General features: G+C 54.6%; 169 protein-coding genes, 4 tRNA genes and 2 pseudogenes. 81 read left to right on the forward strand and 94 right to left on the reverse strand.

All coding sequences use genetic code 11. The annotated features are described in order from the left end of the window. A partial coding sequence (locus AB8B75_RS14805; RefSeq protein WP_405363385.1) for a glutamine-synthetase adenylyltransferase occupies positions 1-2,192 on the reverse strand: 2,192 nt, incomplete at its 3' end. Between the two features lie 274 nt (positions 2,193-2,466). Here AB8B75_RS14805 and AB8B75_RS14810 point away from each other — a divergent pair. From AB8B75_RS14810 to AB8B75_RS14820, 3 genes are all read left to right on the forward strand, one after another. Beyond that, on the forward strand, positions 2,467-2,883 hold the full coding sequence (locus AB8B75_RS14810; protein ID WP_405363387.1) for a DUF2852 domain-containing protein: 417 nt from the start codon (positions 2,467-2,469) through the stop codon (positions 2,881-2,883). Positions 2,884-2,941: 58 nt separating this feature from the next. Then, positions 2,942-3,382 carry an RDD family protein gene (locus tag AB8B75_RS14815; RefSeq protein ID WP_405363388.1) on the forward strand — a complete coding sequence of 147 codons (441 nt, stop codon included), beginning with the start codon at positions 2,942-2,944 and terminating at the stop codon, positions 3,380-3,382. A 70-nt stretch (positions 3,383-3,452) separates the two neighbouring features. Then, positions 3,453-4,271 carry an arginyltransferase gene (locus AB8B75_RS14820; protein ID WP_405363390.1) on the forward strand — a complete coding sequence of 273 codons (819 nt, stop codon included), beginning with the start codon at positions 3,453-3,455 and terminating at the stop codon, positions 4,269-4,271. Positions 4,272-4,354: 83 nt separating this feature from the next. Here the strand turns inward: AB8B75_RS14820 and AB8B75_RS14825 are convergent, their stop codons facing one another. The 4 genes from AB8B75_RS14825 to AB8B75_RS14840 form a co-directional block, all read right to left on the reverse strand. Further along, the gene (locus AB8B75_RS14825; protein WP_405363391.1) at positions 4,355-6,049 is read right to left on the reverse strand and encodes an alkaline phosphatase family protein; all 1,695 of its coding nucleotides are present in this window, start codon (positions 6,047-6,049) and stop codon (positions 4,355-4,357) included. 154 nt (positions 6,050-6,203) lie between these two features. Next, the gene (locus tag AB8B75_RS14830) at positions 6,204-8,558 is read right to left on the reverse strand and encodes a TRAP transporter large permease subunit (RefSeq protein ID WP_405363392.1); all 2,355 of its coding nucleotides are present in this window, start codon (positions 8,556-8,558) and stop codon (positions 6,204-6,206) included. A gap of 41 nt (positions 8,559-8,599) precedes the next feature. Beyond that, complete coding sequence (locus AB8B75_RS14835; protein ID WP_405363393.1) at positions 8,600-9,487, reverse strand: TRAP transporter small permease subunit; 888 nt, start codon at positions 9,485-9,487, stop codon at positions 8,600-8,602. Positions 9,488-9,601: 114 nt separating this feature from the next. Then, positions 9,602-10,684 carry a TRAP transporter substrate-binding protein gene (locus tag AB8B75_RS14840; protein WP_405363394.1) on the reverse strand — a complete coding sequence of 361 codons (1,083 nt, stop codon included), beginning with the start codon at positions 10,682-10,684 and terminating at the stop codon, positions 9,602-9,604. Between the two features lie 266 nt (positions 10,685-10,950). On the opposite strand from AB8B75_RS14840, the gene AB8B75_RS14845 reads away from it, so the two are divergent. The 4 genes from AB8B75_RS14845 to AB8B75_RS14860 all read left to right on the forward strand — a co-directional run bounded on the left by AB8B75_RS14845 (position 10,951) and on the right by AB8B75_RS14860 (position 15,938). After that, positions 10,951-12,378 (forward strand): cache domain-containing protein, encoded by a 1,428-nt coding sequence (locus tag AB8B75_RS14845; RefSeq protein ID WP_405363396.1) that lies wholly within the window; start codon positions 10,951-10,953, stop codon positions 12,376-12,378. After that, the gene (locus AB8B75_RS14850; RefSeq protein WP_405363397.1) at positions 12,375-13,022 is read left to right on the forward strand and encodes a response regulator; all 648 of its coding nucleotides are present in this window, start codon (positions 12,375-12,377) and stop codon (positions 13,020-13,022) included. Before AB8B75_RS14845 ends, AB8B75_RS14850 begins: the two co-directional genes overlap by 4 nt. A gap of 139 nt (positions 13,023-13,161) precedes the next feature. Next, entirely contained in the window at positions 13,162-13,869 is a 708-nt protein-coding gene (locus AB8B75_RS14855; RefSeq protein WP_405363399.1) for a methyl-accepting chemotaxis protein, read from the forward strand. Between the two features lie 317 nt (positions 13,870-14,186). Continuing rightward, entirely contained in the window at positions 14,187-15,938 is a 1,752-nt protein-coding gene (locus AB8B75_RS14860; protein WP_405363401.1) for an acetolactate synthase 3 large subunit, read from the forward strand. Between the two features lie 14 nt (positions 15,939-15,952). On the opposite strand, the gene AB8B75_RS14865 is transcribed toward AB8B75_RS14860, so the two are convergent. Next, complete coding sequence (locus tag AB8B75_RS14865; RefSeq protein WP_405363403.1) at positions 15,953-16,381, reverse strand: GFA family protein; 429 nt, start codon at positions 16,379-16,381, stop codon at positions 15,953-15,955. Between the two features lie 89 nt (positions 16,382-16,470). Here AB8B75_RS14865 and ilvN point away from each other — a divergent pair, with 89 nt between their 5' ends. Continuing rightward, positions 16,471-17,031, forward strand: coding sequence for an acetolactate synthase small subunit (gene ilvN, locus AB8B75_RS14870; protein ID WP_405363405.1), 561 nt, complete (start codon positions 16,471-16,473; stop codon positions 17,029-17,031). 5 nt (positions 17,032-17,036) lie between these two features. On the opposite strand, the gene AB8B75_RS14875 is transcribed toward ilvN, so the two are convergent. Beyond that, on the reverse strand, positions 17,037-17,429 hold the full coding sequence (locus tag AB8B75_RS14875; RefSeq protein WP_405363407.1) for a hypothetical protein: 393 nt from the start codon (positions 17,427-17,429) through the stop codon (positions 17,037-17,039). 222 nt (positions 17,430-17,651) lie between these two features. On the opposite strand from AB8B75_RS14875, the gene AB8B75_RS14880 reads away from it, so the two are divergent. The 3 genes from AB8B75_RS14880 (at position 17,652) to AB8B75_RS14890 (ending at position 19,931) form a co-directional block, all read left to right on the forward strand. Continuing rightward, entirely contained in the window at positions 17,652-18,449 is a 798-nt protein-coding gene (locus tag AB8B75_RS14880) for a helix-turn-helix domain-containing protein (RefSeq protein ID WP_405363409.1), read from the forward strand. 106 nt (positions 18,450-18,555) lie between these two features. Continuing rightward, the gene (locus AB8B75_RS14885; protein WP_405363410.1) at positions 18,556-19,716 is read left to right on the forward strand and encodes an aromatic ring-hydroxylating dioxygenase subunit alpha; all 1,161 of its coding nucleotides are present in this window, start codon (positions 18,556-18,558) and stop codon (positions 19,714-19,716) included. Continuing rightward, a complete protein-coding gene (locus tag AB8B75_RS14890; protein WP_405363412.1) occupies positions 19,713-19,931 on the forward strand; it encodes a hypothetical protein in 219 nt (72 codons plus the stop codon). Before AB8B75_RS14885 ends, AB8B75_RS14890 begins: the two co-directional genes overlap by 4 nt. On the opposite strand, the gene AB8B75_RS14895 is transcribed toward AB8B75_RS14890, so the two are convergent. The 5 genes from AB8B75_RS14895 to AB8B75_RS14915 all read right to left on the reverse strand — a co-directional run bounded on the left by AB8B75_RS14895 (position 19,928) and on the right by AB8B75_RS14915 (position 27,460). After that, positions 19,928-20,713 carry a DUF2189 domain-containing protein gene (locus AB8B75_RS14895; protein ID WP_405363413.1) on the reverse strand — a complete coding sequence of 262 codons (786 nt, stop codon included), beginning with the start codon at positions 20,711-20,713 and terminating at the stop codon, positions 19,928-19,930. The genes AB8B75_RS14890 and AB8B75_RS14895 overlap by 4 nt on opposite strands. Positions 20,714-21,171: 458 nt before the next feature. Next, positions 21,172-22,296: a peptide chain release factor 2 gene (gene prfB / locus AB8B75_RS14900; RefSeq protein ID WP_405363414.1), complete on the reverse strand. Its 1,125-nt coding sequence runs from the start codon at positions 22,294-22,296 to the stop codon at positions 21,172-21,174. Between the two features lie 68 nt (positions 22,297-22,364). Next, complete coding sequence (locus tag AB8B75_RS14905; protein ID WP_405363416.1) at positions 22,365-24,917, reverse strand: penicillin-binding protein 1A; 2,553 nt, start codon at positions 24,915-24,917, stop codon at positions 22,365-22,367. A gap of 117 nt (positions 24,918-25,034) precedes the next feature. Next, a complete protein-coding gene (locus AB8B75_RS14910; protein ID WP_405363418.1) occupies positions 25,035-26,252 on the reverse strand; it encodes an N-acetylmuramoyl-L-alanine amidase in 1,218 nt (405 codons plus the stop codon). 65 nt (positions 26,253-26,317) lie between these two features. Continuing rightward, on the reverse strand, positions 26,318-27,460 hold the full coding sequence (locus AB8B75_RS14915) for a pyridoxal phosphate-dependent aminotransferase (protein WP_405363420.1): 1,143 nt from the start codon (positions 27,458-27,460) through the stop codon (positions 26,318-26,320). 23 nt (positions 27,461-27,483) lie between these two features. On the opposite strand from AB8B75_RS14915, the gene AB8B75_RS14920 reads away from it, so the two are divergent. Both AB8B75_RS14920 and AB8B75_RS14925 read left to right on the forward strand, forming a co-directional pair. Further along, entirely contained in the window at positions 27,484-28,815 is a 1,332-nt protein-coding gene (locus AB8B75_RS14920) for a M48 family metalloprotease (RefSeq protein ID WP_405363422.1), read from the forward strand. A gap of 3 nt (positions 28,816-28,818) precedes the next feature. After that, entirely contained in the window at positions 28,819-29,571 is a 753-nt protein-coding gene (locus tag AB8B75_RS14925; RefSeq protein ID WP_405363424.1) for a DsbA family protein, read from the forward strand. Between the two features lie 36 nt (positions 29,572-29,607). Here the strand turns inward: AB8B75_RS14925 and ispG are convergent, their stop codons facing one another. The 3 genes from ispG to hemA all read right to left on the reverse strand — a co-directional run bounded on the left by ispG (position 29,608) and on the right by hemA (position 33,427). Continuing rightward, positions 29,608-30,738 carry a flavodoxin-dependent (E)-4-hydroxy-3-methylbut-2-enyl-diphosphate synthase gene (gene ispG / locus AB8B75_RS14930; protein WP_405363425.1) on the reverse strand — a complete coding sequence of 377 codons (1,131 nt, stop codon included), beginning with the start codon at positions 30,736-30,738 and terminating at the stop codon, positions 29,608-29,610. An 88-nt stretch (positions 30,739-30,826) separates the two neighbouring features. Next, complete coding sequence (locus AB8B75_RS14935; protein ID WP_405363426.1) at positions 30,827-32,074, reverse strand: helix-turn-helix domain-containing protein; 1,248 nt, start codon at positions 32,072-32,074, stop codon at positions 30,827-30,829. Between the two features lie 129 nt (positions 32,075-32,203). Further along, a complete protein-coding gene (gene hemA, locus AB8B75_RS14940; RefSeq protein ID WP_405363428.1) occupies positions 32,204-33,427 on the reverse strand; it encodes a 5-aminolevulinate synthase in 1,224 nt (407 codons plus the stop codon). Between the two features lie 237 nt (positions 33,428-33,664). Here hemA and AB8B75_RS14945 point away from each other — a divergent pair, with 237 nt between their 5' ends. Then, entirely contained in the window at positions 33,665-35,038 is a 1,374-nt protein-coding gene (locus AB8B75_RS14945; RefSeq protein ID WP_405363430.1) for a M20/M25/M40 family metallo-hydrolase, read from the forward strand. A gap of 26 nt (positions 35,039-35,064) precedes the next feature. Next, complete coding sequence (locus AB8B75_RS14950) at positions 35,065-35,940, forward strand: alpha/beta fold hydrolase (protein WP_405363431.1); 876 nt, start codon at positions 35,065-35,067, stop codon at positions 35,938-35,940. Between the two features lie 162 nt (positions 35,941-36,102). Here AB8B75_RS14950 and AB8B75_RS14955 read toward each other — a convergent pair. From AB8B75_RS14955 to AB8B75_RS14980, 6 genes are all read right to left on the reverse strand, one after another. Continuing rightward, positions 36,103-36,179, reverse strand: a tRNA-Asp gene (locus AB8B75_RS14955). 138 nt (positions 36,180-36,317) lie between these two features. Beyond that, the gene (locus AB8B75_RS14960; protein WP_405363433.1) at positions 36,318-37,007 is read right to left on the reverse strand and encodes an SGNH/GDSL hydrolase family protein; all 690 of its coding nucleotides are present in this window, start codon (positions 37,005-37,007) and stop codon (positions 36,318-36,320) included. A gap of 45 nt (positions 37,008-37,052) precedes the next feature. Further along, on the reverse strand, positions 37,053-37,991 hold the full coding sequence (locus tag AB8B75_RS14965) for a pirin family protein (RefSeq protein WP_405363435.1): 939 nt from the start codon (positions 37,989-37,991) through the stop codon (positions 37,053-37,055). Positions 37,992-38,058: 67 nt separating this feature from the next. Next, positions 38,059-38,334, reverse strand: coding sequence for a hypothetical protein (locus AB8B75_RS14970; protein ID WP_405363436.1), 276 nt, complete (start codon positions 38,332-38,334; stop codon positions 38,059-38,061). Between the two features lie 258 nt (positions 38,335-38,592). Beyond that, positions 38,593-38,892: a hypothetical protein gene (locus AB8B75_RS14975; RefSeq protein ID WP_405363438.1), complete on the reverse strand. Its 300-nt coding sequence runs from the start codon at positions 38,890-38,892 to the stop codon at positions 38,593-38,595. Between the two features lie 180 nt (positions 38,893-39,072). Then, positions 39,073-39,138, reverse strand: a tRNA-Arg gene (locus tag AB8B75_RS14980). 714 nt (positions 39,139-39,852) lie between these two features. Between AB8B75_RS14980 and AB8B75_RS14985 the strand changes: the two genes are divergently transcribed. After that, complete coding sequence (locus AB8B75_RS14985; RefSeq protein WP_405363440.1) at positions 39,853-40,812, forward strand: FecR domain-containing protein; 960 nt, start codon at positions 39,853-39,855, stop codon at positions 40,810-40,812. A 44-nt stretch (positions 40,813-40,856) separates the two neighbouring features. Then, positions 40,857-43,559 (forward strand): EAL domain-containing protein, encoded by a 2,703-nt coding sequence (locus AB8B75_RS14990; protein ID WP_405363635.1) that lies wholly within the window; start codon positions 40,857-40,859, stop codon positions 43,557-43,559. Positions 43,560-43,562: 3 nt separating this feature from the next. Here the strand turns inward: AB8B75_RS14990 and AB8B75_RS14995 are convergent, their stop codons facing one another. The 3 genes from AB8B75_RS14995 to AB8B75_RS15005 all read right to left on the reverse strand — a co-directional run bounded on the left by AB8B75_RS14995 (position 43,563) and on the right by AB8B75_RS15005 (position 44,779). Continuing rightward, positions 43,563-43,688 (reverse strand): hypothetical protein, encoded by a 126-nt coding sequence (locus AB8B75_RS14995; protein ID WP_405363441.1) that lies wholly within the window; start codon positions 43,686-43,688, stop codon positions 43,563-43,565. 401 nt (positions 43,689-44,089) lie between these two features. Next, positions 44,090-44,165, reverse strand: a tRNA-Val gene (locus tag AB8B75_RS15000). A 35-nt stretch (positions 44,166-44,200) separates the two neighbouring features. Further along, positions 44,201-44,779 (reverse strand): histidine phosphatase family protein, encoded by a 579-nt coding sequence (locus AB8B75_RS15005; RefSeq protein WP_405363443.1) that lies wholly within the window; start codon positions 44,777-44,779, stop codon positions 44,201-44,203. A 261-nt stretch (positions 44,780-45,040) separates the two neighbouring features. On the opposite strand from AB8B75_RS15005, the gene AB8B75_RS15010 reads away from it, so the two are divergent. Together AB8B75_RS15010 and AB8B75_RS15015 are read left to right on the forward strand one after the other, a co-directional pair. After that, positions 45,041-45,502 (forward strand): (2Fe-2S)-binding protein, encoded by a 462-nt coding sequence (locus AB8B75_RS15010; RefSeq protein WP_405363444.1) that lies wholly within the window; start codon positions 45,041-45,043, stop codon positions 45,500-45,502. Positions 45,503-45,505: 3 nt separating this feature from the next. After that, positions 45,506-47,683: a molybdopterin cofactor-binding domain-containing protein gene (locus tag AB8B75_RS15015; protein WP_405363446.1), complete on the forward strand. Its 2,178-nt coding sequence runs from the start codon at positions 45,506-45,508 to the stop codon at positions 47,681-47,683. Positions 47,684-47,822: 139 nt separating this feature from the next. On the opposite strand, the gene AB8B75_RS15020 is transcribed toward AB8B75_RS15015, so the two are convergent. The 3 genes from AB8B75_RS15020 to AB8B75_RS15030 form a co-directional block, all read right to left on the reverse strand. Beyond that, positions 47,823-48,062, reverse strand: coding sequence for a hypothetical protein (locus AB8B75_RS15020; protein WP_405363448.1), 240 nt, complete (start codon positions 48,060-48,062; stop codon positions 47,823-47,825). A 316-nt stretch (positions 48,063-48,378) separates the two neighbouring features. Next, entirely contained in the window at positions 48,379-49,035 is a 657-nt protein-coding gene (locus tag AB8B75_RS15025) for a MarR family winged helix-turn-helix transcriptional regulator (protein ID WP_405363450.1), read from the reverse strand. 221 nt (positions 49,036-49,256) lie between these two features. Then, positions 49,257-50,291, reverse strand: coding sequence for an AbrB family transcriptional regulator (locus AB8B75_RS15030; RefSeq protein WP_405363451.1), 1,035 nt, complete (start codon positions 50,289-50,291; stop codon positions 49,257-49,259). A 977-nt stretch (positions 50,292-51,268) separates the two neighbouring features. Here AB8B75_RS15030 and AB8B75_RS15035 point away from each other — a divergent pair. Together AB8B75_RS15035 and AB8B75_RS15040 are read left to right on the forward strand one after the other, a co-directional pair. After that, positions 51,269-52,600, forward strand: coding sequence for a DUF5930 domain-containing protein (locus tag AB8B75_RS15035; RefSeq protein WP_405363452.1), 1,332 nt, complete (start codon positions 51,269-51,271; stop codon positions 52,598-52,600). Further along, the gene (locus AB8B75_RS15040) at positions 52,590-53,090 is read left to right on the forward strand and encodes a polymer-forming cytoskeletal protein (protein ID WP_405363453.1); all 501 of its coding nucleotides are present in this window, start codon (positions 52,590-52,592) and stop codon (positions 53,088-53,090) included. Before AB8B75_RS15035 ends, AB8B75_RS15040 begins: the two co-directional genes overlap by 11 nt. Positions 53,091-53,523: 433 nt before the next feature. Here AB8B75_RS15040 and AB8B75_RS15045 read toward each other — a convergent pair whose 3' ends face one another. Next, the gene (locus tag AB8B75_RS15045; protein WP_405363455.1) at positions 53,524-54,069 is read right to left on the reverse strand and encodes a peptidylprolyl isomerase; all 546 of its coding nucleotides are present in this window, start codon (positions 54,067-54,069) and stop codon (positions 53,524-53,526) included. Beyond that, on the reverse strand, positions 54,062-54,568 hold the full coding sequence (locus tag AB8B75_RS15050) for a peptidylprolyl isomerase (RefSeq protein ID WP_405363456.1): 507 nt from the start codon (positions 54,566-54,568) through the stop codon (positions 54,062-54,064). Before AB8B75_RS15050 ends, AB8B75_RS15045 begins: the two co-directional genes overlap by 8 nt. Positions 54,569-54,697: 129 nt before the next feature. On the opposite strand from AB8B75_RS15050, the gene AB8B75_RS15055 reads away from it, so the two are divergent. From AB8B75_RS15055 to AB8B75_RS15075, 5 genes are all read left to right on the forward strand, one after another. Continuing rightward, on the forward strand, positions 54,698-55,885 hold the full coding sequence (locus AB8B75_RS15055; RefSeq protein ID WP_405363458.1) for a phosphoglycerate kinase: 1,188 nt from the start codon (positions 54,698-54,700) through the stop codon (positions 55,883-55,885). 143 nt (positions 55,886-56,028) lie between these two features. Further along, positions 56,029-56,328 carry a septum formation initiator family protein gene (locus AB8B75_RS15060; RefSeq protein ID WP_405363459.1) on the forward strand — a complete coding sequence of 100 codons (300 nt, stop codon included), beginning with the start codon at positions 56,029-56,031 and terminating at the stop codon, positions 56,326-56,328. Between the two features lie 148 nt (positions 56,329-56,476). Then, positions 56,477-57,481: a pyruvate dehydrogenase (acetyl-transferring) E1 component subunit alpha gene (gene pdhA, locus AB8B75_RS15065; RefSeq protein WP_405363461.1), complete on the forward strand. Its 1,005-nt coding sequence runs from the start codon at positions 56,477-56,479 to the stop codon at positions 57,479-57,481. A 3-nt stretch (positions 57,482-57,484) separates the two neighbouring features. Further along, a complete protein-coding gene (locus tag AB8B75_RS15070; RefSeq protein WP_405363462.1) occupies positions 57,485-58,870 on the forward strand; it encodes a pyruvate dehydrogenase complex E1 component subunit beta in 1,386 nt (461 codons plus the stop codon). 12 nt (positions 58,871-58,882) lie between these two features. Continuing rightward, the gene (locus AB8B75_RS15075; RefSeq protein ID WP_405363463.1) at positions 58,883-60,181 is read left to right on the forward strand and encodes a pyruvate dehydrogenase complex dihydrolipoamide acetyltransferase; all 1,299 of its coding nucleotides are present in this window, start codon (positions 58,883-58,885) and stop codon (positions 60,179-60,181) included. Positions 60,182-60,254: 73 nt separating this feature from the next. Here AB8B75_RS15075 and cysE read toward each other — a convergent pair whose 3' ends face one another. From cysE to fabD, 10 genes and pseudogenes are all read right to left on the reverse strand, one after another. After that, entirely contained in the window at positions 60,255-61,061 is an 807-nt protein-coding gene (cysE, locus tag AB8B75_RS15080) for a serine O-acetyltransferase (protein ID WP_405363464.1), read from the reverse strand. 167 nt (positions 61,062-61,228) lie between these two features. Beyond that, positions 61,229-62,851, reverse strand: coding sequence for a phage tail protein (locus AB8B75_RS15085; protein ID WP_405363637.1), 1,623 nt, complete (start codon positions 62,849-62,851; stop codon positions 61,229-61,231). Positions 62,852-62,950: 99 nt separating this feature from the next. Continuing rightward, positions 62,951-63,703 (reverse strand): annotated as a pseudogene (locus AB8B75_RS15090) (glycoside hydrolase TIM-barrel-like domain-containing protein); the annotation flags it as partial. Continuing rightward, the gene (locus AB8B75_RS15095) at positions 63,612-63,956 is read right to left on the reverse strand and encodes a hypothetical protein (protein ID WP_405363643.1); all 345 of its coding nucleotides are present in this window, start codon (positions 63,954-63,956) and stop codon (positions 63,612-63,614) included. The gene AB8B75_RS15095 and the pseudogene AB8B75_RS15090, both read right to left, overlap by 92 nt. Positions 63,957-64,225: 269 nt before the next feature. Beyond that, positions 64,226-65,392: an endolytic transglycosylase MltG gene (gene mltG / locus AB8B75_RS15100; RefSeq protein WP_405363465.1), complete on the reverse strand. Its 1,167-nt coding sequence runs from the start codon at positions 65,390-65,392 to the stop codon at positions 64,226-64,228. Beyond that, positions 65,392-66,651: a beta-ketoacyl-ACP synthase II gene (gene fabF / locus AB8B75_RS15105; RefSeq protein WP_405363466.1), complete on the reverse strand. Its 1,260-nt coding sequence runs from the start codon at positions 66,649-66,651 to the stop codon at positions 65,392-65,394. Before fabF ends, mltG begins: the two co-directional genes overlap by 1 nt. 90 nt (positions 66,652-66,741) lie before the next feature. Next, the gene (locus tag AB8B75_RS15110; RefSeq protein WP_405363468.1) at positions 66,742-67,275 is read right to left on the reverse strand and encodes a GNAT family N-acetyltransferase; N-acetyltransferase; all 534 of its coding nucleotides are present in this window, start codon (positions 67,273-67,275) and stop codon (positions 66,742-66,744) included. Positions 67,276-67,439: 164 nt separating this feature from the next. Continuing rightward, a complete protein-coding gene (locus tag AB8B75_RS15115; protein ID WP_298912012.1) occupies positions 67,440-67,673 on the reverse strand; it encodes an acyl carrier protein in 234 nt (77 codons plus the stop codon). Between the two features lie 252 nt (positions 67,674-67,925). Continuing rightward, positions 67,926-68,663 carry a 3-oxoacyl-[acyl-carrier-protein] reductase gene (gene fabG, locus AB8B75_RS15120; protein ID WP_405363638.1) on the reverse strand — a complete coding sequence of 246 codons (738 nt, stop codon included), beginning with the start codon at positions 68,661-68,663 and terminating at the stop codon, positions 67,926-67,928. Positions 68,664-68,671: 8 nt separating this feature from the next. Further along, positions 68,672-69,604 carry an ACP S-malonyltransferase gene (gene fabD / locus AB8B75_RS15125; RefSeq protein WP_405363469.1) on the reverse strand — a complete coding sequence of 311 codons (933 nt, stop codon included), beginning with the start codon at positions 69,602-69,604 and terminating at the stop codon, positions 68,672-68,674. Between the two features lie 190 nt (positions 69,605-69,794). Between fabD and AB8B75_RS15130 the strand changes: the two genes are divergently transcribed. Further along, a complete protein-coding gene (locus AB8B75_RS15130) occupies positions 69,795-70,994 on the forward strand; it encodes a cytochrome b/b6 domain-containing protein (RefSeq protein WP_405363471.1) in 1,200 nt (399 codons plus the stop codon). A 76-nt stretch (positions 70,995-71,070) separates the two neighbouring features. On the opposite strand, the gene AB8B75_RS15135 is transcribed toward AB8B75_RS15130, so the two are convergent. Then, positions 71,071-71,643, reverse strand: coding sequence for a YceI family protein (locus AB8B75_RS15135; protein ID WP_405363473.1), 573 nt, complete (start codon positions 71,641-71,643; stop codon positions 71,071-71,073). 361 nt (positions 71,644-72,004) lie between these two features. On the opposite strand from AB8B75_RS15135, the gene rpsF reads away from it, so the two are divergent. The 5 genes from rpsF to AB8B75_RS15160 all read left to right on the forward strand — a co-directional run bounded on the left by rpsF (position 72,005) and on the right by AB8B75_RS15160 (position 76,253). After that, positions 72,005-72,358, forward strand: a complete 354-nt coding sequence (gene rpsF / locus AB8B75_RS15140) for a 30S ribosomal protein S6 (RefSeq protein ID WP_405363474.1) — start codon at positions 72,005-72,007, stop codon at positions 72,356-72,358. A 26-nt stretch (positions 72,359-72,384) separates the two neighbouring features. Then, positions 72,385-72,612, forward strand: coding sequence for a 30S ribosomal protein S18 (gene rpsR / locus AB8B75_RS15145; protein WP_005982441.1), 228 nt, complete (start codon positions 72,385-72,387; stop codon positions 72,610-72,612). Positions 72,613-72,622: 10 nt separating this feature from the next. Then, positions 72,623-73,264, forward strand: a complete 642-nt coding sequence (rplI, locus tag AB8B75_RS15150) for a 50S ribosomal protein L9 (protein ID WP_405363478.1) — start codon at positions 72,623-72,625, stop codon at positions 73,262-73,264. Between the two features lie 81 nt (positions 73,265-73,345). Beyond that, a complete protein-coding gene (locus tag AB8B75_RS15155; RefSeq protein ID WP_405363480.1) occupies positions 73,346-73,873 on the forward strand; it encodes an AAA family ATPase in 528 nt (175 codons plus the stop codon). Positions 73,874-74,276: 403 nt separating this feature from the next. After that, complete coding sequence (locus tag AB8B75_RS15160) at positions 74,277-76,253, forward strand: bifunctional 2',3'-cyclic-nucleotide 2'-phosphodiesterase/3'-nucleotidase (RefSeq protein ID WP_405363482.1); 1,977 nt, start codon at positions 74,277-74,279, stop codon at positions 76,251-76,253. Between the two features lie 61 nt (positions 76,254-76,314). On the opposite strand, the gene tig is transcribed toward AB8B75_RS15160, so the two are convergent. The 4 genes from tig to tgt all read right to left on the reverse strand — a co-directional run bounded on the left by tig (position 76,315) and on the right by tgt (position 82,771). Next, the gene (tig, locus tag AB8B75_RS15165; RefSeq protein ID WP_405363484.1) at positions 76,315-77,646 is read right to left on the reverse strand and encodes a trigger factor; all 1,332 of its coding nucleotides are present in this window, start codon (positions 77,644-77,646) and stop codon (positions 76,315-76,317) included. 603 nt (positions 77,647-78,249) lie between these two features. Further along, entirely contained in the window at positions 78,250-80,661 is a 2,412-nt protein-coding gene (lon, locus tag AB8B75_RS15170; RefSeq protein ID WP_405363486.1) for an endopeptidase La, read from the reverse strand. 198 nt (positions 80,662-80,859) lie between these two features. Then, a complete protein-coding gene (locus AB8B75_RS15175; RefSeq protein WP_405363488.1) occupies positions 80,860-81,546 on the reverse strand; it encodes a methyl-accepting chemotaxis protein in 687 nt (228 codons plus the stop codon). Between the two features lie 100 nt (positions 81,547-81,646). Next, complete coding sequence (tgt, locus tag AB8B75_RS15180) at positions 81,647-82,771, reverse strand: tRNA guanosine(34) transglycosylase Tgt (protein WP_405363639.1); 1,125 nt, start codon at positions 82,769-82,771, stop codon at positions 81,647-81,649. A 96-nt stretch (positions 82,772-82,867) separates the two neighbouring features. Between tgt and AB8B75_RS15185 the strand changes: the two genes are divergently transcribed. The 5 genes from AB8B75_RS15185 to rimK all read left to right on the forward strand — a co-directional run bounded on the left by AB8B75_RS15185 (position 82,868) and on the right by rimK (position 87,532). Beyond that, positions 82,868-83,695, forward strand: a complete 828-nt coding sequence (locus AB8B75_RS15185; protein WP_405363489.1) for a hypothetical protein — start codon at positions 82,868-82,870, stop codon at positions 83,693-83,695. A gap of 117 nt (positions 83,696-83,812) precedes the next feature. Further along, positions 83,813-84,451 (forward strand): pentapeptide repeat-containing protein, encoded by a 639-nt coding sequence (locus AB8B75_RS15190; RefSeq protein WP_405363491.1) that lies wholly within the window; start codon positions 83,813-83,815, stop codon positions 84,449-84,451. A gap of 108 nt (positions 84,452-84,559) precedes the next feature. Then, the gene (locus tag AB8B75_RS15195) at positions 84,560-85,456 is read left to right on the forward strand and encodes an SPFH domain-containing protein (RefSeq protein WP_405363493.1); all 897 of its coding nucleotides are present in this window, start codon (positions 84,560-84,562) and stop codon (positions 85,454-85,456) included. Beyond that, complete coding sequence (locus AB8B75_RS15200; RefSeq protein WP_405363495.1) at positions 85,453-85,725, forward strand: NfeD family protein; 273 nt, start codon at positions 85,453-85,455, stop codon at positions 85,723-85,725. The genes AB8B75_RS15195 and AB8B75_RS15200 overlap by 4 nt, the downstream gene beginning before the upstream one ends. Before the next feature lie 421 nt (positions 85,726-86,146). Further along, on the forward strand, positions 86,147-87,532 hold the full coding sequence (rimK, locus tag AB8B75_RS15205) for a 30S ribosomal protein S6--L-glutamate ligase (RefSeq protein ID WP_405363497.1): 1,386 nt from the start codon (positions 86,147-86,149) through the stop codon (positions 87,530-87,532). A 46-nt stretch (positions 87,533-87,578) separates the two neighbouring features. Here rimK and AB8B75_RS15210 read toward each other — a convergent pair whose 3' ends face one another. Continuing rightward, entirely contained in the window at positions 87,579-89,381 is a 1,803-nt protein-coding gene (locus AB8B75_RS15210) for an NAD(P)-binding domain-containing protein (RefSeq protein ID WP_405363498.1), read from the reverse strand. A 548-nt stretch (positions 89,382-89,929) separates the two neighbouring features. On the opposite strand from AB8B75_RS15210, the gene AB8B75_RS15215 reads away from it, so the two are divergent. From AB8B75_RS15215 to AB8B75_RS15225, 3 genes are read left to right on the forward strand one after another with little or no spacing between them, the layout of a single operon-like run. After that, the gene (locus AB8B75_RS15215; protein WP_405363500.1) at positions 89,930-90,292 is read left to right on the forward strand and encodes an SUF system Fe-S cluster assembly protein; all 363 of its coding nucleotides are present in this window, start codon (positions 89,930-89,932) and stop codon (positions 90,290-90,292) included. A 9-nt stretch (positions 90,293-90,301) separates the two neighbouring features. Further along, a complete protein-coding gene (locus AB8B75_RS15220; RefSeq protein ID WP_405363502.1) occupies positions 90,302-90,868 on the forward strand; it encodes a sugar O-acetyltransferase in 567 nt (188 codons plus the stop codon). 23 nt (positions 90,869-90,891) lie between these two features. Continuing rightward, positions 90,892-91,236 carry a HesB/IscA family protein gene (locus tag AB8B75_RS15225; protein ID WP_405363503.1) on the forward strand — a complete coding sequence of 115 codons (345 nt, stop codon included), beginning with the start codon at positions 90,892-90,894 and terminating at the stop codon, positions 91,234-91,236. On the opposite strand, the gene AB8B75_RS15230 is transcribed toward AB8B75_RS15225, so the two are convergent. After that, the gene (locus AB8B75_RS15230; protein WP_405363505.1) at positions 91,237-92,145 is read right to left on the reverse strand and encodes an isopenicillin N synthase family dioxygenase; all 909 of its coding nucleotides are present in this window, start codon (positions 92,143-92,145) and stop codon (positions 91,237-91,239) included. Between the two features lie 123 nt (positions 92,146-92,268). On the opposite strand from AB8B75_RS15230, the gene tpiA reads away from it, so the two are divergent. Next, entirely contained in the window at positions 92,269-93,015 is a 747-nt protein-coding gene (tpiA, locus tag AB8B75_RS15235; RefSeq protein ID WP_405363507.1) for a triose-phosphate isomerase, read from the forward strand. A gap of 77 nt (positions 93,016-93,092) precedes the next feature. On the opposite strand, the gene AB8B75_RS15240 is transcribed toward tpiA, so the two are convergent. The 5 genes from AB8B75_RS15240 to AB8B75_RS15260 form a co-directional block, all read right to left on the reverse strand. Next, positions 93,093-94,472 (reverse strand): TRAP transporter large permease, encoded by a 1,380-nt coding sequence (locus tag AB8B75_RS15240; RefSeq protein WP_405363509.1) that lies wholly within the window; start codon positions 94,470-94,472, stop codon positions 93,093-93,095. A gap of 3 nt (positions 94,473-94,475) precedes the next feature. Continuing rightward, complete coding sequence (locus AB8B75_RS15245; RefSeq protein ID WP_405363511.1) at positions 94,476-95,156, reverse strand: TRAP transporter small permease; 681 nt, start codon at positions 95,154-95,156, stop codon at positions 94,476-94,478. Between the two features lie 72 nt (positions 95,157-95,228). Next, entirely contained in the window at positions 95,229-96,230 is a 1,002-nt protein-coding gene (locus tag AB8B75_RS15250; protein ID WP_405363513.1) for a DctP family TRAP transporter solute-binding subunit, read from the reverse strand. Positions 96,231-96,480: 250 nt separating this feature from the next. Further along, positions 96,481-97,713, reverse strand: a complete 1,233-nt coding sequence (locus AB8B75_RS15255; RefSeq protein ID WP_405363515.1) for a sigma-54-dependent transcriptional regulator — start codon at positions 97,711-97,713, stop codon at positions 96,481-96,483. Then, positions 97,710-99,458, reverse strand: a complete 1,749-nt coding sequence (locus tag AB8B75_RS15260; protein WP_405363517.1) for an ATP-binding protein — start codon at positions 99,456-99,458, stop codon at positions 97,710-97,712. Before AB8B75_RS15260 ends, AB8B75_RS15255 begins: the two co-directional genes overlap by 4 nt. 60 nt (positions 99,459-99,518) lie before the next feature. Here AB8B75_RS15260 and AB8B75_RS15265 point away from each other — a divergent pair, with 60 nt between their 5' ends. Further along, positions 99,519-100,700: a cytochrome P450 gene (locus AB8B75_RS15265; RefSeq protein ID WP_405363519.1), complete on the forward strand. Its 1,182-nt coding sequence runs from the start codon at positions 99,519-99,521 to the stop codon at positions 100,698-100,700. 6 nt (positions 100,701-100,706) lie between these two features. Here the strand turns inward: AB8B75_RS15265 and AB8B75_RS15270 are convergent, their stop codons facing one another. Next, the gene (locus AB8B75_RS15270; protein ID WP_405363521.1) at positions 100,707-101,168 is read right to left on the reverse strand and encodes an Lrp/AsnC family transcriptional regulator; all 462 of its coding nucleotides are present in this window, start codon (positions 101,166-101,168) and stop codon (positions 100,707-100,709) included. A 139-nt stretch (positions 101,169-101,307) separates the two neighbouring features. On the opposite strand from AB8B75_RS15270, the gene cysG reads away from it, so the two are divergent. The 6 genes from cysG to AB8B75_RS15300 all read left to right on the forward strand — a co-directional run bounded on the left by cysG (position 101,308) and on the right by AB8B75_RS15300 (position 106,745). Then, positions 101,308-102,726 carry a siroheme synthase CysG gene (cysG, locus tag AB8B75_RS15275; RefSeq protein ID WP_405363523.1) on the forward strand — a complete coding sequence of 473 codons (1,419 nt, stop codon included), beginning with the start codon at positions 101,308-101,310 and terminating at the stop codon, positions 102,724-102,726. Further along, positions 102,726-103,031, forward strand: coding sequence for a DUF2849 domain-containing protein (locus AB8B75_RS15280; protein ID WP_405363525.1), 306 nt, complete (start codon positions 102,726-102,728; stop codon positions 103,029-103,031). Before cysG ends, AB8B75_RS15280 begins: the two co-directional genes overlap by 1 nt. Beyond that, positions 103,024-104,688, forward strand: coding sequence for a nitrite/sulfite reductase (locus tag AB8B75_RS15285; protein ID WP_405363527.1), 1,665 nt, complete (start codon positions 103,024-103,026; stop codon positions 104,686-104,688). Before AB8B75_RS15280 ends, AB8B75_RS15285 begins: the two co-directional genes overlap by 8 nt. After that, positions 104,678-105,427, forward strand: a complete 750-nt coding sequence (locus AB8B75_RS15290; protein ID WP_405363528.1) for a phosphoadenylyl-sulfate reductase — start codon at positions 104,678-104,680, stop codon at positions 105,425-105,427. The genes AB8B75_RS15285 and AB8B75_RS15290 overlap by 11 nt, the downstream gene beginning before the upstream one ends. Beyond that, the gene (locus AB8B75_RS15295) at positions 105,424-105,825 is read left to right on the forward strand and encodes a DUF934 domain-containing protein (RefSeq protein WP_405363530.1); all 402 of its coding nucleotides are present in this window, start codon (positions 105,424-105,426) and stop codon (positions 105,823-105,825) included. The genes AB8B75_RS15290 and AB8B75_RS15295 overlap by 4 nt, the downstream gene beginning before the upstream one ends. A gap of 71 nt (positions 105,826-105,896) precedes the next feature. After that, a complete protein-coding gene (locus AB8B75_RS15300; protein WP_405363532.1) occupies positions 105,897-106,745 on the forward strand; it encodes a ferredoxin--NADP reductase in 849 nt (282 codons plus the stop codon). A 61-nt stretch (positions 106,746-106,806) separates the two neighbouring features. Here AB8B75_RS15300 and AB8B75_RS15305 read toward each other — a convergent pair whose 3' ends face one another. Then, positions 106,807-107,397 carry a hypothetical protein gene (locus tag AB8B75_RS15305; protein WP_405363533.1) on the reverse strand — a complete coding sequence of 197 codons (591 nt, stop codon included), beginning with the start codon at positions 107,395-107,397 and terminating at the stop codon, positions 106,807-106,809. A 204-nt stretch (positions 107,398-107,601) separates the two neighbouring features. On the opposite strand from AB8B75_RS15305, the gene infC reads away from it, so the two are divergent. After that, entirely contained in the window at positions 107,602-108,147 is a 546-nt protein-coding gene (gene infC, locus AB8B75_RS15310; protein ID WP_405363640.1) for a translation initiation factor IF-3, read from the forward strand. Positions 108,148-108,439: 292 nt separating this feature from the next. Here the strand turns inward: infC and AB8B75_RS15315 are convergent, their stop codons facing one another. The 5 genes from AB8B75_RS15315 to AB8B75_RS15335 all read right to left on the reverse strand — a co-directional run bounded on the left by AB8B75_RS15315 (position 108,440) and on the right by AB8B75_RS15335 (position 114,361). Then, positions 108,440-109,231 (reverse strand): FAD binding domain-containing protein, encoded by a 792-nt coding sequence (locus tag AB8B75_RS15315; protein ID WP_405363535.1) that lies wholly within the window; start codon positions 109,229-109,231, stop codon positions 108,440-108,442. Between the two features lie 96 nt (positions 109,232-109,327). Next, positions 109,328-111,688 carry a xanthine dehydrogenase family protein molybdopterin-binding subunit gene (locus AB8B75_RS15320; protein ID WP_405363537.1) on the reverse strand — a complete coding sequence of 787 codons (2,361 nt, stop codon included), beginning with the start codon at positions 111,686-111,688 and terminating at the stop codon, positions 109,328-109,330. Positions 111,689-111,783: 95 nt separating this feature from the next. Further along, a complete protein-coding gene (locus AB8B75_RS15325) occupies positions 111,784-112,269 on the reverse strand; it encodes a (2Fe-2S)-binding protein (protein WP_405363538.1) in 486 nt (161 codons plus the stop codon). Between the two features lie 122 nt (positions 112,270-112,391). Continuing rightward, the gene (locus AB8B75_RS15330) at positions 112,392-113,396 is read right to left on the reverse strand and encodes a molybdopterin-binding protein (protein ID WP_405363539.1); all 1,005 of its coding nucleotides are present in this window, start codon (positions 113,394-113,396) and stop codon (positions 112,392-112,394) included. Then, positions 113,393-114,361 (reverse strand): XdhC family protein, encoded by a 969-nt coding sequence (locus AB8B75_RS15335; RefSeq protein WP_405363541.1) that lies wholly within the window; start codon positions 114,359-114,361, stop codon positions 113,393-113,395. The genes AB8B75_RS15330 and AB8B75_RS15335 overlap by 4 nt, the downstream gene beginning before the upstream one ends. 165 nt (positions 114,362-114,526) lie before the next feature. Here AB8B75_RS15335 and AB8B75_RS15340 point away from each other — a divergent pair, with 165 nt between their 5' ends. Together AB8B75_RS15340 and grxD are read left to right on the forward strand one after the other, a co-directional pair. After that, positions 114,527-114,763 (forward strand): BolA/IbaG family iron-sulfur metabolism protein, encoded by a 237-nt coding sequence (locus tag AB8B75_RS15340; RefSeq protein WP_405363543.1) that lies wholly within the window; start codon positions 114,527-114,529, stop codon positions 114,761-114,763. A 104-nt stretch (positions 114,764-114,867) separates the two neighbouring features. After that, on the forward strand, positions 114,868-115,230 hold the full coding sequence (grxD, locus tag AB8B75_RS15345) for a Grx4 family monothiol glutaredoxin (protein WP_405363545.1): 363 nt from the start codon (positions 114,868-114,870) through the stop codon (positions 115,228-115,230). Between the two features lie 75 nt (positions 115,231-115,305). On the opposite strand, the gene AB8B75_RS15350 is transcribed toward grxD, so the two are convergent. Genes AB8B75_RS15350 through AB8B75_RS15360 form a run of 3 tightly spaced genes read right to left on the reverse strand, consistent with a single transcriptional unit; the run spans position 115,306 to position 116,532 of the window. Beyond that, entirely contained in the window at positions 115,306-115,653 is a 348-nt protein-coding gene (locus AB8B75_RS15350; protein ID WP_405363547.1) for an MliC family protein, read from the reverse strand. A gap of 1 nt (position 115,654) precedes the next feature. Then, entirely contained in the window at positions 115,655-116,047 is a 393-nt protein-coding gene (locus tag AB8B75_RS15355) for a cell division protein ZapA (protein ID WP_405363549.1), read from the reverse strand. Continuing rightward, positions 116,047-116,532 carry a hypothetical protein gene (locus tag AB8B75_RS15360; RefSeq protein WP_405363551.1) on the reverse strand — a complete coding sequence of 162 codons (486 nt, stop codon included), beginning with the start codon at positions 116,530-116,532 and terminating at the stop codon, positions 116,047-116,049. Before AB8B75_RS15360 ends, AB8B75_RS15355 begins: the two co-directional genes overlap by 1 nt. Positions 116,533-116,811: 279 nt before the next feature. On the opposite strand from AB8B75_RS15360, the gene tkt reads away from it, so the two are divergent. Then, positions 116,812-118,830, forward strand: coding sequence for a transketolase (gene tkt / locus AB8B75_RS15365; protein WP_405363552.1), 2,019 nt, complete (start codon positions 116,812-116,814; stop codon positions 118,828-118,830). A gap of 185 nt (positions 118,831-119,015) precedes the next feature. Next, positions 119,016-119,240, forward strand: coding sequence for a hypothetical protein (locus AB8B75_RS15370; protein ID WP_405363553.1), 225 nt, complete (start codon positions 119,016-119,018; stop codon positions 119,238-119,240). Positions 119,241-119,289: 49 nt separating this feature from the next. Here the strand turns inward: AB8B75_RS15370 and AB8B75_RS15375 are convergent, their stop codons facing one another. Next, positions 119,290-120,255 carry a DUF808 domain-containing protein gene (locus AB8B75_RS15375; RefSeq protein ID WP_405363555.1) on the reverse strand — a complete coding sequence of 322 codons (966 nt, stop codon included), beginning with the start codon at positions 120,253-120,255 and terminating at the stop codon, positions 119,290-119,292. A gap of 213 nt (positions 120,256-120,468) precedes the next feature. Between AB8B75_RS15375 and gap (AB8B75_RS15380) the strand changes: the two genes are divergently transcribed. The 3 genes from gap (AB8B75_RS15380) (at position 120,469) to gap (AB8B75_RS15390) (ending at position 122,787) form a co-directional block, all read left to right on the forward strand. Beyond that, the gene (gene gap, locus AB8B75_RS15380) at positions 120,469-121,470 is read left to right on the forward strand and encodes a type I glyceraldehyde-3-phosphate dehydrogenase (protein ID WP_405363556.1); all 1,002 of its coding nucleotides are present in this window, start codon (positions 120,469-120,471) and stop codon (positions 121,468-121,470) included. A gap of 117 nt (positions 121,471-121,587) precedes the next feature. Next, a complete protein-coding gene (locus AB8B75_RS15385) occupies positions 121,588-121,731 on the forward strand; it encodes a hypothetical protein (RefSeq protein ID WP_405363558.1) in 144 nt (47 codons plus the stop codon). Between the two features lie 54 nt (positions 121,732-121,785). Next, the gene (gene gap / locus AB8B75_RS15390; protein ID WP_405363559.1) at positions 121,786-122,787 is read left to right on the forward strand and encodes a type I glyceraldehyde-3-phosphate dehydrogenase; all 1,002 of its coding nucleotides are present in this window, start codon (positions 121,786-121,788) and stop codon (positions 122,785-122,787) included. Here the strand turns inward: gap (AB8B75_RS15390) and coaD are convergent. The 3 genes and pseudogenes from coaD to AB8B75_RS15405 form a co-directional block, all read right to left on the reverse strand. Beyond that, complete coding sequence (gene coaD / locus AB8B75_RS15395) at positions 122,784-123,281, reverse strand: pantetheine-phosphate adenylyltransferase (protein WP_405363561.1); 498 nt, start codon at positions 123,279-123,281, stop codon at positions 122,784-122,786. The two genes, gap (AB8B75_RS15390) and coaD, sit on opposite strands and share 4 nt — an antisense overlap. Positions 123,282-123,378: 97 nt before the next feature. Further along, a complete protein-coding gene (locus tag AB8B75_RS15400; protein WP_405363563.1) occupies positions 123,379-123,813 on the reverse strand; it encodes a CBS domain-containing protein in 435 nt (144 codons plus the stop codon). Positions 123,814-123,873: 60 nt separating this feature from the next. Continuing rightward, positions 123,874-124,770: pseudogene (locus AB8B75_RS15405) on the reverse strand (LysR family transcriptional regulator). A 217-nt stretch (positions 124,771-124,987) separates the two neighbouring features. Between AB8B75_RS15405 and AB8B75_RS15410 the strand changes: the two are divergent. From AB8B75_RS15410 to AB8B75_RS15425, 4 genes are all read left to right on the forward strand, one after another. Then, positions 124,988-126,487 (forward strand): CoA-acylating methylmalonate-semialdehyde dehydrogenase, encoded by a 1,500-nt coding sequence (locus AB8B75_RS15410; RefSeq protein ID WP_405363564.1) that lies wholly within the window; start codon positions 124,988-124,990, stop codon positions 126,485-126,487. Positions 126,488-127,124: 637 nt separating this feature from the next. Further along, the gene (locus AB8B75_RS15415; protein WP_405363566.1) at positions 127,125-128,180 is read left to right on the forward strand and encodes an enoyl-CoA hydratase/isomerase family protein; all 1,056 of its coding nucleotides are present in this window, start codon (positions 127,125-127,127) and stop codon (positions 128,178-128,180) included. Beyond that, positions 128,167-129,051 carry a 3-hydroxyisobutyrate dehydrogenase gene (mmsB, locus tag AB8B75_RS15420; RefSeq protein ID WP_405363567.1) on the forward strand — a complete coding sequence of 295 codons (885 nt, stop codon included), beginning with the start codon at positions 128,167-128,169 and terminating at the stop codon, positions 129,049-129,051. The genes AB8B75_RS15415 and mmsB overlap by 14 nt, the downstream gene beginning before the upstream one ends. Positions 129,052-129,121: 70 nt before the next feature. Beyond that, positions 129,122-130,465 (forward strand): MmgE/PrpD family protein, encoded by a 1,344-nt coding sequence (locus AB8B75_RS15425; protein WP_405363568.1) that lies wholly within the window; start codon positions 129,122-129,124, stop codon positions 130,463-130,465. A gap of 20 nt (positions 130,466-130,485) precedes the next feature. Here the strand turns inward: AB8B75_RS15425 and uvrA are convergent, their stop codons facing one another. The 8 genes from uvrA to AB8B75_RS15465 form a co-directional block, all read right to left on the reverse strand. Next, positions 130,486-133,347 (reverse strand): excinuclease ABC subunit UvrA, encoded by a 2,862-nt coding sequence (gene uvrA, locus AB8B75_RS15430; protein ID WP_405363569.1) that lies wholly within the window; start codon positions 133,345-133,347, stop codon positions 130,486-130,488. 80 nt (positions 133,348-133,427) lie between these two features. Continuing rightward, positions 133,428-134,591 (reverse strand): MFS transporter, encoded by a 1,164-nt coding sequence (locus tag AB8B75_RS15435; RefSeq protein ID WP_405363571.1) that lies wholly within the window; start codon positions 134,589-134,591, stop codon positions 133,428-133,430. Next, a complete protein-coding gene (locus AB8B75_RS15440; RefSeq protein ID WP_405363572.1) occupies positions 134,588-134,959 on the reverse strand; it encodes a hypothetical protein in 372 nt (123 codons plus the stop codon). The genes AB8B75_RS15435 and AB8B75_RS15440 overlap by 4 nt, the downstream gene beginning before the upstream one ends. Positions 134,960-134,986: 27 nt before the next feature. Continuing rightward, the gene (gene lpdA, locus AB8B75_RS15445) at positions 134,987-136,381 is read right to left on the reverse strand and encodes a dihydrolipoyl dehydrogenase (protein WP_405363574.1); all 1,395 of its coding nucleotides are present in this window, start codon (positions 136,379-136,381) and stop codon (positions 134,987-134,989) included. Positions 136,382-136,506: 125 nt separating this feature from the next. Continuing rightward, a complete protein-coding gene (locus tag AB8B75_RS15450; protein ID WP_405363575.1) occupies positions 136,507-137,091 on the reverse strand; it encodes a DUF924 family protein in 585 nt (194 codons plus the stop codon). 90 nt (positions 137,092-137,181) lie between these two features. Next, positions 137,182-138,447, reverse strand: coding sequence for an MFS transporter (locus AB8B75_RS15455; protein WP_405363576.1), 1,266 nt, complete (start codon positions 138,445-138,447; stop codon positions 137,182-137,184). A 109-nt stretch (positions 138,448-138,556) separates the two neighbouring features. Beyond that, complete coding sequence (gene queA / locus AB8B75_RS15460) at positions 138,557-139,606, reverse strand: tRNA preQ1(34) S-adenosylmethionine ribosyltransferase-isomerase QueA (RefSeq protein WP_405363577.1); 1,050 nt, start codon at positions 139,604-139,606, stop codon at positions 138,557-138,559. Between the two features lie 9 nt (positions 139,607-139,615). Next, complete coding sequence (locus AB8B75_RS15465) at positions 139,616-142,954, reverse strand: DUF3971 domain-containing protein (RefSeq protein WP_405363578.1); 3,339 nt, start codon at positions 142,952-142,954, stop codon at positions 139,616-139,618. Between the two features lie 123 nt (positions 142,955-143,077). Between AB8B75_RS15465 and AB8B75_RS15470 the strand changes: the two genes are divergently transcribed. Further along, positions 143,078-143,539, forward strand: a complete 462-nt coding sequence (locus tag AB8B75_RS15470) for a peroxiredoxin (protein WP_405363580.1) — start codon at positions 143,078-143,080, stop codon at positions 143,537-143,539. A 1,114-nt stretch (positions 143,540-144,653) separates the two neighbouring features. On the opposite strand, the gene AB8B75_RS15475 is transcribed toward AB8B75_RS15470, so the two are convergent. Continuing rightward, positions 144,654-145,031 carry a hypothetical protein gene (locus AB8B75_RS15475; RefSeq protein ID WP_405363582.1) on the reverse strand — a complete coding sequence of 126 codons (378 nt, stop codon included), beginning with the start codon at positions 145,029-145,031 and terminating at the stop codon, positions 144,654-144,656. Positions 145,032-145,559: 528 nt separating this feature from the next. Then, positions 145,560-145,643 (reverse strand) — tRNA-Leu (locus tag AB8B75_RS15480). Positions 145,644-145,981: 338 nt separating this feature from the next. Between AB8B75_RS15480 and AB8B75_RS15485 the strand changes: the two genes are divergently transcribed. Continuing rightward, entirely contained in the window at positions 145,982-146,500 is a 519-nt protein-coding gene (locus AB8B75_RS15485) for a Hint domain-containing protein (RefSeq protein ID WP_405363583.1), read from the forward strand. On the opposite strand, the gene AB8B75_RS15490 is transcribed toward AB8B75_RS15485, so the two are convergent. Beyond that, positions 146,497-148,158 carry an NAD(P)H-hydrate dehydratase gene (locus AB8B75_RS15490; protein WP_405363584.1) on the reverse strand — a complete coding sequence of 554 codons (1,662 nt, stop codon included), beginning with the start codon at positions 148,156-148,158 and terminating at the stop codon, positions 146,497-146,499. The two genes, AB8B75_RS15485 and AB8B75_RS15490, sit on opposite strands and share 4 nt — an antisense overlap. A gap of 165 nt (positions 148,159-148,323) precedes the next feature. Here AB8B75_RS15490 and AB8B75_RS15495 point away from each other — a divergent pair, with 165 nt between their 5' ends. From AB8B75_RS15495 to AB8B75_RS15505, 3 genes are all read left to right on the forward strand, one after another. Beyond that, positions 148,324-148,662, forward strand: a complete 339-nt coding sequence (locus AB8B75_RS15495) for a P-II family nitrogen regulator (RefSeq protein WP_405363585.1) — start codon at positions 148,324-148,326, stop codon at positions 148,660-148,662. Between the two features lie 48 nt (positions 148,663-148,710). After that, positions 148,711-150,114 (forward strand): type I glutamate--ammonia ligase, encoded by a 1,404-nt coding sequence (glnA, locus tag AB8B75_RS15500; RefSeq protein WP_405363586.1) that lies wholly within the window; start codon positions 148,711-148,713, stop codon positions 150,112-150,114. A 177-nt stretch (positions 150,115-150,291) separates the two neighbouring features. Next, positions 150,292-151,218, forward strand: a complete 927-nt coding sequence (locus AB8B75_RS15505; protein WP_405363587.1) for an alpha/beta fold hydrolase — start codon at positions 150,292-150,294, stop codon at positions 151,216-151,218. Here the strand turns inward: AB8B75_RS15505 and AB8B75_RS15510 are convergent. Continuing rightward, entirely contained in the window at positions 151,207-151,944 is a 738-nt protein-coding gene (locus AB8B75_RS15510) for a heme-dependent oxidative N-demethylase family protein (protein WP_405363589.1), read from the reverse strand. The two genes, AB8B75_RS15505 and AB8B75_RS15510, sit on opposite strands and share 12 nt — an antisense overlap. Positions 151,945-152,073: 129 nt before the next feature. Here AB8B75_RS15510 and dddP point away from each other — a divergent pair, with 129 nt between their 5' ends. Next, entirely contained in the window at positions 152,074-153,414 is a 1,341-nt protein-coding gene (dddP, locus tag AB8B75_RS15515; protein WP_405363591.1) for a dimethylsulfonioproprionate lyase DddP, read from the forward strand. Between the two features lie 422 nt (positions 153,415-153,836). Further along, entirely contained in the window at positions 153,837-155,057 is a 1,221-nt protein-coding gene (locus AB8B75_RS15520) for an alpha/beta fold hydrolase (RefSeq protein ID WP_405363592.1), read from the forward strand. Between the two features lie 315 nt (positions 155,058-155,372). Here AB8B75_RS15520 and AB8B75_RS15525 read toward each other — a convergent pair whose 3' ends face one another. The 3 genes from AB8B75_RS15525 to AB8B75_RS15535 all read right to left on the reverse strand — a co-directional run bounded on the left by AB8B75_RS15525 (position 155,373) and on the right by AB8B75_RS15535 (position 157,173). After that, a complete protein-coding gene (locus AB8B75_RS15525; RefSeq protein WP_405363593.1) occupies positions 155,373-155,939 on the reverse strand; it encodes a hypothetical protein in 567 nt (188 codons plus the stop codon). Between the two features lie 145 nt (positions 155,940-156,084). Continuing rightward, the gene (locus tag AB8B75_RS15530) at positions 156,085-156,684 is read right to left on the reverse strand and encodes a biotin transporter BioY (protein ID WP_405363594.1); all 600 of its coding nucleotides are present in this window, start codon (positions 156,682-156,684) and stop codon (positions 156,085-156,087) included. Between the two features lie 75 nt (positions 156,685-156,759). Then, entirely contained in the window at positions 156,760-157,173 is a 414-nt protein-coding gene (locus AB8B75_RS15535) for a DUF6314 family protein (protein WP_405363595.1), read from the reverse strand. Between the two features lie 212 nt (positions 157,174-157,385). On the opposite strand from AB8B75_RS15535, the gene purB reads away from it, so the two are divergent. The 4 genes from purB (at position 157,386) to AB8B75_RS15555 (ending at position 160,704) form a co-directional block, all read left to right on the forward strand. Next, on the forward strand, positions 157,386-158,690 hold the full coding sequence (gene purB, locus AB8B75_RS15540) for an adenylosuccinate lyase (protein ID WP_405363596.1): 1,305 nt from the start codon (positions 157,386-157,388) through the stop codon (positions 158,688-158,690). A 95-nt stretch (positions 158,691-158,785) separates the two neighbouring features. After that, positions 158,786-158,950, forward strand: a complete 165-nt coding sequence (locus AB8B75_RS15545; RefSeq protein ID WP_405363597.1) for a chitin-binding domain-containing protein — start codon at positions 158,786-158,788, stop codon at positions 158,948-158,950. 98 nt (positions 158,951-159,048) lie between these two features. Beyond that, entirely contained in the window at positions 159,049-159,573 is a 525-nt protein-coding gene (locus AB8B75_RS15550) for a tetratricopeptide repeat protein (protein ID WP_405363599.1), read from the forward strand. Between the two features lie 63 nt (positions 159,574-159,636). Continuing rightward, positions 159,637-160,704 (forward strand): flagellar motor switch protein FliG, encoded by a 1,068-nt coding sequence (locus AB8B75_RS15555; RefSeq protein ID WP_405363600.1) that lies wholly within the window; start codon positions 159,637-159,639, stop codon positions 160,702-160,704. A gap of 121 nt (positions 160,705-160,825) precedes the next feature. Here AB8B75_RS15555 and AB8B75_RS15560 read toward each other — a convergent pair whose 3' ends face one another. Further along, complete coding sequence (locus tag AB8B75_RS15560) at positions 160,826-161,530, reverse strand: DUF1223 domain-containing protein (protein ID WP_405363601.1); 705 nt, start codon at positions 161,528-161,530, stop codon at positions 160,826-160,828. Positions 161,531-161,758: 228 nt separating this feature from the next. Here AB8B75_RS15560 and acnA point away from each other — a divergent pair, with 228 nt between their 5' ends. From acnA to AB8B75_RS15575, 3 genes are all read left to right on the forward strand, one after another. Then, on the forward strand, positions 161,759-164,446 hold the full coding sequence (acnA, locus tag AB8B75_RS15565) for an aconitate hydratase AcnA (RefSeq protein ID WP_405363603.1): 2,688 nt from the start codon (positions 161,759-161,761) through the stop codon (positions 164,444-164,446). 561 nt (positions 164,447-165,007) lie between these two features. Then, the gene (locus AB8B75_RS15570) at positions 165,008-168,433 is read left to right on the forward strand and encodes an ExeM/NucH family extracellular endonuclease (RefSeq protein ID WP_405363605.1); all 3,426 of its coding nucleotides are present in this window, start codon (positions 165,008-165,010) and stop codon (positions 168,431-168,433) included. Positions 168,434-168,997: 564 nt separating this feature from the next. After that, positions 168,998-170,431 carry a pyridoxal phosphate-dependent decarboxylase family protein gene (locus AB8B75_RS15575; protein WP_405363607.1) on the forward strand — a complete coding sequence of 478 codons (1,434 nt, stop codon included), beginning with the start codon at positions 168,998-169,000 and terminating at the stop codon, positions 170,429-170,431. A gap of 122 nt (positions 170,432-170,553) precedes the next feature. On the opposite strand, the gene AB8B75_RS15580 is transcribed toward AB8B75_RS15575, so the two are convergent. From AB8B75_RS15580 to yajC, 10 genes are read right to left on the reverse strand one after another with little or no spacing between them, the layout of a single operon-like run. Beyond that, positions 170,554-171,096 (reverse strand): DsbE family thiol:disulfide interchange protein, encoded by a 543-nt coding sequence (locus AB8B75_RS15580; protein WP_405363608.1) that lies wholly within the window; start codon positions 171,094-171,096, stop codon positions 170,554-170,556. Next, positions 171,089-171,244, reverse strand: a complete 156-nt coding sequence (ccmD, locus tag AB8B75_RS15585) for a heme exporter protein CcmD (RefSeq protein ID WP_405363609.1) — start codon at positions 171,242-171,244, stop codon at positions 171,089-171,091. The genes AB8B75_RS15580 and ccmD overlap by 8 nt, the downstream gene beginning before the upstream one ends. Beyond that, positions 171,244-172,011, reverse strand: coding sequence for a heme ABC transporter permease (locus AB8B75_RS15590; RefSeq protein WP_405363610.1), 768 nt, complete (start codon positions 172,009-172,011; stop codon positions 171,244-171,246). The genes ccmD and AB8B75_RS15590 overlap by 1 nt, the downstream gene beginning before the upstream one ends. Before the next feature lie 52 nt (positions 172,012-172,063). After that, positions 172,064-172,720: a heme exporter protein CcmB gene (gene ccmB / locus AB8B75_RS15595; protein WP_405363611.1), complete on the reverse strand. Its 657-nt coding sequence runs from the start codon at positions 172,718-172,720 to the stop codon at positions 172,064-172,066. Next, positions 172,717-173,334, reverse strand: coding sequence for a heme ABC exporter ATP-binding protein CcmA (gene ccmA / locus AB8B75_RS15600; RefSeq protein WP_405363612.1), 618 nt, complete (start codon positions 173,332-173,334; stop codon positions 172,717-172,719). The genes ccmB and ccmA overlap by 4 nt, the downstream gene beginning before the upstream one ends. Positions 173,335-173,375: 41 nt before the next feature. Continuing rightward, a complete protein-coding gene (locus AB8B75_RS15605; RefSeq protein WP_405363613.1) occupies positions 173,376-173,729 on the reverse strand; it encodes an Mth938-like domain-containing protein in 354 nt (117 codons plus the stop codon). An 8-nt stretch (positions 173,730-173,737) separates the two neighbouring features. After that, a complete protein-coding gene (locus tag AB8B75_RS15610) occupies positions 173,738-174,490 on the reverse strand; it encodes a TSUP family transporter (protein WP_405363614.1) in 753 nt (250 codons plus the stop codon). Next, positions 174,483-175,457: a protein translocase subunit SecF gene (gene secF, locus AB8B75_RS15615; protein ID WP_405363616.1), complete on the reverse strand. Its 975-nt coding sequence runs from the start codon at positions 175,455-175,457 to the stop codon at positions 174,483-174,485. Before secF ends, AB8B75_RS15610 begins: the two co-directional genes overlap by 8 nt. A gap of 1 nt (position 175,458) precedes the next feature. Continuing rightward, positions 175,459-177,120 (reverse strand): protein translocase subunit SecD, encoded by a 1,662-nt coding sequence (secD, locus tag AB8B75_RS15620; protein ID WP_405363618.1) that lies wholly within the window; start codon positions 177,118-177,120, stop codon positions 175,459-175,461. Between the two features lie 35 nt (positions 177,121-177,155). Further along, on the reverse strand, positions 177,156-177,434 hold the full coding sequence (yajC, locus tag AB8B75_RS15625; protein WP_405363620.1) for a preprotein translocase subunit YajC: 279 nt from the start codon (positions 177,432-177,434) through the stop codon (positions 177,156-177,158). A gap of 294 nt (positions 177,435-177,728) precedes the next feature. On the opposite strand from yajC, the gene AB8B75_RS15630 reads away from it, so the two are divergent. Both AB8B75_RS15630 and serS read left to right on the forward strand, forming a co-directional pair. Continuing rightward, positions 177,729-178,397 carry a trypsin-like serine peptidase gene (locus AB8B75_RS15630; RefSeq protein WP_405363621.1) on the forward strand — a complete coding sequence of 223 codons (669 nt, stop codon included), beginning with the start codon at positions 177,729-177,731 and terminating at the stop codon, positions 178,395-178,397. Positions 178,398-178,484: 87 nt separating this feature from the next. Then, positions 178,485-179,777: a serine--tRNA ligase gene (gene serS, locus AB8B75_RS15635; RefSeq protein ID WP_405363623.1), complete on the forward strand. Its 1,293-nt coding sequence runs from the start codon at positions 178,485-178,487 to the stop codon at positions 179,775-179,777. Here the strand turns inward: serS and AB8B75_RS15640 are convergent. Further along, a complete protein-coding gene (locus tag AB8B75_RS15640; protein ID WP_405363625.1) occupies positions 179,774-180,718 on the reverse strand; it encodes an NAD(P)-dependent oxidoreductase in 945 nt (314 codons plus the stop codon). The two genes, serS and AB8B75_RS15640, sit on opposite strands and share 4 nt — an antisense overlap. Before the next feature lie 210 nt (positions 180,719-180,928). Then, a complete protein-coding gene (locus AB8B75_RS15645) occupies positions 180,929-181,147 on the reverse strand; it encodes a hypothetical protein (RefSeq protein WP_405363626.1) in 219 nt (72 codons plus the stop codon). 213 nt (positions 181,148-181,360) lie between these two features. Between AB8B75_RS15645 and AB8B75_RS15650 the strand changes: the two genes are divergently transcribed. After that, positions 181,361-182,272, forward strand: a complete 912-nt coding sequence (locus tag AB8B75_RS15650; protein WP_405363627.1) for a pirin family protein — start codon at positions 181,361-181,363, stop codon at positions 182,270-182,272. On the opposite strand, the gene AB8B75_RS15655 is transcribed toward AB8B75_RS15650, so the two are convergent. Continuing rightward, positions 182,256-182,867: a TetR/AcrR family transcriptional regulator gene (locus AB8B75_RS15655; protein WP_405363642.1), complete on the reverse strand. Its 612-nt coding sequence runs from the start codon at positions 182,865-182,867 to the stop codon at positions 182,256-182,258. The genes AB8B75_RS15650 and AB8B75_RS15655 overlap by 17 nt on opposite strands. Before the next feature lie 96 nt (positions 182,868-182,963). On the opposite strand from AB8B75_RS15655, the gene AB8B75_RS15660 reads away from it, so the two are divergent. The 4 genes from AB8B75_RS15660 to recJ all read left to right on the forward strand — a co-directional run bounded on the left by AB8B75_RS15660 (position 182,964) and on the right by recJ (position 187,434). After that, on the forward strand, positions 182,964-183,248 hold the full coding sequence (locus AB8B75_RS15660; RefSeq protein ID WP_405363629.1) for a hypothetical protein: 285 nt from the start codon (positions 182,964-182,966) through the stop codon (positions 183,246-183,248). An 84-nt stretch (positions 183,249-183,332) separates the two neighbouring features. Then, complete coding sequence (locus AB8B75_RS15665; protein ID WP_405363631.1) at positions 183,333-184,619, forward strand: homoserine dehydrogenase; 1,287 nt, start codon at positions 183,333-183,335, stop codon at positions 184,617-184,619. Positions 184,620-184,704: 85 nt separating this feature from the next. Then, positions 184,705-185,673, forward strand: a complete 969-nt coding sequence (gene glpX / locus AB8B75_RS15670; protein ID WP_405363632.1) for a class II fructose-bisphosphatase — start codon at positions 184,705-184,707, stop codon at positions 185,671-185,673. A 21-nt stretch (positions 185,674-185,694) separates the two neighbouring features. Next, entirely contained in the window at positions 185,695-187,434 is a 1,740-nt protein-coding gene (gene recJ, locus AB8B75_RS15675) for a single-stranded-DNA-specific exonuclease RecJ (RefSeq protein ID WP_405363634.1), read from the forward strand. Positions 187,435-187,542: the final 108 nt, after the last annotated feature.

Below are 187,542 nucleotides of genomic sequence, written 5' to 3' on the forward strand. Positions count from 1 at the left end.
GAAGTCCAACTGGTGGCCACCGGACCCTGATTGCCCGAGGGGCGCAGGCGCATGTCGACTTCAAACAGCCGCCCTTGGGACATCGGAGCACTCAGGGCTGTGATCAAGGCTTGCGTCAGGCGCGCATAGTATGGACGTGTCGAAAGGGGTTTCTCTCCGACTGAAACATCACTGTCTTGCGGATCGTAGATGACGATCAAGTCCAGATCAGAGGCGGCTGTGAGGCGCCCTGCCCCCAAAGAGCCCATGCCGAGCACGACCGCACCCCGCCCGGGCGGCGGGCCGTGTCGCACGGAAAATTGCGCGATCACAATTGGCCAGAGCACAGCAAGGACTGATCTTGCAATATCAGAGTACTGGCGGGCCGCGACATCTGGGACGATCAACCCGCGCAACAGATGCACCCCAACGCGAAAATGCCATTCCTTGGTCCAGCGCCGGATGGTATCCAATTGCGCCTCATAGTCCGGTTCCGTGCGCAATAGCTTTTGTAATACCTGCACAAGACCTGCTTTACCCGGCCACTCGGTAAAGAAATCTCCCCCGATCACCGCGTCAAAGACGCCCGCATTACGCGACAAATAATGTGCCAGTTTCGGAGATGTGCCCGTGATGTCTATCAAGAGATCTGAGAGTTGCGGGTTGGCTTCAAGCAGAGAGAACAGCTGCACCCCTGCTGGCAAGCCGGCCAGAAATCCATCAAATGCCAAAAGAGCGTCATCGGGCCGTGAGGATTGCGCGAGGCGTGCCAAAAGTTCAGGCTGCAGGCGATGGAAAATTTCGCGGCTGCGTTCACTGCGGAGAGCCGGGTAGCTACGCCACCGGGCCAGCATGTCCTGGTCCAGTTGGGTCGTCGCCTGCGTATCGGCCAATGCCGGCGCAAAAAAACCTTCGGTCATGTTGTGAACTGCTTGCAGCCGGTCCTTCAGTTCTGATTGCAGCTCTGTCACGTCCCGGTCCATCAGACAGGCGACACGTTCGAAGCCTTCTTCTGTTGTGGGCAGGCTGTGCGTTTGCGCGTCCTGCACCATTTGAAGCCTGTGTTCCACAGTACGGTGGGCCGTGTAGTGATCGATCAGGGACTCCGCCATCTCACGTTCCACCCACCCTTTGCGCGCCAAGGCGTGTAGGCTTTCAACCGTGCCACGACCGCGCAAATCTGGATCGCGCCCACCTGATATCAACTGGCGCGTCTGAGTGAAAAACTCGATCTCCCGGATGCCACCCCTGCCCAGTTTCATATTGTGGCCGGACAAGGTAATCGGGCCGCCTAACCCTTTGTGCTCACGAATGGCCAGGCGCATGTCGTGCGCATCCTGAATGGCGGCGAAATCCAGATGCCTGCGCCAGACAAAAGGTGACAGATCGTCGAGAAATCGAGCACCAGCCACCAGATCGCCTGCTACGGCACGGCTTTTGATGTAAGCCGCCCTTTCCCAGGTGCGGCCCAGGCTTTCATAGTAGCGCTCCGCCGCTTCCATGGACATGCAAATCGGCGTCACGGCGGGGTCAGGACGCAGGCGCAGATCCGTTCGAAATACATAGCCCTGGGCGGTCATTTCGCTGAGCGTTGCGGTCATTGCCCGCGTTGCGCGCACGAAACTTGCCCGGGCGTCGTAGAAATCATCTGGATTAAACCGCGTTTCGTCGAAGAGGCAAATCAGATCGATGTCGGAAGAATAGTTGAGCTCGCCTGCCCCCATCTTTCCCATGGCTAGGATGCACATGCCTGCTGCATCTTCGAGATCACTTTCGCTTTTGCCAGGCAGTTTGCCGCGTTTGATTTGCACAGCAATGCCTGCGCGCAATGCGGATTGACAGGCCGCTTCGGCATAGTCGGTCAATGCCCCGGTAACCTTTTCCAAAGGCCAGACGCCGCTCAGATCGGCGAGCGCAACCAACAAAGCAACGCGCCGTTTTCCCCGGCGCAAGGCATCCGCTATCCCCTCAGGTGGCGCGGTACGTGCAGCCTGGATTTCCGACTGTAGGCTTGCATCCGCAGCTTCCAGGGCCACCGGCAGCCAGCTTGCTTCTTTCGCGATCAAACTGGCGAGATAGGGGCTTGAACCTGCCGTCCCATGAACGAGGCGTTCATCTTGTGCAGAAAGGCCCTGCACTGTCGCTACGGCCTCCGACCCACGCTCCGGGTCATAGGCGCGCGGGCATCGGGTCATGCTGTCAGTCAAAGTCATGCAGTGAGTTGTCGTGTGTGTACGCCCTTGGGTCAATGGGAGAAAACATACTGTTTGAACAAACTAGTGCGTTCAAATCATGTGGTTTAAGAAGATCCAAATCAAAAAAATTTCTCGTCAAGTCGTTGTTTTTGATTTGTTTTGCAAGAAAATGTAAAAAACATTCACATTAAGGCTTGCAGGTCCGATCCTGAATGCCAATCTATTTAATGTGAAAGGCATTCACATCCCGGGCCACTCCCGGCCTCATAAACCCTAACCGAAAGGCATTTCAATGACGACCGTGACACAAACAAGCCCACTGGCCAGCCAGCCCGGTTGGTTCACGCGCGCCGAAAACTGGCTCGATTCCAAAGGCAAGGGCGCGTGGATCGCCGCGATGGTCCTCGGTTTTGTTTTCTTCTGGCCCGTTGGCCTTGCCCTTCTCTTTTATATGATCTGGAGCAAACGCATGTTCACTTCCTGCAGCCGTAAATCCGAAAAAATGCGCCATGGCATGAACGCCATGCGACCGAGCGGAAACAACGCTTTTGACGCCTACAAGGCCGACACGCTGCGACGTTTGGAAGATGAACAACAGCAGTTCGAAGCCTTCCTGGATCGTTTGCGCGACGCCAAGGACAAAGCGGAATTCGACCAATTCATGAATGACCGCGCCGACAAGGCAGACAACGATACCGCACAAGCCTAAAACACATATGCCGGGGTTCTTGCCCCGGCACAGGCTTCATCATGCAGAGAATGGACCAATGACCGCGACGCCAGACCCCTACGCTCAATCAGATTTTTACAAGGATGTTCCGCTCAAGCGCCTTATGGCCTGGGGCGTTGACGCTCTACTTACATTCATGGCCTGCTTGGTTGTTCTGCCGTTCACCGCCTTCACAGGCGTATTCTTTTTCCCGCTACTTTTTCTGGTGATCGGATTTGTCTACCGAATGATCACCCTTGCGAATGGATCAGCCACCTGGGGCATGCGGCTTTTTGCAATCGAACTGCGGCGCGCGGACGGGACGCGTTTTGATGCAGGTGGCGCTTTTGCTCATACGTTGGGTTACACGATCAGCTGGGCGTTTTTCCCCCTTCAGTTGATTTCGATCGTGCTTATGGCGACCACGGAACGCGGCCAGGGGTTGAGCGATCTCGCCTTGGGGACAATAATGATCAACCGTCGCGCGAACATGCGTTAACGCCGATAAACTACTTCTTGGCGGTTGGCTTCTGAGTTGCTATTCTGATCCGACTACATCTTGGAATCTCATGCGTCACACGTTGCCCATTGCCCCGCAGTTCTACGTAACTGCCCCGCAACCATGCCCTTATCTCGAGGGGCGGATGGAGCGGAAGTTATTTACGGCATTGCAGGGTGAAAATGCGGATAAGCTGAATGACAGCCTGTCGCAGCAAGGTTTCCGCCGATCGCAAAACGTTTTGTACAGACCGTCCTGCGCTGAGTGTTCGGCCTGCCTCAGCGCGCGGATCGACGTCAGTGCATTTACCACGTCGCGCAGTCAGAGGCGGACGATGAAGCGTAACAGGGATGTGTTGCGTCGCGCCACGTCACCCTGGGCGTCAGAAGAACAATACGAACTTTTTCGTACGTATTTGGACAGCCGACATGCCGAAGGGGGCATGGCGGATATGGATGTTTTCGAATTCGCGGCCATGATCGAAGAAACCCCCATTCGCAGCCGCGTGGTGGAATATACCGACCAAAACAACAAAGCGCTGATTGGTGTGAGCCTGACGGATGTCCTTTCCGACGGGCTGAGCATGGTTTATTCTTTCTATGCGCCGGATCACCCCAAAAGATCGCTTGGCACCTATATGATCCTGGATCACATCAAGATCGCCGAAGAGGCCGACCTGCCTTATGTCTATCTTGGCTACTGGGTGCCGGGCAGCCAGAAGATGGGGTACAAAGCCAAATTCGACGGCCTTGAGGTTTACATTGGTGGGCGTTGGCAGAAAATGAAAAGCCCGGATGATTTCAGCGCCGATACACATCCCTTGTCGACAGACCCGATTGCGGAACAGGTTGCGAATATACACCTCCCGGATACACGCCCAACGCGGTAGTGTGACGTACAAACAGCGCGAAAAACCTAGTGTTCTATTCCTGACAACCAACCCGCACGTGCGTTTGACTGTTGCGTTTGGATCTACTGTCCTAGCACTTCGAGCAGAACCTCACCTGCGGCCCCTGAGGGCGGCCGGGTCTCGGCCGCAGCGGAGAGCGTCATCGCCACATCGACAGCATGGACCCGCCGCGCGACACGCTGTGGCACCACGCCATGGCCGGCAAACATGATCGGCACATAAGTGTCATACCGCCACGGTGATCCATGGGTCACGGTGACGGACAATCCATCCATATCGTTGATGAACCATTCAGGTTGGAATACCAGATAGATATCGCCAGACCTGTCAGGATGATAGTTGTTCAAAACAGAGCGCATCAGGGCGTTGTCTGGCAAAGAGCCCTCTCGCAGACGCGAACTTGGCACCGCGAATGCCACACCTTCGAAGGCCACCAACTCGTCGGAAATCGCAGTTTCAAGTGCGACCCTGTCGATGTCTAAATCGTTTCGTACTGCATCCGTCAGGTTCAAATAGGGATGGTCATATCCCACGAACAATTCGCCGCTGATCCCGAAACGCTCCTTGATCCGTGTCACAGCTGGCGCGGTGTCCCAGGTATCTGGCGTTACATAGCCGCCCGGCATGCCGATCGATTTCAGGTAGCCCGGTGCTTCAGGGGCCCCATGATCGGACGAGAGTACGATCAGTGTATTTTCCAATCCAACCTCGGCATCCACATAGGCAAAAAGATCGGCCAAAGTGCGATCCAGGTGTAGAAGGTTGTCTTCGGTCTCCAGGCTTGATGGCCCGAAAAAATGCCCAATGTAATCCGTAACGGAAAAGCTGACGGCGAGGAAGTCGGTGATCTCGTCATCGCCGAGCCCTTCGGCATCGATGAGTGCCTTGGCGAAGTCCGCCGTTATCCGATCGCCGAACGGGCTAAGGGTCAGTAAAGTCGTGAAATACTGGCTGTCTGCGGACCCTAACGGATGTGGGAAAGTGCTCCCGAAACCCGCGAAGTCCGGTTTGTAACCCTGCGCGTTTTCATTGCCGAAAAGATAAGTCTCGGTTGGGTTCATCAACTCCCAAGACTGACCTGCGTAGCTGAGCGGAAGAGCCTTGGCGTTCCATGCGTCCACCCACGCGGGATATGCGTCATAGTAGTAATTGCTTGTGACAAATTGACTGGCCGACTTGGAAAACCAGAAAGCCTTGCCGGCGTGTCCCGCCATCGCAACGGCACCGCGATCTTTAATAGAGACGCCAAAGACCTTGGCTTTTCCTGCGGTATTGACCGTCAATTCGTCCCCGAAAGTCGATGTGAGTATAGCGCGTGGGGAACGACCGTCGGTTTTGGCGGCGCGTTGGGTTGGATCAATTTCCGTTTCGTCATCCACATCCGCGCCGATGGTGAGAATCGAATAGTCCGGGTCTTCAATATTGTAGACCGTTCTTCCGTTCGACCTGTCATACCAAAGATTGCCGACCATTCCGTGCGCTGCCGGGTTTGCCCCGGTTGCCAAGGATGTGTGCCCAACAATAGTTTCTGTATTTGCATGCGTGTGATGGGCATTGGTGTAGTGGATGCCCTCTTCCATCAAATATCGGAACCCGCCTTCGCCGAACTGGTTCTTGTGTCGGGATGGTAGATCGCCGCGCAACTGATCTATCGTAATCTGAAGTATCAACCGTGGCTTATCCTGAGCGGCAGCGACTATTGGATGGGCGCACATCGCAATCAGAAGTAGCGCGCCGGTTTTGGTTTTAAGTGCCATAGGATGTCCAATCGGATTAGCAATATTTCTAACTTAGGCTAACGCCCATTTTCCCCGTGCAAGACGACATAGCAGGGGGACCAAACACCAGTGACGCGCGCGGAGTTTCGGTGCGGTTTCGAATTGCCACTTTGAACAGGTCACCCGCCTACCCTCAGTTTGGGATCAGATCCGGAATGATCGTCACAATGCCCGGAAATGTCCACAGCAGTGCCAGCCCGGCAACCTGTATCAGAACAAAAGGAACGATGCCGCGATAGATATGCCCTGTGGTGACTTCTGGTGGGGCAACACCGCGCAGGTAGAAGAGCGCGAAGCCAAATGGGGGCGTCAGAAAGGATGTTTGCAGATTGACCGCGATCATGATGGTGACCCATTTCGGATCAAAGGTCCCGCCGTAGATAACCGGCCCCACAATCGGGATCACGATGTAGATGATTTCGAGAAAGTCGAGCACGAACCCCAGCACAAAGAGCACCAGCATCACGATGAGGAAAACGGTGAACTCATTATCATAGGATTTCAGGAACTGCTGGATGTAGTGCTCGCCGCCAAAGGAGATGACCACAAGGTTCAGCAATTGCGAGCCGATCAGGATGGTAAAGACCATGCTCGTGACTTTTGCCGTTTCCCGCACAACCGGACTAAGCACGCCGGATGTATAAAGGATCCAGCATGCGAAAAGCAGTCCAAAGAAGGCATATAGGTAGGCCGCATAGGCGACAAAAAAGGCGATCCAGCTCTGGAACCCGACCTCTTCGCGATTGATCCTGAGATCGAAGTTAATGCCTATCAGAATGCATATCATGATCGCCAACGTCGACCAGATGATCACTTTCGGCGAGCGATCCTCATCTCTAAGCTTGCGGTATGCGGCGAGCATGATTGCGCCGCCTGCTCCCAGGGCTGCCGCTGGCGTTGGGTTGGTGATACCTCCGAGGATCGAGCCCAAAACAGCCACGATCAGTATAAGCGGTGGGAAAACCACGCGGATCAGTTCGTTTTGGGCGCAGATCTTGGTGGCGTAGACCACGCCGTACATCAGTGCGGCAAAGGGCAGCGCCATCAGCAAGACCATGGCGCCAGACGATGTGGCGGGACTGATCAATACAATGTCGATCAGGAGCAGCAACACCGTCGCTGTGGCGCCGATCAGTAAGGGTTGTGCAGAACTGGCGGGTGAAATCCCGCGCGCCGTTGTGAGGAACAGGCTGGTGAGCACCAGGATAACCGCGACACCGGTACCAATGGGCGCGGCATTCGCGATCTTGTCAGCCGTTGCTTGCACCATTTCTTCTTCTGTCAGTCTTTCTGACTGCTGCACGCCGCCCGCTTCGTCAATCGTCGTCTGTTGGGCGATCGCGCTGTCCCAGGCCGCTTGTCCATGCAATTCGATCATCGAAGCCTGGCATTCAGGGCTGACGTTGGTGCGCAAGGAGGCGCCTTTACCGGTGTCGGAGAACTGCGAAACGTTGATCGACTGACCGCCGACAATGCCAAGATTGCCAAGCAAGATAACGCCAACGATCAGAGCTACCGGCGCGCCTAAGAACCAGGTAAAGGCTTCCCCTCGGGTCACCGGTTCCGCATTGGTGCTGCCCATGGGCACAGCTGGCGCTTTGTCCGGGTTTAGTAAAGCAAAGCCAAAGGCATAGAGCGCGTAGAGCAAGGCCAGCATAATACCCGGCAGCAAGGCCGCCTGAAACAAGGTTCCGACGGACAGTACAGCGGGTTCTCCCAGATAGGTCAGCGCGTCGGTACAGCCTGCAACGCTCGCGCGTTTTTCCTGAGCCGCGGAGTAGAGGTCCCCGGCCAGCGTCCCAAGCAGAACGATGACGATGGAAGGTGGGATGATCTGCCCCAGCGTGCCAGAGGCCGCGATCACACCTGTTGATAGTTCAGGCGAATAGCCGTTGCGCAACATGGTCGGCAGGGCCAGCAACCCCATGGTCACCACCGTCGCGCCGACAATCCCGGTCGATGCGGCAAGGAAGGCACCTACCACAACGATGGATACAGCAAGCCCCCCGGGTAACGGGCCAAAGACCCGCGCCATGGTGGTCAAAAGATCGTTGGCGATCTTCGAGCGTTCCAAAGTGATGCCCATCAGCACGAACATCAAAACTGCCAGAAGGGTTTCGATCGACTGCCCGGCCAGCACCCGCTCATTCATGCGGTTCACGACAAAGGACACGTTGCGGTCCAACGCCACCTCCCATCCACGCGGGAATACAGGTACTTCGACGCGCGGCAGATCCGGGTATCGGAACACGGATATCGTATCGGCTTTCACACCCGAACTGATCAGATCTCGGTAGAACTGGCTGCCGGTATCGATGGCCTGGTGGATCAAAAGCCCCGCACTATCGAGGGCTGCGATGATCGCAAATGAAATCAAACCGGCGCCCGCGATGGCAAAAGCCACGGGGAAACCGGACAGAATGCCGCCAAAAAGGCAGGTGAAAACAATGATCAGGCCAACTTCGACACCGTCCAGTCCGAAAAACATGTCCCTAGTCCCTTTATGCGCGGCTTGGTCTGCGGCGTCTTTTAATGTGTGCCCTCATAGGCTTCTTCGCCGTTACCGAGGCTGTCGCGATCGAGGTATTTGCCTTCGCTCTCAGGGCCTTCCTTCCATTCCATGTAGGATCGGAAAAACATCGCCATCGCCTGCAGAAATACCATCGCTGCAAAGGCGCAGAGCAAAATCTTGAAGAGGAAGTAGGCGTTGAAGCCGTTCGGGCTGAACCCAATGGTTTCTATGTTCCAACGCAGGGCACGCGATTTCGCCATCAAACGGTCCAATGTGTCGGATGCCGAAGGTTTCGGCACGATCAGGTGCCGCCACATGAAGAACCAACCATACATCCAGATCACGACGGCAACCGGCATCATGAAAAACAGCGAGCCAAACATATCGATGACACGCTTGGTGCGGAACCGCACGACAGAATAGACCAAATCTACGCGTACATGGCCGCCCTGCACAAAGGTATAGGCCATGCAGAGACAGACAACGAGTGTGTTGTAAAGCTTCAGTTCCTCGGCGAACCAACTGATGTCAAACTGTATTGGAATGCCGATGCCGATGGCGATGTCCGGCCGGGTAAAGATCCGTTGAATAAAGACAATCATGATTTGCTGTAAGACCATCAACAACCCGGCCCAGGCAAAAAAGCGGCCTACCGTATTGGCAAACCCTTCCAGCACGCGGACATAACCCCACATGATCGAATTTCGCCACAACCCGATGGCAAACATGATCGCAAAAGTGGTGATGACAACAAAGAAGAACTCAGCAGATCCGCCGTAGTAGACAAACCGAATGATCGCTTCCTTGTCCGTCCAATCCAGCCAGAGGCTAGGATGCGTTACAGCGTAGACCACATTGAAAAACGCCATTGCAATGTTGGACAGCACCCAAAGTATCGCATCCATGTCAGTCTTCCCTCCCCCTGCCCCTGCTCCGCTTACTTGGTTGTACGGTCGTCAGGGCGAAGCGGCCGGCCGCGTTTGGCAGGCCGCCTCATTTGTCAGAACCCGATCAGCGGTTTAGCCCGTCACACGGTCCCGCTGGCTGCGGTACTTGCCTTCGGATTGAACCAACCAGCCGGAGGACGCAGCCATGGAGGCTTCGTAGCTGCTGCGGATGTTGTCGTAGATCTCATCGCCGTTGTACTGGTCTTTGGTTTCGGCCGCTGCAGTTCCCATTGCGTCCCAGACACTGTCCGGGAATTCGAGGATCTTAACGCCACCCGATTGCAGCCTTTGCAGTGCAGCACCGTTGTTGTTGAGGAACTGGGAAAGCGACCAGCTGTGGCATTCGCCCGCTGCGATTTCGATGATCTTCTGTTGGGCCGGAGACAGGCTGTCAAACACCTCGCGGTTTGTGGCCAACGAGAGGCCCGCGCCCGGTTCGTGCATTCCGGCGGTGTAGTAAATCTTTGTGATTTCCTGGAAACCGGCCTTTTCATCCGCCCAAGGGCCGATCCATTCTGTGCCATCAAGTGCGCCGGATGCCAGTGCCTGATAAACTTCTGCACCTGGCAGGTTTTGTACAGACGCGCCCATTTTACCCAGAACTTCACCGCCCATTCCAGGCATGCGGAATTTCAAGCCGTTGAAGTCTTCCGGACTGGTGATTTCCTTGCGGAACCAACCACCGGCCTGCGCGCCGGTATTGCCCGCCAGGAAGGACTTGAGCCCAAAAATCTCGCCCAGCTCGTCGTGTAATGCAGCACCGTCACCGTGATTGTACCAGTTCATCAATTCTTGCGCGGTCATGCCAAATGGCACGGACGTGAAATAGAAATACCCTGGGTGCTGACCCCCAAAGTAATAGTCCGCTGCGTGATACATGTCAGCCTGACCCGAGGTCACGGCATCGAAGACTTCGAACGCGCCCACAAGCTCACCTGCGGCTTTGATTTCAACGGTCAAAGTGCCATCCGACATGGCGTTGATGCTGTCTGCCGCGCGTTGTGCGGCGTCGAAGACACCCGCTAGACCCCGGCCCCAGGACGTGACCATTGTCAGCGTCCGGTTGCCTTGTGCATAAGCCGGTGCGGCGAGTGTTGTTGCAGCTACGGCTGAGCCGCCCACTGCAGACGTCTTCAGAAATGAACGACGGTCCATGTGTTTCTTCCTCCCAATTTATGTCGACGTTGCACGCCGAAGCATGCGCATATCGTTTTTTTGCGTAGCGACACACTAGCGAGGTGCGGGGCAAAGAAAATACCAAGAACTGCGTAGATTGCTGTTCAAACCTTAAAATTATTGAGTTTCTTCACTACCTATGCGTGCAGATGGACCCCGCTACGGCTAAATTTCAAGCAAGGTTTTGAAGCCATTGCGCCAGTGCTGTCTTTGATTCGTGCACGATTCGACGTAATCAGCCGCGTATGAAGTGGTTTTCTCCAACCCTGCGTCCAACCTATGCGCAAAAACTGTCGCTCGTCGCCACGATACCCCTGATCGTTGCCGTCGCCGCCATTGCAGTTGTCGTTGCGGCCCAATCGCGGGCTTTGGCGGAACGCGAGATCAAGGCGCTGGAAACCCGGCTGATCGAGGCAAAGAAAGTCGAGTTACGCAACTATGTGACGCAGGCCAGGAATGGCTTTTACTTTATCTACGGCAATGCAGCGCCGGATGATCAGCAATCCAAAGACAGGGTGACGCAGATTTTGTCGGCAATGATTTACGGAACCGAGGGGTTCTTTTTTGTCTATGACTACGCGGGCACCAATCTGGTCAGCCCGCGCCAGACCGTTATGATCAACCGGAACTGGGCAGGAATGACCGACAGCGAGGGCACACCGATTGTCGATCGCCTTATTGCCATTGCCAAAGAGGGCTCAGGGTATCACAGCTACCTTTGGCCGAAACCGTCCAACGGTGAAGAGGCACGCATGATCACTTTTGTACTGGGCTTGCAGGATTGGCGATGGGCGGTGGGCACAGGTGTTTTCATCGACGATGTGCGCGCCTCGGTCGACTCTGCACGTGCAGAAGTCGAAGCGAGGGTGCAGCGGACCTTTCTTTACATTGGCATCATTGCCTTGGCCGCCCTGTTGACGGTTTTCCTGACCGGTATGGGGCTGAACATACGCGAACGGCGATTGGCCGATGCAAAATTGAAAAAACTGACCCAACGTGTGCTGGACGCCCAGGAAGAAGAACGTGGTCGTGTTGCACGCGAACTCCACGACGGGATCAGCCAACTGCTGGTTGGTGTGCGCTATGCCTTAGACACAGCGCGGCGAAAATTGGATCGCGGCGATCCATCGGCGCCCGAACCTTTGGGCAAGGGGATCGAAACACTAGGCCAGGCCATTTCTGAAGTGCGGCGGATCAGCCGGGATTTGCGCCCTGGTGTGCTTGACGACCTGGGCCTTGGCCCTGCCCTCCAGGCGCTTACGGACGACTTTGGCGAGCGCACCGGCATGACAACGGATTTCGATACCGTAGTGTTTCGCAACCGGCTTGATGGGGAGGCTAAAATTGCGCTCTACCGGATTGCTCAGGAAGCGCTCACAAACGTTGAAAGACATGCACAGGCGACCCATGTACGTATCGATCTCAGAGGGCACAAAAAGGGCGCGACTCTGCGCATCGAAGACAATGGCAGCGGCATCGCCGACACAACCGCAAACGGAACGCGCGGCCTGGGCTTGCGAAACATGCAGGAACGCGTTGAACAGCTGGAAGGTGAGTTGCGCATCACCGCGCCCCAAAGCGGACGCGGCACGGTCATAGAGGTGACGGTGCCCTTGTCGCACATGCTGCCGCCTGAGCCGGAAACGCTCCCGACAAACAAGGTATCAGCATGACGAGACCACCCACCAAGGTTTTGATTGTAGATGATCACCCCATGGTCGCCGAAGGTATTCAGTCCATTCTTGAAAGCTACGATGATATCCGCGTGGTCGGCACCTGCAACGCTGCACGCGAGGCAATCGATCAATTGAAAACGCTGAACCCGGACGTCATTCTGATGGACCTCAACATGCCGGACATGGGCGGGCTGACGGCAACAGAAGTCATTTTGGAGCAACGACCGGGCACCCGTATCCTTGTGCTTTCGATGCATGACAGCCCGGAATATGTCTCCACGGCCTTGAACCATGGCGCCATGGGGTATGTACTTAAGGATGTCCCTACAGATGAGATCAAACAGGCCATCGATGTTGTCATGTCGGGCGAAAGATACCTGTGCACGGGCGCGCGCGGGTCTTTGGAGCCAAAGGACGTTGCCGCGCGCGAGGCTTTGACAGGCCGCGAACAAACGATCCTGCTGCAATTGGCGCAGGGCAAGTCTAACAAGCAGGTGGCAAAGTCCTTGGACATTTCCGTGCGTACGGTGGAAACACACCGAAAGAACATAAAGCGTAAATTGGGAATTTCGAGCACGGCTGGGCTAACCAGATATGCTCTGGAACATGGTGTGTTGCAGGGGACGGGCGCACAATACTGACCAATCTACCGAGGTCGTTTTTCGGTAGATATATTTTTACCTGTTATTTGCGAAAAACAAACGAAATCCTGTCGAAATTCAGACTCTTTTAAGCGCTCATTTCTAAACCCGAGTCATGAATGTACAAAGCAATCCCCCCGTGCCTGAAGCGACCGTGATCCAGACGCTGCCATATCGTGAGGCAATTGATCGGATCGCTACAACACGCACGTTGGTGGTGCGCATCGCATTGAATGCCATTCGCCTGTCGTCGGCAGCTAACGACAAGACACGCGAAGAACTAGCTGCGACCATTGCAAATCAAACCGAAAAACTCAGCGAGACTGTGGACGTGCTGAAGGGCGATGTCGCCTTTCCAGACTTGCCAAACGAGTTAAGCGAGTGGTTGTCGAAATTAGCAATGACGCAGCAAAAGCAAGTCCTTGTCATTGGGCGCATGGCAGAAATGACCGTGGCGCTCAACAATGCGGCCCAAAGTAGTGCCGGTGTGTCCGACGCCACATTGCAATCATACATCAAGATGGGTGAAGCTGACTTTTTCGAGGCGGTGACCAGTTTGGTAAGTCACATCTGGGCACACATCGAGAATGGGCGCAGCCATCAACTGGACGTAGCGATGCAATCTGCGAAACGGCTGGGTGATGGATTGAACCGTTTGGAACGGATCGGTAAATATGTGCGATCAATGTCCATCAACGCATCTGTAGAGGCGTCGCGCGCGGGTGAAGCCGGCAAGGGTTTGGCCATCATCGCACAGGAGTTCAAAACTCTCGCCGAAGAGGTTCAACAACTTACGCATTCAGCGCGCAAAGATATCGAGAGTATCGAAGCGGCGCAGGGAACCTAGATCGCTGGAATTCAGCGGACTATTTATATTAATTTCGCTGCTAGGTTACTTTGCGCAAGTAAGTATCGCAGAATTGCACCTATGCGACATATATTTTACCACCATTGTGCTTGACGCCCTCGTTTTGCACTCCTAATGTCTCGCCAGCATGAAGGAGCGGCAGTTTATGACCTCGCTAGTCGTCATTGTAGGATATTCGCGCATGGGCCGGTGACGGTAGACCATAGTCTGACCCATGCGCCCCCGCCAGAACGGGGGCTTTTTTTTGTGCTAACGATAGAACAGGCCCAAAGCGGCCCGACACGGAGATGAAAGATATGAAACGGCAAATGTCCGGAGCAAAAATGATTGTCCAGGCCTTGATTGATCAGGGCGTGGATACTGTCTTTGGCTACCCTGGCGGCGCCGTGCTACCGATTTACGATGAGGTTTTTCAGCAAAACGCCATACAGCATGTTCTTGTTCGGCACGAGCAAGGCGCTGTTCACGCAGCCGAAGGTTATGCACGCGCAACCGGAAAACCCGGTGTTGTTTTGGTGACATCCGGTCCTGGCGCGACAAACGCCGTGACAGGTTTAACCGATGCCTTGATGGATTCGATCCCAATTGTCGTTCTCACAGGCCAAGTCCCTACATTCATGATCGGGTCTGACGCGTTTCAGGAAGCCGATACGGTCGGCATCACGCGCCCCTGTACGAAACACAACTGGTTGGTAAAGGAAACAGATGCGTTGCCTGGTGTTCTGCATGAAGCCTTCCATGTCGCAACAAAAGGACGGCCGGGGCCAGTGTTGGTCGATATTCCAAAAGATGTTCAATTCGCCACCGGAACCTATACTTCGCCCAAGCCATCGGTGTCGCACTACCAGCCCAAGGTGAAGGGTGACATGGAAGAGATCACGGAACTTGCCGCTGCGATCGAGAAAGCCAAGAAACCGATTTTTTACACCGGGGGGGGCGTCATCAATTCCGGTCCGGCGGCCAGTCAGCTGTTGCGTGAACTTGTAAAGGCAACGGGTTTTCCGATCACGTCTACTCTGATGGGTCTTGGCGCCTACCCGGCCTCGGGAGAAAACTGGATGGGCATGTTGGGCATGCACGGTCTCTATCAGGCGAATATGGCGATGCATGATTGTGATCTGTTGATCAACATTGGTGCGCGATTTGACGACCGGATTACCGGACGCCTCGATGCGTTCAGCCCGAAATCAATCAAGGCGCACATCGACATTGACCCTTCTTCAATCAACAAGGTGATAAAGACGGACATTCCGATTGTTGGCGATGTTGGTCATGTTCTTGAAGATCTTTTGAAGGTGTGGAAGTCGCGCGGCCGCAAGAAAAACACGGAAGCGCTCGGTTCTTGGTGGCGCCAGATCAGAGAATGGGAGGCCATAGATTGCCTCAAGTTCACGCAAGCCGGAAAGATCATCAAACCGCAGCATGCGCTTGTTCGACTTGAAGAACTGACCAAGAAATATGATCGCTACATTTGCACCGAAGTGGGGCAACACCAGATGTGGGCCGCGCAATACCTGGGCTTTGAAGATCCAAATCGGTGGATGACATCGGGTGGTCTGGGGACGATGGGTTATGGATTTCCAGCCTCGATCGGTGTCCAGATGGCGCACCCCGATGCGCTGGTAATCAACGTTGCAGGTGAGGCCAGCTGGCTGATGAATATGCAGGAAATGGGCACAGCAGTTCAGTACAACCTGCCGGTCAAGCAGTTCATTCTGAACAACGAGCGGTTGGGGATGGTGCGCCAATGGCAGGAGTTACTGCACGGCGAGCGCTATTCTCAAAGCTGGTCCGAGGCCCTGCCCGATTTTGTCAAACTGGCGGATGCCTTTGGCGCCAAAGGCATCATTTGCTCCGACCCGGCGGATCTCGATGATGCGATTATGGAGATGATCACCCATGACGGTCCGGTCATTTTCGATTGCCTGGTGGAAAAGCATGAAAACTGCTTTCCGATGATCCCATCAGGCAAGGCGCATAATGAAATGCTTTTAGGCGAGGCCAAGACACAAGGCGCCATTGACGCCAAAGGTTCGGTTCTTGTCTGATGGCACGTCGATCGCTACTCAGGCATCACCTCGCCGGACCCGTCGGCGGGCTCGGGCATGTCGCTGAATTTGGGCAGGCCATCACGCATGTCGATGGCCCGCTCAGCGTAATTCACATGGTAAGAAGGTTGAAAGTCAAAGCCCTCGATGCGCATCGGGAACACGTCTGTGAGCCCGGCATAGGCCGACACGGCCATGACATTCCCACCGCACTGGGTGCAGAACCGCATCGTCATGTCGTGATTGCGCCTGCCCGTGCCCAAACTCGTCTCACCTTTGACGAACGTCACTTTTTCCGTCGGCCAAAGAGCATAGGCCAAAACGGGCTGTGCGGTCCACGCACCGCAGCTCGTGCAATGACAGTACCCTTGCGTAACGGGATCGCCTGCAACACTGATCTCGACAGCGCCGCAAAAGCAAGACGACGTTCGGTTCTCGGTCATTTCCACCCACTCCTATCTGGTATGACGAAAACGATGACCAAAGCGCGTCACCTTGACAACAAGCAGTTCGAAAAAAGCGAGACCATCTCATGTCCCCTCTAAAAATTAAAAAGGGCGCCACCAGCCATTCTGCTTACAACCTGCGCCCGACTTTCTCGGATGTGGTTGAACGCCATACACTTGCTGTACTTGTCGAAAACGAACCGGGTGTCTTGGCTCGGGTCATTGGTCTTTTCTCAGGCCGCGGCTACAATATCGACAGCCTGACAGTGGCGGAAGTTGATCACACGGGGCATCTTAGCCGTATTACCATTGTGACATCCGGAACACCTCAGGTCATCGAACAGATCAAAGCGCAGCTCGGTCGGATCGTCACGGTTCACGAAGTGCATGACCTGACCGTAGAAGGCGCAAGTGTGGAACGTGAACTGGCGATGTTCAAAGTCGTCAACACAGGAGACAAGCGCGTTGAAGCCTTGAGGCTTGCCGATATTTTCCGAGCACGGGTAGTCGACAGCACATTGGAAAGTTTCATTTTCGAAATTACCGGCGCGCCGGATAAAATAGACGCTTTTGCCGAACTGATGCGTCCTTTGGGTCTGACAGACGTAGCCCGAACTGGCGTTGCAGCCTTGTCGCGCGGAGACTAGCGGGTTCAGGCCTCGGAATGCTGCGCTAACTCAGGGCATTGAGTTTGCCCCTGTCTGACAAAGGGAAGGATTTCGGCCGTATGAATGGTTTCATTTTCGGCCGAAACCGAATTCCGCAGGGCTTCTGGGAGCCCTGCCCCGGCACGTTCCTGAATCAATCGAGGATTGTGCGCGCGCCGCATTGTTGAGTGAATTTCCATATCAAATTGCACAACGTCGCCCGCGTCAAAAAATGCACCGGGTTGAAGAATATCTTCAGCAGAGTTCAAAAACGCGAGATCGCCCTGATCTTCGCACCATATCACCGCCTTTCTGTCGGACGTATCACTCCACAGGACCACGCCAATCATAGTTTCTTCCAATCTTTTTTGATCCTGCGCAACATTCTTTGCTTCCATTTCTTCTCTCTACCCTTGGTAGCAATAAGTTAACCTTCAGGCACACGATAAAATTAGCATCGCATACTTGGAATTTGTGTCGCTCCATTCTAGGGTTGACACAAATCAGAACTATTGGTGATGCTAATTAGCATCACTTGTTATGGTTGCAACGCAATTGATTGGCGCAACTGCAACATGCTGCATAGTATGGTGCAACTGTGACCAGGCAAAAGGAATGCCATGCCTTTGACCGCCCGTACGCCCGCGCAACTGCGCAATATGTTTGGCGCAAACTTGCGAACTCTTTCCGCCAAATACCCTTCGATTTCAGCGCTTGCGCGCGATTTGGGCATAAACAGAACGCAGTTTAATCGCTATCTCAGCGGCGAAAGTTTCCCACGGCCTGATGTTCTTGCGCGCATGTGCGACTTTTTCAGCGTAGATGCCCGCGTTCTTCTTGAACCAGTGGATCAGGTTGCGCGGTCGACCGGCCCTATTTCCAGCGCTTACCTGCACGAATTCATGGGATCCGCCATTCTGAAAGTGTCCGAAGAAGACTTTCCCAGTGGGTTTTACCAGTTTGCCCGTCGAAGCTTTGTGCGGGATGATCAGTATGTACGCGGCATCGTTCTGATAAAACGCGAGGGCTCAAACACTTTCCTGCGTGGATATGAGCCCAAAATTGCCATGGCGATGCAGGGCATTCCAGCCGATCCCAGTGCTCGCGAATACCGGGGGTTCGTGATGCAGATAGAGGATGGGGTTGCCGCCACAGTCGCCCGCCGCAACGGTATGACGGCGTCTTTTAACTACCTCAGCCGAGTGACGTCGTTTCAAAATAATTTCTGGGTCGGTTATGTGGCGCGAACGGTGCGCGAGAATTCGTCCAGCAACCGAATGGCCCGTTTGGTCTATGAATACCTCGGGAACAACACCAGGGAAGCTTTGGCACGTGCCCGTCATGCAGGGTTTTGCAAACTCGATGACCTGATCCCGTTCCAACAACGGTTGCTTCAACCTGACGACGTTTTTCGCTAACGGTCGCAATACACAATATGTCGCCTTGGGAAAACTCGGGTCGTTTTGAGCGCGGCGCGCACATGGCACGCCTATATGCTCCTGTCATATTCACAGGAGAGGCGTCATGGATCCAAACGTAACAGATTTATCCCGCGTTCGCCGTCCGATCGCTGAGGCACATGGGTTGCCGAACGCGCATTATACGGACCCCGGTGTTTTTGACGAAGAAAAGCACGCGCTTTTGTTTGACGAATGGTCCGGTTTGGCCGCAGCTGCAGATGTTGCAGAGATCGGTGACGCTGTCCCTCTTAGTTTTCTTGGCATGCCATTGCTTTTGATCCGTGACCGTCAGAACAGTGTTCGCGTCTTTCAAAACATTTGTCGTCACCGGGGCATGGTGTTGATATCCGAGCCTCGCAAAATTGAAGGCGCCATCCGGTGTCCTTATCACAGTTGGTGTTATTCTACAGATGGCCAATTGGTCAGCACGCCACATGTCGGCGGCCCGGGCCAAAACAAGCACGCCGGTATTGACCGAAGCCTCTTGGGGCTTGTTGAAGTGCGCAGCCATATTTGGATGGGTGTGGTCTGGATCAACGTTTCTGGGACAGCGCCGTCTTTTGAGATTGCCAATGCTGAACTGCTCGCGCGGTGGGCGGAGTTTGACAGACCTTTGTTTCATGGCGGTGCGGACAGCCATTTCATACTCGATGTCAATTGCAATTGGAAACTTGCGGTCGAGAACTACTGCGAAAGCTACCATTTGCCCTGGGTGCATCCCGGTCTCAACACCTATTCGCGTCTCGAAGATCATTACCATATCGAGAACAAAGGTTTGTTTTCTGGCCAGGGCACGCTTGTCTATCGCCAAATCAAGGATGATGCAGGCCAAGTCTTTCCTGATTTTGATGATTTGAGCGACAAATGGGACACGGCGGCGGAATACATCACGGCCTTTCCGAATGTGCTGCTTGGGGTGCACCGGGATCACACCTATGCGATTATTCTGGAACCCCAGGGGCCGGAGAAAACGCGCGAACATGTGCATCTGTTTTACGCCTCCGCGACAACCGACGCCGGTTTGCGAAAAAAGAATACGGCGTTGTGGAAAGGGGTTTTCACGGAAGATGTTTTTGTCGTGGAAGGGATGCAACGCGGGCGGCATGCCGTATCTTTCGACGGAGGTCGCTTTTCGCCAGCAATGGACGGCCCAACCCATCTATTCCACGATTGGGTCGCTGGGCGCGTTCAAGCGCGCCGATGCGCACCGCAAGCAGCCGAATGATGGATCTGAATGCGCAGCTGCTAGCAGCGCATGAAGCGGATGACACACGGGCGCTGGCGCGTCTTTATGCCCAAGCGGCAGAAGTGGCGACGAACGACGATGGACGCGGTTTTTTTCTGACGCACGCCCTGGTTTTTGCGCTCGAAGCGGGTGCGCCGGAGGCTTCGGCGCTGCGGCAAGAGCTGATCGAGATGGGCCGCGAAATGCCGGTCTAGGGCGTTGTCACCAGTAAGCGGTAGAGGTGCCAGGAAGCATGGCCGAGCCAGGGCAAGATCAACCACAGCCCCAAAAACCCTGGTAACATTGCTGCAAAAATCAGGACCGCGAGCAATGCGCCCCAAGTGATCATCACCGCTGGTGATCGGCGAACCGCGCCAAAGCTGGTGATCATCGCTGTGATGAAATCAATTTCCCGATCCAGCAACAGCGGCAAGCCGATGACGGACATGCTGTAAATCACCAGTGCGAAAATGCCTCCAATGAGGGTTCCGAAGGCCAGCATCGAAACACCGTTCAAAGTAAGGAAAACCTCATAAGAGCTTGATATATTTGTCATCGTTGAGAGGCCAAGGAAGAGCGCAAAAATCATGTGACCCAAAAAGAACCAAAACATGAAGATCACGACCATCATTGTGCAAAGAGATGGGAGCTGCCGTAGACGCTGATGCCAGATGACACCAAAAATGGCTGCCGCGTTGATCGGATGACCTTTTTCCAGTCGCCGGGACACCTCATAAAGACCAACCGCAGCAAAGGGGCCGAGCAAAGGGAAGCCGATGGCTGCCAAAACCAACCAGAACGTATGACCGGTTATCGAAGTGATCACCATCATGGCCCAACCCGCCGCGATGTAGAAAGTTGCGAAGATGAGCCCGTAAACCGGATGCGCGCGAAAGTCCTGTGCACCGCGGCTCAGCGCCAGTTTCAAGTCTTCGAAGCGGGCTGGACGCAACACGGGTGCGCCGATCTCCAGCTCAGTCGTTGCTGTCGTTGTCATGATAGCTCCTCCTGCGCTCGTATTATAGCAGGTCTTGTTTGCCGTCAGCCAGTGCTGTGGGCCCATTTTAGGAGCGTTTTCGATTTAGTGGCCCGAGCTTCGCGCCATGCCAGTCAAATTCAAACTCAATGGCGCTGTATCTGGGGCAAGCCAATTGCAAAAACTGCTAGAATTGCGATAACCGCTTCCCCCGCTAGGATGCGCGGGCTCGTACGGCAGGTTCAGATAGGGCCATGGTTCGCGCTTTTTTAGCTGGTTGCTCTAAGAGGCAACGCGCCATCTGATCCGCTGTAACGTGCTTTACCCGCAGCCTCGCGGCAGCCCGCAAAGAGATGCACCCTCACCTCAGTTTGCGACAGTGCGGCCCAGTGTGCGCGTAACAACCTGGGCTGAATCGACGCACCGAATGGTTTAATGGGATCAGAAGCGAAATTGTTTCATGCGCAGGAGTGCCGGGGTTAACTGCTTTGTGCCTCGGCTCGGCTTTTGCCGGAAACATCGAGCGCCAGCGTCGCGCCCATGAGTCCGTCAAGGTCTCCATCCAGTACACCTTTTGTGTCTGACGTTTCGTAGTTGGTGCGTAGATCCTTGACCATCTGATAAGGTTGCAAAACATAGGAGCGGATCTGATTGCCCCACCCTGCATCGCCCTTGTTTTCATGAGCCTCGTTGATCGCGGCGTTTCGTCGGTCCAACTCCATCTGATAGAGGCGGGATTTCAAAGCCTTCATTGCAATATCGCGGTTTTGGTGTTGCGATTTTTCGGAGCTGGTGACGACAATCCCGGTAGGGTTGTGCGTGATGCGTACGGCCGAATCCGTGGTATTGACGTGCTGCCCACCTGCCCCGGAAGACCGATAGGTATCGATCCGGATGTCAGCTGGATTCACCTCGATGTCAATGTTGTCATCCACAACCGGGTAAACCCAAACCGAAGTAAACGATGTGTGCCGCTTTGCGGCCGAATCAAAGGGTGAAATACGCACCAACCGATGCACACCGCTTTCGGATTTCAGCCAGCCATAGGCGTTTTGACCTGTGATCTTGTAAACTGCTGATTTAATGCCAGCTTCTTCTCCCGCGCTTTCAGCCTGCAGTTCGACCTTGTAGCCTTTCTTCTCGGCCCAGCGGACGTACATGCGCGCCAGCATCGAAGCCCAGTCGCAGCTCTCTGTGCCGCCAGCACCCGCGTTGACTTCCAGAAAAGTGTCGTTGCCATCCGCTTCGCCATCCAGAAGCGCTTCGAGTTCCTTTTTCGCGGCATTTGCTTCGAGGGTTTTCAAGGCGGCCTCGGCGTCGGACACGACTTCTTCGTCGTCCTCCATCTCACCAAGCTCGATCAACTCGATGTTGTCGGTCAGATCCTGTTTGATCCCCTCATAGGTCGCGAGTGCGTCGACCAGCATCTGCCGGTCGCGCATCAGCTTTTGTGCCGCCGCCGGATCATCCCACAAATTTGGATCTTCAACGCGCGCGTTGAATTCCTCCAGCCTAAATGACGCAGTTTCGACATCCAGCCGTTGCGCCAGCAAGTCCAGGGACTTTTCGATTTTTTCAACGGTGTTTTGTGCGTCGGCGCGCATGACGGTGGCCTCTGGCGTTAGGTCTGAAGCGTGTGATAAACCAGTGCTCTTCCAGCAGCAAGGGACCGCTAGTACAACCCACCCGAACTGAGGGTTCCAAAATCTGCTTTGGGACCGACAGTAGTGGTTTGCCCCGTTGATGTGGTCACTTCCTGCGTCTGGCTGCCGACCTCTTCAAACAGCGGAAGGTTTTGCCCCATGGCAAAGCCGCCATCATAGGTGATGCCGAAAACAGGCTGCTCGCCTTCACGGAAAAACTCCGCGACCACAGTTTCTCCTGTGGCGTTGTCGTCCATGCGGGCCCCAGTATAGCGGTCGATCTTTATGAACCGCCCACCCTGTGGCACCTGAAAGGCGCCGCCACCATATTTCTTGGTGGCCTCTTCCATGTACCTCTGGAAGACAGGGCCACACATGCCGCCGCCCGACGCACCACGCCCCAGTCCTTTAGGTTGGTCGTACCCAATGTAGCAACCCGCAACGATGTTGCTGGTGAAGCCGATGAACCAAACGTCTTTGGCCTCATTGGTTGTTCCAGTTTTGCCCGCCGTGGGCACAGGCAGGTTCACTGTCCTGCTTGCCGTGCCACGCTCCACCACGCCACGCATCATCGAGGTCAATTGATAAGCGGTGATCGGATCCATGACCTGTTCGCGGTTTGAGATGATCCGGGGCGGCAACCCGGGGTCCAGACTGGCCAGCTCGCAGTCATAGCAGAGTCTGTCGTCGTGGCGGTAAATCGTTTTGCCATAACGGTCCTGAACCCGGTCCACCAAAGTCGGTTGGAGACGTTCCCCGCCATTGGCGAACATCGCATAGGCGGCGACCATCCGGTAAAGAGTCGTTTCCTCGGAGCCAAGCGCATTGGCCAAGAACGTCCCCATGTTGTCATAGACACCAAATCGTTCTGCATAATCCGCGACAATGTCCATCCCCACTTCCTGCGCCAGACGAATGGTCATCAGGTTCCTGGACCGTTCGATTCCTGTACGCAGGGGCGTTGGACCGTAAAATTCACGCGAGGCATTGCGCGGTCGCCACAACCCTTGCGGCGTGTTGATCTCGATCGGCGCATCCACAACGATTGTGGCGGGAGAATAGCCGCTGTCCAAAGCCGAGGCGTAGACGAAAGGCTTGAAGCTGGATCCCGGCTGCCGTTTGGCTTGGGTGGCCCTGTTGAAAACGCTGGCCTGATAGGAAAACCCGCCTTGCATGGACAAGACCCGGCCCGTGTTGACATCCATTGCAACGAAACCGCCCTGCACTTCCGGCACCTGTCGCAATGACCAGCGTACGAAAGTCCCATCCTCATCAGACGTGATCGCGCGCACATGCACCACATCACCCACGGACACCAAATCACCGGCCACTTGCGCCTTACGCCCTGTTGTGCCGTCTTCCGAGCGCTTGCGTGCCCATGTGACATCCTGAGCGGTTATGAAATGCCCGTCTTCGTCCTCAGACACACCATCGATGCCGATTCGGGCATCGTTGCTGCCCACCGAGAGCACCACAGCTGGATACCACGGACCATCCAGATCAATGTCACGGGCCATTTTGGTTTCGCTCAGAACCGCACGCCAGCTTTCTTCGCTTTCCAGCAAGGCCGGATCAATCTTGATCTTGGCCTCACGCCAGATCCCCTGTTTTCGGTCATACTCTTCCAAGGCACGTCGCAGCGACTCCGCGGCAATCGGCTGCATTTCCTGGTCAATGGTTGCACGTACGGTCAAACCACCGGTGAAAAACTCACCTTCGCCAAAGTCTTCAGTCAATTGCCGGCGGATTTCATCCGTAAAGTAGTCGCGCGGCGGTAGCTCGGCCTTGAAGCTTTCGAAATCGCCGTTTTGAACGGAGCGCAGCGGTTCGTTCAGTTCGGCCAACAACTCGGCTTGCGAAATATAGCCGTTCTCCATCATTTCCTTGAGCACAAAATTGCGTCGTGCGAGCAGTCGACCTTTTTGGCGCACCGGATGATAGTCACTGGGCGCTTTGGGCAAGGAGGCAAGGAACGCCGCTTCATGCGGCGCAAGATCGCTCAGAGGCTTGTTGAAATACGTCTGGGACGCCGCCGCAACGCCATAAGAATTCTGGCCCAAGAAAATCTCGTTGAGATAGAGTTCCAGGATGCGCTCCTTGCTCAAGGTCTCTTCAAGACGGGCGGCTAGGATGATTTCCTTGATCTTCCGTTCAGCCTGACGGTCGCCGGAGAGCAGGAAGTTTTTCATCACCTGTTGGGTGATCGTCGACGCGCCGCGCACGTCCTGCCCGCGCGATTTCACAGCATCAAAGGCCGCGGCTCCGATGCCGCGCAAATCATAGCCGTCATGGGTGTAGAAGTTCTTGTCTTCGGCAGAGATAAACGCCTGTTTGATCAAGTCAGGTATGGTTTCCGCTGGCGCAAAGAGCCGGCGTTCCTTGGCAAACTCATCGATGATCTGTCCCTGTCCCGAATAGATCCTGCTGATCGTGGGTGGAGAGTATTGCGCCAAGGACTCATGGCTGGGCAGGTCCCGGCCGTACATCCAGAACACCGCGCCGACGGTCAGCGCCACCATGCCAATCGCCATGGTAACGGTCGTGAATATACCCCCGAAAAAGGATAAGATGAATCGGAACACGTGCTGCACGCCTCTTTTGATCTGTTGCTGGTTACATATAGGCAGCGCGACCCGCGCCGTCAAAACACGAAAGCTTACGAAAAACGGTATCGTCCGCCGATTTTTGCCGACGTTGCCTCACTGCCGGGCCAATGGCCGGATTGCTGCATCTGCGTCTCGCCATGATAAAATCGATTGCACCATGCCGCCCACGATCTTTGCGCGCCATGTCGGATCGCGCAGATTATTGAGATCGCGTTCACTGGATAAAAACCCAACCTCGACCAGGACCGAAGGAATATCGGCGGATTTCAGAACCGAGAACCCCGCGTTGCGCAGCGGACGACTGTTCATCGGTCCCCCTGCCTGCCGCAAGCCTTCGACCAGCGCAGCGGCTAACGCCTTTGAGCGAGGCTCCGTTTCCTGGCGTGCCAGATCCAGCAATACGCCAGCGACTTGGTCATCCGATCCCGTCAGATCTGTTCCGGCGATAATGTCTGCGCGGTTATGTCGAGCCGCCAGATACGCCGTGGCTTTGTCACTCGCCTCTTTTGACAGCGTATAGATGGTTGCACCCTGCGCCCCGCCCTGACTCAGTGCATCGGCGTGCAGCGATATGAACACATCCGCACCAGCGCGATGCGCGATGGCAACGCGGCCTTCCAGAGACACGAAAACATCGCTTTCGCGGGTCAGCACCACATCCAAATCGGACGACCGCAAGAGAGCTTCACGCAACTCGAAAGCGATTTGCAGCATAAGTTCTTTTTCGTTGATATTGCCCCGCTCGGCCCCAGGGTCCACGCCACCATGTCCGGGGTCAATGGCGACAACGAAACGCGCGTCCACCACCGGTGCTACGATCTCTCGCGATTGCGGCTGCGGCCAAAGCGCGTCCTGCGGCGCGCCCGATTTTGCATCGAACTCGGCTACATCTGCAGGCGCCAACACGATAGACAACACGGCGGCTCCGGTTGCCGGGCTGACTTGCATACCGATTTCTTCCGGCAGCATTGGCTGTGCCAGATCAGCCACCAGCCGCGACCATCCCGGTTGGAAATTTCCGAACCTCAATGCCGTCAATCCGTCTTGTTCGGCCAACAGGTTTGACGCTTGAATGCCCGACCAGTCCGCATCGCGAAAATCAACGACAAGACGCGGAGGCTCCGCCAATGTGAACACGCGGTAAGGCACGCCCTGGCTGAGCTGGAGTGTTATGCGGGTCTGGCCAAACCATCCATTCTCGATACGGCTTTGCTCGGGATCGACACGTGCAACAGCTGTCAATTCCTGCGCAAACGCTGCTGCAATGCCCATCCAAAGGCAGGCTGTTGTGATTGAAATTCGCCGGATCATGATCTGCTCTGCCGGGGTTGTTTTTCACATACTACCGCAGGTCGTAGTGCGAGGGAAACACCCGATCATCGCTTGCGCATGAATTCCTTCAGTCGGGCAAGTCCCTCGACAATGTCCTCGGTGCTGCGCGCATAGGAAAACCGCAAAGTACTATGGCCACGCTGCGGATCAAAATCGAGCCCGGGAGTCACGGAGACACCTGCGTCTTGAAGGATCTCATCCGCCAAGACGCGACTGTCCGTAGTCAGATGAGAGACGTCGGCATAGACATAAAAGGCGCCGTCCGGCGGGGCAATTCTGGTGAAACCGGCTTCCGGCAGACCGTCCAGCATCAGCGCGCGATTGGCCTTGTAGACATCAACGTTGGCTTGCAACTCGTCAGTTGCATCCATGGCCGCCAGTGCTGCGACCTGGCTGGCATGGGGCGCGCAGATGAACATGTTCTGGGCTAGGCGTTCTATGATCCGCACGTGATCTTCGGGAACAACCATCCATCCCACGCGCCAGCCCGTCATCGAGAAATACTTCGAAAACGAGTTGATCACATAAGCTTCATCGGTGATCTGTAATGCTGTGACCGCCTTCGCTTCATACTCAATACCGTGGTATATTTCGTCCGACACAAAAGCGGCGCCTTGTGTATGCGTGGCGTCGATCAATGCCTTCATGCTCTGAGTGTCCAGCATGGTGCCGGTCGGATTTGCTGGGGACGCCACTAAAAGTCCGGCCAGATCCATGCCTTGGAAATCCGCAGGCACCGGTTGAAAACGGTTCTCCACCGTTGTGGGCAAATCAACGGGCTCAAGATCCAGTGCGCGCAAAATCTGGCGGTAGCTGGGAGAACCCGGCGCGCCAATGCCCACCCGGTCACCGGTATCGAAAAGCGCAGTGAACGCTAGCAAGAAACCGCCGGACGACCCCGGTGTGATCACTACGCGAGCTGAGTCAAGGTCCACATCATACCAATCGCGGTACATTTTCGCGATCCGCGCGCGCAACGCCGGCAAGCCCAAAGCAACCGTGTAGCCCAGTGGGGCCGTGCTCATTGCTTCCGTCAACGCTTGTGTTGCAAGTCTTGGCGCGCCGGTGCCAGGTTGGCCGACTTCCATATGGATAATGTCCCGACCTGCGTCCTCAAGACGTCGCGCCGCCTCCATCACATCCATCACAATAAAGGGATCAACAGCAGACCGCCTTGAACTACGCATGAATTCGCTCCACCATTCGTCTCATGTCGTTTCACCTGTTCTTTCGGCTCGCGTCAATCCCGGCATTTTTGCTGTGGCTGACGACCACCCCATTGCAAGCGCAAGGGTTGCTCAGGGACGCTGATCTCGAATACGGGCTCAAACAACTTGCGACGCCCGTGTTGAATGCGGCTGGGCTCAGCCCCTCGCGGGTGAAAATCCTGATTGTAAATGAAAGCTCGCTCAACGCTTTCGTGGTCACAAATGACGCAATTTTCCTGCACTATGGGTTGATCAATCGGATGCAGTCGGCCGCGATGATACAAGCCGTGATTGCCCATGAAGCCGCCCATATCGCCAATGGGCACCTGACGCGGCGTATGACCAATCTGGCCAGCGCGCGCACCGCGTCCGGCCTCGGCTTGGCGCTGGCTGCTGCTGCGGCGGTCGCAGGTGCCGGAAATGCAGCAGGCGGCATCGCACTTGGGACACAGACCTCTGCCCAGGCACGGTTTTTCAAACATACCCGTGCTGAGGAAGCCTCCGCAGACCAATCTGGCATTCGTTTTATGAAGTCCGCCGGAGTGGATCCCAAAGGTATGATGGACGTTCTCGAAATCTTCAGCGGGCAAGAGATCCTGGCGGAAACACGCCAAGACCCGTATTTGCGCAGCCATCCCTTGTCGCGTGACAGGCTACGCGCAGTTCAGGGCTTCACAGCGGCTTACGGAAACGTCGCCACGGAAAATCCGACTTATGCGTATTGGTTTGAACGCGTCAAAGGCAAGCTCAGCGCCTATACCCGGTCACCAAAATGGACCCTGCGTCGTTTGAAAGAAAGCCCCTATCAGGACGTGCGTCTGCTGCGCCAAGCCATCGCCGAACACCGTCAATCGCGCACGAAGAAAGCACTGAATGCGATAGATGGCGCCATTGCGCTTCGTTCAAATGACCCCTTCCTGCACGATCAGCGCGGCCAGATACTCATTGAGACCCGCAATTTTCAAGCGGCGGTGGCCGCCTACGGACGCGCTGTCCAACTGGCGCCTAATGACGCGTTGATCTTATCCGGCTACGGGCGGGCATTGTTAGCGAACGGTGACGTTAACTCTGCAAGGCAAGTTCTTGAAAAAGCGAGGTCAATTGACTTCAGGGATGGGATAATGCTGCGCGATTTATCAATAGCCTATGCAAAATCAAACCAAACCGGCATGGCCTCGCTGGTCACCGCCGAAAGATACGCATTGTCGGGCCGCATGGAAGATGCCAAAATTCACGCCAAACGTGCCTTGGGATTGCTCCCGGAGGGCTCGACCTCTTGGCAACGGGCTCAGGATGTGTTGATTGCATCCGAACGGGCTGAAAAACGGAGATAGACCATGATAAACAGACTGATCCTGCCAGCCTTCATGGCAGCCCTTGTCGCCAGCGGACCAACTGCTGCGCTTGATCTGGAAACCATGTCAGCGGAAGAACGCACACTGTTTCGCTCTGAAGTGCGCGACTATCTGATGGAAAACCCAGAAGTTATTATGGAAGCCGTCCAAGCGCTTGAAGATCGGCAAGCAGCAGATCAAGCCAATGCTGACCTGGCGCTAGTCTCAAATAATGCCGACGCAATTTTCGAGGACGGTTTTTCATTTGTAGGCGGCAATCCGGATGGCGACATCACGATCGTCGAGTTCATGGATTACAGGTGCGGATATTGCAAACGTGCCTATGGCGAGGTCGAGAAACTTCTCGAAACTGACGGTGAGATCCGCTTTATTGTCAAAGAGTTCCCTATTCTGGGCGAGCAATCCATTTTGGCGTCACGATTTGTAATCGCAGCGAAGCAGCTTGAAGGCGCTGAGGCCTATAAATCGCTGCATGACGCCTTGATGGAGTTCAATGGTGACATCACGATCGCCGCCTTGCGGCGCTTGTCCGACACCTATGAACTGGATGCTGATGCCATCGAATCCCGTATGAATGACGACAGCGTTACGGATGAGATTTCGCAAACACGGGCGCTGGCGCAGAAGCTGCGCATTACCGGCACACCAACGTTTGTTGTGCACGACGAGATGCTACGCGGGTATCTGCCTTATGATCAAATGCGTGCAATCCTCGATGAAAAACGCGAACTTTAGTGTTTAAAATTAAATAGTGCGCATAAGGCGCTGTTTTTATTCAGCGGCGTCTACAACAACTTCTTCGGCTTCCAGTTCTGCCGCCTTCTTTTCAACTTGTTGCACGATGTGATCGACCATTGCATCGTTGCTAAGTTTGTGGCTTTGCTTCCCGGCCAGATAGACCATTCCCGATCCCGCCCCGCCGCCTGTGAAACCGACATCTGTCATCAGTGCCTCACCGGGACCATTGACCACGCAGCCAATAATGCTCAGGCTCATGGGGGTTTTGATATGCTCGAGGCGTTTTTCCAGCTTTTCAACCGTTTTGATGACATCGAATCCCTGGCGTGCACAACTGGGGCAGCTGATGATATTCACACCTCTATGACGTAAACCCAACGACTTGAGAATTTCATAGCCAACTTTTACTTCTTCGACTGGATCCGCGGAGAGGCTCACTCGAATGGTGTCTCCAATGCCCATCCATAGTAAATTTCCCAATCCTATCGCTGATTTAATGGTGCCGGTCGTGAGACCCCCAGCTTCGGTAATACCAAGGTGGATAGGGGCGTCGGTGGCATCCGCCAGTTGTTGATAGGCTGCGGCAGCCATAAAGACATCCGACGCTTTGCAACTGACTTTGAATTCGTGAAAATCATTGTCCTGCAAGATCTTGATGTGATCCAGACCGGACTCAACCATGGCATCAGGACAAGGTTCGCCATATTTGTCCAACAGGTGTTTTTCCAAACTGCCGGCGTTCACGCCAATTCGGATAGAGCAATTGTGATCTCGGGCGGCTTTGATTACCTCTTTGACCCGCTTTTCATCACCGATGTTACCCGGGTTGATACGAAGGCACCCGGCGCCAGCCTCCGCTGCTTCGATGCCGCGTTTATAGTGAAAGTGAATGTCGGCTACGATCGGCACACTGACTTCAGGTACAATTTCGCGCAGTGCTTTGGAGGATGCCGCGTCGGGCACCGAGACACGCACGATATCAACACCTGCATCCACAGCAGCCTGAATCTGCGCGATGGTTCCCTTGACATCAGTAGTAAGGGTATTGGTCATGGTTTGGACGGTGATTGGCGCATCTCCCCCAACCGGCACATTGCCCACCATGATCTGACGCGATTTTCGACGGTAAATATTGCGCCAAGGGCGCACATGGTTCAACGACACGATTCTGTCCTTTGTCGAGAGCTGCTGTCTGGAAAAATAGACAGACACGCCGCATCCCGCAATGGTCGGTTTCAAAAGGACGTCAGAGTTACTCTGAAGTTGGCGCCAACGGCGTTTGCAATTCGACAACTGTCGTCGCCAAGGCTTCATCGGTCGACAGATCAGCTACGGAATAACGCGTCTTTAATTCCTCGACGGCTAGCGGAAGCTTGGAAGTAATCGTGCCGGTTTCACCGACCGGTCCATAGTATTCACCACTCAACGCAAAATAGATCGCACCGCTTTCACCCGTTCTCAAGGTTGGCGGAATATCCCCTGCCGGTGCGTCCCACGTATCGCCTGGTTCCATGATCGTTTCAAAGATCACAGTACCGTCAGCTGCACTTACTCGCACCCAAGATGGACGGACTGCAACCATTCGCAAAGGAGGTCCGAGTTCTTGAACAACTTGAGGAACAGTTGGCAATTCTGCCAAATCTTCCAGTCCTGCCGATACAGCCGCATCAATTGAACCTGCAAACGACTCGGTGACGGGAGCCACATCTTTTTCTATACTTGCAAAATTGCCGATTGTACGCGGGTCAATTGTTGAAATAGGGGCATCGCGCGCGGTCAAAACAGGTACGTCGAGCGCTTGAGGCCGGTAGAGTTGGTCCAACGCATCGACAGTCGGTTGATCCAGCACGCCGACACTCGAAGTTGCTGTGGATGCATCCGGTGCCGCCGCGAGCACGCCCTCAAGAGGGTCTAGATCGGACAATACGACCGGCGTTTGTTCGACAGGCGCGACTTGAACGCGCTGGACTTCTTGCAGAACGGAGTAACCGCCAAATCCAATCGCCGAAATCAATGCCACCAATACCAAAGAAGATCCGATGGCACTGGCGTCAATCCCACTGAAAAAGCTTTCACGCGCCGGCACGAAAGTCATGCTCGGGCGGTTGAACATATCACCATCACTTGCAGCCTGGCCACGCTTGCCCAAGGGCGACTTTTTGACGACGGATGCTTTGGAAGACATTCCGTGAGCGACTGTAAAACCGCTTTCTTCGCAAAAGGTGTCAAAAGTGGCATCCGGGTTCATGCCTAGGTAGCGAGCATAGGATCGAACGTAACCAGCGATAAACCCAGGCGTGTCGAAGGCGTCGGGGTCGCAATTCTCAATAGCAGCGATGTAGGATGCCTTGATCCGCAGTTCCCTTTGGACGTCCAAAAGAGACTTGCCCAATGTTGCACGTTCGCCGCGCATCATGTCGCCCAAGCGCAATTCGAAATCGTCGAACGCTTTTGGTTCGGCTTCCTCTCCAACACTCTTTGAGTGCTTACGCCCAATCATAGAAATGCCTCGTGTTCCCGTGCCTGCTCGACAACGATATCAGACTTCAAACCGTGTCTACGATTCGTACCCGACTTCTTGTTTATGTTAGGTTAACACAAGGCAACTTGATTTTCCTATAGATGAGAGTCACCCAACTTCTTCGGCGCGATTTAGCGCACAATGAGACCAAAGGCCGTCCATTGCGCGAACGAGGGCATTCATCTCATCAGGGCCATGAACGGGTGACGGCGTAAACCGCAAACGCTCCGTGCCGCGTGGAACAGTCGGATAGTTGATCGGCTGCACGTAAATGCCGTAATCCTCCAACAGCATATCGCTTAACTTTTTGGTATGCACTGGATCGCCCACCATGACGGGCACAATGTGGCTACCATGATCGATGATCGGAAGGCCAAGCCCCTTCAATCTGAGCTTTAGAATCCGTGCTTGGGTCTGATGCGCTTCGCGTCGTTCCGGCGCCTCCTTGAGGTAGGCAACGGAGGCCGCCGCGCCCGCGGCAACCGCTGGCGGAAGGGATGTCGTGAAGATAAACCCCGGGGCATAAGACCTTATTGCATCACACATTTTTTCTGATGCAGCGATGTATCCACCCATCACACCAAACGCTTTTGCGAGCGTGCCATTTATGATGTCCAACCTGTGCATCAGACGGTCGCGCTCCGCGACGCCTGCCCCGCGCGGTCCATACATGCCGACGGCGTGGACCTCATCGATATAGGTCAGCGCGCCAAATTCATCAGCCAGATCACAAATCGCTTCTATGGGTCCAAAATCCCCATCCATTGAATAGATGGATTCAAAGGCAATCAGTTTCGGTGCTTCTGGATCATCTGCCTTCAACAATTCGCGCAAATGGTCCAGGTCGTTGTGACGGAATATCCGTTTTGCTCCGCCATTTCGACGCACGCCTTCGATCATCGAGGCATGGTTCAACGCATCGGAATAAATAATCATTCCAGGAAAAAGTTTAGGCAAAGTGGATAACGTAGCGTCATTCGCAATGTAGGCAGAGGTAAACAGCAGGGCTGATTCTTTGCCGTGAAGATCTGCGAGCTCGGCTTCGAGACGCTTGTGATACACGGTGGTGCCGGAGATATTGCGCGTGCCGCCTGACCCTGCACCCGTAGCATCGAGCGCTTCATGCATGGCCTCCAGAACAACCGGGTGTTGTCCCATCCCCAGATAGTCGTTGCCACACCAAACAGTGACCGGTTGGGTGCTGCCATCGGGACGGGTACGCGTTGCGTGCGGAAACTGACCATTCAGGCGTTCAATGTCGATGAAGGTTCTGTATCGTCCCTCTTCGTGCAGACGTGCAATCGCCTGATCCAACTGATCTTCGTAGCTCACCCGGTCTCTCCTTCGCACGATCCCGGAACAAGTGCCCTTTGGAATCTTTCTAAGCTTAATTATCGTTCCTTAACTTAAGGTTCAATAACCTTACGATGCGCACCATGTCGCATCCTTGACTTGCATCAAATGCCACCATGCCTGCGTCCAGTCGCATGAGTTGTTTTATTTTCGCTCTGGACGACTGGACAAGGCCCTTGGCGCTGATACGGTTCCAGCAAACAATTGGAGGTACCCATGTCACTAGACGCCGTTCTGTCCCGCATTGATAACGATCTGCCAGAGGCAATGGACCGTTTGCTTGATCTGCTGCGCATTCCTTCGATTTCGACCGATCCCGCATACAACGCATCCTGCGATGCCGCGGCCGCTTGGTTGGTCGCAGACCTCAATAGTCTGGGCATCACGACCGAAAAACGCGAAACACCGGGCCACCCGATGGTTGTGGGACATGTTGAGGGTCCCGATCCGCATCTTCTTTTTTACGGTCACTATGACGTGCAACCTGTTGATCCTCTTGATCTTTGGGACAATGATCCGTTCGATCCGAAAATCGAGGAAACTGTCAAAGGTACGGTTATCCGGGGGCGTGGGTCTTCGGATGACAAGGGCCAGTTGATGACGTTCATCGAGGCGTGCAGGGCCTGGAAAGCCGAGCACGGTAGCCTGCCCTGCAAATTGACGTTCTTTCTGGAGGGCGAGGAAGAAAGCGGTTCGCCGTCATTAGTGCCGTTCATGAAAAAAAATGCAGAAGAACTGAATTCCGATATCGCATTGATCTGCGACACGGGGCTTTTTGAAAGCAAGACCCCGGCTATTGTGACGATGTTGCGCGGGTTGTTGGGTGAAGAGATCACGATTACGGGACCAAATGTGGATTTGCATTCGGGTATGTACGGAGGGGTTGCGATCAACCCGCTACGGGTTTTGTCCCGCATCATCGCGGCTTTGCACGATGATCAGGGCCGTATCACGGTTCCAGGGTTTTACGACGGCGTGCCAGAATTGTCTGATGAGATGGAAGCGCAGTGGCAGGGCCTGGCCTTCGATCACGTCAATTTTTTGGGGGATGTGGGCCTTTCCCAACCCGCAGGCGAGCAGGACCGCACCCCGCTGGAGATGATCTGGTCGCGTCCGACGTGCGAAGTTAACGGCATTTGGGGAGGGTATACCGGGGATGGGTTTAAAACGGTTTTGCCGTCCAAGGCGCAGGCGAAAATTAGTTTCAGACTTGTGGGGGATCAGGACCCATTGGTGATCCGCGACAATTTCCGCGCGATGGTGCGTGACATGCTACCCGATGACTGTGACGTAAGTTTTGAAGGACATGGCGCCAGCAAAGCATCGATGACGCAAACCAGCGACCCCAGCTTTGAGGCCGCCCGCAAAGCGCTCAGTGACGAATGGCATGTACCAGCCGCCTATGTTGGATGTGGCGGGTCGATCCCGATTGCCGGTTTCTTTCAAGATATCCTGGGTACGACGCCGATGCTGGTCGGCTTCGGTAAAGATGACGACGCAATCCATTCTCCCAACGAAAAGTATGACGTTGAGAGCTTTCACAAGGGCATCCGGAGTTGGGCCCGCATTCTGGCAGCTCTGACCACTTGAAGCCCTTCCTATCGATGAGGTGATTTGTGACGGATAAACCAACCAAGTCATTTGCGGATGTGAACGGGCAACGTATTTGCTACTTATCTTGGGGCTCTGGGCCGCCATTGTTGTTGATGCACGGGTTTCCGCAAACCCACATGCTTTGGCACCGGGTAGGCCCGCTATTGAGCCGCCACTTCACGGTCGTTGCGTCTGATTTGCGTGGGTATGGCGAGAGTTCCAAACCACAGGGCACGGAAAATTATAGTTTTCGTCACATGGCACAGGATCAAAGTGCCTTGATGCAGCATCTTGGGTTCACGCAGTTTCATGTGGTCGGTCATGACCGCGGTGGGCGGGTTGCGCATCGGTTGGCGCTGGATGCGCCCGAGCAGGTGCAGAGCTTGTCGGTAATGGATATTGTGCCAACACACCTGCTGTTGGATCAACTGTCGCAACAAGTCGCTACCGCCTATTACCATTGGTTCTTTCTGGCGCAACCGGCACCCTTCCCCGAAACCATGATCGCACATGATCCGGATCGATACTTCGAGAGTTGCTTGTTGGGTTGGGGGGCAGCGCAGTTGTCCGATTTTGACCCGGAAGCTCTCGCGGCCTATCGCACGGCGTGGCGTGACCCGGATGCCATACGTGGTATGTGTGCGGACTACCGGGCGGCGTTGCAATATGACTTTGATCTTGATGCCCAGGATTTGGGACGTAGGGTGACCTGCCCTTCTCTGGTGCTTTACGGTGCCGATGGCGCCATGGCCCGAGCGTTTGATGTGCCCGCAACCTGGCAACCCAGGCTTTCGGATATGCAGGCCAGCGGCATTCCAGGCGGGCATTTTTTTATAGATCAATCGCCAGAGCAAACCGCACAGGCGCTGTTGGATTTCCTCACGCAAGACAAGCATTGAGAAAGCCATGCCGGTAGAAGGATGGTGACCACATACCGAACCTGATGAATGGTGCTCGACTGTCGCAGCCAACACTATTGGTTGACGTAATCGAACTCCACAAAGCGTTTACAACGCCACGAAAAGCAAAAAGGGACCCGAAGGTCCCTTTTCAAGCAGCGGTGGCGCGGTTGACGGGGCTCGAACCCGCGACCCCCGGCGTGACAGGCCGGTACTCTAACCATCTGAGCTACAACCGCTCACTGCGCGCCAAGCGAACCTGACGGTTCGGACCTCTTATGGTGCGCCTCGGGTTACGTCAAGCGGGTTGCGCGGCTTGGGCAAAAAAAAATCACTCATTTGGGCGTTAGCGTTGGCGCAAGGCCGGGAATGCCATATCAAATTGGGTTCGTTTCGAGATCATCGATGATGTGGCGCGCCATATGGTCCCCCCACTGAGCATAAGTGGCGGCACCTGGGTGAAATCCATCCAACGCCATCATTGCCGGGTCATGACCCCAGTTTGGCGTCACGATTTGCCTGATTTCATCACCCAGCAAACGGCTTTCCAGAGCATCCGACATCAGGGTTGCATGATCGCCCAGCACGCGTGCCAAGGGATTTGGAAGTGCTGCAAACCGTGCGAGAGGTGGCATGGCAGTGACGTAGATCCGCTTGATTCTATGATTGCACGTCAAGAGATCGTGCAGAGCCATCGTTTGGGAGATCCATTTGGTCGGCGACACCAATCGCGTTGCATCATTGACGCCAAGTGCTGTGACACAGATGTCAAACTTGCCATAGAGGCGGGCGTTTAAGAATTTGGGCGTGTTTTTAGTTGTCAGTCCCGTTTGGGCGACAAGGCGCCATTCGACGGAAAATGCCGCACCCAAGTTTCTTGTTAGTTGCCCGCTCAGAGCTTGAGACTGGTGTTTGACACCGACGCCTGCAGCTGAGGAATCTCCCAGGATCAGCACTTTGAGAACAGGCCCAGATCCCGATCTTCCCTGACGTGGGCCGGAGGCTTCTGGCAAACGAGGTGTTCTGTAGATCACTTGCATGGCTTGCGTCAGCAAAACCGGTGACATGAGAATTTGCCGCGCCCTGGCTGTGAACATCGCGACCGAAGCGTTCTACGTTTCGGGCAGCGGTATGAATTCCGCATCATCACCGGGTGGCAGCTGAAACCGTCCGTGCGCCCAATCACCGGCGCGCCACGCCTCTTTTGCCGCATCAATTCGGTCTTGCGAAGACGCCACGAAATTCCACCAGATGTGTCGCGGCCCGTTCAATGTAGCACCCCCTAAAAGCATCAGGCGCGCGCCCTCCTGCCCGGCTTTGAGCGTGATCCGGTCGCCGGGACGGAACACCATCATTTGCCCGGCATCAAAGCGATCCCCCGCGACTTCGATGGCACCAGACAAAACATAGGCGCCGCGATCCTCATGGTCATCAGGCAAGGGAATACTTGCGTCCGGCTCCAGTAAAGCGTCCGCGTAGAACATCTCCGAATGTGTTTTGACAGGAGCACGTTCACCGTAAGCATTGCCCAAGATCAGCCGAAGCTGTTTGCCCTCGCCCTCTAACAGCGGCAGCGTGTTTTTTGGTGCATGCTCAAAATCCGCCGCATCATCTTCGGCATCTTCTGGCAAGGCCACCCAGGTCTGAATGCCAAAAAGGTTATGAGGCTTTTCGCGGATTTCGCCATCCGTGCGTTCCGAATGCGTGATGCCCCGCCCCGCCACCATCCAGTTGACCGCGCCCGGTTCGATCCACTGATCCGTGCCCAGACTGTCGCGGTGGTGAATTTTGCCTTTGTAGAGATAGGTTACTGTCGCGAGACCAATGTGAGGATGCGGTCGCACATCGATCCCTTTACCGGTCACGAATTCAGCAGGCCCCATTTGGTCAAAGAAAATGAACGGACCAACCATCTGTCGCCGCAGAGACGGCAAAGCGCGCCGCACTTCGAAGCCCCCAAGATCGCGCGCGCGTGGCACGATCACAGTCTCAATGGCATCAAAGGCGTCGCCTGTCGGACAATGCGGATCCAATGCAGGGTTCCAACTCATTTGGCTCGTTCCTTATCGACCTCAAACCATCGCTTAAAGCAAAGCACGGCCTACCGGTTCGGTGCAATCAGATCTTTCGCAGATTTTGCGCCATTCGATTGAGGAAGGTTTTGTCGTCGATGCGTTGTGCCGCCTGATCCAGACGCGCCGCCATATGGATGATTTCAGAAACATCGCCAGCACCCTGATCCAGCGCCATTTCATAAGCCGCATATTCCAGAAATTGTGAGGCCAGCTGCATGGCGCACTGCACGCGCACAGCGTTCGGCAAGCCGTCCAGCGCGGCAAAAGCGTCTGAAAGGTCCACAACCTTCGAACAGTCATTATCCGTCGGCACGGTCATATCGTGTCCGCTTTCAGCCACTATCGCTTTCTGTCTTTTGAACAACGCGTGTTCAAATGACGTCTCACCCTACGCTGATTTATATCTTTTTTGTGCAAAGCAGTCTCCTGCTTCACAGTTGACACAGCGTTTTTCGACCCACGCCCTTTTCGGAATAGGCCTTCGTTCACTGTTCATTAAGCAGTAGCGACATGTCAACCCGAGGTAGACTAATCTCAGAGAACCGACACGCATGGCGGTAAAATTGACGCAACTGAGTTACTGCAGGCGGTGCGCAACGCGGTGCTTCCGCATGGTAGGCTCATCCATCACCTCGGATGATGAGTTTTCTATCTTGGCAGATGCGTCCACGAGTTCCGCGACAAAAGCTGCTGGCTGACGACCTGCCAATTCAAAGGCTGCATACTCCAACAATCGTGATGCAATCTTCATGGCGCGGCTTGATCGTTCGTTTGTGGGAAGTTCGTTCAACAGATGGACCAATTGGTCCACGTCTCCTTCGGTCAATCCAGGTCCGGACTCGGCGATTTTTAGCGGATGATTTTTGCCATAGAACATTTACGCGAAAGCCCCTTAACCAAATTGCACAGCAGCAAAAACTTTCCCGCCATCCTGAATCACATTTTCGCGATCATGACAAGTAGCTCACGAAATGCGGACCCAACAGACGGTCGGCGCCCTCATAATGCCTGTTTTTTGGCAATTCGCATAGGCAATTTTGTAGAAGTTAAGGAACGGTGGGTCGTGAGAGGCTCGAACTCCCGACATCTTCGTTAGATAGGAAGCGCCTTGCCCTGTTAGGCGAGCTTATCAATGCACTATTGCCCCCTGCCATCACTGGCACATTGTCGCCTCAGAAATCGTGTGTTTTCAGTAGGATGAGATTGGTATGTCGCTCCGTCAGGCGCGTCACAATACTAAGCCACAGATCACTGGCAACAAAACTGTTCAAAATGAGCGGAAACTTGATCTAAGAGCAGCGAAAGCGGGGCCATCGAGGATATTGGGGGGAAGCAGGCATGCCGGGAAGTGTAGACACGGGCAGCTAACATGTGTCGATTTGTGGGAGTTTTCGACGACAGGTTCATAGGATTGCGGATGACTTCAGTGGAACGGCCACCGTTTGTGTGAGCACCTAGAATAGCTCTGCTGCGCAACGCAGAAGTCGCCATGCGTCACATGTTTGTGCGCTACGTACCGGCCAGTTGCATCGCCTTACATTAAGAACATTGGCTAACATTCGCTACAATCTGCACCAACGACTGCAATGCGCAGGAAACGGACATTGCAAAGTTTCTAACACGCCAGTCTAGGCGGTTGTCAAAAACTGGATTGCCGCGACGCGGTTTTTGTTAGGTTGGAGGTAAGTCACGATGGCCAGCCCGCTATGCAGATTGTCCTATCCTCAAAAACTGTAAGACAGAAACTGGTTAACCAACCGAAGCCAATTCAAGACCCATAAGGATTTACTTTACTTCTTTGCTCCAAAAAGGAGCCACTTTTCAAAAGAGGTAAGCCATGTTCTCTCGTTTGTTCTTCACTTTTATCTTTCTAATCGGGTGGAATCTCTCAGCGGCTGCAGATGGCTGGGTATTGCAACGGGCTGATGGGAACGTACGCATATCGATCGACGGACAGAACTGGAGTCGCGCTCAGAATGGTGTCGATCTATCCACCGCGACGTGGATCAGGACAGGGCCGCGCAGCCGCGCAATTCTCGGGCGGGGAACTGAGCGGATTATCTACAGGGCCAACACGCTTGCTGCCATATCTGCATCGAAGCCGACAGGCCAGACGACCGAGGTAACGCATCAAAGAGGGTCAGTTTTTCTTTCAGTCACAACTACGAAAAGAAAACGGGTCAGCGTTCTAACACCGCACCTCGCGGCGGTCATCAAGGGCACCGTATTGGAAGTGACCACTGATCAAGACAGTGCGTCAGTGAGGGTGGACAAAGGTGTCGTCGAGGTGCGCAGCGACGGGCGGAGTGTCGACGTTGCCGCTGGACGAGAAGCGATCTCGAACGGCCGTGCGTTAAGCGTATCTGCGGCAGATGTGACCAGCCGGGTACCAGGGTCTCCGAATACATTCAGTCTTGAACTGCGCGAGGCGCCGAAAACCGCGGGGGATGCGGCACGCAATGCAAGTGAGACGGGAATTGCGAACGGCAATGCCTTTGGGGTGACTGGGGCCACAAACAATGAAAACAACAGCGGCGGGAACGGAAACGGCAACAGCGGTGGCAACGGCAACAGTGGTGGCAACGGTAACAGCGGTGGCAACGGTAACAGCGGTGGCAACGGCAACAGCGGTGGCAACGGCAACAGCGGTGGCAACGGCAACAGCGGTGGCAACGGCAACAGCGGTGGCAACGGCAACAGCGGTGGCAACGGCAACAACGGTAACGGGAATGGCAACGGCGGCGGGAACGGCAAGGGCAACAACGGAAATGGGAATGGCAATGGAGGCAGCAACTGACCTTTCATGCCGCCACTCTGCGTTATGTCATTGTTGGACTTTTCATCGTTACCGCTGCCTATTTTGCGGACCGAAGGGGTTTTCTCGTTGGCTTGAACGATCGGCTGGAAGACTACCGATCAGAGCGCGCGGGACGCGCGGCATCAGAGAACTTCGTCTTCGTGGCCATCGATGCAACGTCTATCCGCAGCGTTGGGGCTTGGCCCTGGTCACGTCAGGTGCATGCGGACATTCTCGACAATCTGACCGATGCCGGAGCTATCGAGGTCTTCTTTGATTTCGACTTTGCATTTCCGTCTGACACCCCTGGTGACGCTGCATTCGCGGCTGCGCTGGACAGGTCCGGGAGTGCATATCTGCCCGTGTTCCAGCAGGCCGGAGGCTCTGGCGAAACCGAGCAGACAACAAACGTGCCAATGGCTCTTTTTGCTGAGCGCAGTTGGCCCGCACTGGTCAATGTTTTCAGCGATGGGCAAGGTACAGTCCGGTTCTATCCCTATGGGGCGCATGTCGGCGATACCTACATTCCCTCTGCGGCTGCCTTGCTTACCGGGTCGTTCTCGGAAAGGACTGACAGCTTCCCGATAAACTTCGCAATTCGACCGGACAGTATTCCTACAATTTCGGCGATTGACATTGCACTAGGACGGTTCGATCCCGCTGATATCCAGGGTCGCTCAATCATTGTAGGCGCTTCAGCGATCGAATTGGGTGATTTGTTTTCTGTACCCGTGCACGGGATAATCCCTGGCCCGCTTGTGCACGTCCTGGCAGCCGAAACGTTAGCCGCTGGCGCTGTTCCTGCGACCCTTGCGGTCGAGTGGGTTGTGCTCGCTCTTCTGGCGCTGCTCTTACTGTTGCAGACGCGCCTATTTTCAAAGCCGGTAACGTTGATATCTGCTGCCGTTCTCGCGCTGGTCGCCAGCGAAGCGGCTGCACTTACCCTATTTGCACAACAAGCCGTGGTCATTCCGACCGCAGCGCTTTATCCCAGCTTGCTCGTCTTTTGCAGCTGGTCACTTTTGTGGCGGCTCAAACAAAACGGTTGGGTCATCCAGCGTCAGCAGCATGAGGTTGAGAACACTTCTGCATTGCTGCGCCAGGTATTCAATGACAGTTTCGATGCCATCGCCATCATAGATGAAACCGGGTTGATTCAGATGCATAGCGATACCGCCGAAAACCTCTTTGGTCTCGACGAGACAAATCACCTGCTGCTTCCGAGGCGATTGAAAGAGGATGCCCTGAAGGCAATGCAAACTGGTGGAGACCGCATCCTTCGAAAATACGAGGCGACCGCTGCTGGTGTGTCTCATTATCTAGAATATACCGTTACTCCGTCCCAGACGACCACTTTTGACCAGGGCCGTACGAGGCGCGTGCAGATCGGTACGCTTTCCATACGTGATGTCACGAAAATCAAGGAACAAGAACGAGAAATCGCTTACTTGTCCAGCTTCGATGCATTGACGGGTGCTCTCAGGCGCGGTGTATTTCTTGAATTCATGGCCCTGCGCGCTGAGGCGCTAGAGCCCTTTACCGTCATTGTTTTCAATCTCAGCAGATTCAAAACGGTCAATGTCGTTCTCGGCCGCGATGTCGGCGATGCGCTTTTGCAGCATTTGGTCAGGCGCCTTCAAGAGGCAGACTTGAACATCTCGGCCATCGCGCGGCTTGGCGGTGATACATTCGCTTGTTTTACTGAGTTCAAAACGAATGACGCGCAAGCAGCGGTCATTGCGCAGCGTCTTAGCGAGGTCATCGCCGAACCATATATACTGGAGGAGGCCAACGCTCGTATTGGAGTATACCTTGGCTACAAGATTGTGTTTCCTGAAGACGGGTTTATCGCTGCGGACGCGCTGTCTCATGCAGAGGAAGCGCTCGACAGCGCGCGGATTGCTGGCGAAGATGCGCCTCGGCGGTACACCCCCATTCTGTCGCAAAAGCAGTTCCGCTCCAGACAGATTGAGCGTGCGCTGGGTCGGGCTCTCGACCGCGATGAGTTCGAAGTCTGGTATCAACCTCAACATCGTCTCACCGACTTTGAGTTGATCGGCTCCGAAGCCCTTGTACGCTGGAACTCTGAAACGCTCGGCCAGATATTCCCCGACGAGTTTATCGAGATCGCGGAATCGACCGGATTCATTAAGGAACTCGGAGCCTGGGTTCTCGAGCGTGCGGTGAAGGACACACTAACCCTTCCCGAGACCTTGAGCGTGGCAGTAAATGTATCCGGTGTTCAAATGACGGGAGACGGCATCGCCAACGATATAAACAGGCTGTTGCGTGACACCGAACTCCAGGCATCACGCCTGTGTCTCGAGCTTACCGAAACAGTTCTTTTTGATGGGACAAATGATCTTGTAGAAAAAATGCGCGACATACAGTTTCGAGGTGTCAGCTGGGCTTTGGACGACTTCGGAACCGGTTATTCTTCTCTGGGATATCTGTCGCGGCTGCCAATCGACAAACTCAAGGTAGACAAATCCTTTGCATTGGGCCTCGGCACCGATCCGTCAGCAGAGCATATCCTGGCGGCAGTCTCCGATCTGTGCGGGGGTTTGGGCATGAAGCTCTTGTGTGAAGGTGTCGAGACCCGGGAGCAATTAGCTTTTCTAAAAGAACATAATTACGCCGAAGCTCAGGGTTACCTGTTCGGAAAGCCAATGCCATTTTTTGATTTTTCGACGTATGTAGAGCGGCAGGACGTTCGACACGCCCCTGTAGATAAAAATCGCATTTAGGGTTTAAGCTGTCACGGCTTGTTGAAAGATCAAGGTCACGAGGTCGACCAAATCTCTCGCTTGATCCAATATGGCAGTTACCAAATCTTCACCGATCCCAGCGTTGCGAGAATCTCGATTAACATACAAGCGCCAAACAAGCCTTTATGTTTGAACTTTCCGCCAGACTCTCGATAGAGTCCAGCCACGCCCACTATGTGTTCAACTGAGGAAGATCCAAAGATACATCCGGAAATTACCCGGTCTTCGAACTTCGCTCCATCCGGTTTTGCTTCCTTTTCATAGGTTGAACCAAATGCTTCGGGCGCATAACGAAGCGCTTAGAGCCTGATAGTTCGAAAATTCTCCCCGTCACCTTCCTGCGCACCAACGCCTGCCACTTGCCGTTTGGTCGTTTGTTCACTTTGGCCATTTTCTATCTCCATTGATTGGAGACATCTTCAGCGTCTAAGCGCAGCGGACACCAAAACACATCCCGCACAAGAATATGTGTAAACCGATTAAGTGCCTGATACATCATGCATAAAGAATGGTGGGTCGTGAGAGGCTCGAACTCCCGACATCTTCGGTGTAAACGAAGCGCTCTACCAACTGAGCTAACGACCCGATGACGGGCGGTTTAGCCAAAGTCGCGAGCGGCTTCAAGCCCCTATCGACAAGCGATGCATTTCTCCGTTCTCGAGATGATACACGACGCCCTGCCCTCCCGGCAGCGTGCCGATTTCCGAGATGTCTTTGTTCAATACGATCAGGCGCAGCATGCGCGATGTGATGCCATGTGTGACAAGCACGGACGGGTGGCGCAGATCTGCCAAAAAATCCGAACACCGTGCGTGAAGGCCGTGAAACCCCTCTCCGCCCGGCGCGCGTTGATACAGATCCAAAGCGCTTTCTTCACTTTCATCCACGAGTTGATCCATCACCACCTCATCACGTCGAAAGCCTTCCCAAGCGCCCACTGAAATCTCCGCCAGCCTTGCATCGGTTTTGATCAGACCAAAAATTCCTTCCAGCGCGATAGACGCGGTATGAAAGGCGCGGCCTTGTGGGCTGCAAAGCGCCTGGAACCCGCTCAAGTCAATCTTGCTGAGGATTTCGTTTTGCGCGCGCGCCTGTGCCCTGCCTTGCTCTGTCAAGGCCGAATCAAGCCGACCCTGGATCCGGTGTTCGGCATTCCAGATTGTTTGACCGTGGCGTAAGACATAGATTGGAGGCGTCATGCTTACATCTCTGAATCAGCGGGACTGACGCCGCCTTTTGGTGGAAGTTCTCGCCCTGTGGATGTCACATTGAAGACCTGCCTTGCAATGTTGTTTTTCGACAGGCCGGACGTATGAATCGCGCCTGGCGTCAAGGCGTCAACGCCATGGCACAAATCGCCAGAGGATTGGCGCCAATTGCAAGTACCAATTCAACCTCAGGGTACTATATTTTCTCCATAGGCAGCGCGATACAGCTGCGCCACCCAACAGGAGGCTTCCATGGCAACTGAGCTTAAACTTAATGGCACCATCCACAAGGTTGACGCCGAACCTGGCACACCACTTTTGTGGGTAATCCGGGATGATCTGAAAATGACGGGCACCAAATTCGGTTGCGGCGTTGCCGCTTGCGGTGCTTGTACGGTGCATGTCGATGGCGAGCCTGTGCGATCCTGTCAAACTTATATCGAAGACTTGGAAGGCTCTGAAGTGACGACGATCGAAGGGGTTTCCTCCGACGTTGCCAAAGCAGTTCAAACCGCATGGGCCGAGCTGGATGTGGTGCAATGCGGTTATTGTCAGTCGGGCCAGATCATGTCTGCGGTGGGCCTTCTGACAGAAAACGCCAAGCCAACCGTGAATGACATAGACGACTATATGAATGGCAATGCCTGTCGCTGCGCCACTTACCAACGTATCCGCGCGGCAATCCTGCGCGCTTCAGAATTGATGGAGGCCTGAGCTATGACATTGACCACATCCCGTCGCAGGTTCCTCGCAAGTGCCGCCGCAACGACCGGCCTGCTGGCGCTCGGTTTCTCGCCCAAAGGCGCTCTGGCAAAGGCCGGCGGAGGCGCTTTGAACCCTTTTGTGACCGTTTCCAGTGATGGCACTGTGACCGCGATCATCAAACATTTTGAAAAAGGACAAGGTACGGCGACCGGATTGTCCACTTTGATCGCGGAAGAGTTGAACATGTCGCTTGACGCGGTTCACTACGAATTCGCGCCCTCTGATCCCAAGATTTACAACAACACTCTCTTTGGTCCCTATCAGGGCACGGGTGGTTCCACTGCCATGGCGAATTCCTATGTTCAGTATCGCACCGCCGGGGCTGCTGCGCGCGAGATGCTCTTGTCCGCTGCCGCTAAGGCGTGGCGTGTCGACGTTGCGGAGTTATCAATGTCTGATGGCCTGATATCCGGTGTGGGTCAGCAGGCGGGTATCGGTGATTTTGTCGCTGAAGCCGCTGCGCTGGAGGTTCCGACGGAACCAGTGCTTAAGGACCCATCGGCGTTCCGCATTATTGGCAATGCCGATGTCCACAGGATGGACCAAAACTCCAAGATCGATGGCAGCGCATTATATGCCATGGACCTGCATTTGGACAATCAAATGGTGGTCGTCATCAAGCGCAGCCCCAGATTGGGTGGAACTGTCGCCTCTTTTGATGACAGTGCAGCCAAAGATGTTAAGGGTTTTATTCAAGCGCTGGCACTGCCCAACAAGGCTGGCGTGGCCGTTTATGCCGACAAGACCTGGGCCGCATTTCAGGCGCGTGATGCGGTTGAGGTTGAATGGGATATGTCTGCTGCCGAGAGCCGCAGTTCTGATGCCATTCGCCGTGAACTGTTGGCAGCTCTAGACGACAATGCTGAATTCGATGCATCCTCGGAAGCCGATCTCGCTGATACGCTGGCAGCCATCGAAGGTGCAGATCAGGTCGTCGAAGAAACTTTCTATTTCCCGCTTCTCGCTCATGCGCCCATGGAACCTCTTGGGGCCACGATCGAACCTTTGGCAGACGGCGGCGTGGTTATCCATGACGGCGCGCAATTCCCCACCAGCAACCACAATGTCCTGTCTCAGATCTTGGAATTGCCGATGGAAAAGGTTCAGGTGAACACGATGCTTGCAGGCGGCTCGTTCGGCCGACGTGCCACGCCGACGGCAGACTATCAAGTTGAGGTTGCCCTGGCCTTTGCGATGACGGATCGCACACGGCCCGTCAAACTGGTCTGGTCGCGTGAAGATGACATCACGGGCGGGTACTACCGGCCAGCCTTTGCCCATAAGGTCCGCGTGGGACTGGATTCGGCGGGCAAGATCACTGGCTGGGATCATCGCATTGCCGGGCAATCTATCTTCAAAGGCACATTCTTCGAAACTGTCATGGTCCACGGTGGCATTGATCATGCTTCCATCGAAGGGGCAGCGGACACGCCGTATGATATCCCCGGCATGCACTTTGGCCTCACCGACAATAAACCTGCGACAACTCTCTTGTGGTGGCGTTCGGTCGGTCACAGCCATACGGCTTACGTGATGGAAAGTATGATGGACATCGCTGCGAGGGCCGCAGGTCAGGACGCGGTTGATTTCCGTCTGGGTTATCTGGCCAGCGGCACGCCTGACCAGCAGCGAAAAGCGGGCGTGCTCAAACTGGCAGCCGAAAAAGCGGGTTGGGGCAAGGCTAAGCCGGGCCGCAGCCAGGGCATTGCTGTCCACAAATCCTTTGGCTCCTATGTTGCACAGGTCGCCGAAATTTCACGTGACGAAGATGGCGCGGTCAAGATCGAAAAAGTCACCGCTGCCGTGGACTGCGGTTTGCCGGTCAATCCCAACGTAATCAAAGCCCAGATTGAGGGTGGAATTGGATACGGGATTGGTGCTGTGATGCGCAACGAAATCACACTAAGCGGCGGGGAACCTGATCAGGTCAATTTTCCTGACTACGAACCCCTGCGTATCCACGATATTGCCAGCATTGAAACTTACATTGTGCCCTCAGACGCGCCACCAACTGGTATTGGGGAGCCCGGCACACCCCCTGCAGGTCCTGCCTTGGCAAATGCAATTGCTGTTGACGGGCCTCGCGTCACTTCACTTCCGATGAGCAATGAAGGTGTAGACTTCGTTTAAGACGGCAACTGCTGGTTGTGCCCCTTGCGTATCACACTTGCGCAGGGGGCAGTTTTGCGCGTCGACTTTAAACCTTTTATCAGTATGAGTCTGAAGTTTTCTGCCGACAGGGAGATTTGATCGGACGGAATTCGACCCATCAACCAGAACTGTTTGCGATGCTCGATTTCGAAGCCGCATCCTCGTAAAGACGAACAACCCGAGCTTCTTTTTCGTAGATTTCGATCTCTGTAACGACCTGATCAAGTCGAGCAGACAGTTTTCCCAGCACAGGGTCTTTTTCATCCCCTTGTTTTTCGTTGACAGCGCCAAGGTATCCGATGAGTTCACACAAAACGGTTTTGGTTTCGTCAAGAACGTCCCGGCTGACCTTGTTCAATTTCCGCTCCTCGTCGTTCTCGACACCTGAGTGAATTTATGTGCCATTAGCACTTTATTCAATGGCAATGATTCCGCCCAGATCGTTTAACTGGAAGTGAAACAACTTTCACCTGCGCGGCAACTTGCAAATGAGCATACACAAAATTTCTAGTGCTGCATGACTTGGCGTCTTTCTTTCAACTCAAAATTGTGCCGGTCGATACGCTGCATTGCACAAGGACCGGTCCGAATTCTTTAGGGTAAGACACGACAATTTGTTGAAACGAAGGGTGCTTTAAATCGAAAGACAAACTTTTTTCAGTCCAGTTGTCTTCTCAATCGAAACGATGTGCAATTGTGTAAATTGACTGTTTGAAGCGCTGCAAATCACCGGGCGTTAGAACATCGAAACGTTCGGCCAATTTTAAAATTGGATCCCTCTCAAGCATGCCAATGCCAGCTTCAGTCAAGCGAACCAATTTGCTTCGGGCGTCTTTCGGGTGTGTTACTTGCACAATGAAATGTCGTTTCGCCAATGTTTGGATTGCGCGCCCCACAGGCGCGTGGGTCAATCCAAGATGCTTGCTGATCAAACTCATGGTGCATCGGTTTTCAGGCGTCGCCTGCACATATCGCAGGATTGCCCATTGCAATGGCTGAACTTCGCCAGAGGGTTTTGTCCCATAGGCATTGCGCACCATTGTCTCCAGGAGGATTGCAGCATTAACATTGCTTGACATAACAAATAACTTTTTCACTCTGCTCGAGAGTAGAAGCGCGAACAAGATCTCATTCAACTCAAATTTTAAATGGTAGTTAACGATCCCAACTTTACATGAAGTTTGTTGTTTATATATTTGTAAATGGTAATTTTTTTTATGGATTGAGGTGGCAGGCACAGGTGTTTGGAACAGTCGGCGACGCCTAAAGCAAAGCCCTTCAATGGTCAAAGTGTAAGAAAAATCCAATTTTTCCAGATTAGTATCAAGCAATCTTCATTTTTCAAACGTGACACAATGAAAACGCCAAGTACTAGTGCTTGACGGAACCTTTTTGCTCGGAAGCGCAAAGCCAATTTCGAGGAGTAACCGTCGCGGTTTACCGGCGCAAAAGGCCAGTGTTTTCTCTAAGGCGAAGACGCAGTCAGAAACAAACGGATGTCCAAAAGGGTAGTAAAAGCTCTTCGATTTGTTTGTTGGGCCCGCGCCCCGGGTTATTTCCCCGTATTGGAATGCTGTGCAAACAATCGGGCAAAAAGAGGCGCACCCAGAATTACAACGAATATGCGCAAGACGTGATGCGCGACTACAAATGCCATATCCGCACCGACAATCAGTGCCAAAACGGTAAGTTCGGCCTGACCGCCTGGCGCGAAAGCCAGTACTGTTTCCAAAGGTGGGGCGAGGTCTGCGAGGTGAATTGCCTCGGCAAAGATAACCGTCAACACCAGCAGAATAATGCAAAAACCCAATCCTGCAGTGACATCCTTGCGCACTTCTGGAAGTGTCACGCCTGCGTATTGGCACCCAACGCCCATACCGATAAAAAACTGAGCAGCCCAAATCGCTTCAGCCGGAGGCCGGTGCTGAAGAACACCAATCAGCGACAGCAGAGCCGCCAACAGCAGTGGGCCCAGAATGGATGCTCCAAACATGCCAACTCGCTTTGCCACCCGCCAGCCAGCAATACCGCAAAACGCCATCAATGTGATTTGCTGCCAGGCAATTGTTGAGGCTGGCGCGCCTGGCGGGTTGGTCAGATCTGCGCCCCAGACAAGTGTCAGCAAAAATGGTAGAACAACAACAATAACCATCACGCGGGTGGCATGTATCAAGGACAAGGTTCGCACATTACCACCGGCTTCTTCTCCGAATACCAGCATGTCTTGCAAGCCACCTGGCATGGCGCCGTAGTAGCTGGTTGGGAAGTCAAAACCCCATATACGCTGGAAGTACCACACACCGACGATCCCGATAGAACCGGTCATTACGGGTATCATCAGCAGCGTCGGCCACATGCCGATCATCGATCCGAGCAATGCAGTGGTGAAGGTCGCTCCCACGGCGACGCCCAGGATTGTGCGCATACCTTCGTTCAGCAGCTTGATCCCGCGCATCGGCAGACCAGCAAGTGCCGCCAGAAGACAAGCAAAAATGGGTCCCAGCAACCAAGGCAACGGGAGTTGCAACAGCTTGAAGACAATCACGCCGACACCCGCAATACCAAAGGCTGTAAGACGCGGGATCATCGGTGCATCACGTTTGACCCATGCGTAGACGGTGTCCGTTGAGGTATTTCTACGCAATGGCTGACGTTATGTGTTTCTGCCCGGCGTGTTACGTGACCTTGCTTTGGGATAGATCTGCTATTGGGGGCTGGTGCCTGCTGAATAGTTTTCCTGAATATTGGCTGCATTTGGAGAAACGCTTTCCTTGTTGAGATGCTGCCAAAATGGGGGGGGGTTGTCGCTATAGTGGGTTCGGAAACCAACCACAGCCCCGGAAGTTTAAGTGCATCGTGGTAGGTCGGTTTGCTGAAATATCTGGCTTTGCACCCCGTGCGTACAAGATTTCTGTCAAAATCCAACTTACGAAAAGCTCTTCGATAAAAGCTTCCGGCCAGAGAAAATCGCTCAGCCCATAGAGACTTTTCGCTAGATGTCTCAAGACAAATCGGATTACAGACCGCTTTGCAGTGAGGCAGTTCAGTTAAATCAGTCAGAGACAAACCAATAGACTCCGCATTGTATGCTTTTGCATACAGAGATTGAGCGTCCCTGAAAAGACAATTCCAATTCAAGCGCAGTTGTTTGGACCGGTGGCTGCTATGAACCTCGACCGGACCCCAGAAAACTGCAGGCCAAATGAACGGCATGCTGACTTGAAAGCACCACTTAACGGCATCTCGTGCGGGGTGCTGTTTTTGGTGCATGTTTTGTGATTGACGGAGCCCAGAGCACCGCACGTTGCCGTATCGTTTGCACAAAAAAGTATGCGTGCTCCCAACCATTTCCCGCACCAAAGTTGACAATCCTGCGAAACAATTGGCAAATATCAGGCTAAAACGAGCAGTTTTTTGCCGATTTGCAACAATTCAACCCGAAGTCATTGCTCTGCGTCTGTTCGGGCTTGCCCCACTGTCTTGGCCTGATTAATCACTTTAACCCAAGGCTTTGGTCATCCGAAGAAGGTGCGAGCTTTGGGAAACAGGCATGGGAACGGCTTTGTGCGGACACGTTTGGCGATCAAATTTCATGGTATGCTCGAACGGCATCTCCCCGAACGCCGCGTATTTCTGAAATCCGACACAGACACTCGATTTATTCGACTTCGTCCCGAAACGCAGCTGATCGCTTTTGCGGGTGCAGGCTTGCTGGTGTGCTGGACTATTTTGGCGACTGCAATTTTGCTGATGGATAGCATTGGCGCAGGCAATTTTCGCGAACAAGCCAAGCGCGACCAAAGCACATACCAAGCTCGGTTGCATGACCTCTCCGCGCAACGCGACAGTCGCGCTTCCGAAGCGCTGGCCGCACAGGAGCGGTTCAACGCGGCGTTGGATCAGATTTCGGTAATGCAATCGCAACTGTTGGAATCCGAGACACGGCGTCATGAGTTGGAAACCGGCATCGACGTTATTCAGAAGACCTTGCGCACGACGATGGAAGACCGTGAAACGGCTCGAAAGGCACTTGCGGAACTGCGTGATGGCGTTGGTGAAAATGAGGCCGGGACAGTTTTGGCGGGTAAGGATGGCGGCGCACCGGTCGACTTTTTGTCGGAAGCTTTGGCACGCACGGCGGCAGAGCGGGATCAGGTTGTGGCTGATGCCCAGGAAGCTTTGGTCCAAGCAGATGAACTGTCTCTTGAGATCGCGTTGATGAAAGAGAATAACAATCAGATTTTCCGACAGCTCGAAGAAGCCATGACCATTTCCGTCGCGCCCCTCGATAAAATGTTCAAGGCTGCGGGCTTGCCCCCGCAACGCATTCTGGATCAGGTGCGACGTGGCTATTCGGGTCAGGGCGGTCCGCTGACGCCATTGTCGTTTTCCAGTCGTGGAGAAGAACTCTCACCTGATTTCACGCGCGCCAATCGGCTTCTAGAACAAATGGATACGCTCAATCTCTACCGGATCGCCGCAGAAAAAGCCCCCTTCGCCCTGCCCGTCAAAAAGGCTTTCCGCTTTACCAGTGAATATGGGTTCAGGCGCGACCCAAAAACCGGTGGTCGGCGTATGCACCGCGGTGTGGACTTTGCCGCGCCTGCCGGCACCGACCTTTTTGCCACAGCTGATGGCGTAGTGATCCACGCGGGTTGGCAATCGGGCTACGGAAGGCTGGTTAAAATACAACACGAATTCGGAATTGAGACAAGATACGCTCATCTTTCAAAAATTCGCGTCAAAGTTGGGCAAAGGGTCTCGCGCGGCGAGCATATTGGTGATATGGGAGCATCTGGACGGGTGACCGGCGTGCACCTCCACTATGAAGTGCGCGTTGGCGGGAAAGCTGTAAACCCAATGATCTATATCAAGGCTGCAAAAGATGTTTTCTAAGAGCAAAATCAACGAACCAGGACAGAGACCTGCTGAACCTGAATCACAGGCGAAACCACCTTCTTCCTCTGCTCCGGCCAAGCCGGCATCAACAGAGTACAAGGCGAGCCCGCCCAAGGCGAAACCACCTGCCTCTGTTCTGTCACCGGACTTGCATGTAACTGGCAACATGAAGACGACAGGTGATATCAATGTCGAGGGCACGGTCGAAGGCGACATTCGCGCGCATCTTTTGACCATCGGCGAATCGGCCACGATCAAAGGCGAAGTCGTTGCAGATGATGTTGTGGTCAACGGTCGCGTTGTTGGCCGCGTACGGGGCTTGAAAGTCAGGCTGACCTCTACAGCACGCGTTGAAGGCGATATAATCCACAAGACAATTGCGATCGAATCCGGTGCGCATTTCGAAGGTTCTGTGCAGCGCCAAGACGATCCATTGACGCCAGGCGCCAAAACAGCGCCTGCGACTAAACCAAATCCAGCGTCCTAAAACACACAACGGAATGCTGCTTGATGAGACCGTGCGCAATCTGCGCGCGGTTTTTTTGTACCTTTGGTTCCGCTTAGTCAGCATGAAACCCTTGTATGATTTTCGTGCACAACTTGTGCACAGACTGTGCACCGCCCGTCGACCCGAAACTGGAAACGGAAGTGGAGGGTTTTTGTGCAACGAACCGCAGAACCGCATCGCGCAGGCTTTTTTAGTAACGAATTTGCGGGCTGGCTACAGCGACATAGGCAAAAATGCCAGTGAGTGGGACCACGACACCTTCAAACCTTCGGCATCGATGTGAGCGCGCAAATATACCGGTCTCGTTAGTTCACAGGACAAACACGCGCGGGTTTGCAGACAAAGTCTGCCCAAAAGAAAAGGCCGCTGGCGTTAAGCTGAGCGGCCTTTCCTTAAGTCGTTGGTGAGCCATCTACTCGGTGACCGTGACCGTTTCCATAATGTCCGGGGCTCCGATGACTGAGCCGTTGGGTCCGGTCCCCAGCCTGATGGCGTCCAGAATGTCGAGCCCTTCGATAACGCGCCCAACAACTGTGTATTGTCCATTCAGAAAATAGCCCTCATCAAACATGATGAAAAACTGGCTGTTGGCACTGTCGGGACTCTGCGCCCGGGCCATGCCAACAACGCCACGGTCAAAAGGCACATCGGAAAACTCGGCAGGCAGGTCAGGCTGGTCCGAACTGCCGGTACCAGCGCGGCCCATGTCGCCGCCTATTTTGCCGTGCTGAACATCGCCCGTTTGTGCCATGAAACCTTCAATCACACGGTGAAAGACAACGCCATTATAGGCACCGCTTTCTGCAAGTGATGCGATCCGTTCGGCATGTTGCGGGGCCACGTCTTCCAGCAGATCGATGACAATCGTGCCGTTTGCTTCGCCTGAAACCTGAATTTCGATACCCGTCGCCATGGCCGGGCCAGCCAGCATCACAGATGCCATGATCGCCTTATACATCGGCGGCGACCTTCATCGAGACGATACGGTCCGGCTCCGCGGGCGGTTCCCCTTTGGTGATGGCGTCGACGTGTTCCATACCTTGCGTGACCTGCCCGTAGACGGTGTATTGACCGTTGAGGAAGTCATTGTCTTTAAAGTTGATGAAGAACTGACTGTTGGCACTGTCAGGGTTTTGCGATCGGGCGGCGCCGATCGAGCCACGCGCATGTGGGATCTTGGAGAATTCGGCGGGGACATTTGGCAAATCGGATCCTCCCGTCCCGGCCATGCGCAAGTTGAAACCTTCTTCCATATTGCCATGCTGCACGTCGCCGGTCTGTGCCATGAAGCCATCAATGACGCGGTGAAACGCGACGTTGTCATAGTGACCGCTCCGGGTCAGCTCTTTCATACGTGCCACATGTTGCGGTGCAATATCTGGCAAAAGTTCGATGGTGACAGTGCCCCCGCTCAGTTCCAGCAAGATTGTGTTTTCCGGGTCTTTGATCTCGGCCATGCGGCGCTCCTTCGTTAATACTTTGCAGGTTACCTAAGGCGTGACGACCGGATTGCCAAGCAAGTCCATTGACCTCTGTGTCGATAAGCGCAAAACACGCATAAATGGCAGCTAGGAAAGGAACGCAGGATGGGTTGGAAAACGCTTGACGATATGGATCTGGCGGGCAAGCGCGTGTTGGTGCGCGTGGATATCAATGTACCCGTCGAGGATGGGCTGGTCACAGACACCACCCGGATCGACCGCATCGTTCCAACCATAAAGGATATTCTGTCGGGAGGTGGGATGCCTATCCTGCTTGCGCATTTCGGTCGACCCAAAGGCAAGTATGTACCGGAAATGTCGCTGCGGGTCACCCTGCCCGCTTTGGAAAAAGCTCTTGGTCAGACGGTCGTGTTTGTCGAGCGACCAGACCCGGAGGCTCTGAAAGCCATGCCTGCGGGCTCGATTGTTCTGCTGGAAAACACCCGCTTTGCGCCGGGCGAAGAAGCAAATGATCCCGGCATGGCGCAGTTTCTGGCGAGCCTGGGCGATCTTTATTGCAACGATGCGTTTTCCGCCGCGCACCGGGCGCATGCTTCTACCGAGGGTGTCGCGCATCTGCTGCCATCCTGTGCCGGACGGTTAATGCAGGCGGAGCTGTCTGCTTTGGAAGCAGCGCTGTCGCATCCGGAACGCCCGGTTGGCGCCGTCGTCGGCGGTGCGAAGGTATCCAGCAAAATCGAGCTTCTGGAAAATCTGGTGGGTCGCCTTGATGTGCTGGTGATCGGGGGTGGCATGGCCAACACTTTTCTTGCCGCGCAAGGTGCGCAGTTGGGCGCGTCGCTTCAGGAATCTGATTTTGTCGACACCGCCAAAGCCATTATGGCGCGGGCTGCGGAAACCGGATGCCAGATCCTGCTGCCGGTGGATGGCCTGGTAGCGCGTGATTTCACAGCGGGCGCGGCATATGAGGTGGTTGCACTGGGAGCAGACACTGTTCTTGAGAGCGATCAGATGGTGCTGGACGCGGGGCCGCTGAGCGTCGAGGCCGTGGCGAAGGCCTTTGCAGAACTGAAGACCCTGATCTGGAATGGCCCGTTGGGTGCCTTCGAGATCGCACCTTTTGATCAGGCCACCAACGCCGCCGCAGCTGATGCAGCAAGCCAGACCAAAGCGGGATTGTTAATATCGGTTGCCGGAGGAGGTGACACCGTTGCCGCCCTGAACCAAGCGGGCGCTGCAGATGATTTCACGTACATTTCGACCGCAGGTGGCGCATTTCTGGAGTGGATGGAAGGCAAGGTCTTGCCCGGGGTCGCAGCGTTGGACGGCTAGTCAAGCAATCACCCTGCGCCTTTGCATTGCATGGCAAAAATGCCTGTTTCCATAATTGCCGCGACAAAAAGGATTCCCTTGGGGTATCGCATGTGTCATAGTTTCTCCATGCCCGCTAAGAGGCGACGATGAGGCACCGCACCATGACCCGCACATCCCGACCCCCGCTAGGATCTTTTGTGTTTTTCGCTCTGGCCTTGGGTCTTGCGACTTATTTCACATTCGCCGCCGTACAAGGTGACTTTGGGCTGTTCCGACGAGCGGAGATCGTTGCAGAAGCCGATGCTCTTCGCAGCCAGTTGGAGACCGTTACATCGGAGGTGGTCCGTATGGAAAACCTGACAAAGCGGTTGTCTGATGGTTTTCTGGACCTTGATCTACTTGACGAACAAACACGGTCGGTATTGGGCATGATCCGCGCTGATGAAATCGTCATCCGCTAGAAGTTTTTCCGGGCGAAATAAAAGTAGAACTATTTGGACTGACAACACATAAGATTGTCACTCGCATTAGGTTTGCGAATCCGCTAGATAATAGTTTAATGCTAAACTATCTGCCCGAGAACGGGCGCGATGAGGGGAGAACGCTCTGATGGCACCGCGAAAATCAACCAAGAAACCGAATGTATCTGCGGAGGAGCTGAAAGCCTACTACAAAGACATGTTGTTGATCCGGCGATTTGAAGAGAAGGCCGGCCAGCTCTATGGGATGGGGTTGATCGGAGGGTTTTGCCACCTCTACATCGGTCAGGAAGCTGTCGTGGTCGGCCTGGAAGCCGCATCCAAAGAAGGCGACAAACGCATCACCTCCTACCGCGATCACGGTCATATGCTGGCCTGCGGTATGGACCCCAAAGGCGTTATGGCAGAACTGACGGGGCGCGAAGGCGGCTATTCCAAAGGCAAGGGTGGCTCCATGCACATGTTCTCCAAGGAGAAACATTTTTACGGCGGTCACGGGATTGTTGCAGCCCAAGTTCCCTTGGGCGCGGGTCTTGCCTTTTCAGACAAGTACAAAGGGAACGACAATGTGACCTTCACGTATTTTGGTGACGGTGCGGCCAACCAAGGTCAGGTCTATGAGGCCTACAACATGGCAGAGATCTGGAACCTGCCGGTCGTTTTTGTGATTGAGAACAATCAATACGCCATGGGAACATCGACCCAGCGCTCAACGCACTCCCCCAGCTATTGGGAGCGCGGCGCAGCCTATGGGATCAAGGGCGAAGAGGTCGATGGGATGGATGTCTTGGCGGTTAAAGCCGCAGGTCAAAAGGCCGTCGATACCTGCCGAGCGGGCAAAGGTCCCTATATTCTGGAAATCAAGACATATAGATATCGCGGACACTCGATGTCTGATCCGGCCAAATACCGAACCCGTGAAGAAGTTCAGAAGATGCGGGACGAACGTGATCCGATTGAAAACGTGAGATCGTTGCTGCTGACCGGGAAACATGCCACCGAAGATGACCTGAAAGCGATCGACAAGGAGATCAAGGAAATCGTCAACGAGAGCGCTGAGTTTGCCAAGATATCTCCGGAGCCAGCATTGGAAGAGCTTTGGACCGATATCTACGCAGAAGCAGGGGTGGCTTGAACAATGGCAACTGAAATTTTGATGCCCGCTCTTAGCCCCACAATGGAAGAAGGCACATTGGCCAAATGGCTGGTCAAGGAAGGTGATACTGTTGCGTCCGGCGATATCATGGCTGAGATCGAAACCGACAAGGCGACGATGGAGTTCGAAGCTGTTGATGAAGGCACCATCGGCAAAATCCTGATTGCCGAAGGCACCGAAGGTGTAAAAGTGAATACCGCTATCGCTGTTTTGCTCGAGGATGGCGAAGACGCCTCCGCCATCAGCACGGTATCGGCTTCCGCACCGGAGGCAGCGGCGCCCGCCGCCGCTGCACGCGACGAGGTGCCCTCGAGCCAGGTCGCAGACACGCCTGCCCCTGCTGCGCCGCAAACAGATTCATCGCCCGATTGGCCCGGAGGCACCGTCTTGAAAGAACAGACCGTGCGCGAAGCATTGCGCGATGGCATGTCCGAAGAAATGCGGCGGGACGATACTGTTTTCCTGATGGGCGAAGAGGTAGCCGAATATCAGGGCGCGTATAAAATCTCGCAAGGGATGTTGGACGAATTTGGCGACAAGCGCGTGATTGATACACCGATCACGGAGCACGGGTTTGCGGGGATCGCCACCGGGGCGGCCTTCGGCGGTTTGCGCCCGATTGTCGAATTCATGACCTTCAATTTTGCCATGCAGGCCATGGACCAGATCATCAACTCCGCCGCCAAGACGCTCTATATGTCAGGTGGTCAAATGGGCGCACCAATGGTGTTTCGCGGGCCAAATGGTGCGGCCGCACGGGTCGGCGCGCAACATAGTCAGGACTACGCGGCCTGGTTCATGCAGGTCCCGGGCCTCAAGGTCGTCATGCCCTACTCGGCGTCCGATTATAAAGGGCTAATGAAAACTGCGATCCGCGACCCGAACCCGGTCATATTCCTGGAAAACGAGATCCTCTACGGGCGCAGCTTCGACGTGCCTGATCTTGAAGACTATACGGTACCGTTCGGCAAAGCCCGCATTTGGCGTGAAGGCACAGATGTGACCATCGTCAGTTTTGGGATAGGCATGCAATATGCGCTTGCTGCTGCGGAACAATTGGCCAACGAAGGTATTTCGGCCGAAGTGCTCGATCTGCGAAGCCTACGACCGATGGACACAGGCAGCATTATCAAGTCTGTTATGAAAACAAATCGTTGCGTCACCGTCGAAGAAGGCTGGCCGCAAGGATCGGTTGGCAACTACATCAGTTCCGTGATCATGCAAGAGGCGTTCGACTACCTCGATGCGCCCGTCATCAACTGTACGGGGAAAGATGTTCCGATGCCTTATGCTGCCAATCTCGAAAAGCTGGCATTGGTGACAACGGAAGAGGTCATCGCGGCCGTCAAACAAGTCACGTACAAATAAGGAGCGCGCAACATGCCTACAGAAATCCTGATGCCCGCCCTGAGCCCAACCATGGAAGAAGGTACTTTGGCAAAATGGCATGTCAAAGAGGGTGACACGGTGTCGTCCGGCGACATCATGGCCGAAATTGAAACCGACAAGGCGACGATGGAATTCGAAGCTGTGGACGAAGGAACAATCGGTAAAATCTTGATCGCGGAAGGCAGCGAAGGTGTGAAGGTCAATACCGCCATCGCAATCCTGCTCGAAGAGGGCGAAACGGCGGACGATATTGAAAATACCCCCGCCCCGGCCGCGGCAGCGCAAAGCGAAGGGCCAGCCCCGGTCAGTGCCGAGCCCGCAATTCCAGTACCGTCTCCCGCCGCGCCACAAGCCGCCGATGGTACACGTGTTTTCGCATCCCCTCTTGCACGACGCATCGCCGCAGAAAAAGGTGTGGATCTGAAAGCGGTCAAAGGATCCGGACCGCATGGCCGCATCGTGAAAGCAGACGTCGAAGGGTTGAGCGCAACGGCGGTTGTGTCATCTGCGGCTGTTTCTCCTGTCGACGCGCCTGCCACCAAGTCGGCAATGGCCTCGGGCCCTGCGGCTGATGCGGTTATGGCAATGTATGAGGGGCGCGATTATGAAGAAATCAGCCTCAATGGCATGCGCAAAACGATTGCCGTTCGTTTGACGGAAGCCAAGCAATCCATACCGCATTTCTATTTGCGTCGCGACATTGCGTTGGATGCCCTGCTGAAGTTCAGGGGAGAGTTGAACGCGCAACTGGAAAACCGTGGTGTGAAGCTTTCGGTCAATGATTTCATCATCAAGGCTTGCGCTCTCGCATTGCAAACCGTGCCAGATGCCAATGCTGTCTGGGCGTCCGACCGGATCCTGAAGTTGAAGCCTTCGGATGTTGCCGTTGCGGTTGCCATTGAAGGCGGCTTGTTTACACCGGTATTGAAAGATGCCGAAATGAAATCGCTCTCGGCTCTTTCAGCAGAGATGAAGGACCTGGCGGGACGGGCGCGGGACAGGAAACTCGCGCCGCATGAGTATCAGGGCGGCAGTTTCGCGATTTCAAATCTTGGAATGTTTGGCATCGACAATTTCGATGCAGTTATCAACCCGCCGCATGGGGCGATCCTAGCCGTGGGTGCTGGCGTGAAGAAACCTGTCGTCGGAAAAGATGGTGATTTGGGCATCGCCACAGTGATGTCTGTCACGCTTTCCGTGGATCACCGCGTGATCGACGGCGCTTTGGGCGCGCAGCTTTTGCAGGCAATAAAAGAAAACCTTGAGAACCCCATGACGATGTTGGCTTGAGCGAAGACGGCTAACTTAGACAAAAAAGGCCTGGTGCAGTGACCCGGCCTTTTTGTTTAAATTGTCGGATGGCCTATTCGGGACCAAACATATGGTTCATGGAAATAGCAGGTTGATCACAGCCCGCCTCACCCACGATCCGTGACGGTATGCCGGCAACTGTCTTGCAGGGTGGCACTTCTTCCAACACGACGGAGCCAGCAGCAATGCGGCTGCAATATCCGACCTTGATATTGCCTAAGACTTTCGCGCCAGCACCGATCAAGACACCATCTTCAATTTTGGGATGGCGATCTTCCTCTTCTTTCCCGGTGCCGCCTAGAGTCACAGAGTGCAACATCGAAACATTGTCACCAACGACAGCCGTTTCCCCAATCACAATTGAATGCGCATGATCAATCATGATCCCTTTACCGATCCGAGCAGCGGGATGAATGTCGACGCCAAAGATTTCTGATACACGCATCTGCACGAAATAGGCCAGATCGCGGTGGCCTTGGGTCCAAAGGTGATGCCCCACGCGGTATGCTTGCATGGCCTGATACCCTTTGAAATAGAGTATCGGTTGCAGCAATCTGTGACATGCCGGGTCACGCTCATAAATCGCGACCAGATCAGCTCTGGCAGCATGAATCAGACCAGGGTCTTGAGAGTAGGACTCCTCGACCATCTCGCGCACGACCACCATGGACATTTCGTTAGATGCCAACTTCGCCGCAATACGGTACGACAAAGCTTTTTCAATGCTCTTGTGGTGCAGGATACAAGCGTGAAGAAAACCACCCATCAGTGGTTCATCCTGTGCTGCTTTGCGCGCCTCTGCGCAAATCTGATCCCAGGTTGGGTCCATCGAAGCGATATTTGGTCTAGGCTCTGCCATAGGGGTCATCCTTTTGCGCATGATTGTAACCTATTTAGTCATTAAAAACCAAATGCAAACCTGTGATGCCTTTCATCTCAGAATGGAATGTAAGAAAGGGATTCTGACTTAACTGGGAGGTTCTTAGGAACAAGAGAAGCAAAAAAACCAAACAGATTCTTCAAAGATTAGTCGGTTACCTTTATTTTTCTTGTAAGACCAGCGCCGTACACGGCGGATAACTGCGAAACTTCGAGCTCAAATGGTGTGACAATTCCATCTGCAAGACGTTGCGCTGATGAATACTGCCATTCGGGAGCTGGAACGACTTCCTCTCTGACATTCGTGCTCGCCTTCAGAACACGTATGCGATAGCTCTCTCTTTCCTCACCCAAGGGAACTTCGGGCACGTCCCAACTGTCACCGTCGACGCGCGTGCGCCTGATCCAAGAAGCATTTAGATCGCCATCAATGTCAAAATGCGCGCACAAATGAACCGGTGCATAGGGGCGTTCCCCATTGCCATTGAATGCTTGTGAAGTCTGTTGGAATGAAGGGTCATCCACAGGTCGTTTCGCGGGACCAATGCGATACGTTTGAGCAACACGCCTCAGGTTTCGGCTCAAGTCAATCTGGTCCGGAAAGCCATTCAGCAAAACGAACCACGAACCGATTGGCCAAGCGTTGGGCATCAACGCATCGCTTCCCAATTGGCCTCTAAGGCGGTTACTCAGCCAATATGTATTGGTATCGACCAATTCGGCGTTACTGAATTGAAAAAGCTCCCAATTATCGGGTGTCCCGTCACCGATTGCTGCCAGATTAGCACCGCTTAACATAACATTCTGCTCGACAGAACTTAAGGTACCACTGATCAATTTGACTTCCAGCGGCGCACCATAATCCACTCTGCCCGGCGCCGCTGTGACTAATTCATTCTGAGTCGTACCAATAATCGATCGTGCCGGCACTTGATTTGTAAGGCGGAAATCACTTTCGCTCGGTGAGCGATAGATTGCCACGGCCCCTGGCCACGGGTTTGCTGTTGCGGCGATGTGTGGGGCGTGTGGGACTTCGTCCCCTTTGATCAAAGGAAGATCAAGAAAAAGGGATGAAACCGGCACCGCGGGAACGAAAGGCCTTGAGCTAGGTATATCGTCTATCATTTCTGCAGAGGTATAAACGTCAGGCTCAATTCGAACAGCTTCGATGATCTGAAGCATACCTTGTTCCACCCTATCAATACGATAGAGCGCGCGACCTTCAGATTGATCACCCTGCAATTCAATCAGGTCACCGGCACCCATCGTCAAACATGAAGGAGGTAATGCGAACCGAATGGCCTCACGTGCAATGCGCGCTTCGGTCAGCCATCTTTCCGCAACTTGCCGTCCCTCTCCACGGGTGAGAGCTATTGGGATTTCCGATGTTGAAACGGAGTGTGTACGTTCGTCTGCCAGAACAGTTTCTTCTGCCAGAACATTGAACTCAGCATCGGCCTGCACGAAACGCAGCCTGACCCGACCGGCCATTTCAGCTTGCGCGGACCGAGATTGTTCGACGACTCCATCCAGTTCCTCGCTCAAAGCCAAGATGCTGCGATCGAGCGAAATCGGGACTTGACCTTGGCGCATCCGAAATACCAAAAGCCCGTCACGCTCCACAGCATCAAAGGAAAACCGAAGCATTAATGGTTGCAGAGACGCCCTTGCATCGTTCACGTCATTGACGGAGTAACCACGCACGGTCCCATAAAGTTGGCTGGTATCGTAGTTGACCAGTCCTGCTTTTCTACAGATTTCACCCACCACCGACGCAAGAGATCGCGCTGACGTCCTACCATTGATCCAATGACCGCGCGCATAGTTTTCTGAATCAGTCCAAAGACCCGCATTGTTTGGAAAATACGGATAAGGTCGCGCGTCCCATGCCCATACAAATGCCCGGTTCATATTGACCATGGAATCGCCGTATATAGATGAAACAGGGTTGTTTTCCGCGTCACCCCAATACGAAACCATAGCGCGTATGTACTGGGCCTGGATAAAGTCGTCACGCGATCCATTCGAGAATTTTGGCAGGCTGCTTTCCGAAGACTTCAAGTCGATGAATTTGTTTGGCTGGTTTGTGCCCTTGTCGATGGAGGCGCATCCCATTTCGTCGACCCAGGCCGCGTCAAACTGCGGTCCTCTGAGCCCTTCCGGATCAAACGCGGAGTGCACCGAAGCAATCGCGCCGTTTGGCCACACCAGCCGTTTGCGGCCCGCTTCCCAAACCGGTTTTCGGTCGGGAGGCGAACAGGCCAGGATACCGCTGTCGCCAAAAACCATAACTTCGCGCACCTGGTCAAAGGTCTCGCCCACCAGGGCCACGCGTCGTGCGCGTCCTGCGTTCGTAGGCATTGCCCCCTCAACCTGCGCCCGCACCCACTCCGCACCTGCGCGGGTCTTCCCCGCCCCGCGCCCGCCCATGATTACCCAGGACCGCCAATCTCCCTCTGGCGGTAATTGGTGTTCCATCGCTCAAAACTCGAACAAAAAAGGGAGAGCCAGAAGCTCTCCCTCAGTCAATTCATTCAGAAACTGGTCCTGTAGGTCGCGTGCAGCGGAGCCGATCCAGCTTGCACCCAATCGAAGCCCGTGCCTTTTCGAGATCGAGGGCATAGCCTCCTTGGACGATTCCTGCGTGTTTACTGCGGCATTCGACAAGGCGGTTCTCCACTTTCTGGCAAGTCTCCAAGAGCGACACAGCATGGGTCACGGTCTTGGACCCCTGCGTCGTCACTGCACCATCTGTTTCGCGGACCCGTTCTTTGAGGTCTTCCAATTCTTTTCGCAAATCTTTGATGGAACCGATGACCGAGTTTAAAAGGTCTTCAGTTTGCGACTCTACGAGCTCTGGGGTGATTAAAGTCATTCAGGTCTTTACCTCTCATGCGCGTAGTCTCCGCACGAGAGAAACGAAAAAACGACCCGGCGGGATTACTCCCGGGGTCGTCTGCCCACTTCTTCTAGCATGTCACAAGGTATACGTGTAACCGTTCGCAAAGTCAAGAAAATTCCAATACGATCAAAACGCTAACCGTACGGTCGGATTAACAAAAGTTAATTTCCGCACGAGAAAACTCAAGGCCATTGACGGTTAAGAACCATAGTTCTTGCATCAGGCCGCCAATCCGAAAACACTCAATTTCCGGAAGGTTGATTGGCGCGATCCGCCTCGATCTGTCGCCATTTCGCAACGTTGCGATTATGCTCCTCCAGTGTTTTGGCAAAAGCATGCCCGCCCGTGCCGTCGGCGACAAAAAATACATAGTCTGTTTCCAAAGGACGGGCTGCGGCTTGAAGACTTTCAGTTCCGGGATTGGCAATGGGGGTCGGCGGCAACCCTTCGATCACGTAGGTATTCCATGGCGTAGCTGCGCGCAGTTCGCTGCGTCTCAGACCACGACCCAAAACTCCCTGCCCCTTGGTCACGCCATAGATCACCGTGGGGTCGGTTTGCAACCGCATGCCACGGTTCAAACGATTCACAAAAACGCTGGCGACTTGTCCGCGCTCTTCTGCCACGCCGGTTTCCTTTTCGATGATCGAGGCCAGCACCAATAGTTCCTCTGGCGTTTGCACGGGTAGGTTCTCGTCGCGATTTTGCCAGGCTTGAGCCACCCGCAATTCTTGTGCGCTTTGCATGCGTGAAATGACCTCGGCGCGATCATCGCCTGGTCGAACCTCATAGCTGTCGGGAGCCAGCGAGCCCTCCGGCGGCAGATCAGCTACTGTTCCTTCGAGCACGTCCATCGACTTGAGGCTTTCAACAACCTGCCAGCTTGTTACGCCCTCAGCCAGTGCTACTCTAAAACGCGTGTCGCCTTGTGCCTTCTTTTCCGCATAAACAGCGGGTGCGTCTTCTTCAGCTGGTGTGAAGCTTGCGCGTTCGGCAAATCGGTTTGTTTCAGGATCCAACTCGCGCACCTGAATGCCCAAACGATTGACACCGATGCGGTAGACCACCTCCGTACCGCAGGTACTTGCCCCGCCGCGCGTGACGATGTCGACGATCTGCGCCATGGATGCGCCGGGATCAACAAGATAGCTCCCCGCCTTCAACTGACTGGTTTTTTCCGCATAGTCCGCGCCCATCCGGAAAATCACTGGTGAACTCACCGCCCCTTGATCCTCTAGATCGACACTGACACGGCGCATGTTTGTGCCGCTCGGGACTTGCAGGCAAATGGCTTGTTGCAGCGGACCTGAGGCATCGTATTGGCCTTTGCCCCACAAAATGACCCCGCCCATCAAGAACAACAGAACGATCAGCATGGTCACGGCGTTGGAGGCAATATGACGCCACATCAGTCTACTTTCCCGAATATCACACAGGCGTTCGTGCCGCCAAAGCCAAATGAGTTGGACAGAGCCACATTCACTTCACGTGGACGCTTGGCATTGGGTGCCAAATCAATGGGTGTCTCCACAGCAGGGTTGTCCAGGTTGATCGTTGGTGGGGCAACCTGATCCCGGATCGCCAAGATCGAGAAAATAGCCTCGACGGCACCTGCTGCACCCAACAAGTGCCCCGTCGCGGACTTGGTGGAAGACATGGTAACCTTGCTGGCGTGATCTCCCATCAAACGCTCAACGGCGCCCAGCTCGATCGTATCGGCCATTGTCGATGTGCCGTGTGCGTTAATGTAGTCAATATCCGTTGGCGCAAGCCCGGCATTGCGCAGTGCATTGCGCATCGCGCGTTCGCCGCCCTCTCCGTCTTCAGACGGCGCCGTGATATGAAAGGCGTCTCCCGATAGCCCGTAGCCTAGAACTTCCGCGTAGATTTTCGCGCCGCGGGCACGGGCATGTTCTAGCTCCTCCAACACGACGACACCTGCGCCTTCGCCCATGACAAACCCGTCTCTGTCAATATCATAGGGTCGGCTGGCTTTTGTCGGTTCATCACCCCGTTTGGTGCTCAGTGCTTTGCACGCATTGAAACCGGCCATTCCAATCTCGCAGATAGCCGCTTCCGCCCCCCCGGCAATCATCACATCCGCGTCGCCAAAACCAATCAAACGGCTGGCGTCACCAATGGCATGCGCTCCAGTGGAACAGGCTGTAACGACGGAATGGTTGGGTCCCTTAAATCCGTATCTAATGGAAACCTGACCGGAGATTAGGTTGATCAATGCTCCGGGCACAAAGAAAGGGGAAACCCGGCGCGGACCTTTCTCGTGCATCATTATTGCAGTATTTGCAATCGAATTGAGCCCGCCTATTCCGGAACCAATCAGCACACCCGTTTGTTCGAGGCTCTCTTTATCTTCAGGCTGCCAGCCGGCATCCTCTACAGCCTGTTGTGCGGCAGCGAGACCGAAAAGGATGAAAGTATCTACCTTGCGCTGATCTTTTGGCGCGACATAGGTATCAGCATTGAAAGTCCCATCAGAGCCATCCCCCAACGGCACTTCGCAGGCATATTGCGTCACCAGTTTGCTTGGATCAAATCCAGTAATCGGTCCTGCACCAGACTGACCTGCAAGAAGCCGTGACCAGCTCGCCTCAACCCCATCGGCCAACGGTGTAACCAGGCCCAGGCCTGTGACAACTACTCTGCGCATTGTAACGCCCTTCATTATTTCGTGTCCCCCCATACAGCCTAGCGCCATTTTTGTGCAAGGGCACACAGTTGGGTAACCAGCATCGATTTGCTATTGCGGCGGGCCTTTTCGCACCATGAGCCGCACAGGGCTGCCCTCGTATTCTGTATCGCGCAGTACTGTGTACCCCACAGCTTCTGCAATTTTTACAGACGCGCTGTGTTCGGGGGCAATCATGCAAACCAATTGGCCGGTAACAACTCGGTCAAACCAGTCGTGTGACGCGCGTACGGCTTCAATCCCGAAGCCTTGACCATGAGCCTCTGGGGCCAGTACCCATCCGGCCTCCGGAAACAAGTCGAAATCTTCACCCAAGTCGCGTTTGGCATAGAAAAATCCAACTTGTCCCGACATGTCCGTTTCTCTGTGACGATGTATGGCCCATTGCCCAAAACCCGTGATCTGCCAATGACCGGCATGGCGTAAAAATGCTGCCCAGGCTTTGCTGCGCGGCCATGGATCACCATTAATGTATTGCACAACTTCCGGCATCGCCCATATTTCGGCAAATCTGCTAAAATCCTCTGGCCGCATGCCACGGAGGGTCAATCGTGAGGTATTGATCGTCGGAATGCTGCGCGACATCTCGCTGCCTCTGCTCTGAAAATGGGGTCTTGCGCCCTCTGTCGGCAGAATTGCGCAATAGCAGGTATCTTTTCAACCCCTGAGCGAAGCCAGAATAGCAAAAAGCGCCCTTCCTTTTGGAAAGACGCTTTTTCGCATGCAATCGGCGGATGCCAGGTTGCGGTTCAGGAAGCTTCGGAAATGAACTTCACCGCGTCACCAAAGGTTTGAATGGTCTCAGCCGCATCATCAGGAATTTCGATGCCAAATTCTTCTTCGAATGCCATCACCAGTTCAACTGTGTCGAGGCTGTCTGCGCCCAGGTCGTCGATGAACGAAGCATTTTCAGCTACTTTGTCCTCTTCAACACCCAAGTGCTCCACAACGATTTTCTTAACGCGATCTGCGATGTCGCTCATATTAATCCCTCATTCGTTCGGGCCAAATCTGGCCCCTTTCGGTTGCTTCCCGCTTCGGCTCTGACGAGCGCGGCAAACGTTTGCCCCAAAGGGGCGGCTCTCTCCGATCTAGCGTGAAAACCTCCGCGCTAATTCGGATCGGTCCACATGTACCTAAGCACATGTGGGGTCAATTGTGCGCCCCCTTTAGCACAAGCGGCAGCGATGGCAAACGGAATGTGCTTTCCCGCAAGGGGGGTATGCAAACTGCAGTCATAACATGGCCATACCACCGTTCACATGCAAGGTTGTTCCGGTAACATAGCTGGCCTCGGCGCTGGCAAGATACAAGACCGCGGCGCTGATTTCTGACGGTGTTCCCATCCGGCCAGTGGGAATTTGCCCCATTATTCCAGACTTTTGGTCATCCGTAAGCTTGTCTGTCATCGCTGTCTCGATAAATCCAGGTGCGACCGCATTCACAGTGATACCCCGGCTTGCGACCTCATAGGCCAAGCTCTTTGACATGCCGACCATGCCGGCCTTGGACGCGGCGTAATTGGCTTGGCCGGGGTTTCCTGTTGCACCAACAACGCTTGAAATATTAATAATCCGTCCCCAACGCGCTTTCATCATGCCGCGCATCACACCTTTACAAAGCTTGAACGTTGCCGTGAGATTCACGTTCAAAACGGATTGCCACTCGTCATCCGACATGCGCATGAAGAGGTTATCCCGAGTGATCCCGGCATTGTTGACCAGGATGTCCACCGAGCCCATTGCCTCTGCGGCTTGTTTTGGCAGCGCGTCGACCGAGCTCATATCGCTGAGGTTGCAAGGCAGTACAGACGCCCGGCTTCCCAGTTCTGCCGCCAATGCGTCAAGCGGGTCGACACGTGTACCCGACAATCCGACGGTGGCACCTGCCGCGTGCAAGTGCCGTGCAATTTCGGCACCAATGCCACCCGATGCGCCAGTCACCAGCGCATTTTTACCTGTCAAATCGAACATCATCGGTTTTATCCTTCCACTAGAGCTTTGATGTCATCGGGTGCTCCGACGTTGCGCGTCACCGCCTCCCTTGCGATCCGCCTGATCATGCCGCTGAGCGCCTTGCCTGCGCCTAATTCCCAAAACTCTGTCACGCCTTGGCCTACCATCCATGCTACAGATGACTGCCAACGCACCCGACCTGTGATCTGATCCACCAACAAAGATTTTATCTCCGCAGGATCGCTAACCGCTGAAGCTGAAACATTTGCAACCAAGGGCACTTTCGGCGCATTCAGGGTGACCTGGTCGAGCGCTTGCGCCATTTCGTCGGCTGCTGGCGTCATCAACGCACAATGGAACGGCGCAGAGACCGGTAGCATCAGCGCGCGTTTCGCTCCGGCTTCTTTGGCCAGCACAAGGGCACGTTCCACTGCCTCCTTGTGGCCCGAAACCACGTTCTGGGTGGGGTCGTTTTCATTTGCGACTTGACAGACCTGATCTTCTGCCGCTTCTGCCGCCACACGCGTGGCGGCCTCGACATCCAATCCAAGGACAGCCGCCATCGCGCCCGCGCCCACTGGAACGGCTTGTTGCATGGCGCGCCCGCGGATTCGCAAAAGCCGGGCGGTATCTGCCACACTGAAAGTTCCTGCCGCGGCCAAAGCGGAGTATTCGCCCAGCGAATGACCCGCCACAAAGCTCACCCGGTCCAGCCCGAAACCTTCCGCTTCAAGACTGCGCAAAGCCGCCATGGACGTGGCCATTAAAGCCGGTTGCGCGTTTTCGGTCAGTGTGAGTGTCTCTATGTCGCCTTCCCAAATCAGCGTGCTGAGCTTCTCGCCCAAAGCATCATCAACCTCTTTGTAAACATCCATCGCTGCTGGATAGGTGTCTGCCAATGCCTTACCCATGCCGATGGTCTGTGCGCCCTGACCCGGAAAAACAAATGCGATGCTCATCAAACCTCCTCCCCTTTCTTTTGTGTTCCCCGGCTTAGCCTGACGATGAAGGCGAGGCAACGTCCCTGCTTGCAATTTGGTGCAGCATGTCGCTTTTGCACCTGCGCGCAGCATATGTGCACCGGTGGCCATTGCCGTTGTGCAGATCGCAACTAAGCTAAGAGCATCACCTACGACGAGGAGGCAAACAATGTCGCTGTCCAATTCCGCCACGCGGTATGGTGCCGTAACCAAGACATTTCACTGGTTAACCGCTCTGCTGATTCTGACTTTGATCCCATTGGGTATCTACGCGAATGGTCTACCTTACGACACCTCCGAAGAACTCGCACAGAAAGCATGGTTGTTTTCTCTGCATAAAACACTGGGCGTGGCCGCTTTCTTCACTGCTCTGGCTCGGATTCTTTGGGCGATCCGTCAACCTAAGCCGGGGCTTCTGCACGCTGATCGAAAGCTGGAAAGCCTGGCCGCAGAAACAGTACATTGGCTTCTCTATGGCTCACTATTGCTGGTGCCCCTGTCGGGGTGGGTGCATCACGCGTCGACTGATGGCTTTGCGCCGATCTGGTGGCCATTTGGGCAAAATCTTTTCTTTGTGCCGAAATCCGAAACCGTTGCAGCCGCTGCTGCTGGGCTGCATATCGTATTTGAACGGGTGCTGGCGGCTTCCATCTTGCTGCACGTCGCAGGCGCTCTGAAACACCACATCATCGATAAGGACGTGACACTGCGGCGAATGCTTCCTGGATCCCCGTCAGTACCTGAAAGTGATGGACACCACCGGGTGGCTCTACCGATCTTTAGTGCTCTGGTGATCTGGGGCGCGGCGCTTGTCATCGGCAGTACTCTCGACCTTTACGCCAGCCACACGCCGGTTGCAGTCTCGGCCTCGCTTGACGAAGTTCAATCAGACTGGGTCGTGCAAGAAGGAGAGCTGGCGATTGTTGTGCAACAAATGGGATCGGACGTGCGCGGTGTGTTTGCGGATTGGACTGCGCAAATTAGTTTCGACGAAACCATCGCAACTGGGGTCGCAGGCGCCGTCGAAGTCACCATTTCTGTTGGTTCGCTGACACTTGGGTCAGTCACAGGACAAGCGCTCGGGGCAGATTTCTTCAACGCCGACTCCTTTCCAACTGCCGTTTTTCAGGCTGATATCCTGCGGTCCGATGCCGGCTACGATGCGCAAGGTACCGTGACCATCAAGGAACGCTCCATGCCTGTCACTCTGCCTTTCACACTTGATCTCGTCGACGGGGTCGCGACGATGCAAGGCAGCACGCAGTTGGATCGCCGCGATTTCGCAATTGGCGACGGGCAAAAAGATGAAGGCTCTCTCGGATTTAGTGTCGGCGTCGCTGTATCGCTGATTGCTTCAAAAGATCGATAGTCGGATCTCAGACCAACGCCCATGAAAAAGGCCACGCAAAAGCTGCGTGGCCTTCGAGTGCTTGGCGGGACCAAGATTACTCGGCTTTCATCGCTTCGATAGAAATGACGATTTCCACTTCGTCACTGACAAATGGCGCAAAGCTGCCCAGGTTGAAATCCGACCGCAACACAGTTGTCGTTGCATCAAAACCCGCCCAAGGTTTGCCGGCCTGAGGATGATCTCCCGTTTGGTTCAACTTGGCGTCCAGAACAACTGACTGGGTTACGTCGTTCATGGTCAGATCACCCGTGATCTGCGCTGTGTTGTCACCGGTGACTTCGATGCCAGTTGATGCAAAGGTGATCATATCGCCCTCTGCAGCACCAAAGAAATCGTCGGACATAAAGTGTCCATCGCGTTTTTCCCATCCTGTGAACATGCTCATTGTGGGCATAGAGACAGTCACGGACGACGCTGACGGGTCTTCCTGATCGAACATGATCTCGCCTTCAAAACCCGAGAACATCCCAAAAGTGGTTGAGAAGCCCAAATGGTTGTAGCTGAACACAACCTGGCTGTGGCTGGCGTCCAGAACATATTTTTCAGCGGCTGCCGAAGCCATGCCTGCTGTGGCTGCAAGGGTGGCGGCAAGTACAAGTGATTTCATTTAGGTGACCTCCTTATTTTGCGAATATATCACTTATGTGGGCCGGTTTGCGCCAATGCCAATCCCGCAGAAGTAAACAAGTTCTGCGCGCTTGCGAACAATACGTGGCGATGAAGGCTGACTTGTGTAAAAGAAACCGTGCGAAGTCGGAAGGTTAGTGTGCCGGAAGCGCGTGGCGGTACGGGCCGTCGTGAATGTCTCTTGCCGTGTTATGCAGCGCGGGCTTGCGCCTTTTGCCAAAGCGTGTATATCGGCCTTTCCTTTGCACACCACTTGAACCGCGCAGTCTCTCGTGGCGGGGCCGCAAAAGGAAAAATGGCCCCTCATATGAAATGCGCCTTGATAGAAATGAGGAATTGGCATGCCTAAATATGAGCATGTTATGATCGCGCGTCAGGACTTGTCCAATACGCAAGCCGAAGGGCTGATCGAACATTTTGGCGCCGTTCTGTCCGATAACGGCGGCGCACTCGTGGATCACGAGTACTGGGGCGTCAAAACGATGGCCTATAAGATCAACAAAAACCGCAAAGGCCACTATGCCTTCCTGCGCTCGGATGCTCCGGCTCCAGCAGTTCAGGAAATGGAACGCCTGATGCGCCTGCATGACGATGTGATGCGCGTTCTGACCATCAAAGTAGATGATCACGCTGAACTGCCATCGGTACAGATGCAAAAACGCGATGAACGGCCTGATCGCCGTGAGCGCCGTTGATCGACATTAGGACAAGGATATAAACCATGGCCGCAAAACCATTTTTCCGCCGCCGCAAAGTCTGCCCGTTCTCGGGTGATAACGCGCCAAAGATCGACTACAAAGACACACGCTTGCTGCAACGCTATATCTCAGAGCGTGGCAAGATTGTGCCATCCCGTATCACCGCAGTCTCCGCCAAGAAGCAACGTGAACTGGCTCGGGCCATCAAACGCGCTCGCTTTCTCGCGCTGCTGCCATACGCTGTGAAGTAAGGAGACCGTCATGCAAGTTATCCTTCTCGAACGCGTCGCAAAACTGGGCCAGATGGGCGAAGTCGTCGACGTCAAACCCGGGTATGCCCGCAACTTCCTTTTGCCTCAGGGCAAAGCTTTGTCGGCATCCAAAGCCAACATCGAAGCTTTCGAACAGCAAAAAGCACAGCTTGAAGCGCGTAACCTGGAGACCAAAGCGGAAGCCGCTTCGCTAGCCGAAAAGCTGGATGGTCAACAGTTTATCGTGATTCGCTCTGCGTCTGATGCAGGCGCGCTTTATGGGTCCGTTACAACCCGTGACGCCGCCGAAGCCGCGACAGAGGCAGGGTTCTCTGTGGATCGCAAGCAGGTCGTACTGCAACCGATCAAGGAACTTGGTCTGCACGCTGTTCAGGTTGTGCTGCACCCCGAAGTAGAGGCAACGATTGAACTGAACGTGGCCCGCTCCGCGGAAGAAGCCGAGTTGCAAGCCGCAGGTAAATCCATTCAGGAACTAGCGGCAGAAGAAGAAGCAGCTGCAGAATTTGAGATTGCAGAGCTTTTTGAAGACATTGGGGCCGCCACATCTGAAGATGACGATCTGGCCGAAGCTTTAGAGACACCTTCCGAAGATGTCTCGGGTGATCAGGAAGATACTGCAGGCAAGTCCTGATTTCAGCACAGATCTAACAACAAAAGCCGGGTGCCATATGCGCCCGGCTTTTTTTTGGTCCGGCGCGCGGTATAATCCGGCATGGCAAACCACATATTGATTTCCGGCTGCTCAGGTGGCGGCAAATCAACCCTCGTTGCATCCCTGAAGGCGCGGGGTCACCGCGTAGTTGAAGAGCCTGGCAGACGCGTCATCGCCGCTCAGAAGGTATCGGGTGGCAATGCATTGCCTTGGACGAGCATGATCGCATTCTTGCGAGAGACGCACGCATTGGCGCAGAAAGACCTCGCCTGGGCCACGCAAACTGACGAGCGGGTCTTTTTTGACAGGGGCCTGATCGATGTCGCCGTCGCTTTGGAGTATTACGCGGGCGCGCCGGTATCACGCACAATTGGCGCCGATCGCCCCTACCATCGAAAGGTCATTATGGCACCGCCTTGGCCTGAGATTTATCGAACTGACACAGACCGCCGTCACGGGTTTGACGAAGCTGTTGCAGAACACGACCGGATTCAATCAGCTCTAATCCAATTGGGGTATTCGCATTTGATATTGCCCAAAACTTCGGTGTCAAATCGGGTGGAATTCGTTCTTTCGCAATTGTCTTAGTAGCGATGACATCGTGTTTCCGAGGCGGTAACACGCGTTTTGACATATACAACAGTCAGGCAAATGCGAAGACTTCGTCAATTGCTGATGGGGTCAATTCCAAATGCTGTTCGCCAATTCACGCAAGATCCGGTCAAGGGCGATGCCAAAGGTCAAACATCCAATTGACGACCGTTAGCAAAAGAGAATTTTGCGACTAATTTGATGATCTGAATGATGCCGAAATCTTAACGCGATCAGCGTCAATAGTTTTGCGAGGCTCTTGGTTTGAAACCGGATTGCTTCTAGAGCAACATATACTACTCTAGAGCGAAGTAACCGGAGGAGAGATGACTCCTCAGGCCCATGCAAAACGTTGCCAAACCGTAAGGTGGCAATGAAAAGCATCTGTTTACATGAGACAATGAAAAGGAAAACTGCTGTGACCCTATGCCTCTCTCGTCGTTCGTTTATTGCCGGCAGTGCCGGGCTACTGGCATTACATCCGTTTTCCGTTCAGGCTGCTGCTGGCCAAGCGCACCTGCGATTGATGGAAACCACCGACCTTCACGTTCATGTCTTTCCCTATGATTACTACGCGGACAAGCCCCGTGACACAGTCGGTTTGGCGCGTACTGCTTCCATCATCGCTGATATCCGCGCAGAGGCAACAAATGCGCTCTTGCTCGACAACGGTGACTTTTTGCAGGGCAACCCGATGGGAGACTACGTTGCCTATGAGCGCGGCATGAAAGAGGGCGACATGCATCCGGTCATCGCGGCCATGAATACTGTGGGATTCGATGCCTCAACGCTGGGTAATCATGAATTTAATTATGGTCTTGATTTCCTGTTGAAATCTCTCGCAGGTGCCAATTTCCCCGTCGTGTCGGCGAATGTTGTAAAAGAAATGGGTGCCACGCCTGTTCAGGACACACCGCTGGTCACGCCCTATTCGCTCATCGACCGTCAACTTACAGATGGTGACGGCGTCAAACATCCGATTAGAATCGGGCTCATTGGATTTGTCCCACCGCAGATCATGAACTGGGATCGCAAGCACTTGGAGGGCAGCGTTCAAACCCGCGATATTTTGGAAGCGGCTCGCGCTTACGTGCCTCAAATGAAAGAGGAAGGCGCTGACATTATCATTGCGCTATCGCATTCCGGGATTGGATCGGCGCAAGAAACTGCGATGATGGAAAACGCTTCAGTGCCTCTCGCCGCTGTTCCTGGCATTGACGCTATTTTGACCGGGCACAGCCATTTAGTTTTCCCTTCCAGCTCTTATGAAGACTACGCGGCGGTTGATGCGCAAGCGGGCACAATCCATGGGAAGCCAGCGACAATGGGAGGTTTTTGGGGCAGTCACCTCGGTCTCATTGATCTCATGCTAGAGCGGGATAGCAACGGCTGGCGGATTGCGGGGCATGCTTCCGAAGCGCGACCCATTTCCAAGCGCAATGAAGATCGCTCTATCACTGCCTTAGTCGAGAGCGACGCAGCCGTGCTGGCCAGCACGCAACAAGCCCACGATGAGACCCTCGCCTATGTGCGCCGCGCAGTCGGTAAAACGGATGCCAATCTGCACAGCTATTTTGCCTTGGTGGCGGATGATCCATCCGTACAAGTCGTGTCAAATGCGCAAACATGGTACATCAAGGAAATGCTGCAAGGGACTGAATATGAAAACCTTCCTGTTCTGTCAGCAGCCGCGCCTTTCAAGGCTGGTGGCCGCGGCGGTCCGGAGTACTACACGGATGTACCCAAAGGTGATGTTGCCATAAAAAATGTCTCAGACCTCTATCTCTATCCGAACACTGCGCGGGCGGTTTTGGTCACAGGCGCTGAGGTTAAGGATTGGTTGGAACGCTCCGCTGGAATGTTCAATCAGGTAACACCTGGCGAAGCCGACCAGATGTTAATCAATGATCGTTTTCCGTCCTATAATTTTGATGTGATTGACGGCGTAACCTACCAAATTGATCTCAGCCAGCCGTCAAAATTTGACCCAAAAGGTGCGTTGATTGAACCGGATGCAAGTCGGATATATGACTTGAGGTTCAATGGTGAACCAATTGATTTAAATCAGAAATTCATTATTGCCACCAACAACTACCGTGCAAGTGGCGGTGGTGATTTTCCTGGTGCAAAGAGCGATAGTATTGTCTTTGAAGGCCCGGACACCAACCGTGACGTCATCGTCCGCTATATCGTTGAAAACGGCACAATTAGCCCACGTGCGGATGCCAATTGGACGTTCAAGCCTTTGGACGGTGCGTCTGTATTATTTGACACGGGCCCCAAAGCCGAGAACTACGTCGATGATGTCAAAGGCATGAATCTCGTGCCCGCAGGTGAAGGATCAGACGGCTTTGCGAGATTTCGCATTCAACTTTGAGTAAAACAAAACAGGGCTGCTTTATCAATTGCAGCCCCGTTTTCAATTTTTTGTTCAAAGACTACTCTTCTTCGAGTGCCTTGGCGGCCTTTTCAAGGTCTTCTTTTGAAACCGTCTTTTCGCCGATCTCAGACTTTTCGAACACGTGATCCACAACTTTGTCTTCAAATAATGGTGCACGCATTTGTTGCTGCATTTGCTGATTTTGCTGAACAAATTCAAAGAACTGACGTTCTTGTCCAGGGTATTGACGCGCTTGTGCCATAATGGCTTGCGTCATTTCGGCGTCAGTTACTTCAACTTCCGCTTTCTGTCCAATTTCTGCCAACAACAGGCCTAGACGCACGCGTCGTGTCGCCAGATTTGTATGTTCGTCGGTGGTTTCAATCTCAGGGTGATCGTGCCCTTCAACATCCGGATTGTCCTCGTGCCATAGTTGATGCGCAATCTGCTTTGCTTCAGCATCGACGAGCGAAGGGGGCAGATCGAAATCAACAATGCTATCTAGAGCATCGAGCAAATGACGTTTCATGACAGCGCGCGCAGCACCCGCGTACTCCGCTTCAAGCCGTTCTGCGATTTGCGTTTTCAAAGCTGCTAGATCTTCAGCACCGAACTTTGTAGCCAACTCATCGTCGATTTCGGCAGGCACCGGTTCCTTGACCTCTTTGATCGTGCATTCAAAAATAGCTTCTTTTCCGGCCAGGTTCTCCGCCTGATAGTCTTCCGGGAAAGTGACGGTCACGGCTTTCTCTTCGCCTGCTTTGGCCCCTACCAATTGCTCTTCAAATCCAGGAATGAAAGAACTTGAACCTAACACAAGCGGATAATCTTCTGCCGATCCGCCATCAAAGGCCTCGCCGTCCACTTTACCAAGGAAGTCCATGACAATCTGATCGCCGTCTTTGGCTTTGGCGTTTTTCTTGCGCGGTTTGAAATTCTGCGCGGTTTCGGCAAGATTTCTCAAAGCCTCATCTACTGCTGAAACTTCGGCTTTCACGACCATTTTCTCCAGCTTGATTTTGGAAAAATCAACCTCAGGAATTTCGGGAAGTGCTTCGTAAGACATCGCCACTTCGACGTCGTCCCCTTCTTTCCAGTCTTCGTTCGTCATTTTTACTTCGGGCTGTAGCGCAGGACGATCACCGGACGCTTGAAAATGATCGCTCATAGCGCCGTCGATGCTTTCTTGCATGGCTTCGCCCATGACTTTCTGGCCGAATTGCTTTTTCAAAAGCGCCATCGGAACCTTGCCTTTGCGGAAACCTTTCATTTCGACTTCCGGCTGGGCTTCAGCCAGCTTTTCATTGACCTTGGCTTCCAATTCAGCCGCAGTGACCGTGATGGCGTAGCCGCGTTTCAAACCTTCGTTCAACGTCTCGGTGACCTGCATGTTTGCTCCATGTGAATTAGTCGCGCCGAGCGAGGCGCGCGCAGAAATTTCCGCTCTTCTATGTGCCTTGCAACAAAGGTGCAAGAGGGCTTACGTGCTCAGAGTTTTCTACGTCATCCCGTGTGCCATTGTGCTCAACTCGGCGACCATGTCTCGCCAGAGCGGTACCATGAGTTTCTGTCGCTAAATGAAGCATCACAAACGAATTTACCTAAAAGCTTCAACGCCGGTCAGAACCGACATGCGCGGCGCGAGTGCGCTTTGGCCAGTCTGGCGGGAAAAAGGTTATTGTCGGTGACTTCTACTCTGTTGAAAGGAAACAAACCACGTTTACAAGAAGCGCAGTAGATCCCATCTCGCCACTTCATTCCAACTTGTGCGAAAGCGGTATTCACAGGTAACCAGAAATTGGGTCAAGATATTGAGCAAAAGCATCTCCTTTTTCACCCGGGCATTTCGCACATTGATGGCTTGGGAGCAGGGATCCAACACGAATGCCTCAAGCGATTTCAACCGCAAAAGGTTTCGTTAGATTGGTTCGTTGTCGGCAATGAAAATGGCGTGACCAACGGTCACGCCATTTCGATGTCGTCACTCAAAGAATTAATGCGCGGTGGCAGCGTCCGTTGAATCTGAATTGCGCGCAAGGCTGGCAGCTGCCGCAGCATCTTCCGCCTCTTGGTCCCACTCGATTGCTTCCGGAGCGCGCACCAAAGCATGTTCCAAGACTTCCGACACATGGCTGACCGGAATAATTGTCATTCCGACCTTCACGTTGTCCGGAATTTCGGGAAGGTCTTTCGCGTTTTCTTCAGGTATCAGCACAGTTGTTATGCCTCCACGCAGCGCCGCGAGAAGTTTTTCCTTTAGTCCACCGATTTGCATCGCGTTTCCGCGCAAAGACACTTCGCCCGTCATCGCAATGTCTTTCCGCACTGGGATTTGCGTCAGTACAGAAACGATTGACGTCACCATGGCCAGTCCAGCGCTTGGGCCGTCTTTTGGCGTCGCTCCATCGGGAACGTGAACGTGAATATCGATTTTGTCGAATTGTGGTGGTTTCACACCGATTTTTGGACTGATCGATCTTACATAACTTGATGCGGCGTCAATTGATTCCTTCATTACATCGCCGAGCTTGCCGGTGGTTTTCATTCGTCCTTTTCCTGGCAGCCGCAGCGCTTCAATGCTTAAAAGCTCACCCCCAACAGACGTGTAGGCCAATCCCGTTACAACTCCGATCTGATCTTCTTTTTCAGCAAGCCCGTAGCGGAATTTCCTGACCCCAAGAAAGTCGTCGATGTTTTCATCCGTCACCGTAACGGCCTCAGCTTCTTTCTTGATGATCTTGGTCAGTGATTTTCGCGCAACCTTGGCAATTTCACGTTCAAGATTTCTGACACCGGCTTCACGGGTATATGTCCTGATCATCTCGGTAATTGCAGATTCTTCGAGTGAAAACTCCTTGTCTTTCAAACCGTGATTCTTGATTTGCTTCGGCACGAGATGTTGAATCGCAATTTCTCTTTTTTCATCTTCGCTGTAGCCCGCCAACGGGATTATTTCCATGCGATCCAGCAATGGGCCCGGCATGTTGTAACTGTTGGAAGTCGTAAGAAACATGACGTTCGACAAATCGTATTCCACCTCCAAGTAGTGATCTACAAAAGTCGAGTTTTGCTCCGGATCGAGCACTTCGAGCATCGCGGACGCAGGGTCACCTCGAAAATCCTGTCCCATCTTGTCAATTTCATCCAGTAAAATCAGTGGGTTCGTCGTCTTCGCTTTTTTTAATGCCTGAATGATCTTTCCTGGCATGGACCCAATATAGGTTCTGCGATGCCCACGAATCTCAGATTCGTCCCTGACCCCTCCCAAGCTAATGCGAATGAACTCTCGGCCTGTCGCTCTCGCAACAGATTTTCCAAGTGACGTCTTACCAACTCCCGGGGGGCCGACCAAGCACATGATCGGACCTTTCAACTTCGCCGAACGTTGTTGAACGGCCAGATATTCTACAATGCGCTCTTTGACCTTTTCCAGACCATAGTGATCGTCATCGAGCACCTTCTGCGCCCGCGGCAGGTCTTTCTTCACCCGAGATTTCACACCCCAAGGGATAGACAGCATCCAATCCAGGTAGTTCCGCACCACGGTGGCTTCGGCAGACATCGGGCTCATGTTCTTGAGCTTTTTGATCTCGGCGTTTGCCTTTTCACGGGCCTCTTTGCTCAGCTTTGTTTCTGAAATCTTGGCTTCAAGTTCGGCTACTTCATTTTTGCCGTCCTCTCCATCACCCAATTCCTGCTGAATCGCTTTCATTTGCTCATTCAGATAATATTCACGCTGCGTGCGCTCCATCTGTGATTTGACACGCGTTTTGATCTTTTTCTCAACTTGCAAAACCGACATCTCGCCCTGCATCAGGCCATAGACCTTCTCTAGACGTTCGGAAACACTAAGCGTTTCCAGAAGGTCCTGTTTTTGATGGACTTCTATTCCCAAGTGCCCAGCCACCAAATCCGCTAATTTGGCTGGCTCAGTTGATTCACCAACCGCTGACAGAGCTTCCTCCGGCACGTTCTTTTTTACTTTCGCATATCGCTCGAATTCATTGGAGACGGTGCGCAGTAAAGCTTCAGTTGTGGCAATATCGCCAGGCATTTCCGTGAGGTACTCGGCCCTTGCTTCAAAGAAGCTGTCGTTTTCCAAATACTCGGTAATGCGCACACGCGCTTGACCTTCGACAAGCACTTTAACAGTGCCGTCCGGCAACTTCAGCAATTGCAAGACATTTGCCAAAACGCCCGCCTTGTAGATTCCATCGCTGTCTGGATCGTCAACACCGGGGTCGATCTGGCTGGACAGCAAAATCTGCTTGTCGTCTGCCATAACTTCTTCCAAAGCTCGAACTGACTTTTCACGTCCGACGAACAGTGGAACAATCATATGAGGGAACACTACGATATCCCGTAAAGGCAATACCGGGTATGACGCGTTCAAATGCTCTTGCATGCTCTTTCCTTTGTTAGGCAAGATGGCGCTGGTCCCACTCAAGCGGCAACGCTCGTCCATCTCCAGGTTTGGTTGTCAAAGGTGGGGCGGAACACACCTTAATTCAACCTTGCTGTTGTTTTTTGTTCGCGGCAGCATGGCCACTGCGAAGCGGAATCACAAGCCTTCAAATCATGCAAATGCCCCAAGAATGTGGGTTTAATTTACATGCAATCGATCCGTCAGAGACACGGACAGCGAGGAAACCCGCGAAGACAACACTTTCACTTCGTCGGCAATAACTGTGAACCCTTTTCCTGCGTCTCCAGCACGAGCCGCCTCGATTGATGCATTGGTCGCGACCATGTTGATAACGCGCCCGATTTTACCGATTTCCATTGCAATCGTGCTGGTTCTGTCAAGAGCGTCGGCCTTGCCTTTGTCATTGAGTTCCAAAAAGAAGGTGCGCAAATCGTCGCTAAATTCATTGACGCCCTTGGCAATGCGCGTACAGCAAAGGTCGTACATATCGGCACCTGCTCGAAAGCCTTTGATTTCGCCGTCAGTCACAGTGCACCGGTCCGTAATGCGCACCAGTTCGTCCATTGCTTCGACGAGTTTTTCAAGCATTTTGTTTGATGTATCAGGCAGGTCCAGCTTGTGCGTTTCCGAAAGATAGGTTTTGAAATTACGGGCTGCTTCAAACCCTTCTTTCAGTTTTGTTTGGGCATCCAAAAAATCTTCTGCCGTAACATTGCTTTCCTCTTCAGTGCTCATTTCCATATGAAAAATGAGCATTTGAAGCGCGGCCAAACGGGTTGGTGCAATTTTCTTTTGGGTCAAATGCAACGTATGATCCAGGGAAGGACCTTTTTCATTTTCCGCGTTTTTGGATTTAGCCGACATCCTGACACTCCTGTAATACAGGAACTCTCTAGGTGTCATGGAGTTAATCTTGGGTTAAACCGACGCGGCTTGGGGCGAAAAAAACAACCTCAGTCTCTTGTCAAATTTGCTCTATATCACCCTGCGCTTTGCTCTGATGAAATGTCCGCTGCCAGCTTTCAAAACAGCCCTCGCCGATGGCGCGGCGCATCCCTGCCATAAGCTCCTGATAATAATGCAGGTTGTGCCACGTCAGCAGCATTGACGAAATGATTTCCTGACTGCGAAACACGTGATGCAGATAGGCGCGACTGTAGTTTTGGCATGCCGGGCACGTGCAATCTTCATCCAGGGGGCGCGGGTCATCTGCATGGCGCGCATTCTTTATGTTCACCACACCACGCCTGGTAAAGACCTGTCCAGTGCGCCCGGAACGGCTGGGCAAGACGCAGTCCATCATGTCGACACCCCGGGCCACAGCCCCAACAATGTCGTCGGGTTTTCCCACCCCCATCAGATACCTTGGCTTGTCTTGCGGCAGCATATCCGGTGCGAAATCCAGCACATCGAACATCGCCTTCTGCCCCTCACCCACGGCCAATCCACCAAGCGCATAGCCATCAAACCCAATGTCTATGAGGCTCTGTGCGCTCTCTGCACGGAAATCTTGCTCCAACCCGCCCTGTTGGATGCCAAAGAGCGCATGTCCGGGCCTGTCACCAAAAGCATCCCGCGACCGCGCGGCCCAACGCATCGACAACCGCATGCTGTCGGCAATCGTTTTGCGATCGGCCGGCAATGCGGGGCATTCATCAAAGCACATCACGATGTCAGAGCCCAAAAGCCGCTGTATCTCCATGGATCGTTCCGGCGTTATCTCATGTTTCGAGCCATCAATGTGGCTTTTGAACGTGACGCCTTTTTCCGTCAGTTTGCGCAGGTCGGCGAGACTCATAACCTGAAATCCACCAGAATCCGTCAGGATCGGGCGCTCCCAATTCATGAACTTGTGCAATCCGCCCAGTCGGTCAATGCGTTCGGCGGTGGGGCGCAACATCAAATGATAAGTATTGCCCAATAGAATGTCAGCGCCGGTGTCCCGCACCGACCCGGGCATCATCGCCTTGACAGTCCCGGCCGTACCCACGGGCATGAAGGCTGGGGTGCGAATGTCGCCGCGGGCTGTTTTGATAACGCCGGTGCGGGCTTTGCCATCTGTGGCGTGCAGCTCAAATGAAAAATTCATGACGCCCCTTTGGCGCAAATCACCGGCTTTTCCAAGCCCCTTGATCGGTTTAACCGCCTCGGCCAGACTGTCCGAATTTGGCACCAAGGTTGCTTCATGACGGACCAAGACCACCTCGACCGTATCAACGCCCTGACCCGGAACGCCCGCTCCACATGGTTTGCACTGCTGGCAGCGCTCGTTTTTGTGGGCATTACCTTGATGGAGGTCGAACACATCGACTTATATGGGGTCGACCGCGCCACCCAATTGCCGCTGGTGAATGTTGAGGTCCCCACGCCGTATTTCTTCGTGGCGGCCCCCATCCTGATCGCCGCGATTTATGGCTATTTCCACCTCTACCTGATCCGCCTCTGGGACGCGCTTGGGGCCGCCCCGCCTCGCCTGAATGGCATCCGGCTCGGTGATGCCGTCACACCTTGGCTCGTCACTGACGCCGCCCTGCACTTCCGCCGCCGCATGCGCGGCGACAACGCCGCCATGCCCCGCACGCTCGAAGGCGGTGCCATGCTGCTGAATTTCCTGCTGGCCTGGGGGTTTGGGCTGATTGTTCTCTACTTTCTCTGGCGGCTTTCCATGCCCGCCCGTGAATTCTGGATGACGGGTATTGCGGCGTCCGGCTTTGCCATCTCCATCGTGACGGGCGCCTCAAGCCTCGCCATGATGGCCCGCCGCATGCGGCAGCCGCCGACGTCAGAACCGATCCGTTTGTGGGCGACCGGCTTTCAAACTCTTGGACTGATCATCGGTGGCGCAGCCCTTCTCTGGAACAGTTATCAGCGGACCGAGGGGTCTTTGAGCCAACTCGCACATTTGAACCTGTCCGGCGAAAACATTGTCGAACGCCCTGCGGGTTGGCTGAGTTACCGAGACGCACGGGCTGAGTTTCGCGCAACATGGTGCCGACGCGAGCGCGAGGGCTAGGACTGCGCGGATTTCGGCAATCGAGAAGCGGAGTTCACCGAAGAATTCGAACGCCGCCGCCGCGCCGCCCGAGCCGATTTGCAAAGCCTGGATTGGAAGAGGCGACAGACATCCGAGATGGATTTTCGCAAGGCTGATCTGTCAATCAGTTTTCTTACGGGGGCAATCCTCTTCGACGCGAAGATGGAGAGGGCTGACCTTTTCGGTGCACAGATGGAGGGGGCATACCTCATAGGCGCGCAGATGGACAGGGCAGACCTCCGGCGCGCGAAGTTAGAGGGGGCAAGCCTCGGCGACGCACAGATGGAGCGGGCAAACCTCCGCGGCGCACAGATGGAGGGGTCAGTGTTCGACTATTCCCAAATGACCGGAAAGCCAAGCGACGTCAGTTATCTGGTGGAAACAAACCTGAGCATGAGCACCAACAATGCTGGTATGCTCAGGTTTGTTGATCTGACTGAGGTGGTGTTTGATCCCCAAACCGATTTCCGCAATGTCTTTCTCGATCGCAGCGTAACCATGACACCCACCTTTCGCGCACAGATGGGAAACCCTTGCCAATGGGCTCAGGAACGCCTTGACGATGCAGTTTTCTATGCACAGTGGCGCGGTTGGGTCGAGGCGATACCAGAACCACAATGGTTCATCGCTTGGGAATACATCGCACCCGCCGCCTACCGCGATGTCACACCTACTCCCCCTCCCCCCGGCTGCACGTGGAAAACCGGGCCGATGCCTGACGCCGGGGCCGAGTAATCCGTCAAGTCTTTGCTAACCATGGTGCGCAAATCACGCGCCGTAACTTGCATTCCCGCGCGACCACGCTCAAATTAGGAGGGCCCCGTCACGAAAGGACACTCCCGCGTGGACATTGAAACCTTCATTCTGTCTTTGATCGAAAGCTCATTGGTTTTCCTGCTGTTAGCCGCGCTTTTCATTGTCTTGATTGTCAAGGCGGTGAAGATCGTACCGCAGTCCGAGAAATATGTGATCGAACGCTTTGGTCGTTTGCGCGCCGTGCTGGGTCCGGGGATCAACCTGATCGTGCCGTTCATCGACCGTGTCGCCCATGAGATTTCCATTCTGGAGCGACAGCTACCCAATGCCAGTCAGGACGCGATCACCAAAGACAACGTGCTGGTACAGGTGGAAACATCTGTGTTTTATCGCATCACGGAACCCGAAAAGACCGTTTACCGGATCCGCGATGTGGATGCCGCCATTGCCACCACGGTGGCCGGGATTGTCCGGGCGGAGATCGGTAAAATGGACCTTGATGAGGTGCAATCCAACCGCTCACAACTGATTACAACGATCAAATCACTTGTCGAAGATCAGGTGGACGATTGGGGGATCGAGGTCACCCGCGCTGAGATACTTGATGTGAACCTCGACCAAGCGACCCGCGACGCGATGTTGCAACAGCTCAACGCCGAGCGGGCGCGCCGGGCGCAGGTTACCGAGGCCGAAGGGTCCAAACGCGCCGTTGAACTGGCTGCGGATGCGGAACTCTATGCCTCCGAGCAAACTGCCAAAGCCCGCCGTATTCTGGCGGATGCAGAGGCCTATGCCACGCAGGTTGTGGCCCTCGCCATCAACGAAAACGGGCTGGAAGCGGCACAGTACCAGATCGCTTTGAAACAAGTGGATGCGTTGAATGCCTTAGGCACCGGTGACGGCAAACAGACCATTCTCGTCCCGGCTCAGGCCATCGAGGCCTTTGGTGATGCATTCAAATTGCTGAAAGGGCGCGGCACATGAGCGATCTGCTAACGGTGTGGTGGGTCTGGATGGCAGCTGCCCTTGCGCTTGCGGTGGTCGAAGTTCTGGTGCCCGGCTTCATATTCCTCGGCTTCGCATTAGGGGCCTTGGCAATGGTGGCGGTTGTTTTGGTGGCACCGGGGTTCAGCGCCGCCGCCCTTCTGGCGATTTTTTCGGGGCTTTCTTTGATCGCATGGATCGGATTGCGTATCGCTTTTCGCAAACAATCCAGTGGCGCTCGCATCGTGCATCAGGACGTAAACGACTGACGGGATCGCTCATCCGAACCCGGGATGCCTTGCCACTGAAACCCCGACGAAAGTTCCACAAATACCAACGGTTGTTCAGCGAAAGCCTTGCAGGCGTTCATCACACATTTTGCCGGTTCATTAAAAGATATTTCCAAAGAAAAATCGCGATGCGGGTTAGGGTCACCGGAAGGGGGGATCTCACGCCTCGTTCTGCCCGCGTTGCGTAAGACCCCTGGGGTCAGTACCCGACCGAAAATCCGACGGTTTGACCCTGCTTAGGTTGGAAGGAAAATTGCCGGTCGATGTACGCATCCAAGCCAAGGCAAAAGCGCATTGTTTTTTGTGTTTTTTCCGAGAATGATGTGGTTTCAGATTTCGCGCCGCAGACACGGACAAAAGAAACCTTAAAACACGTCGCGCGGCCAGCAAGGAGAGACCCATGAGCGAAGCCCCCCTTACATTTGGTTGGGAAGAATGGGTCGCCCTGCCCGATCTGGGATTGCCCGCGATCAAGGCCAAGGTGGACACAGGCGCACGCACGTCTGCGCTGCACGCCCATGACATAGAGGTGTTCGGCCCCGCCAAGCAGCCCAAGGTGCGGTTTAACGTGCACCCGATTGCCGGGCGCGAAGATATGGCGATCACCTGTTCGGCGCCGTTGGTTGACCGACGCGAGGTCACCTCGTCCAACGGCGAAACGGAACAACGTTTCGTGATTACATCGGAACTGGCGGTTGGCGGGCAAAACTGGCCTATTGAGATTACGCTGACCAACCGCGCGTCTATGTCGTCGCGGATGCTGCTGGGTCGTCAGGCGCTCAACGATTACATCTCGATCTCGCCGACGGAAAAACACCTGCAACCTGAGTTGAATTACGAAGACTACCACAGCGCTTCCCTCAAACGTCGCGCGCCCAATCGCGCCCTGCGCATCGCGGTTCTCAGCCGGGAAGACAATTATTCAACGCGCCGTTTGGTCGAGGTTGGCGAAGCCCGCGGACATACAGTCGAGGTGATCAACACCACCCGTTGCTACATGGCGATCAACGCCATGGCGCCCGAAGTGCACTACGACGGTAAGCGTCTGCCACGTTACGACGCGGTGATCCCGCGTATCGGTGCATCGATCACGCCATATGGAACCGCCGTGATCCGGCAATTCGAAACCATCGGCACCTATTGCGTCAATGGCTCGGCCGGCATTACCGCCTCACGCGACAAGTTGCATGCGCATCAGGTGCTGGCGTCCAAGAAAATTGGTATGCCGACCACCGCCTTTGCCGCCTCGCCCAAAGACACGTCGAACCTCATGGGTCTTGTCGGGACGGCACCCCTGATCGTCAAACTGCTGGAAAGCACACAAGGCAAAGGCGTGGTGCTGGCGGAAACCAAGAAAGCTGCGGAGTCGGTGATCGATGCCTTTCGCGGGCTGAAGGCCAATTTTCTGGTTCAGGATTTTGTCAAAGAGGCGGCCGGAGAAGATATCCGTTGTCTTGTGATCGCAGGCAAGGTTGTAGCTGCCATGAAACGCACCGGCGCTGAAGGCGATTTCCGGTCCAACCTGCACCGCGGCGGATCGGCAAAAGTGGTGCGCATCACCAAGGTGGAACGGGAATCTGCCGTCCGGGCCGCGCGCGCCTTTGGTCTGGGCAAGGCGGGTGTGGATCTCTTGCGCTCGGAAGCGGGCCCCAAAGTGTTGGAGGTCAATTCTTCTCCGGGTTTCGAAGGCATCGAAAAAGCAACCGGCAAAGACATTGTCGGCAAACTCTATGACGAGGTAGAGACCCGTGTCCGTCCACAACCGGCGCGCAAACGCCGCAACTGATTTTGGGACGTGGGCGCGGCGATTGACCCGCCGCGCCTTGCTGTTTTTATCTCCCGAGGTGGTAAGACTCCTGTAAGCCATATACCGGGCCGTCGAGCCCTTCCATCCGCGCTTTGAGTTGCAGGGACAGGAACTGCGAATAGTGCCGCGATTGGTGCAGATTGCCACCATGGAACCACAATGCGGTTTGCTGTGTGGGTTTCCACATGTTGCGCTGCTCGCCCTCCCAAGGACCGGGGTCTTTGGGCGTATCAGAGCCCAGGCCCCAGACCTTGCCAACCTTATCCGCAGTTTCCTGATCAATAATGCCGGCGACCCAGCCATTCATCGAGCCATAGCCGGTCGCATAGACTATCATGTCCGCCTCCAACTTGGTGCCGTCATCCAACACCAAACCGTCCTCGACCACTTCAGTGACTTGCCCATGTGCCAGTTTGATCTTGCCATCGATGACCAACTGGCTGGCGCCCACATCAATGTAATAACCTGACCCGCGCCGCAGGTATTTCATGAACAGCCCGGAGTTATCGGCTCCCCAATCCAACTGGAACCCTGCCTTTTCAAGTCCGGCATAAAACTCGGCGTCCACCTCTTTGATCTTGTCATAAACGGGTATCTGGAATTCGTGCAGAATCTTGTAAGGCAGCGAGGCGAAGATCAGATCGGCCTTGTTGGTTGTCATGCCAGCCTCAACCGCGCGTTCCGAGTAAAGATCGCCGAGACCGATTTCCATCAAAGGCTCTGAACGTACGATATGAGTGGTGGAGCGCTGCACCATGGTCACATCTACATCCGCCTCCCAAAGGGCGGCACAAATGTCATGGGCTGAATTGTTTGAGCCAACGACAACCGCCTTTTTGCCTGCATAGCCATCTGGTCCCGGGTGCTTGCTTGAATGATGCTGGTCTCCCTTGAATGTATCCATTCCCAGCAGATCGGGCATATTGGCCTTGCCGGACATGCCCGTGGCAAAAACCAATTGCTTGGGTTTCAGCGTGACCGCCTCCCCGTCGCGGTCAACCTTGACGGTCCATTCCTGCGTGGCTTCATCGAAGCTGGCGGATTGAACCGTAGAGCGTGTCCAATAGTTCAGCTCCATGATTTTGGTGTACATTTCTAGCCAGTCGCCAATTTTGTCTTTGGGCGCAAAAACCGGCCAGTTTGACGGAAACGGCAGATAGGGTAGATGGTCGTACCAGACCGGATCGTGCAAGCAGAGCGACTTATACCGGTTGCGCCAACTGTCGCCAGGCCGCTCGTTTTTCTCGACAATAATCGTGGGAACACCCAGTTGCCGTAGCCGCGCACCCAAAGCGATACCGCCCTGTCCACCGCCGATGATGACCGTGTAGGGCTGTTTCGTGTAGCCCAGTTCTGTGCGCTCTTTTTCGATCTCCTCGGCCCAGGTCATGCGCCCCTTTCCAGCACCATGCTTGGCCCCGAGAGGGCGTTCATAACCTAAAGGTTCTTCATGACCTTTCAGCTCGACCATCGACGTCAACAGCGTCCAGATCCGGCCCTCCCGCAGGCGCACCAACCCATAGCCGCGTGCGATACCGGTTTCAAAACTGATCCACGCCGTGGTGATGCCGCCGTCTTCGGATGCAACCTCGCCATCCGCGATTCTCCATCCGGTTGGCTGGGTGGCAGAAAGCTGCGCTGACAACATGTCACGAACTTGATCTTTACCCTCCATGGTTCTGATATTCCACGTGAAGCTCACCAAGTCGCGCCAGTAACAATCTGTTTCAAACATGTCGACGGCGGCATCAATATCGCCATTTTCTAGCGCCGTCCCAAAAGCGTCGAGAAACTCAGTGACTTGGTCATTTATCGTCGTATCCAGCATCATCTACCTCCCATTGGACAAAATGAGTTTGGCAGAATTTGCCAAATCAAGCGACCTATTCCTTTGGGTACATTGGAGGTTTTGCAATTGGTCTTGAGAGAAGGCCAAGACTGGAAATCAATTAAACAACGCCTCCAGAGAAATTGGCTAAAAGCTAAGTATCTGCTGACGCCGGATTTACGGCCAAAGTTAGGAATGCATCGCCCAAGATCCTATTGAACCTGCCAGTTGTTTTTGGCCTTGATTGGTTCCAAGCGCCCAAGGATGCGGCACCGCCGCTAGTGCGTCGGCAACGCCGCTGGAAACCTGCATTTCGTCATTCGGGAGCATCACATCGGCTCTTTCGCGTAGGGTGCAAGAGGAATGCGAGATCATGGGCTTATGAGTCGCCTCCGAAAAATGAGTCTTTGTTTACTCAAGTTAGGGCCGCTTAAATGGCGCGTTACCTTTTCCCCTGGTGTGAATGGATAGATAACCCAATGCCTCCCCCTTTACCCTTTGCGCCCCAATCCTTATATAAAAACTAAGGATCATGAGTGAGGCTCTCAATGAACAACGTATCAGAACCGATGGAAGGCGCGCCATTGATTGCGCCATCTACAACCGATCATCCTCTCTATGAGCAGATCGTTGAGGCCTGTCGAACAGTTTACGACCCTGAGATTCCCGTCAATATCTACGAGCTTGGCTTGATATATACCATTGATATTAATGGTGAAAATGAGGTCGAGGTCAAGATGTCGCTTACCGCTCCGGGCTGTCCCGTCGCCGGTGAAATGCCGGGTTGGGTGGCAGATGCGGTGGAGCCAATCGCGGGGGTGAAACAGGTCAATGTTGAACTGGTATGGGAGCCGCCCTGGGGTATGGACATGATGTCGGACGAGGCGCGCCTTGAACTGGGTTTTATGTAAATTTACCCCATGACCACGGAAAAAGAAAAGATGGTTTCTGGCGGATTGTACCGCGCGGGAGATCCCGAACTGGTGCAAGAGCGTGCTTCAAGCCAGAGCCTGCAGCGGCGCTACAATGCGACCATCGTTTCCGACGCAATTGACCGTAAATCAATTTTAGATCAGTGGCTTGGGAGTCGTGGTTCAAGTGTTTCAATTCGCACGCCCTTTTACACGGATTACGGCTACAACATCCATTTGGGGGATAATGTATTTTTCAACTACGGTTGTATTTTGCTCGATGTTTGCCCCATCCACATCGGGGACAACACTCAATTTGGACCTCAAGTGCAAATCCTGACCGCCGATCACCCCCGTGATCCGCAAGAGCGCGACGCCGGACTTGAATTTGGGCAAAGCATCCGCATTGGCCGCAACGTGTGGGTCGGGGGTGGTGCGATCATTCTGCCAGGTGTGAAAGTTTGCGATGATGCTGTGATAGGGGCAGGCTCGGTTGTCACGCGGGACGTTAGCGCAGGCACGACGGTGGGTGGAAATCCAGCGCGCCCGCTTGTTCCGCGCGATCATACTGCTTAGATTGGCTCCAAAGGAGAGTTTCCATGTTTGGTATACCCGGTAAGCAAGCTGTTACATTGACCCCACAGGCCGCATCGCAAGTGGCCAAGCTCATGAGCTCCGCAGGCCATGCAGGGCTGCGCATCGGCGTCAAGAAAGGCGGCTGTGCGGGTATGGAATACACCATGGAATACGTCCAGGAGACCGATCCAAATGATGAGGTCGTCGAGCAAGACGGCGCGCGGGTCATGATCGCACCGATGGCGCAGATGTTCCTCTTTGGGACTGAGATTGACTATGAAACTTCGCTGCTGGAAAGCGGTTTCAAGTTCCGAAACCCGAACGTTACCGAAGCCTGTGGTTGCGGCGAGTCCATCAAATTCGGTTGATCAATCCTGCTTTTGCAAGTGAACGTAAGTCTCGGAAAACCGTCGGGATAAATGTTCTCCTGCCTGTAAAAGCTGACCTGATCCGCGCGGAGCGATGTTCGTCTCAAAGGATGGATTGAAAAACAATGGGATAGAAATGCGTTCGTTGTCCGTGCCAATCACCCGGTGCGGGGTTGCGCGCACCAGGCCGTCTGTCCAGATCTCCATCATTTCCCCGAAATTGATCACGAATTCGCCGGGGGGTGCGGAAACCGGTATCCAACCCCCACCCCTCTTACGGACTTCTAGACCCGGACCACCTTCGGTGGCCAGCAAGGTCAGGCAACCGTAGTCTGTATGGGTAGCGGTCCCGAAATCCCGCTCTGTGGCCCATGCGGGTCGCGCGGGGTAAAAGTTCCCGCGTAGTAGCGCCATTGGCGTTTCAAACGACGAGTCAAAATAGTCATCTGGCGCATCAATAGAAAGGGCAATGCCGCGTAGAAGGCGCATTGCAACTCCGCGTGCCTCGTTGAAGTACTTTTCGATTTCCTGCTGAAAGCCGGGCAAGAATTCGGGCCATTGGTTCGGGGCGTAAACTGGTAAGTCGCGGCGTGGATCATCGGCAGACAAGGTAAACCCGATATCGAAAACCTGTTTGAAATCCGGGTTGGCCTCTGGATCAACCTGTTCAGAGCCTGATGCGCCCCAGCCTCGGTTTGCGCCCGTGTTCACCATATTGATGGCGGCCTTTTCAGCGTCGGGTAGTAAAAAGAACTTGCGGTACTGGGCTAGAACCTCACGCATACGCGTCGGTGCCAGTTCTGTGTTGAAGATCGTGAAAAAGCCAATTTCGGTTGCCGCTTCACGCAATTGCCTCAGCGTTTCCGCGTCGTTCTGTTCCAGCAGTTTGGCGTCCAGTCTGGGAATCATATTGGCCTCCGATCGTGTTGCTCCGGCCCGCCCTGCCTGTGCACCCAGCGCACGCGACGCGCATTGATTGCCGTCAATGGGTCAGGCTGCTACCAAGAGTACAAATCATTACAGGAGTAACTCATGCGTCGGAAAATGGCAGCGGGCAATTGGAAAATGAATGGCACCCAAGCCAGTCTTGAGGTGTTGGATCGCCTGAAGACGGCACATGTGGACAGCTCTTGTGACATTGTCATATGCCCGCCAAACCCGCTTTTGATCCCGGCTGCTGACCGTTGTACGGGAAGCTCTGTGGCCATCGGCGCGCAGGATTGCCATGCTGAATTCAAAGGCGCGTTCACTGGAGACACCAGTGCAGAAATGATTGCAGATTCCGGTGCGACATATGCCATCGTCGGGCATTCGGAACGCCGCGAGGCTTATGGCGACACTGATGCTCAGGTCTGTGCAAAAGCCAATGCCGTGCAAAACGGTGGATTAGTTGCCATAGTCTGCATTGGTGAAAGTCTGACGCAACGAGAGGCCGGAGAAGCCCTGCCAGTGCTCAAATCCCAGCTTGCGGGATCAGTACCTGCCGGGAGCAATGGTGCAAATCTGGTGGTGGCATATGAACCGATCTGGGCCATTGGCACCGGAAAGATCCCGACCCTTGATCAGATCGCCGAGGTTCACATGGCTCTGCGCGAAGAACTGGTGGGGCGATTTGGCGCGGAAGGTGGCAACATTCGTCTGCTCTACGGCGGGTCGGTCAAACCGGGCAACGCTGCTGATATCTTCGCCACATCTGATGTGGACGGGGCTTTGGTGGGCGGTGCCAGTTTGAAAGCCGAAGATTTTTCGCCAATCATCGACGCCTTAGCGACGAGTTGACGCTTCGCCTTTCGGGCAAAAGCGGCTTTGCAATAATCGTGGGCGCACCAGTTGCAGCGCGCCCATGATCCTTCGCGCTATTTTATGATGATCTCGGGGCCCATGACGAGTGTCGGAAGCCAGGTGCTGATAATCGGGATGTAGGTCACCATAATCAAGAACACAAAGAGCACTGCCGTGAAGGGCAACGCGGCTTTGACCACCGACATCATCGGCATATTGGCTACGCCGGACGTCACAAAAAGGTTAAGCCCCACCGGTGGCGTGATCATCCCAATTTCCATGTTCACAACCATGATTATCCCCAGGTGAATAGGGTCGATGCCCAACTCAATGGCAATCGGGAACACGAGCGGCGCCACGATCACCAACAACCCAGACGGCTCCATGAACTGACCGCCAATCAACAGGATCACGTTCACGATAACGAGAAAAACGATGGGACCAAATCCAGCATCAAGCATCGCCGCCGCGATCTGTTGGGGGATTTGTTCGTCGGTCAAAACATGTTTGAGGATCAACGCATTGGCGATGATGAACATTAGAGTCACCGTCAGTTTTCCGGCATCAAACAGGGTGTCTCGGGTATCGCGGTGAAAGAATGCGGTGACCAGCGCCACAGGTTTGCGCATCAACGTCAGGTTTTGAGTTTCGCCGTCCTTGACATGCAGCGGCCCCATGTCCCGATAGACAAAGCTGGCGATGAAAAATGCGTAAACCGCTGCCACGGCTGCCGCTTCCGTAGGGGTGAAAATACCGCCGTAAATACCGCCCAGAATGATCACAATCAGAAACAGACCCCACCCTGCTTCGCGACCCGACTCGAAGACTTCGCCCCAGCCGCGCCATTCGCCCTTGGGCAGGTCACGCAATTTTGCAATGATGTAGATGGTAATCATCAGCATGGAGCCCGCCATCAGCCCGGGAATGACGCCTGCCAGAAACATGCGTCCAACGGACACGTCTGTGGCTGAGGCGTAGACCACCATCACAATAGACGGCGGGATCAGGATGCCCAGAGTTCCCGCATTGGCGATGACTCCCGCAGCGAAATCCTTGGTATACCCTACCTGTCGCATGCCTGCGATCACGATGGAGCCGATAGCCACAACGGTGGCGGGTGAGGATCCGGACAGTGCCGCAAATAGCATACAGGCAAAAACACCAGCGATCGCCAATCCGCCGGGTAAGTGCCCGACCAAAGCTATCGAAAACCGTATGATCCGCTTGGCCACACCGCCGGTCGACATGAAGCTGGACGCCAAAATGAAGAACGGAATTGCCAAAAGCGTGTAGTGCCCAGCCATCGCCTGAAACAATGTCTGTGCGATGGAGGCAAGCGACGTGTCGCTGAGCACCAGAAGAAAGACAATCGAGGACATCCCTAAACTGATTGCGATCGGAACACCGACCAGCATCAAGCCTACGACCATGGAAAAAAGAACTGCAACTTCCATGGGTTACTTCCCTGCGTTCATGTGTTTGACGGCTTCTACTTCATCTTCGGCCTCGTGACTGACGATCAGGCTGGTGGTCTCTCCCTTCACCAGGCGAAAGGTTGCCTGAAGGAAGCGAAAGAGCAGCAGAGCCATGCCAAAAGGCAGCATTGCATAGGGAATAAAGCGTGGAATTTTTTCGTATTCTTCACCCTGGTTGAAGATCGGTTCGATCCATCGCAACCATTCGGGCATTGGCATGTCCACGACCTCATACCAAGCCTGATCGCGGCTGTCTTCGAACCCGGTCGGGAACCAGCGACCGGACGTGGCATCAAAGCCTGCAAAAGGTGCCCAATAATCCCAGGCGCCTTTCAGCACCAACGCGGCGTAGGTCAAGCAGACAGCAGCGGCAAACAAAGCCAGAACGCGGCGCACTGGCGGAGAAAAGAGGTTGATCACCGCATCCACGCCGAGATGCGCGGTCACCTTGACACAGTAGCTGACCCCAAAGAGAACCAGCCAGGCAAAGAGAAAAGTGACTGCCTCCAACCCCCAGATGATCCCGGTGTTGAAGCCGTAGCGCAGCACCACATTTACGAATGTCAGGATGGTCATCAGTCCGAGGATCAGGGCAATTGCCGTTTCCTCGATTTCGTTGACGATGCGACCAAGGATCGTCTCCGCTTCATAGGATTGCGACATGCGCAGCCCCTCCCCCCTTTTTCATCTGCCCGGCCGACAAAATGCAGGCCGAGCAGTGTAACTCAATTGGTCTCAGAAACCGGCGTTGATGGCCTGAGCTGCGTCGATGTTTTCCTGTCCGACGTCATCTTTGAATTGCTCCCAGACAGGTTTCATGGTGGCAACCCACTCGGCGCGCCCTGCCTCATCCAACTGACGTACTACGCCGCCAGCTTCTATGATCGCAGCTTTGGCCTGATCGTTTACGGCTGTGGATTCCGCGTTCCGCACTTCGGTTACTTCGGCAATGATGGTTCCCAGTTGATCGCGCACATCCGCGTCCAGGCTTTCCCACCAGTCGGTTGAGGTTACGACCATGTAGTCGATGATGCCATGATTGGTCTCGGTTATGCCGTCCTGAACTTCAAAGAATTTCTGCCCGTAGATATTGGACCAGGTATTTTCCTGACCGTCCACAACGCCGGTTTGCAAGGCACCATAAACTTCCGAAAACGCCATTGGCTGGGGCGAGCCGCCGAGAGCGGACATCTGCGCCTTCAACACATCAGAGTTTTGAACCCGGAACTTCAATCCATTGGCATCGGCTGGGCTGTTCAATGCAACATTTGCGGACATTTGCTTCATGCCGTTGTGCCAGAAAGCGATGCCCAACAACCCGCGACGCACCATGGATTCTTTCATCGCCTGACCCGTGTCAGAGTTCTGAAAAGCATCTACGGCCTCGATGTTCTTGAACATGAACGGCAGGTCAAAGATACGGAACACTTTGGTGAACTGTTCGAACTTGGACAAGGATGGCGCCGCCAATTGCACGTCCCCTTGAAGCAAGGCTTCCAGGACTTGATCATCATTGTACAATGTCGAGTTCGGAAAAACTTCCATGCAGGCTTTGCCGTTCATTTCCTCGTTTATGCGCGTTTGCAGCAAGGAGGCGGCGATGCCTTTGGGGTGGCGGTCTGTATTGGTCACGTGGCTGAATTTGATCACGATTTCGCCGTCATCGCAGGCAGCGGCAACAGCAGAAGCGCTGACTGAAAGGGTCAACGCCGTTAGGGCAGCGGTCATGATTTTCATATGGTTTCCTCCCAGAAACTTTTCTTATCGGTCGTTAAACGGGCACCGCCGAAGACGATGCGATGCCGATCATAAAATCGTCCTTCTGCGTTGGGGGCAAGGATTATGAATGCGCGCGTACATATCCGACAAATATCAATTAGTTACAGTGTATTGAGAAGCTACTTTGGTATGAAACGACACTCATGTCGCTGTAGTCAGGTGCGGAATTTCGCACAGGATTGGCCCGCATTGTGCGGAATTCCGCACACTAGTCATTGCGGTACGTATCAGTGCGAATCCCGTAGCGCGTCAGTTTGTCGTAAAATGTCTTGCGCGGTAGTTTCAACGCCTCGGCTGCGACCACTGCACGTCCCTGCGCGCGCCTCAAAGCCTGCTCCAAAAGGCTCTGCTCGACCTGAGCCATCTGCTCGGAGAGACCTAAGCCGATATCGGGGTCTGCCTCTTCGGTCAAACCAAGAGCAAACCGCATGGCTTCCGACATCAATGCGCGTGCATTGCCCGGCCAGTCCCGTGCCATCAGCCCAGCTACGACCTGAGGTGTTATTTCCGGCGAACTGAGTCCCGCTTGCTCGCTGGCTTGTGCAACATAGTGGCGAAACAGAACCGGAATGTCCTCTGGCCGCTCGGAAAGCGAAGGGATGCGAACTGGTGTTACTTCAAGTCGGTAGTAAAGCTCCGAACTCAGCTGGCCTTCTGCCACGCTGGCGGACAGGTTCCGCGTCGATCCGGCAATGATGCGCGTTGGCGTACCCGTTTCCAAGACCTCCAAAAGACTCAGCTGCGTCTGTGCGGACAGTTGCGTAATCTCATCGATAAAAAGGCTGCCTGACTTGGCTGTTTCCAATGTTTCCGTCAAATCGGTCACGTCCAAAGCGGCCGCCGCACGTTTCACAAAGGGTGCTTTGGAGCGAAGCGAAGACAAGTGAATAACCTCGGCGACTTTCGAAATGCCAGTACCGGGCGCGCCGGTGACCAATACTTCGGTTTCGGCCACCGCAACACGACGGACACGCGCCCGTAGACCTTCGGCCAATTGCGACGCGCCAAAGATCATGCGCGCCGCGGGATCTCCCGTTGCCACCAGGGCACGCAGCCTGCGATTGTCCAAGACCAGGCGGCGGGTTTTCAGAGCCCGTTCCAAAATCGCCAGCAAGTCCGAAGGCGCGCAGGGTTTCTCAAGGAAATCAAAAGCGCCCTGCCCGACGGCTTTCATGGCCGTAGGTATGTCGCCCTCTCCGGTCAGCAAGATCACCGGTAAATCCTCATCCTGCCCGCGCGCGTAGGTCAGCAGGTGAAACCCGTCCCGTCCCGGCATTCTGAGATCAGACAGAATGACGCCGTCAAAGTCAGCAGTAATCAGGTCCTTGGCGGCCACGAAAGACCCCGCCGTAAGCGGTTCAAGATCTGCCAGTTCCAGAGTTTGCGCCAGCGCATCGCGCACAGCCGCGTCATCATCAACCAGTAGGACTTTTTTGCTCATGCTGCTTCCTGCGCTGTCCAAGGTTGAAGCTCAACGGTAAATTCGGCGCCGGGCTCGCAATTGCGCACGCGAATTTCACCGCCAAAGCTCTGGATGATCCCATAGGAGATCGATAGACCCAACCCCATGCCTTCGGAGGCGCCAACCTCCTTGGTTGAATAAAACGGGTCGAACACCTTATCGGGATCCAAGACACCAGGTCCGGTATCACGAATGCTAATTGATATTTCTTTGGTCTGCCGGATCGAAACCGAGAGTTCGCGTGTCTCGCAATCGCCTAGTGCGTCGAGGGCGTTGGTCATTAGGTTCGTAAATACCTGACCCAGCCTCACCTCTCCCCCTTTCACCCATATAGCTTGGCGCGACTGCGTGTAGTGGACGGACACGCCCATGTCACATGCCCGTTCGGAAATCATGTCGACCGCACTATCCAGAACGGCCACCAGGTTCACACGTGTCGGAGGTTCTGCCTGTTGGGTCGAAAACGCCCGAAGGTTTTTGATGATGCGGCCCATCCGCCGGGCCATCTCCGATATGCGACCCAGATTGTCCCGAACCCGTTCCGGCTGATCCCGGTTCATGAACTGCTCGGCGTTTTCGGCAAAAGAGCGGATCGCCATCAACGGTTGGTTCAGTTCGTGGCTGATGCCTGCACTCATCTTTCCCAAAGCGCTAAGCTTGCTGGCTTGCAGCAGATCTGATTGCGCGCGCGCCAGAGCCGTTTGGGCGTCCTGACGGTCGACCATTTCTTGGCGCAACGTGGTATTAATCTCCGACAAGGCGGCTGTGCGACGCGCCACGCTTTCTTCCAGTTGCATGTTCGCCCGCGCAAGTGTGCGGCGTCTTTCTGTGGCAAAAAACAGCATCGCGCCGAATGCGAGGCACAAGGCGGCCACGACTGCGGCCTGCAATTTGGCCAGTTGCCGCGCCGGTGCTACGTCCAGTAATACCTCTCCCGTCAGGCCGATCAAAGGCAAATGCCGCACCAGATGCAGCGCGTTTTTGGGTAGATATGGGCCCCACCCAAGCTGCCAGATCTCGTGCCGACCGGTTTCATAGCTGGCAAAAGAGGGTGCCTGCCCATCAGGTGGTGCCAATCCGGGCCCGTCCGTTGCGCGCTGCCACAGAATCAAATCCGAGCGGTTTGTGACAAAGACCTTGCCCTGCGCATCAGTAAAGAAAACCGCGCGCAGACCACCGCGCCAGGCGTCCTCAATGCCATCCATCCCCACAGCCACGACGATCACGCCACGCACTTTCCCAGTCTTCCCGAAAACGGGTGCTGCATAGTAAAAAGCACGTTTGGATAGAGGTTTATCAACACCGTGGCCCCAGCCAAGCGCCCCCTGTTGCGCCCGTTTTACATAGTCTGTCTGGCTCAGATTGGCGGTGGTCAGATGCCGCGCTGAGGCTTGTACCCGTCCTGTCAGGTCAACAAACATCACATCCAAAGCACCCGTCTTGTCAGCCACTTCCAAAAACAAACCTTGAGCAGGTTCGCTGCCGTGTCCCGAAGCAAGGTCGGCGCTATAGGGATGGTCTGCCAGAAACACGGCCAGTTCGCGAAAACGTTGTAGCTGACCCACAAGCCGGTCGCTGGCGAGGGCGAGATCACTTTGTCCTTGACGCTCCAACTGGTCCAAAGCCTGCAGGTAAGCATAACGCCATACCCCCGCAGAGGCCGCCGCCACTGCGCCCAGAAACACACAGATGATGAGCGCAGGACGCAATAATCCTCGGGGCATGCGTCAAAGTTTACAAACAGCCTCTTGCCTTGACCAGTGGCTGCGACCTTAAAAGGTTCTATGCAGAAGCTCATACAATCCCCGCTTGACCCAGAATTTGTCCAGGACCCCTATCGTCTCTATGCCCGCGTGCTGTCCGATGATCCGGTACGGTATTGGCAAGACTACGGTATGATGGCTGTTTTCGGTGCAGCGACGGTGCACATGCTCTTGCGCGATCGCCGTCTTGGGCGTGCGACACCCCAGGATCAGTATAGCCCCGCGCCAGATCATCTAACAGGTTTTGAAAGGGTCGAGCGACACTCGATGTTGGATATGGAACCCCCCAAACATACCCGGTTGCGCGGCTTGGTGCTGCGTGCCTTCACTTCGCGCCGTGTCAAAGCCCTGGCACCAGACATTCATCAGATTTGCGATGACCTATGCGGTGCTTTCCCGGTGGGATCCTTTGATCTGGTCCCGGCTTTTTGCACGGCGCTGCCTGTGCGTGTCATCGCTCGTCTACTTGGGGTGCCCGAAGAGATGTCAAACGAGTTGCTACGCTGGTCCAACACGATGGTCGCGATGTATCAGGCCAACCGCAATCATCAGACAGAAGTTGCCGCAAATGAGGCAGCGACAGAGTTTTCGGATTTCCTGTCAAAATACATAGACGCGCGACGACATACGCCCCGTGACGATCTGATCACGCATTTGATCGCGGCCGAAGAAGATGGCGAAAAACTCTCGCGTGACGAAATGATTGCTACCTGCATCTTGCTTTTGAATGCGGGGCATGAGGCCACTGTGCACACCATGGGAAATTCGGTGAAGGCGCTTTTGCAAACAGCACAACCAGCCTCGGTGTTGGCGCCCGACCGGATTGCGGCGACGGTCGAAGAACTGCTGCGTTTTGACCCACCGCTGCATATGTTCACCCGCTATGCCTATGAAGACATCCTAGTCAACGGGCATCTCCTGGAAAAAGGGCGCCAGGTTGCTTTGATCTTGGGCGCCGCAGGTCGTGATCCTGCACGGTTTGACCGACCCGATAGATTCGACCCCTTGCGGGAGCCCGCGCCTCACGCGGCCTTTGGCGGAGGTCTGCATTTTTGCGTCGGCGCTCCACTGGCGCGGCTGGAACTACAATTGGGTCTGCAACGCCTGTTCGCGCATGCCCCGGACCTCAGCCTGGCAGGAACGCCCCGCTACGCAAATACCTACCACTTTCACGGGCTGGGTCAGTTGAATGTCACGTGGTAACGCGCATCAAAGCGGCAGCATGGTGGTTGATTTGATCTCCTCCATTGAGAGTAAAGCCGTTACATTGTGCACCCTGACTTCCGAGATCAGAGCCTGGTAAAATGCGTCGTATGCGCGCGCATTCTTCACCCGCACTTTAAGAATGTAGTCGATATCTCCTGCCAACCGATGGGCTTCCTGCACTTCCGGTCTGTCGCGTAACGCCTTGAGAAACGCCGCCTGCCACTCGGCTTCATGTGCGGATGTGCGGATCAGGACAAAGAAACATGCCTCAAATCCCAATGCTTCCGCATCAAGCAAAACGGTATGCTGCCGCACCACACCTGCGTCGCGCAATTTGCGAATCCGGTTCCAAACGGGTGTCTTGGACGACCCTATCCGCGCGGCAATTTCGTCCAATGACTGGCTTGCGTCACGTTGTAGCTCGCCAAGAATTTTCCTGTCCACGTCATCTATGCGAACGTTCATTCCGCTTTTTCCTCTTGAATGGTCAAATGTTCCATTCTGCAAGTTAATCAGAACAAACGTTCTTATCAACACCGATATATGGTCAAAATATGGGAATATTTCCTATATTACCAACAAGAGTTTTGAAAGGCCGAGCGTCATGGACCATTTTCCGATCTTCTTGCGTGTGCACGGACGGCGTATCGTGGTGTCGGGCGGCGGCGAAGCGGCGATGGCCAAGTTGCGTCTTTTGATGAAGACAGCAGGTCACATAACCGTTTTCAGCCCCGATCCTGCCGCTGTGATTATACAGTGGGCCGAGGCAGGCAAGCTCTCACTTGTACGTCGTGCCATGTCGCCCGGTGACGCCTTATGTGCCGCACTGTTTTACGCTGCAGACGAGGACGCGGCAGAAGATGCCCGCACGTCCCAGATCGCGCGCGCCGACGGTGCGCTGGTCAATATCGTCGATAACTTGCAAGACAGCCAATTCATCACACCTGCGATCGTAGACCGGGACCCGGTGACCATCGCCATCGGGACCGAAGGTGCGGCCCCTGTTCTGGCCCGCGCCATCAAGGCTGATCTCGAAAAGCGCCTGCCTGCCGCCCTTGGCACTTTGGCGCGTATCGGCAAGACCTTCCGGAAAGCCGCCGACGCCCTGCCCTTTGGCCGCGCACGTCGAGATTTCTGGCGCGCCTATTACTTCAAGGCGGGTCCTGCGGCAGTCACAGGCGGCGAAGGTGCAGTAAAAGCGGCGCTGAACACCCTTTTGGCAGATCATTTGAACCGCAAAGCACGCCCGGGTCATGTGCATTTTGTTGGAGGCGGACCCGGCGACCCGGATTTGCTGACGATGAAAGCCCGCCGGGTGCTCGATGAAGCAGATGTGGTGATCTATGACCGTTTGATCAGCAAGCCGATCCTTGAACTGGCGCGTCGTGAGGCGGTGATGATCGACGCTGGTAAAGAGGGTTTTGGACCTTCGATGAAACAAGAGGACATCAACGCGCTTATCGTCAAACACGGGGCTGCCGGTGCGCAGGTCGTACGGTTGAAGTCTGGCGACGCGACTGTCTTTGGCCGTCTGGACGAGGAAATTGACGCAGTGGATGCCCATGACATCAGTTGGAGCATTGTGCCCGGTATCACCTCCGCCTCCGCCGCGGTGGCTGAGATCGGACAGAGCCTGACGAAACGCGGCCGCAATGCATCAGTACGGTTCCTGACAGGGCACGACATGAAAGGCTTCGCGGACCACGATTGGGCCACGCTCGCGCAGCCGGGCCAAGTTGCCGCGATCTATATGGGTAAGAAATCTGCACGCTTCATACAGGGGCGCCTGATCATGCACGGGGCGGACCGACACACACCGGTAACGGTGATAGAGAACGCTTCGCGTCCGGAGCAACGTATTCTGGACACCACGCTTGATGCTTTGCCCGCTGCATTGATGGCGGCCGAAATGTCAGGCCCCGCGCTCATGTTCTATGGGCTCGCGCCGCGCCAGGCTGCTGCCGCGCGTTTGAGCAAAACCGTTCCTTACTCTCTCCCGATCCAAGTACAGGAGGCACTTTGATGTCGCGCGCATTTACCCCCAAAGTTGTGACCGCCAACGCTCTGCTCGAAGGCGATGTGATCTACCAGACTGCAACCGGATGGAGCCGGGATTTGGCAGAAGCCGAGGTGCTGACAGATGAGGCCGATGCCGATCTGCGCTTGATCGATGGGGCGCAACAGGTTGACCTTGTTGTCGGTGTGTATCTCGCAGATGTGGACATCAGCGGCCCGGTCCCGAAACCAAAACACTTCAGAGAAGATTTCCGTGCACGGGGCCCATCCAACTATTCCCATGGCAAACAAGAGGCTGTGAACAATGTATAATTACACCGACTTTGACACCCAATTCATCAAGGAACGCAACGCGCAGTTCCGGTCTCAGGTCGAGCGCCGCATTGATGGATCGCTGACTGAAGATGAATTCAAGCCCCTGCGCCTGATGAACGGTCTTTATCTGCAACTGCATGCCTATATGCTGCGCGTGGCGATCCCTTACGGGACGCTGAACAGCCGCCAGATGCATGTTCTAGCGGATATTTCCGACAAATGGGATAAAGGCTACGGCCATTTCACCACCCGTCAAAACATTCAATACAACTGGCCACAACTGCGCGACGTGCCTGATATGCTCGACGCTCTGGGCGAGGTGCAGATGCATGCGATCCAGACCTCAGGTAATACCATTCGAAACGTGACAGCCGACCATTTTGCCGGTGCCGCGGCAGATGAGATCGCCGACCCGCGTCCGGTGGCCGAATTGATCCGACAGTGGTCCACGGATCATCCCGAATTCCAATTCCTGCCCCGGAAATTCAAGGTCGCTGTGACAGGTTCGCCAAATGACCGGGCGGTGACACGTGCACATGACATCGGTCTGCGCATGGTGGAACGTGAAGGCGAGGCTGGTTTTGAGGTGATCGTTGGCGGCGGTCTGGGCCGCACCCCGATGATCGGCAAGGTCATGCGCGAATTCTTGCCACGTGAAGACCTGCTGCCTTACCTCGAGGCCATTGTGAGCGTATATAACCTTCTCGGGCGTCGTGACAATAAGTACAAGGCGCGGATTAAGATTACCGTTCATGAACATGGTCTTGATGACATCCGTGCCCGGGTCGAAGAGCGCTTTGCATTGCTCCGACCTCAATTTACCGGGGTGGACCAGCAACTGCTGGCCGGTATTGAGGCGGACTTTGCACCCCCGCAGTTCCGGCAGGAAGATGATGTGGCGTTCCGTGACGCGCGCCAGCACTACCCGGCGTTCCGCAGCTGGTCAGATACCAATCTCACCAAACACCGCGTGCCGGGATACGCCATCGTCACGATCAGCCTCAAGGCCCATGGCGCAACACCGGGTGATGCAACATCGGCGCAAATGCGCTTGATGGCGGATCTTGCGAAACGTTATGGCCATGATGAGCTGCGCATCAGTCACGAGCAAAACGTGATTCTGCCACATGTGCATAAAAACGATCTCCCGTCAGTCTATTCTGCCTTGCGGGCGGCAGGTCTTGGCACGGCTAACATTGGGCTCATTTCCGACATCATCGCCTGCCCGGGCATGGATTACTGTGCGCTGGCCACGGCTCGCTCCATTCCCATTGCGCAGGAAATAGCGACCCGGTTTGATGAATTGAAAATCGAACATGATGTTGGACCGCTCAAGATCAAGATCTCCGGCTGCATCAATGCCTGTGGACACCACCATGTCGGTCATATTGGCATCTTGGGCCTGGACCGTGCAGGGGTCGAGAACTACCAGATTACGCTTGGTGGCGATGGCACCGAAGATGCGACAATCGGCGAACGCGCGGGCCCTGGATTTTCCGCCGAAGAGATTGTTCCGGCAGTTGAGCGGTTGGTGATGGCTTACCTTGATCTGCGCACAGAATCCGGCGAGGCCTTTCTCAACACATATCGCCGGGTCGGACTGGCCCCGTTCAAAGAGGCCCTTTACCCTATGGCGCAGGCCAATGCCGCTTGATCATCCGATCAAAACAACCACGGATGCCGCTTTGACTGCCAAGGTGGCGCGGCTGAACAAGGGGCTGCGCCATCATAGCGCGACCGATGTGTTGCGCGTGGCCTTTGAGGAGGTGTCCGATCTGGCTCTGGTGTCGAGTTTCGGTGCGGAGTCGGTTGCGCTTTTACACCTGTCGGCCATGGTCAACCGGGACGTCCCTGTGCTTTTTATCGACACCGAGATGCTGTTTGTGCAAACGCTTGTCTACCAACAGGAGGTTGCGGAACGCTTGGGCCTGCGCAATCTGCGGATCTTGCGCAATACCGATACATCCAAGGAAGATCCGCAGCGGCGTTTGCATAAGACAGACCCGGACGCCTGTTGTGCCCTGCGCAAGACCCAACCGTTGCAATCCGCACTGCGCGCGCATGGTGGCTGGATCACCGGGCGCAAACGATTTCAGTCAGGCCAGCGGGCGGAACTGCCGTTCTTTGAGGTCGAAGCGAATACGTCGCGCATCAAGGTCAACCCGCTGGCGTATTGGCAGCCCGGCGATGTGGCCGATTACATCGCCGAAAACCGCCTGCCGCGCCACCCGATGGTCGCACAAGGCTATCCCTCCATAGGTTGCGCGCCCTGTACCTCTCCCGTTTCTGCCGGCGAAGACCCTCGTAAGGGCCGCTGGCGTGATAGTGAAAAAGACGAATGTGGCATCCACCTCGTCAATGGCAAAATGGTCCGCATAGGAGACCCCGCATGAGCACTCTCGTTACAGATACCGGCTTCACCGCCGACGATTGGCATGAGCCCTTTATTACACTGGAGGCTGCCAATGATGCCAGCGCTCTTGATGTGCCGTCAGACGTGAACCCGGACGACATACCGCTCTGCGCGGGTTTGCAGATGATCCGTGTGGACTTCCCCTCTTCTGCCGATGGACGCGGGTTTACCATTGCGAAACAGCTGCGCCTGCGGGGGTTTACCGGGCGTCTACGCGCCAAAGGCCATGTGCTGGCCGATCAATATGCCATGGCGCGCCGGTCCGGTTTTGACGAGGTCGAAATCTCTGATGAACTGGCCGCACGTCAACCCCAGGATCAATGGCAGTTCCGCGCCAAGTGGCAGGATCACGATTATCAGACGCGCCTGCGCGGCTGATTCACGCCTTTCCCCCAACCCTATTTCTTCATACAAGGGAGCCGCAGGTATTGGCCTGCGCTGATATTTTCATGACCGAGCAAACACCTGTGACCCAAGCCGCCGCCGTAAAAGTTCCCACTCTGCCCGATGCACAAACCGTCACATCCGTCCAACATTGGACGGACCGGTTGTTTTCATTTCGCGTAACGCGCCCCGCTTCGCTGCGGTTCCGTTCCGGCGAATTTGTCATGATCGGGTTGATGGGCGACCCCCATCCTGAGACGGGCAAACAAAAGCCCCTGTTGCGGGCCTATTCCATCGCCTCGCCGTCCTGGGACGAAGAATTGGAATTCTATTCGATCAAGGTTCAGGATGGCCCGCTGACGTCCAAGCTGCAACACATCCAGCCCGGCGACGAAATCATCCTGCGCCCCAAACCTGTGGGCACATTGGTGCACGATGCGCTCTTGCCAGGTAAACGGCTGTGGTTCTTTGCCACCGGCACCGGCTTTGCGCCTTTTGCCTCCTTGCTGCGCGATCCGCAGACCTATGAGGATTACGATCAGGTCATCGTCACCCATACCTGCCGCGATGTGGCAGAACTGGAATACGGGCGTCAGTTAATTGAAAACCTGCGGACAGACGAGATGATGCTTGAGCTTTTGGGTGAAGAAAACCTCGCCAAACTGACCTACTATCCGACAACAACCCGCGAGACGTCGCCCAAAATGGGCCGGATCACAACCTTGCTGAAAGACGGCACGGTTTTCGCAGATCTCGGCATCGAAGGCATATCCGCTGAAACAGATCGCGCAATGGTCTGTGGATCCATCGGGTTGAACACGGATCTGAAGGAAATTCTCGAAGGGTTCGGGCTTGAAGAAGGTGCAAACTCTGATCCCAAACACTATGTGGTTGAAAAAGCTTTCGTCGGCTGAGCTATTTCAAACACCAATAAAAAGCGGCGTTTGATGTCCCCATCAAGCGCCGCTGTTTCGTTTACTGCATGCCCAGAGCGTCGCGTAACTGCGTCAGCGCGGCATTCAACAGTTCAGGATTGTCCTGTGCTTGCTCGACCGCGCTTGCAAGCGCCAGTTTTTGCGTTGTGGCCAAATCGGAGTTGTCGATCATCTCGGTCACCTTTGCAAAATCAAACCCTTCAACAGTCAAGGCTTCAGCAGCCTTCGCCTCATCGACAAGGGCGGTAGCCTCATCCGTGGCTTCAACGGCCTCGGCGGTCTCCGCGACAGTTTCCTCGGTCGCTGACTCTTGTTCTGCCACCGTATCGCTGAGGCTTTCTTGCGCTTGCTTTGCTACATCAGAAACACCATCTGCGGCTTGCTCAGTAAGTTCACCCGCGGAATCGGCGGCCTCTGCAGCCGCTTCGTTACCCTCTTCCATAACCTCGACACCGCCTTCCACGACATCTGTCTCAGGTTGCGCGGGTGCCTCCTCTTCCGCCTCAGCCGCGACGACCGGTTCCGCTTCCACTGCGTCTTCAGCAACTTCGACGCTCCCTGGCCCCATGATCAAAAAGTAGCCTCCGCCGATGATCACAACTGCCACTAAAATCCAGATTAGGTTTTTCATTACACATGCTCCTTGAATGATTGCCCGCGAAGACGCGCCGCGCGGTTTTCCGCGACCTTTGGGGTGCCGCACCTCAAAGAACCAACCAACAAAGAGCAAAACAGTTCCAATGGGCGCATTCCAGCCTAAATTGCAGCTTGAAGTGGCGCTTTCTCGCGGTTAACTTATCTCTCCAGATCGACTAACAATTTAAGGACGAACATCATCGCTCGCAGACCCCACAATGCGCCGCCTCAACGTGAAACCGGCCCGCGCGTCAACGAAAAAATCCGTAGCTCCGAGATACGCCTGATCGGCGCGGAAGGCGAAAATGTCGGCGTTGTAACGCCAGACCGCGCCTTGGAAATGGCTGACGATGCGGGTTTGGACCTTGTAGAAATCTCACCGAACGCAAACCCACCTGTTTGCAAGATCATGGATTTTGGCAAGTTTAAGTACGAGACGCAAAAACGCGAAGCCGAAGCGCGCAAGAAGCAGAAAATCATCGAGATCAAAGAGGTCAAGTTCCGCCCCAATACGGATACCAACGACTACGATGTGAAAATGCGCAATGTGTTCAAATTCCTCGAAAATGGCGACAAGGTAAAGATCACCTTGCGGTTCCGCGGTCGGGAAATGGCACACCAGAATCTGGGTCGTGAACTCCTTGAGCGAGTTGCTGAAGACACCAAAGAAGCAGGCCGTGTCGAGAACTTTCCAAAGATGGAAGGCCGCCAGATGGTCATGCTGATCGGGCCCTTGCCCAAATAGCCAAGTGGCTTCGTTACATTTTAGAGCGCCCTGACAGTAGTGTTGGGGCGTTTCTCGTTTGGGCATGATGGTGAACGCAAATTGTAGGTGTGATCGAGCGAAGGTGTTTGCTGGAGCAATAAAAGTCTTGCCAATGCGATCACAAGCCACGTCGATATTATCCACGGTGGCTTTCATTCAAAGCCAATGCTTGAGGTCACTTGAATACACTTCCAATGACTTCAGAGTAAGCCTGGCCTTTAAGAGCCCGCGATCAAGGTTTATCAAGGTCGCGAGCTCTTACATGTGTCGATCAGGCTGCTGCCGTTACGGCCCGTTTGGTCATAACGCCAACCAGATGGGCGCGATAGCTCCCCGTACCGTGCAGATCGCTGATCATGCTGTCTCCGGACAGAGACAGGCCTTCAATCGCGCTGGCTGAGAAATCCGACGACAAAGCTGCTTCTGCTTCGCTCCAACGGAATACACCGTCTTCCGAGGCCCCGGTCACCGCGACCCTTACCCCGTCGGCGTATTTCGCAACGAACACACCTACAAGTGCAAAGCGCGACGCCGGTTGCAGGAACTTTTGATAGTTCGACGCCTGCGGTATAGGAAACCGCACTTCCGTGACAATTTCGCCCTCTTCCAAGGCTGTCGTGAACATCCCTTGAAAGTAGTCGTCTGCCGCAATGGTCCGGGAATTTGTCACGATTGTCGCACCCGACCCAAGGGCGGCCGCCGGATAACAGGCAGAGGGATCATTGTTGGCAAGACTGCCACCGATGGTGCCCCGATTGCGGACGGCAGGATCGCCAATGTGGCTGGCAAGATCGGCAAGGCCAGGATATTTCGTTGCTGCTTCCTTGGCCACGGTGGCGTGGGTTGTGGCACCGCCTATGCAGAGCTGACCATCATCGCCTGTGCAGACGCCTTTCATCTCGGAAATGCCGCTTAGGCTGACCAAGACCGAAGGGCTTGCAAGGCGTTGTTTCAGAGTGGGGATCAGCGTTTGTCCGCCGCCGAGTGGCTGTGCATCTTCGCGGCCCAGTGCTGACACCGCTTCTGCCACGGAGCTTGGTGTTTCTACGTCAAAATTATACATGGTTCGTCCTTTCCAGTGACCGCGCGCAACCTTTGTTGGTCAGCGGTCAGAAGTATCGCGGCGGGTTGGGAACTCACCTAACCCGCCGTTTTAGCTTTACTGCATTGCATCCCAAACACGCGACGGCGTCAGTGGCATATCGATATGCGTCACGTCCTTGCCGCCAGATTGCAGCGCGTCCACCACGGCATTCACAACCGATGGGGGCGAGCCGATGGCACCGGCTTCACCGCAGCCTTTCACGCCAAGAGGATTGTGCGTGCAAGGGGTCTGGCAGGAATGATCCACCGCATAAAACGGAACATCATCCGCACGGGGCATCGCGTAGTCCATATAGGAAGCGCTCAGCAGCTGACCGTTTTCATCGTATGAACAGTTCTCAAGCAGCGCCTGACCAATGCCTTGAGCCAGCCCTCCGTGAACCTGTCCGGATACGATCATGGGGTTCACGACGTTGCCGAAATCATCCACGGCTGTGAATCGTTCGATGGTAACCTTGCCCGTGTCCGGATCAACTTCGACCTCGCAGGCATAGGCACCCGAAGGATAAGTGAAGTTGCTGGGATCATAGAAGGCTGTTTCCTCCAGTCCCGGTTCCATCTCTTCCAACGGGTAGTTATGCGGCACGTAGGCGGCCAGTGTGACATCCCCCCATGCAACGGACTTATCCGTCCCCGCGACGCTGAACGCACCATCTTTGAGTTCGATGTCGCTTTCGGAGGCTTCCAGCAAGTGGCTCGCGATCTTCTTGGCTTTGGCGATGATCTTTTCGGTCGCCCGTACCATAGCCGATCCGCCCACCGCCAATGACCGGGACCCGTAGGTGCCCATGCCCATCGGTGTATTGGCCGTGTCGCCATGCACCACTTCGATCATGCTCTCGTCGATGCCAATCATTTCCGCGATGACTTGCGGAAAGACCGTTTCATGCCCCTGGCCGTGACTGTGGCTCCCGGTCATGACAACAAGGCCGCCGGTGGCGTTCACGCGCACCGTGGCACTTTCATAAAGACCAGCCCGCGCGCCCAATTGCCCGACAAGGTTCGAGGGCGCGATGCCGCAGGCCTCGATGTAGCAATTGATACCCAATCCGCGCCATTTGCCTTTGGCTTCTGAAGCAGCCCGGCGTGCCGCAAAGCCAGAGAGATCGCCCATTTCTTCGAGCTTGTCCATGGTTGCCACGTAGTCGCCGGTGTCATATTCGACAGCCACAGGCGTGGCATAGGGGAATTCCGTAATGAAATTCTGGCGTCGCAGCGCAATGGGATCAACGCCCAATTCACGGGCTGCCTTGTCGATGACACGCTCCAATTGGAAGGTTGCCTCTGGCCGCCCCGCCCCGCGATAGGCGTCCACAGGTACCGTGTTGGTAAAGACTGCTTTGACGTTCACATAGATCAACGGCGTTTTGTAGTTGCCCGCCATCAATGTGCCGTGCAGCCAGGTTGGCACTGAGGGCGCGAAGGTGCTGAGATAGGCACCCATGTTGGCATAGGTGTCGGTCCGCAAGGCCGTAAAGTTATTGTCACCATCCAGCGCCAGTTCGATTTTGGTGACATGATCCCGCCCATGCGCGTCTGACATGAAAGCCTCGGAACGGCTGGACGTCCATTTGACTGGACGATTGCAAGCCTTGGCCGCGAAAGTTACAAAGGCCTCCTCCTGGTAGTGGAAGATTTTCGTGCCGAAACCGCCCCCGACATCCGGGGCGACAACACGCAGTTTGTGCTCGGGAATACCCAGCACAAATGCACCCATCAAGAGCCGGATTACATGCGGGTTTTGTGACGTTGTATATAGCGTGTGATCGCCTGTACCGCGAGCAAAGTCACCCACTGCTACGCGTGGTTCCATTGGATTGGCCACCAGTCGGTTATTGACCAGCTCCAGCGTCGTCACATGGGCAGCCGCTTCAAAGGCTGCATCGGTCGCTGCCTTGTTTTCCTCGACAAAACCCCAGTCATAACAAAGGTTTGACGTCAGATCATCATGGACTTTCGGCGCGCTGCTTTCGACGGCCGCTTTCATATCCACAACAGCAGGCAGATCATCAATGTCCACGACGATTGCTTCTGCGGCATCACGGGCCTGCTCAAGGGTTTCAGCGACAACGGCAGCGATTGGCTCGCCAACATGGCGCACCTTGCCATGGGCCAAAATGGGGTGGCGGGGTTCTTGCATGGGCTCACCATGTTTGTCCGTCACCTGCCATCCACATGGCATGCCGCCGACGGCTTCGAAGTCCGCTCCGGTGAATATTTTTACGACACCGTCCATGCTTTCTGCGGCAGATGTATCAATTGCCGTGATCGTGCCATGGGCAATATCAGAGCGCAGGAAAAAGACATGCGCCTGCCCTCTAAGGTTGATGTCATCGGTGTAATTTCCTTCTCCGGTCAAAAACCGGATGTCTTCGCGGCGCTTAGAGCTGGCGCCGATGCCTCCATCTTTTGGCATGTCATTCCTCCTTGAAAAACGGTGGCTTGTAAGCTCACCTTTCGGTGCAAACACATGTCGGACGGGCCAAAAGGCCGATCCTTACAGGTCAGCAGTTATTCCGCAGCGATTGTACTGACATCCTGTCCTGCAGCGGCCATGATCGCCTTGACGATGTTATGGTACCCGGTGCAGCGGCAGATGTTGCCTTCAAGATATTCGCGGATCTCCCCCTCGGTAGGGTTGGGATTATCCTTCAGAAGCGCTGCCGCACTCATCACCATGCCCGGCGTACAAAACCCGCACTGCAGACCATGGTGATCTTGGAACGCTTGTTGAAGAACGCTGAGAGATCCATCGGCATTGGACATGGCCTCGATTGTGGTCACATCGGCCCCTTGAGCCTCGGCAGCCAGCATGGTGCAGGCTTTTACTGCATCGCCATTCACATGCACAACACATGCGCCACATTGGCTGGTGTCACAGCCGACATGTGTACCTGTCAATTCCAGCGTGTCGCGCAAGAATGACGACAAAAGCGTGCGTCCCTCCACTTCGCCAGACGCAGCTTTGCCGTTAACGGTCATTGAGACCTGAGCCATAGTTTCCTCCCTAAGCTTTTTTGTTGTCGGGAGTTAAGCACGCCCCTTGCCGGTTGAGAACCTATAATTTCGTCTAAATAGAGAAGGTGCGTTAAAGTGCCCTAATGTGGGCGTGGATCAGGTTACTCGCGTGGTTTGCCCGCACGAGGTTGCGGACGTGACGGGATTTCTTTCAGTAATCCGCCGACCGCCATGGCCGCAATGTCATCATCACTCACGTCGATGCCACAAATGACCCGCGACAAGACCCAATCCGCCCCATTGAGAGCGGGCGACCGTGCACAGCCGGGCAAACCAATGACCGGCCTTTTTTCCAAACTGCCCAAAAACAACAGATTTCCGGGATCCACCGGCATGCCAAAGCGCGCAACCTGCCCGCCGGCGTAGCGCAGTGCTGCAGGGGCCACATCGTCAATATCCGATGTGGCGGATCCATTCAGGATCAAGACCAAATCCTCAGTGCTTTCCTTCAATGCTGTGGCCAGCGCCGCCTCATGGTGCGGAACCACGCGAGGTTGGGACATCGTCAAGCCGATGGCCAGGACGCGGTCTTCAATCGCTTTGCGCCCTTTCGACCCGGCCCCACCGGGGATTTCGGAGATAATCAATCCGACTGTTTCAAGTTGTGGCGGCGCCAGACGGATGGCTTTCCGTGCGAGGGCGCAAACCTCCGCCAAAGCCTCGTCAGGCACGGCGTAAGAGATGATCTTGATCGTCGCAACCATGCCGCCATCAAGCATTTGCTGAAACGGCGGGACGGTAGCGAGGGTGATCATCGGGTGCACCCGGTTCACGGCTTCCAGCGCAGGCACATCCAAAACGGCAACGCCTGGCCCCACTGCCAGAAGGTTCACGCGCCCTGTAAAGGCCTCGGTGAAACGCAGAAACTGACCTTCCGGGTCTGGTACCAAAGCCTGAGCCAGAGACCGGGCCGCAGCATCTTCAATTACATCACCGGCGTCCAACCGTGCCACTGTGACATCCGCGAGACCGGCATCTTGCAGTTTCGCAATGTCACTTGATGTCAGCACACAGCCTTTGCGGAGCCGTTTGCGCGCACCCAGAGACACCGAATGCGCCAGTACGGATCCTTCCGCCTGTGTCACCGGAACAGGACCAAATTTCATGCGCCGCGCCTCAAGACCCGGGTCATTTCACCCAAGATCGAAACCGCGATCTCCGGCGGGCCTGCAGCACCGATATCGAGACCGATCGGCCCCTTTATGCGGCCAAGCTGATGCGTATCAAACCCGGCACTGGTCAAGCGCTCCAATCGTGCTGCATGGGTGCGTTTGGACCCCAAAGCGCCGATGTAAAACGCTTTCGACGCAAGAGCGATGTGCAGAGCCGGGTCATCGAGTTTGGGGTCATGGGTCAAGAGCACGACCGCAGACCGGCTATCCACTCCCAACTCTTCCATCGCCTCGTCCGGCCAGTCCGGCACAATACGTTCGCCGGGAAAACGCGCCTCGGAGCCGAAGGCCGCGCGCGGGTCGATGATCATTGGGTCATAACCGACGATGCGCGCCATCGGCACAAGGGCTTGCGCGATATGCACCGCCCCCACAACGATCAGGCGTAATGGTGGATTGTGGATGGCAACAAAAACCGCGCCTTCTTGCTCAAACCCGGATTTGTCCGTGGCAAATCGGTCATCATAGGTGTCGTGAACCAGGCGGCGCGCGCCCGTTTCCAGATGAACTTCGTAGGCAACCGGCGTTCTGGCGGCTCTTGCCGCCACCAGATCGCGCAAAACCTCTACGGGCAAGACCGCGCCGACGGGTTCCACTAAAATGCGAATCGTGCCGCCACAGGCCAGCCCGACGGCAAAAGCATCGCCATCGCTGACACCATATTCGAGAAGTTGATGTTCGCCCTTTTCCAAAGCATCGGTAGCCTCAAGAACTACGGCACCCTCAACACAGCCCCCGGATACCGAGCCTTGCATTTCTCCATCACCTGCGATTACCAATTGCGCGCCCACACGCCGCGGCGCGGAACCCCAGGTTTCAATAACAGTGGCCAATACCGCGCCCCGACCTGCCTCATGCCAGGTCAGCGCCTGTTCCGGTGCATTTTCGAAAACATCCATCGCGTTTCTCCTCGCTCGAGACTATCCACCATGACGCAGGGCTTGTCTGCCCCAATCGCACGTCACTTTGACACTAGATCTAAGCGCAGGTCTCCCATTTGACACCTTGCCCCCGACTGCCCTGCCCACTACATCTGTATCAAGACTGACAACGGAGCCCAGACCATGCCGATGCAAGCCCGCGAAATCGAAGACCTGCTGCGCGCCAGTTTTCCAGATGCCGCCATCACTGTCGAAGGAAACGACGGTGTGCATATGGCTGCAATGGTCATAGATGAGAGCTTTCGCGGCAAAAATCGGGTGCAACAGCAGCGCGCTGTTTACGCGGCTCTCAAAGGTAAAATGGACGGCTCAAACGGTGAATTGCATGCGCTGGCATTGACTACCAAAGCGCCGGAATAGAACAAGGCGAACGAGAGTATTTCGGATCGCGAAATTCGCAGTATGATCTCGAGCGCCACTTGGGAAAGAACAACGTTTTCTACGAAAACGAGAGAGGATCAGAAATGACAGATGCATCTGCAAAAATTCAGGAAACCATTACCGGATCGGACGTGGTTTTATTCATGAAAGGCACCAAAGAGATGCCGCAATGTGGTTTCTCCAGCCGCGTGGCTGGCGTTCTAAACTACATGGGCGTTGATTTTTCGGATGTGAATGTCCTGTCAGACGAAGCGCTGCGTCAGGGTATCAAGGATTTTTCCGACTGGCCCACTGTACCCCAGTTGTACGTCAAAGGCGAATTTGTAGGTGGATGCGATATTGTCACCGAAATGACCCTGTCAGGCGAATTGGACACCCTTTTCGATGAGAACGGTGTCACCTTCGACAAGGACGCTGCGGAAAAAATCCGAGAAGCCAACGGCTGATCCAGCTCTGCTTCAACTTGCAAAACGGGGCGTGCATGAAGATCGCGCCCCTTTCTATGCCACTGATTCAATTGGTCACGGTTCAGTTTTCTCGCATTCTGAATAGACAGGTGTTTCTTGCCCGGTTGCCGCGTCGAACCAAGTGAGCATGGCAGCATCGCCTTTTGTCCACCACACGTAGCCCGACTCGTTGGGCGCGGCAGCGTAGCGCACGCCGGATGCTGTAGGCGTCGCTTCGAGGGTGACCAACGCACCTTCAACAAGCAAAACCGCGATGCCCGCGCCCGTTTTATCCGTTACAAACACAACCGGCAATTCCACCGATCGCTCACATAGGTAAGTCGCTGTCTGCGAGGCAGCGTTGCCCGCAAGAGGCGTGCAGGAGAGCATCGCAATCGTGCAGAAACTCAACCAATGCGCCACGTCAACTTGCCACTTTCTCCTCAACGGAAACCGCAAGCGCCTCGGCACGCGCGGCTAATTCTGCCAGCGTGTCCGACACAGACTGGGGCACGACGGGCACTTCGATACGTTCAGGCTCGGCTTTGCTGTCTCGCAGGTTTGCCAATTCTGCTTCGCGTTCATTGAGCTTGGCCTGCAATTCGGCCACCTGATCTTCCACACTGGCTGTTTTGTCGGCAAGCATCAAACCGGCCATCAATAGCATGCGCGCCTCCGGCATACGCCCGGCCTGATCTGCCAGAACCTGCGCCTCGTCGTCCAACATTTTGGCGGCCGTATGGAGGTAATGTTCCTCGCCCGCCTGGCAGGCGACCTCAAATTGGCGACTGCCGATGGTGATTGTTACTTCGGGCATCAGGCCGTCTCCTCTTTCTGCACAGGTTCGGCATCAAGCAATGGCATCAGAGCGGCAATGATCTCGTCTGCCTCGCTGATTTCAGCGCCACGTGCCGCGCGCAAGGCATCTAGTTCGGCTGTCATTGCTTTGTTGATCAGATTGGCATCGCCGACACCTTCCGCGTTCGCACCCCGTAGCGCTTCGCAAGCCTCACTGAGTTTCCCATTGGCCAGGCGCAAACGTTGCAAATCCTCGTCGAATTTGCTCAACCGCTCCGCCGTTTCTGCCGCGCGGGCTTCGAGTTCTGCCAGCGCTTTTTCGTGACTTTCCCCCAAGGCCCGCACCCGCTCATTCAGTTGCGCGTTCTGGGTGCGCTCTTCATCCAATGCCTGTTGCAGTGCGGCGTTGGCCGCTGCGCCGCCATCGCCAATTGCGTCCAGCCCCTGGGCGACCCGGTCCATGGCCGACATAATCCGACCGTGCAGTTCTTCGATTTCGCTCATGCCCACCTCATTGTCTGCGCTGCGATCTGCTCTGCCTGCTCCGACAGCCCCCGAATCGCTCTATTGTGGCATTAGCGTACCTCTATTCCCGCGAGGCAACAAATAGGCCTTTGTTGCGGATCAAGCGTTTGGCGGACGCTGTTGATGTCGCATGACAGTAAAGGCTGGCCTGTACCCTTGATCTTTGCGAAGCGACTGGTATGCAGCGCCTGAACACCAGCCATATCACTGCAAAACCCTATTTTGCGGCCCCTGCGAACCGACAAAGGATTTCACCCCGTGGATTTAAAAGCCCTTGCTGCTGCCAACCCTGATCATTGGGCCAAAGCCACCGCCATCCGAGCTTTGACACTGGATGCGGTCGCTGCGGCAAATTCCGGTCATTCGGGCATGCCTATGGGTATGGCCGATGTGGCAACCGTGCTTTTTGAAAAGCACTTAAAGTTCGATCCGACACAACCGAACTGGCCTGACCGGGATCGTTTTATCCTTTCGGCGGGTCATGGTTCGATGCTGCTTTACGCGTTGTTGCATTTGACAGGCTACGCGGACATGACTTTGGATGAGATCAAGAATTTCCGCCAGTGGGGTTCACGCACCGCCGGACATCCCGAATATGGCCATGCCTCGGGGATCGAGACAACAACGGGTCCGCTGGGTCAGGGCATCGCCAATTCGGTTGGATTTGCCATGGCAGAAGAAATCCAGCGGGCGCATTACGGCAAGAAAGTAGTCGATCACTATACCTATGTCGTTGCGGGCGACGGGTGTTTGATGGAAGGCGTCAGCCAGGAGGCAATTACGCTGGCGGGGCGCCACCAGTTGAGCAAGCTTATCGTTTTGTGGGACAACAACGACATCACCATTGATGGCCCGGTATCGCTCTCGGACAAGACCGATCAGATTGGACGATTCAAATCTGCCGGCTGGTCCGTTTTGGAAGTGGACGGGCATGATCCAGTGGCGATCGATGCGGCCTTGACCAAAGCCAAGAAAGGCAACAAGCCCACAATGGTTGCTTGCAAGACCCACATTGCTTTGGGTCACGCCGCGCAGGATACTTCTAAAGGTCACGGTGCGCTAACGGATGCAGATCAGTTGATCGCCGCAAAAGAAGGTTATGGTTGGAAAACCGGGCCTTTTGAAGTGCCGGCTGACGTGAAGAACGCGTGGGAAGCAATCGGCGCGCGCGGCGTTGAAACCCGCCGCGCATGGGAAGAACGATTTGATACCCTGCCCCGTTCCAAACGCGAGACATTCAATCGGGCCTATGCGCTCGAGACGCCCAACAAGCTCAGCGCAGTTATCAAGGCCTTCAAAAAGCAAATGTCCGAGGCAGCGCCAAAGCTGGCAACCCGTGCGAGCTCCGAAAAAGTTCTGGAAGTGGTCAACCCGGTGCTGCCGGAAACAGTGGGCGGCTCGGCAGATCTCACCGGATCCAACAACACCAAGACCGCCGATCTTGGCGTTTTTGATGTAGATAGCCGCGGCGGACGCTATGTTTATTGGGGGATTCGCGAACATGGCATGGCGGCGGCAATGAACGGTATGGCGCTGCACGGCGGTCTGCGTCCTTACGGCGGTACTTTCATGTGTTTTACCGACTATGCGCGACCGGCCATGCGTCTGGCCGCTCTGATGAAAATTCCGACGGTTTTCGTGATGACACATGATAGCATCGGACTTGGCGAAGACGGCCCAACGCACCAGCCGGTGGAGCATCTCGCCATCAGCCGTGCGACACCAAACACCCACGTCTTCCGGCCCGCTGATACGATTGAGACGGCTGAGGCCTGGGAATTGGCATTGAGCGCCAAGGAGACACCGTCAGTCTTGTCACTCACACGGCAAGGATTGAAAACGGTCCGCACCGAGCACAAGACCAAGAACCTCACGGCACTTGGTGCTTATGTTCTGGCGGACGCAGATGGCCGACGGCAGGCCATTTTATTGGCAACCGGCTCGGAAGTTGAAATTGCGCTGGCCGCGCGCGACATCCTTCAGGAACAAGGTATAGGGACGCGTGTTGTGTCCATGCCTTGCTGGGAGTTGTTTGAAGATCAGGACGAAAGCTACCGCAAACGCGTATTACCAGGTGGACCGGTGCGTGTCGCCGTCGAAGCGGGCATCCGCTTTGGCTGGGATCGCTGGCTCTTTGGAGAACGCGGCAGACGCGAAAAGTCCGGGTTCGTCGGTATGCATGACTTTGGCGCTTCGGCACCGGGCGGCACATTGTACAAAGAGTTCGGTATCACCGCGGAAGCTGTCGCCGAAAAGGCAAAATCCCTCATCAAGTAATCGTCTGCTATTCAGGTCGATGGCCTCTACACATGCGCAACTATCCAGTGTGGCGCATGCTGTTGCAGGGGTACAATGGCTTACCGCTGGTCTTAGGCGGAAATTAACTCATTCAAAAATTTTCCGCGTGGCGTTAACACAACCTTAAGTAGTTCATCTTCACACTACTGTGAGGAGGACATCAGATGGCGATGGTTTTTGCCTTGATTGGCGGCGTAGCAGGGTTTTTTGCAGCACTTATGACACTCTTTCTAGGTCATGGGTTGTGGCAGGCATTCATAAATTACTGGCAGGTCGGAACACTTGTACTCATCAGTTTGATGGCATGTCATCTGATCTCTGTCATCTTCCGCACTCCCGGAACGGGCCTGGAAGCGCGATCTATCATTCGCGCAAAAAATCAAGCCTAGTCACCCCCAGATCCAGCACCGGTTTGTTTTTTGCAGGTCGTTTGTCCAATCATCCGATGGTTTTGCGCAAGATGGGTGTAACTATCTTCTCGCCCACCGGAATAAGCGCGAGACCGAACGCCAAGCCAAAAACGCCGTCCATGGACGCCTTGGCCACCCATTCCCCCGCGCCGACGAAGTTTTCGGGCAGTGCATGACCCAATGCATAAGCCCAATCGTGAATAAGATGACCCAACCAAGGTGCGCCGAGCGCTTCAAGCCCATGCACGATGATACTGCCCCCAACCCATAGCATCGCAGCCGTACCAATCACTGTCAGTGCCCACATAACACTCGGCATGGCCTTCACGATTCCGCGGCCAATCGCACGGATCGCATCAAACCGGCTGTTGTTCGCCAATGCCAGGCCAAAATCGTCGGCCTTAACGATCAGCGCGACCGATCCATAAACGGCTACTGTGATCATGATCGCCACAGTTGCCAGCGTCGCCGCTTCCATCCAGAAATTGCTGGGCGGTATTGCTGCCAATGAAATTGTCATGATTTCCGCCGACAGAATGAAATCCGTCTTGATCGCACCAGCGGCTTTTTTCTCTTCCAGATGGGCAGGATCCTGCGGCTCAGTTGAGGCTGCGGGGTAATCCACATGCCCGTGACCACCGATTCCCATCGCGTGGGCGATCTTTTCGGCTCCCTCGAAACACAGATATGCGCCCCCGAGCATCAGCAATGGGACGATGAGCCAAGGCGCGAAATTCGACAGCAACAATCCTACCGGCAAGAGATAGACCAGCTTGTTAACAAAAGACCCCTTGGCAATGCGCCAAATGACTGGCAACTCGCGGTCCGCCGAGAAACCCCGCACGTATTTTGGTGTAACCGCTGCGTCATCGATGACCGCACCTGCCGCTTTTGCACCCGCTTTTGCGGCCTGCCCCACCACATCGTCAACAGACGCGGCTGCAACTTTGGCGATTCCCGCGACATCATCCAATAGCGCCAGCAACCCGCTCATTTTCGATTTCCTCGACCCAAAAATTGTCTGACAAGACCTAGAACGCCAAGAACGACTTGGCAATCGTGGTTAACCCACACGTTAAACGTGTGTTCAACAGTCTGTTGACAAGGTTTAACGCTAACAATTTGAAAACACTTCGTTTTAAGCATTCCGCCATTTCTGATTTGTCGCTATAGAACCGGCAGATGATACAGATGGAGTGTAGGTGTTATGACAGTACGAGTTGGTATCAACGGTTTTGGACGCATCGGGCGCTGCACCCTGGCGCACATTGCTACATCTGGTCGGAACGACATTGATGTTGTCGCAATCAATGCCACAGGGCCTTTGGAAACCTCTGCACATCTGATCAAATACGATTCAGTTCATGGGCGGTTCCCGGGAAATGTCATCGTGGGTGCCAATTCACTTGATCTTGGACGTGGACCTATCCGGATGATGTCGACCTATGACATGAATGAGCTTGACTGGACCGGCGTTGACGTCGTGCTGGAATGTACCGGTAAGTTCAACGATGGGGAAAAATCCAAGACGCATATAGAGAAGGGCGCCAAACGTGTTTTAATCTCCGCGCCGGCGAAACGCGTGGACCGAACCATTGTTTACGGGGTCAACCACCGTGACCTGCTTCCGTCGGACACGGTCATTTCGAACGGCTCCTGCACCACGAATTGCCTGGCGCCACTTGCCAAGGTGATGGACGAAGCGATCGGTATTGAACGCGGGATCATGACCACCATCCACTCTTATACAGGCGATCAGCCCACGCTTGACCGGCGCCACGATGATCTTTACCGCGCCCGCGCCGCTGCCATGGCGATCATCCCGACCTCTACCGGTGCCGCCAAAGCATTGGGCGAAGTCCTGCCAAAACTGGCCGGCAAACTTGATGGCACCGCGATGCGCGTGCCCACACCAAATGTTTCGGCTGTCGATCTGACGTTTGAAGCGCCCCGCGATGTAACAGTTGAAGAGGTCAACGCTGCGCTTGAAGCTGCTGCGCTCGGTCCGATGTCGCGCGTCATGGGCTACGACGCGGAAGCCAAAGTCTCGATTGACTTCAACCACACGGAGCAAAGCTGTATCGTTGCGCCCGACCAGACGAAAGTTGTGGGGGGCCGCACGGTTCGCGTTCTGGCATGGTATGACAATGAATGGGCTTTCTCCGCGCGTATGGCGGATGTCGCGGTCAGCATGGGCCACCTTGGCTGAACTTGGGCCTGAGGTTGCGAGCTTGGGGCTAGGCTGTCATACCTCGTGATCAAGACCGCTGACACTCGTACATCATGGGTGGATGGATTGCGTGTGTATGTGACGGGAAAGGCTTCGATGACCAATAGCATTGCCATTACCCTGGGAATCGCATTGCTTGGCCTCGTGATTATCGATGCGATCATTTTTGGTTCGCAGAATCTTGTTTTTCTGGGCAAGCGGTTTTTGGAGTTGATCGAGTGGCTGGCCTTTTGGAGGTGACCCCTACCTTCCCGTTTCGCAGCACGGGAAGCTTTTCAAAGTGAATGTCAGGCAATGACCATAAAATTGGGGATCAACGGTTTTGGCCGCATCGGGCGGACGATCCTGCGCGCCCTAAACGAAAGCGACAGGGCGGATTTGCAAGTGGTGGCTATCAATGATGTCGCGCCAGCTGCAACACTTGCACATCTCTTCGAATACGACAGTCAGCATGGTCGCTATCGCGACGGTGTGAAGCTAACAGATTATGGTATGGATGTGGGTTTTGGTCCGATGCGCATGAGCACCTTGCCCGACCCTGCGGAACTGCTCTGGCATGACGTCGACATAGCCATTGAATGCACAGGGCATTTCACCCACCCGGACTCTGCGTTGCGCCATCTGGAAAACGGATCAAAACGGGTTCTGCTCTCGGCACCGGCCAAGGGTCGTGCGCGGACGGTTGTTTTTGGTGTGAATGAGGCCACGATCAGGGCGCAGGATTTGCTTGTTTCCAACGCCTCTTGCACGACGAATTGCCTCGGCCCTGTGGTGCAAGTGTTGCACACAGCTTTCGGAGTGAAGCGCGGTATGATGACAACCGTCCACTGCTATACCGGAAATCAACCCATTCAGGACGCACCTCATGCTGATCTCTACCGTGCGCGTGCCGCTGCTCTCTCGATGATCCCGACAACATCTGGAGCGGCCGAAGCGCTGGGAGAGATTTTACCAGAATTGGCCGGTCGCATTACCGGACAAGCGATCCGCGTGCCTGTCGCCAATGTGTCCTGCATCGATTTGTCCGTTGAAGTGGAGGCGGATGTCGATGTTCGAGACGTCAACGCGCTCTTTGAAACCGCAGAACGTGGAACGTTGCGCGGAATTTTGTCAACAACGCCGGAAAAACTTGTGTCATCTGATTTTCGCGGGGACCCACATAGCGCGGTGATCGCCTCAGATCAGACGCGCGTTCAGAATGGCAGCTGGATACGCGTTTTGGCCTGGTACGACAACGAATGGGGATTTTCCAACAGGTTGTTGGATACAGCGCGCCGCATGGGGGCTTTGATCTAGCCCTTACCCAGGCGGGCCATCAACTCTGTATTGACTTGGGGTGTTACGAATTTGCTGACGTCCCCATCGAGTCGCGCAATCTCTTTGACCAGCTTACTGGCGATGGCTTGATGTTGGGCTTCGGCCATCAAAAAGACGGTCTCGATACTGTCGTCCAATTGCCGGTTCATACCGACCATCTGGTATTCGTATTCAAAGTCCGCCACGGCCCGCAGCCCGCGCACGATGATCTGAGCGCCAACATCGCGCGCGCAGTCGATTAGCAGGTTTTCAAAAGGATGTACCAAAATCTCGATTTCAGTTTGGTCCGAGAGCTTTGCACATTCTGCTTCTACCATCGCCACCCGTTCTTCCAGATCAAAGAGTGGGCCTTTGTCGCGGTTGATCGCGACGCCGATGACCAAGCGGTCCAACAGAACACTGGCGCGGCGAATAATATCAATATGGCCCAGTGTAATCGGATCAAAGGTGCCGGGATAGAGGCCAACGCGCATGTGGTCTCTCCTGTCGTGAGTATTCGGATTAAACGATCACTTCACGTCTTGAATTGCAAGCGCTTTGCAGAACGGGGTGGCGATCACAGAGTTTGGGTCAATGCCCCATGATCATGCCTTCCAAGGCATCCTTTTCCATGGCCAATTCCAACAGCTTGGCTTTGACCACATCGCCCAGAGAGATCACACCAATCAGAGCGCCGTTTTTCAACACAGGCATGTGGCGAAAACGACCGTCTGTCATTTGCTGTAAAACCCCGTCGGCGGCATCTTCCTGACTGCAGGTCACCAGCTTTGTCGTCATCAAGGTTTCGACCGTATGTGCAAGGCAGCCTGCGCCACGCGCACCAATCTCACGTACAATGTCCCGCTCTGATAAAATACCATCTGCAGTCGAGCCGTCGCGCGATACCACCACCGTTCCGATCCGCTTTTCCGATAGAATTTTGGCGGCTTCGGCGATGGAAAGTGTTGGGGACACTGTTACAACGTCTTGCAGCGATTTGGTTTTCAGGATCTGGGACACCAACATGTCGGACCTCCTTGTAACGTATTGAACACACTCTCAGCGTCACCGCAAAGTTGCATCAAGTCAAGCCAACGCTTCCAATCTGACCACTTCCGTGCGCAAGCCGGTGCTCAGCGCCTCTGCAAAGCGGCTCAACCGTTGGTTTCGTTGATCATCGACATGTCGAATGAGATAGAAGGCACGAGTCAAACTGATCTCCTTCGTCAATATCCGCTGTACACCAGGCATTGCGGGCACTGAAAAATCATGTGCGACGCCAATACCCCCGCCTTGTCTGATCCAATTGATCTGAACCGAAGCAGAATTTGACGCCAGGGGCACACGGGTGAACCCCAGATCACTGAGGTAGTCCAATTCTCGGTCAAATATCATGTCGGGAATGTAACCAACAAGTCTGTGATCTTTGAGGTCTCCGGCTGTTCGGATACGTGGATGCTTCGCCAAATAAGTATCCGAGGCGGCCAGGTGCAGGTGATAGTCGGTGATTTTCTGAACAACCAAACGTCCGGCCGTCGGAGCGCTGACCGCGATTGCCATGTCGGCTTCGCGTCTGGACAGGTTGAACACACGCGGCAACGCCACGATTTGTATGTCCAAGTCCGGGTTGTCGTCTGAAATTGCCGCGCAAACTTGTGGGAGCAGGTAGTTTGCGCTCCCATCCGGTGCACCAATTCGGATCTGACCGCTTAATCGATCCGAGTGTTGAGGGAGCTCTGCAACAACGCTGCGCATGGCCCTTTCCGCGGTTTCTGCACGCTGCAGTAAAGATGCCCCGGCATCGGTTAGGCTATAACCCTGCGGCGATTTGGCGAAGAGTGTGGCCTACAATGAAGTTTCGAGACGCTGCATCCGTCGACCCACCGTCGCGGGATCAAGCCGCAAGATGCGCCCCGCGCTGGACAGCGTTTCTTCCCTTGCGACGGCAAGAAACAGCCGGAGATCGTCCCAATTGGTCTGCATGCTTTTGTCTCCGCTGACTAAATCTTCCGTCAAGCTGTCCGAAATTGGCTGACTGCGCTTTGCAAAAACGCAAGATGACTTTGCCACCTTGCCCCTTTTACCTTTTTTTTTGCAAGACTATGCTGCAGTGAAACAGCAAAAACCGCATGGGCACTGCAAAGTTGGCAGTATGTGGTGCTCACACCGAAGAGAAAAACCCCGCAATCTGGAGAGAAACATGCAAGAACTTACCCATTACTTGAACGGCGCGCACGTCAAAGGCACGTCCGGACGGTTTGCGGACGTAATGAACCCCGCAACAGGCGAAGTTCAGGCCAAATGCCCGCTAGCCTCAAAATCCGAAGTAGAACAAGCCGTTGGTTTTGCCGCTGCCGCACAGCCAGCATGGGCCGCCGTTAACCCACAACGCCGCGCGCGCGTCATGATGAAGTTTGTGGACTTGCTGAACCGCGATATGGACAAACTGGCCGAGGCCTTGAGCAGAGAGCATGGCAAAACACTGCCCGATGCCGCCGGTGACGTGCAACGCGGTCTGGAGGTTGTCGAGTACTGCATTGGCGCCCCGCAGCTGTTGAAAGGCGAATACACTGACAGCGCAGGCCCTGGTATCGACATGTATTCAATGCGTCAGGCGCTTGGCGTCACAGCGGGGATTACGCCTTTCAACTTCCCAGCGATGATCCCGATGTGGATGTTTGCGCCGGCTATTGCCTGTGGCAATGCGTTTATCCTCAAGCCGTCAGAACGCGATCCTTCGGTGCCGCTGATGCTGGCTGAATTGATGGAAGAAGCCGGATTGCCCAAAGGTATATTGCAAGTGGTGAATGGCGATAAGGAAGCCGTTGATGCCTTGCTGCATGACGAAGTCATCCAGTCGATCGGATTTGTCGGATCTACCCCAATTGCGGAATACATCTATGGCACAGGCTGCGCCAACGGCAAACGCGTCCAATGTTTTGGTGGTGCCAAAAATCATATGATCATTATGCCGGACGCGGATATGGACCAGGCTGCGGATGCATTGATTGGTGCGGGTTATGGGGCGGCGGGAGAACGCTGCATGGCCATTTCTGTTGCCGTGCCAGTGGGTGACGAAACCGCAGACCGGTTGGTAGAAAAACTCGTGCCTCGGATCGAAAAGCTCAAAGTTGGTCCTTATACAGCGGGATCTGATGTGGATTACGGGCCCGTGGTGACAGCGGCGGCCAAGGCCAATATTGAGCGGCTGGTCCAAACCGGGATCGATCAAGGAGCAAAGCTGGTTGTCGATGGCCGGGATTTCAACTTGCAGGGTTATGAGGACGGATACTTTGTGGGACCGCACCTCTTTGATCATGTCACCAAAGACATGGACATCTACAAGCACGAAATTTTTGGTCCTGTGCTCTCCACCGTCCGGGCGCAAAGCTACGAAGAGGCGCTGGGACTTGCGATGGATCACGAATACGGCAATGGCACCGCGATCTTCACCCGTGACGGGGATGCGGCGCGCGACTTTGCGAACCGGGTGAATGTAGGCATGATTGGAGTGAATGTGCCAATTCCTGTTCCGCTTGCCTACCACACCTTCGGCGGATGGAAAAAATCTGTCTTTGGCGATCTCAACCAGCATGGACCGGATGCGTTCAAGTTTTACACGCGCACCAAAACAATTACGTCGCGCTGGCCGTCCGGCATCAAGGAAGGTGGCGAGTTCAACTTCAAACCGATGGAATAAATGAAATGGGGCGGCTCTGAGAGCCGCCCCTTACCGTTTAAAATACTTGGCCTTTTAATTTAGTATCAACACTTTACGTGCCGAACCCACATAGAACCGCAGGTAGCAACCAGCCGATGGCTGGCATTAGAAGGGCTGTACTACGGCGACGCACAATCAGTCAGCAAGCTGCCGGGGTGCATCCCCATCGTCACATAAATTGTTAGTACACGCGCATCTTTTAGAAACTTTAAAGACCCACATATCCCTGCCCTCGGCAAGAAACTACCACAAGCGGACTTCCGCCGCAAAGAAAAAATAATTTGACATACTTTATTTGAAAATTCGTTCACGGAAAAATATTTATGTTTATTAATAAATAGTTATTTATTCCGAATCTCATTCAAATATTGTCAATCCAGTTTTTTAGTTATGCTGCTGGAAATGAATTTTCTGCGTTTACTAGCCTATTTTGCGAAATCCATACTCGGTATTCCCGTTATACGATAATTTCTCTTGACTAAACGAATCGGAGTGCGCGTAGAATTTTTCCGGCACCAAACCAAAGCTTGTTTTTTGGTACGTCTCAACCGGCCTTGAAAGCCGCGGATGGCCACGCGATACATGAAGACACGGTTATTTTGGTTGGGGCATTCGTATGAGTGATATCCATATTCGGGATTGTGGTCCGACAGGGCGTATCACTCTGACCCGACCGCAGGCGCTTAACGCGGTGACCTATCAAATGTGCCTGGCCATCGAGGAAGCGCTCGACCGGTGGCGCGACGACAAGTCCATCATACAAGTCGTCATTGATGCCGAGGGTGATCGCGCTTTTTGTGCCGGTGGGGATATTGCCGAGCTCTATACAACGGGGATGCGGCGTGATTTTACCTATGGTCAGAAATTCTGGGCGGACGAGTATCGGTTGAATGCCAAAACCTATGCATACCCAAAGCCCGTAATCTCTTTCTTGCAAGGGTTCACGATGGGCGGTGGCGTTGGGATCGGCTGCCATGGCTCGCACCGGATTGTCGGAGAAACCAGCCAGATTGCGATGCCTGAGTGCGGGATCGGCCTGGTCCCTGACGTCGGCGGATCGCTGATGCTGGCAAGGGCACCGGGGTGTTTGGGGGCTTATCTTGGCACGACCGCCGCACGCATGTCTGCAGCGGATGCAATTCTTGCAGGGTTCGCAGATACATTTGTCCCGCAAGACCGTTGGCCTGACTTGATCTCGCAGCTTGAAGGTGGCGCATCGCCGCAGATTCTAGAGAATGCGTCGGAACCAACAATGGATGGCATTCTTGCATCGCAGCAGCACCTCATTGAACATCACTTTTGTGGTGCGACACTGGACGGAATTCTGGATAGCTTGCGAAACGATGATGGAGGGTTTGCAAAATCGGCGCTGAAGAGCATGGAGCGCAACAGCCCCTTGTCCATGGCATGCACGATTGAGATGCTACACCAACTGTGCGGCCCGTCCCTTACCATAGAGCAAGCGTTGTCTCTTGAGTATCGCTTTACCTACAGGGCCATGCAGCATGGCGATTTTCTGGAAGGAATACGCGCCGCCATCGTTGACAAGGATCGTGCACCCAAATGGCAATATGCCGATCATGATGTTCCTGCGGAAGCGGTACGTAAAATGCTCGCGCCGCTGGGAGACAATGAACTTAAATTGGAGGAATACGGGCATGGAAGCGCTTAAAGTAGGGTTTATCGGTTTGGGCAATATGGGCGCGCCCATGGCAGCCAATCTGGCCAGAGCCGGATGTCATGTGACCGGGTTTGATACTGCAAATACATCGGCCGAGGGCGTGCAAATGGCAGCGCAAGCGACGGATGTCGCCCAGGACGCTGATGTCGTCCTTACCATGTTACCCAATGGCAGCATCCTAAGACAGGTGGCTGAGACCGTTTTGCCGGGCATGACCTCGGGCGCTTTGCTGCTGGACTGCTCTACCGTTGACGTGGAGAGTGCTCGGAATGTAGCCAGCCAGGCCGAAACTTCCGGCATTCAGTTTGTAGATGCCCCGGTGTCCGGTGGCATTGGCGGCGCGGCGGCGGGAACGTTGACCTTCATGGCTGGTGGCACGGACGCTGGATTTTCCAAAGCCAAGCCTCTCTTTGACATCATGGGACAAAAAGCCGTGCACTGCGGAGAAGCAGGGGCCGGTCAAGCTGCAAAAATATGCAACAATATGATTCTTGGTGCGACCATGATCGCAACCTGTGAAGCCTTCGCTCTTGCCGATAAGCTTGGGTTGGACCGGCAAAAGATGTTTGATGTTGTCAGCACGTCTTCGGGATACAGCTGGACAATGAACGCCTATTGCCCGGCTCCAGGCATTGGCCCACAAAGTCCGGCCGACAACGAATACAAACCGGGTTTTGCCTCGGAGCTGATGGTCAAGGATCTCGGATTGTCCCAAGAGGCGGCGGTCTCTGTGGATGCAGACACGCCCATGGGGGCTCTTGCGCTCGCACTTTACAAACAATTTGTGGAAGACGAAGACGGTTTGGGAAAAGACTTTTCCGCCATGTTGCCACGGTTTTCCGCACGCAGCAGACCGCTTTAGGTCGCAATCGGACAATTTGACGGTTGCGGTCGCGGTAAGGTCTCCGAAAGCAATGTCGGAGCTTTCGACCATGACACTGACCTTTAGTCACTTTGCGGCGAACCTAACGTGCGACGACTTGCCAGCGCCTGTTTTGCAAGTCTTGCGTAGGTCTTTTCTCGACACGATGGGCGTGGCCGCGGTGGCGTCTACTACATCAATGGCCTCCATCGCACGAAACGGGGCTCGAGCGCTTTTTGGCCCGGGCACAGCCGGTGGTAGTCGTATTTTGATGAACGGTGCCATGGTGAGCCCGGCTGGTGCGGCTATGGCAGGTGCCTTCACAATTGACAGCATTGATGCTCATGACGGAACATCGCCGTGCAAAGGTCATGCTGGTTCTGCGGTGTTCCCGGCACTTTTGGCTTTGGCTGACGCAAGCAAAGACATGGACGGTCACGAATTTGCAACTCTTCTGGCGATTGCCTACGAGGTTAGCTACCGATCCGGACTGGCTCAGCACGCAACCTGTGCAGATTATCATACGTCCGGAGCCTGGACGGCTGTGGGTGTTGCAACAGCATGCGCGCGCGCTCTTGGGTGCACGCAGGAGCAGATACGTCATGCAGCGGGTATCGGCGAATATCATGGCCCTCGCAGTCAGATGATGCGCTGCATCGATCACCCTACGATGCTCCGTGATGGCGTTGGTTGGGGTGCGCCCGCCGGTGTGACCGCGGCTTATCTCGCGCAACAAGGTTTCACAGGCGCACCGGCTCTGACCTGCGAAGACGCGCAAGAGTTCTGGCACGATCTGGGAGACACATGGCGCCTTGTGGAAGACACCCATTACAAACCCTATCCCTGCTGCCGGTGGGCGCACCCCGCGATGGATGCTGCGCAGGATTTGATGCGGGAGCACGCTTTACATCATAGCCAAATAAAGAGCGTCGAAATTCGCACGTTCCATAACGCCACACGGCTGGCGGGGCACCGACCCATGACCCCGGATGAATTCGCCTATTCCATTGCTTTTCCAGTGGCGACAATGATCGTGCGCGGTGAAGTTGGCGTTCCGGAACTGGCGGAGGAAACTCTAAAAGATACAGATATTCTCAGAATTAGCTGCGCCACGGAACTTATTGATGATGAACACTTTACCAAGATCAGTGATGGTAAAAGATGGGCTCAGGTCTCGTTCCGTCTGGGCGATGGGCGGCATATGACTTCTACGCCGCGTACGCCGCGCGGTGACACGGATTTACCCCTGTCAGAAACTGAAATTTCAGAGAAATTTCGCCTGTTTGCAGACCCTGTATTGGGCAGTGCGCGCGCGCGTGAAATTGAAAACCTATGTGCGGAATTCGAAGGTTTGAACAAGGATGGTCTCAACCATTTGCTGGATTTGTGCTTGAGCGCGCCCCACCCGTCGTAAGCATCCGGAACAAATCTCAGCTATTCCGCCGCGACCCGTTTGGTGTGTTCCAACATCGGCTTGAGGTATTTGCCAGTGTAGCTTTCAGCCACATCCGCGACCTTCTCTGGTGTGCCTGTGGCGACAATTCGTCCGCCGCCGTCGCCGCCTTCGGGACCAATGTCAATGATGTAGTCTGCCGTTTTCACGACGTCGAGGTTGTGCTCGATCACAATTACAGAATTCCCTTGATCCACAAGCTCATGCAGTACTTCCAGAAGCTTGCGGACATCTTCGAAATGCAACCCTGTTGTGGGTTCGTCCAAGATATAGAGCGTGCGTCCGGTCGAGCGTTTGCTCAGCTCTTTCGAGAGCTTGACCCGTTGCGCCTCGCCCCCCGACAGCGTTGTGGCCTGCTGCCCCACTTTGATGTAACCGAGTCCCACACGCATCAGCGCATCCATCTTTTCACGGATCGATGGCACTGCTTGAAAGAACGCCTGCGCATCTTCAACCGTCATATCAAGAACGTCTGCTATGCTCTTGCCTTTAAAAGTAACTTCGAGTGTTTCTCGATTGTATCGTTTGCCTTTGCAAGTCTCACATTCGACGTAAACATCCGGTAAAAAATGCATCTCGATCTTGATGACGCCGTCGCCCTGGCAAGCTTCACAACGCCCTCCCTTGACGTTGAACGAAAACCGTCCCGGCTTGTAACCGCGTGTCTTAGCCTCGGGTAGCCCGGCAAACCAGTCGCGGATCGGCGTAAAGGCTCCGGTATATGTGGCCGGGTTCGAACGTGGCGTCCGACCGATCGGGCGCTGATCGATGTCGATCACCTTGTCCAGATGCTCCAGACCTTTGATCGTTTCGCATGGCGCTGGTGTCTGACGCGCGCCATTGAGCTTCATGGATGCCGTCTTGAACAAGGTCTCGATTGTCAGGGTCGATTTACCGCCGCCCGACACCCCTGTCACACAGACAAATTTGCCAAGAGGGTAGTCAACTGTGACGTTCTGCAGATTGTTCCCTGTGGCCTTTACGACCTGCACCTTCTTCTTGTTGCCTTTCCGCCGGATGGCTGGAATTGCGATCTCACGCTTTCCCGTCAAGTATTGGCCGGTAATAGAATTAGGGTCATTTGCCACTGTTTCAGGCGCCCCATGGCTGACAACCCGCCCCCCGTGGATGCCGGCCCCTGGCCCGATATCAAACACATAATCGGCCTCGCGTATGGCCTCTTCGTCGTGTTCAACGACAATCACAGTGTTCCCTTGATCGCGCAGGTTTTTCAGCGTCAAAAGCAGGCGGTCATTGTCACGTTGATGCAGCCCAATTGAGGGTTCATCCAGCACATAGAGGACGCCCGTGAGGCCAGACCCGATCTGGCTGGCGAGCCTGATCCGCTGGCTTTCTCCACCCGAGAGCGTCCCAGCATTGCGGCTAAGCGTCAGGTATTCCAGGCCGACGTTGTTCAGGAACCCAAGCCGCTCGCGGATTTCCTTGAGGATTGCGCGGGCAATTTCGTTTTTCTGATTGGTCAAATGCGCGGGCACGGTTTCGCACCAGTCAAAGGCTTCGCGGATCGACATCTGCACCACCTCGCCCACGTGCAGCCCGGCAATCTTCACAGCCAGGGCTTCTTCGCGCAGTCGGAACCCACCGCAAGTGCCACAGGATCGGTTGTTCTGGTAGCGTTCAAATTCTTCACGAATCCAATTACTGTCTGTCTCGCGGTAACGCCGTTCCATGTTCGGAATAACGCCCTCAAAGACCCGCGTGACTTGATAGACGCGTCCGCCTTCGTCGTAACGGAACGGTATTTCTTCTTTTCCAGATCCATAAAGAAAGACCTGCTGCACATTCTTGGGCAGATCTTTCCATTTGTCCGTTTGTTTGAACTTGTAGTGTTTCGCAATGGCTTCAATGGTTTGCAGAAAGTAAGGGCTTTTGCCTTTTCGCCATGGTGCCAGCGCGCCGTCATAAATTTTCAGATTCTGATCCGGTACGACAAGACGCTCGTCAAAAAACAGCTCGACCCCCAAACCGTCGCACTCGGGACAAGCCCCAAAGGGCGCATTGAACGAAAACAACCGCGGCTCAATCTCGGGGATCGTAAAGCCGCTGACCGGACAGGCGAATTTCTCTGAAAACGTGGTGCGTTCCGGATCCCCTTCGCTCGGGGCGGTTTCCAGAATGGCGATTCCATCGGCCAGATCGAGCGCAGTGCGCAGGCTGTCGGCCAACCGGGTTTCCAAGCCTTCGCGTACGATGATCCGGTCCACAACCACATCGATGTCATGACGGAATTTCTTGTCCAGCGTGGGTGGTTCGTCGAGCTCATAGAAGGCCCCGTCGACTTTGACGCGCTGGAAGCCTTGCTTGCGCAACTCCAGAAACTCCTTGCGGTATTCGCCTTTGCGGTCGCGGATGATGGGGGCCAAAAGATAGGCGCGGGTCCCCTCCTCCATCTTCATCACACGGTCCACCATATCCTGCACTTGCTGCGCCTCGATCGGTTTGCCGGTGGCAGGCGAATACGGCGTGCCGACGCGGGCAAAAAGCAGACGCATGTAGTCGTAGATTTCCGTCACGGTACCAACGGTGGAACGTGGATTTTTTGACGTGGTTTTCTGCTCAATGGAAATAGCCGGGGACAGGCCGGAGATATGATCCACATCCGGCTTTTGCATCATATCAAGGAATTGGCGGGCATATGCAGAAAGCGATTCCACGTAGCGCCGCTGCCCTTCGGCATAGATCGTGTCAAAGGCCAGAGATGATTTTCCTGAACCCGAAAGCCCCGTGATCACAACCAATTGGTCGCGTGGAATGTCCACGTCGATGTTTTTGAGGTTGTGTTCGCGCGCGCCGCGCACTTCGATGAATTTCAACTCGGCCATTCGGCACCCCCGTGTCACGATTTAGACATAGGAGGATTGAAAGGATTCTCCAATGAAAAAGTGAGAACAAAAGGTAAACTTCAAGCTTTGCGTCGTCGCCTTGCGAGCAACAGATGCGCACATGCCCCTAAAACGAAAGCGCAGCCCGCCAGAATGGGCAAACCCGAATAGCCCAAAGCGCCGGTAGCAATGGCCATCACCGGGGTTCCCATCGTATTGCCGACGTTGCCCATCTGCGCCATGGCCCCGTTGGCCTGAGCTTGTGTGGCCGGTGAGTCGTTGAGCTGCGGAACAGCTGCAAAGCTCGCGCCCTGGATTAACCCCATGGCGCCAGCCAAAAACAGGCATGCGAAAGGATCACCCGGCGCAGCCCATAGCCAGAGCATGGTCAAAACGCTGCCGCCAAAACCAAGAAGAACAACTGAAATTGCGGAGATGCGTCGCAGGAGAAGGACGCCCACAGTCATGGAAACAGCGATGCTTGTAAGGGGCATGGCGCCCATCGTAAATGCGCGATGTTCCGGCGCGATGTACGGGGGCAATACCGTGAGGATGGACACAAAGCAAAAGGTGTAAAAGAGCCAGCCGAATGCAGGCGCAGGGATAGTTGCGGACCGGTAGATGGTCAAATGATCACGCAATATCTTGACGATCGATAAGGGAGGCACAGGATTGTCAATGTTCAATGCCCGCAATTGCGCACCCAGATAGATGGCGAAAAATGCCATGTATATCGCATGTGCCGCGAGCAAGGCTGACACGCCTTGCCAAGCGACCAATGGCAAACCCGCCCAGGCCAGTACGGTAAAGGCAACACCAAAAAAAGTGCCCCAAAGCGTCAGTGCCACGCCTCGATCCTCGGGTGCGCAAAGCTGGGCGATCAGCGTCGGCGCCGCGACCACAATCGCCAGATGCGATAAGCCTTCTACTGCACGGCTGGCCAGCATCCAGGGTAGCGCGGGCAAGAAAGCCTGAAATGAAGAAATCACTGCACCAGCCCAAAGCGCCCAGAGCAATGCACGTCGGTAGCGTACCCGCGCCACCATTAGACCCGCCGCAACACCAAAGAAGATGCCCAGCAACCCGACAATAGAAACGATAAACCCGAGGGAAGCGCCTGCATCCGGGTAAATGGCTGGCAATTGGTCAAAAATCGCGCTGAACTTGCCGTATTGTGCCGCGGCTCCCAAACCGGCGCCCCAGAGGGCAAGCACTAAAAACCAATCTGTTTTTTCCGGCGTCATAGTGGTGTCTGCCGCTGCGTCACAGTTACAGCGCGCAGATCCCGCGAAAAAACGGCTGTTGGCAGCGGCGGCACCACCATCGCCAGAGTTAGGAATACCGACAGAGCTGCCATAAGCCTAGAGCATGGCCGGGTTACCCAAACCGTGCCTTGGAGCAACGCGATGGCTTGTGCGACATGTGATTTGGGTACCGCGACGGCAACCCCACCGACCGCAACGATGTGCTGCGGAATGAGGCCAGCGTAGTAGGCCCCTTGGGCGAAAACTGGAACACCCCACGCGCGCAAATGCGCCACGGTCGTACCCAGAGCCGCCGCCCCATTGACATGTGCAACTGGAACAAGGCTGGACTTATTGAGAGCTGCCACGCAGGGTCCTGCCTCTTTTACAACGGGCTACATATGAATGACGCGGTCGTACGCGTCCAACACGCTTTCATGCATCATCTCTGACAGTGTGGGATGCGGGAACACGGTGTTCATCAAATCTTCTTCAGTGGTTTCAAGCTGGCGTCCGACCACATAACCCTGGATCAGTTCCGTCACCTCAGCACCCACCATGTGAGCGCCGAGCAGCTCGCCGGTTTTAGCATCAAAAATGGTCTTGATCATGCCTTCAGGCTCTCCCAAGGCGATGGCTTTGCCATTGCCGATAAACGGGAAACGGCCCACTTTGATTTCATAGCCGAGTTCTTTGGCTTTTGCTTCAGTAAAGCCAACCGAAGCGACCTGCGGATGACAATAGGTACAGCCTGCAATGGTCTCAGGCTTAACCGGATGCGCATGTTTGCCGGCGATGAGATCTGCGACCATGACGCCCTCATGACTTGCCTTGTGTGCCAACCAGGGCGCACCGGCGATATCCCCGATGGCATAAAGCCCTTCGACCCCAGTGCGGCAATATTCATCCGTTACCACATGCGTCCGGTCCACTTTCACGCCCAGAGTTTCCAAACCCAGACCTTCAGTATTGCCAACAATCCCGACAGCAGAAATGACAGTGTCAAAGCTGTGCTTTTCAACTTTTCCACCAACTTCGATATGCGCAGTAACCGTGCCTTTGCCGCGATCAAGTTTTTTAACCATGGCCTTTTGCATGATTTTCATGCCCTGTTTTTCAAAGGCCTTCTTGGCGAATGCGGAAATTTCGGCATCTTCGACCGGTAGAACACGATCCATCACCTCAACCACCGTCGTATCAGCGCCCAGCGTATTGTAGAAACTGGCAAACTCGATGCCGATTGCCCCGGAACCGATAACAAGCAGCTTTTTGGGCATGTGTTTGGGTTCGAGCGCATGCCTATACGTCCAGACCAGATCGCCATCTGCCTCAAGACCGGGCAGTGTACGCGCCCGCGCCCCTGTTGCGAGAACAATGTTCGGCGCGGTCAGGTTTTCGGACCCCTTATCTGTCTTGACGGTCACTTTTCCTTTGGCGGGAATGGACGCTTCTCCCATGAACACCGTGACTTTGTTTTTCTTCATTAAATGGCCGATGCCGCCTGACAACTGACCGGCAACCTGACGTGACCTTTTTACAACCGCGTCCAGATCATAGCCAATGTTGTCCGCCTTAAGGCCGAATTCCTTTGCACGATGCATCAGGTGAAAAACTTCAGAAGAGCGCAGCATTGCCTTCGTCGGAATGCAGCCCCAGTTCAGACAAATGCCACCAAGGTGTTCGCGCTCCACGATAGCAACTGACAGCCCCAGCTGTGCGGCACGGATCGCTGCCACGTACCCGCCAGGCCCTGCGCCAATCACGATAAGATCAAAGGATTTCACAGCCATAGCACGCCCTCGCCGGTGGAGTTAAAGGAAATATAGTTTACCGTTAAACTATATTTCCTTGAGCAGCAACCATGGGTGCTGAGAGGCGTATCACGCGAGGTGATCCACTATGAGGTCGGGCTGTTTCAGGCTGCTTTTACTGCCTGCATATTGCGGACCATTGCACCGTATCCGCCACGTACAACAAATTCCATCTCAGGCTTGCTGGAGGCCCGGCCAATCGCTTCATTTCGGAACGGGAAGCGTCCAAATTCACGAATGACATCACGATGCGCACGTGCGTGGAGAAGGTTTTCAGCACCAAATTCTGGCATACGCTCGCACATCAGACGCACGCAGCGTTCCTGATCACACAAATTCTCTGAATGCATCATTGGCAGGTAGAAAAACTGCCTGGCGGGCTCATCAATGCGCATGTCCCACCGTTTGGCGATGGCGGCTTTTGCGGATGCCAATGCAGCCTTGTCACTGGCGAAGGCTTGCGCTGTCCCGCGGAACATATTTCGCGGAAACTGGTCCATAAGAATGATGTATGCCAAGGCGCCAGATGGATAGGTCAGCCAAAGCGAGAATTTTCCCTCGCAGGCGTCGCGCCAGGTTGACTCAAAACGAGTTCGAATTTCAGCGTCCAATTCCGCAGACTGTTTGTACCAGCCGGAAGGGCCAATTTCATCCAGCCAAAAACCAAGTATTTCTTCTGGGCCAACCATTACTTCGTCTCCTAGTGAACATACAATATGAGTATCGTACGGTCTGTTTCGGTCAATTTCATAGTCACTTTTTGCATCATTACGACACAATCAATTGGATTCTGTAGCAGTATCGTCACTCAAATCGCTCTCGATGGCGTATTCCTGCGCATACTCCAAAGCAACTGACGTCGAGGATGGCGTGACGGCCACATAGGTGCCTGTTTCTTCGACGGGGACCACCCGACCGACTGTCGATCGATAGCCCGCATAGGCCGCCAGAATTGCGAAGAGAACCCCGGTAAACAGGTAAAATCCGCCCGGCCCGACAACATCCATCATATAGCCCGTAATGATGGGGCCGAGGATGGCGCCCAGACCATTGATAAAAACCAAACCGCCGGAGGCAGCGGCCATGTCTTCGTGCTCCAGAAAGTCATTGGTATGCGCGATCAACAGGGAATAAAGCGGGTTGGACATCCCGCCCACAAGAAAGGCCGAGACCAGCAGCAGAGTGAATTGTGAGCCAAAAACCATGCCGATGACCGAGCCCGCAACGCCGAAAGCAGCGACGACCAGGATCAAGATTCGCCGGTCGACCCGGTCCGAAATCCATCCGATCGGGTATTGAAGCAAAACGGCCCCCACAAAAAACATCGCAACAAAGGTAGATATCTGCGCGACACTCAACCCGGCCTTAGCCCCGTAAACGGAGCCCATCCCGAACTGAGCTGAAAAGACGCCACCCAGCAGGAACATGCCGACACAGCCCAAGGGAGAATAGCCCGCGAGCTGACGCAGGCTCATGGGTTTGGTGCGCTCAAAAGCCGGTGTCGGGCTGATCGACAGCAAGATCGGTGTCACCGCGATGGATACCAGAACGGAAGGGATAACAAAGAGCACGTAACCCGAAGGATCTGCCGTCAACAGCAAAGCCTGGCTGAGCACGATGCCCGCCGTTTGTACGATCATATAGAGAGACAGGGCCTGGCCTCTGTTTTCGTTGGTTGCTGCATTGTTGAGCCAGCTTTCCGCGGTCACGTAAACCGCCGAGAAACAGAACCCGATGAGCACCCGCCCAAGGGTCCAGGCCCAGACCTCTGTAAAGGTCGGGTACAAAATCATAACCGCGGAGATCAATGAGGCCAGGGCTGCAAAAACCCGTACGTGACCTACCCTGCGGATCATGCCCGTTGCCACGCGCGAGCCGCCCAGAAATCCTACAAAATAAGCCGACATCACGATGGACATCTCAAAGGTTGAGAACCCTTCGATTTCGCCTCGGATGCCCAGCAAGGTGCCTTGCATCCCATTCCCGACCATGAGCAAAGACATGCCCAACAAAAGTGCCCAAGCGCTCGATAATACCTGCAGCATTTGGATCTCCGTAAGATCATGGACGGCGTGTTTTGCCCTGCATGCATCAGCGCGCCAATCGGGTCAGTCTCATGTGCGACTTCGCAGGTCGCTTTGTGTCACTTGCGCGTTATTTTGGGATCAAAAGTGACGCGTCTCCGTAAGAAAAGAAACGATACTCTTGTTCGATGGCATGTTGGTAAACACTGCGCACGACCTCTTGCCCCATCAAGGCAGAGACCAACATCATCAACGTCGACTTTGGCAAATGGAAATTCGTCATAAGCGCGTCTGTGACCTGAAAGGTGAAGCCAGGATAGACAAAGATATCTGTATCGCCTTCCCAGGCCGTGATCTCACCGCCAAGCGCGGCTGTTTCGATCAATCGCAGAGCCGTTGTTCCCACCGGAATGACCCGCCCTCCCGCTTTTTTGGTCTGCGCGATCTCTGCCGCGGCCTGCGGACTGACCTGGCCCCACTCCGCGTGCATCTTATGGGTGGTGACATCTTCGACTTTTACCGGCAAAAAGGTACCGGCACCGACGTGTAGTGTGACATGGCTGAAATCGACACCTTTCGCTGAAATCTTCTGCAGCAAGCCATTGTCAAAGTGCAAGGAGGCCGTGGGTGCTGCCACCGCCCCGCTGTTGCGCGCAAATACGGTCTGGTAGTCGATGTTGTCGCGCGCGTCAGCCGGGCGCTTGGCCGCGATGTATGGCGGCAATGGCATGGCGCCTGCTGCATTGAGCGCAGCATCGAAGTCATCCCCGGTCAAATTGAATTCGAGATAGCCCTGCCCCTCTGCTGTGCCACGCAATATAGCCCGTAAATCAGCGCTGAAGATCACCTCTTCCCCGGGTTTCAATTTCTTCAATGGCTTGATCAGAGACGCCCAGGTTCCGTCGCTGGACGGTTCCAGAAGCGTCACCTCAATGCGCGCCCGTGTCTGGCCTTGCGCGCTGGTGCGATGTCGCACCCCCCTCAGACGTGCAGGAATAACCTTGGTGTCATTAAGGACCAATCTGTCACCGGGGCGCAAATATTCCGTCAGGTCGGACACGGCCGCGTCTGTGATTTGCGTGCCCTGCGCCACCAGCAATCGAGCGGCACTGCGCGGCACCGCAGGACGGGTCGCAATCAGGTGATCTGGCAGGTCAAAATCGAAATCGCTGAGTTTCATGGCGGCGCTCTAGCGATCTTCCCCCCGGGTTACAACAGGTGGTTTGCGCTCGACGACGGGCGGCGGCGTTTCGCCTTCTTCAAGCGGCACGCCTGGCTTTGGTCCACGGAAAAGATTGCGAATACCACCAGGCGTCAATGCGGTCAGCGGATTGACAAAAACATCGGGCTCCTTGGCCGTTCCGGTGAGCGAATAATTGAACGCGAAGAGCCCTTCCCCTTTGCGGGTAAAGATACTGCCCACGCTGTTCAGAATGTAGACCGGCGTGATAACGCCCTGCATTTGTAATTTTCCACTATCTAGCGCGTAAATACCATCCATCGATATTCCCATTGATGGCCCCACGGCGCTGCCTTCCCGCAAGGTGATTTGCGATGGAGTGAGGCGGAAATCTGCGCTGACTTCGGAGAAATAGAGACTGTCGCCCCCTTCCACGTTGAAGAGCCCCACAATGGAGACCGCATTGAGCAACGCGGCCATTGCTGGGGCATCGACGATGCTGGTCTCCAGAACGCGCAGATTGCCGTCAAACGCGCCGCCTTTTCCAACCGGATTCAACACCAGTTCAAATTGCCCGCCGCGCGCCTGTTTCATGACGTTTGCAGATGAGAAAACGGCCCCGGCATCATTGGCTGTCAACCGTATGGCGCTGCGCCCCCCTTGCGGAAGCATGCGACCGTTGACTTGTGCGCCCCCGTTGATCTTGCCGGTAAAACTGCCATCCAGACCGGAACCAGTGGTAAAATTTCCACGCAGATCACGCACGGCGATCGTATCCGAAACCTGCAACCGGTCCAATGTGACCGTCAAGGGTGTCGGGTCGCCGGAAGGTGGCTGATCCGGAAAATCCGCGCGACGCAGGTCCAAAGTCCCGCCGCGCAACTCGACCCCCACCGGTACTCCAGCCCCGCGTCCAACCAGATCCACAGAGACGTCCAACCAATTCGACACGCGAAGTTCTGACAATCGCACCCGATCAAGCTGCCCCGCGCCAGACAGAAGAATGTCCCCGCTTGCAGCCAGACCCGGAGCGTCCAAAGACATTGCCTCCACCGTGGGCACGTCTGTCAGAGTTGCGGTGAGTTTGAAGTCCGCTGCCGTGCCCGATGGCTTAGACCACCCGACAGGCGGAATCGATAGCGTCACCCCCTTGAGATCGGATGTGAGGGTTAGTTTAGGCGGTTGGTTCTTGACCAATTCGACACTGATATCGGCTTTGCCCAACCCCGTCACGTATTCTGGCGGCAGTCCGATTTTGAGCGTTTCAAGGGCCTCAGGGGAGATATCAATTGCACCTGTAACAAACCCTGGTGCGCCCGGTTTGCCTAAAGGTTGTTGCCATTGCACATCAAAAGGCACTCCGTCTAGATCGCCTGGCCCGCCCAGTGTTACCATTTCATCAGAGGCCACAAGAGACAGCGCCGGCGCACTGATGACGCGATCTTTGATCAGTGCCGTGCTGCGCAGTGATGTAACCTGACCGGTGACGTGGAAATCCACCTCCTCAACTTGGGCTTTCTTTTTGAGTGGCAAAGCCAATGTGCCTTCAATCTTTGCTTGGCCTTGAGCCAGTGTCACCGGCTCTCCGGCCTTGGTCATCACTTCAAGCGGCGGTTGGTCCAATAAGGACAGGGCGGCTGTGATCGATGATTGCGTGCGAAGGCGAACAACGGCAGGCGTATCCTCCTTGGCTTTGGTGTCTGGGATGATAAAGGACGTGCCCGCCAGGTTGACCTGCCCGCCTTGGGGCGCTTCGATCTCGCCTTTGTCAACCATCAAAACAAAGCGGTCTTGCAGGATCGAAGCATGTCCCTGTGCCCCCTTAATCAACGGCATTTCCTTGAGGAATTGGACGTCGGTTTCACGGAAATCAAATCCCAGAAATGTTTCTGGCTCAGTGCCCTCGCGCCACCGCAAAACGGCGCTGATGTCACGAAGGGAGGCGGACACCAGGTTTTCACTCAGCCAGTTTCTGGTCTTTTGCTTGACCGCAATAGGCCACAATTCCATCAACCGCTTTGAACCAAAGCTGTCGATTTGCGCGTCGGCGGCTATGTTCCAGCCTTTTTTGTTTGCGCCTACTGTACCACTGGCAACAAGCCGATGCCCTTGATCGATGACTTGCAACCGCCCGACCTGCAGAGAAAATGGACGCGGTGTCAGGCGAAAATCCAGCTCGGCCTCTGTTATGGAAACGGGTGTTTGGTAAAAATCAAGCGGGTTGATTTCAAGATCGGTCAGCCTGAGTTGACCCACCAGATCCTCGATACGCCCTTGTCCGTCATCCGCCAAGGCAGCCGTGCCTTCCAACCGGCCGCTCACCCATTCGCTCTTCACGGAGAGTTCGTCAAATTGCAGCATCCGCGTGCTCGGGACATAGCTGAAATAGCTACGCGCGCCTTCGATTGGAATGGCCTTGGTTTCCAGTGTCGGTTGGATCACCCCTGCCCCGATCTGAAAAGTCGCGTTCAACGGTTCAAATGTGCCACCTTCGTTCATGCCGCCCCTTAAAGACCCGGAAATCGGCGCACGCAAAGCGCGGAGCCAGCCAAATGCTGGCCCTTGAACAGCAACGTCAACAGCATCGACATTGGCGAATGTGATGCCAAATCGAGAGGCTGTCTCACCTATGCGACCGGCATAGCTAGCGGCAACTGTCGCAACTTCCGCGCCACCGCCCAGGATCGCAACATCGATGCTCACACTCAAGGCATCTCCGTTGCGTAAGATGCTCAATCGTCCGCCATCAATGGTCCAGGCGCGACCGGACCTTTGATCATCATATCGCAGTGTCAAGCCTTGCAGATTGGCTTCTGTGAGCTGGGACAGGCCGGAACTTAACAGAATGTCATCCAAATCAGAAACAAGTTGCACCAAATTTGGCGCGCGCCGGACAGGCGGCGCGGTCCCGGTGCCAGACGACAGGGCGATGCCGCCCTCCTGGTCGCGGCGGAGGTTGAGAAAAACGCCATTGAGGTCAATGGACTTCAGTTGAAGTTGTCTCTGGACCAAACCGCCCAATGACAAACTCGCGCGCACTTCGGAAAAGGTGACGATTTCACCACCCTCCGGTGTCTTGGCGCGCACATCACGTACCCGCGCGCGGGGAAGCCAGCCTTTGTCCACGATCAAGACAATTTCACCGTACGTGACTTCGGCATTGGGGATCAGGTTGGCCAATCGGCTATCAATGTGTCCCCTGGCCCAGTCTGGTACAACGATATCGCGATCCTTGACCCATATCAGTGCGCTCCCGGCCCCGATCAGAAGCAGGATTAACAAAAGCCAAACCGCGACGCGTGACTTTCGACGGGGCGGTTTGTCGGGAGCGGTTGGTTCAGGTTTCAAAGCGAGATCTGGTTTCTTGTGTTAGGTCACGTCGTTTGGCAAATCTTGTGTTAGGGCCTTCCCTCTGGCTTGCGCGGCTCTACCATAACTTAGCGTGTTAACATTAAAACCGAAGAGAGACCCATGCCAGAGATTTCGCAAGCTGCTCCTGATTTCACCCTGCCCAGCACTGATGGAGGCGACGTCACCCTTTCCGCTTTGCAGGGAAAACCCATCGTACTGTTCTTCTATCCGCGCGACAACACGCCCGGCTGTGCCAAGGAAAGCATTGGTTTTTCGGAGAACCGTGCCGCGTTTGAGGCAGCAGGTGCTGTGGTTTTTGGCATCTCAAAGGACAGTATGGCCAGCCACGAAAAATTTGTCAGCAAAAAGAGCCTGACCGTGCCGCTGTTATCCGACGAGCACGGTTCCACCTGTGAAGACTATGGAGTTTGGAAAGAAAAGAGCATGTACGGCAAGAAATTCATGGGCATAGAGCGCACAACATTTCTCATAGTCGCTGATGGCACGATCTCTCAGATATGGCCAAAAGTAAAAGTCCCGGGCCACGTTGACGCGGTTTTGGAGGCGGTACAAGCGCTTTGATCCCGCGCATTTTACACAATGCAGTATCCGACTTCTCGAAGTTTCGAAGGTCGCGCCCATGGATCCATGTGGAGCGATTTGGTTGCGAAGCGCGGCAAACGGCTATTTCAAATGAATAGATCAACACTATGGCGCACTAATCCGGAACCAAAAGTAATTCAGAGTGCTAGGTTTTATCCATCGTCAGGAGCCAGATGCACAAATGGAACGAAACGCCAATGTGACGTTCAATGCGGCGGGAAGCGCGGTTAAATGACACACCGGCAATAGCCAAAACCGTGGCTAAAGACATCCTTATAGGATGTCGGTCTGGCAAATGGCATTACTGGACCTTACGAAGCGCCTTGGCGGCGACAATTAATTCCAGAAGAACGTCTCACCCGGACCGCCGGGCCATGGCTTGTGGGTCTGAGGGATGGCTATGGCGTTAGGATGATCCGCCATTTCCAATGCTTCACCCATGCTACCAGCCCAAGCATAACCCCTTCGAGCGTCGAAGCCATCAGGCGAGTGGCGAACAATTATTTTCCAAACATATTTCATGAATCCACGGTGGATAGAAAATACAAATAAATGGTTAACGCGCAGGGAGTTCGCTCTTGGCAACTGCGACATGTCGAAAAATTGGGCATTTCTAGATGCAATAGTGATAAAATTCTAAGACGCAGGCGGAACGTATGGGGGAATTGATGTAATCGCATCCATTTCGTCAGTACTTCCTTCGTTTCACTGGAAGGGTTCTTCTGAGCGGCAATGCCTTTTAAATGCTATCAATAATTTTGGTGACGATACCTTCGCCGGTCACGTTTTCGAAATTACTGGTACCGGTACCGGCGCCGATAACCCGTGTTTTCGCGTTACCCTCTGCCGCTCCGCCACCTGGTTGTGAACTTGTCTGCACCTTCGCCAAACATGGAATCCCGCTGATAGGCTCCGCTCCAACCATAACCCATTCTCCAGTGCTGGCGCATGTCGATTGGTCAGCCCAGACTTGTCTCTACGAAGCCACCTCGTCTCTGATGATCTGAAAAAACAAATTACGATCAATTGGTTCGAACCAATCCTCGCTTAACAGATTTTGTTTCCGGTTGCCTGAACGACCGCTAGGAGCATTCTAAACTTGTTGCCAGAGTTGAACGACATTGCCTTCTGGATCGACAATATCTTGAACCAGATGTTGCCTAAACATCCATTGGTTCGCGCCGGGGAGGGTGGCCCCTCCGCAATCAGATAGAGTATTCAGAGCCGATGGCAGGGAAGAAACCTGAAAGATTGGCTTTATTGGTGTCGTAGAACGTACTATCGGCGGTCTTTCAATCACGATTTGAGAAGCGATTTCTTCAGGCGTCTGAAGGATAATCAGTTCGGCTTCTTTGTGCCCGACGATGGCGAATTCACCGTCGCTACTTTCGATCAGTTGACCGCCGAGAGCTGTATAGAACTTGGTCAAGCATTCGAGGCTCTTCGCATACAACACTGCGCCTTTCAGCATTCTGCTCCCTTTCTGGGTCTCTGCAAAACGGGTCGGAACCCGTGGTAGCAGACATTCTGGCAAGTCGCAGCATCAATCATTTTCCCCCCCTGGCCGACATCCAAGTACCTCTTCGGCTTGCCAAGAAATCGGAGCACATCGTCAACAGTGACCGCTCTTGTGCCAAACGTACAGAACCCGGCGCCGTAGGCACCGCATTCATGCAGAAGCCGCAGCTCTTTCCTTGCATGGATATCTTCGATGATCACCGCTTGAACCGAGTGGACAATGAGTTGTTCGAGGAGGCTTGGTCCCTGCCCTTGGATGGCCCTGCGCTTTGTTTTGAAACATCGATCCCAGTGTCAGTCGGTTCTGGCTGGCCATATCAAAATTGGTATGGCTGCACGCGATCAAAGCTTTGGTGTCACTGGCAACGACCTATGCCTCAAAATGTCGATTGATCAATCCAACTGAGGTGCCCGCGAAAAAGGATTGATAAGCCACTAACAAGCATAAGGTGTTGGAGTTTATCAATCAATTTCGCGAACCTGGTGCGGGTGAAAGGACTTGAACCTTCACTCCGTGAGGAACTGGTACCTAAAACCAGCGCGTCTACCATTCCGCCACACCCGCACGGTGAGATGATTAGGGTACCGCCGTCATAGTTGCAAGTCTTGTTGCCTTACAAAAGAAGTGTTGCGGAAAGTGCAATTTTTTCTTCGAAATGGGATCACATGCGCGCAACGAGTGACCTAGCAAACGCATTGAGACTAAGCTGACTGTCAAAGTTCGCGGTATACGCTATCGGGAAATCCCGCCAGCTTTTCAACAGATCAAAATCTCTAACCAATTAAGATCATTGATTTTTGGTCAGGCTAGAGTTGTGGATCCCTAAGTTTTTCTGCAACATTAAGGAAACGTTATTCTAAACTGTGATCAAATAGTTTCTGTGGTGAAAAAGGAACAACTGCATGAAACCGAAAACGATCGAGAGTTTGAGCAGTGATCGTGGCAGCACGGATCAAATTGCAGCATTCGAACGATCCAGCGCCGGGTTGGTATCCGGGGCTCGTATTCTGACTTTACGAGCCATGCAACCGGTAGAAAAGTTACGTGTCGGCGATTCCGTGATTACCCGCGCCCGAGGTGCGGTACGCATAACTGAGATCAAGACCGTCAGTCTGGTCACACGCGCCGTTTACATTATTGCCGGTTCCATAGGCCACTATAGAAAAGATCGTGATGCGCTGGTGGCAGCGGATCAAACTGTATTACTGCGCGACTGGCGCGCGCGCGCCTTGTTTGGCCAGAAATCTGCGCTCGTCCGTGCAAGCGCGTTGATCGACGGCGAGTTTGTCCGCGATCTCGGGCAACAAGCGATTACCCTGCACCGCATTTACTGTGGCACGCCGCAGATTATTTTTGCGGACGGCCTGGAATTGGGTACGGCAGACGCCCGCGCTTGCCATCCTCTGCGCCAGATGGCTTAGCCCACAAGAGATCGCATGACTTTAGGCAATTCCTCGGGCAAGTCTTCTGCGATCAGCCCGGGGCCGAACGACAGAGCGCATTCGACATGTAACCATACTGCGGCTTCGGCTGCGACGGTCAAATCGGCCGATGCGGGAGGGGCCGCAAGCCCTGCGATCAGACCTGCAAGCACATCCCCAGCGCCTGCCGTGGCCAGCCATGGTACCGCACGGTCATAGGCGGCAGCATGAAGGCCAGCGCGACCATTGGGGTCCGCGATGACAGTGTCACGACCCTTTAGTAAAACAACGCATCCGGCTCGCCTGGCGGCTTCGCGGACGACGTCGACCTTGGAACATCCTCTGCGCTCAAGCTCTGCCAGATCCGGAAACAACCGCCTGAATTCGCCTTGATGTGGGGTCAAGATGGTTCTGCAATGAGTATGTTCAAAAAGCACTTCTGGCGCGTCGGCAAAGCTGGTCAGGGCGTCGGCGTCCAAGATGACCGCCGGATTTCGTCCGGCCTCGTTTTCTGTTTGACGCGCAAGAACCTCGCCTACCAATGCTTTCGTTTTCGAACCGACACCCAATCCCGGACCGACACAAAATGCTGACACCCTTGCGTCAGCTACAGAATTCAATTCCATCGGATCATCCAGCCCGTGCAACATTATCGCGTTCAAATGCGTGGCATTCTCTAAAATGGCCGCCTTGGGACAAACCAGCGTCACCAACCCGGCACCACTGCGCAAGGCTGCGCGCGCCGCCATTCGCCCTGCCCCGCCTGTACCAACCCCGCCAGCGAACACAATTACATGACCAAAATCGTATTTGTGCGCGCGGCCCCGCATTTTGGGCAGAAGGCTTAGGGGCCAATTGGCATCTACGGCATTCTTCGCAGTCGCGTTTTCTACACGATCAATCAAAGTGAGGTGAGCCTCTTCCTTCTCTGTTGCCGTCCCTGCCGGGTTCGAGCCCACGCCCGCAGGACCAAGCCCAATATCAACAACACAAAGGGCGCCACAATGATCCGGTCCCCGTCCTAAATAGTGGCCCGGTTTTGGTGAATGAAAGGTCACGGTCAGATCTGCATATATCTGGCTTTTTGGGGAATGAGCATCTGCGTCGAATGGTGTCGCAGCAATGTATCCGGTATCCAGATTTAGCCCCGACGGGCAATCCACAGCCACTCTGAATACCCGATCTTCGCGTTTCCGGCCTTTTTCTCTTGAGGCATCCAGAACGCTTGCCACGATTTGGGGCAAAGCCCGTGTCAATCCGATGCCGAAAACCGCGTCAACGACCACATCCGGTTTTTTGCCGACCAGTATCGCGTCGGGATCCCAGGGATGTACTGCATGAACGTGCGCCCATCGATCATGATTCCTCCGCGCATCAGGAGGTAGTTTTTCCGGATCGCCAAAGAGATATAAATCGACCAAGAAACCAATTTTTGAAAGTAGCCGTGCAATCACGAATCCATCTCCGCCATTGTTCCCCGGTCCACACAGGACAAGCGCACGAGATGGTTTTTTCGCCAATGTGGGCATATGATCCATCAGCGCGCTTACAACACCCTGGCCTGCCCGTTCCATGAGTTCCAAACCAGTGACAACACCGGAATTGATTGCGGCCCGTTCATGGTCACGCATCTGTTGCGCTGTAAGCAATTCGATCATGTTAACTCCCGTGTTTCATTTGTGATTACTTTTTAATCAATAAGTTTGTTTTTTAATCGCAATTTTGCCATTTCCCTTGACCTGTCCAAGCAGTGTAGGCCTATCAATGGACCCTGCCAGCCCTTAGTGGTCTGTGCAAAAGAAGCTGCTCTAAGGGAGGCCATCATGAAAAAAATCGAAGCGGTTATCAAACCGTTCAAGCTCGACGAGGTCAAAGAGGCTCTACAAGAAGTCGGCGTTCAAGGCCTGTCCGTGATTGAAGTCAAAGGATTTGGCCGCCAGAAAGGCCACACCGAACTCTATCGGGGCGCTGAATACGTTGTGGACTTCCTGCCCAAGGTGAAAATTGAAATCGTTCTTGACGACGACATGGTCGACGCCGCCATCGAGGCCATTGTGAACGCGGCAAAAACGGAGAAAATCGGAGACGGTAAAATTTTCGTGACACCGGTTGAACAGTCCATTCGTATCCGGACGGGCGAAACAGGCTCCGACGCGCTCTGAGCTACGCCCACCAATACCATCATTCCAATCAAGAGGGATTTTAAGAGAATGAGCACAGAACTTCTGAAAATGATCAAGGATGACGATATCGAGTACGTCGATATCCGCTTCACCGACCCGCGCGGGAAACTGCAGCACGTGACTGTTATGTCCGATCAGGTTGACGAAGACTTCCTGGAAGAAGGTTTCATGTTCGATGGTTCCTCCATCGAGGGTTGGAAATCCATCGAAGCATCCGACATGAAACTGATGCCCGAGACGGATAGCGCCTATATCGATCCCTTTTATGCTGAAAAAACCATTTGCCTGCATTGCTCTGTCGTAGAGCCTGACACGGGCGAAGCCTATGAGCGCGATCCACGCGGTACGGCGCAGAAAGCCGAAGAATACCTTAAATCCACCGGCATCGGTGATGTGGCCTATATGGGACCAGAGGCGGAGTTCTTTCTGTTCGACAACGTAAGATACTCAAACACAATCAATAAAGTGTCTTATGAAGTTGATGCTGTTGATGCCTCTTGGAACACCGATACCGAATATGAGATGGGCAATATGGGCCACCGTCCGGGCGTCAAGGGTGGCTATTTCCCTGTGAACCCGACCGATGAATCTCAAGACCTGCGTTCAGAAATGCTCTCCACCATGAAACGGCTGGGCATGAAGGTGGACAAGCACCACCACGAAGTGGCGTCCTGTCAGCACGAACTGGGTTTGATTTTCGACAGCCTGACCAAACAGGCTGATGAACTGCAAAAATACAAATACGTGATCCACAATGTGGCCCATGCTTACGGTAAATCAGCAACTTTCATGCCGAAACCCATTGCTGGTGACAACGGAACGGGCATGCACGTAAACATGTCGATCTGGAAAGACGGGAAACCGGTTTTTGCCGGCGACAAGTATGCAGACCTCAGCCAGGAAGCACTGTATTTTATCGGTGGTATTCTCAAGCACGCCAAAACGCTCAACGCGTTTACCAATCCTGGTACCAACAGCTACAAGCGATTGATTCCTGGTTTTGAAGCCCCCGTGCTGCGTGCCTATTCTGCACGTAACCGTTCGGGTTGTGTTCGGATTCCATGGACGGAAAGCCCCAAGGCCAAGCGTGTCGAAGCTCGTTTTCCTGATCCATCTGCAAACCCCTATCTGTGCTTTGCAGCGCTGTTGATGGCTGGTCTCGACGGTATCACCAACAAAATCGATCCTGGCGAGGCAATGGACAAAAACCTCTATGATCTGCCGGCAGAAGAGCTCGCAGGTATCCCCACTGTATGCGGGTCCTTGCGCGAAGCCATGGAAGCCTTGGAAGCTGATCACGACTTCCTGATCAAGGGTGATGTTTTCACAAAAGATCAGATCGATGGTTACATCGCTCTGAAAATGGAAGAAATCGAGCAGTACGAACATACGCCGCACCCGGTGGAGTTCGCTATGTACTACAGCTGCTGATTACAGGTTTCGCGAAAAGCGACCAAATCAGTACCACATAGTCGTTGTGAAAGGCGCCCCTTTGCGGGCGCCTTTTTTGCGTTCTGAGCACCGCTTTGAATGCTTATTTTGAAAATTCTACTTTTTGGTGCATGATTGTTTAACATTTTAGGCCCTTTTTTTTATGGAGATGCATTGATGACGCTGTTTTTCTCGCGCCGCACGTACAACGCTTCCAAATCCAAATTCACCAACAATCCAGCTCAGGTTACCCGTTACGTTCAGATCACCCAAGGACCAGACTCAGATGGAAAATGGCAAGGTGGCATCATCGGCCAGAAGGACTGGCTGGATCAGGTGGATGCAGAAGGCGACACCGATGAGGTGATGATTTTCGTGCATGGCTTCAACAACGATCAGTTTGATGTCATGCGCCGGTTTAGCAAGATCAAGAAAGGGCTGCGAGAGAACGGCTATCGCGGAGCGTTCGTTGCGTTCGACTGGCCCAGCGAAGGCAATGTTCTTGCCTACGACAACGACAAACGAAACGCCAAGGCCACCGCGCGTCACCTGGTCGAAGATGGGATTGTTCCCCTGACCGAGCGCGCGCCAAAACGTAAAATCAACCTGATAGCACATTCGATGGGCGCTTACCTTACCTTGCGCGCGCTGTCGGACTTTGACGATGCTGCAACCTCCGGGTCCGGAAGTTGGAGCCTGAATGAGATCATGTTTGTCTCAGGGGATGCGGATGCGCGCTGGTTCGGGCGCGGCGCTTGGGCATCGTTGCTACTGGGACATCGAAGCAAGAGGTTTACCAACTATTTCAGCCAATTGGACGGAACTCTTAGCCTTCCAGCCGTCATCGGAAACGGGCTGCAGAAACGTGTAGGCCGTGCCGGTATGCCTCCGATGATTCACAAAAATCATGTCGATATCTACAGCCACGAGCAATTCCTCAAAGACGTCGCGCATGAGGATCAGACACCCGCCTACTCGCACCAGTGGTGGTTTGACAATGACAAGTTTTACAAAGATGTGGCCCTGACGCTTGCCGGGCAAGATGCGAAAGATATGCCCACGAGACGGAAGATGAACACAACTGATCTGGCGCTACTTAGTTGACCGTGCGGCCACGTAGGTATGAATTGAAAAAACTACTGATTTGGTCACCGGCAAACGGAGAATGCTTTGGCGTTCTGCGCGCTGGTAATTTGCCCGCGCCTCCCCAGGGGTGATCTGGCGCGGTTCGTTTGCGGAACGGGGTTGGTACAAGTCCGGGTCATCGTACCAGAGCCGGTTGTATCGCCACAACGGTCGCCCGACTTGTACTCCATCAAAAAGGCGTTGGATGCGTTGAGCCAAGCGGTCGTCGTACTCATCCACGGTGTCATGGATTCCGATCAAAGGGCGGCCGACCTTCTCACTCAAACGCCAGCTTGCCGGAAAGCATAAGATGGCGCCGACCAGCACATGCGCTCTGTCTCTTTTGTCCATAATGCAGATGTCTTCCTGCAAGAGATTTCCGAGAACAATCAAAGGCGCGTCGCTCTGCAAATCGACGACGTTTCCATCGGGGCAACGGCAGTCTGATCCCGACAGGGTGAAGCCCAGAGCCGACAAATGCGGGATAACTTCCGCCAATACTTCTTCAGCGGCATTCTCTGCGGCTGGCTCCAGCCAATAGACATCGTTGCGCCGGGTCTGGATTAGCGAACGCCGGTACGCCATCTGTCCGGAATAGGCCTCGTCTACATGCAACCAGGCCCGCGGATCCAGCGCTTGAATACCAGGCAACGCCCTCTTTTCGCGCATGTCCAGTGGGATGCGGTCTTGCAATATCTCGGTCATAACAGGCGTTTAGCGCTGCAACTGGCCAGTGTCTTCAAAAAACGACGCGCAAATCTGTCGCAATCAAACAAACCTGGGCGGTTTTTTTAGGCTCAAGTTACCTGCGTGACGGATTTCTTTGAGGGCCCCATGAACCAACACTACCGAGACAGGCGTAAGATTGACCCAACCTTGGGGGCAACACTTGGTGATGGGACCCCGAATGACATGGACCGCGTGGAAATCGGGCCTACGCAACTGGCTTTTGCAGAATGGGCAGCGGCTGGTTTGGAACTGCCAAACCTCGCCGAGATGCGCGCTTTCCGTCACACTCGTTTGACGCAACATGTGGTTGCACGCGACTTTGCCGGGTTGCTGATGTTTGACCCGCTCAATATTCGCTATGCAACCGACAGCACCAACATGCAACTTTGGAACACGCACAACCCGTTTCGCGCCGTGTTGCTTTGTGCCGACGGCTATATGGTCATGTGGGATTACAAAAATTCGCCATTTCTCAGCGAATTCAATCCTCTCGTGCGGGAGCAACGCGCCGGGGCCGATTTATTCTATTTTGACCGGGGTGACAAGGTGGGAGCCGCAGCAAGTGTTTTTGCCAATGAAGTACGCGAACTTCTGGCGGAACATGCGCCCGGTTTAAAACGGTTGGCCGTGGACAAAATCATGCTGCATGGCCTTCGCAGCTTGGAAGCCCATGGTTTTGAAGTGATGGACGGAGAAGAGGTCACTGAAAAATCCCGCGCAGTAAAAGGGCCAGACGAGATCAAGGCCATGCGCTGCTCGTCCCATGCCTGCGAAACGGCCGTGGGCGTGATGGAAGAGTTTGCGCGTAGCCATGTGGGCGATGGCAAGACATGCGAAATCGACATCTGGGCCGTTTTACATGCTGAAAACATTCGGCGCGGCGGCGAGTGGATTGAAACCCGTCTGCTTTCGTCCGGACCGCGCACCAACCCCTGGTTTCAGGAATGCGGGCCGCGCATTTGCCAGCGCAACGAGATCATCAGTTTTGATACGGATCTGGTGGGCGCCTATGGAATTTGCACTGATATCTCGCGCAGTTGGTGGATTGGTCCGGATAAACCGCGCGCCGATATGGTCTACGCCATGCAACACGGTGTCGAACATATTATGACCAACATGCAGATGCTGAAACCCGGTGTGATGATCCCGGAGCTGTCGGCAGGGACCCACGTACTTGATCCGGAATTCCAGAAACTCAAATATGGGTGCCTGATGCATGGCGTCGGGCTTTGCGACGAATGGCCTTTGGTCGCCTACCCGGATCAAGCTGTGGCCGGCGCGTACGACTATCCGTTGGAACCTGGCATGACGCTATGTGTCGAAGCGCTGGTCTCGGTCGAAGGTGGCGATTTCTCGATCAAGCTGGAAGATCAAGTGCTCATCACGGACGATGGATTTGAAAATTTGACCACTTACCCATTCGATCCTGTCCTAATGGGGGGCTGATGGTCTTGTTTGCTGTCAGTAACGGATTGCAATTTTTAAACTGTGCACGGTCAGGGTGTTGTGCGCGCACCCTGGTATCTGCGCGTCGTTCTAGATGAGACCACAAGGGATAGTTGAGCGATCAGATCCTGTGGCTATGGCATAGGCTAAATCAGTTACAATCGGCGCGTGTACCGCGGCTTTTGCTCGTATCGGGTGCCGATCTGTCTTGGCGCTGAAATACCTAAAGCAACTGTCAAAAAACGCCGCCTACCATAAGGCTTTGGTCGCAAGCGCGTAAACAAAAAAGTGAAAACATGCGTTTTCTTGTACACCTCTGCTGACGTAAACCACGCAACCCGTCACCTCCGCGTGAAGAGGCTGTCACAGACCTTGCCACAGGTTGGCTAGCACCCCACTCTCTCAGCCAAAGGAGCCCTGTCATGCCCACCGAACGCATTACCTTTCCCGGCCACGATGGGTCACAACTGGCCGCAAGGCTGGATCTGCCGGAAGGTCCGCATCTGGCCACCGCGATCTTTGCGCATTGCTTCACCTGCGGCAAAGACATCCCTGCGGCCCGCCGTATTGCGGCAAGACTGGCATCCATCGGAATTGCCGTCTTGAGGTTTGATTTCACTGGCTTGGGCCATTCCGGCGGGGAATTTGCCAATACGTCCTTCACTTCAAACGTGGATGATCTGATAGCGGCCAATGGGTATCTCAAGCTTCGCGCCATGACGCCTGCGTTGATCATCGGGCACTCCCTGGGCGGGGCAGCTGTTCTCAAGGCCGCATCCAAGCTTGACAACATCAAGGCTGTTGCGACAATCGGCGCTCCGTTTGACCCGGGGCACGTGACCCACAATTTCGCGGAGGCCGTGCCGAAGATCCTTTCCGAAGGGGTCGCCGAAGTCTCTTTGGGCGGACGTCCGTTCAGCATCGGCAAAGCTTTTGTCGAAGACGTAAAACAAGAGGAAATGTCGCCTGCGATTGCAGACCTTGGTGCCGCCCTGCTCGTGCTGCATGCGCCGCGCGATGAAATCGTGTCGATCGATAATGCCGGTCAGATTTTTCTCGCCGCTAAACACCCAAAGAGCTTTGTCACGCTCGACAACGCCGACCATCTGGTCACGCGCGCCGAAGACGCGGAATATGCCGCGGATGTCATCGCCACATGGGCCAGACGCTATGTTTCTCTCAAACCGCCTGCCCCTCCACCCGGTGCGCCAGAGGGTGTGCTGCGGGTATCTGAGGCAGATAGAAACGGTTTTCTGACGGATGTTACGTCTTCGGATGGGCATCACTATCTAGCCGATGAACCACTCGCCTATGGCGGGACAAACAAAGGCCTAAGCCCTTATGGGTTTTTATCCGCTGGTCTGGGTGCTTGTACGTCCATGACAATCCGGATGTACGCCCGCCGTAAAGGTTGGCCTTTGGAACATATCTCGGTGGATGTCAGTCACAACAAAGTTCACGCGCAGGACGCCGACACCACAGTTGGCGAAAAAATCGACACATGGCGTCGCCGTATTTCCCTTGCGGGCGCTTTGTCGGATGAACAACGCGCCCGTTTGCTGGAAATCGCTGACAAATGTCCGGTTCACCGCACATTGGAGCGCAGTTCGACGGTTATTACTGAACTGGCAGCACCGGTTTAGCGACGACCTCTTATTCCGCCAGCCGGTCGGTGTATTGGCGCGCTTGGTCTGGGCGGGCGCGAAAACCCAGGGTCTATGGGCTTGCTGGGCCGTACCGGTCGATCTGGACGGTCAGGTCTGCCGGGTCGGTCTGGACGATTGGGCGTGACCGGTCGATCATAGCCGTAATAGTAGTCATTCCACAAAACGGAGTCGTAATATACCGATCCGCTGGTACTGACGCCCGCCGTGTCGCATGCCGAAAGCCCAATGGCAACGCTCGTCAGAGTGACAGTGAGGCTCAGTCTTTTACGCTCAATAACCATCATTTCGCCTCTACCTAATTGCCTTAACTGATGCCATCATATCATTGATGTCATTTATAATATCGGCGTCTGACCCGGCTTCAAACACTACTACGGACACGGCGACACGGTCATTCGGGAGATCAATTGTGATGGCAGTGAATTCGAGCGATTTGCCGTCGCGACTTCCGGTGCCTGAAAAGGTTTGTGCGGGCAGTCCTGCAATGCGGCGGGTTTTGGTTTTTGCAACAACCGCGTCCTTGACGAGAAATTGGCCAATCTCTGTGAGATAGTTCCGCGCGCCCTCCAATGTGGCGACCCCGTGCGGAGAGACAAAGCCTACCCATATGCCGTCGTGCGATTCAGGTGTCATCCCAAAGATCCGTGAAACATCGCGGACATCTTCTGCATCAGGTGCGGTCAGGTCACGGATACCCCCTGTTCTGACCGACCAGAAATCAGGCACTTCCACTTGAAAGAGCGGTGTATTGCCATCGGTATACACGAGCGGCGTGCCGGCCTGCAGACCGTTTGGCAACGCAAAAACCCCTGCAATCAAAACCGTGCGTTTGAGAGAGGTCAAAAATTGTGAAACCATGGTGCTATCCCTGTTTTGGCATATCTCAAGTGAGCGCCACAGTCTGGCATTTGTCCAGCCAAGATTGCACGCTCCGATTTGGCTGCAAAGAAAAAAGCCAGAGCGGGAACTCTGGCTTTCACTCATTTGAAACGGCTTGGTTGGTTTAGCTCCGAGCGTTGCCCACCAATTTCCACAAGGCCGGCAACAATGCAGCGGCCAATGCAAGTTTCAACACATCGCCAAGGAGGAAAGGCGTCAGGCCCCATTCAAGAATGGGTTTGTCCCACCCGTAAAGCATACCGAGCCAAGCTACCCCCGGCACATAGATCAGTACATTGCCGATCAGCATTGCAACGGCCATCCAAACGGCGGATCGGTCCCAACCACGTTGTGCGAGCGCACCCAGTACCAGAGCCGCTACGATATAGCCGACCAGGTATCCCCCTGTGCCGCCCATCATGTATTCAAGACCGAACTTTTCCGCCGATGACCCGGCAAAGATATCAAACCCAAGCGCGCCGATGATCATGTAACCAAGAATCGTCGTCAAACCGAGGCGCGGGCCATAGGCCGCTCCGATGGTCAGGACCGCAAAGGTACCCATGGTCATTGGCACAGGCCACATGGGTACTTTTACCTTGGCTGCAATGGCCAACATTGCGACACCAAGAATGACCAGAACGGCCTGTTTGATGCGCCGCGCGATGCCGGTCGAAGGCCCGAAGGTCTCCGCCAGAACAGAATGAGAAGCGGTCAATTGCATGAATTCGTGTCTCCTGTTGAAAATTTGTCCCTCTCTGCATGCCGTAGACGCAGCATCAGTGCAAGACCTGTTGCGCTAACCGCGCTGGTATCGGCTTTTCATGAGATAGGACTTTTTTGGGCCTGACACCTTCCAGACCACCGTAAATCGCGGCCAATCGGTGAAATCATAGGACGCTTTATAGGTGTCTGGGCCGCACCAATGCGTCGCTTCCCCGCCATTGGCTGGGACCTTGTGAAAAAACCGGCCATCCTCGAAATGAACTTCCAGGTCCGGCCACCAGACATACCGCCTTTCCGCCTGCATTGGCAGCGCTTGGGGCATTTTGAGCTCTCCGATTTCATGGTAGACCAGCCCTTCGGTACAGGTGCACCAGACAGCCGTTCCGTTGAAGACCGCGCGGGTGTCATTGGCTTGCACGATCTCCCGGTTGAGCTGCCAGGTTCCTTCGAAATCCGCCAGGACCCGCGGTCGGAGACTAGTGCGCATAGGGTGCATCTATCCCGTCGCTATTTTGCTCAAAACCGAGATCAATGGCGTCAGATGGTAAATCAAATCGTACGCTCCCTAGGCTATCTAGGCAGACACGGTAATGCTTTACGATGGTTATTGATCTCATTTCGCGGGCTCCTGTCTTGTAGCTCTCCTGCGCGCAGTTTAAGAGCGCGGTAATCCCAAGACAAATGCCAAAAGGTGAGCCCATGATCCCCCGCTATTCTCGACCTGAAATGGTTGCCATCTGGTCGGCACAGACGAAATTTCGTATTTGGTACGAAATTGAGGCGCATGCCTGTGATGCGATGGCTGATCTTGGCGTGATCCCGCGCGAAAATGCGGATGCGGTCTGGAAAGCGAAAGACGTAGAATTCGATGTGGCCCGAATTGATGAGATCGAAGCGGTCACCAAGCATGATGTAATCGCCTTCCTGACGCATCTGGCAGAACATGTTGGCTCTGATGAAGCGCGCTTTGTGCATCAGGGTATGACGTCTTCGGATGTACTCGACACATGTTTCAACGTACAGCTCGTGCGGGCCTCCGATATTCTGATCGACAATGTCAAAGGTTTACTGGCCGCGCTAAAACGCCGCGCGATGGAGCACAAACACACCGTGCGCATTGGGCGCAGCCACGGCATTCACGCGGAACCCACGACTATGGGTCTGACTTTTGCCCGGTTCTATGCAGAGATGCATCGCAACCTGAGCCGCCTGGAAATGGCCCGCTCCGAGATCGCAACCGGCGCAATTTCCGGCGCCGTGGGGACATTCGCCAATATCGATCCGAGCGTCGAAGAGCATGTGTGCGCCAAGCTGGGTCTGGAACCTGAACCAATCAGCACACAAGTGATCCCGCGCGACCGCCACGCTGCGTTTTTTGCAGCCCTGGGAGTGGTGGGCAGTTCCATCGAAAACATCGCGACCGAGATCCGCCACATGCAGCGTACGGAAGTGCTGGAAGCCGAGGAGTTCTTTTCCGCCGGACAAAAGGGATCCTCCGCAATGCCTCACAAACGCAATCCAGTGCTGACCGAGAACCTTACCGGCTTGGCACGGCTGGTACGCATGGCCGTGGTGCCGGCCATGGAGAACGTGGCCCTTTGGCATGAGCGCGACATTTCGCATAGCTCGGTCGAACGAAACATCGGACCGGATACCACAATCACGCTGGATTTCGCTTTGGCACGCCTGACGGCAGTGGTCGACAAGCTCGTCATTTATCCGGACAACATGTTGGCAAACATGAATAAATTCCGTGGTTTGGTTATGAGCCAAAGAGTTTTATTGGCTCTGACCCAAGCCGGTGTGACCCGTGAGGATGCCTATAAACTGGTGCAACGCAACGCGATGAAAGTTTGGGAGGAAGGCAAGGACTTCAAAACCGAACTTTTGGGCGATACCGATGTCGTTGCTGCACTCAGCGCAGAGGAGATCGAAGAGAAATTCGACATTGGTTATCATACCAAACACGTCGATACGATCTTTGCGCGGGTGTTCAAAGACTGAGCGGCGTAGGGTTCGGATCTCTGCAATACGGTCATTTATGTTGACCGAAAGCCCCCTGATGCTACCTTGAGTTTCATCAACACAGGAGAACCGCAATGACGATCAAGACTTTGGCCGCCGCGGTGGCCCTTACACTGACCCCGATGTTAGCATTCGCGAGTGGATGCAACTACGGCAAAGAAGAAGTGACCATGTCCTGCGCGACTGGTACGGTTTATGACGCGACAACTGGCACTTGTGTCACCAGCGTCAGCAGCTAACCTAAAAATGTTTTATTCAGTCACGCGTCTGTGATTGAATAAAACACCGCGCTGAAACGTATTCCGTTTATGATTGTATTTAAACGAGGAATTTATTCATGATGCGGATTCTATTGGGCGCAGTCCTGCTTTTGCCAACATCTTTGCTGGCTGCTGGGGGCGACAACGACGAACCACCGATCAAACCTGCAATAACTTGCGAGGGCGCTCAGGTTTTTGACGAGCGGATCAGAAGGTGTGTTGACCCCAAGGCAAGTAGCCTTGAGCGCGATCAGTTGTATCAGACAGTACGTTATTTGGCCTACGCGGGGCGCTATCGTGATGCGCAGGTTGTAATGGACGCCATGGAAGCGGACGATCCTGGTCGCTTGACTTATATGGGTTTCACGCATCGTAAAATGGGCAACATCGATCTGGCCAACCTGTTTTATGAAGAAGCCATCGACAAAGATCCCGCCAATGTTCTGGCACGGTCCTATATGGGCCAGGGTCTTGTTGCAGCAGGTGATTTGGCGGGAGCGATTGTTCAATTGCGCGCCATAAAAGAGCACGGTGGCGCGGGTAGTTGGTCCGAGGCATCCCTACGGAAATCCATCGAAACAGGATCGACTTACGGCTACTGATTTCAGCCTATATTTACCTTTGTCTGCCAATGAAGAACCCAACTTCTACTGAGGCGGAAAAAGATGACAGATATGGTTCCAATGGCTCCCTTCCCGGCTTTGCCGGGATCGGACAGCGGCACGCCCGCACCGCTCAGCCGCCGCGCAAAAGCGGCTATCGTCGTGCGTTTATTGCTCAACGAGGGAGCGGAAATCCCCCTGGAAGAGCTGCCGGAGGATCTTCAGGCGCAATTGACTAAACAAATGGGGTCGATGCGTTTGGTGGACCGCACAACCTTGGCCAGCGTCGTTTCTGAATTCGCCGATGAATTGGAGAGTATTGGGTTGTCTTTTCGCGGGGGTATTGCCGGCGCTTTGGATTCGCTGGATGGCCGTATTTCCAAGCAAACGGCTGCGCGCCTGCGCAAAGAAGCCGGCGTGCGACAGTATGGCGACCCGTGGGCGCGTCTCAAGGACATGGGCGTTGAGAAACTTCTGCCAGTGCTTGAAAACGAAAGCATTGAAGTTGCTGCGGTGCTTTTGTCAAAGATTGATGTATCGCGCGCGGCCGAACTTTTGGGCAAGCTGCCTGGGCCACAAGCACGACGCATTACTTATGCTGTGTCGCAAACCAGTGCAGTAACGCCTGATGCTGTTGACCGCATTGGACTTTCGCTCGCCATGCAATTGGATGCAGAGCCTGTTCAAGCCTTTGATAGCGGACCGGTGGAACGCGTCGGAGCGATTTTGAACTCAACAACTTCGGTAACACGAGACGATGTTCTCGAAGGACTTGATGAAACAGATGCCGGTTTTGCTGATCTCGTGAGAAAGGCGATTTTCACTTTTGCAAACATTCCAAAACGGATTGCTCCACGCGATATTCCACGTGTTGTACGCGAATTGGAGCAGGAGGTGCTTTTGATCGCGTTGGCTGGTGCCGAGGCCGCTGGAATGAAACCGTCTGCCGACTTCTTTCTAGAAAACATGTCTGGTCGCATGGCCGACCAACTGCGTGAGGAAATGGGAGAAAAGGAAACGGTGAAAGCTGCGGAGACCGAAGAAGCCATGTCTACAATCATTGCAAAAATCCGCGAGATGGAGACTGCTGGCGAACTACTGCTTGTCGTAGACGATGCCGACGAAGGGTAATCGGTTCGACGGTTGACCACGATTCTGTTAATGGGTGCCACCACCCGATTGTTGGAGTGTCACTCTGCGTTGTGGCTACCACTTTCTCGGCCAGTGTGTCTTTGAAACAGGTTTCCTGCGCTCATTTGATATGTGCCGCAGCAAGAATTGGGCCCATGTTTTCAGCTTGAATCAAAACCACAACGGGATCCTGACCAGGCGCCGTCGTCACCATCGAAAGTGGCTTTTTACCGTCCCATTCTCCGAGTATTTTCCAATCCTGCGTCACGTTCGCGTAGACAATGGTGTGACCGGCATTTTCACCCCGGGTGATCCGGGCTTCGCGACTTGGTTTGTAACGCACAATTTGTACAATCATCGGTCCCGCGCTTCGATGCAGGGTTTCGGCTTCGATTTGAATCTTGTCGCCTTTTCTTCGGATCGAAACCTTCGCGACTGCTGGCTGCTCCTTATGAAGCGCTATGGCCTTGGAAATCTCCATAGGCTTTGCCCCAACAATGTCGGTAACTCCGTTGATGATCATTTCAGGGGTGTAAATTGATCTGCGACCCGCCACAGTGGCATAGGCGCGTTGTCGGTCTGCATTTCTGGGATCGGCGAACTCATCTTTCCACCCGATGTAGTCCCAATAGTCGACGTGCAATGCCAAAGCGATCACGTCATCTCTTTCAGTCAACGCATGCAGAAGCTTGTCGGCAGGAGGACACGACGAACACCCCTGCGACGTGAAGAGCTCTACCACGACAGGCCCGCTGTGCCCGCTCTGGGCAAAGAGGGGCATGGCCATCAGCCAAAGAGCGGCAAAAAGATGTGGCAGTTGTTTCATGTGATTCCTTGCTCGAACTTTGGCCCCTCTTCAGAACCGTAGAATCTCTTGGTTGTAATGACCAATCAAGGTTTCTTGAGAGAGTGGGATCAAATTTCAACAAATTTCAGTACACAATTGTATACATTTATGCGACGGAGCGCCGAATTGAGTTGATCTGAACCGCGCCATAGGGCATTCAACGGCCAATTGAATAGATGATCCAGCTCAAGCCAGAGGAAGCCTCTTATGCCCATTACTGTTGGCCACGACACCTCCAAGACCCGTAAAACCCTGAGCGTCGGCGCGCAAAGTGTCGATTACTACTCAATTCCTGCAGCCACAGCTGCTGGGCTGGGGGATTTTGACAAATTGCCGGCTGCGCTGAAAGTGGTTCTGGAAAACATGCTGCGCTTCGAAGACGGCAAAACAGTTACAACAGAAGACATCAAAGCTTTTGCGGAATGGGCAATTCAAGGCGGGAAAAATCCGCGCGAGATTGCCTATCGCCCTGCCCGCGTTTTGTTGCAGGACTTTACCGGCGTTCCCGCTGTTGTCGATTTGGCCGCAATGCGCGATGCCATCATCAGTCTTGGGGGTGATGCAGAAAAGATCAATCCTCTGAACCCGGTGGACCTGGTTATCGACCACTCCGTAATGATCGATGAATTTGGCAACCCGCGCGCTTTTCAGATGAACGTAGATCGCGAATATGAACGCAATATGGAGCGTTATACCTTCCTTAAATGGGGTCAAAAGGCATTTAATAATTTCCGCGTTGTTCCCCCCGGCACCGGCATATGTCACCAGGTGAACCTTGAATATCTGGCGCAAACTGTTTGGACGGACACGGACCAGAACGGTACCCAAGTCGCTTATCCCGATACGCTTGTGGGAACCGACAGCCATACGACCATGGTCAACGGTGCGGCTGTTCTGGGCTGGGGTGTTGGTGGCATCGAGGCAGAAGCCGCAATGTTGGGCCAACCGATCTCCATGTTGATCCCGGAAGTCATCGGCTTTGAGCTTACCGGTTCCATGATGGAGGGCACCACGGGTACGGATCTGGTTCTGAAAGTCGTCGAAATGCTGCGAGCTAAAGGTGTGGTCGGCAAGTTTGTCGAGTTTTATGGAGAAGGTCTCAACCGCCTACCGCTGGCTGACCGCGCGACGATCGGCAACATGGCGCCCGAATATGGCGCAACCTGTGGTTTCTTCCCAATCGATGGGGAAACTCTGCGGTACCTGCGAACTACTGGTCGCGAGGAAGATCGCATTGCATTAGTCGAGGCCTACGCCAAGGAAAACGGTTTGTGGCGCGGCGACGACTACGCGCCTGTCTATACCGACACGCTGCATCTGGATATGGGAACCATTGTGCCGGCAATTTCCGGCCCCAAACGCCCGCAGGACTATGTAACGCTCGACCAGGGGCAAATCGCTTTCCGTAAAGAAATGGAAGAGACCTTCAAACGCCCAATGGGCAAGGAAATTGCTGTTGCGGGCGAAGACTACACCATGGAAAGCGGCAAGGTGGTCATCGCATCGATCACTTCTTGCACCAACACATCCAACCCTTATGTGATGATCGGTGCGGGCCTGGTTGCGCGTAAGGCCCGAGCCTTGGGTCTGAACCGAAAACCATGGGTAAAGACATCTCTGGCACCCGGCAGCCAGGTTGTATCCGCCTATCTTGAGGCGGCCAACTTGCAGGAAGACCTCGATTTCATCGGTTTCAACCTTGTGGGTTACGGCTGCACCACGTGCATCGGAAACTCCGGTCCGATCCAGAAGGAGCTCTCCGAAGCAATCGCGGAAGGTGATTTGGTGGCGACATCTGTGCTATCGGGCAATCGCAACTTCGAAGGCCGCATCAGCCCAGATGTGCGCGCCAACTATCTGGCCTCGCCGCCTCTTGTGGTCGCCTATGCTTTGGCCGGCACGTTGGATATCAATCTGGCGGAAGACGCGATTGGTCAGGATCAGGACGGCAATGACGTCTTCCTGAAAGACATCTGGCCCACAAGTCAGGAAGTTGCTGAACTTGTGGAACAGACCGTTACCCGCGAGGCGTTTCAAACCAAATATGCCGATGTTTTCAAAGGCGACGAAAAATGGCAGGGCGTGAGCACAACGGACAGCAAGGTCTATGACTGGCCTGTGTCCTCAACCTACGTTCAAAACCCGCCCTATTTTCAAGGTATGGGAAAAGAGCCCGGCACGATCAGCAACATCGAAAACGCATCTGTCCTGGCCATGCTGGGCGATATGATCACAACGGACCACATCTCGCCTGCTGGATCCTTCAAAGACACGACGCCAGCGGGACAATACTTGATCGAACGCCAAGTGCCGCAGCGCGAGTTCAACTCTTACGGCTCACGTCGTGGCAACCATGAAGTGATGATGCGCGGCACTTTCGCCAATATTCGCATCAAAAACGAAATGCTGGATGGTGTCGAAGGCGGCTATACCAAGGGACCGGATGGAAATCAGACGTCGATTTATGACGCAGCCATGGCCTATCAGGCGGCAGGTACACCGCTCGTGATCTTTGGTGGCGAGCAATATGGTGCCGGGTCGTCGCGCGACTGGGCGGCCAAGGGAACGGCGCTTTTGGGGGTGAAAGCCGTTGTGGCAGAGAGCTTTGAGCGTATTCACCGTTCCAATCTGGTCGGTATGGGGGTGATCCCGTTTGAATTTACCGGCGGTGACACACGCAAATCCCTTGGACTCACGGGCGAAGAAACCGTGTCAATCGCGGGATTGGACACCATCCAGCCGTTGCAGGAAGTTCCTTGTACCATCACGATGTCGGATGGCAGCGTGAAAGAGATTGCTTTGAAATGCCGTATCGATACCGCGATCGAGATCGAATACATCGAACACGGTGGCGTCTTGCACTATGTTCTACGCAACCTCGCGCAGGCAGCCTGATAGCGGTATCAGCAGACGATGCGTCGGGGGCTCCATGCTATTCTTGGAGCCCTTTTCGCAAGGGCGCTCAAAACTGACCTACTGTCGACGTTTACACCTCAGCTAAACCCGATGATGAAAAGCGGCTCAAATCTCCTCCCGAGCCCGGCTCAGTTGGCGACGTAACGATGCGCTGGATCGCTCGCGCAAGTATCTGACGCGCCATAATTCAACACCGCATAAATTACTTGGCTTTGGATGGTTTTGCGGGGGTAGGTTCCAACAAGTCACCAGTTGACCCAAGGGTTCAGCATTTCCGCTGGTAGCATTTTGGCATGAAACCGCCTGAAGGTAAAATCGCTCTACTGTCAAAGGCAGTCGTAATCAGTGTCGCAGCGCCACGGAAAGACCATGTTTTTCAAGCCGATGCGGCGACAGCCAAACACTGTTGGGCTTCAACTCAAGATGTCTTGATTCTCGTAACCCGAGTTTTTCATCACTCACGTAAACTTGTAGTGGTGCTGTAACACGTGTTTGAAATACCAGTGTCAGCAATAAAAATTGGCACAGGGACATAATGCGATGGCTACCATTCTCACAGAAAGCTTTGAAACCGACGGAAACGGGACACGTTACACCACTTCTGTGCCTGAATTCTCAGACGGTTTTGGCGACTTTTTTACCCGAACAGATGGCTCGAATATCGGCAGTTTTTACGAAGTAACAGGAGCCGACGGTGATTTCTTTTTTGGAGCTCAAGATATTGACGGTGAAGGGGCCGCATCACTGCAAACGCTTAATTTCAATGGGCTAGATATTGCGGGACTGCAAGATCTGACATTCTCGGCCTTGGTGGCTGAAGATGACGATGGCACCAATCAGGACTGGGATCTCAGCGACTCGGTCAGGGTTGAGTATCAGATTGATGGTGGCGGTTTTCAAAACCTTCTGGCAATAGAGAGCGTTCCCAATGGCAGCGCTTTCAATGCGCCCCCTGCCGTCGACACCGATTTTGACGGCGATGGCGACGGTCTTGAAATCACCAGCACGTTCCAGAGATTGACGGCGACCATTGCCGGTGCCGGGACGTTGCTGGATCTGCGGATCACTTTTGATCTCGATAGCGGCGATGAGGATATCGCACTCGACGACATCCAGATCGTTGGACAGTCTGGTGGTGTCACGCCACCCGCTGTTTTGGTCGCAACTGGCGACGGGCTCAACGTCAATGAAAGCGGCTCCGAGACGGATACTTTTACGTTGGGTCTTACCACGGACCCTGCGGACACTGTGACCGTTGCAGTCGTAGCTGACGCGCAGAGCGAGGTCAGTCTTGACGGGGTGAATTTCGCCTCCAGCATCAATGTCGCGCTCGCTGACAGCCAAACGCAAACTCAGGTGTTTGTGCGTGCCATTGATGACAGTTTAGATGAAACCAATCCCCATGCTGGTGATATCAGTCTTTCCGTCGCCAGCGCAGATCTTGATTACGACGGGTTGGCAGTGCCGTCTTTGACAGTCACCATCGGCGACAACGACGTCACTTTGAAAAAAATTCACGAAGTTCAAGGCAGTGGCGACGCATCGGCGCTGGTAGGTGAGGAAGTGACGGTAGAGGCAATTGTTACCGGCCTCTTCTTTGATGCAGACAGCAACGTGCAAGGCTACTACCTGCAAGAAGAAGACGCGGATGCCGATGCCGATGCCGCCACTTCGGAAGGCATCTTTGTTTTCGACCCTGACGCCACAGTGGCAGTAGGTGATAAGCTGCAAGTGACCGGAGAGGTCGAAGAACGCTTTGGCAAGACACAAATTGCTGCGTCTGAAGCGATCATCATCAACAGCGGGAATGCACTGCCCACAGCGGTCGCCATAACACTGGGCATCGGGCCTGACTTTGAGGCTGTGGAAGGCATGCGGGTAGAACTCCTGTCTGAACCCGGTGCAGCACCCCTAACTGTGGTGACCAATTTCAATCTGGATCGTTTTGGCGAAATTCAGGTTGCTGAAGGCAATCTGATCCAGCCCACGCAAATTTTCGACCCTGAAACACAGCAGGCTGAGATCGAAGCACTGGCGCTCAGCAACGCAGAAAGCCGGTTGATCATTGATGACAGCGCAACGGGGTCCAACCCGGATGTGTACCGTTTGCTGGCAGGAACCGATGGCAACCCGGCCAATCCGACAACGTTCGACGCCAGCGCCCCGCAACTGAGGCTTGGCACCGAACTTGGGACGATCGAAGGCATCATGGACTTCGAATTTGGCGCTTTTCGCTTGCAAGTGTCCGAACCGCTGGACACCATTGATGCCAATCCGCGCCCGACAGTGGTGCCAGAGGTGGGCGGCGATCTGAAAGTCGCAAGTTTTAATGTTCTGAATTACTTCACGACGCTGGATGACGGAGCGCAAACCGGGCCAAATGGTGACTTGGACCCACGCGGTGCCGTGACGCAGGTCGACCAGGACCGACAAACCCAGAAACTCGTAAATGCGCTGACGGCAATCGATGCGGACATCATCGGGCTCCAAGAGTTGGAAAACAATGGATTCGGTACAGACGCTGCGATTGTGACGCTGGTCAATGCCCTGAACCAGGCGACCGCGCCTGGCACCTATGCCTTTGTCGAGCCTTCCGGTACCAATAGCGGCTTCATCGGGTCCGATGCCATCACCACCGGCATCATCTACAAGCCTGATGCTGTGTCCCTTGTCGGCGACGCACAAATCCGTGTTTTTGAGGAACAGAGCGCGGCCACGACCTTAGCGATAGCTGAGGAACTCAACGCATTTGCTTCCAGCGATGATCAGGTCGGGGATTTTCAACGCAACCGCCCGGCTGTCGCCGCGACTTTCGAAGATGCGGCAGGCAATCAGGTGACCGTGGTGTCCAACCACTTCAAATCCAAAGGCGACAGCAATCTGGAAGATGTGGTGCAAGACGCCGAAAATGCCGGCGCGCCTCAAGTGTTGATCGACGCACTGCGGGCTGATCCAAACTTTGATCAAGGCGATGGGCAGGCGTTTTGGAACCAGGTGCGTGCGGACGCTTCGGCCGAATTGGACGAGTGGTTGAAGACAAACCCAACTGGCGCTGCGGACACCTCCAATGTTCTCATCCTCGGAGATTTAAATGCCTATGCGCAGGAAAATCCGGTCACCACGCTGGAGACCGCAGGGTACACAGATCTGGCTGAAAGTTTTGTCGGTGAAGATGCCTATAGCTTCGTGTTTGATGGCCAACGAGGGACACTCGATTATGGTCTGGCAAGCGAAGGTATTCTGGACAACATTACAGGTGTCGCGGAGTGGCACATCGCGGCGGATGAACCAGACTTGCTCAACTACTCGTCTGAGTTCAAGGATGCGTCCTATTTCAATGGTGCTGACGTTTTTGCCGCCTCTGATCATGATCCCTTGATCATCGGGCTCGATCTGAACGAAGCACTGGTCACAGTCGCCGCCCGGCTGGACTTCGTGGAACGTCGTTTTCTGGACAAACTGGTCTACTCAGTTGAGGGCGAGAAAATCGATAGCCAACGATTGGGTTTTCTTCAGCGCGACATTGAGGTCGACAGTGCAGGGATCACGATCAAAAGCGATGACGGCCTTGCCTTTAGTCCTTCGTATATCTCTACCTTGGGCAAAGGTATCGGTGTGGCTTCGCTTCGGGGCGACAGATGGTTCTCAAACGAAAAGAAAATGCTAGACGACAGGGAAACGCTTAGTATCGAACTCGAAGAGTCCAGCGGCCTCGGTGACGCGCTCGAAGTAGGGTTTGAGTTTGCAAAAGTCAAAGGTGCGGGTGACGTCGCTTTGACGTTCTTTGAAAACGATGTCCAAACGGAGAGCGTCCTACTTGCGATAGACAACAAAACTGTCTCGTATGACTTGGCGAGTGACACATCCTTTGACCGGGTGGAGATCGGAACAACCGGTAAACTGGAGATCACCTTAGGCGCTGTGGAATTTGAGCGTATCCTCATCGAAGACGACTTTCTCGCTTAGATTTTTGCAGGGCGCGTGCTGATGAGGTAAGCGCGCCTACGCACGTCGAAGCACGCTGGTTCGGAATTGCTCTATGGTTTGATGTCCTTAGAGCACACCGTCAAATGCAATACAGAAACTTATGCTCAGACCGGTTGTCACGAACTTGCCCGTTTTAAAAAAATCATGACCACTTTGACCGAAGCGATGTCACCCGAATTGTTCCGGGTTGCTTTTCACACTAAGCGCTTTCAGCCTCAAGGTTTAACAACCTGCAAAGAAAAGGCAGCCTTTGGCACTGAGCATTTCTACTTTATGTTTCGAACGCCCAATGTTTTCCATTGAAGCCAGCTCATTTATCCAATGTCCTTACGAGCAACGACATATGGTCCTCAAGTTCACATGAGCGCAATTGGGAAAGGATGCCGCGCTCGAAATTAGCAATCATTGATTGCCCCAGTTTATCCAGTTTTGAGATGCTGATGCACAAATCCGTTTGTCATCTCATGCAAGGAAAATCGTGTCTTACAATCTGCCATGCAGACATGCCACTCTTGGGGACGAAAACTGAGCGGGGAGCACCAGATGAATTGGAACGAATTTGCACATTGGGGCAAGGAGATCTCCGATTGGGCCGCTGATTATCACAGCACGATAAGAGACCGTCCCGTCAGAGCGCAAATCGTTCCGGGCGACATCTCAAAACAGCTGCCTGGTTCGCCACCTGAAACAAGCGAGACGATGGAAGACATCCTTTCCGACTTTGAAAGCATTGTGATGCCGGGCATGACGCATTGGCAGCACCCGAGATTTTTTGCCTATTTTCCGGCCAATGCCGCACCACCGTCCATGTTGGCAGATATGCTGGTGACGACAATCGCAAGTCAATGCATGCTTTGGCAAACTTCACCCGCCGCAACAGAAATGGAGGGTGTGATGATTGATTGGCTCAGGCAGGCCCTGGGACTCCCACCGGGCTATACCGGAGTGATTCAGGATAGTGCTTCTTCGGCGACGTTATCCGCCGTCCTGACCATGCGAGAACGCGCCACAGGCTTCACCGGAAATCGTGATGGGTTATCCGACAAGGGAAAACTCCGGATTTATTGCTCGGATCAGGTTCATTCCTCCATCGATCGGGCCTGTTGGGTGGCAGGTATTGGTCAAAGCAACCTGGTCAAAATTCCCTCAAAGTCAGCGGGCTTGGGGTTTGGCATGGACACCGATGACCTTCGACAACGCATTGCTGAGGACCGTGCGGCGGGACATATCCCGGCAGGCATTATCGCCATAACAGGCGGCACCGGCATTGGCGCTTGGGACGCATTGGATGAGATCGCAGGCGTAGCCCAAATAGAAGGCCTCTATACGCATCTGGATGCCGCATGGGCCGGTTCAGCCATGATTTGTCCGGAATTCCGAGAGGCGTTCTGGCATGGCGTGGACCAATTCGACAGTATTGTTTTCAACCCGCACAAGTGGCTTGGTGCGCAATTTGATTGTTCAGTGCAGTTCCTGCGTGACCCGATGCCGCAAATCAACACATTGAAAATTGTACCTGAATTTTTGCAGACGCCGGGCAAGGATGTTATCAACTATTCTGAATGGACAATTCCACTAGGGCGCAGGTTCCGCGCCCTCAAGATCTGGTTTTTGATACGTGCCTATGGGCTGGAAGGTCTGCGTTCCCGAATTCGAAATCACGTTATTTGGTCAAGAGAAACCTGTGAGGCCATTCGAAAAATGGCCGGGTTTGAAATCGTCACAGAACCCATGCTGAGCTTGTTTTCATTTCGTTGTCCGGGAAACGATGCCAACCAGCAAAAGCTGGTTGATGCACTGAATGACGATGGGCGCATTTACCTGACGCAGGGCGCGCACGACGGCCGGGCGATTATTCGTTTTCAGGTCGGTCAATTTGATACGAAGCGCGAGGATGTCATGTTGGCGATTGAAGCCATTACGGATGTTTGGAAAAAAATGACGCATGCGGAAACTGGCGTCCCGCAGAATGGATGATTTTGCCAAGGGGACACAGGTTCCGGAAGAATGGCTCGAAATCAGACTGCTACCATCCAAACCAGTTTTTGAATACGAAGAATGCCGGAAAGCCTACGCGAAAGGAACTTGCTCTGCATCGCTTACTGGTTGGTCATTGCTTCCCGAAGTGCAGGTAGAAAGCGTTGCTCATAGTCGCTTCCAACCAGCGGCCCTGCGAAACGAAACAACACCGTGCCTTGCGCATCCAGGATAAAAGTTTCAGGCGGCGCGGTGACACCCCAATCAATCGCTGTGCGACCTTGCGGGTCATATCCAACCGCAGAAAAGGGATTTCCGTCTGATGCCAGGTAAGTCGTCGCAGGTCCTTCGGTATCTTTGAAGTTCACACCGATGATGGGCATGCCTTCGTCGGCCATCTTGAGCAGATTTGGATGCTCGGCCCGGCATGGAGGGCACCAACTGGCCCAGAAATTCACCAGTGTTACTTCTCCGGTGGCCGTCGCAGCAGGCGTCACCGGGGCATAATCTCCCAAGGCGACCGGAGTTATGTCCGGCGCTGTTTTTCCGATCATTGTAGAGGGTAAACGGCTTGGGTCATCACGGTACATGCCAATACCTGCCATGGCCACGAAAGCGGCAAAAATAACCGGCGGCGCAATCATCAAAGGCGAGATTTTACCCATTCGGCTTGATCCTCTTCTCGATGCTTTGCAGCGCGTCCCGCGCAGTGCGCCCTTTGCGCAGTGTGAAAATCACCAGCAGCAAAAGCAGGAATATGGACACCCCATAAGCAGAGAGCACGGCATCGGCATATTTCCCAAGATCAGGCATTAGCTGCGCACCTCACGGGCCTGTAACGCGCGCGCGCGGCGCAGTCTGATTTCTGTGCCCGTTCGGTAAAGCACCAGCGCCAGGAATAGAAAGACAAAACCCGCGATGCAGACCAAAAGCGGGAAGTAGAAGACATCAGCCACGTTTTCTTCCTTGTCGAGGCTCAGCGAAGCGCCCTGATGCAAACCCTGGTTCCAGAAGTTCACCGCATAGCGAGACAGAACCGCAAAAACCGAACCGACAAGGCACAAAACGGACGTCAGATCAGCGGCAGTGTCCGGGTCTTCAATGGCTTCCCACAAAGCGATGTAGCCAAGATAAAACAAGAAAAGGATGAGAAAGGACGTCAGCCGCGGGTCCCATGCCCACCACGTGCCCCACATGGGTTGACCCCAGATCGCGCCGGTAAAAAGAGCAATCAACGTCATGACCACGCCCACGGGGGCTGCTGCTTTCGCGGCCAGCACCGAGACATGATGCCTGCGGATCAACCAGATCAAAGAGGCCACGAGCATCATGAACCAAGCGTTGATCGCCATCAAAGCAGAGGGTACATGCAGATATATGATTTTGACGGTAGCTTCGAATTTGTCGGCGTTTGGCGTAAAGAAGAAACCCCAGATCAATCCGACAGTCAAAGAGACCGCAGCAAGCGTCCAGAACAGGGGCAAGAGGCGTTGGCTCAAGCGCAGAAATTTCACCGGATTGGCATAGCTCCAAAATCCCGAAGGGCGTTTGGGTGTTGGCGTATTTTCGGTTGCTGTCATCGGGCGAATCTATGCTTTCTTGCGCTTTGGCTCAATGGGCAAATGTTCTGCTTCACCGCAAGTTCACCCGGAGGGCAGCAGCAGAGGCAAAAGGCATGATGGCGATCACACCGGCGGTGATCCCTGCCAGCATCAACAAAGGCGTCGTCGGGTCCATGCCTGTCGCACCACGCCGTGCGGCTTCGGCTCCGAATATCAGTGTTGGCACATAGAGCGGTAGCACCAGCAAAGATAGCAGCAAGCCGCCCCGTTTGACCCCCACTGTGAGCGCTGCGCCAAAGGTGCCAATCACCGACAGCGCGGGCGTACCCAAGAACAACGATAGCACCAGCCAACCATATCCTGCCGCGGGCAGGTTGAGTAGAACGCCCAAAACAGGTGCCGCTAGAACCAATGGCAGGCCGGTACTGATCCAATGGGCCAGCGCCTTGATGCTCAAACCAGCTTCCGGTGGCAGTGGCGATGTGGCCAGTAAATCGAGTGTGCCGTCTTCCCAATCCAGCGCCAACAAGCGATCCAGGGACAAGAGACACGCAAGCAGTGCGCCCAGCCATAAGATGCCTGGCGCAATGCGCGACAGGAGTTCTGCATTCGGTCCGACACCAAATGGCACCAGCACGGTCACGATCAGAAAAAACGCAAGACCCAAACCAAATCCGCCGCCCGCGCGAAAAGCCAGCATCAGATCACGTCTGAGCAGCGCCTTCACAAAAATGCCTCATCGCTGGCCCCGGCCCGCAAATCGAGCGCGGCGCGATAGGGTGTGACATCGAGCACGGCAGCTTCCAGACCAAGGTCGATGTGAGTGGCAATCAACGCGGAACCACCGCCATGCAAATGATGACGCACGACGTTGGCAAATTGCGTCACGGCCTCTTTGTCCAGCGAAACGGTGGGTTCATCCATCATCCAAATCGGTCGGCCTGTGACCAGCATTCGAGCCAGTCCGAGCCTGCGTTTCTGGCCGGCTGAAAGAGAGAGCGCAAGACGGTCTTTGAGGTCCTGCAATGAATATGCTTCGATCGCGGGCGCAATATCAACTTGGCCAAAGACATCCGCCCAAAAAGACAGGTTTTCGACGACAGAGAGCATCGTTTTCAACCCATCGGAGTGACCTGCATATGCAATGGTGTCTTCGGCACCTTCGATTTGGCCTGCCAAAGGGGGTTGCAAGCCGGCCAGGGTGCGCAGCAATGTTGTTTTGCCTGATCCGTTAGGACCGCGCAGGATCAGGGCCTGCCCGGGTTCGAGTGTGAAAGACAGTCCTTCAAGTACGGGAACACCGCCGCGTGCCACGCAAAGATCACGGGTTATTAACGTCATGGTACAGGGTTAACTCAAGCGGGCGGTGCACAAAAGCCCGATCACACTGGCAGCAAGGCCAAGGCAATACGGCGTCCTTCGCTCAGAAGCACATTGTAGGTACGGCAAGCTGCAGGCGAGGCCATGACTTCAACGCCCAAACCCGCCTCTTCCAGCAGATCCCGCAGGTCAGTGGGTAAATGGGTGATCTCAGAGCCTGTACCGACAAAAAGAACGTCGATTTCGCCCTTTAAGGCCAACAGCGGGTCACGATCATCATATCCGCGCCAAGGCACCGTTCCCTTAGGGCCAGCTATTACAGGCCCGTGGAAGACTTCGCCGCCAATGCGGAAAAAGCCTTGGCCATAACCCTCGACAGGTTTTGCATCGGTAAATGAGATTTCATTGAGGCGCATGAACCCTCCTAGTTCCAGATCGGCAAACCCAGAATAGCCGAAGCGGCAATCACAAGGTAGGCAATCATTCGAAAAATCCGCTCGGCATCGGGATTGAACAACAGGGCGCCGATCATATTGGCAATGACATTCGGAATGCCCGCCATCAACCCCAGCAATGCGATTTTCCAGATAAAGAGATCGAGCGCAAAGAAAACTGCGATCATCACCGCATCAATGGCTAGCAAATAGAGAAGAAAGTTGGCTCGTATAACCGCAATGGGCAGCCGACTGGACATATACAACATGATGACAGGTGGGCCTGGCACCCCCGCAAATCCACCCATGAAACCACCAAGCCCCCCGGTAAGAATGGTCATTTTTGCGGTCAGGTCGCCCTTGTATCGCCATCCGCTTATCAAGAGCGCCAATAGGATGAATACGGAAACAGAAACCGCCCAACTGAAGACGTTAGCATCTATGATCGACAAGCACAGAATGCCAAGGGGCACCGTCAGGATGGCACCGAACATCAATCGCGCTACGTCACGCGGCGCTCCATCACGCCATGCGGCTGGTAAATTTGGTAAAGGTCCCAAGAGTTCGGCCATCATCATGAATGTGACTGCAGCGACGGGTGAGAGGACGGCGGATGCAACAGGCATGATAATCATACCGCTGCCAAAACCGGCAAAACCGCGTACCAGACCGGCTGCGACCACGCCCGTCAAAAGCCATAAAAGCCCCTCTGTTTGGAAAACGCCCGCGAGCGCTTCAAGCATCTATATTGGCGTATTGATTGCCGGAGTTGGCATCCGGTTTGGACCAGTCGCGCTTGACCCCAAGATAAAGCAGCGCCGCAGAGGCAACAAAAATGGAGCTGTACGTTCCCACTATCACGCCCCAGATCATCGCGAAAACAAAGCCGCGGATCACATCACCGCCCAGCACAAAGAGTGCAATCAGGGCCAAAAGCGTCGTCACGGAGGTCATAAAAGTACGGCTTAGCGTTTCATTGATCGAGATATTTAGAACCTCGGACAGTGGCTTTTTCTTGTATTTTCGCAGATTTTCCCGGACGCGGTCAAAAACGACTACCGTATCATTCAGCGAATATCCCACGATGGTCAACAAGGCGGCTATGATCGCCAAATCAAAGCGAATCTGCAGCTCGGAAAAGATCCCGATGGTCAAAATAACATCATGTATCAATGCCAAGACTGCCCCCAAGGCAAACTGCCATTCAAAACGCAACCAGATGTAGATCAGAACCGCACCGATGGCGAGCACAACAGCGATGGCAGCGGTCTGGATCAGTTCGCCCGACACTTTTGGTCCGACCGATTCAACGGACGCGAAGGGCAGCTTAAGTCCGGGGTCGGCGGCTTGAAGCGCTGTCCCAATGTCAGAAATCAATTGGCTTTGCACAGCCTGATCACCTTCTTGCGCTTCTATCCGGATCATCGCCACGTTCTGGTCAGCGGCAAACTGCGGGTCGAAGACTTCGGTGATCGAAACATCCCCCAGTTCCAGCGGCGTCAATGCGTCGCGGTAAACACCAATGTCCACCGATTGCGTGCTCTCCGTCCGGATCGTCGTGCCGCCTCTGAAATCGATGCCGAAATTCAATCCCTGGATCATGAAGGACGTAAATGCCACGATTGTCATCAAGGCCGAAATACCAAGCCACATCTTCCAGCGTTTGAAGAAATCGAAGTTCGTGTTCTGTTTGACCAGTCGCAGACGCATGTCAGACCTCGATTGTTTTGGGGCGGCGGCGCTCAAACCACATCACGATAATGAGACGCGTCACGAAAATGGCGGTAAAGACCGATGTCAGGATACCCAGACCAAGGGTAATGGCAAACCCGCGCACCGGCCCAGAACCCATCGCGAAGAGGATCACAGCCGTTATAAAGGTTGTGATATTCGCATCCAGAATGGCGCTCAACGCCTTCTCATATCCCAATTCAATGGCGCGCGCCGGGCCTTTTGAGGTTTTAAGCTCTTCTCGAATACGTTCGAAAATCAACACATTAGCGTCTACCGCCATGCCCACGGTCAGAACGATACCAGCGATTCCCGGCAGCGTCAGCGTCGCGCCGACGAGGCTCAGCAATCCAAAGATAAGTCCGATGTTGATGATGAGCGCGATATTGGCGAAGAGACCAAATAGCCCATAGCTCAGGCCCATGAAAACCAAAACAGCGAGGAAGGCCACGATGGTGGCGACCTTACCGGCATCAATGCTGTCCTGGCCCAATTCGGGTCCAATTGTGCGTTCTTCGAGAAATTCGAGCCCGGCAGGCAAAGCCCCCGCGCGCAGCAAGACCGCCAAATTGGTCGATTCCTCGACGCTGAACCGCCCTGTGATGATCCCGGATCCACCTGGAATATGGCTTTGGATCGTGGGCGCACTGACGACCTCATCATCCAGGATGATGGCAAAGGGCGAGCCGATGTTTTCGGCGGTGTAGTCGCCAAACTTGCGGGCGCCGGATGTATTGAAACGGAAATTTACAGCCGGGCGCCCGTTTTGATCAAATGCGGGCTGGGCGTCGACGAGCTCCTCTCCCGTGACCACCGGTGCGGCCTCGATGGTGTAGAAGGTGCCGGGCTCGTCAATCGAGGGCACGATTTTGTTGCCGATGCCAGCCGCCGCATTGCCGTCCGTGCCGCGTGTCACGACCGGGTTGAATGTAAGCTGTGCAGTGGTGCCAATGATTTCTTTCAACTCGCCTGCTGATCCGACGCCCGGGACCTGGATGAGAATCCGATCTGCACCTTGACGCTGGATGGTCGGCTCGCGCGTGCCAACTTCGTCGATACGGCGGCGTATGATTTCCAGACTTTGCTGAACCGTGCGTTCGTCGGTCGCCAGTTTTTCAGCCTCCGAAAGGTTGACAATCAAGAGATCGTCTTCTGCGCGTACCTCAATGTCGTTTGCGCCAACACCGGTAATTGTTTGCACAGGTCGCGCCAGACCGCGCACAATTTCGAGCGCGCGTGCCATGCCATCTGGTTGGCTGATCCGAACGCGCACCTCATCGTCTGGCGAAGGTTGCAGGCGAATAGTACCCACTGTATTGCGTTCAGGTCGCAATGCATCACGAATTTCGGGCCAGGCAGCTTGCATCCGTGCAGCGTAAACATCTTCAACCTTGACCTCCGCCAAAAGATGCGCCCCACCGCGTAAATCAAGACCCAGATTGACCAGACCAGACGGCATCCATTCGGGCCACAGCGCTTTATCGGCGCTCAACTCGGCCGTACCACCGCTCAATTCAAAAGCGGCAATGGCATCATTGTGTTTTTCGACATTTGTGTAAAAGGCGTTTGGCAGGGCAAGCCATAGGCCGACAGCACAGGTCAGCCATATGGTGATCCGCTTCCAAAGATCGATTTGCAGCATGGAGGCGCCTTTTCAGCGTGGTATCGGGAGCGAATTTATTTGGCGGGATCCGTTTTGGACATCACCGTTGCGATGGTGGATTGGATGACGCGAACCTTAACGCCATCAGCAATTTCAAGCTCCAATTCGCCGTCGTCTTTAACTTTGACGACCTTGCCCACAATACCACCTTGGGTCACCACCTGATCTCCCCTGCGCAGTGCGGCAACCATTGCCTGATGCTCTTTGACTTTTTTCTGTTGTGGGCGAATGAGCAGAAAATACATGATCGCGAAGATCAGAATAAGAGGCACAAATTGCGCGAATGCTTCCATGAAAAAGGTCCTTCTGAGTAAGGTGCGCCGACACAACAGTGAGGCGAGAATTTTGCGGAACCTATGGGCTGAGACACTGGTTTGCAAGGGATGGCGTTAAGGAAAAGCGAATGGCTTAGCGCTTGGTACGCTGCACGTGCAAGGCTCTTGGCGCGCGTCCCAAATCAGTGCACTCTGACCCCATCTGTCGGTTTATTGTGAGGGCCCATGCTCCGGTTTAGCACTACTGTTTTCCTTCGTTTATGCGCCGTTGCTGCAATGCTCTGTTTATCTATCATTGCGCGCGCTGACCCTATGCCTGCGTTAAATCTGGAAGACCGCAAGAACTGGACTGCAATAGGTCTGGTCAACGCGGCTGGTTATCGCGGAAAGGCCTCTTGCACAGGGACACTTATCGCGCCTGATCTGGTGCTGACCGCCGCGCATTGCGCTGGCAAGATTTCAGGCACCTCAAGCGGGCGGCATTTTGTAGCCGGCTGGGATCGCGGCAGTTTTGCCGCGCACCGGCTTTCCACGGAAACCTTTATTCACCCTCGTTATTCCAGCGCGCAAGGCGACGATCAGTTCCAATATGACATCGCCGTTTTGAAACTGAGAGAACCGATTCAAACCCGGCAGGTAGTGCCTCTGGCCCCAAATAGCCATGAAGCGCTACGCCTGGGCCAAATGGCTATTTTAGGATACCACAGAAAGCGCCCCAACGTCATAAACGGACAATTTGATTGCGACAGCGAACCAGAAAGAAATCCCGTTGTTGTGGTATTGGACTGCGAGGTGATTTCTGGCAATTCCGGCGGTCCGGTGCTGGTTGCTGTGGGAGACGACTGGACTGTGGTTGCGGTTGTGGCCGCCCGCATTGGTGGCACGTCGCCGCGCGCTTTGGCCGTGCCTGTGGGGGATTGGGTCATGTCGCATTGGCGTGCTGCCATGGACCGGGCGGCGGTTGCCGATCCCAAAGGTTGAACACTCCGTGCATTCAGATGGTTACGTGTCGCCGAAAGATCGGTAATAAGCTCTTTCAATGACGACTCAGATGCAAGGACAACCGCAATGCATGATATTCGCGCTATTCGTGAGAACCCTGATGCTTTTGACGCAGCTATAGCACGTCGTGGTGATGCCCCCGTTTCATCTGAAATTCTGGCACTGGACGCGGCGCGACGCGCCAAGATCAACGCTGCAGAGACCGCACAATCTGAACAGAACAAGGCTTCAAAACTGGTCGGGGCCGCCAAGGCCTCGGGTGATGAGGCCGAATTCCAACGTTTGCGCGCGCTGGTCGGCGAAAAGAAGGCTGAAGTCACGAGGATGCATGCGGAAGCCAAGGACCTGGATGCACAACTGGCCGACAAACTCGCATGGATCGCCAATTTGCCGGCGGATGATGTGCCAAACGGTGCCGATGAAAATGACAACGTGGAAATCAATAAATGGGGCGGCGTGCCCGATTTTGCATTTGCGCCAAAAGAGCATTTCGACATTGCCGGTGTCGCAGCATCAATGGATTTTGAAACTGCGGCTAAGACGTCCGGCGCGCGCTTTGTGATGCTCAAGGGTGCCGTGGCACGTATTCACCGTGCCCTTTCCCAGTTCATGGTCGACACACATGTTGACGCAAACGGGCTGACGGAGATCAACTGTCCGGTTCTGGTCCGGGACGAGGCGATGTATGGCACCGACAAATTGCCCAAGTTTGCGGAAGACAGTTACCAAACCACCGATGGGGCCTGGCTAATTTCAACCTCCGAGATTACGCTGACCTTTTCCGTTGCAGGTGATGTATTAAATGAAAGCGACCTGCCCCGTCGTATGACGGCACATACCTTGTGTTTTCGTTCCGAAGCTGGCAGCGCCGGTCGCGATACCGCCGGCATGCTGCGCCAGCATCAATTCGAGAAGGTCGAGATGGTGTCCGTGACTCACCCCGACCAGTCAGAAACAGAACAAAAACGCATGTTGCGTTGTGCTGAAGACCTGCTCGAACGTTTGTCGATTCCTTACCGCACTGTGCTCTTGTGCACCGGCGACATGGGGTTTGGTGCGCGGCGGACCTTCGACATCGAGGCCTGGTTGCCGGGGCAAAACGCTTATCGCGAAATATCGTCGGTTTCGACCACTGGCGATTTTCAAGCACGTCGGATGAATGCGCGATTTAAACCTGCTGATGGCGGCAAACCTCAATTCGTGCATACCTTGAACGGTTCAGGACTGGCCGTCGGGCGCTGCCTGATCGCAGTTCTGGAAAACGGGCAACAGCCTGACGGGTCGGTCGCCCTGCCCCCTGTGCTCAAGCCTTATTTGGGCGGAAAATCAACGTTGAGCGCGCAAGGCATTCTGGTTTAACGGTTGGGTATCACTTCGTAGCCGCGTTCCTCAGGTTCTTCATCGATCAATTCTTGCGGGAAACCGTCCGCGAGAATGCTAAGACCGGTCGCCTCTTCCAGCCGTTCAATCATCCGATCCGACTGCGCTTTTTCGCCAAAGCGGCGTTGCCCGTCCGACATCATCTGAATCATCAGCGGTGATATTTCCAAAGGCACGCTCTGTTGATCTGCAATCTTTTGAAACAGCCCGATGTCCTTTTGCACGAGGTCCATTGTGAAATTCACATCACGTGCACCGGAGAGAATCAACTGGCTCTCGGTTTCATGTACGAATGAGGTGCCGGACGACATCGCAACCGCCTCATAGGTCATGGCAAGATCCATGCCTGCAGCCTTCATCACGGTTAAGGCTTCGCATAGGGTCAACAAGTTGGCCGTCGCCAAATAATTCGTCATCACCTTGAGAATGCTGGCGTCTCCGATCGCGCCCACGTGCAAAATGCGCCGCCCCATGCAGGTCAGTATCGGAAGTACCCGGTCAAAGATGTCCCTGTCGCATCCGGCATAGATGGAAATATTTCCCGTATCGGCGCGGTGGCAACCTCCTGACACTGGGCAATCAACAGCAGACCCCCCGCGTTCAGCAACCAGGCTCCCGAGGCGTTTGACTTCGGCGGCATCGGTTGTCGACATCTCCATCCAGATTTTTCCTGGTACGACATGAGGCAAAAGCTCTTCCAAAACGGCAGCCGAGGCTGCAGGCGATGGCAGACAGGTAATCACGGCGTCACAAGCTTGCATCATTTTGCCGGGGTTCTGACCATCTACCGCTCCTTGGGTCACCTTTTCAGCAACCAATTCCACATTGAGATCATACACCTGCACGTCGATGTTATTGCGAATGAGGGAGCCCGCAAGCTTTCCCCCCACATTTCCCAGACCGATAAATCCAACGTTCATTTGAGCCTCCAACACCGAGCGTTCGAAGCAAGTTGGTCTGGGTTCCACGGCAGATCGCGTCTGTTTGCGACCTCCAGGATTGCTTGAGACGTTAAATCTTGGAAAGTTTGACGTCGCGCTATGGTGGTGCTGTCTTTGGCTTGTTTATACCGGGCGATACTTTTCAGAAATCGCCCGGGACATTCTATTTCTGGCGTGCATCACAGTCTGTTATTGCACATGTGAAGAGCGGCGCACATTTCCGTGCCAGTCTTCGCCTACAATTTCACCGGTTGTAAAATAGCCCGTTTCCGCGTGTTCATTTGTCGATGTTTCGGCCAACATCAAGCCGATGAAGACACCGACAGTGAGCATCATCAGTGTCTTTGCCGTGCCGCGCAGAGCTGGCTGCAAAACATGTCTTTCCTGAACCGTTGCTTCAAAAACCATGTGTTTTCCTTCCAATCATTGGCCCATAAGCGGGACAACTCTGATATAGACAACTTCAATAAATTCTTAAAACGAATGTATGTCATGAGTATCATCACTTATTATGATGTATTTTGAATTGCGCGCGTCTGCACAACGTACGTTCGCTCCTGCGGAATGGTTGCTGCGATCGTCAACTCTATCTGAAGCTTATTACAAAGCAGGAGGCATAACATGTCACTTAGGCCTACGATTGAAACCCGAAAGGCGCGGCCGACTCTGGAAGGAGCAGGTGTCAAACTGCACCGCGCGTTTGGATTTCAGGACCCTACGGAATTAGATCCATTTCTACTGTTCGACGATTTCCGCAACGATCACCCGGAAGACTACGAAAAGGGATTCCCCTGGCACCCGCATCGTGGCATTGAAACCATCACCTATGTTCTCGAAGGCAGCGTGGCCCATGGCGACTCGCTGGGCAATCTGGGCACGCTCGGCGCAGGCGACGTGCAATGGATGACGGCCGGTTCAGGCATTTTGCATCAGGAGATGCCAAACGGAAATGCGTCGGGTCAAATGCACGGGTTCCAGCTTTGGGGCAATCTGCCCAGCGATCAGAAAATGACGCCGCCCCGCTATCAGGATGTGACCGCCGCTGATTTACCACAGGTGACAGACGATGACGGGACGTCGGTCAAGATTATTACGGGTACCTTCTGGGGCAAAACCGGTCCCGTCGACGGTATTGCTGCTGACCCACAGTATTTGGACATCTGCATCCCGCCTGGCCAGCAAAAGACGTTTTCCGTTGACACGTACCGGCGGGCATTTGCTTATATTTTTGAAGGCTCTGGAGCATTCGCGGACGCCAGTCCGCCAAGTGGCGTTTTGCTCGAAAAGGAAGTTGCTGGCGAAGAACTCAATATCCGTGATCTATCCGGCGATCGAACCCTGGTGCGTTTCGGGACAGGGGATGAGGTGACTGTTCAGGCCGGGCCGGAGGGGATCCGGTTTTTGCTGATCTCCGGAGCGCCGATTGACGAGCCGGTCGCATGGCACGGTCCGATTGTGATGAATACGCAGGAAGAATTACATCAGGCTATGCGTGATTTGAACAATGGCACCTTCATCAAACCCGGTCATTAGAGAGTTCGCCGGAAACAGAAACAGCCTTACGCACCATTTGCCAGTATTGCGCTTCGATATCGGCCAACGACAAACGTCCCCCCGTTCGAAACCAAGTGCTGACGCCTGTGAGCATCGCAATAACGGCCAAGGTCGCAATTTTGGTATCAGGAACCTCAAAGTACCCTGCTTTGACACCTGCTTGTAAAATCTTCTCAAGACGATCTTCATACTGCCGACGCAGCCGCTCCACCACACCAAAATTCTCTGGCGTCAGGTTCCGAAGTTCCATGTAGGCAATGAACACCTCATCAGGCCGGTCGTGGTGGAAGCGGATATGAAATTGCACGAAATGGTGCAGCCGGGTTGCCGGGTTCGCTTCTGGATCGTCCTCAAACGCATCGAGCAGGGATTCCATGTGACCTTTCATCAAGTCAAACAACAAGGTTTGTTTGTCGGGCGTGTAATTGTAAAGAGCTCCGACTTGAACCCCAACATCGCTGGCAATCTGGCGCATCGAGACGGCCGCAAACCCATGTTGCGCAAATAGCCGCAACGCGACCTCGCGCACTCTGGGGCCTGTGAACTCGGAATGTGAACCTGCTGTACGCGCCATGGTGTCAAGATTAACTGAACGGGCGTTCAAAACAAACCCTTCTTGCGCGCTGTTCCTACATCGGGCAAAACGATTGGGTTCATTGGAGCCAGTACTATGCGCATCCTTGTTATTTTTTTCGCGTCAATGTCGCTCATTGGCTGTGTTCAATTTCCGGCAGTCGAAGATGCAACCAGCCAAGTCGCACGCGACGCAGATTATCCGGATTTGATCCCGCTTGATCCACTGGCCGATGTGCTGAACGGTCCAGGACCAGAGCCGATTGAAACGACGGAGCAGCTGGACGACCGGGTGACGGGATTGAAATCGCGCGCGGAGGACCTGAAACGCCCGGTTCTGGATCAAAATGACCGCGCCAGGCTGGCAGAAACGCCACAATAGACCCAAGCGCGTTGCACGCGGCCATCGAACCCGCTAAACGGCGCGAAAGAATGCCCCTATCCAAACATCAAAGGATTCACCGTCATGTCTGAGCCGCTTCGTCTTGGTATTGCAGGTCTGGGGACAGTTGGTATCGGTGTGGTGCGCATCGTTCGGCAGCACAGTGCCATGCTTGCCGCGCGAACTGGACGTGAGATCATGATTTCCGCGGTGTCGGCGCGCGACAGATCCAAGGATCGTGGCTTGCCGATCGCTCAATATGACTGGGAAGACGATGCCATTACCTTGGCCCGGCGCGATGATGTGGACGTATTTGTCGAGCTGATCGGTGGTCATGAAGGTACTGCAAAACATGCGGTGGAGGCCGCATTGGCGTCGGGTAAACATGTAGTAACGGCCAACAAGGCGCTGCTGGCCATTCACGGCCATGCGCTCGCGGAAGCAGCAGAGTCAGCGCAAAGAACCCTGCGATACGAGGCGGCAGTTGCCGGCGGCATTCCGGTGATCAAAGCGCTGATGGAAGGGCTGGCCGGGAACGATGTCACGCGCGTCATCGGCGTCATGAACGGCTCATGCAATTACATCTTGACGCGGATGGAAAACGCGGGTCTCAGCTATGCGGAGGTCTTCGCGGAAGCAGACGGTCTGGGATACCTGGAAGCCGATCCGCAGCTAGACGTGGGGGGCATTGATGCGGCTCACAAGCTGGCTATTCTGTCTTCGTTGGCTTTTGGCACCAAGGTGGATTTTGATGGCATCACGCTAGAAGGAATCGACCGGGTGAGCATAGAAGACATCCGCGCGGCGGCCGACATGGGGTATAAGATCAAGCTGCTGGGCATTGCACAGATGACGGGCCGCGGATTGGAACAACGTATGCAACCGTGTCTGGTGCCCGAAACGTCGCCATTGGGTCAATTGGACGGTGGGACCAATATGGTTGTGCTGGAAGGCGACGCGGTTGGTCAAATTGTTTTGCGCGGCCCCGGAGCCGGTGAAGGTCCTACCGCAAGTGCTGTGATGGCGGACGTGTGTGACATTGCAAAAGGCGCGCTGGCTCCAGTCTTTGGCATCGCGGCAGCAGCGCTCAAGACGTCAACTCCGGCGCATGCCCAACTGCCGGCCCCCTACTATCTGCGTATGTCGCTCGAAGACAAACCAGGTGCGCTTGCGAAAATCGCGTCTGTGCTGGGTGACGCGGGTGTCTCCATCGACAGGATGCGCCAATACGGGCATGAAGACACCGCTGCACCGGTGTTGATCGTAACCCACAAAACCACGCCGGATGCATTGAACGCCGCCCTAGCTGATATGACCGGAACAGGTGTCTTGTCAGGTACCCCGGTTGCGCTGCGCATCGAACCTGTTTGACCGCTGCAGCCCGGCGCAGAGTTGTGCAGACCGAACCGCGCCGCTAAACCTACTGCTATAATTTCAAAAGAAGGACAGTACCAACATGCCAGCAAATGCCGAATTTCAGGATCGTATGCTCTCTCTGGGCCTTGCCCGTGTTTCAGAAGCGGCGGCGTTGGCCTCGGCTCGGCTGGTTGGTCATGGTGATGAAAAAGCAGCGGATCAGGCCGCTGTGAACGCCATGCGCGAACAACTCAACATGCTGGATATTGCCGGCGTCGTGGTGATCGGCGAAGGCGAACGGGACGAAGCACCGATGCTCTATATCGGCGAAGAGGTAGGCACCGGAAACGGCCCCGGCGTGGACATTGCGCTCGACCCATTGGAAGGCACAACCCTGACTGCCAAGGACATGCCCAATGCGCTCACCGTCATCGCGATGGGTCCGCGTGGGTCAATGCTGCATGCGCCGGACGTTTACATGGACAAACTGGCCATTGGTCCCGGGTATGAGGCGGACGTGGTGACGCTGGAAATGACGCCGGGCGAACGTGTTGCTGCGCTGGCCAGCGCAAAAGGTTGCGCCACTTCAGATATTACTGTCTGCATTTTGGAACGTCCGCGACATGAGGAGATGATTGCCGAAGTCCGCGCCACCGGCGCATCGATCCGCCTGATCACCGATGGCGATGTGGCAGGTGTGATGCATTGCGCAGAGCCCAATACCGGCATTGACATGTATATGGGCGCTGGCGGGGCGCCCGAGGGTGTTCTGGCAGCAGCAGCGCTCAAATGCATGGGGGGTCAGATGTATGGCCGTTTGCTTTTTAGAAATGACGACGAGCGCGGACGTGCCAGCAAGGCTGGCATCACCGATTTTGACCGCATTTATCACCGAGACGAAATGGTCACTGAAGACGTCATCTTTGCCGCAACAGGTGTGACTGACGGTAACATTCTTCCATCAGTGAAACGCGAACCCGGCTGGATGACCACCGAGACGCTGATCATGCGCTCTAAGACCGGATCGGTACGCCGCATCAATTACCGCACGCCCGTTGACACACAGTAGCCGACGGCTGCGCGTTTCAGCGTGAGTTTCCTCGGTGTGGATCAAAGCCTCAGCGGGCGCCGGTGGATCGGCCCGCCTCTTGAGATAGAGCGCGCTGCGGAAGCCATATCTCAGCATTCGGGGCTGCCCCTTTCCGTGGCGCAGGTGTTAGCGCGGCGTCACGTTCCGCCCCATGAGACAGAGGCGTTTCTGGCACCTTCCTTGCGGGATTTGCTACCGGACCCTCACCAGCTGAAAGACATGGCGTTGGCAGCGACGCGCGTGCTCTCGGCTTTGAAATCGCGCGAGCCCATTGCGATATTTGCCGATTATGACGTCGACGGGGGCGCGTCTGCGGCCCTGTTGCTGGTCTGGTTGCGCGCCATGGGCCACAGCGCGACGCTCTACGTGCCGGATCGGATCGACGAAGGCTACGGCCCCAATGAAGAAGCCATGGCGCGATTGGCGCAGACCCATGACCTCATCATCTGCGTGGACTGTGGAACCCTGTCGCACGGGCCGATTGCAGCCGCAGAGGGTGCGGATGTTCTGGTGCTGGACCACCATCTGGGCCCAGAAAATTTGCCGAACGCCGTGGCCGTCGTAAACCCGAACCGGCAGGATGAATCCGGCGAACTTGCTCATCTGTGCGCGGCAGCGGTTGTGTTCTTGCTATTGGTCGAACTGGGTCGGCAACTGCGCGTAGCTGGTCAATCGAGACCGGACCTGATGGCTATGCTGGATCTGGTCGCTCTTGCAACAGTCGCCGATGTGGCACCGCTTGTTGGCGTCAACCGAGCGTTCGTGCGTCAAGGATTGCGGGTTATGTCGCGGCGCGAGCGGCCCGGTTTGGCAGCTCTGGCGGATATAGCCGGAATGGACACCGCGCCCACATCTTACCACCTCGGGTATATGCTTGGTCCTCGGGTGAATGCCGGCGGCAGAATCGGTGCGGCGGATCTTGGGGCTCGGCTTTTGGCCACGCCGGACGTGCATGAAGCGGCAGCCTTGGCCGAGCGATTGGACCGTTTGAATTCAGAGCGACGCGACATCGAAGCCAGCGTGCGCGCGGCGGCGCTGGCCCAGGCCGAGGCCCGTGGGATGGACAGTGCTTTGGTGTGGGCTGCGGGTGCGGATTGGCATCCTGGCGTGGTCGGCATCGTCGCCTCGCGGTTAAAGGAGGCATCAGGACGGCCGAGCCTTGTGATTGGTCTGGAGAATGGCATCGGCAAAGGCTCAGGACGCTCCGTTTCAGGCATTGATCTTGGCCAACCCATCCAGCGCTTGGCGGCAGAAGGGTTGCTGGAAAAGGGAGGTGGTCACAAAATGGCCGCAGGTCTAACAGTGCGCGAGGATAAGCTAGAGGCTGCCATGCTGCGGTTGACCGAATTGCTGGAAAAACAGGGAGCGCATCTGGCGGGGGCTGCGGATTTGAGCATTGACGGGTTGTTGATGCCAACTGCCGCCACAGTTGAGTTAATCGAGATGATCGAGCGCACGGGACCATTTGGCGCCAGCGCCCCTGCCCCACGCTTTGTCTTTGCTGATATGGCTATCAAATTCACCAAACGCGTGGGCGAAAACCACTTGAAACTGAGTTTTTCCGAAACGGGCAGCGCGCCGTTGGAGGCGATTTGTTTCGGTGCTTTCGACGGAGCTTTGGGTTCTGCACTGGAGAACCACGGAGGCAAACGTTTTCACCTTGCCGGGCGGCTGGAGATTAACACATGGCGCGGACGTCAAACCGTTCAGTTGCGGTTGGAAGATGCGGCAGCGGCTTAACCGTCAAAAGCACAAAATATTATTTGCCCAAGGCTTAATTTCTGCTTGCGCGGCGGGCGCAGATTGCCTAATCAACCGCTCACAGCCATGTGGCCCGTTCGTCTATCG

The organism is Roseobacter sp., assembly GCF_045106495.1.
Taxonomy (GTDB): Bacteria; Pseudomonadota; Alphaproteobacteria; order Rhodobacterales; family Rhodobacteraceae; genus Roseobacter.

Coding starts and splice junctions, on each gene's coding strand:
- AB8B75_RS15650 (WP_405363627.1), top strand. CDS start 181,361: ATGTCACTTAGGCCTACGATTGAAACCCGAAAGGCGCGGCCGACTCTG.
- AB8B75_RS15010 (WP_405363444.1), top strand. CDS start 45,041: ATGGCAACTGAGCTTAAACTTAATGGCACCATCCACAAGGTTGACGCC.
- purB (WP_405363596.1), top strand. CDS start 157,386: ATGATCCCCCGCTATTCTCGACCTGAAATGGTTGCCATCTGGTCGGCA.
- gap (WP_405363556.1), top strand. CDS start 120,469: ATGACAGTACGAGTTGGTATCAACGGTTTTGGACGCATCGGGCGCTGC.
- AB8B75_RS14880 (WP_405363409.1), top strand. CDS start 17,652: ATGCCTTTGACCGCCCGTACGCCCGCGCAACTGCGCAATATGTTTGGC.
- AB8B75_RS15285 (WP_405363527.1), top strand. CDS start 103,024: ATGTATAATTACACCGACTTTGACACCCAATTCATCAAGGAACGCAAC.
- tig (WP_405363484.1), bottom strand. CDS start 77,646: ATGCAGGTCACCGAGACGTTGAACGAAGGTTTGAAACGCGGCTACGCC.
- AB8B75_RS15045 (WP_405363455.1), bottom strand. CDS start 54,069: ATGTATAAGGCGATCATGGCATCTGTGATGCTGGCTGGCCCGGCCATG.
- AB8B75_RS14845 (WP_405363396.1), top strand. CDS start 10,951: ATGAAGTGGTTTTCTCCAACCCTGCGTCCAACCTATGCGCAAAAACTG.
- AB8B75_RS15580 (WP_405363608.1), bottom strand. CDS start 171,096: ATGGGTAAAATCTCGCCTTTGATGATTGCGCCGCCGGTTATTTTTGCC.
- AB8B75_RS15295 (WP_405363530.1), top strand. CDS start 105,424: ATGAGCACTCTCGTTACAGATACCGGCTTCACCGCCGACGATTGGCAT.
- AB8B75_RS14875 (WP_405363407.1), bottom strand. CDS start 17,429: ATGGAAGCAAAGAATGTTGCGCAGGATCAAAAAAGATTGGAAGAAACT.
- AB8B75_RS15385 (WP_405363558.1), top strand. CDS start 121,588: ATGACCAATAGCATTGCCATTACCCTGGGAATCGCATTGCTTGGCCTC.
- AB8B75_RS15355 (WP_405363549.1), bottom strand. CDS start 116,047: ATGCCCGAAGTAACAATCACCATCGGCAGTCGCCAATTTGAGGTCGCC.
- tgt (WP_405363639.1), bottom strand. CDS start 82,771: ATGAATTTTTCATTTGAGCTGCACGCCACAGATGGCAAAGCCCGCACC.
- AB8B75_RS15095 (WP_405363643.1), bottom strand. CDS start 63,956: ATGACTTTAATCACCCCAGAGCTCGTAGAGTCGCAAACTGAAGACCTT.
- queA (WP_405363577.1), bottom strand. CDS start 139,606: ATGAAACTCAGCGATTTCGATTTTGACCTGCCAGATCACCTGATTGCG.
- AB8B75_RS15135 (WP_405363473.1), bottom strand. CDS start 71,643: ATGAAATCACTTGTACTTGCCGCCACCCTTGCAGCCACAGCAGGCATG.
- AB8B75_RS15200 (WP_405363495.1), top strand. CDS start 85,453: ATGAGCGATCTGCTAACGGTGTGGTGGGTCTGGATGGCAGCTGCCCTT.
- AB8B75_RS14915 (WP_405363420.1), bottom strand. CDS start 27,460: ATGCGTAGTTCAAGGCGGTCTGCTGTTGATCCCTTTATTGTGATGGAT.
- AB8B75_RS15605 (WP_405363613.1), bottom strand. CDS start 173,729: ATGCGCCTCAATGAAATCTCATTTACCGATGCAAAACCTGTCGAGGGT.
- AB8B75_RS14945 (WP_405363430.1), top strand. CDS start 33,665: ATGTCACTAGACGCCGTTCTGTCCCGCATTGATAACGATCTGCCAGAG.
- AB8B75_RS14960 (WP_405363433.1), bottom strand. CDS start 37,007: ATGTCACCGGTTTTGCTGACGCAAGCCATGCAAGTGATCTACAGAACA.
- rimK (WP_405363497.1), top strand. CDS start 86,147: ATGAGCGAAGCCCCCCTTACATTTGGTTGGGAAGAATGGGTCGCCCTG.
- glpX (WP_405363632.1), top strand. CDS start 184,705: ATGCCAGCAAATGCCGAATTTCAGGATCGTATGCTCTCTCTGGGCCTT.
- AB8B75_RS15315 (WP_405363535.1), bottom strand. CDS start 109,231: ATGTATAATTTTGACGTAGAAACACCAAGCTCCGTGGCAGAAGCGGTG.
- uvrA (WP_405363569.1), bottom strand. CDS start 133,347: ATGGCCGAGTTGAAATTCATCGAAGTGCGCGGCGCGCGCGAACACAAC.
- AB8B75_RS15665 (WP_405363631.1), top strand. CDS start 183,333: ATGTCTGAGCCGCTTCGTCTTGGTATTGCAGGTCTGGGGACAGTTGGT.
- AB8B75_RS15270 (WP_405363521.1), bottom strand. CDS start 101,168: ATGAACGTTCGCATAGATGACGTGGACAGGAAAATTCTTGGCGAGCTA.
- AB8B75_RS15155 (WP_405363480.1), top strand. CDS start 73,346: ATGGCAAACCACATATTGATTTCCGGCTGCTCAGGTGGCGGCAAATCA.
- AB8B75_RS15300 (WP_405363532.1), top strand. CDS start 105,897: ATGACCGAGCAAACACCTGTGACCCAAGCCGCCGCCGTAAAAGTTCCC.
- AB8B75_RS15570 (WP_405363605.1), top strand. CDS start 165,008: ATGGCTACCATTCTCACAGAAAGCTTTGAAACCGACGGAAACGGGACA.
- AB8B75_RS15225 (WP_405363503.1), top strand. CDS start 90,892: ATGTTTGGTATACCCGGTAAGCAAGCTGTTACATTGACCCCACAGGCC.
- AB8B75_RS14925 (WP_405363424.1), top strand. CDS start 28,819: ATGATAAACAGACTGATCCTGCCAGCCTTCATGGCAGCCCTTGTCGCC.
- AB8B75_RS14965 (WP_405363435.1), bottom strand. CDS start 37,991: ATGAGTTGGAACCCTGCATTGGATCCGCATTGTCCGACAGGCGACGCC.
- AB8B75_RS15435 (WP_405363571.1), bottom strand. CDS start 134,591: ATGACGCCGGAAAAAACAGATTGGTTTTTAGTGCTTGCCCTCTGGGGC.
- AB8B75_RS15470 (WP_405363580.1), top strand. CDS start 143,078: ATGCCAGAGATTTCGCAAGCTGCTCCTGATTTCACCCTGCCCAGCACT.
- AB8B75_RS15255 (WP_405363515.1), bottom strand. CDS start 97,713: ATGAGCAAAAAAGTCCTACTGGTTGATGATGACGCGGCTGTGCGCGAT.
- AB8B75_RS15015 (WP_405363446.1), top strand. CDS start 45,506: ATGACATTGACCACATCCCGTCGCAGGTTCCTCGCAAGTGCCGCCGCA.
- AB8B75_RS15655 (WP_405363642.1), bottom strand. CDS start 182,867: ATGGCGCGTACAGCAGGTTCACATTCCGAGTTCACAGGCCCCAGAGTG.
- AB8B75_RS15590 (WP_405363610.1), bottom strand. CDS start 172,011: ATGACAGCAACCGAAAATACGCCAACACCCAAACGCCCTTCGGGATTT.
- AB8B75_RS15030 (WP_405363451.1), bottom strand. CDS start 50,291: ATGATCCCGCGTCTTACAGCCTTTGGTATTGCGGGTGTCGGCGTGATT.
- AB8B75_RS15305 (WP_405363533.1), bottom strand. CDS start 107,397: ATGAAAAACCTAATCTGGATTTTAGTGGCAGTTGTGATCATCGGCGGA.
- AB8B75_RS15130 (WP_405363471.1), top strand. CDS start 69,795: ATGTCGCTGTCCAATTCCGCCACGCGGTATGGTGCCGTAACCAAGACA.
- AB8B75_RS15260 (WP_405363517.1), bottom strand. CDS start 99,458: ATGCCCCGAGGATTATTGCGTCCTGCGCTCATCATCTGTGTGTTTCTG.
- AB8B75_RS14825 (WP_405363391.1), bottom strand. CDS start 6,049: ATGGCACTTAAAACCAAAACCGGCGCGCTACTTCTGATTGCGATGTGC.
- AB8B75_RS15410 (WP_405363564.1), top strand. CDS start 124,988: ATGCAAGAACTTACCCATTACTTGAACGGCGCGCACGTCAAAGGCACG.
- AB8B75_RS15475 (WP_405363582.1), bottom strand. CDS start 145,031: ATGCTGAAAGGCGCAGTGTTGTATGCGAAGAGCCTCGAATGCTTGACC.
- AB8B75_RS15425 (WP_405363568.1), top strand. CDS start 129,122: ATGACACTGACCTTTAGTCACTTTGCGGCGAACCTAACGTGCGACGAC.
- AB8B75_RS14890 (WP_405363412.1), top strand. CDS start 19,713: ATGATGGATCTGAATGCGCAGCTGCTAGCAGCGCATGAAGCGGATGAC.
- ccmD (WP_405363609.1), bottom strand. CDS start 171,244: ATGCCTGATCTTGGGAAATATGCCGATGCCGTGCTCTCTGCTTATGGG.
- AB8B75_RS15210 (WP_405363498.1), bottom strand. CDS start 89,381: ATGCTGGATACGACGATAAATGACCAAGTCACTGAGTTTCTCGACGCT.
- AB8B75_RS15190 (WP_405363491.1), top strand. CDS start 83,813: ATGGATTTTCGCAAGGCTGATCTGTCAATCAGTTTTCTTACGGGGGCA.
- AB8B75_RS15575 (WP_405363607.1), top strand. CDS start 168,998: ATGAATTGGAACGAATTTGCACATTGGGGCAAGGAGATCTCCGATTGG.
- AB8B75_RS15375 (WP_405363555.1), bottom strand. CDS start 120,255: ATGAGCGGGTTGCTGGCGCTATTGGATGATGTCGCGGGAATCGCCAAA.
- AB8B75_RS15340 (WP_405363543.1), top strand. CDS start 114,527: ATGCCGATGCAAGCCCGCGAAATCGAAGACCTGCTGCGCGCCAGTTTT.
- mmsB (WP_405363567.1), top strand. CDS start 128,167: ATGGAAGCGCTTAAAGTAGGGTTTATCGGTTTGGGCAATATGGGCGCG.
- AB8B75_RS15415 (WP_405363566.1), top strand. CDS start 127,125: ATGAGTGATATCCATATTCGGGATTGTGGTCCGACAGGGCGTATCACT.
- rpsR (WP_005982441.1), top strand. CDS start 72,385: ATGGCCGCAAAACCATTTTTCCGCCGCCGCAAAGTCTGCCCGTTCTCG.
- cysE (WP_405363464.1), bottom strand. CDS start 61,061: ATGGCAGAGCCTAGACCAAATATCGCTTCGATGGACCCAACCTGGGAT.
- AB8B75_RS15550 (WP_405363599.1), top strand. CDS start 159,049: ATGATGCGGATTCTATTGGGCGCAGTCCTGCTTTTGCCAACATCTTTG.
- fabF (WP_405363466.1), bottom strand. CDS start 66,651: ATGCGCAGAGTAGTTGTCACAGGCCTGGGCCTGGTTACACCGTTGGCC.
- AB8B75_RS14970 (WP_405363436.1), bottom strand. CDS start 38,334: ATGACCGTGCCGACGGATAATGACTGTTCGAAGGTTGTGGACCTTTCA.
- AB8B75_RS15265 (WP_405363519.1), top strand. CDS start 99,519: ATGCAGAAGCTCATACAATCCCCGCTTGACCCAGAATTTGTCCAGGAC.
- AB8B75_RS15370 (WP_405363553.1), top strand. CDS start 119,016: ATGGCGATGGTTTTTGCCTTGATTGGCGGCGTAGCAGGGTTTTTTGCA.
- AB8B75_RS14835 (WP_405363393.1), bottom strand. CDS start 9,487: ATGGATGCGATACTTTGGGTGCTGTCCAACATTGCAATGGCGTTTTTC.
- AB8B75_RS15335 (WP_405363541.1), bottom strand. CDS start 114,361: ATGGATGTTTTCGAAAATGCACCGGAACAGGCGCTGACCTGGCATGAG.
- rpsF (WP_405363474.1), top strand. CDS start 72,005: ATGCCTAAATATGAGCATGTTATGATCGCGCGTCAGGACTTGTCCAAT.
- AB8B75_RS15660 (WP_405363629.1), top strand. CDS start 182,964: ATGCGCATCCTTGTTATTTTTTTCGCGTCAATGTCGCTCATTGGCTGT.
- cysG (WP_405363523.1), top strand. CDS start 101,308: ATGGACCATTTTCCGATCTTCTTGCGTGTGCACGGACGGCGTATCGTG.
- secF (WP_405363616.1), bottom strand. CDS start 175,457: ATGCGTCTGCGACTGGTCAAACAGAACACGAACTTCGATTTCTTCAAA.
- AB8B75_RS15290 (WP_405363528.1), top strand. CDS start 104,678: ATGCCGCTTGATCATCCGATCAAAACAACCACGGATGCCGCTTTGACT.
- AB8B75_RS14895 (WP_405363413.1), bottom strand. CDS start 20,713: ATGACAACGACAGCAACGACTGAGCTGGAGATCGGCGCACCCGTGTTG.
- AB8B75_RS14810 (WP_405363387.1), top strand. CDS start 2,467: ATGACGACCGTGACACAAACAAGCCCACTGGCCAGCCAGCCCGGTTGG.
- AB8B75_RS15160 (WP_405363482.1), top strand. CDS start 74,277: ATGAAAAGGAAAACTGCTGTGACCCTATGCCTCTCTCGTCGTTCGTTT.
- AB8B75_RS15110 (WP_405363468.1), bottom strand. CDS start 67,275: ATGTCGCGCAGCATTCCGACGATCAATACCTCACGATTGACCCTCCGT.
- AB8B75_RS15070 (WP_405363462.1), top strand. CDS start 57,485: ATGGCAACTGAAATTTTGATGCCCGCTCTTAGCCCCACAATGGAAGAA.
- AB8B75_RS15040 (WP_405363453.1), top strand. CDS start 52,590: ATGTTTTCTAAGAGCAAAATCAACGAACCAGGACAGAGACCTGCTGAA.
- AB8B75_RS15535 (WP_405363595.1), bottom strand. CDS start 157,173: ATGCGCACTAGTCTCCGACCGCGGGTCCTGGCGGATTTCGAAGGAACC.
- AB8B75_RS15645 (WP_405363626.1), bottom strand. CDS start 181,147: ATGGTTTTTGAAGCAACGGTTCAGGAAAGACATGTTTTGCAGCCAGCT.
- pdhA (WP_405363461.1), top strand. CDS start 56,477: ATGGCACCGCGAAAATCAACCAAGAAACCGAATGTATCTGCGGAGGAG.
- AB8B75_RS14935 (WP_405363426.1), bottom strand. CDS start 32,074: ATGATTGGGCGTAAGCACTCAAAGAGTGTTGGAGAGGAAGCCGAACCA.
- AB8B75_RS15400 (WP_405363563.1), bottom strand. CDS start 123,813: ATGTTGGTGTCCCAGATCCTGAAAACCAAATCGCTGCAAGACGTTGTA.
- AB8B75_RS14840 (WP_405363394.1), bottom strand. CDS start 10,684: ATGGACCGTCGTTCATTTCTGAAGACGTCTGCAGTGGGCGGCTCAGCC.
- AB8B75_RS14860 (WP_405363401.1), top strand. CDS start 14,187: ATGAAACGGCAAATGTCCGGAGCAAAAATGATTGTCCAGGCCTTGATT.
- gap (WP_405363559.1), top strand. CDS start 121,786: ATGACCATAAAATTGGGGATCAACGGTTTTGGCCGCATCGGGCGGACG.
- AB8B75_RS15230 (WP_405363505.1), bottom strand. CDS start 92,145: ATGATTCCCAGACTGGACGCCAAACTGCTGGAACAGAACGACGCGGAA.
- glnA (WP_405363586.1), top strand. CDS start 148,711: ATGAGCACAGAACTTCTGAAAATGATCAAGGATGACGATATCGAGTAC.
- AB8B75_RS15320 (WP_405363537.1), bottom strand. CDS start 111,688: ATGCCAAAAGATGGAGGCATCGGCGCCAGCTCTAAGCGCCGCGAAGAC.
- AB8B75_RS15560 (WP_405363601.1), bottom strand. CDS start 161,530: ATGAAACAACTGCCACATCTTTTTGCCGCTCTTTGGCTGATGGCCATG.
- AB8B75_RS14865 (WP_405363403.1), bottom strand. CDS start 16,381: ATGACCGAGAACCGAACGTCGTCTTGCTTTTGCGGCGCTGTCGAGATC.
- AB8B75_RS14885 (WP_405363410.1), top strand. CDS start 18,556: ATGGATCCAAACGTAACAGATTTATCCCGCGTTCGCCGTCCGATCGCT.
- coaD (WP_405363561.1), bottom strand. CDS start 123,281: ATGCGCGTTGGCCTCTATCCCGGCACCTTTGATCCGATTACACTGGGC.
- secD (WP_405363618.1), bottom strand. CDS start 177,120: ATGCTGCAAATCGATCTTTGGAAGCGGATCACCATATGGCTGACCTGT.
- AB8B75_RS15455 (WP_405363576.1), bottom strand. CDS start 138,447: ATGCTGCAGGTATTATCGAGCGCTTGGGCACTTTTGTTGGGCATGTCT.
- AB8B75_RS15115 (WP_298912012.1), bottom strand. CDS start 67,673: ATGAGCGACATCGCAGATCGCGTTAAGAAAATCGTTGTGGAGCACTTG.
- AB8B75_RS15510 (WP_405363589.1), bottom strand. CDS start 151,944: ATGACCGAGATATTGCAAGACCGCATCCCACTGGACATGCGCGAAAAG.
- AB8B75_RS15505 (WP_405363587.1), top strand. CDS start 150,292: ATGACGCTGTTTTTCTCGCGCCGCACGTACAACGCTTCCAAATCCAAA.
- AB8B75_RS15545 (WP_405363597.1), top strand. CDS start 158,786: ATGACGATCAAGACTTTGGCCGCCGCGGTGGCCCTTACACTGACCCCG.
- AB8B75_RS15495 (WP_405363585.1), top strand. CDS start 148,324: ATGAAAAAAATCGAAGCGGTTATCAAACCGTTCAAGCTCGACGAGGTC.
- AB8B75_RS15175 (WP_405363488.1), bottom strand. CDS start 81,546: ATGTCGGCTAAATCCAAAAACGCGGAAAATGAAAAAGGTCCTTCCCTG.
- acnA (WP_405363603.1), top strand. CDS start 161,759: ATGCCCATTACTGTTGGCCACGACACCTCCAAGACCCGTAAAACCCTG.
- AB8B75_RS15050 (WP_405363456.1), bottom strand. CDS start 54,568: ATGGCCGAGATCAAAGACCCGGAAAACACAATCTTGCTGGAACTGAGC.
- AB8B75_RS15280 (WP_405363525.1), top strand. CDS start 102,726: ATGTCGCGCGCATTTACCCCCAAAGTTGTGACCGCCAACGCTCTGCTC.
- grxD (WP_405363545.1), top strand. CDS start 114,868: ATGACAGATGCATCTGCAAAAATTCAGGAAACCATTACCGGATCGGAC.
- AB8B75_RS15250 (WP_405363513.1), bottom strand. CDS start 96,230: ATGAAAATCATGACCGCTGCCCTAACGGCGTTGACCCTTTCAGTCAGC.
- dddP (WP_405363591.1), top strand. CDS start 152,074: ATGAACCAACACTACCGAGACAGGCGTAAGATTGACCCAACCTTGGGG.
- AB8B75_RS15640 (WP_405363625.1), bottom strand. CDS start 180,718: ATGAACGTTGGATTTATCGGTCTGGGAAATGTGGGGGGAAAGCTTGCG.
- yajC (WP_405363620.1), bottom strand. CDS start 177,434: ATGGAAGCATTCGCGCAATTTGTGCCTCTTATTCTGATCTTCGCGATC.
- ilvN (WP_405363405.1), top strand. CDS start 16,471: ATGTCCCCTCTAAAAATTAAAAAGGGCGCCACCAGCCATTCTGCTTAC.
- AB8B75_RS15245 (WP_405363511.1), bottom strand. CDS start 95,156: ATGTCGCAATCCTATGAAGCGGAGACGATCCTTGGTCGCATCGTCAAC.
- AB8B75_RS15525 (WP_405363593.1), bottom strand. CDS start 155,939: ATGGTTTCACAATTTTTGACCTCTCTCAAACGCACGGTTTTGATTGCA.
- prfB (WP_405363414.1), bottom strand. CDS start 22,296: ATGCGCGCCGACGCACAAAACACCGTTGAAAAAATCGAAAAGTCCCTG.
- AB8B75_RS14815 (WP_405363388.1), top strand. CDS start 2,942: ATGACCGCGACGCCAGACCCCTACGCTCAATCAGATTTTTACAAGGAT.
- lpdA (WP_405363574.1), bottom strand. CDS start 136,381: ATGGCTGTGAAATCCTTTGATCTTATCGTGATTGGCGCAGGGCCTGGC.
- AB8B75_RS15060 (WP_405363459.1), top strand. CDS start 56,029: ATGACCCGCACATCCCGACCCCCGCTAGGATCTTTTGTGTTTTTCGCT.
- fabG (WP_405363638.1), bottom strand. CDS start 68,663: ATGTTCGATTTGACAGGTAAAAATGCGCTGGTGACTGGCGCATCGGGT.
- AB8B75_RS15530 (WP_405363594.1), bottom strand. CDS start 156,684: ATGCAATTGACCGCTTCTCATTCTGTTCTGGCGGAGACCTTCGGGCCT.
- lon (WP_405363486.1), bottom strand. CDS start 80,661: ATGCAAGAGCATTTGAACGCGTCATACCCGGTATTGCCTTTACGGGAT.
- AB8B75_RS15325 (WP_405363538.1), bottom strand. CDS start 112,269: ATGGCTCAGGTCTCAATGACCGTTAACGGCAAAGCTGCGTCTGGCGAA.
- ccmA (WP_405363612.1), bottom strand. CDS start 173,334: ATGACGTTAATAACCCGTGATCTTTGCGTGGCACGCGGCGGTGTTCCC.
- AB8B75_RS15215 (WP_405363500.1), top strand. CDS start 89,930: ATGAACAACGTATCAGAACCGATGGAAGGCGCGCCATTGATTGCGCCA.
- serS (WP_405363623.1), top strand. CDS start 178,485: ATGCATGATATTCGCGCTATTCGTGAGAACCCTGATGCTTTTGACGCA.
- AB8B75_RS15630 (WP_405363621.1), top strand. CDS start 177,729: ATGCCTGCGTTAAATCTGGAAGACCGCAAGAACTGGACTGCAATAGGT.
- AB8B75_RS15220 (WP_405363502.1), top strand. CDS start 90,302: ATGACCACGGAAAAAGAAAAGATGGTTTCTGGCGGATTGTACCGCGCG.
- AB8B75_RS15185 (WP_405363489.1), top strand. CDS start 82,868: ATGACGGACCAAGACCACCTCGACCGTATCAACGCCCTGACCCGGAAC.
- AB8B75_RS14985 (WP_405363440.1), top strand. CDS start 39,853: ATGTTCTCTCGTTTGTTCTTCACTTTTATCTTTCTAATCGGGTGGAAT.
- AB8B75_RS14975 (WP_405363438.1), bottom strand. CDS start 38,892: ATGTTCTATGGCAAAAATCATCCGCTAAAAATCGCCGAGTCCGGACCT.
- fabD (WP_405363469.1), bottom strand. CDS start 69,604: ATGAGCATCGCATTTGTTTTTCCGGGTCAGGGCGCACAGACCATCGGC.
- AB8B75_RS15005 (WP_405363443.1), bottom strand. CDS start 44,779: ATGACGCCTCCAATCTATGTCTTACGCCACGGTCAAACAATCTGGAAT.
- AB8B75_RS15075 (WP_405363463.1), top strand. CDS start 58,883: ATGCCTACAGAAATCCTGATGCCCGCCCTGAGCCCAACCATGGAAGAA.
- AB8B75_RS15610 (WP_405363614.1), bottom strand. CDS start 174,490: ATGCTTGAAGCGCTCGCGGGCGTTTTCCAAACAGAGGGGCTTTTATGG.
- AB8B75_RS15330 (WP_405363539.1), bottom strand. CDS start 113,396: ATGAAATTTGGTCCTGTTCCGGTGACACAGGCGGAAGGATCCGTACTG.
- AB8B75_RS15360 (WP_405363551.1), bottom strand. CDS start 116,532: ATGAGCGAAATCGAAGAACTGCACGGTCGGATTATGTCGGCCATGGAC.
- AB8B75_RS15520 (WP_405363592.1), top strand. CDS start 153,837: ATGCCCACCGAACGCATTACCTTTCCCGGCCACGATGGGTCACAACTG.
- rplI (WP_405363478.1), top strand. CDS start 72,623: ATGCAAGTTATCCTTCTCGAACGCGTCGCAAAACTGGGCCAGATGGGC.
- AB8B75_RS14850 (WP_405363397.1), top strand. CDS start 12,375: ATGACGAGACCACCCACCAAGGTTTTGATTGTAGATGATCACCCCATG.
- AB8B75_RS14820 (WP_405363390.1), top strand. CDS start 3,453: ATGCGTCACACGTTGCCCATTGCCCCGCAGTTCTACGTAACTGCCCCG.
- AB8B75_RS15240 (WP_405363509.1), bottom strand. CDS start 94,472: ATGGAAGTTGCAGTTCTTTTTTCCATGGTCGTAGGCTTGATGCTGGTC.
- AB8B75_RS15485 (WP_405363583.1), top strand. CDS start 145,982: ATGAAACCGAAAACGATCGAGAGTTTGAGCAGTGATCGTGGCAGCACG.
- AB8B75_RS15450 (WP_405363575.1), bottom strand. CDS start 137,091: ATGGTTGGCCCAGAAGAAATACTTGGTTTTTGGCTGGATGAAATTGGC.
- mltG (WP_405363465.1), bottom strand. CDS start 65,392: ATGTGGCGTCATATTGCCTCCAACGCCGTGACCATGCTGATCGTTCTG.
- AB8B75_RS15490 (WP_405363584.1), bottom strand. CDS start 148,158: ATGATCGAATTGCTTACAGCGCAACAGATGCGTGACCATGAACGGGCC.
- tpiA (WP_405363507.1), top strand. CDS start 92,269: ATGCGTCGGAAAATGGCAGCGGGCAATTGGAAAATGAATGGCACCCAA.
- AB8B75_RS14920 (WP_405363422.1), top strand. CDS start 27,484: ATGTCGTTTCACCTGTTCTTTCGGCTCGCGTCAATCCCGGCATTTTTG.
- AB8B75_RS15055 (WP_405363458.1), top strand. CDS start 54,698: ATGGGTTGGAAAACGCTTGACGATATGGATCTGGCGGGCAAGCGCGTG.
- AB8B75_RS14830 (WP_405363392.1), bottom strand. CDS start 8,558: ATGTTTTTCGGACTGGACGGTGTCGAAGTTGGCCTGATCATTGTTTTC.
- AB8B75_RS14910 (WP_405363418.1), bottom strand. CDS start 26,252: ATGATCCGGCGAATTTCAATCACAACAGCCTGCCTTTGGATGGGCATT.
- AB8B75_RS15555 (WP_405363600.1), top strand. CDS start 159,637: ATGACAGATATGGTTCCAATGGCTCCCTTCCCGGCTTTGCCGGGATCG.